Source organism: Fictibacillus sp. FJAT-27399, assembly GCF_001510655.1.
Lineage (GTDB): Bacteria > Bacillota > Bacilli > Bacillales > Fictibacillaceae > Fictibacillus_C > Fictibacillus_C marinisediminis.
The window spans coordinates 1,594,423-1,797,267 of sequence record NZ_LMVC01000002.1 but is presented as its reverse complement, the minus strand read 5'-3'; the positions used below and the strand labels follow the sequence as shown (position 1 = coordinate 1,797,267).

Annotated in this window: 217 protein-coding genes, 16 tRNA genes, 1 rRNA gene, 2 pseudogenes, 2 riboswitches and 1 other annotated feature (2 of these 239 cut by a window edge); of the genes and pseudogenes, 179 read left to right on the top strand and 57 right to left on the bottom strand. The window is 43.3% G+C overall.

Annotation, left to right across the window (positions count from 1 at the left end; all coding sequences use genetic code 11):
- Positions 1–1,694, top strand: a sequence feature (mutual gap in cmsearch alignment for this rRNA model is longer than 100) (it extends 1,343 nt beyond the left edge of the window).
- A gap of 158 nt (positions 1,695–1,852) precedes the next feature.
- From rrf to AR335_RS14110, 18 genes are all read left to right on the top strand, one after another.
- A 5S ribosomal RNA gene (rrf, locus tag AR335_RS14195) occupies positions 1,853–1,968 on the top strand.
- Between the two features lie 9 nt (positions 1,969–1,977).
- Positions 1,978–2,052 (top strand) — tRNA-Asn (locus AR335_RS14190).
- 6 nt (positions 2,053–2,058) lie between these two features.
- A tRNA-Ser gene (locus AR335_RS14185) sits at positions 2,059–2,150 on the top strand.
- A gap of 16 nt (positions 2,151–2,166) precedes the next feature.
- Positions 2,167–2,241 (top strand) — tRNA-Glu (locus tag AR335_RS14180).
- Between the two features lie 51 nt (positions 2,242–2,292).
- Positions 2,293–2,368 (top strand) — tRNA-Val (locus AR335_RS14175).
- Positions 2,369–2,460: 92 nt separating this feature from the next.
- Positions 2,461–2,537, top strand: a tRNA-Met gene (locus tag AR335_RS14170).
- A gap of 4 nt (positions 2,538–2,541) precedes the next feature.
- Positions 2,542–2,617, top strand: a tRNA-Asp gene (locus tag AR335_RS14165).
- Positions 2,618–2,621: 4 nt separating this feature from the next.
- A tRNA-Phe gene (locus AR335_RS14160) sits at positions 2,622–2,697 on the top strand.
- An 8-nt stretch (positions 2,698–2,705) separates the two neighbouring features.
- Positions 2,706–2,781: transfer RNA gene (locus AR335_RS14155), tRNA-Thr, on the top strand.
- Positions 2,782–2,859: 78 nt separating this feature from the next.
- Positions 2,860–2,943, top strand: a tRNA-Tyr gene (locus AR335_RS14150).
- 29 nt (positions 2,944–2,972) lie between these two features.
- Positions 2,973–3,046 (top strand) — tRNA-Trp (locus AR335_RS14145).
- A gap of 4 nt (positions 3,047–3,050) precedes the next feature.
- Positions 3,051–3,126, top strand: a tRNA-His gene (locus tag AR335_RS14140).
- A 5-nt stretch (positions 3,127–3,131) separates the two neighbouring features.
- A tRNA-Gln gene (locus AR335_RS14135) sits at positions 3,132–3,206 on the top strand.
- 5 nt (positions 3,207–3,211) lie between these two features.
- Positions 3,212–3,286, top strand: a tRNA-Gly gene (locus AR335_RS14130).
- 19 nt (positions 3,287–3,305) lie between these two features.
- Positions 3,306–3,380: transfer RNA gene (locus AR335_RS14125), tRNA-Cys, on the top strand.
- A gap of 17 nt (positions 3,381–3,397) precedes the next feature.
- Positions 3,398–3,486, top strand: a tRNA-Leu gene (locus tag AR335_RS14120).
- Between the two features lie 39 nt (positions 3,487–3,525).
- Positions 3,526–3,610: transfer RNA gene (locus AR335_RS14115), tRNA-Leu, on the top strand.
- 215 nt (positions 3,611–3,825) lie between these two features.
- Positions 3,826–6,621 carry a YhgE/Pip domain-containing protein gene (locus tag AR335_RS14110; protein ID WP_062236850.1) on the top strand — a complete coding sequence of 932 codons (2,796 nt, stop codon included), beginning with the start codon at positions 3,826–3,828 and terminating at the stop codon, positions 6,619–6,621.
- Positions 6,622–6,732: 111 nt separating this feature from the next.
- On the opposite strand, the gene AR335_RS14105 is transcribed toward AR335_RS14110, so the two are convergent.
- Entirely contained in the window at positions 6,733–7,395 is a 663-nt protein-coding gene (locus AR335_RS14105) for a B3/B4 domain-containing protein (protein WP_369795822.1), read from the bottom strand.
- 84 nt (positions 7,396–7,479) lie between these two features.
- Between AR335_RS14105 and queG the strand changes: the two genes are divergently transcribed.
- From queG to AR335_RS14010, 20 genes and pseudogenes are all read left to right on the top strand, one after another.
- Positions 7,480–8,625, top strand: a complete 1,146-nt coding sequence (gene queG, locus AR335_RS14100) for a tRNA epoxyqueuosine(34) reductase QueG (protein ID WP_062236846.1) — start codon at positions 7,480–7,482, stop codon at positions 8,623–8,625.
- Between the two features lie 63 nt (positions 8,626–8,688).
- Positions 8,689–9,228, top strand: a complete 540-nt coding sequence (locus AR335_RS14095; protein ID WP_062236843.1) for a methylated-DNA--[protein]-cysteine S-methyltransferase — start codon at positions 8,689–8,691, stop codon at positions 9,226–9,228.
- Positions 9,229–9,308: 80 nt separating this feature from the next.
- Positions 9,309–10,196, top strand: a complete 888-nt coding sequence (locus AR335_RS14090) for an amidase domain-containing protein (RefSeq protein ID WP_062236840.1) — start codon at positions 9,309–9,311, stop codon at positions 10,194–10,196.
- 74 nt (positions 10,197–10,270) lie between these two features.
- Complete coding sequence (trmL, locus tag AR335_RS14085) at positions 10,271–10,744, top strand: tRNA (uridine(34)/cytosine(34)/5-carboxymethylaminomethyluridine(34)-2'-O)-methyltransferase TrmL (protein WP_053355634.1); 474 nt, start codon at positions 10,271–10,273, stop codon at positions 10,742–10,744.
- A 425-nt stretch (positions 10,745–11,169) separates the two neighbouring features.
- A complete protein-coding gene (locus tag AR335_RS14080; RefSeq protein WP_062236837.1) occupies positions 11,170–13,065 on the top strand; it encodes a PrkA family serine protein kinase in 1,896 nt (631 codons plus the stop codon).
- Between the two features lie 193 nt (positions 13,066–13,258).
- Entirely contained in the window at positions 13,259–13,816 is a 558-nt protein-coding gene (gene lepB, locus AR335_RS14075) for a signal peptidase I (protein WP_053355632.1), read from the top strand.
- A 50-nt stretch (positions 13,817–13,866) separates the two neighbouring features.
- On the top strand, positions 13,867–14,052 hold the full coding sequence (locus AR335_RS14070) for a hypothetical protein (RefSeq protein WP_053355631.1): 186 nt from the start codon (positions 13,867–13,869) through the stop codon (positions 14,050–14,052).
- Between the two features lie 131 nt (positions 14,053–14,183).
- Positions 14,184–14,411, top strand: coding sequence for a FeoA family protein (locus tag AR335_RS14065; RefSeq protein WP_053355630.1), 228 nt, complete (start codon positions 14,184–14,186; stop codon positions 14,409–14,411).
- A complete protein-coding gene (gene feoB / locus AR335_RS14060) occupies positions 14,408–16,414 on the top strand; it encodes a ferrous iron transport protein B (protein ID WP_062236834.1) in 2,007 nt (668 codons plus the stop codon). Before AR335_RS14065 ends, feoB begins: the two co-directional genes overlap by 4 nt.
- 26 nt (positions 16,415–16,440) lie before the next feature.
- The gene (locus AR335_RS14055; RefSeq protein WP_053355628.1) at positions 16,441–16,620 is read left to right on the top strand and encodes a FeoB-associated Cys-rich membrane protein; all 180 of its coding nucleotides are present in this window, start codon (positions 16,441–16,443) and stop codon (positions 16,618–16,620) included.
- Between the two features lie 412 nt (positions 16,621–17,032).
- The gene (gene yhbH / locus AR335_RS14050) at positions 17,033–18,199 is read left to right on the top strand and encodes a sporulation protein YhbH (RefSeq protein ID WP_053355627.1); all 1,167 of its coding nucleotides are present in this window, start codon (positions 17,033–17,035) and stop codon (positions 18,197–18,199) included.
- A gap of 102 nt (positions 18,200–18,301) precedes the next feature.
- The gene (locus AR335_RS14045; protein ID WP_062236831.1) at positions 18,302–19,168 is read left to right on the top strand and encodes a ComEC/Rec2 family competence protein; all 867 of its coding nucleotides are present in this window, start codon (positions 18,302–18,304) and stop codon (positions 19,166–19,168) included.
- 205 nt (positions 19,169–19,373) lie between these two features.
- Complete coding sequence (locus tag AR335_RS14040) at positions 19,374–20,024, top strand: HAD family hydrolase (protein ID WP_053355625.1); 651 nt, start codon at positions 19,374–19,376, stop codon at positions 20,022–20,024.
- 2 nt (positions 20,025–20,026) lie between these two features.
- A complete protein-coding gene (locus AR335_RS14035; protein WP_062237120.1) occupies positions 20,027–20,419 on the top strand; it encodes a VOC family protein in 393 nt (130 codons plus the stop codon).
- Between the two features lie 28 nt (positions 20,420–20,447).
- Positions 20,448–22,001, top strand: coding sequence for a bifunctional GNAT family N-acetyltransferase/carbon-nitrogen hydrolase family protein (locus AR335_RS14030; RefSeq protein ID WP_062236828.1), 1,554 nt, complete (start codon positions 20,448–20,450; stop codon positions 21,999–22,001).
- Positions 22,002–22,244: 243 nt separating this feature from the next.
- Entirely contained in the window at positions 22,245–23,990 is a 1,746-nt protein-coding gene (locus AR335_RS14025; protein ID WP_062236825.1) for a phospho-sugar mutase, read from the top strand.
- A 72-nt stretch (positions 23,991–24,062) separates the two neighbouring features.
- Positions 24,063–24,446, top strand: coding sequence for a YidH family protein (locus AR335_RS14020; RefSeq protein ID WP_062236822.1), 384 nt, complete (start codon positions 24,063–24,065; stop codon positions 24,444–24,446).
- An 87-nt stretch (positions 24,447–24,533) separates the two neighbouring features.
- A pseudogene (locus AR335_RS25225) lies at positions 24,534–24,716 on the top strand (MerR family transcriptional regulator); the annotation flags it as partial.
- A gap of 6 nt (positions 24,717–24,722) precedes the next feature.
- Positions 24,723–24,941 (top strand): hypothetical protein, encoded by a 219-nt coding sequence (locus AR335_RS24975; protein WP_053355621.1) that lies wholly within the window; start codon positions 24,723–24,725, stop codon positions 24,939–24,941.
- A gap of 83 nt (positions 24,942–25,024) precedes the next feature.
- Positions 25,025–26,368, top strand: coding sequence for a hemolysin family protein (locus AR335_RS14010; RefSeq protein WP_062236820.1), 1,344 nt, complete (start codon positions 25,025–25,027; stop codon positions 26,366–26,368).
- 49 nt (positions 26,369–26,417) lie between these two features.
- Here AR335_RS14010 and AR335_RS14005 read toward each other — a convergent pair whose 3' ends face one another.
- Both AR335_RS14005 and AR335_RS14000 read right to left on the bottom strand, forming a co-directional pair.
- Positions 26,418–27,011, bottom strand: a complete 594-nt coding sequence (locus AR335_RS14005; protein WP_062236817.1) for a YitT family protein — start codon at positions 27,009–27,011, stop codon at positions 26,418–26,420.
- Positions 27,012–27,089: 78 nt separating this feature from the next.
- Entirely contained in the window at positions 27,090–27,413 is a 324-nt protein-coding gene (locus tag AR335_RS14000; protein ID WP_062236814.1) for a hypothetical protein, read from the bottom strand.
- 186 nt (positions 27,414–27,599) lie between these two features.
- On the opposite strand from AR335_RS14000, the gene AR335_RS13995 reads away from it, so the two are divergent.
- The 4 genes from AR335_RS13995 to AR335_RS13980 all read left to right on the top strand — a co-directional run bounded on the left by AR335_RS13995 (position 27,600) and on the right by AR335_RS13980 (position 31,754).
- A complete protein-coding gene (locus AR335_RS13995; RefSeq protein ID WP_062236811.1) occupies positions 27,600–27,836 on the top strand; it encodes a DUF2642 domain-containing protein in 237 nt (78 codons plus the stop codon).
- Between the two features lie 199 nt (positions 27,837–28,035).
- Positions 28,036–29,301, top strand: coding sequence for a cation:dicarboxylate symporter family transporter (locus AR335_RS13990; protein ID WP_062236801.1), 1,266 nt, complete (start codon positions 28,036–28,038; stop codon positions 29,299–29,301).
- A 129-nt stretch (positions 29,302–29,430) separates the two neighbouring features.
- Positions 29,431–30,315 (top strand): YitT family protein, encoded by an 885-nt coding sequence (locus AR335_RS13985; protein ID WP_305585545.1) that lies wholly within the window; start codon positions 29,431–29,433, stop codon positions 30,313–30,315.
- A gap of 71 nt (positions 30,316–30,386) precedes the next feature.
- Positions 30,387–31,754: a TrkH family potassium uptake protein gene (locus tag AR335_RS13980; RefSeq protein ID WP_369795821.1), complete on the top strand. Its 1,368-nt coding sequence runs from the start codon at positions 30,387–30,389 to the stop codon at positions 31,752–31,754.
- A gap of 57 nt (positions 31,755–31,811) precedes the next feature.
- Here AR335_RS13980 and AR335_RS13975 read toward each other — a convergent pair whose 3' ends face one another.
- The gene (locus AR335_RS13975; RefSeq protein ID WP_234293300.1) at positions 31,812–32,204 is read right to left on the bottom strand and encodes a YkvA family protein; all 393 of its coding nucleotides are present in this window, start codon (positions 32,202–32,204) and stop codon (positions 31,812–31,814) included.
- 130 nt (positions 32,205–32,334) lie between these two features.
- Here AR335_RS13975 and AR335_RS13970 point away from each other — a divergent pair, with 130 nt between their 5' ends.
- From AR335_RS13970 to AR335_RS13945, 6 genes are read left to right on the top strand one after another with little or no spacing between them, the layout of a single operon-like run.
- On the top strand, positions 32,335–32,886 hold the full coding sequence (locus AR335_RS13970) for a Chromate resistance protein ChrB (protein ID WP_062236798.1): 552 nt from the start codon (positions 32,335–32,337) through the stop codon (positions 32,884–32,886).
- A 2-nt stretch (positions 32,887–32,888) separates the two neighbouring features.
- Complete coding sequence (locus tag AR335_RS13965; protein WP_062237114.1) at positions 32,889–33,602, top strand: polysaccharide deacetylase family protein; 714 nt, start codon at positions 32,889–32,891, stop codon at positions 33,600–33,602.
- A gap of 1 nt (position 33,603) precedes the next feature.
- A complete protein-coding gene (locus tag AR335_RS13960; RefSeq protein WP_053355612.1) occupies positions 33,604–34,182 on the top strand; it encodes a DedA family protein in 579 nt (192 codons plus the stop codon).
- Between the two features lie 24 nt (positions 34,183–34,206).
- Positions 34,207–35,334 (top strand): MGDG synthase family glycosyltransferase, encoded by a 1,128-nt coding sequence (locus tag AR335_RS13955; RefSeq protein ID WP_062236796.1) that lies wholly within the window; start codon positions 34,207–34,209, stop codon positions 35,332–35,334.
- A gap of 30 nt (positions 35,335–35,364) precedes the next feature.
- Positions 35,365–36,321, top strand: coding sequence for a magnesium/cobalt transporter CorA (gene corA, locus AR335_RS13950; protein WP_053355610.1), 957 nt, complete (start codon positions 35,365–35,367; stop codon positions 36,319–36,321).
- 10 nt (positions 36,322–36,331) lie between these two features.
- Positions 36,332–36,763: a hypothetical protein gene (locus AR335_RS13945; protein ID WP_156418977.1), complete on the top strand. Its 432-nt coding sequence runs from the start codon at positions 36,332–36,334 to the stop codon at positions 36,761–36,763.
- 39 nt (positions 36,764–36,802) lie between these two features.
- On the opposite strand, the gene AR335_RS25220 is transcribed toward AR335_RS13945, so the two are convergent.
- Positions 36,803–36,934 carry a hypothetical protein gene (locus tag AR335_RS25220; RefSeq protein ID WP_255357579.1) on the bottom strand — a complete coding sequence of 44 codons (132 nt, stop codon included), beginning with the start codon at positions 36,932–36,934 and terminating at the stop codon, positions 36,803–36,805.
- A 176-nt stretch (positions 36,935–37,110) separates the two neighbouring features.
- Here AR335_RS25220 and AR335_RS13940 point away from each other — a divergent pair, with 176 nt between their 5' ends.
- Positions 37,111–37,434 (top strand): YnfA family protein, encoded by a 324-nt coding sequence (locus AR335_RS13940; RefSeq protein ID WP_053355607.1) that lies wholly within the window; start codon positions 37,111–37,113, stop codon positions 37,432–37,434.
- On the opposite strand, the gene AR335_RS24130 is transcribed toward AR335_RS13940, so the two are convergent.
- The gene (locus AR335_RS24130; RefSeq protein ID WP_156418976.1) at positions 37,409–37,669 is read right to left on the bottom strand and encodes a hypothetical protein; all 261 of its coding nucleotides are present in this window, start codon (positions 37,667–37,669) and stop codon (positions 37,409–37,411) included. The genes AR335_RS13940 and AR335_RS24130 overlap by 26 nt on opposite strands.
- A 31-nt stretch (positions 37,670–37,700) precedes the next feature.
- Positions 37,701–38,408, bottom strand: a complete 708-nt coding sequence (locus tag AR335_RS13935; protein WP_053355606.1) for a DUF421 domain-containing protein — start codon at positions 38,406–38,408, stop codon at positions 37,701–37,703.
- A 145-nt stretch (positions 38,409–38,553) separates the two neighbouring features.
- Here AR335_RS13935 and AR335_RS13930 point away from each other — a divergent pair, with 145 nt between their 5' ends.
- The 5 genes and pseudogenes from AR335_RS13930 (at position 38,554) to AR335_RS13915 (ending at position 42,909) form a co-directional block, all read left to right on the top strand.
- Positions 38,554–39,972: a SpoVR family protein gene (locus tag AR335_RS13930; RefSeq protein WP_082683504.1), complete on the top strand. Its 1,419-nt coding sequence runs from the start codon at positions 38,554–38,556 to the stop codon at positions 39,970–39,972.
- 103 nt (positions 39,973–40,075) lie between these two features.
- Positions 40,076–40,234: pseudogene (locus AR335_RS24125) on the top strand (sulfite exporter TauE/SafE family protein); the annotation flags it as partial.
- Between the two features lie 237 nt (positions 40,235–40,471).
- The gene (locus AR335_RS13925) at positions 40,472–41,230 is read left to right on the top strand and encodes a GTP cyclohydrolase II (RefSeq protein ID WP_062236789.1); all 759 of its coding nucleotides are present in this window, start codon (positions 40,472–40,474) and stop codon (positions 41,228–41,230) included.
- Positions 41,223–42,323, top strand: coding sequence for a bifunctional diaminohydroxyphosphoribosylaminopyrimidine deaminase/5-amino-6-(5-phosphoribosylamino)uracil reductase RibD (gene ribD / locus AR335_RS13920; protein ID WP_062236786.1), 1,101 nt, complete (start codon positions 41,223–41,225; stop codon positions 42,321–42,323). Before AR335_RS13925 ends, ribD begins: the two co-directional genes overlap by 8 nt.
- 10 nt (positions 42,324–42,333) lie before the next feature.
- Entirely contained in the window at positions 42,334–42,909 is a 576-nt protein-coding gene (locus AR335_RS13915; RefSeq protein WP_062236784.1) for a 5' nucleotidase, NT5C type, read from the top strand.
- 421 nt (positions 42,910–43,330) lie between these two features.
- Here AR335_RS13915 and AR335_RS24120 read toward each other — a convergent pair whose 3' ends face one another.
- Positions 43,331–43,489, bottom strand: coding sequence for a hypothetical protein (locus AR335_RS24120; protein ID WP_156418975.1), 159 nt, complete (start codon positions 43,487–43,489; stop codon positions 43,331–43,333).
- A gap of 92 nt (positions 43,490–43,581) precedes the next feature.
- Here AR335_RS24120 and AR335_RS13910 point away from each other — a divergent pair, with 92 nt between their 5' ends.
- The 10 genes from AR335_RS13910 (at position 43,582) to AR335_RS13865 (ending at position 51,887) form a co-directional block, all read left to right on the top strand.
- The gene (locus tag AR335_RS13910) at positions 43,582–43,887 is read left to right on the top strand and encodes a transposase (protein WP_062236781.1); all 306 of its coding nucleotides are present in this window, start codon (positions 43,582–43,584) and stop codon (positions 43,885–43,887) included.
- Positions 43,884–44,795 carry an IS3 family transposase gene (locus tag AR335_RS13905; RefSeq protein ID WP_062236778.1) on the top strand — a complete coding sequence of 304 codons (912 nt, stop codon included), beginning with the start codon at positions 43,884–43,886 and terminating at the stop codon, positions 44,793–44,795. The genes AR335_RS13910 and AR335_RS13905 overlap by 4 nt, the downstream gene beginning before the upstream one ends.
- A 395-nt stretch (positions 44,796–45,190) precedes the next feature.
- Positions 45,191–45,442: a FeoA family protein gene (locus AR335_RS13900; protein WP_062236774.1), complete on the top strand. Its 252-nt coding sequence runs from the start codon at positions 45,191–45,193 to the stop codon at positions 45,440–45,442.
- Positions 45,435–46,142, top strand: a complete 708-nt coding sequence (locus tag AR335_RS13895; protein WP_062236771.1) for a FeoB small GTPase domain-containing protein — start codon at positions 45,435–45,437, stop codon at positions 46,140–46,142. The genes AR335_RS13900 and AR335_RS13895 overlap by 8 nt, the downstream gene beginning before the upstream one ends.
- Positions 46,127–47,521, top strand: coding sequence for a nucleoside recognition domain-containing protein (locus AR335_RS13890; RefSeq protein ID WP_062236769.1), 1,395 nt, complete (start codon positions 46,127–46,129; stop codon positions 47,519–47,521). Before AR335_RS13895 ends, AR335_RS13890 begins: the two co-directional genes overlap by 16 nt.
- Before the next feature lie 172 nt (positions 47,522–47,693).
- Positions 47,694–48,500 (top strand): DUF2971 domain-containing protein, encoded by an 807-nt coding sequence (locus tag AR335_RS13885; RefSeq protein ID WP_062236766.1) that lies wholly within the window; start codon positions 47,694–47,696, stop codon positions 48,498–48,500.
- Between the two features lie 124 nt (positions 48,501–48,624).
- Positions 48,625–49,536 carry a cation diffusion facilitator family transporter gene (locus AR335_RS13880; protein WP_062236763.1) on the top strand — a complete coding sequence of 304 codons (912 nt, stop codon included), beginning with the start codon at positions 48,625–48,627 and terminating at the stop codon, positions 49,534–49,536.
- 149 nt (positions 49,537–49,685) lie between these two features.
- Positions 49,686–50,342: a molybdate ABC transporter permease subunit gene (gene modB / locus AR335_RS13875; RefSeq protein WP_062236760.1), complete on the top strand. Its 657-nt coding sequence runs from the start codon at positions 49,686–49,688 to the stop codon at positions 50,340–50,342.
- 109 nt (positions 50,343–50,451) lie between these two features.
- Positions 50,452–51,165 carry a sporulation protein gene (locus tag AR335_RS13870; RefSeq protein WP_062236757.1) on the top strand — a complete coding sequence of 238 codons (714 nt, stop codon included), beginning with the start codon at positions 50,452–50,454 and terminating at the stop codon, positions 51,163–51,165.
- Between the two features lie 35 nt (positions 51,166–51,200).
- On the top strand, positions 51,201–51,887 hold the full coding sequence (locus AR335_RS13865; RefSeq protein WP_062236754.1) for a zinc metallopeptidase: 687 nt from the start codon (positions 51,201–51,203) through the stop codon (positions 51,885–51,887).
- Between the two features lie 81 nt (positions 51,888–51,968).
- Here AR335_RS13865 and AR335_RS23225 read toward each other — a convergent pair whose 3' ends face one another.
- On the bottom strand, positions 51,969–52,142 hold the full coding sequence (locus AR335_RS23225) for a YjcZ family sporulation protein (RefSeq protein WP_082683501.1): 174 nt from the start codon (positions 52,140–52,142) through the stop codon (positions 51,969–51,971).
- 176 nt (positions 52,143–52,318) lie between these two features.
- Between AR335_RS23225 and AR335_RS13860 the strand changes: the two genes are divergently transcribed.
- Positions 52,319–52,687: a hypothetical protein gene (locus AR335_RS13860; protein ID WP_062236751.1), complete on the top strand. Its 369-nt coding sequence runs from the start codon at positions 52,319–52,321 to the stop codon at positions 52,685–52,687.
- A gap of 68 nt (positions 52,688–52,755) precedes the next feature.
- Here AR335_RS13860 and AR335_RS13855 read toward each other — a convergent pair whose 3' ends face one another.
- On the bottom strand, positions 52,756–54,006 hold the full coding sequence (locus AR335_RS13855) for an aminopeptidase P family protein (RefSeq protein ID WP_062236748.1): 1,251 nt from the start codon (positions 54,004–54,006) through the stop codon (positions 52,756–52,758).
- A 193-nt stretch (positions 54,007–54,199) separates the two neighbouring features.
- Here AR335_RS13855 and AR335_RS13850 point away from each other — a divergent pair, with 193 nt between their 5' ends.
- Together AR335_RS13850 and AR335_RS24115 are read left to right on the top strand one after the other, a co-directional pair.
- Positions 54,200–54,544: a DUF4383 domain-containing protein gene (locus AR335_RS13850; RefSeq protein WP_082683500.1), complete on the top strand. Its 345-nt coding sequence runs from the start codon at positions 54,200–54,202 to the stop codon at positions 54,542–54,544.
- Positions 54,545–54,697: 153 nt separating this feature from the next.
- On the top strand, positions 54,698–55,003 hold the full coding sequence (locus tag AR335_RS24115) for a class I SAM-dependent methyltransferase (RefSeq protein ID WP_156418974.1): 306 nt from the start codon (positions 54,698–54,700) through the stop codon (positions 55,001–55,003).
- 354 nt (positions 55,004–55,357) lie between these two features.
- Here AR335_RS24115 and dapF read toward each other — a convergent pair whose 3' ends face one another.
- Complete coding sequence (gene dapF, locus AR335_RS13840; protein ID WP_062237110.1) at positions 55,358–56,329, bottom strand: diaminopimelate epimerase; 972 nt, start codon at positions 56,327–56,329, stop codon at positions 55,358–55,360.
- Positions 56,330–56,492: 163 nt separating this feature from the next.
- Here dapF and AR335_RS13835 point away from each other — a divergent pair, with 163 nt between their 5' ends.
- The 8 genes from AR335_RS13835 to AR335_RS13800 all read left to right on the top strand — a co-directional run bounded on the left by AR335_RS13835 (position 56,493) and on the right by AR335_RS13800 (position 65,870).
- Complete coding sequence (locus AR335_RS13835) at positions 56,493–56,813, top strand: thioredoxin family protein (protein WP_062236743.1); 321 nt, start codon at positions 56,493–56,495, stop codon at positions 56,811–56,813.
- 197 nt (positions 56,814–57,010) lie between these two features.
- Positions 57,011–57,889, top strand: a complete 879-nt coding sequence (locus AR335_RS13830) for a LysR family transcriptional regulator (RefSeq protein ID WP_062236741.1) — start codon at positions 57,011–57,013, stop codon at positions 57,887–57,889.
- Between the two features lie 120 nt (positions 57,890–58,009).
- Positions 58,010–58,756, top strand: a complete 747-nt coding sequence (gene nfsA, locus AR335_RS13825; protein ID WP_053355586.1) for an oxygen-insensitive NADPH nitroreductase — start codon at positions 58,010–58,012, stop codon at positions 58,754–58,756.
- Positions 58,757–58,835: 79 nt separating this feature from the next.
- Positions 58,836–58,983, top strand: a riboswitch (FMN riboswitch).
- 215 nt (positions 58,984–59,198) lie between these two features.
- Positions 59,199–59,849, top strand: a complete 651-nt coding sequence (gene ribE / locus AR335_RS13820; protein ID WP_053355585.1) for a riboflavin synthase — start codon at positions 59,199–59,201, stop codon at positions 59,847–59,849.
- A 20-nt stretch (positions 59,850–59,869) separates the two neighbouring features.
- The gene (locus tag AR335_RS13815) at positions 59,870–61,063 is read left to right on the top strand and encodes a bifunctional 3,4-dihydroxy-2-butanone-4-phosphate synthase/GTP cyclohydrolase II (RefSeq protein WP_062236738.1); all 1,194 of its coding nucleotides are present in this window, start codon (positions 59,870–59,872) and stop codon (positions 61,061–61,063) included.
- A gap of 20 nt (positions 61,064–61,083) precedes the next feature.
- Positions 61,084–61,554: a 6,7-dimethyl-8-ribityllumazine synthase gene (ribH, locus tag AR335_RS13810; RefSeq protein ID WP_053355583.1), complete on the top strand. Its 471-nt coding sequence runs from the start codon at positions 61,084–61,086 to the stop codon at positions 61,552–61,554.
- Between the two features lie 536 nt (positions 61,555–62,090).
- Entirely contained in the window at positions 62,091–63,845 is a 1,755-nt protein-coding gene (locus tag AR335_RS13805; RefSeq protein WP_062236735.1) for an ABC transporter ATP-binding protein, read from the top strand.
- Positions 63,846–63,848: 3 nt separating this feature from the next.
- Complete coding sequence (locus AR335_RS13800) at positions 63,849–65,870, top strand: ABC transporter ATP-binding protein (RefSeq protein WP_062236732.1); 2,022 nt, start codon at positions 63,849–63,851, stop codon at positions 65,868–65,870.
- 44 nt (positions 65,871–65,914) lie between these two features.
- Here the strand turns inward: AR335_RS13800 and AR335_RS24110 are convergent, their stop codons facing one another.
- Positions 65,915–66,085, bottom strand: coding sequence for a hypothetical protein (locus AR335_RS24110; protein WP_156418973.1), 171 nt, complete (start codon positions 66,083–66,085; stop codon positions 65,915–65,917).
- Positions 66,086–66,256: 171 nt separating this feature from the next.
- On the opposite strand from AR335_RS24110, the gene AR335_RS24105 reads away from it, so the two are divergent.
- A complete protein-coding gene (locus tag AR335_RS24105) occupies positions 66,257–67,573 on the top strand; it encodes a globin-coupled sensor protein (RefSeq protein WP_062236729.1) in 1,317 nt (438 codons plus the stop codon).
- Between the two features lie 27 nt (positions 67,574–67,600).
- Here AR335_RS24105 and AR335_RS13790 read toward each other — a convergent pair whose 3' ends face one another.
- The 3 genes from AR335_RS13790 to AR335_RS13780 all read right to left on the bottom strand — a co-directional run bounded on the left by AR335_RS13790 (position 67,601) and on the right by AR335_RS13780 (position 69,758).
- A complete protein-coding gene (locus AR335_RS13790; protein WP_053355579.1) occupies positions 67,601–67,936 on the bottom strand; it encodes a hypothetical protein in 336 nt (111 codons plus the stop codon).
- 90 nt (positions 67,937–68,026) lie between these two features.
- Entirely contained in the window at positions 68,027–68,533 is a 507-nt protein-coding gene (locus tag AR335_RS13785) for a GDYXXLXY domain-containing protein (RefSeq protein WP_199805084.1), read from the bottom strand.
- On the bottom strand, positions 68,520–69,758 hold the full coding sequence (locus AR335_RS13780) for a DUF2157 domain-containing protein (protein ID WP_062236723.1): 1,239 nt from the start codon (positions 69,756–69,758) through the stop codon (positions 68,520–68,522). The genes AR335_RS13785 and AR335_RS13780 overlap by 14 nt, the downstream gene beginning before the upstream one ends.
- Before the next feature lie 238 nt (positions 69,759–69,996).
- Here AR335_RS13780 and AR335_RS13775 point away from each other — a divergent pair, with 238 nt between their 5' ends.
- Together AR335_RS13775 and AR335_RS13770 are read left to right on the top strand one after the other, a co-directional pair.
- Positions 69,997–70,200 carry an alpha/beta-type small acid-soluble spore protein gene (locus AR335_RS13775; protein WP_053355577.1) on the top strand — a complete coding sequence of 68 codons (204 nt, stop codon included), beginning with the start codon at positions 69,997–69,999 and terminating at the stop codon, positions 70,198–70,200.
- Between the two features lie 68 nt (positions 70,201–70,268).
- Positions 70,269–70,532, top strand: a complete 264-nt coding sequence (locus AR335_RS13770; protein ID WP_053355576.1) for a hypothetical protein — start codon at positions 70,269–70,271, stop codon at positions 70,530–70,532.
- A gap of 41 nt (positions 70,533–70,573) precedes the next feature.
- Here AR335_RS13770 and AR335_RS13765 read toward each other — a convergent pair whose 3' ends face one another.
- The 5 genes from AR335_RS13765 to AR335_RS13745 all read right to left on the bottom strand — a co-directional run bounded on the left by AR335_RS13765 (position 70,574) and on the right by AR335_RS13745 (position 75,800).
- Positions 70,574–71,227, bottom strand: coding sequence for an amino acid ABC transporter permease (locus tag AR335_RS13765; protein ID WP_082316029.1), 654 nt, complete (start codon positions 71,225–71,227; stop codon positions 70,574–70,576).
- Positions 71,220–71,975, bottom strand: a complete 756-nt coding sequence (locus tag AR335_RS13760) for a transporter substrate-binding domain-containing protein (RefSeq protein ID WP_062236720.1) — start codon at positions 71,973–71,975, stop codon at positions 71,220–71,222. The genes AR335_RS13765 and AR335_RS13760 overlap by 8 nt, the downstream gene beginning before the upstream one ends.
- A 210-nt stretch (positions 71,976–72,185) precedes the next feature.
- Positions 72,186–73,283 carry an ABC transporter ATP-binding protein gene (locus AR335_RS13755; protein ID WP_062236718.1) on the bottom strand — a complete coding sequence of 366 codons (1,098 nt, stop codon included), beginning with the start codon at positions 73,281–73,283 and terminating at the stop codon, positions 72,186–72,188.
- 197 nt (positions 73,284–73,480) lie between these two features.
- Positions 73,481–74,365: a PucR family transcriptional regulator gene (locus tag AR335_RS13750; RefSeq protein WP_062236714.1), complete on the bottom strand. Its 885-nt coding sequence runs from the start codon at positions 74,363–74,365 to the stop codon at positions 73,481–73,483.
- 79 nt (positions 74,366–74,444) lie between these two features.
- A complete protein-coding gene (locus AR335_RS13745; protein ID WP_062236709.1) occupies positions 74,445–75,800 on the bottom strand; it encodes a YheC/YheD family protein in 1,356 nt (451 codons plus the stop codon).
- Between the two features lie 257 nt (positions 75,801–76,057).
- Here AR335_RS13745 and AR335_RS13740 point away from each other — a divergent pair, with 257 nt between their 5' ends.
- The 3 genes from AR335_RS13740 (at position 76,058) to AR335_RS13730 (ending at position 79,287) form a co-directional block, all read left to right on the top strand.
- Positions 76,058–76,420, top strand: a complete 363-nt coding sequence (locus AR335_RS13740) for a YlbF family regulator (RefSeq protein WP_156316400.1) — start codon at positions 76,058–76,060, stop codon at positions 76,418–76,420.
- A 335-nt stretch (positions 76,421–76,755) separates the two neighbouring features.
- Positions 76,756–77,643, top strand: coding sequence for a Cof-type HAD-IIB family hydrolase (locus AR335_RS13735; RefSeq protein ID WP_231689156.1), 888 nt, complete (start codon positions 76,756–76,758; stop codon positions 77,641–77,643).
- A 159-nt stretch (positions 77,644–77,802) separates the two neighbouring features.
- Positions 77,803–79,287, top strand: coding sequence for an aldehyde dehydrogenase family protein (locus tag AR335_RS13730; protein ID WP_053355567.1), 1,485 nt, complete (start codon positions 77,803–77,805; stop codon positions 79,285–79,287).
- 140 nt (positions 79,288–79,427) lie between these two features.
- Here AR335_RS13730 and AR335_RS13725 read toward each other — a convergent pair whose 3' ends face one another.
- Complete coding sequence (locus tag AR335_RS13725) at positions 79,428–79,862, bottom strand: GNAT family N-acetyltransferase (protein ID WP_062236706.1); 435 nt, start codon at positions 79,860–79,862, stop codon at positions 79,428–79,430.
- Between the two features lie 96 nt (positions 79,863–79,958).
- Positions 79,959–80,144, bottom strand: a complete 186-nt coding sequence (locus tag AR335_RS23220) for a YhzD family protein (RefSeq protein ID WP_082683496.1) — start codon at positions 80,142–80,144, stop codon at positions 79,959–79,961.
- Positions 80,145–80,338: 194 nt separating this feature from the next.
- Here AR335_RS23220 and AR335_RS13715 point away from each other — a divergent pair, with 194 nt between their 5' ends.
- The 7 genes from AR335_RS13715 to AR335_RS13685 all read left to right on the top strand — a co-directional run bounded on the left by AR335_RS13715 (position 80,339) and on the right by AR335_RS13685 (position 89,720).
- A complete protein-coding gene (locus tag AR335_RS13715; protein ID WP_062236700.1) occupies positions 80,339–81,550 on the top strand; it encodes a metallophosphoesterase family protein in 1,212 nt (403 codons plus the stop codon).
- Positions 81,551–81,563: 13 nt separating this feature from the next.
- Positions 81,564–84,593: an AAA family ATPase gene (locus AR335_RS13710; RefSeq protein WP_062236697.1), complete on the top strand. Its 3,030-nt coding sequence runs from the start codon at positions 81,564–81,566 to the stop codon at positions 84,591–84,593.
- Between the two features lie 77 nt (positions 84,594–84,670).
- Positions 84,671–85,342 carry a response regulator transcription factor gene (locus AR335_RS13705; protein ID WP_053355562.1) on the top strand — a complete coding sequence of 224 codons (672 nt, stop codon included), beginning with the start codon at positions 84,671–84,673 and terminating at the stop codon, positions 85,340–85,342.
- Positions 85,339–86,691, top strand: coding sequence for a sensor histidine kinase (locus tag AR335_RS13700; protein WP_062236694.1), 1,353 nt, complete (start codon positions 85,339–85,341; stop codon positions 86,689–86,691). The genes AR335_RS13705 and AR335_RS13700 overlap by 4 nt, the downstream gene beginning before the upstream one ends.
- 36 nt (positions 86,692–86,727) lie before the next feature.
- Entirely contained in the window at positions 86,728–87,687 is a 960-nt protein-coding gene (gene yhaM, locus AR335_RS13695) for a 3'-5' exoribonuclease YhaM (RefSeq protein WP_062236691.1), read from the top strand.
- Positions 87,688–88,067: 380 nt separating this feature from the next.
- On the top strand, positions 88,068–89,378 hold the full coding sequence (locus tag AR335_RS13690; RefSeq protein ID WP_062236688.1) for an MDR family MFS transporter: 1,311 nt from the start codon (positions 88,068–88,070) through the stop codon (positions 89,376–89,378).
- Positions 89,379–89,459: 81 nt separating this feature from the next.
- Complete coding sequence (locus AR335_RS13685; protein WP_082316026.1) at positions 89,460–89,720, top strand: sporulation YhaL family protein; 261 nt, start codon at positions 89,460–89,462, stop codon at positions 89,718–89,720.
- A 415-nt stretch (positions 89,721–90,135) separates the two neighbouring features.
- On the opposite strand, the gene AR335_RS13680 is transcribed toward AR335_RS13685, so the two are convergent.
- Entirely contained in the window at positions 90,136–90,381 is a 246-nt protein-coding gene (locus AR335_RS13680; protein WP_062236670.1) for a hypothetical protein, read from the bottom strand.
- A gap of 211 nt (positions 90,382–90,592) precedes the next feature.
- Positions 90,593–91,474: a peptidylprolyl isomerase gene (locus AR335_RS13675; protein WP_062236667.1), complete on the bottom strand. Its 882-nt coding sequence runs from the start codon at positions 91,472–91,474 to the stop codon at positions 90,593–90,595.
- A gap of 211 nt (positions 91,475–91,685) precedes the next feature.
- On the opposite strand from AR335_RS13675, the gene AR335_RS23215 reads away from it, so the two are divergent.
- The 3 genes from AR335_RS23215 to AR335_RS23205 all read left to right on the top strand — a co-directional run bounded on the left by AR335_RS23215 (position 91,686) and on the right by AR335_RS23205 (position 92,129).
- Positions 91,686–91,784 (top strand): YjcZ family sporulation protein, encoded by a 99-nt coding sequence (locus AR335_RS23215; RefSeq protein WP_082316025.1) that lies wholly within the window; start codon positions 91,686–91,688, stop codon positions 91,782–91,784.
- Positions 91,785–91,895: 111 nt separating this feature from the next.
- Positions 91,896–91,991 (top strand): YjcZ family sporulation protein, encoded by a 96-nt coding sequence (locus tag AR335_RS23210; protein ID WP_082316024.1) that lies wholly within the window; start codon positions 91,896–91,898, stop codon positions 91,989–91,991.
- 54 nt (positions 91,992–92,045) lie between these two features.
- On the top strand, positions 92,046–92,129 hold the full coding sequence (locus tag AR335_RS23205; RefSeq protein ID WP_082316023.1) for a YjcZ family sporulation protein: 84 nt from the start codon (positions 92,046–92,048) through the stop codon (positions 92,127–92,129).
- Between the two features lie 65 nt (positions 92,130–92,194).
- On the opposite strand, the gene AR335_RS13665 is transcribed toward AR335_RS23205, so the two are convergent.
- Entirely contained in the window at positions 92,195–92,380 is a 186-nt protein-coding gene (locus tag AR335_RS13665) for a hypothetical protein (RefSeq protein ID WP_053355556.1), read from the bottom strand.
- Positions 92,381–92,469: 89 nt separating this feature from the next.
- On the opposite strand from AR335_RS13665, the gene AR335_RS13660 reads away from it, so the two are divergent.
- Together AR335_RS13660 and AR335_RS13655 are read left to right on the top strand one after the other, a co-directional pair.
- Positions 92,470–93,039 carry a YpmS family protein gene (locus AR335_RS13660; RefSeq protein WP_062236664.1) on the top strand — a complete coding sequence of 190 codons (570 nt, stop codon included), beginning with the start codon at positions 92,470–92,472 and terminating at the stop codon, positions 93,037–93,039.
- 104 nt (positions 93,040–93,143) lie between these two features.
- A complete protein-coding gene (locus tag AR335_RS13655; RefSeq protein ID WP_062236662.1) occupies positions 93,144–93,485 on the top strand; it encodes a DUF1878 family protein in 342 nt (113 codons plus the stop codon).
- On the opposite strand, the gene AR335_RS13650 is transcribed toward AR335_RS13655, so the two are convergent.
- Together AR335_RS13650 and AR335_RS13645 are read right to left on the bottom strand one after the other, a co-directional pair.
- Positions 93,476–94,060 carry an HTH-type transcriptional regulator Hpr gene (locus AR335_RS13650; RefSeq protein WP_053355553.1) on the bottom strand — a complete coding sequence of 195 codons (585 nt, stop codon included), beginning with the start codon at positions 94,058–94,060 and terminating at the stop codon, positions 93,476–93,478. The genes AR335_RS13655 and AR335_RS13650 overlap by 10 nt on opposite strands.
- 212 nt (positions 94,061–94,272) lie before the next feature.
- On the bottom strand, positions 94,273–94,629 hold the full coding sequence (locus AR335_RS13645) for a YtxH domain-containing protein (protein ID WP_053355552.1): 357 nt from the start codon (positions 94,627–94,629) through the stop codon (positions 94,273–94,275).
- 153 nt (positions 94,630–94,782) lie between these two features.
- Between AR335_RS13645 and AR335_RS13640 the strand changes: the two genes are divergently transcribed.
- Positions 94,783–94,977, top strand: coding sequence for a hypothetical protein (locus AR335_RS13640; protein WP_053355551.1), 195 nt, complete (start codon positions 94,783–94,785; stop codon positions 94,975–94,977).
- Positions 94,978–95,075: 98 nt separating this feature from the next.
- Positions 95,076–95,492 carry a YkvA family protein gene (locus AR335_RS13635; protein ID WP_062236658.1) on the top strand — a complete coding sequence of 139 codons (417 nt, stop codon included), beginning with the start codon at positions 95,076–95,078 and terminating at the stop codon, positions 95,490–95,492.
- 38 nt (positions 95,493–95,530) lie between these two features.
- Here AR335_RS13635 and AR335_RS13630 read toward each other — a convergent pair whose 3' ends face one another.
- The 3 genes from AR335_RS13630 to AR335_RS13620 all read right to left on the bottom strand — a co-directional run bounded on the left by AR335_RS13630 (position 95,531) and on the right by AR335_RS13620 (position 97,929).
- Complete coding sequence (locus AR335_RS13630; RefSeq protein ID WP_053355549.1) at positions 95,531–96,061, bottom strand: tryptophan transporter; 531 nt, start codon at positions 96,059–96,061, stop codon at positions 95,531–95,533.
- A 117-nt stretch (positions 96,062–96,178) separates the two neighbouring features.
- Positions 96,179–97,264, bottom strand: coding sequence for a 3-phosphoserine/phosphohydroxythreonine transaminase (gene serC, locus AR335_RS13625; RefSeq protein WP_062236654.1), 1,086 nt, complete (start codon positions 97,262–97,264; stop codon positions 96,179–96,181).
- 236 nt (positions 97,265–97,500) lie between these two features.
- Positions 97,501–97,929, bottom strand: a complete 429-nt coding sequence (locus AR335_RS13620; RefSeq protein WP_062236651.1) for an HIT family protein — start codon at positions 97,927–97,929, stop codon at positions 97,501–97,503.
- Positions 97,930–98,479: 550 nt separating this feature from the next.
- Between AR335_RS13620 and AR335_RS13615 the strand changes: the two genes are divergently transcribed.
- From AR335_RS13615 to AR335_RS13605, 3 genes are read left to right on the top strand one after another with little or no spacing between them, the layout of a single operon-like run.
- Positions 98,480–99,223, top strand: a complete 744-nt coding sequence (locus AR335_RS13615) for an ABC transporter ATP-binding protein (protein ID WP_062236648.1) — start codon at positions 98,480–98,482, stop codon at positions 99,221–99,223.
- Entirely contained in the window at positions 99,220–100,437 is a 1,218-nt protein-coding gene (locus AR335_RS13610; protein ID WP_062236645.1) for an ABC transporter permease, read from the top strand. The genes AR335_RS13615 and AR335_RS13610 overlap by 4 nt, the downstream gene beginning before the upstream one ends.
- 46 nt (positions 100,438–100,483) lie before the next feature.
- Positions 100,484–101,245 (top strand): EcsC family protein, encoded by a 762-nt coding sequence (locus tag AR335_RS13605; protein WP_062236643.1) that lies wholly within the window; start codon positions 100,484–100,486, stop codon positions 101,243–101,245.
- 59 nt (positions 101,246–101,304) lie between these two features.
- Here the strand turns inward: AR335_RS13605 and AR335_RS13600 are convergent, their stop codons facing one another.
- On the bottom strand, positions 101,305–101,736 hold the full coding sequence (locus AR335_RS13600; protein ID WP_053355543.1) for a ferritin-like domain-containing protein: 432 nt from the start codon (positions 101,734–101,736) through the stop codon (positions 101,305–101,307).
- Between the two features lie 147 nt (positions 101,737–101,883).
- Between AR335_RS13600 and AR335_RS13595 the strand changes: the two genes are divergently transcribed.
- The 3 genes from AR335_RS13595 (at position 101,884) to AR335_RS13585 (ending at position 103,529) form a co-directional block, all read left to right on the top strand.
- Entirely contained in the window at positions 101,884–102,408 is a 525-nt protein-coding gene (locus AR335_RS13595) for a type 1 glutamine amidotransferase domain-containing protein (RefSeq protein WP_062236640.1), read from the top strand.
- A gap of 14 nt (positions 102,409–102,422) precedes the next feature.
- Positions 102,423–102,761 (top strand): DUF3243 domain-containing protein, encoded by a 339-nt coding sequence (locus AR335_RS13590; RefSeq protein WP_062236637.1) that lies wholly within the window; start codon positions 102,423–102,425, stop codon positions 102,759–102,761.
- Positions 102,762–102,845: 84 nt separating this feature from the next.
- A complete protein-coding gene (locus AR335_RS13585) occupies positions 102,846–103,529 on the top strand; it encodes a phosphatase PAP2 family protein (protein WP_062236635.1) in 684 nt (227 codons plus the stop codon).
- 3 nt (positions 103,530–103,532) lie between these two features.
- Here AR335_RS13585 and AR335_RS13580 read toward each other — a convergent pair whose 3' ends face one another.
- A complete protein-coding gene (locus AR335_RS13580) occupies positions 103,533–104,423 on the bottom strand; it encodes a diacylglycerol/lipid kinase family protein (RefSeq protein WP_062236632.1) in 891 nt (296 codons plus the stop codon).
- Positions 104,424–104,573: 150 nt separating this feature from the next.
- Positions 104,574–105,074 (bottom strand): antibiotic biosynthesis monooxygenase family protein, encoded by a 501-nt coding sequence (locus AR335_RS13575; protein WP_062236629.1) that lies wholly within the window; start codon positions 105,072–105,074, stop codon positions 104,574–104,576.
- Positions 105,075–105,332: 258 nt separating this feature from the next.
- Between AR335_RS13575 and AR335_RS13570 the strand changes: the two genes are divergently transcribed.
- Entirely contained in the window at positions 105,333–107,453 is a 2,121-nt protein-coding gene (locus AR335_RS13570; RefSeq protein WP_062237108.1) for a transglycosylase domain-containing protein, read from the top strand.
- Here the strand turns inward: AR335_RS13570 and AR335_RS24100 are convergent.
- Positions 107,446–107,751, bottom strand: a complete 306-nt coding sequence (locus AR335_RS24100; protein WP_156418971.1) for a hypothetical protein — start codon at positions 107,749–107,751, stop codon at positions 107,446–107,448. The two genes, AR335_RS13570 and AR335_RS24100, sit on opposite strands and share 8 nt — an antisense overlap.
- Before the next feature lie 176 nt (positions 107,752–107,927).
- Between AR335_RS24100 and hemE the strand changes: the two genes are divergently transcribed.
- From hemE to AR335_RS13540, 6 genes are all read left to right on the top strand, one after another.
- On the top strand, positions 107,928–108,962 hold the full coding sequence (gene hemE, locus AR335_RS13565; RefSeq protein WP_062237106.1) for a uroporphyrinogen decarboxylase: 1,035 nt from the start codon (positions 107,928–107,930) through the stop codon (positions 108,960–108,962).
- 5 nt (positions 108,963–108,967) lie between these two features.
- Positions 108,968–109,909: a ferrochelatase gene (hemH, locus tag AR335_RS13560; protein ID WP_062236626.1), complete on the top strand. Its 942-nt coding sequence runs from the start codon at positions 108,968–108,970 to the stop codon at positions 109,907–109,909.
- Between the two features lie 5 nt (positions 109,910–109,914).
- Positions 109,915–111,333, top strand: coding sequence for a protoporphyrinogen oxidase (hemY, locus tag AR335_RS13555; RefSeq protein WP_062236624.1), 1,419 nt, complete (start codon positions 109,915–109,917; stop codon positions 111,331–111,333).
- Between the two features lie 99 nt (positions 111,334–111,432).
- The gene (locus AR335_RS13550; protein ID WP_062236622.1) at positions 111,433–112,686 is read left to right on the top strand and encodes an ATP-binding protein; all 1,254 of its coding nucleotides are present in this window, start codon (positions 111,433–111,435) and stop codon (positions 112,684–112,686) included.
- An 83-nt stretch (positions 112,687–112,769) separates the two neighbouring features.
- A complete protein-coding gene (locus AR335_RS13545) occupies positions 112,770–113,339 on the top strand; it encodes a TetR/AcrR family transcriptional regulator (RefSeq protein WP_062236620.1) in 570 nt (189 codons plus the stop codon).
- 165 nt (positions 113,340–113,504) lie between these two features.
- On the top strand, positions 113,505–115,898 hold the full coding sequence (locus AR335_RS13540; RefSeq protein ID WP_062236618.1) for a YhgE/Pip domain-containing protein: 2,394 nt from the start codon (positions 113,505–113,507) through the stop codon (positions 115,896–115,898).
- A 104-nt stretch (positions 115,899–116,002) separates the two neighbouring features.
- On the opposite strand, the gene AR335_RS25215 is transcribed toward AR335_RS13540, so the two are convergent.
- Positions 116,003–116,131, bottom strand: a complete 129-nt coding sequence (locus AR335_RS25215) for a hypothetical protein (protein ID WP_255357578.1) — start codon at positions 116,129–116,131, stop codon at positions 116,003–116,005.
- 209 nt (positions 116,132–116,340) lie between these two features.
- Between AR335_RS25215 and AR335_RS13535 the strand changes: the two genes are divergently transcribed.
- Both AR335_RS13535 and AR335_RS13530 read left to right on the top strand, forming a co-directional pair.
- On the top strand, positions 116,341–117,492 hold the full coding sequence (locus tag AR335_RS13535) for an ABC transporter ATP-binding protein (RefSeq protein ID WP_062236615.1): 1,152 nt from the start codon (positions 116,341–116,343) through the stop codon (positions 117,490–117,492).
- Entirely contained in the window at positions 117,482–119,038 is a 1,557-nt protein-coding gene (locus AR335_RS13530) for a glycine betaine ABC transporter substrate-binding protein (RefSeq protein ID WP_062236613.1), read from the top strand. Before AR335_RS13535 ends, AR335_RS13530 begins: the two co-directional genes overlap by 11 nt.
- 46 nt (positions 119,039–119,084) lie before the next feature.
- Here AR335_RS13530 and AR335_RS13525 read toward each other — a convergent pair whose 3' ends face one another.
- Entirely contained in the window at positions 119,085–119,807 is a 723-nt protein-coding gene (locus AR335_RS13525; RefSeq protein ID WP_062236609.1) for an amino acid ABC transporter ATP-binding protein, read from the bottom strand.
- A 234-nt stretch (positions 119,808–120,041) separates the two neighbouring features.
- Here AR335_RS13525 and AR335_RS13520 point away from each other — a divergent pair, with 234 nt between their 5' ends.
- The 18 genes from AR335_RS13520 (at position 120,042) to paaX (ending at position 137,214) form a co-directional block, all read left to right on the top strand.
- Positions 120,042–121,028 carry a LacI family DNA-binding transcriptional regulator gene (locus AR335_RS13520; protein ID WP_062236606.1) on the top strand — a complete coding sequence of 329 codons (987 nt, stop codon included), beginning with the start codon at positions 120,042–120,044 and terminating at the stop codon, positions 121,026–121,028.
- Between the two features lie 53 nt (positions 121,029–121,081).
- Positions 121,082–122,380, top strand: coding sequence for an ABC transporter substrate-binding protein (locus AR335_RS13515; RefSeq protein ID WP_053355527.1), 1,299 nt, complete (start codon positions 121,082–121,084; stop codon positions 122,378–122,380).
- Between the two features lie 144 nt (positions 122,381–122,524).
- Complete coding sequence (locus AR335_RS13510; protein WP_369795820.1) at positions 122,525–123,862, top strand: carbohydrate ABC transporter permease; 1,338 nt, start codon at positions 122,525–122,527, stop codon at positions 123,860–123,862.
- 30 nt (positions 123,863–123,892) lie between these two features.
- The gene (locus AR335_RS13505) at positions 123,893–124,720 is read left to right on the top strand and encodes a carbohydrate ABC transporter permease (protein WP_062236603.1); all 828 of its coding nucleotides are present in this window, start codon (positions 123,893–123,895) and stop codon (positions 124,718–124,720) included.
- Between the two features lie 118 nt (positions 124,721–124,838).
- Positions 124,839–125,573: an MBL fold metallo-hydrolase gene (locus AR335_RS13500; RefSeq protein ID WP_062236601.1), complete on the top strand. Its 735-nt coding sequence runs from the start codon at positions 124,839–124,841 to the stop codon at positions 125,571–125,573.
- A gap of 117 nt (positions 125,574–125,690) precedes the next feature.
- Positions 125,691–126,680, top strand: a complete 990-nt coding sequence (locus AR335_RS13495; protein WP_062236598.1) for a lipoate--protein ligase — start codon at positions 125,691–125,693, stop codon at positions 126,678–126,680.
- A 274-nt stretch (positions 126,681–126,954) separates the two neighbouring features.
- Positions 126,955–128,280, top strand: coding sequence for a phenylacetate--CoA ligase family protein (locus AR335_RS13490; protein WP_234293299.1), 1,326 nt, complete (start codon positions 126,955–126,957; stop codon positions 128,278–128,280).
- A gap of 129 nt (positions 128,281–128,409) precedes the next feature.
- Complete coding sequence (gene paaA, locus AR335_RS13485; RefSeq protein WP_062237104.1) at positions 128,410–129,318, top strand: 1,2-phenylacetyl-CoA epoxidase subunit PaaA; 909 nt, start codon at positions 128,410–128,412, stop codon at positions 129,316–129,318.
- Between the two features lie 23 nt (positions 129,319–129,341).
- On the top strand, positions 129,342–129,689 hold the full coding sequence (gene paaB, locus AR335_RS13480) for a 1,2-phenylacetyl-CoA epoxidase subunit PaaB (protein ID WP_062236593.1): 348 nt from the start codon (positions 129,342–129,344) through the stop codon (positions 129,687–129,689).
- Complete coding sequence (gene paaC, locus AR335_RS13475) at positions 129,686–130,492, top strand: 1,2-phenylacetyl-CoA epoxidase subunit PaaC (protein WP_062236590.1); 807 nt, start codon at positions 129,686–129,688, stop codon at positions 130,490–130,492. Before paaB ends, paaC begins: the two co-directional genes overlap by 4 nt.
- A 30-nt stretch (positions 130,493–130,522) precedes the next feature.
- Entirely contained in the window at positions 130,523–131,023 is a 501-nt protein-coding gene (paaD, locus tag AR335_RS13470) for a 1,2-phenylacetyl-CoA epoxidase subunit PaaD (RefSeq protein WP_062236586.1), read from the top strand.
- Positions 131,024–131,364: 341 nt separating this feature from the next.
- On the top strand, positions 131,365–131,670 hold the full coding sequence (locus AR335_RS13465) for an EthD family reductase (RefSeq protein WP_062236583.1): 306 nt from the start codon (positions 131,365–131,367) through the stop codon (positions 131,668–131,670).
- A complete protein-coding gene (locus tag AR335_RS13460) occupies positions 131,663–132,439 on the top strand; it encodes an enoyl-CoA hydratase/isomerase family protein (protein WP_062236581.1) in 777 nt (258 codons plus the stop codon). The genes AR335_RS13465 and AR335_RS13460 overlap by 8 nt, the downstream gene beginning before the upstream one ends.
- 12 nt (positions 132,440–132,451) lie before the next feature.
- Positions 132,452–133,222 (top strand): enoyl-CoA hydratase-related protein, encoded by a 771-nt coding sequence (locus tag AR335_RS13455; protein WP_062236579.1) that lies wholly within the window; start codon positions 132,452–132,454, stop codon positions 133,220–133,222.
- A 153-nt stretch (positions 133,223–133,375) separates the two neighbouring features.
- A complete protein-coding gene (locus tag AR335_RS13450) occupies positions 133,376–134,245 on the top strand; it encodes a 3-hydroxyacyl-CoA dehydrogenase (protein WP_062236578.1) in 870 nt (289 codons plus the stop codon).
- Entirely contained in the window at positions 134,242–135,447 is a 1,206-nt protein-coding gene (locus AR335_RS13445) for a thiolase family protein (protein ID WP_062236576.1), read from the top strand. The genes AR335_RS13450 and AR335_RS13445 overlap by 4 nt, the downstream gene beginning before the upstream one ends.
- A gap of 12 nt (positions 135,448–135,459) precedes the next feature.
- Positions 135,460–136,239, top strand: a complete 780-nt coding sequence (locus AR335_RS13440; RefSeq protein ID WP_062236573.1) for an enoyl-CoA hydratase-related protein — start codon at positions 135,460–135,462, stop codon at positions 136,237–136,239.
- Positions 136,240–136,326: 87 nt separating this feature from the next.
- A complete protein-coding gene (gene paaX, locus AR335_RS13435) occupies positions 136,327–137,214 on the top strand; it encodes a phenylacetic acid degradation operon negative regulatory protein PaaX (RefSeq protein ID WP_062236571.1) in 888 nt (295 codons plus the stop codon).
- A 54-nt stretch (positions 137,215–137,268) separates the two neighbouring features.
- Here the strand turns inward: paaX and AR335_RS13430 are convergent, their stop codons facing one another.
- Complete coding sequence (locus AR335_RS13430; protein WP_062236568.1) at positions 137,269–137,781, bottom strand: gamma carbonic anhydrase family protein; 513 nt, start codon at positions 137,779–137,781, stop codon at positions 137,269–137,271.
- Between the two features lie 72 nt (positions 137,782–137,853).
- Between AR335_RS13430 and AR335_RS13425 the strand changes: the two genes are divergently transcribed.
- The 10 genes from AR335_RS13425 to lpdA all read left to right on the top strand — a co-directional run bounded on the left by AR335_RS13425 (position 137,854) and on the right by lpdA (position 148,622).
- A complete protein-coding gene (locus tag AR335_RS13425) occupies positions 137,854–138,831 on the top strand; it encodes an NAD(P)H-dependent flavin oxidoreductase (RefSeq protein ID WP_062236565.1) in 978 nt (325 codons plus the stop codon).
- Between the two features lie 129 nt (positions 138,832–138,960).
- Positions 138,961–139,950, top strand: coding sequence for an ABC transporter substrate-binding protein (locus AR335_RS13420; RefSeq protein WP_053355510.1), 990 nt, complete (start codon positions 138,961–138,963; stop codon positions 139,948–139,950).
- Positions 139,951–140,075: 125 nt separating this feature from the next.
- Positions 140,076–141,095 (top strand): ABC transporter permease, encoded by a 1,020-nt coding sequence (locus AR335_RS13415; protein WP_062236562.1) that lies wholly within the window; start codon positions 140,076–140,078, stop codon positions 141,093–141,095.
- The gene (locus AR335_RS13410) at positions 141,070–141,864 is read left to right on the top strand and encodes an ABC transporter ATP-binding protein (RefSeq protein WP_062237102.1); all 795 of its coding nucleotides are present in this window, start codon (positions 141,070–141,072) and stop codon (positions 141,862–141,864) included. Before AR335_RS13415 ends, AR335_RS13410 begins: the two co-directional genes overlap by 26 nt.
- Positions 141,865–142,267: 403 nt before the next feature.
- A complete protein-coding gene (locus AR335_RS13405) occupies positions 142,268–142,663 on the top strand; it encodes a thioesterase family protein (RefSeq protein WP_062236559.1) in 396 nt (131 codons plus the stop codon).
- Between the two features lie 68 nt (positions 142,664–142,731).
- Positions 142,732–143,832 (top strand): Leu/Phe/Val dehydrogenase, encoded by a 1,101-nt coding sequence (locus tag AR335_RS13400; RefSeq protein WP_062236555.1) that lies wholly within the window; start codon positions 142,732–142,734, stop codon positions 143,830–143,832.
- Positions 143,833–143,865: 33 nt separating this feature from the next.
- Positions 143,866–144,927: a pyruvate dehydrogenase (acetyl-transferring) E1 component subunit alpha gene (gene pdhA, locus AR335_RS13395; protein ID WP_062236552.1), complete on the top strand. Its 1,062-nt coding sequence runs from the start codon at positions 143,866–143,868 to the stop codon at positions 144,925–144,927.
- A 1-nt stretch (position 144,928) separates the two neighbouring features.
- Positions 144,929–145,927: an alpha-ketoacid dehydrogenase subunit beta gene (locus tag AR335_RS13390; protein ID WP_053355503.1), complete on the top strand. Its 999-nt coding sequence runs from the start codon at positions 144,929–144,931 to the stop codon at positions 145,925–145,927.
- Between the two features lie 12 nt (positions 145,928–145,939).
- Positions 145,940–147,187: a dihydrolipoamide acetyltransferase family protein gene (locus tag AR335_RS13385; RefSeq protein ID WP_062236549.1), complete on the top strand. Its 1,248-nt coding sequence runs from the start codon at positions 145,940–145,942 to the stop codon at positions 147,185–147,187.
- Position 147,188: 1 nt separating this feature from the next.
- Positions 147,189–148,622, top strand: coding sequence for a dihydrolipoyl dehydrogenase (gene lpdA, locus AR335_RS13380; protein WP_062236546.1), 1,434 nt, complete (start codon positions 147,189–147,191; stop codon positions 148,620–148,622).
- A gap of 43 nt (positions 148,623–148,665) precedes the next feature.
- Here lpdA and AR335_RS13375 read toward each other — a convergent pair whose 3' ends face one another.
- Positions 148,666–149,214, bottom strand: coding sequence for a helix-turn-helix domain-containing protein (locus AR335_RS13375; RefSeq protein WP_062236542.1), 549 nt, complete (start codon positions 149,212–149,214; stop codon positions 148,666–148,668).
- 100 nt (positions 149,215–149,314) lie between these two features.
- On the opposite strand from AR335_RS13375, the gene AR335_RS13370 reads away from it, so the two are divergent.
- The 5 genes from AR335_RS13370 to AR335_RS13355 all read left to right on the top strand — a co-directional run bounded on the left by AR335_RS13370 (position 149,315) and on the right by AR335_RS13355 (position 152,920).
- The gene (locus tag AR335_RS13370) at positions 149,315–150,037 is read left to right on the top strand and encodes an AzlC family ABC transporter permease (RefSeq protein ID WP_062236538.1); all 723 of its coding nucleotides are present in this window, start codon (positions 149,315–149,317) and stop codon (positions 150,035–150,037) included.
- A complete protein-coding gene (locus AR335_RS13365; protein WP_062236535.1) occupies positions 150,027–150,338 on the top strand; it encodes an AzlD domain-containing protein in 312 nt (103 codons plus the stop codon). The genes AR335_RS13370 and AR335_RS13365 overlap by 11 nt, the downstream gene beginning before the upstream one ends.
- Positions 150,339–150,521: 183 nt before the next feature.
- The gene (locus tag AR335_RS24095; protein ID WP_156418968.1) at positions 150,522–150,776 is read left to right on the top strand and encodes a hypothetical protein; all 255 of its coding nucleotides are present in this window, start codon (positions 150,522–150,524) and stop codon (positions 150,774–150,776) included.
- A gap of 206 nt (positions 150,777–150,982) precedes the next feature.
- Positions 150,983–151,858 carry a Cof-type HAD-IIB family hydrolase gene (locus AR335_RS13360; protein ID WP_062236532.1) on the top strand — a complete coding sequence of 292 codons (876 nt, stop codon included), beginning with the start codon at positions 150,983–150,985 and terminating at the stop codon, positions 151,856–151,858.
- A 180-nt stretch (positions 151,859–152,038) separates the two neighbouring features.
- Positions 152,039–152,920, top strand: coding sequence for a glycerophosphodiester phosphodiesterase (locus AR335_RS13355; RefSeq protein WP_199805095.1), 882 nt, complete (start codon positions 152,039–152,041; stop codon positions 152,918–152,920).
- A gap of 12 nt (positions 152,921–152,932) precedes the next feature.
- Here the strand turns inward: AR335_RS13355 and AR335_RS13350 are convergent, their stop codons facing one another.
- A complete protein-coding gene (locus AR335_RS13350; RefSeq protein WP_062236525.1) occupies positions 152,933–153,610 on the bottom strand; it encodes a YetF domain-containing protein in 678 nt (225 codons plus the stop codon).
- 339 nt (positions 153,611–153,949) lie between these two features.
- Between AR335_RS13350 and AR335_RS13345 the strand changes: the two genes are divergently transcribed.
- The 3 genes from AR335_RS13345 to AR335_RS24090 all read left to right on the top strand — a co-directional run bounded on the left by AR335_RS13345 (position 153,950) and on the right by AR335_RS24090 (position 156,630).
- Positions 153,950–154,777, top strand: coding sequence for an HAD family hydrolase (locus tag AR335_RS13345; protein WP_062236522.1), 828 nt, complete (start codon positions 153,950–153,952; stop codon positions 154,775–154,777).
- An 87-nt stretch (positions 154,778–154,864) separates the two neighbouring features.
- Positions 154,865–156,160 carry a M48 family metallopeptidase gene (locus AR335_RS13340; protein ID WP_234293270.1) on the top strand — a complete coding sequence of 432 codons (1,296 nt, stop codon included), beginning with the start codon at positions 154,865–154,867 and terminating at the stop codon, positions 156,158–156,160.
- Between the two features lie 200 nt (positions 156,161–156,360).
- On the top strand, positions 156,361–156,630 hold the full coding sequence (locus tag AR335_RS24090; RefSeq protein ID WP_156418967.1) for a hypothetical protein: 270 nt from the start codon (positions 156,361–156,363) through the stop codon (positions 156,628–156,630).
- Positions 156,631–156,689: 59 nt separating this feature from the next.
- Here the strand turns inward: AR335_RS24090 and motB are convergent, their stop codons facing one another.
- Positions 156,690–157,466, bottom strand: coding sequence for a flagellar motor protein MotB (gene motB / locus AR335_RS13335; protein WP_053355493.1), 777 nt, complete (start codon positions 157,464–157,466; stop codon positions 156,690–156,692).
- Entirely contained in the window at positions 157,459–158,244 is a 786-nt protein-coding gene (gene motA, locus AR335_RS13330) for a flagellar motor stator protein MotA (RefSeq protein WP_062236518.1), read from the bottom strand. The genes motB and motA overlap by 8 nt, the downstream gene beginning before the upstream one ends.
- Before the next feature lie 242 nt (positions 158,245–158,486).
- On the opposite strand from motA, the gene AR335_RS24085 reads away from it, so the two are divergent.
- The 4 genes from AR335_RS24085 to AR335_RS13315 all read left to right on the top strand — a co-directional run bounded on the left by AR335_RS24085 (position 158,487) and on the right by AR335_RS13315 (position 161,179).
- A complete protein-coding gene (locus AR335_RS24085; protein WP_156418966.1) occupies positions 158,487–158,627 on the top strand; it encodes a hypothetical protein in 141 nt (46 codons plus the stop codon).
- Positions 158,561–158,926 (top strand): sigma-70 family RNA polymerase sigma factor, encoded by a 366-nt coding sequence (locus AR335_RS25540; RefSeq protein ID WP_082683536.1) that lies wholly within the window; start codon positions 158,561–158,563, stop codon positions 158,924–158,926. Before AR335_RS24085 ends, AR335_RS25540 begins: the two co-directional genes overlap by 67 nt.
- A 55-nt stretch (positions 158,927–158,981) precedes the next feature.
- Positions 158,982–159,554, top strand: a complete 573-nt coding sequence (locus AR335_RS13320; protein ID WP_062236512.1) for a TlpA disulfide reductase family protein — start codon at positions 158,982–158,984, stop codon at positions 159,552–159,554.
- A gap of 188 nt (positions 159,555–159,742) precedes the next feature.
- Positions 159,743–161,179 carry an ATP-binding protein gene (locus AR335_RS13315; RefSeq protein ID WP_062236510.1) on the top strand — a complete coding sequence of 479 codons (1,437 nt, stop codon included), beginning with the start codon at positions 159,743–159,745 and terminating at the stop codon, positions 161,177–161,179.
- Between the two features lie 91 nt (positions 161,180–161,270).
- Here AR335_RS13315 and AR335_RS13310 read toward each other — a convergent pair whose 3' ends face one another.
- Both AR335_RS13310 and AR335_RS13305 read right to left on the bottom strand, forming a co-directional pair.
- Positions 161,271–161,954, bottom strand: coding sequence for a CAP domain-containing protein (locus AR335_RS13310; protein WP_062236506.1), 684 nt, complete (start codon positions 161,952–161,954; stop codon positions 161,271–161,273).
- Between the two features lie 56 nt (positions 161,955–162,010).
- The gene (locus tag AR335_RS13305; protein ID WP_156418965.1) at positions 162,011–162,586 is read right to left on the bottom strand and encodes a histidine phosphatase family protein; all 576 of its coding nucleotides are present in this window, start codon (positions 162,584–162,586) and stop codon (positions 162,011–162,013) included.
- 262 nt (positions 162,587–162,848) lie between these two features.
- On the opposite strand from AR335_RS13305, the gene AR335_RS13300 reads away from it, so the two are divergent.
- Positions 162,849–163,481: a hypothetical protein gene (locus tag AR335_RS13300; protein ID WP_062236503.1), complete on the top strand. Its 633-nt coding sequence runs from the start codon at positions 162,849–162,851 to the stop codon at positions 163,479–163,481.
- 212 nt (positions 163,482–163,693) lie between these two features.
- Here the strand turns inward: AR335_RS13300 and AR335_RS13295 are convergent, their stop codons facing one another.
- The 3 genes from AR335_RS13295 to AR335_RS13285 are packed head-to-tail and all read right to left on the bottom strand — an operon-like array spanning position 163,694 to position 166,550.
- Entirely contained in the window at positions 163,694–164,692 is a 999-nt protein-coding gene (locus AR335_RS13295; protein ID WP_062236500.1) for an NAD-dependent epimerase/dehydratase family protein, read from the bottom strand.
- 12 nt (positions 164,693–164,704) lie between these two features.
- Positions 164,705–165,952 carry an MFS transporter gene (locus AR335_RS13290; RefSeq protein ID WP_062236496.1) on the bottom strand — a complete coding sequence of 416 codons (1,248 nt, stop codon included), beginning with the start codon at positions 165,950–165,952 and terminating at the stop codon, positions 164,705–164,707.
- 13 nt (positions 165,953–165,965) lie between these two features.
- Positions 165,966–166,550, bottom strand: coding sequence for an ArsR/SmtB family transcription factor (locus AR335_RS13285; RefSeq protein WP_062236494.1), 585 nt, complete (start codon positions 166,548–166,550; stop codon positions 165,966–165,968).
- Positions 166,551–166,742: 192 nt separating this feature from the next.
- Between AR335_RS13285 and AR335_RS13280 the strand changes: the two genes are divergently transcribed.
- The 5 genes from AR335_RS13280 to AR335_RS13260 all read left to right on the top strand — a co-directional run bounded on the left by AR335_RS13280 (position 166,743) and on the right by AR335_RS13260 (position 170,917).
- The gene (locus AR335_RS13280; RefSeq protein ID WP_062236491.1) at positions 166,743–167,198 is read left to right on the top strand and encodes a MarR family winged helix-turn-helix transcriptional regulator; all 456 of its coding nucleotides are present in this window, start codon (positions 166,743–166,745) and stop codon (positions 167,196–167,198) included.
- A gap of 135 nt (positions 167,199–167,333) precedes the next feature.
- Positions 167,334–167,516, top strand: a complete 183-nt coding sequence (locus AR335_RS13275; protein WP_062236488.1) for a hypothetical protein — start codon at positions 167,334–167,336, stop codon at positions 167,514–167,516.
- Between the two features lie 87 nt (positions 167,517–167,603).
- On the top strand, positions 167,604–169,106 hold the full coding sequence (cls, locus tag AR335_RS13270; RefSeq protein ID WP_062236485.1) for a cardiolipin synthase: 1,503 nt from the start codon (positions 167,604–167,606) through the stop codon (positions 169,104–169,106).
- A 69-nt stretch (positions 169,107–169,175) separates the two neighbouring features.
- Positions 169,176–169,958, top strand: coding sequence for an undecaprenyl-diphosphate phosphatase (locus AR335_RS13265; protein ID WP_062236481.1), 783 nt, complete (start codon positions 169,176–169,178; stop codon positions 169,956–169,958).
- Positions 169,959–170,034: 76 nt separating this feature from the next.
- A riboswitch (cyclic di-AMP (ydaO/yuaA leader) is annotated at positions 170,035–170,171 on the top strand.
- 89 nt (positions 170,172–170,260) lie between these two features.
- On the top strand, positions 170,261–170,917 hold the full coding sequence (locus AR335_RS13260) for a potassium channel family protein (protein ID WP_062236478.1): 657 nt from the start codon (positions 170,261–170,263) through the stop codon (positions 170,915–170,917).
- A gap of 162 nt (positions 170,918–171,079) precedes the next feature.
- On the opposite strand, the gene AR335_RS13255 is transcribed toward AR335_RS13260, so the two are convergent.
- Both AR335_RS13255 and AR335_RS13250 read right to left on the bottom strand, forming a co-directional pair.
- Complete coding sequence (locus AR335_RS13255; RefSeq protein ID WP_062236476.1) at positions 171,080–172,459, bottom strand: amino acid permease; 1,380 nt, start codon at positions 172,457–172,459, stop codon at positions 171,080–171,082.
- 145 nt (positions 172,460–172,604) lie between these two features.
- A complete protein-coding gene (locus AR335_RS13250; RefSeq protein ID WP_053355476.1) occupies positions 172,605–173,066 on the bottom strand; it encodes a hypothetical protein in 462 nt (153 codons plus the stop codon).
- A 194-nt stretch (positions 173,067–173,260) separates the two neighbouring features.
- Here AR335_RS13250 and hutP point away from each other — a divergent pair, with 194 nt between their 5' ends.
- The 5 genes from hutP (at position 173,261) to hutG (ending at position 179,246) form a co-directional block, all read left to right on the top strand.
- A complete protein-coding gene (gene hutP / locus AR335_RS13245) occupies positions 173,261–173,695 on the top strand; it encodes a hut operon transcriptional regulator HutP (RefSeq protein ID WP_062236472.1) in 435 nt (144 codons plus the stop codon).
- 128 nt (positions 173,696–173,823) lie between these two features.
- Positions 173,824–175,356 carry a histidine ammonia-lyase gene (hutH, locus tag AR335_RS13240; protein ID WP_062236471.1) on the top strand — a complete coding sequence of 511 codons (1,533 nt, stop codon included), beginning with the start codon at positions 173,824–173,826 and terminating at the stop codon, positions 175,354–175,356.
- A 15-nt stretch (positions 175,357–175,371) separates the two neighbouring features.
- Entirely contained in the window at positions 175,372–177,033 is a 1,662-nt protein-coding gene (hutU, locus tag AR335_RS13235; RefSeq protein WP_062236469.1) for a urocanate hydratase, read from the top strand.
- A gap of 10 nt (positions 177,034–177,043) precedes the next feature.
- A complete protein-coding gene (gene hutI, locus AR335_RS13230; RefSeq protein WP_062236467.1) occupies positions 177,044–178,300 on the top strand; it encodes an imidazolonepropionase in 1,257 nt (418 codons plus the stop codon).
- Positions 178,293–179,246, top strand: coding sequence for a formimidoylglutamase (hutG, locus tag AR335_RS13225; protein ID WP_062236458.1), 954 nt, complete (start codon positions 178,293–178,295; stop codon positions 179,244–179,246). Before hutI ends, hutG begins: the two co-directional genes overlap by 8 nt.
- A gap of 44 nt (positions 179,247–179,290) precedes the next feature.
- Here the strand turns inward: hutG and AR335_RS13220 are convergent, their stop codons facing one another.
- The 3 genes from AR335_RS13220 to AR335_RS13210 all read right to left on the bottom strand — a co-directional run bounded on the left by AR335_RS13220 (position 179,291) and on the right by AR335_RS13210 (position 182,440).
- Entirely contained in the window at positions 179,291–180,307 is a 1,017-nt protein-coding gene (locus AR335_RS13220; protein ID WP_053355470.1) for an acyltransferase family protein, read from the bottom strand.
- A 177-nt stretch (positions 180,308–180,484) separates the two neighbouring features.
- Positions 180,485–181,516, bottom strand: coding sequence for a sporulation integral membrane protein YtvI (gene ytvI / locus AR335_RS13215; protein ID WP_053355469.1), 1,032 nt, complete (start codon positions 181,514–181,516; stop codon positions 180,485–180,487).
- A 102-nt stretch (positions 181,517–181,618) separates the two neighbouring features.
- Positions 181,619–182,440 (bottom strand): YihY/virulence factor BrkB family protein, encoded by an 822-nt coding sequence (locus AR335_RS13210; protein ID WP_175501891.1) that lies wholly within the window; start codon positions 182,438–182,440, stop codon positions 181,619–181,621.
- A 240-nt stretch (positions 182,441–182,680) separates the two neighbouring features.
- On the opposite strand from AR335_RS13210, the gene AR335_RS13205 reads away from it, so the two are divergent.
- On the top strand, positions 182,681–183,370 hold the full coding sequence (locus AR335_RS13205; protein ID WP_062236451.1) for a TerC family protein: 690 nt from the start codon (positions 182,681–182,683) through the stop codon (positions 183,368–183,370).
- Positions 183,371–183,444: 74 nt separating this feature from the next.
- Here the strand turns inward: AR335_RS13205 and AR335_RS13200 are convergent, their stop codons facing one another.
- The 3 genes from AR335_RS13200 to AR335_RS13190 are packed head-to-tail and all read right to left on the bottom strand — an operon-like array spanning position 183,445 to position 186,141.
- A complete protein-coding gene (locus AR335_RS13200) occupies positions 183,445–184,425 on the bottom strand; it encodes an ABC transporter permease (protein ID WP_062236449.1) in 981 nt (326 codons plus the stop codon).
- Entirely contained in the window at positions 184,418–185,329 is a 912-nt protein-coding gene (locus tag AR335_RS13195) for an ABC transporter ATP-binding protein (protein ID WP_062236445.1), read from the bottom strand. The genes AR335_RS13200 and AR335_RS13195 overlap by 8 nt, the downstream gene beginning before the upstream one ends.
- Positions 185,326–186,141, bottom strand: a complete 816-nt coding sequence (locus tag AR335_RS13190) for an SGNH/GDSL hydrolase family protein (protein ID WP_053355464.1) — start codon at positions 186,139–186,141, stop codon at positions 185,326–185,328. The genes AR335_RS13195 and AR335_RS13190 overlap by 4 nt, the downstream gene beginning before the upstream one ends.
- Before the next feature lie 208 nt (positions 186,142–186,349).
- Here AR335_RS13190 and AR335_RS13185 point away from each other — a divergent pair, with 208 nt between their 5' ends.
- The 3 genes from AR335_RS13185 (at position 186,350) to AR335_RS13175 (ending at position 188,860) form a co-directional block, all read left to right on the top strand.
- Complete coding sequence (locus tag AR335_RS13185; protein WP_062236442.1) at positions 186,350–186,724, top strand: hypothetical protein; 375 nt, start codon at positions 186,350–186,352, stop codon at positions 186,722–186,724.
- A gap of 56 nt (positions 186,725–186,780) precedes the next feature.
- Complete coding sequence (locus tag AR335_RS13180) at positions 186,781–187,107, top strand: ArsR/SmtB family transcription factor (protein WP_053355461.1); 327 nt, start codon at positions 186,781–186,783, stop codon at positions 187,105–187,107.
- Positions 187,108–187,912: 805 nt separating this feature from the next.
- Positions 187,913–188,860, top strand: a complete 948-nt coding sequence (locus AR335_RS13175; RefSeq protein WP_082683489.1) for a formate/nitrite transporter family protein — start codon at positions 187,913–187,915, stop codon at positions 188,858–188,860.
- Here the strand turns inward: AR335_RS13175 and AR335_RS13170 are convergent.
- Positions 188,854–189,309: a hypothetical protein gene (locus AR335_RS13170; RefSeq protein ID WP_062236439.1), complete on the bottom strand. Its 456-nt coding sequence runs from the start codon at positions 189,307–189,309 to the stop codon at positions 188,854–188,856. The two genes, AR335_RS13175 and AR335_RS13170, sit on opposite strands and share 7 nt — an antisense overlap.
- Before the next feature lie 133 nt (positions 189,310–189,442).
- Here AR335_RS13170 and AR335_RS13165 point away from each other — a divergent pair, with 133 nt between their 5' ends.
- Entirely contained in the window at positions 189,443–189,949 is a 507-nt protein-coding gene (locus AR335_RS13165; protein WP_082683488.1) for a TraR/DksA C4-type zinc finger protein, read from the top strand.
- Between the two features lie 20 nt (positions 189,950–189,969).
- On the opposite strand, the gene AR335_RS13160 is transcribed toward AR335_RS13165, so the two are convergent.
- Positions 189,970–190,632, bottom strand: coding sequence for a phosphatase PAP2 family protein (locus AR335_RS13160; protein ID WP_062236436.1), 663 nt, complete (start codon positions 190,630–190,632; stop codon positions 189,970–189,972).
- Between the two features lie 537 nt (positions 190,633–191,169).
- On the opposite strand from AR335_RS13160, the gene AR335_RS13155 reads away from it, so the two are divergent.
- The 13 genes from AR335_RS13155 (at position 191,170) to AR335_RS24965 (ending at position 201,637) form a co-directional block, all read left to right on the top strand.
- The gene (locus AR335_RS13155) at positions 191,170–191,835 is read left to right on the top strand and encodes a C40 family peptidase (RefSeq protein ID WP_062236432.1); all 666 of its coding nucleotides are present in this window, start codon (positions 191,170–191,172) and stop codon (positions 191,833–191,835) included.
- A gap of 163 nt (positions 191,836–191,998) precedes the next feature.
- Positions 191,999–192,220 carry a hypothetical protein gene (locus tag AR335_RS13150; RefSeq protein WP_062236429.1) on the top strand — a complete coding sequence of 74 codons (222 nt, stop codon included), beginning with the start codon at positions 191,999–192,001 and terminating at the stop codon, positions 192,218–192,220.
- Between the two features lie 201 nt (positions 192,221–192,421).
- On the top strand, positions 192,422–192,631 hold the full coding sequence (locus AR335_RS13145) for a hypothetical protein (protein ID WP_231689154.1): 210 nt from the start codon (positions 192,422–192,424) through the stop codon (positions 192,629–192,631).
- 218 nt (positions 192,632–192,849) lie between these two features.
- A complete protein-coding gene (locus AR335_RS13140; protein WP_062236426.1) occupies positions 192,850–195,108 on the top strand; it encodes a glycoside hydrolase family 2 protein in 2,259 nt (752 codons plus the stop codon).
- Between the two features lie 18 nt (positions 195,109–195,126).
- Positions 195,127–196,410, top strand: coding sequence for an ABC transporter substrate-binding protein (locus tag AR335_RS13135; protein WP_062236423.1), 1,284 nt, complete (start codon positions 195,127–195,129; stop codon positions 196,408–196,410).
- 63 nt (positions 196,411–196,473) lie between these two features.
- A complete protein-coding gene (locus tag AR335_RS13130; protein ID WP_082683487.1) occupies positions 196,474–197,406 on the top strand; it encodes a carbohydrate ABC transporter permease in 933 nt (310 codons plus the stop codon).
- 10 nt (positions 197,407–197,416) lie between these two features.
- A complete protein-coding gene (locus tag AR335_RS13125) occupies positions 197,417–198,253 on the top strand; it encodes a carbohydrate ABC transporter permease (protein WP_062236422.1) in 837 nt (278 codons plus the stop codon).
- Positions 198,254–198,480: 227 nt separating this feature from the next.
- Positions 198,481–199,035, top strand: a complete 555-nt coding sequence (locus tag AR335_RS13120; protein ID WP_197275474.1) for a DJ-1/PfpI family protein — start codon at positions 198,481–198,483, stop codon at positions 199,033–199,035.
- A 53-nt stretch (positions 199,036–199,088) separates the two neighbouring features.
- On the top strand, positions 199,089–199,256 hold the full coding sequence (gene ytzI / locus AR335_RS13115; protein WP_062236421.1) for a YtzI protein: 168 nt from the start codon (positions 199,089–199,091) through the stop codon (positions 199,254–199,256).
- A gap of 153 nt (positions 199,257–199,409) precedes the next feature.
- Positions 199,410–200,330 (top strand): DNA-3-methyladenine glycosylase family protein, encoded by a 921-nt coding sequence (locus AR335_RS13110; RefSeq protein ID WP_062236409.1) that lies wholly within the window; start codon positions 199,410–199,412, stop codon positions 200,328–200,330.
- A gap of 30 nt (positions 200,331–200,360) precedes the next feature.
- Positions 200,361–200,777, top strand: coding sequence for a CBS domain-containing protein (locus tag AR335_RS13105; protein WP_053355450.1), 417 nt, complete (start codon positions 200,361–200,363; stop codon positions 200,775–200,777).
- Between the two features lie 5 nt (positions 200,778–200,782).
- The gene (locus AR335_RS13100; protein ID WP_062236406.1) at positions 200,783–201,346 is read left to right on the top strand and encodes a GNAT family N-acetyltransferase; all 564 of its coding nucleotides are present in this window, start codon (positions 200,783–200,785) and stop codon (positions 201,344–201,346) included.
- A gap of 18 nt (positions 201,347–201,364) precedes the next feature.
- Positions 201,365–201,637, top strand: coding sequence for a hypothetical protein (locus AR335_RS24965; protein WP_062236404.1), 273 nt, complete (start codon positions 201,365–201,367; stop codon positions 201,635–201,637).
- A gap of 266 nt (positions 201,638–201,903) precedes the next feature.
- On the opposite strand, the gene AR335_RS13090 is transcribed toward AR335_RS24965, so the two are convergent.
- On the bottom strand, positions 201,904–202,845 hold the 3' portion of the coding sequence (locus tag AR335_RS13090) for a DUF4129 domain-containing protein (protein WP_062236401.1). Its footprint extends 249 nt past the window's final position; only the last 942 of its 1,191 coding nucleotides appear in the window; its start codon lies beyond the right edge, outside the window; its stop codon occupies positions 201,904–201,906.

Here is a 202,845-nt window from a genome sequence, read left to right as displayed (position 1 = left end):
AGTGTGCGGTGAAGTCAGACCGGAAGGACTGGTGGAGCGCTTTGAAGTGAGAATGCCGGTATGAGTAGCGAAAGACAAGTGAGAATCTTGTCCATCGAAAGCCTAAGGTTTCCTGAGGAAGGCTCGTCCGCTCAGGGTTAGTCGGGACCTAAGCCGAGGCCGAAAGGCGTAGGCGATGGCCAACAGGTTGAAATTCCTGTACCACCTCCTTTCCGTTTGAACGACGGGGGGACGCAGGAAGGTAGGGAGAGCGCGCGATTGGAAATGCGCGTCTAAGCAGTTAGGCTGATTGTGAGGCAAATCCCGCAATCGTGAAGGCTGAGCTGTGACGGCGAGGGAAATTACAGTACCGAAGTCCCTGATCCTACACTGCCAAGAAAAGCCTCTAGTGAGGAAAGAGGTGCCCGTACCGCAAACCGACACAGGTAGGCGAGGAGAGAATCCTAAGATGATCGGGAGAACTCTCGTTAAGGAACTCGGCAAAATGACCCCGTAACTTCGGGAGAAGGGGTGCTCTGATAGGGTTAACGCCCGAGAGAGCCGCAGTGAATAGATCCAAGCGACTGTTTAGCAAAAACACAGGTCTCTGCGAAGCCGCAAGGCGAAGTATAGGGGCTGACACCTGCCCGGTGCTGGAAGGTTAAGAGGAGGGGTTATCCCTTACGGGAGAAGCTCTGAATTGAAGCCCCAGTAAACGGCGGCCGTAACTATAACGGTCCTAAGGTAGCGAAATTCCTTGTCGGGTAAGTTCCGACCCGCACGAAAGGTGTAACGACTTGGATACTGTCTCAACGAGAGACCCGGTGAAATTATAGTACCTGTGAAGATGCAGGTTACCCGCGACAGGACGGAAAGACCCCATGGAGCTTTACTGCAGCTTGATATTGGATTTTGGTACAGTTTGTACAGGATAGGTAGGAGCCTGGGAAGTCGGAGCGCCAGCTTCGATGGAGGCGTCGGTGGGATACTACCCTGACTGTATTGAAATTCTAACCTGGAACCGTGATCCGGTTCGGAGACAGTGTCAGGTGGGCAGTTTGACTGGGGCGGTCGCCTCCTAAATTGTAACGGAGGCGCCCAAAGGTTCCCTCAGAATGGTTGGAAATCATTCGCAGAGTGTAAAGGCACAAGGGAGCTTGACTGCGAGACCTACAAGTCGAGCAGGGACGAAAGTCGGGCTTAGTGATCCGGTGGTTCCGCATGGAAGGGCCATCGCTCAACGGATAAAAGCTACCCTGGGGATAACAGGCTTATCTCCCCCAAGAGTCCACATCGACGGGGAGGTTTGGCACCTCGATGTCGGCTCATCGCATCCTGGGGCTGAAGTAGGTCCCAAGGGTTGGGCTGTTCGCCCATTAAAGCGGTACGCGAGCTGGGTTCAGAACGTCGTGAGACAGTTCGGTCCCTATCCGTCGCGGGCGCAGGAAATTTGAGAGGAGCTGTCCTTAGTACGAGAGGACCGGGATGGACACACCGCTGGTGTACCAGTTGTTCCGCCAGGGGCATAGCTGGGTAGCTACGTGTGGACGGGATAAGTGCTGAAAGCATCTAAGCATGAAGCCCCCCTCAAGATGAGATTTCCCATCACGTCAAGTGAGTAAGACCCCTTAGAGATGATGAGGTTGATAGGTCTGGTGTGGAAGCGTGGTGACACGTGGAGCTGACAGATACTAATCGGTCGAGGGCTTATCCTTATTAACAAAAGCGGTATGAACCGTTTATATCCGACAAGCGTTGGAGATCCTGACGAGAACACGTTTTTGGTGTTCGTAGGAGGGATTGAAACGACCGCATCAGTGAAAGTTTGGATGAAGAAGTTATCTAGTTTTGAGGGAATATACCTCAAAATATGTCTGGTGGCGATAGCGAAGAGGTCACACCCGTTCCCATACCGAACACGGAAGTTAAGCTCTTCAGCGCCGATGGTAGTTGGGGGCTTCCCCCTGTAAGAGTAGGACGTTGCCAGGCTTATATTATTCCACAGTAGCTCAGTGGTAGAGCTATCGGCTGTTAACCGATCGGTCGTAGGTTCGAGTCCTACCTGTGGAGCCATATTTTGGAGAGCTGTCCGAGTGGCCGAAGGAGCACGATTGGAAATCGTGTATACGGTTACCGCCGTATCAAGGGTTCAAATCCCTTGCTCTCCGCCATAACTTTTCAACGTATGGCCCGTTGGTCAAGCGGTTAAGACACCGCCCTTTCACGGCGGTAACACGGGTTCGAATCCCGTACGGGTCACCAATTTTTTTCGTAATAACGAAAAAAACCATTTTTTATACATATAACTTATTCGGAGGATTAGCTCAGCTGGGAGAGCACCTGCCTTACAAGCAGGGGGTCGGCGGTTCGAACCCGTCATCCTCCACCATTAATACTTAACTTTTTCTACATTCAAGAATTTGCTTGTAGAGGAAGAGGCAGTCATTAACTCGGACATATCGTCCGTAAGCTTAATATTATCGCGGGGTGGAGCAGTCTGGTAGCTCGTTGGGCTCATAACCCAAAGGTCGCAGGTTCAAATCCTGTCCCCGCAACCAAAATGGACTCGTGGTGTAGTGGTTAACATGCCTGCCTGTCACGCAGGAGATCGCCGGTTCGACCCCGGTCGGGTCCGCCATTTTGGCTCGATAGCTCAGTCGGTAGAGCAGAGGACTGAAAATCCTCGTGTCGGCGGTTCGATTCCGTCTCGAGCCACCATTTTTTTTGCCGGTTTAGCTCAATTGGTAGAGCAACTGACTTGTAATCAGTAGGTTGGGGGTTCAAGTCCTCTAGCCGGCACCACTTTTCTTTTCAAGAACTGTAAGAAATTTCTTCTTGAAGAATAGATGAATTTGTATTAAAATAGGATTTGTCTCTCATGGAGGGGTAGCGAAGTGGCTAAACGCGGCGGACTGTAAATCCGCTCCTTTGGGTTCGGCGGTTCGAATCCGTCCCCCTCCACCATCTAAATTTTAGTTGCACATTAACAATTTAGGGGCATAGTTTAAAGGTAGAACGAAGGTCTCCAAAACCTTTGGTGTGGGTTCAATTCCTACTGCCCCTGCCATGTGGCGATTGTGGCGAAGTGGTTAACGCACCGGATTGTGATTCCGGCATTCGTGGGTTCAATTCCCATCAGTCGCCCCATATGATGGGCTATAGCCAAGTGGTAAGGCAACGGACTTTGACTCCGTCACTCGTAGGTTCGAATCCTGCTAGCCCAGCCATCAATGCGGAAGTAGTTCAGTGGTAGAATACAACCTTGCCAAGGTTGGGGTCGCGGGTTCGAATCCCGTCTTCCGCTCCATATTATCTTGTTTGTTTCTGGCGGCATAGCCAAGTGGTAAGGCCAGGGTCTGCAAAACCCTTATCCACCGGTTCGAATCCGGTTGCCGCCTCCACTACATAATTCCCCTGCGCCGGGGTGGTGGAATTGGCAGACACACAGGACTTAAAATCCTGCGGTAGGTGACTATCGTGCCGGTTCGAGTCCGGCCCTCGGCACCATAATATTTTATAACTTAACTGCCTAATGATTAATTGCATGCCGGTGTGGCGGAATTGGCAGACGCGCACGACTCAAAATCGTGTTCCCTTGGGAGTGTCGGTTCGACCCCGACCACCGGTACCATACATAATGAATATTCCCTTTGTCTAAAGGGCTGCTAAGAGATCTGAATTAACTTCAGATCTCTTTTTTTGTTCATAAAAAATATTTTTAATTTTCAGACATAAAAAGAAAGGATTTTTTTGTCATTTATTAGAATAATTAGTGTTAATATAGGTGATTGGTCATAAGCCCTTCGCCTGTATTTTATTTTAATCTTAAGCATGGGGGAATAGCGGATGAAGGTCTTTAGTTTGTTCAAGGCGGAGATGGCTGGCTTGGCAGCGAAAAAAGGGCTGCTGATTTCAGTCATTATCACCTTGCTCGTACCTGTTGTGTACGGCGGGATACTCTTGTCTCCTAGGTGGGGGCCATATGACAACCTGTCAAACCTGCCGGTAGCGGTCGTTAACAACGATCAGGGAGCTGATACAGATGGTGATGCGATTAATGCAGGAAAGGATTTAGTCGCTGATCTGGAAAAAGGAAAAGACCTCGGCTGGAAATTTGTTGATTCCGATGAGGCGAAAAGCGGGTTGAAGAGTTTGAAGTATTACATGGTCATTGAAATCCCCAAAGATTTCTCTAAGAAGGTAACGACCGTTCTCTCAACCGATCCTCAAAAACCGGAATTGAAGTATGTGCAGAATGAAGGTTTAAACTTTATGGCTGCACAGGTTACAAAGAGCGCGACAGCACAGATCCGGGAAAAGCTGGCAGACCGGATTACGGAGAAATACGTGAACAATATGTTTGTCAGCCTGAAAGATGTGTCTGACGGGTTTCAAACGGCTGCAGACGGTTCTTCAAAGCTAAATGGAGGCACATCTGATTTACAGAAAGGAACCGGCACACTTTTGGAATCGCTTACAAATAAATCAGGCGATATATCCAGACTTGCTGCAGGGGCGAAAGAACTTGAAAAAGGAACAGGGCAGATGTTTCAATCCCTGTCTGGAAAGCAGAATGATATTACCAAATTAGCCAATGGCTCGGCGCAGGTCAACAATGGCCTTGGACAAATGCTTCAATCCTTGACAGGCAAGCAGGGTGATATTAAAAAGCTAGCGGACGGAACGAGTGATTTGGAAAAAGGCACAGGACAAATGCTCCAGTCATTGACTGCTAAGCAGGGAGATATCAAACGTCTTGCTGACGGCTCACAGACTCTTAAAAATGGAACAGATGAACTTTTAACTTCATTAAAAGGCGGCTCAAAAAACATAGCTGCTTTAGCGGCAGGATCACAAGCTGCGAATGAGGGGACAGGATTGCTGCTAGACAATCTCAAGGAAAAACAGCAAGGTGTTGCGGATTTGGCAGCTGGTGCAGATTTGCTAAATCAAAAGATACCTGACCTTAAAAAAGGAACATCTGACCTGTTAAAAGGTTTAGAACAGACACAAGGTGCTCTTAAAGAAAAGGTATTGCCTATAAGTCAGCAGGTCGCAGCTGGCATTGGTGATGTTACCGCTCAATCACAAGCATTAGGAGGGGGCTTGCAGCAATTATCCTCTGATCTACAGGCATTTTTAAAAGAACACCCTGAATTGCAAAATGATCCTAAATTGCAAAAAATCGTAGGAACAGGTAAAGCTTTATCTGATGCCGCCAATAAGCCGGAAAATAAGATAAAGTTAGAAAAACTACAACAGGGTGCAAATGGCATTGCTGCAACACTAACTGAACATGATGTACCAAGTAATTTATCAGTTGCAGATGGGATAAAGCAACTGGTTCAAGGCCAAAGAACTATTGATAATGGTGTAGGACTGCTCAACGAGAAGGTGCCAGCATTAAAAAATGGAACTCAGCAAATTAAAGATGGCTGGAATACCATGGTAACTAAAGTCGGTGACCTTCATGCAGGCACGTCACAGATTGCAGCCGGCAACGCAACCGTCAATAAGGGCTGGGGGACGATGACGGATGGTGTTACGAAGCTTGATGCAGGCGCAGGCCAAATATCAGACGGAAATGCTTCAGTGAATAAAGGATGGAAGGACCTAAAAGGTGCCACAACCCAAATCCATGATGGACAAGTCCAGGTGAGAGATGGGAATGCCGATGTCAATAAAGGATGGCATAAGCTGACTGACGGTACAAGTAAACTATATGCCGGGTCTGGACAGGTCAGCGATGGAAACGCAGACGTTGATAAAGGGTGGAAAGACCTCACATCAGGTGCAAATAAAATCCATTCAGGAACGATGCAGGTTAGTGATGGAAATGCAACAGTGGAAAAAGGATGGGGAGATTTAACTTCAGGTGTCACCCGGTTAAATGATGGTGCCCAAAAACTGAATGATGGTTCAGCTGAACTGGCTTCGGGATTGAAAGATGGAGCAGCTAAAACAAGCAGCCTGAAAACCCCTGAACAGAAGAATTTCAACATGTTTGCTTCACCAGTGAAATTAAAGAGCGATAAGGTGTTCAAATATCCGCATTATCGTGATTCAACAGCTCCTTATGTATTAACACTTGCATTGTTTGCCGGAATTTTGATCATGTCCCTGTTCATGAATTTCAAAAGACCGGAAGACGTATCAGCAGCTGCCTGGTTCGGTGCAAAGTTTATGAATTTATCCGTTCTGGCTATTGCTCAAGCTTTGCTGCTTTCCATTGTTGTTATGGTCTTGGCAGTAAACGTTGAGAACCCGGCAGGATTTGTTCTATTCGCTATTTTTGTTAGTATCGTATTTTCTGCAATTGTCAGCTTCTTTGCTGCACTAGGAGTGATTGGACGGTTTCTTGGACTGGCATTTGTTGTGCTCCAGCTTTCCATTACAGGAGCGAATCTTCCAATTGACATGCTCCCTGCCAATATGCGGACTTTAAGTGAGTTCCTGCCGTTTAGGTACAGCATTGCAGGATTTAAGTCTGTTCTATCTCTGGATGCTCCAGGAACCGCCTTATTTAATGCAAGTGTCCTGTTTATCTATCTTGCAGTATTTGCTCTTCTGGCGTTTGCAGTCATGCTTATAAGCAGCGGAAGTTATAAGTCACAAGATGACACAGCAGGACTGAGAGCATAAAAAAATAATATAACAGGTTGTCATATTATTTGAAGTTTGGGACTATATTGAATCAAGGCAGTTGTAGGTTTTAGCGCAGTACTTCGTTTTAAATGAAGTACTGCGCTTTTTTTATTGAACGATAAAAGATTCTGCAGAACCGCCATGAATCTGGATAAACATTTTTTCAATCGCAGCCAGTAGCTTGGCTGCTTCTTCTGTTGACATGGAAGGGCGCAAGTAAACGATCTGGAGCGCACTTGTCACATCAGGGGAAGTCATTGTGCGCTTGGAGTCAACGATTGGACTGCCAAACGGGCCGTTGGCATCAGAGGATAGCAGTTTGCCCTCCATGTTCATTAAACGGCCGTTTAATCCCTCGTATTGATCCTCTGGATTCCCCATCCTTACTTCAATATCTCCGGCCAGCACACCTGCATTATAAATGCCTATAGGTACACCATATTGAAGAGAAAAGAAATTATTAACGTCTACCGCTGAATTGACCAAACCTATGTCCTTCCCACCGTATACTCTGCGAAGCAGGGCTTCTGCTGAAGGCCTGTATCTTGAGGGATCCATGGAAAGCGCCTTGAAGGTTGTTCTCCATTCCTGAATGCCGGTATGGTCAGCGATGGTGAGCTGCTCAGCATCCATTTTCAGCGATTCAAGAAATAATTGGAATCTGCCCTTTAGCATTTGCGGTGATTCTCCAATCACGATATCATGATATAGTATTGTTCCCAGTTTAAAGGAAGGGACAAGCTTTTTAATATCCTCTGCTAGTTTTATCATCAGATCACCTTGGCTTATCAATGTATTTTATAGATAGTTTACCATAGATGAAGAAATCCTTTTATGAAGAAAGGAGGTACAGTTATGACAGGCGCCCAGTTTAAAGAAGAACTTATTGCATATAGTAAATCAATTGGTATCGACAAAATTGGATTTGCTTCTTCAGATGTTTTTACTGAATTGAAGGAAAGGCTTATCCAGCAGCAGGAGCTCGGTTATCAATCAGGGTTTGAAGAAGAAGACATTGAAAAGAGAACGAACCCTCAGCTTTTGATGGAAGGTGCACATACCATTATATCCATCGCTCTAGCTTATCCCTCAAAAATGAAAGATGCTCCCCGCAGTGTAAAAGGTGCACGCAGAGGGATTTTCTGCAGGGCATCTTGGGGAGTGGATTATCACCACATCTTGCGTGAGAAGCTCCGGCTGTTAGAGGCCTTTATTACAGAAAAGGTTCCGGAAGCAGAGGTGATGTCAATGGTCGATACCGGGGAATTGTCCGATCGTGCTGTTGCAGAGCGTGCGGGGATTGGATGGAGCGCAAAGAATTGTGCCACCATCACACCGGAGTTCGGTTCTTATGTGTATCTGGGCGAATTGCTGACTACCGTATACCTGCCTCCCGATACACCGATTACCGATCAATGCGGAGATTGCACGATTTGTATCGATGCATGCCCAACTGGAGCTCTTGTACAGGGAGGACAGCTGGACTCCAATAAATGTATTGCTTTCTTAACACAAACCAAGGATTTTCTTCCTGACCAATACCGTGAAAAAATAGGAAACCGTTTATATGGCTGTGATACCTGCCAGACGGTATGCCCGAAAAATAAGAGGAAGGATTTCCATCTTCATCAGGAGATGGAACCGGATCCTGAGATAGCGAAGCCTTTATTAAAGCCGATCCTTCATATGAGCAACCGGGAGTTCAAGGAAAATTTCGACCATGTCTCCGGCTCATGGAGAGGGAAGAAACCGATCCAGCGAAATGCTATTCTTGCCCTTGCTCATTTTAAAGATGAATCGGCTGCAGATGAACTCGTCCAGCTGATGAATGAAGACCCTAGACCAGTAATTAGGGGAACAGCGGCCTGGGCTCTAGGGAAAATAGGGGCAGTGAACGCAAGAAATCATCTTAATGCGGCAAAAGAACGAGAAAAAGACGGAAATGTGGCTGCAGAAATCGATAAAGGGCTGAATTTACTTGAAAATCACGGAATTTACTAATCGCATCACAGGAACATGTCCGTTAGTATAGAAATCATTAAGAAAATAAAAGAAGGGATTTTTATGTGTAATATAAAAACATTATTCTCATATGAGGAAATGAAAAGCCCGATTGGCCTCCTGACTATTATTGCAACCGAAAATGGTGTTTGCCGGATTGACTTTGGGAGCCTTGAAGAAAATTTACCATCCCTTCAATCCTGGATGTCGAAGAACTACCTTAAGGGGGAACTGATTCATTCACCAGGACAGCTGCAGAAGATTGTTGGGCAGCTTGAGAGCTACTTCAGCGGTACACTGCAGGAGTTTTCTATTCCATTAGACCTGTATGGCACTCCTTTTCAAATTAAAGTTTGGGAGCAACTGAAGGGAATTCCTTATGGCGCTACATGCTCCTATAAGGATATCGCACAGGGAATAGGCGCCCCGAAAGCAGTGAGAGCTGTAGGCAGCGCAAACAATAAAAACCCAGTCCCCATCGTTATTCCATGCCACCGGGTAGTTGGAAGCAATGGTGCGCTTGTAGGCTATGGCGGCGGATTGGATAAAAAAGAACTTCTTTTAAACATTGAACTTCAAAACATTATACCAAAGACCTCATGAACCGTTTTTAAACGGTTCTTTTTTTTTGGCTCTGTTTCATATGCTGATAGTACGTTAATTTTGCAACACGGGGGTGGCCTATGTACTGGCTTGAGCATCTGAAGTTCTATATTCAGCGGCTGACCGATTGGATGGTCAACGAAAAGTGGACTGATAGTGTTTATTTGCCATTGGAAGAAAGGGAGAGTTTTGCCCGTAAAAAACAGGCATTGCATGAGAGAAATGCCGTCCTTGTTAACAATAATGTAGAAGCACAGGTTCTTAGGCATTCCAGCTTTGATGATCTTCGTCAGGTGGATTACATTCTTCACTTCAGTAACCTGATCAGGCATGGTTATGATTTTTATGTAGAAGAATGGACCCAGGAGAGGAGAGCGGTCTTTAAAGAAGATCAGCTGATCAGTGATAAAGTGTTAAATCCTGAAGGGCAGCATAAAGAAAAAGTAAAGATCGAAAGAGAGACTGAGTCTCCCGTCCTTCGAAAGCAGCCGTATGACCGGCTGGCGGCAGTAAGGTACGCGGAAAGATGGTGGAATACGTATAACCCTTCCTTCAAATCCTTTGATGTCGATTGTACAAACTATATCTCACAGTGTCTTCATGCTGGCGGGGGCATTCCTATGGTCCATCATGGCACCCGTTCAAAGGGATGGTGGTTTAAACATCATGACTGGAGCTACAGCTGGACGGTAGCTAACGCCATGAGATGGTATTTGAGCGGCTCCAAATCACAGCTGCAGGCGAGGGAGGTGTCTTCAGCGAGCCAGCTTATGCCAGGTGACGTCATCTGCTATGATTTTGATGGTGACGGGCATTGGCAGCATACAACGATTGTGGTAGCCAAGGATTCTTCTGGAGAGCCGCTGGTCAATGCACATTCAACAGACAGCCGGATGAGGTTTTGGAAGTACGAGGATTCCACCGCCTATACCCCGCAAATCAAATATAAGTTTTTTCATATTGTGTAAAAACGTGTGCCTCAAGGCTATATTCCGATAAAAGTGCTATAATAATGGAGGAATAAGCATTCGAGGTGAGAGTTTTGGGTTTACATGTCGTTCTTTATCAGCCCCTGATCCCGGCCAATACCGGAAATATTGCCCGTACATGTGCGGGAACAGGAACATCTCTGCATCTGATCCGTCCGCTTGGATTTTCAACGGATGATAAACAGTTGAAGAGGGCAGGACTGGATTACTGGGAACACGTTGATGTTCATTATTATGATTCTCTGGAGGAACTGTTCGAGTGTTTTCCAGAAGGATTGTATTACTATATTACCAAATTCGGAAAACAGCGCTACTGCGATATGAATTACAGCGAGTCATCACGCGATCACTTTTTTGTGTTCGGCCGTGAGACGACCGGATTGCCGCAAGAGCTGCTTAAGGCAAATGAGGAACGCTGTTTCAGACTGCCGATGAACGAGAACATTCGCTCACTGAACCTGTCCAATACCGCAGCGATTTTAATTTATGAAGCATTGAGACAGCAGGAGTTTCCAACATTGGATTAGCGCAAAAAAAATAAAAAAACGTCCCATATTGGGGCGTTTTTTTATATGTACAGCTTATTTTGCTCCGGGATTGTCATTGTATCCCGCAGTGAAAATGGCGGTTAAGAACGCGAGCATAACTCCTAGTATAAGGATGAAACTCATGCGATCTCCTCCTTTGGGTGCAATTTTCCATATCCTTTCTTTATTATATCGAAACCACTGTATCCGCACAACGTAAAACTGGTGTAAAAAACAAGCTTGAAAATATCAAGACTAATCCATCGTCATGACACATAACAATACTAAAACCACTATCATTTTTGGTACTGCTACATCAAAGTTTTTCTATCGGAAAAACAAAAAACAACTTGAATGATTGGGGACATCCTCGCATAAAGTAGATTAACAAACGAAGGATGCAAACACTACGCAAGGGGGTACACATGGATATTTTAAGTAAAATCCAATTGCACCGTGAAGAGGAGAGGCGTCTTGCCTGGGAAGGTACCTTCGGAGAATACCTTGAGATTTTAAAGGAACGCCCTTATGTCGCTCAGTCCGCTCATTCCCGAGTCTATAATATGATTAAAGATGCAGGAATAGAGGAAGTGAATGGAGCCAAAAGGTATAACTTTTTCACCAACCAGATTTTTGGGCTAGAGGATTCAATCGAAAGGCTGGTAGAGGAGTATTTCCATCCTGCAGCTAAACGGTTGGATGTTCGAAAAAGGATACTTTTACTGATGGGGCCTGTTTCCGGAGGGAAATCCACGATTGTTACCATGCTGAAACGAGGTCTGGAGAAATATTCGAAAACAGATGGAGGAGCGGTATTTGCCATCAAAGGCTGCCCGATGCATGAGGATCCATTGCATTTGATTCCTCATCATCTGCGTGGGGATTTTTTTGAAGATTATGGCATCAGGATCGAAGGCAGCCTGTCCCCTTTAAACACGATGAGGCTTGAAAAAGAGTATGATAATTGCATTGAAGATGTGATGGTTGAACGAATCTTTTTTTCCGAAGATAAAAGGACAGGGATTGGAACATTCAGTCCATCCGATCCGAAATCACAGGATATTGCTGATTTAACAGGAAGTATTGATTTTTCAACGATCGCAGAGTTCGGATCAGAATCAGATCCCCGTGCGTACCGCTTTGATGGAGAGCTGAATAAGGCGAACCGGGGGATGATGGAGTTTCAGGAAATGCTGAAGTGTGATGAAAAGTTCCTCTGGCATTTATTATCTCTTACTCAGGAAGGCAACTTTAAAGCGGGACGATTTGCGCTGATCTCTGCGGATGAATTGATTGTCGCTCATACGAATGAATCGGAATACCGGTCATTTATCGCCAATAAGAAAAATGAAGCTTTACACTCCAGGATTATCGTTATGGGAGTTCCGTACAACCTAAGGGTTTCTGAAGAAGAACGCATCTATGGAAAGATGATCAAAGACAGTGATATGTCCCATGTCCACATTGCTCCTCATGCCTTGAGAGTTGCAGCGATTTTCTCAATACTAACCCGTTTGAAGGACTCAAAGAAGCAGGGTATGGACCTGATCAAGAAAATGAGGCTGTATGACGGTGAGATCGTGGAAGGCTACAACCATATCGATCTGGAAGAGCTGCAGAAGGAGTTTTCGGATGAGGGAATGAGCGGAATCGATCCTCGTTACGTCATTAACAGGATCTCTTCTGCCATCATCCGCAAAGACATTCCATCGATCAACGCACTCGATGTTCTCCGCTCTATGAAGGATGGACTGGACCACCATGCTTCGATTACGAAAGAGGATAAAGAGCGCTTTATTAATTTTATCTCCCTGGCACGAAAGGAATATGATGAGATTGCGAAGAAAGAAGTTCAGAAAGCCTTTGTTTATTCTTATGAAGAATCTGCAAAAACACTGATGGATAATTACCTCGACAATGTGGAAGCTTATTGCAATAAAAATAAACTGAGAGACCCGCTGACTGGGGAAGAGATGAGCCCGGACGAAAAGCTGATGCGGTCTATTGAAGAACAGATTGGAATCTCTGAAAATGCGAAGAAAGCATTCCGGGAAGAAATTTTAATCCGAATTTCCGCTTATGCGAGAAAAGGAAAGAAATTTGATTATAATTCCCACGAACGCTTAAGAGAAGCAATCCAGAAGAAGCTGTTTGCAGATTTGAAAGATGTTGTTAAAATTACGACTTCTTCAAAGACACCTGATGAAACACAGCTCAAAAAGGTAAATGAAGTCATAGCCCGCCTCGTCGAAGACCATGGGTACAATACGACATCAGCGAACGAACTCCTAAGGTATGTAGGAAGCCTTTTAAACCGCTAGTTATTAAAAACGCATCCCTATGATTTCATAGGATGCGTTTTTTTTTATAAAGTCTTGCCCAGAAGTATGGCCCAAGGCAAAAGAATATGTGGATTATAAAAGAATAAAGGGGACTTAGAAAGAGAATACCTTGTATTATGATAAACTATAGTGGTAAATTGATACTAAACGCTAACAAAAAGGAAGTGAAAGGATGAGTTCCAGGGAGGATAGCAGCCAATTATGGGATTGGATCAAAGCCATTGGAATAGCACTTATACTAGCGTTGCTGATAAAGAAATTTTTATTTGAACAGTACGTAGTTTATGGAGAATCCATGATGCCGACCATTCAAAATGGAAACAGGCTGATTGTAAATAAATTAGGCTACAATCTTGGTGAGCCTAAACGGTTTGATTTGATTGTGTTTCATGCGAATGCGAAAGAGGACTATATTAAACGGGTGATTGGCATGCCGGGTGAGCGGATTGCCTATCAAAATGATCACCTTTATATCAATGGCAAACAAATTGATGAGCCCTATTTAGATGATTACAAGAAGCATATTACAAGCGGGAATCTGACAGGTGATTTTACATTGGAAGAAGTAACCGGCCAAAAGGTCATTCCAAAAGGAAAAGTCTTTGTTATGGGAGATAATCGGCTGCACAGCATTGACAGCCGCCATATCGGGCTGATCGATATGAAAAAAATAGTGGGTGAAGTAAACCTGCGCTATTGGCCTGTAAAAGAGCTTGAAGTTATCAAGTAAGTTTATTGAGATTAGAATAAGGGAATAGTGCACGTAAGAGGTGATGGTATATGTCCAGAGAACAGGATTATACAGAAAAACCAAAAAACAGCTCCATGACTCCAAACTTTAAAGAAATGAAGGAACATGGAAAGGTAATGGAGAAAATGTCCACGAATGAGGATGTAGAGAAACGCGGAAAAACGCCTGACCCTGCGCAGTATGAACATAACAATAAAAAGAAGAATAACCAGTAAAAACCTGTTTCGGGTAACCGAAGCAGGTTTTTTGATTAGAATGAAAATTGCCTGTTTACTATTGAGAATGAATCTCATATAATGAGAATATACATTGATAATAATTATCATTCTCTCAGGGGTGCTAAAATATGGTTTTAACGGATATTAGAGCTGGCGGAAAAGCAAAAATCATAAATACAGAGCTTGTGAATACATTGGTACGCAGAAGACTGCTTGATTTGGGAATCATGGAAGGAACGGAAATCATCATCAAAAGAATTCTTCCGTTTGGAGGGCCTTTTGCTGTTGAAGCAGGCGGACAATGGGTTGGGATCCGCAGAAGTGAAGCAAAAATGATACAGGTCTGCCATTCATGATTGAAATCGCACTAGCCGGTAACCCGAATACCGGAAAGACATCTTTGTTTAACATCCTAACGAATTCTTACGAATATGTAGGAAACTGGTCAGGTGTAACCGTAGAAAAGAAAGTCGGAATGCTGAACAATAAAAAAGGGCACTTGATTGATCTGCCCGGAATCTATTCACTTAACCCGCTTTCAAAAGATGAAGGGGTTGCAACCCGTTTCCTGATTGAAGAACAATTTTCCATGGTTTTAAATATCGTTGATGCTTCACAGCTTGAACGTAACTTATACTTAACGATTCAGCTTCTCGAATATGGCAAGCCCGTAGTCATTGGCCTTAACATGGTGGACGTTGCTAAAGGCCGCGGGATCTCAATTGATGAAAAAAAGCTGTCTGAAAAGCTGAATAGCCCTGTTCTTCCAATCGTCGCCAGAACAGGTTCTGGCTGCAAAGAGCTGGCGGGGCTGTTGACCAACGAGCAGCAAGTGAATCAGCCTTTATATATTTCCTATGGCAGTATACTTGAAAAAGCAATGGATCAATTAGCGGCTAAAATTCCTGACATTGACGGCTTGCCGCCTAAGCGATGGCTTGCTCTTCAGTTCTTTGAAGGAAATGATGTCGTGCGCACATTGCTTCAATCGTATATTGCAGAGGAAGAGCTCCAGACGCTGCTCGCAGTGACAGAACAACGTATTCAAAGCGAAGAAAAGGCTAAATCATTGCCGTATTTTATACGAGCTGTCCGAGCCGCCTACATCCAGGATATTGTGGACGTCTCCTTAATAAAAGGGAAAGACGTAAAATATACATTATCCGATCGCATTGATAACATCGTAACGAACAAATTTTTAGGTATTCCTATTTTTATTTTTTTCATGTACTTCATTTTCAAACTCACATTTGATTGGCTTGGGAGTCCAATTTCTGATATGCTCGATGGATTCCTGACGGGTCCTTTAACAGATACATTGAAATCCATCCTGCAAGCAGCCGGTGCTTCTTCATTTATCCAGGCAGTGATTCTGGATGGCATCGTGGCTGGAGTGGGAGGAGTTCTTGTATTTGTACCCCAGATCATGATCCTTTTCTTCCTGATCTCTTTCATTGAAGATTCAGGATACATGGCGAGGATTGCCATGGTTATGGATAAGACGTTAGAGAGCATCGGTTTGAATGGGAAAGCGTTTATCCCCATGATTATCGGTTTTGGATGCAACGTTCCTGGAATTATGGCAGCGAGAACGATTGAGCAGCCAAAGGAACGCCTCTTAACCATTATATTAACGCCGTTGATGTCCTGTTCCGCACGGCTGTCTGTTTACAGCCTGTTTGTGGGAGCGTTCTTTACACAAAATCAGGCGCTTATAGTGCTCTCTCTTTACCTATTGGGAATTCTGATTGCACTGACTCTGGCCAAGCTTTTCTCTTCAACCATACTTAAGGAAGAGAGTTCGATGTTCGTGATCGAGCTTCCTCCTTACCGCATTCCACAATGGCGTACGCTCATGAGGAATACATGGGAAAAAGGGAAGGGGTTTGTTAGGAAAGCCGGAACCTTTATCTTTGGAGGATCGGTCGTGATCTGGTTCCTGAGTTATGCAGGTCCGTCCGGTTTTGACGTTGAAATGAATAAGAGCTTCCTGGCCATGATCGGCGGAGTGCTCGCTCCATTGTTTGAACCGATTGGATTTGGCAGCTGGCAGGCGGGAGCTGCTTTACTGACAGGATTCCTCGCCAAAGAAGTTGTCGTATCCACGATGAATATTATTTATGTGGCACCTGATCTTCACACACTGCAGGGCGTGATGGCGCACCACTTCACTCCATTAGCGGCTTATAGCTTCATGGCATTTTTACTGCTGTACGTCCCTTGTCTTGCAACGGTTGCCGTAATCAAAAAGGAAACCGGATCAACTAAATGGACATGGTTTTCGATTATCTACGCCCTTATCATCGCTTACCTGGTTTCATTGGTGATCTACCAGGGCGGAAAGCTGCTCGGTTTTTAAGTTTTAACGGAAAGTAGGGATAATGAATGCTGCTTAATATTTTGCTCGGCTTACTTATTTTTGGATATGCAGGCTTCACCATTTTCCGATTTGTAAAAAAGAGCAAACAAGGAAAATGCGCAACCTGTGCATTGAAGAAAGGCTGCCAGTCCGCATGCAGTGATATGATGGATGATAAAGTTGCCTTTTCAAACTACAATAAATAACTTTCAAAGCATTCCATGTTCTTCATGGGGTGCTTTTTTTGTGCCGTTTGACGATGGAATTGAGCGAAAATCTAAATTGAGCCAATCGGATGATTAATTGATTCTAATTCGAAATAATTGAGCCAAACTAGCGTTTAATTGTAACTAACTGGAAATTCAGACTTTTTCACTTGCGATACAGCCCCCCGTACCCAAAGAAAAAGACTTAAGGGTCCTGCTTCTTGTTGAGCAAACCTACGCTTATCTCAATAGATTGAAAAATGTGTCAATTACTTAGCAATTCTCATCTTGTACTGCATAGGATAAAGTAACCAACCCTTTTTCAATTCAAAAGCGGGTGGTTCTTTTATCAATTGACCCGATTTCATTCAAATAAAATAATGAGCCAATTAAAAAAGAAGGAGGGGAAATAATGAGCGAGGAAGCTAAAAACAATTTTGCCGTTTCTCAAGAGAACTGGTCCCTCCACCGCAAAGGCTATCAGGATCATCAGAGACACATGGAAAAGGTCCAGGAGGCCATTAAAAACAACCTGCCAGATCTAATCAGTGAAGAAAACATTATTCTATCCAATGGGCGTGATGTTATTAAAATACCAATCCGTTCCCTGGATGAATACAAAATCCGATACAATTATGAGAAGAATAAGCATGTAGGGCAGGGGGACGGTGACAGCCAGGTAGGAGACGTGGTGGCGAGAGATGGGAACGGAAACCAGGCTGGAGCTGGAAAGGGCAAAGGCCAGGCAGGCGACAAGCCGGGAGCCGATTATTCGGAAGCGGAAGTATCACTTGCAGAGCTTCAGGAATTTTTGTTTAAAGAGCTGGAATTGCCGGATTTAAAACAAAAAGAACAGGACAATATCGTTCTGGAAAAGGTTGAGTTCAACGATATTCGCAAGACTGGATTAATGGGGAACGTAGATAAGAAACGCACCATTCTAACTGCTTTTAAGCGCAATGCCTTAAAAGGAAAACCGGCAATAGCACCCATTTATAACGACGACCTGCGTTTTAAAACCTGGAATGAAGTCGTAAAACCGGAATCAAAAGCTGTCGTCCTTGCTATGATGGATACATCAGGATCAATGGGGATTTGGGAAAAATACATGGCAAGAAGTTTTTTCTTTTGGATGACCCGTTTTTTGCGTTCCAAATACGAAACAGTGGAAATTGAATTTATTGCTCATCATACAGAAGCGAAAGTTGTAACAGAAGAAGATTTCTTTTCAAAAGGGGAGAGCGGAGGAACGATTTGTTCGTCAGCTTATCGTAAAGCCCTGGAATTAATTGAAACAAAGTATTCACCATCACGGTTTAATATTTATCCTTTTCATTTTTCAGACGGTGATAATCTGACAAGCGACAATGCTCGTTGCGTTAAGCTTGTGCAGGAAATTATGGAGCACAGTAATATGTTTGGATATGGCGAGGTCAATGCCTATAACCGCCATTCCACTTTGATGAGTGTGTATAAAAACATCACAGATCCTAAATTCAATTATTATATTCTTAAAGAAAAAGCAGATGTATATCATTCCATGAAAAGCTTTTTCAGAAAAAGAGAAGCAGCAAAATAAGCTGCTAACCCATTATCCATGTATTGGATAATGGGTTTTCTTTTATTATGCAGGAAAGTTACATATAACTAATTCATAACCAAATGGGAGGGGACGGAGTCGTTGAATGTTATTCGAATCATGAAGCAGATAGTGTTAGCGGTTATTCTATCTGCTGCTGTGTTGTGCATCTCCCCTAAGATCGCAAGTGCTGCGTGGTTTGAACCGCTTAAGGTGCATTTCTTAGATGTCGGTCAGGCGGATTGCATCCTGATTCAGATGCCGAATGGGAGAAATATGCTTGTTGATGCCGGCGATGAAAATGATGGACCTGAGATCATCCGGTACTTGCAAAGCCAGGGAGTTGTAGACATAGACGTTTTGGTGGCCACGCATCCTCACCATGACCATATCGGATCGATGGACGATGTGATCCGCAATTTTAATGTGAAAAAGATTTATATGCCCAATCTTCCGTATGATACCGCTTATTATCACGATCTTTTCAAAATTATTAACGAAAAGAACATCCCGGTAGAACGTGCCAAGGCAGGAACCAAATTCCGTTTTGGTTTTTCGGTGAAGGTTGATATGCTTGCACCTGGTTCTGCTTATTATAAATACATTAATGATTACTCTGCGGTCTTAAGAATTACACACGGGAAAAACCGCTTTTTGCTGATGGCTGACGCTGGAATGGAATCGGAAAAGGAACTGCTGTCATCCAAAAAGGATTTAAAAGCAAATGTCATTAAAATAGGTCATCATGGAGCAAATACGGGAACAACGATGGCGTTTTTAAAAGCAGTCCATGCGAAGACAGCTATGATCTCGGTAGGAAACAATAATCCCTATCATTATCCATCAAAAGAAGTGCTGTTCCGTCTGGAAAGACTGAATATGACCATCTACAGAACCGATCAGCTCGGAGTCATAACGGCTATCAGCAACGGAAATAAAATTACGTTTCGAACGAACGGATTTAAATAAGGCAGCCTGCTTTGGGCTGTCTTGTTTTTTTGTGATTTTGTAGGTTAAGGTAGGATAAAATATAGTTTGCATAGGAGTAATGTCTAGCTCCAGTGCTTGTCGGATTTTAGCTGGGCACTTGCGTTTTTCTAAAAAAGGCTTCTCCCTTGCACTTTTGGGGCAGGGATAAGAAAATAAAGATATGAAAAGGGAGGATGGGAAGCAAATGATAAAAGCTGTAGTCTTTGACTTTGATGGGCTTATCTTAGATTCGGAGACGAGTGTATATAATGCCATTCAAGAAATTTTTACTGAGCATTCTTGCAATATGCCCTTAGAGTTATGGCAGCAATGCATCGGAACAAAAGATTTTCTGGATCCCTTTGAATACCTTGAAGAACAAATCAACAAGAAGGTCGATAGAAAGGGCTTGCGTGCCAAGCATCATGAGCGGGTACTATCCATGCTCGAGGGTGAAAAACCCTTGCCGGGAGTGGAAGACTATCTTGAAGCTGCTAAAGAACTCGGTCTGAAAATAGCATTGGCAACCAGTTCCTCACGTCAGTGGGTAACGGGGCACCTGGAAAAATTAAATTTGCTTTCCTATTTTGACTGCCTTAAAACAGCGGATGATGTGGAACATGTAAAACCAGATCCGGCACTGTATTTGGAAGCCGTAAAATGCCTTGGGGTTAAACCCAATGAAGCGATCGCGTTTGAGGATTCGGCAAATGGAGCGAGAGCAGCAAAGGCAGCAGGGCTTTATTGCGTGGTCATTCCAAATGAAGTAACAAAGGGACTTGCATTTGGAGATGTAGATCACCAGATGGAATCATTGGCAGAAGTACAGTTGAAGGAACTGATGAACAGATTCTGATGATCAAAATCCAGGGGGTCAATCACCTAACTTTTGCTGTTGGAAATTTAAGCCGATCGCTGATTTTTTATCAAAATATATTAAAAGCTGAGCTTGTTCACAGAGGGCGGACTGACGCATATCTCGAGTGGGGGCCAGTGTGGATTTGTTTAATGGAACGGGGAGAAGCTAAGAAAGCGGATAGGGTATCAGCAGGTATAGACCATGCGGCTTTCACTGTACTTGAAGCAGATTTTGATCAAGCAGTTGAAATCCTTATAGCTAACGAAGTAAAAATTATCAGAGGCCCTTTAGAACGAGGCGGAGGACGCTGCGTTAATTTTTTGGATCCTGATGGCATACAGCTGGAGCTTAACACAGGCTCTTTGGCTGAGAGAATGAGCAATTGGATCTGATGCATGAAAAAGGATAGGAGTGAATCCATTGAGCGAAGTTGATGTTTCCAAATTTGAAAAGAAGATTGAGCTTAGGAATATACAATACAATGATATAGATGAAATACTTGAATTGCAGAAAACCTGTTTCCCAGATCACATGGAGCCGTGGAAGCGCGAGCAGCTTGAAAGCCATCTGGACATTTTTCCTGAAGGTCAGTTTGTAGTTACATACGAGGGAAAAATCATTGGCAGCTGTTCAAGTCTGATCGTTAACTTTGATGAATATGATGACCAGCATACTTGGGACGAGATCACTGATGAGGGGTACATTACCAACCATAACCCCAATGGCTATAACCTATACGGCATAGAAGTTATGGTTCATCCGGAATACCGAAGGATGAAGATCGGAAAGCGTCTTTATGAAGCGAGAAAAGAACTGGCTGAAGAGTGGAACCTGAAAAGTATTATCCTTGGTGGACGCATTCCTAACTATTACAAACATTCGAGTGAAATGACGCCGAGAGATTATGTAAAAGAAGTGATTCACCACAATATCTACGATCCGGTACTGACGTTCCAGCTGATGAATGGTTTTACTGTCATGAGGATCAACCGCCATTATCTTCCGGATGATAAACAGTCTAAAGAGTATGCGACTTTAATGGAATGGAATAACGTTGATTACCATCCGCATAATACGAGAAGGCATTTTAAAACGAGTGAACCGATCCGTATCACGGCTATTCAATACATGATGAAAACCATCGGATCGTTTGAAGACTTTGCTACACAAGTAGAATATTATACAGATGTTGCAGCCGATCAGGGCTCTGACTTTGCGGTCTTTCCTGAACTCCTGACAACTCAGCTTTTATCATTTTGTGAAGAAAAAAGCCCTAGCCAAGCCATCAGGCGTTTAACAGAGTTTACAGAGGATTACATTGAGCTCTTTACTAATCTCGCTGTCCGTTATAACGTTAATATTATCGGCGGCTCCCACTTCGTTGAAGAGGATGGAAACATCTATAATGTGGCGTACTTATTCCGCAGAGACGGGACAATCGAGAAGCAGTATAAGATCCACATTACGCCGAATGAAAGAAAATGGTGGGGGATTACACCTGGGGACAAGGTACAAGTATTTGATACAGATTGCGGTAAGATCTCCATTCTGATCTGTTATGATATCGAGTTCCCTGAATTGTCCCGAATTGTTACAGACATGGGAGCTAACATTATCTTCACGCCGTTCTGTACAGAAGACAGACAGGGGTATGTCCGGGTAAGATACTGCTCACAGGCAAGAGCAGTCGAAAATGAGATCTACACTGTCATAGCAGGAACGGTCGGCAACCTTTCCCAAGTTGAGAATATGGATATCCAGTATGCGCAGTCTGGAATCTTTACGCCTTCTGATTTTGCTTTCCCTCGGGACGGAATTGTTGGTGAGTGCCATCCGAACATCGAAACAGTGGTGGTCGGGGACGTTGACCTTGAGATCTTGCGCAGACAGCGCAAGACAGGAAACGTCACTCAGCTTCGTAACCGCAGACTGGATCTTTATGAAGTGGTTCAAAAGAGTAAAAGTAAAGGTTGAAAATAAAGCGGCAGGAAATTTCCTGTCGTTTTTGCTTATAAATTTTTATTTACCGGGAAATATTGTCGCAGGACATCAGATCATAAGGCAAAAGATAACGGCGTGTCGAAAACAGTTTTCGTGGCTCTAGCACTGCGTTATAATAAAAATGCTATTGAGAATTTCCCGAATGAGAAGGGAAAACATGCTCGGTAAAGAATTATAGAGGGAGTAGACCCGCACCTAAAAGGAGGAGATTCCGTAATGAACTGGAAGACTGCATATGAAAAATGGCTGAATGAACCGAATCTTGACGAAGAGCTTCAGCTTCAGCTCGAGAAATTAAAAGAAACGGAAACCGGCCTTGAGGATTCCTTTTATAAGAACCTCGAATTTGGCACCGGAGGTATGAGAGGCGAAATCGGCCCTGGTACGAACCGTATGAATACATATACAATCCGCAAGGCGTCAGCAGGCCTTGCAAGTTTTATTGAATCACAAGGGGAGAAAGCAAAGGCGAGGGGTGTGGTCATCGCCTATGACTCAAGGCATAAATCACCTGAATTTGCGATGGAGGCTGCAAGTACATTAGCATCAAAAGGAATTCTAACCTATGTATTTGAAAGCTTGAGACCAACACCTGTGCTTTCTTTTGCGGTCCGCTATTTAAAGGCGTTCAGCGGAATCGTCATTACAGCCAGCCACAATCCTCCTGAGTATAACGGATACAAAGTATATGGAGCAGATGGAGGGCAGCTTCCACCGAATGAAGCGGATCTCTTAACAGAAAAAGTTGAAGAAATCGAAAATGAACTGGCTATCTCTGTTGTGCCTGAAGAGCAGTTAAAAGCGGAAGGGCTCATCCAAATGGTCGGAGAAGAAATTGATGAGGCTTATCTTGAGCAATTAAAAAGAATTACCGTAAATCCGGATCTCGTCCATGAGATGCAGGATTTGAGCATTGTATTTACACCTCTTCATGGGACTGCCAATCACCCCGTAAGGAACGGACTTGATGCCATCGGCTTTAAAAATGTTACTGTTGTAAAAGAGCAGGAACAGCCAGATCCGGATTTTTCTACTGTAAAATCACCTAACCCTGAGGAGCATGCAGCATTTGAACTTGCTATTGAATATGGAATAGAAAAAGATGCAGACATCCTGCTTGCTACCGACCCTGACGCAGATCGTGTTGGTGTAGCGGTGAAAAACCTGGAAGGTGAGTATGTTGTTCTTACAGGCAATCAGACAGGTGCACTCATGCTTCATTACCTTCTTTCACAAAAACAGGCTCAAGGCTCGCTCTGCCCTAAAGGGGTTGTGCTTAAAACCATCGTAACGTCAGAGCTGGGAAGAGAAATCACGAGCTCGTTTGGCCTGAAAACCATCGATACACTCACCGGATTTAAATTCATCGGTGAGAAGATTAAGGAATATGAGAAGACAGGAGAGCATACTTTTCTGTTTGGATATGAAGAAAGCTACGGATATTTAATAGGGGATTTTGTGCGCGACAAGGACGCCGTACAGGCCTGCCTCCTTGCTGCTGAAGTTGCAGCTTTCTATAAGAAACAAGGGAAAACCATGTATGAGGGCCTCTTGGATGTATTTGATACTTATGGATATCACTTAGAAGGACTTGAATCATTAACGCTAAAAGGCAAAGCAGGAGCCGAACAGATCCACCATATATTAGACTCGTTCAGAGCCAGTCCCCCAGTGGAAATGGCGGGTAAAGAGATATTGTTTGTTGAGGATTACAGCACAGGGACGAGAACCAAGCTGGCATCTAAAGAGGAAAGCAGCATTCACCTGCCAGCATCCAACGTCTTAAAATATGTATTGCGTGACGGTTCATGGTTCTGTTTGCGGCCTTCAGGGACAGAACCGAAGATCAAGTTTTACTTTGCCGTCAAATCAGACTCCTTCAGCAGCAGTGAAACCTTGCTGCGTGAGCTGAAGACTGACGTTATGAATCACGTCCATCAGCTTATTGCAGCAGCCCAATAAAAATAGTAAAAAGCAGTCCCGGGATCCGGAACTGCTTTTTTCAGATCAGGAACAATAACAGGGAGATTTTATATGGATAAACAAGACAGGAAAGCAACGATTGATTCTAGGTACATCCAGCAGCATCTGGCCAATGAGCGGACATATCTCGCTTGGATTCGGACGGCCATTGCTATGGCTGGCATAGGGTTTGTATTCTTAAATCTTCACTTTACAATGCAGATCAAAGTTTTTCGGATTGAGGATCAGGTGGTGGCAGCTGTTGGGTTTATCGCTTTTTTGCTAGGAATGGCTACCATTATCTTTGCGACTGTCGATTATTTCAATAAACGAAAACGAATCAATGATCAAACGTTCCAGTCACCGATTCGAATGGTTTTTGTGGTTTCAATTTCCCTCGTTATTGTCATGAGTATTCTGATGGTAAGTTATTTTCTCATGCGGAATATTCTATAAGTAACTGAAACGTTTGACTGTATGGTTCTAATTCTGTAAAATTACTTATTATCTATGCATTGGGGTGATTGATTTGGGAAGTTTCGTATCAGCGAACTAGCAGAATTAGCAGGCGTTTCAAAAAGAACCATTGATTATTATACAAAACTAGGCCTGTTAAAGGCTGAACGTTCCCAATCCAATTATCGGTTTTACAGTGAAGAAGCCCTACAGCAGCTTACGTGGATCAATTATTATAAGAAACAGCACCTGCCTTTAGAGAAGATTAAAGAAAAAATGGCATCATTCAATGAAAATGCGGGACAGTATGCAGAAACGATGCAAAAAGTCGATATGCAGCTCAACACACTTGAAAAAGATGTTCAGGATTTAAAGCCCCTTCTTCAACAGCTAAACAAGGAGCAATTAAAACTTGCTGTTAAACATATGCCTGCCGAACGTGCAACTTTACTTCACAGCCTTTTATTGATTATTGGAGAAACGCCGCTTATTTAAGGGAACGCCGAAAGTATCCAGTAAAATAAATCAGGAGGTGACATCTTTATCTCTCCAATTATACGAGAGAATAAAGAGTCTATTTGGACATATTTAAGTTATTCGTAGTAGCATTACTGATTGTACTAACCGCTTTTTTTGTGGCCGCTGAATTTGCGATCGTAAAGATCCGCCGCACAAGAATCGACCAGCTTGTAGAAGAGGGGAACAAAAAAGCCATTGCAGTGCGTAAAGTGCTGTTAAACCTGGACGGTTATCTATCAGCCTGCCAACTGGGAATTACAATCACCGCTTTAGGGCTTGGTTGGCTTGGGGAGGGTACTCTCCATCACTTGCTTCAGCCGGTTTTTGAACAGCTGAGCTTGAGTCCTGCGCTTACTAAAACGGTCACTTTGATTCTTGCTTTTGCCATTATTACTTTTCTCCATGTTGTACTTGGTGAGCTTGCACCTAAAACCTTTGCCATTCAAAAAGCAGAGGAGATCAGCCTGATGCTGTCAGGGCCGCTGATCTTGTTCTACAGAGTCCTGTATCCAGTCATCTGGGTGCTAAACGGAAGTGCGCGGCTTTTAACAAAAATGTTTGGGCTGTCTGCCGTTTCGGAGCATGAAATGGCCCACTCTGAAGAAGAGCTTCGGCTGATTCTTTCAGAGAGTTACAAGAGCGGAGAAATTAATCAGTCAGAGTATAGCTATGTGAATAAAGTCTTTGAATTTGATGACCGTATCGCTAAAGAGATTATGGTACCGCGTACGGAAATCGTTTGTTTATCTATTAATAAGTCAATTGAAGAAAATCTTTCCATCATTACGAGTGAAAAATATACACGTTATCCAGTCGTTGATGAGGATAAAGACCATGTGGTTGGCATGGTAAACGTAAAAGAAATATTCTATGACCTGATGTCGGGTGTGGAAAAATCATTGGAGAGCTACTTGCGTCCTATTTTAACCGTGATTGAAACCATACCTATTCAGGAAACCTTAGTGAAGCTTCAGAAACAGCAGGTCCACATGGCCGTCCTCATGGATGAATATGGGGGAACTGCCGGTCTGCTTACAGTTGAAGATATACTTGAAGAGATCGTCGGGGAAATCAGGGACGAATTCGATACAGATGAAACCCCGATGATTTTAAAAGTGACCCCTAGAGTTACCGTGCTTGATGGGAAAGTTCTGATTTCTGAAGTGAATGATCTGTATGGCCTTGATATTGATGATTCCGATCTCGATACGATCGGAGGCTGGATGCTTTCTCAAAACTCCGATATAGTTGAAGGGGATGAGATTGAGTATGAAGGCTTGATCTTTAAAGTAGTGGAAATTGACGGCCACCAGATCAAACGCATTGAGGTTAGTAAAATAGAAATCTCGAAGGATATAGAGGGATCAGTAAAAGCCCCTGAATTAGTTACCGATTTAGAGTAACTAATTCATATGAAGTGCCCGCTGTCTAAATAAGATGGCGGGCACTTTTTTATGGTTTAGGATTTAAAAATATGGAAATGGAATGGATAAGTGTAAGTGTACTTGTAGCAAATGCCACAGATAAGATGGTGATGAGAGAGTAGAAAAACATGCCCTTGCCCATAAAATACAACCCTGACAAAATAACGGCTGCATCAATAATGAAGATGATGACTCCTACGTTGAGAGAAGAACGTTTAGAAATAAAAAGTGCGAGAAGATCCGTCCCGCCTGTACTTGTTTCGTATCTGAGCATAATGCCGATACCCGTGCCAATCAGTAAGCCGCCGGTGATGGCGCTTTCCATAACTGGAAGATGTATAAATCCCTTGAGAGGCAGGAGCAAATCAATAACAAAAGAAGAAATGAGCATTCCGTGAATACTGTTGATGAAAGAGCTGCGGTCAAATTTCCAGACCAGAAAATAAATCGGTATGCTCAGAAGAATAATGGTCATTCCTACCTTAAACCCCCACACATACTTCAACAGCAGGCCGATACCAATCATGCCGCCATCTAATAAATGAAAGGGCAGGATAAACACATTAATACCGATTCCCATTAAAAAACTGCCGATGAAAACGGCTGTCATCTTTGCAAGCATCATTTGCCTCCTGTCCCTCTTTTTACTACTTTATGAAGCGGGACAGGGATCAATTACTGCACAAAAACTGCCTAAGTATTATTTTTTGGATAAAATGGAATCAAACTCACTGGAGTTTACCATATTTATACTAAATTGATTTTTTAGTTCTTCCAATTGATTCATCGTTTGTTCAAATTCCTCTTCTTCTTCTTCCATATATCGTTTAAAAAAATAAATGGAGTCATCTTTCGTAATTAAAAGAAGTTTGATCTCAAGTTCCAATGGCTGTTTCCCTGAATCTTCATCACTGAACAAAATTCCTCCTGGTGATGTTTCCTTTTGGCTGAGATACATTGTACCTTGTGACGTATGCGTTTTGGAGAATTCAAGTATGTCATCGAATGACTCAGCTTGTCTCATTGAACTCATCCCTTCTACAGGTTTATCTATTCATTTTTCCCGCAGAAAGAAAAATTTAAACAACTGTTTAATCGATAAATATCAGCGGTTGCCCGTGATGTTTGTCCACACCAAAGTACCTTCTCCTGCATCTACTATTAGTACCATCGGTTGGTAATAAAATCGGTGATGAAAGGAGAGTAAGTCATGGGTTTTGGTTTTGATGGCGGAGACGGCTTTGGCCGCCGCCGGGGAGATACGTTTAGAAGAGAAGCAATTGCGCTAATTAACGAACGTGTACAAGTAGATACCGTAAACCAGACATTCCGCGGAAGATTGGTTGCAGTTGGCCGGGATGTCATCGTACTGCGTGTAAGAAGAAACAATTGTACATTCCGCGTTGTTATCCGTATATGCGAGATTGTAGCGATTTTCCCGATCTAACTGGGTTTCGACAGTTAAAAAACATCCCTTTTTCAGGGATGTTTTTTAATTTTTTCTGACGTTTAAAACCGCGTTGTTGCTTAGTTTATCAAAGAAATATATCTAGTTAGCAATTATTAACTTTGACAAACATTTTATAAAGAATATACAATTAGATTATTGTGTTAACGATTACAAACAACAAGAGGTGATATACATTATGAAAAGAATTGGACTAGCATGGCAGATTCTTATCGGTTTGATTCTGGGTATCGCGGTCGGAGCTATTTTTTACGGCAATCCTGGAATTGAAAAGTATTTGCAGCCAATTGGAGATATCTTCATCAGGCTCATTAAGATGATTGTCATTCCGATTGTAGTTTCCAGCCTAATTGTCGGAGTTGCCGGTGTAGGTGATATGAAAAAGCTGGGTAAACTCGGCGGGAAAACTATTCTTTATTTTGAGATCATTACAACGATTGCCATCGCTGTTGGGTTGTTGGTAGCAAATATCTTTAAGCCTGGTGCAGGCGTAGATATGAAACATTTGAGCAAAACAGATATCGGGAGTTATGTAGAAACAGCTAAAACCGCTGGTGAACATGGATTTGCGGAGACATTCGTTAATATCGTTCCTCAAAACTTGTTTGAATCTCTCGTGCACGGTGATATGCTTGCTATTATTTTCTTCTCGGTAATGTTCGGACTTGGTGTGGCAGCAATTGGTGAAAAAGGTGAGCCGGTTCTGAGGTTTTTCCAAGGTACAGCAGAAGCGATGTTTTACGTGACCAACCAGATCATGAAGTTTGCTCCATTCGGGGTTTTTGCACTGATTGGTGTTACGGTATCCAAGTTTGGTGTTACATCCTTGATCCCATTAAGCAAGCTTGTTATTCTTGTGTACTTGACTATGGCGTTCTTTGTTATAGTGGTACTCGGGCTCGTTGCAAAAATTGCGGGTGTTAATATATTTAATATTTTCAGAATATTAAAAGATGAACTGATCCTTGCGTATTCAACATCCAGCTCAGAAACGGTTCTTCCGAAATTAATGGAGAAGATGGAGAAGATGGGCTGCCCGAAAGCCATCGCGAGCTTTGTTATCCCAACAGGGTATTCCTTTAACTTAGATGGTTCAACTCTTTATCAGGCTATCGCGGCATTGTTTATCGCTCAAATGTACGGGATTGACATGCCGATCTCCTCTCAGATCACACTGCTTCTCGTGCTGATGGTAACATCTAAAGGAATCGCAGGTGTTCCTGGAGTATCGTTCGTCGTCCTCCTTGCTACATTGGGAACAGTTGGCATCCCGGTAGAAGGTTTAGCGTTTATTGCTGGTATCGACCGTATCCTTGATATGGCAAGAACCGCTGTTAACGTAGTTGGTAACTCTCTCGCTGCGATCATCATGTCCAAGTGGGAAGGCCAATTTGATAATCAAAAAGCTGAAGCGTATATCAATGAAGTTAAACAAGCATCATAAAAAGAAGCTCCTGCAAAAGCAGGAGCTTCTTTTTTCATTTAATAAGGCTTATTGCTTAAAGTATCAATAAAAAACTGCTATAATTAAAAAATACCATAAGAGAAACTTATTACTAGAGGGGGAGTGCTGTTGGAATCACTACAACAACAACAAACGGCTCATAAGAAAATTACAAAGACCAATCTTTTTAAAAGGGTAATTTTTATAGCCCTGGGGGCATTGCTCGTAGCTACAGGCCTTGAAATTTTCCTCGTTCCCAATCAGATCATTGATGGGGGAATCGTCGGTATCTCCATTATTTTGTCTCATTTAACAAAGCTGAATCTTGGCTTGTTTCTTGTCGTGTTAAACATTCCATTCTTTTTCCTCGGTTACAAGCAAATCGGAAAAACCTTCGCCATTTCTACATTATTCGGTGTCATTATCATGTCTATTGGAACATCCTTTCTTCATCCTGTACCCGTTTTAACCGATGATCCTTTATTGGCCGCAGTATTCGGAGGTGTTATTTTAGGGGTGGGCGTCGGTATGGTCATCCGTTATGGAGGATCTCTTGATGGAACAGAAATTTTAGCCATTTTATTCAATACTAAAACACCTTTTTCTGTTGGTGAAGTGGTGATGTTCTTTAACATCTTCATTCTTGCAAGCGCAGGGTTTGTATTTGGATGGGACCGCGCTATGTATTCCTTGATCGCCTACTATATCGCTTTTAAGGTCATAGATGTTACCATTGATGGATTTGATCAGTCTAAATCTGTATGGATCATCAGTGATGAACATATGAGGATAGGCGAAGCCCTTCTTGCCAGACTTGGCCGTGGTGTAACTTATCTGAATGGGGAAGGTGCATACTCCAGAGACGATAAAAAAGTTATTTTTACCGTAATCACCAGGCTGGAAGAAGCGAAACTGAAAAATATCGTCAATGATATTGATCCGACGGCCTTCTTAGCGGTGGGAAATATTCATGATGTAAAGGGCGGCAGATTTAAAAAGAAAAATATTCACTGATACTGTTGTCCAAGGTTTGGAATAGGGTATCATTTAAACAAGATATATGATTAGACAGGGTTGTGAAAATTGTGCTTGGAGTAAAACAGGATAAAACCAAAAGAGGATTCTTTTTAACCTCAGTTCAGATCATCGTTCTTTTTTATCTTATTTCTGTCATCATTGCGACAGGTGTATTAAGTTTGCCGGCATTTCACAATCCTGGCGTCTCGGTGACGTTTGTTGATGCTCTGTTTACGGCAGTTAGTGCGGTGAGTGTCACCGGCCTTTCGGTTGTAACCATACATGAGACCTTCAACTCTGGCGGTGTCATTGCCTTGGCGATGATCGTCCAAATCGGCGGTGTCGGTGTGATGACGATGGGAACAGCGGTGTGGATATTGCTTGGAAAGAAAATCGGGATGAGAGAGCGGCAATTAATCATGACCGATCAAAACCAGTCCACACTGTCCGGACTTGTAAACCTCATGAGACAAATCCTTGGCTTAATTATGATTATTGAGTTCATTGGTATGGTTCTTTTTACTTTTCTGTTTTTAAAGTACTACCCGTCCTGGAAAGAAGCGTTATACCATGGTTTCTTTTCATCAGTAACTGCAACGACCAATGCGGGCTTTGATCTTACGGGCCAGTCCTTAATTCCATTTAAGGATGATTATTTCATTCAGCTGTTGACCATGATTTTAATTACAGCTGGCGCTATAGGCTTTCCAGTGCTGATCGAAGTAAAGAATTTTATAGCCGAAAGGAAATACAAGGAACGATATAACTTTACGCTGTTTACTAAAATTACGACGGTCACTTTTTTTATCCTTGTCGTAATGGGAACGGTGGGAATCTATGTGTTTGAAGCAGGACATTTTCTTGCCGATAAGACATGGCATGAAACGTTATTCTATTCTCTGTTCCAGTCGGTGACAACGAGGAGCGGCGGGCTCTCGACAATGGATATGAATCATTTTTCAACACCCACGAATCTATTTCTGAGCGCAATGATGTTTATCGGCGCTTCGCCAAGCAGTGTAGGGGGCGGGGTCAGGACAACTACCGTTGCCGTAGCTTTTCTTGCTATATGGTTCTATGCAAAAGGCCGGAATTCAATAAAAGTTTTTGGCCGAGAAGTGATGACTGAAGACGTTCAGAAGTCTTTTATCGTTTTGATTGTGGCATTTCTGATTTGCAGTGCGGCCTCACTGTTTTTGGCAGTAACCGACCCGCTGCCTATCGAAAAAATTGTGTTTGAAGTATGTTCGGCATTTGGGACGACAGGTCTAAGTTTAGGAATTACACCTGACTTGAGTACGGGAGGAAAGATAATCCTTATGGTGCTCATGTTTATCGGAAGGATCGGCGTTCTTTCCTTCCTATTCATTATCCGCGGAAAGACGGTTGTGGAGCATTTTCATTACCCAAAAGAAAAAATAATCATCGGTCAGTAAAAATCATATTGAAAAGAGGAAGACTAATAATAGTTCTCCTCTTTTTATTTTTTTTAGTTAATGAATAACTTTGTAGAAGAGCCAACATGCCAGAGCAATCCAAATTATGATGACTAACACTCCGGAAATCCAATAGGAAGGTTTGCCGGTATTATTATGGTTGGCTGCTTTTTCTCGGCTATCCTTAAGGACCTCAGCTGGAAGCAGCCGGATTGCAAACCATATTCCAATTGGAAGAAGAATTAAATCATCCAGGTAACCGACTACAGGAATAAAGTCAGGGATTAGATCTATGGGACTGAAAGCATAGGCAATGACAATAAGCAGCACTATGCGTGCCGGCAAAGGAGTCTTTGGATTCCGATAGGCAAAATACAATACAGCGATATTCTGTTTGAATGATTTGGCTATTTGTTTCCATTTAATAATGAATGATTTCAATTCTTTCACCTTCTTTTTGAAAGATGGGAATATCAAAAGCTCTCCATAAATGAAACAACTGTTGCGATTTTTGTTGCAACAATTGTTATTTATGTTATTATGGCAACATGATATCTAAATAATATAAGGTGTGAACCCTATGGAAGAAAACAGGACATGGTATTTGTTTTCATATAAAGTTCCTGCAGAGCCTTCTACTCTGAGAGTAAGGATCTGGAGGAATTTAAAAGCACTTGGTGTGCTGTATATCCAGCAATCAGTATGTCTGGTGCCCAAAACACCCGATATTGAAAATAAGCTGGCTAAATTAAGAACGTTGATTGGTGAGCACCGCGGAGAGTCTTTTATGGTTGAGATCGTAAAGTTCTCTCATTACTCACAGCAAGAACTCATACAATTGTTTAATGCGCAGAGAGCTATGGAGTATGAGGAACTGCTTGAAAGCTGCAGCCGCTTCTTGCAAAGTATCAAAGACGAAATCAAAACAGGCCAGGATCAATTTGGCGACATCGAAGAAAATGAAATGGAACTCATGCGCTTGAAAAGGTGGCACAGAAAGATCATGAAGAGAGATTATTTCAAACATGAGCTTTCCTTCCATTCTAAAGAATGCCTGAAGAGATGTGAAGAAAAGCTGTATTCTTTTTCAGAAGCAGTCTATGAGCTTGAGGGAGCTTATCACGGGGAATGATGATGATCGTATTAATTGTTTCTCTCTTTTTGCTGCTTTTCCTGTGTTATGGCATTTTGCCAACTGTTTTGATCAGGACGTTCTCGTTACGTATTATGAAGTCCGGAGATAAGGATTTCAGGATTGCACTGACTTTTGATGATGGCCCGCACCCCGTCTACACTGAGAAGCTGCTTGATCTTCTGCGGTCATACCATGCATCAGCTGCTTTTTTTGTCGTAGGAGAACGGGCACAAAGGTATCCTCATCTGGTAGAGCGGATGAGTAAAGAAGGACATGCTGTTGGAATTCACCACCAGACTCATTCAAACAGCTGGTTTTTACTTCCGCATCGCCTGCGTGAAGAAATATCAGGCTGTGCTCAATCGATAAAAAAAATTACAGGGAATGCCCCGATGTATTATCGCCCGCCCTGGGGCCGTTTTAATCTTTTTTCACTCTCTGCTTCAAGGGCGTACAAGACCATTATGTGGTCATCGATTAATGAAGACTGGAAGGCATCACTGGGAAAAGAAAAATTGGCAGAACGGCTGAAAAAAGATCTTGGTGGGGGAAGGATCTATCTGCTTCATGATAGCGGAGACAATCCGGGAGCGGATGATGAGGCACCGGCGGTTATGCTTGAAGCTCTGCGTGAATTTCTAGAGTTTGCGCAGCAAAAGGGGTACAGGTTTGTGTCACTTGAAGAACTTAAGAAAAACAATGAACGAGGTTAATATGAGTCTAGACAGCGTCATATCTTATTTGCAAAGTTATGGGCATTGGATTATTCTTATCGTTTTGTTTTGTGGAATCGTAGGTATTCCTGCCCCTGAAGAATCGTTTATGTTTCTGATTGGAGTGCTCGTCGCAAAAGGCCATTTTGCATTTGGGACCAGTCTTCTTTATGCTTTTTTCGGTACGTTTGCAGGGATGCTCGTTTCCTACTGGATCGGCAGAAAGCTCGGTCTGCCTTTTATTGAACGATACGGAAAATATATAAAAATAACACCGGATCGATGGAAAGTGGTCGAGGGACGGTTTCATCGGCATGCGCAGACGACTGTTTTATTTGGTTTCTATCTGCCTGGACTACGCCAGCTTGCTCCTTATATTGCGGGAATCAGCCGATACTCCTTTTATCGTTACGTCCTGCTTTCGCTCATTGGGAGTGCATTATGGACAACTACCTTTGTCAGCATTGGCTATTTTTTTGGTGATCAGATTAAATTGAAGTACCTGCCATGGATTGCTGCAGCGGCTTTGCTCTTATTTTTGATAACAGTATTTAGAAAGAAATTTGCAAACAGGATTTAGAAGGTTTGTAGGGGAGGGTTTTTTATGAAAAAAATATTATTTTTGCCTTTGTTCCAAATGCCTTCTGGTCACCATCAAGTTGCTGATGCTTTAATGTCATCGATACAGCAGAGCAGCGATGAGCATATTATCTGCAAGAAAATTGACTTTTTGAGCTACTGGAATAAACCGCTAGAGAAAGTGATTTCAACGACCTATTTAAAATGGATTCATACCATGCCTAAAACGTATGATTGGATCTATCATCACGTGATGTACACTCCGGCTAAGAAAAGGGGTGCTTTGCCCCATCAATTGCTCCTTTTTGAACACAAGATGCTGCGCATGCTTCGGGAAGAGAAACCGAACGTGATCGTATGCACACACTGTTTCCCTTCAGCAATTATTAACCGCCTGAAGAAAAGGGGACTGATCCAGGTTCCGGTCGTTAACGTGTATACTGATTTCTTTATTAATGACATCTGGGGAAAAAAAGGGATCGATTATCATTTGGTCAGCGATTCTTCAATGAAAAAAGAACTTGTCGCCAGACACCAGATTGAAAGGGATCAGATCATTATTACAGGAATACCTGTTAATGAAGATATTAGAGCTTATTTCTCTTGGCGTCCGGTACTGAAGAAGCACATCCTGATTTCAGGCGGTAGCATCGGGCTTGGCAAGATCAAAGGATTTCTTAAACAGATCAAGGAGGACTCCAATTACCGGTATACGGTTCTCTGCGGAAAAAATCAGAGACTATATAAAGAACTGTCTTCGTGGAATCATCCTAACATCAGGCCGAAGGGGTATATTTCCACCCGTACAGAGATGAACCATCTGTACGAACAGGTTGATGCCATTGTGACAAAGCCGGGCGGTATTACCATCAGTGAGGCTTTGAAGAAACGACTGCCTATTTTTGTTCATTCCGCATTGCCGGGCCAGGAACAGATCAACCTGAAAAAGCTGATCAGTGAAAACTTAATCATTCAGCTCAACGAGGAAAAACCATTCGAAGAACAGATCGCTTCTGTATTAGAAAATGAGCCTGAAGTAAAGGGCATCCTGCGCAAAATGAGCTATTTTGAGAACCATAAAGAAAAAAGCGCATATGAAGTGGTTTTAAATTTGCTTAATGAGAACACGATGCTGCAGATGCAGCCCGTTTAATAGACTGAAGTAACCGGGGGAAAAACCGAAATGCTTAGAATAATGGCTGTCACAAAAGATCACGAAGTTTTGCTGCAACCATCCATTGAATCATTATCAGACGATCAAATCGCATGGTACTGGGTAGATTTCACTCATCCTGGTGAAGAGGAAATCAAGCTTCTCAGTACTCTTTTTCACTTCCATCCCCTGGCGATCGAGGACTGTCTCCAGTTCCTTCAGCGCCCTAAACTGGAGTATTATCAAGGCTATAGTTTTTTTGTTATGCATGCTTTGGATTCCCATTCTCTTTCAGCAAAAGAAGTGGACCTTTTTATTGGAGAAAATTTTATCGTTTCTTTTCATTTCGATGAATTGAAAGAGCTGGATTCCACCTGGAACTATTTTCAGTCGGTTCGTGATTATTCTGCCATCGGCCCGATTGAAGTTGGGCATAAAATTATGGATAAGATCGTTGATACGTACTTTCCAATCGTTCAAAATATCGAGGATCATCTGCTTGATATTGAGAACAACTATGAGAGAGGGAACAAACACTCTTTAATCCAGCAGACATTTGATGTACGAGGTGATTTGCTGAAAGTGCGGAGATCTATTTTTCCTATGCGCGATCTCATGTACCGCATCTTGGAATCTAAACGGTTTATGATCTCTGAGCATAAAAAGGCCTACTTTCATGATATTTATGACCACCTCATAAAATTAAGCGAGATGATTGATTCCAATCGGGAAATGACCTCGGATATCCGTGATAATTATATATCACTTAATTCCTATAAAATGAATAACATTATGAAAACACTGACAGTCATCACAACCATTTTCATGCCGTTGACGTTTATTGCAGGAATTTACGGCATGAACTTTCGGTATATGCCCGAGCTTAACTGGCATAATGGGTACTTTATCATCCTTGGATGCATGACTGCTTTAGGCTTAAGCATGTATTTTTGGTTTAGAAAAAAGGGATGGTTTGATCAAGAATAGATAAATCGATTTGCTTATGCAATGGAGTGGACTGGCAGCCTGGGCCTTTTTGCTTCTCAATGTGTATACGATCCTGCTTTTTCTTGGAGATATCCAGGCGATCAGGTCCTGTCCTTTTGTTCTTAACGAAAAGGAATTGGTCTTACAGCCTGGCCTTGCAAAATCATTAACAATAGCTGTTTCTAACATTCGAAGTATAGAGCGGTACACTGGACCTGAACCATTAACCAAAGTTGAGGATAAGCGGACATTTGATGCTGTATTACAGGAGTTCTCCAAGGAAAAGCCGGCTTTTGAGATTAAGCTGATCAAGCCTGAGACCGTTAGAATGGTATTCGGGTTCACAAAACAAGTGGATACTGTCCATCTGAGTGTGGATGACGGCCAGATTTTCTTTGAAGTCCTGAGAGGACTAGTAGAGAATCAACATGAAAGTAGATAGGTGAAAGCCCACCCTGAATGACAGGGTGGGCTGCTTGTTTTATACGATTGATTTTTTTGTCTGAAGCCGGCGTTTTGCCGGTTTCGCTTTTGCTTTTTTTATATAGGAATGCTTAATCTCATTGCATAAGGCGATTCCCAAAACTCCAAGTACACTGCATAAAAAGGACATTTGAGTGAAACCTCCTTTAGTCATAATGTAATATCCCACGCTAATTTGCTTTTTAAACATTCATTCTATTAAAATCCATTACTATATTCGAAATGAGGGCAGACTTTATGTCATGCTGGTGCTGAACGGTTGATTCATGGATAATTGAGAAACGAGTGATATGGAAGGAGACAAGCATGAAGGCTGCAATTTTGTTTATACTCGCGGGACTGGCTGAAATCGGAGGCGGATACCTGGTCTGGCTTACAATCAAAGAGAACAGGCCGATTGGATATGCGATTGCCGGGAGTCTAATTCTTGTACTATATGGCATTATTCCTACGCTTCAGAATTTCCCGAGTTTTGGAAGAGTGTATGCTGCCTATGGCGGTGTGTTTATCGTTTTATCTGTTCTCTGGGGATGGCTTGTGGATAGGAAAGTGCCAGACATCTACGATTGGATCGGAGCACTGGTTTGCATCGCTGGAGTCTCGATTATTCTTTGGGCACCAAGAAGTTAATTTCGTTTACATAAAAAAGGGGCTGTCCTGAAAGTCGAAAATTGACCTTCAGCAGCTCCTTTTTGGCTTGAAAATCTTCAATGAAAAGTTGATTGAAGTGGAAGGTGCGAGACTCCTGCGGGACTAGCGTGACAGGTGAGACTCCCGCAGGCGCTAGCGCCAAAAAGTAGGCGTTCACGCCGGTAAGGCTCACCGCACGCCCCGCGGAAAGCGAGCAGCCTGGAACGGAAATCAACAGCTTACAGACTTCTTGGACAGCCCCTTTTTTAATTATCCTCTCCGGGTTTGTAGGAATAGGGACCTTTATCCTCGTTGTGCGGATTGTTTGTATCGATATGAAGCGTTCCTGAATCTGTAATGGTCGCTAAAATAATATCTTGTATTTCCGCTCCTTTTTGCTTTACTCTCTTTAACAGCCAGTCTCTCTCCAGTTTAAGGTATTTTAGATTATGGTCGATGATCTGGCCATCCATGATGACAGGAATAGGGATAAATTCCTTTTTCACTTTTACTTTTAAATCCCCGGGCTGTACAGGCCTGTAATTGGCTTTTGGGATGACGCTGATCTGGCCGTTGTCTTCCATCGCGGCCAGTGCAATATTCCGGGTATCCGTGTAGCCCAGTACTCTTAATTGTGCAAGAAGTTCATCAACCGGGAGACGTACTTTTCTCAGGCCTTTCCGGTCAATATCCCCGTTGCGGATTAGGACAGTCGGGCTCTCATAAAGAATCCACCGTAATTTATTATTCATAGAAATCCACATGAAAATTTTATAAAACACCACAATCATAAACGTATACAAAAGAGCTTTCCAAACACTGTCCTTTTGAAGCGGCTGACTGATCACATTGCCAATAATCAAGATAAAAAGCATGTCAAAACTGTGCATTTGAGATACAGCCTTTTTTCCCGTAAATCTTAAAAACAAATAGCCAAACAGAAATATCATGAATGCTCGATAAAAAAATTCCATAAGTGTCTCCTCTTTTAAGCGTACAAATATTATGGACAGAAAAGACAAATATTCATACTTGGCCACATAAGTTTTTGTCCTTTCCTCATGAAATCAATTTTTCCATCATAAATTGAAGAAAGAGATAATAGAGGAGGGAACAATCTTGACCTGGGATCAGCAAAATAAAGAACTTGGAATGGCAATTTCGGAAATTACTGAAATTGCTTCTGGTTTTGGCCTTGATTTCTATCCAATGCGCTATGAAATCTGCCCTGCGGATATTATTTATACATTCGGCGCGTATGGTATGCCGACAAGGTTCTCTCATTGGAGTTTCGGGAAACAATTCCACAAAATGAAGCTGCAATATGATTTGGGATTAAGCAAAATCTATGAGCTAGTGATCAACTCTGACCCATGCTATGCGTTCTTACTGGATACGAACTCTTTGATCCAGAACAAGCTGATTATCGCCCATGTTCTTGCTCATTGTGATTTCTTTAAAAACAATGTCCGCTTCTCCAACACGAGAAGGGATATGGTAGAAAGCATGACGGCCACAGCAGAAAGAGTCTCTCACTATGAAATGGTTCATGGAAAACGGGAGGTCGAGGAATTCCTGGATGCTGTACTCGCCATACAAGAACACATTGATCCGTCCATTATGCGAAATCGGCTGAATTATAACCTTGAAGATGTAGAAGAAGAGGAAATTGTAAAAAGAGAAACGCCTTACGATGATCTCTGGAACATTGATAAACCGAAAAGCAGTCATGAAAAGACATCCAATGTAAAAAAGAAGCTTTTTCCTCCTCAGCCAGAAAAAGATATCCTGCTGTTTATTGAAGAATACAGCAGAGAGCTTGAAGACTGGCAGCGCGATATTCTCTCCATGATGAGAGAAGAAATGCTCTACTTCTGGCCGCAGCTCGAAACGAAAATCATGAACGAAGGCTGGGCCAGCTACTGGCACGCTAAAATTCTCCAGGAGATGGATCTGACCACTCATGAGACCATTGAGTTTGCCAAATTGAACGCGGGGGTTGTTCAGCCGTCAAGAACCTCCATCAACCCATACTATATGGGGCTGCAGATTTTTAAGGACATCGAAGAACGGTATAATGATCCGGATGAAGAATTGCTCAAGCAGGGAGTAAAACCAGGATCAGGCCGTGAGAAGATGTTTGAAGTCCGTGAACTGGAATCAGATATGTCCTTCATCCGCAACTACTTGACGAAGGATCTTTGTCAGCGTGAAGACATGTACCTTTTCCAAAAGCAGGGGAGGGACTACAAGGTCGTGGATAAAGATTGGGAAGGCGTGCGCGACCAGCTAGTCGGCATGCGCGTCAACGGCGGCTTTCCTTATATTACGGTAAACGATGGGGATTACCTGAAAAATGGCGAGCTGTACTTGAAGCACTGGTTCGAAGGAATCGAGCTGGATGTGAAATATTTGGAGAAAGTACTGCCTTATGTGAACCAGCTGTGGGGCAGACCCGTGCATATCGAGACGAAAATTGAAGAGAAGCCTGTTTTGTTTACTTATGACGGGAAGAGTGTGCATCGGAAATATCTATAAAAAAATGGGCTGCCAGGGAGATGGCAGTCCATTTTTGGATGGTATAAGTTTTTTAAGTTATGTAATTAAAAAATAGAGATTCATCGGCTCTTTTATTTCAGGTATGCTGGGCATAGGCGGAGCGATTATAAATTATCCCATCCTATTGTACATTCCTTCCTTGTTGGGATTTGCCGGATTTACGGCACATCATGTTTCAGGCATTGTCGCTGTACAAGTGTTTCCTGCAGTATATCCTTGCAGTGCTGATCATCGCAACAGCATTAAAAATATGGATTGATATTTTAATGACATGATAGAAAACCGTCTTTTATTAAAAGGGCGGTTTTTTTGTTCAATACTTTTTAATACCTACTTACTTTTTATTTGTTGGTAGTATATAATACATAAGAACATTCCTTTAATTGGGATAGTCAGTCAGTCAGCTTTGCAAAATAAGAAAACAGAATGATAAAATTTAAAGCAAACATCTGTTTCATATAAAAGGGGATTAAACATAATGGAACAATCTAAACTTGAATCTAAAGTTCTTTCCATACTTGAAGATAAAATTCAGCTGATCAAAACACCTGAAGGGGGCGGCATCTATTTGGTCGGACCGATTCGACTGCCTGTGAACCTCTACGGGGAAACAGTTGTCTTTCAATGGTATTGCTGGCTTCAAAGAGATGAAATTACGGATGATTACGAAAAAATTATTGAAAAATTGTCTTCTGACAACCTGGCCGAATACCAGCAGTCAAGCGTATTGGTGTACGGAGACTTTGAATACAATGAAGATGCCTTAATTCGCATGCATTCCATCTGCCATACAGGAGATATTTTCGGAAGCAAACGCTGCGACTGCGGATTTCAATTAAAGCAATCCATGCAGATGATTAAGGAACATGGAACTGGCGCACTCTTTTACCTTGCCAATCACGAAGGAAGGGGCATCGGTTTATTCTCAAAAGCGATGGCTTACGTTCTTCAGGAAAACGGGTACGATACAGTAGAAGCCAACCTGAACTTAGGATTCGTCGATGATTCAAGGAACTATGAGGACGCTATAGATGTATTAAAAGCGCTGCGTAAAAAACCCGTCACGTTAATTACAAATAACCCTAAAAAGCTGGAGGCCTTAAAAAACTCAGGCATGCATCTGTCAGGTCGGACACCATTATGGGGAGATGTTTCAGAGTTTAATGAGACTTACCTGAATACAAAGATAGCCCGCTCCGGACACTTAAAAGAGGAAGAAGGCTGCCCAAATGGCTAATCATGAATTTTATATGAGACTGGCACTTGATAACGCACGAGCGATGAAGGGCCAAACGGATCCCAATCCCATGGTCGGAGCGGTCATCGTTAATGATAACCGAATCGTTGGAATTGGGTCACACTTAAAGCCGGGTGAACCACACGCTGAAATTCATGCGATCCGTATGGCGGGTGAGAGGACAATAGGAGGAACGATTTATGTTACCCTTGAACCTTGCTCTCATCACGGAAGGACAGGGCCATGTGCCAAAGCCATTGTGAAAGCCGGTCTTAAAACGGTAGTGATCGCAAGTCTCGACCCCAATCCGCTCGTTTCAGGCAGAGGCGTCGCCATTTTAAAAGAAGCGGGTATAGAGGTCATAACTGGTGTTCTTGAGCGTGAATCGCAAACCATGAATGAAGTATTCAACAAATTTATCGTCCAGAAGAGGCCGTTCGTAACGACTAAATCAGCGGTTACACTTGATGGCAAAATATCTACCTACACTTCAGACAGCAAGTGGATTACGTCGGAAGAAGCACGGACAGACGTTCATCACATCCGTAACGAAAACATGGCCATTCTTGTCGGTGTCAATACGGTGATCAAGGATGATCCTGAGTTATCAACAAGGATTCCAAACGGCCGCAATCCGATCAGGGTAATCCTTGATTCAACGTTAAGAATCCCGCTTGAATCAAAGGTTGTTCAGGACGGCAAAGCAGAATCGTGGATCTTTACGACCGAGCGCGCCAGTGCAGAGAAAAGAAAAGAGCTTGAAAATGCTGGGGTCTCTGTTTTTGTAACAAAAAGCCCCGGCGATCAGGTGAACCCTGTAGAAGTCGTTGACCTGCTCGGAGAAAAGCTCGTTTCATCACTTATGATCGAAGGGGGAGGAGCCGTTATCGCGTCTTTCCTTCAACATCAGCTCGTTGATAAAATGGTGGTTTATATGGCACCCAAACTGGTGGGCGGAAGCCTTGCGCCTACTTTTCTTGAAGGAACGGGCATCGAAAAGATGAGTGATGCGGTTGAACTGCAGGATTTGAGCGTCGAAAAAACAGGCAAAGATTTTAAATTCACCGGTTACCCGTTGTATCAGGGGAAGTAAGGAGAGTCACATGAAATTCGGTTTTGATATAGATGATACATTGATTAATTTAAGAGGCTACGCGTTTTCCATTTACAATAAGAAATTAAATCAAAAGATTGCACTGGATGTTTTTGAGGAATTGAAAACGGTGGAGATTCATCATCCGTTCGGCCTCAGTGATCAGGAGGGCAAAGAGATGTGGAACAGGTCGCTCGAAGAAATATATTTTACATCCTGTCCTCCATATCCAAAGGCAGTAGAAACGCTGCAGGAGCTTCATCAGCAGGGCCATGAAATCTATTACATTACTGCCCGTCCCGGAGAACATGCCGAGCGTACAATGGAATGGATGATTCAGCAAGGCTTTCCAGTAGAGGAAGAAAAGTTTTTCTGCGGGATGAAGGACCATGAAAAGGTAAAAATCATCGAAGAGTTAGGTTTGGATTATTATTTCGATGATAAACCAAGAGTCCTGGAGACACTGTCCAGCGATACACTGAAGATCTTTGTGAAGGACCAGTCGTATAACAGGCATTACAAAGCCGAACGCGTCACAGACTGGGGAGAATTGAAAGAGATTCTAATGGAGAAGAACAGCAGATAAATCTGCTGTTCTTTTTTGATTTAAGGGCATGTTGCAGGGTGGCTAGTTTACCGTAATCAAGCATTGGCTAGTAAAAGTTGAGTTTTGGACAGTATTTTTAGAGTTTGGCCAGTAAATCAGTAAGTTCGGCCAGTAAATTCCATGTTCTGGCCAGGAACGGGATTGAAGGAGAGTTTGATATGCAGTGTAGCCCGCAAAGCCAGGGTGGAAACAACAGATTCAGCTTTATAAGAAGCAGAGAAAAGGGAGGGGCTGTCCAGAAAGTCGAAAATTGACCTTCAGGCAGCCCCTTTTTGGCTTGAAAAATCTTCAATGAAAAGTTAATTGAAGTGGAAGATGCGAGACTCCTGCGGGACTGGCGTGACAGGTGAGACTCCCGCCGGTGCTTGCACCAAAAAGTAGGCGTTCACGCCGGTAAGGCTCACCGCACGCCCGCGGAAAGCGAGCAGCCTGGAACGGAAATCAACAGCTTACAGACTTCTTGGACAGCCCCTTTATTTTTGGGAGTCGATAGATCATATTTGATCATGTATGAGAGGGTAAAAATGGATGCCGCCCGATTATTCTGTTCAGGCGCCAAATTATTCCCTCAAGTAAAGTTAGTATAAAAAGTGGACACGGACATTGGCGTATGTTTTAATCGTGATCAACCAGTAAAAGGACGTGTTTTACTTGAGGAAATATGGTAAGTATTCAGCGGAGTTTAAAGAGTTTGTGACCAAACAGATTGTACTTGATGGACATAAAATGACGGATGTCTGCCAAAGGTTAGATATCCCTTATGATACCCTCCAAAAGTGGGTCTCCGCGTATCGGAAGAAACAAAAAGAAGCGGAAAAGTCTGCCCGAAGCCAACTGCTTACGGCTACAGAATATAAGGAAATGTATGAGGCTGAAAGAAAGAATCATCTTGAATTACAGGAAGAGGTAGAGATCTTAAAAAAGGCCATGCACATCTTCACGCAGGAAAAGAAATGAAGTTTGAATTTATTCATTCTCATCGCAGTGAACACACCATAGTGTTGATGTGTAGAATCCTTGGTGTGTCTTCTTCTGGATACTATCTATACGTTAATCGTTTAAGGCGCGAGGAAACGGAGCGAGAACTGTGGAAAAAGAAAGTGGATGAACGAATCCGCTTTCATTTTCATGATAACTTAAGTGCGTACGGCAGCCCTCGAATCCACCTTAAGTTAATGGAGGCGGATCAGATAAATGTTTCTTCCAAAACGGTGGCTAACCGCATGAGAGCCTTAAATTTATACGCAACTTCTCCGAAGAAGTTTATCGCGACAACGGATTCCAATCACTCTAAGCGCACATATAGAAACCATCTCAACAGAAAGTTTAATCCAGAGGCACCCAACAAAGTATGGGTAACGGATATTACGTACTTACGGACCCTGGAGGGTCCCCTGTACTTTAACCCCATTCTGGACTTGTTTGGTCGGAAAATCATAAGCTTCGCCCTTGACGATCACATGGAGCACACTTTGCCCCTAAAGGCATTAAGAGAAGCAATAAGGATACGCAAACCAGATAAAGGTTGGATCCATCACTCGGACAGAGGCTCTCAATACTGTTCTGAAAACTATATTAAAGAGCTAAAGGAGTCCAAAGCGAAAATCAGTATGAGCAAAAAGGCCACCCCTTATGACAATGCTTGTGCTGAATCCTTCTTCCCATCCATGAAAAAAGAATACCTCCACAAATTTGTTTTTACAACGAAGGCGGAGGCCATCGCAGCTGTGAAGGTATACGTAGAATTTTACAATGATAAACGAATGCACTCCTCTCTTGGATACGCCATTCCAAATGAGTATGAACTGGCGTATAAAGAGGCGCAAAATCAAGACGCCAAAAACAGACGCTCAAAGTCTGCATAGAAGATACCCCTTAAATCTTGTAATCCCTATGAGTACAGCCAGAAACGAGGAGTAAGGGAAATCAAAAAGGAGGAAATAATACGCCGAAAATAGGCGAGTTAATGTCTATTTTATTGACAGAAGTCCACCAGGCGCCCAATTGCCCTATAAACTCCAACCAAACACACTCCGAAGCGCATTAAACTCCCTGGAACCCACACATTCAGGCCCAAAAAGGAAAAAGAATAACTTATTTGCGAATTTTTACTTGGCTGTCCTAAAAAAGTCGTCGTTTTATACGTCTTTTGGACACCCTTTTTTTATTTTTTTTAGAAACATTGACAAAGACAGTGTATATACATATGATATAAGCAAATGTTGCGCTAGGGAAACAAATAAGAGTGGAGGAAAAATAAATGGATGGGACTAAATATGGAAACTTGTTTGATGGCAAAAAAGGCGACTTCATTCGAATCACCTCCATGGAGATCGAAGGTGTGATGAGAAGAAGGCTGCTGGATCTTGGTTTTGTGCCGGGTGCTGTTGTGGAGGTTATAAGAAAAAGCCCCCTGGGAGATCCCATTGCTTTTCGGGTGAGCCAGACGACGATTGCTTTAAGGAAAGAAGAGAGCACAAGAATACAGGGGGAGCTGATACAGCATGACTGATACATTTCGTGTAGCCTTAGCCGGCAATCCAAACACTGGTAAAAGCACCTTATTTAACGCTTTAACAGGACTTAAGCAGCATACCGGCAATTGGGCAGGCAAGACGGTTTCGCTTGCTGAAGGTACCTTCAGGCATAAAGATAAGCAGTACAGGTTTATCGATCTGCCGGGCACTTATTCCATTTTTTCAAATTCAGCTGATGAAGAAGTGGCCAGAAATTATATCATTTTTGAAAAACCTCACATTACACTTGTTGTCGTTGATGCTACTTCTCTTGAACGGAACCTGAACCTCGCTCTTCAAATCCTGGAGATGACAAAGAATGTGGTCATCTGCATTAATCTGATTGATGAGGCAGATAAGAGAGGCATCACGATCAATGAACGTTTAATGGCGAGGCGCCTCGGGGTTCCTGTTATTAAACTATCCGCAAGAAACAGGGCTGGATTTCCTTTATTGCTTGATACGATTGATCGGATTGTATCCGGAAAGATCACGTGTGAACCTGCACAAGTCAAATATGATGGTGAAATTGAAGCCGGGATTGCTTCTTTGGAGCCTTTCGTAAAAGAAGTTGTGGATGACCGTATTTCATCCCGATGGGTAGCATTGCGTTTGCTGGACGGAGATGAATCCCTGCTGAACGAGCTGAATGAAAGATTAAAAGCGAAGGAGGAAACAGTATGCAATCAGAGCTAGCTGGCCATTCAGGTGATTTAAACCAGTTGTACCAAAGAGCAAAAGAGATGTCGTCACCTAACCTTCGCGACAAGATCGTACAAAATCTGTATCAGGAGAGCAAGCAGTTATGTGAAGATAGTGTTTCTTATGGAAAGACAAAACGTGATAAGCATACGGAGAAGCTTGATGCTATCTTCACGTCACCGATCTGGGGTTTTCCCATCATGATCGTTATGCTGGGTATCGTGTTCTATCTGACGATTGCCGGAGCCAATATTCCATCTGAGATGATTGCCAGTTTTTTTGGATGGCTGGAGAATTACATCACCTCACTTTTTCAGTTAATGAATGCTCCAGACTGGCTGCACGGACTGCTGGTTTTAGGACTGTACCGGGGAACGACCTGGGTGATCAGCGTGATGCTTCCTCCGATGGCGATCTTCTTCCCGACGTTTGCACTCTTGGAGAACTACGGATATCTCCCAAGAGTAGCGTTTAACATGGACCGAGTATTTAAAAAAGTCGGGGCGCACGGAAAGCAGTCCTTAACGATGGCGATGGGATTCGGCTGTAATGCGGCCGCCATGCTGTCTTCAAGGATTATCGAGTCGCCAAGAGAGCGGATGCTCGCGATCTTAACCAACAACTTTGTTCCGTGTAATGGAAGATGGGGAACGCTGATTGTCCTGGCCTCGCTGTTTATGGCGGCCGGCTATACAGGCGGCGCAAAGTCGCTTGTGACGACAGCGGTCATTGTTGGAATCGTTCTTTTTGGAATTCTAGTGACCTTTCTGGTTTCCTGGGTTCTTTCCAAAACCGCTCTAAAAGGGGTTCCAACTCACTATACATTGGAGCTTCCGCCTTACCGTAGGCCTAAGTTCTGGGAAACAGTGATCCGTTCTTCACTTCAGCGCTCTTTATCCGTATTGATGAGAGCGGTGAAAGTGGCGGCACCGGCTGGAATTTTGACGTGGGTCCTGGCCAACGTGAATGCAGGGGATCAGAGTATTTTAATGCATGTTGTCAATTTTTTAGATCCGTTCGGGCAAATGCTCGGACTTGATGGCTACATCCTAATGGCGTTTCTTGTAGGGCTACCTGCAAATGAGATTGTCTTGCCGATTTTGATTATGGGCTATCTCTCTACAGGAGCCATGACAGAAGTTGATAATCTCGGTGATTTAAAACAGATTTTTGTTAGCCATGGGTGGACGTGGCTGACAGCGTTGAATATGATGCTGTTTTCCCTGCTTCATTTCCCGTGCGGTACGACACTGGTTAACATTTATAAAGAAACAAAGAGTGCCAAATGGACCTTCCTGTCATTTATTATTCCTACAGCTATCGCTATTCTCGTTACGTTTGCAATTGCTCAAACGGCTAGATGGATAGGATAGCAATAGAGGTCTTTGAACCCCTCATAAAAGGCTAAAGACAGGCATAAGTATAAACCATGAAAAGCTTCTGTATAATCAGAAGCTTTTTTCTATATAGCGTGATTGGATGATATGGAAAACGGTGAATTAAAATATAAACGATGAACAGGGATATCGTAGAAAGGATTGTTTTATGAGTGAATACTGGGCTGAGAAGGCATTGGTCAAATTCGAATCTCAGTTTGATCAAAACAACACATACAACATAAAAAACAACAGACGGCTATCAGAAAAATCAAAGGTATGGAAGTATATGGACTTTGCTAAGTTTGTCAGTATGCTATATCAAAAATCCTTGTTCTTTCCAAAACCTTCGCTGTTCGTGGATAATCATGAAGGCAGTTATTCGGCGCTGGATGTTAATAATATTTTGAATGATCCTCTATCTTATTTGACCATACCTGTGGATGAAAGACTATCGAAAGAAGAGAAGCGAAGACAGCTTCACGAATACATCAAGCAGATGCATGATTATGTCGGAGTGAACTGCTGGCACTTGAACGAAGAGGAATCTGCGGCCATGTGGAATCTGTACTTGAAGTCCGATGAAGGCATCGCCATCTGCTCTACTGTGGAGAAATTATACAGCAGCATATCGGATAAGAGGTTTCATACGTATATCGGACAGGTTCAGTACATTAACTTTAATTCTGAAATGGCGAGCCTGAATCCCTATGAAACACTCTTTTACAAACGCCGTTCCTTCAGTCACGAGAACGAGATCCGACTGCTCGCATTTGATAATCCGAATAACCGCATTTTTGACCATAAAGACGGGGCATATGTACAGAGTAATTTGAACACATTAATTGATGAAGTGTATGTATCGCCAACAAGCCCTGAATGGCTGAGGGAGGTGGTACAGTCCGTTCTGGAAAAATACAGGCTTCCGTTTAAACCTGTGATTAAATCGTCGTTATATGAAGGACCATTTTATTGAAATTTCAGCAGCAGCCGTTTAAGGCTGCTTTTTCTATATCCATCCTAAAAAGGTTGCACATAACAGGATGCATTGCCATAATATATATATGAGCATATATTCATATATGAAAGGAATTATTGCTATGGGACATTCTCATGATCACCAGCACCACCATCATCACGGCAGCGGAAATAAGGATGCATTAAAGTGGGCTTTCATTATCATTACTCTGTTTATGGTGGTTGAAGTCATCGGTGGAATAATGACCAACAGCCTGGCGCTGTTATCAGATGCAGGGCATATGCTGAGCGATTCAGCGGCACTTGGATTAAGTTTTTTAGCCATGACGTATGGTAAGAGGGCCTCTTCTCATTCTAAAACATTTGGTTACAAACGTTTTGAGATTTTAGCAGCTTTTATTAATGGAATTGCTCTGATTGCGATTGCTATCTATATCTTTTGGGAAGCGTATCATCGTATTTTACAGCCTGTCAGTATTGTCAGCTCTGGCATGCTGATTGTGTCAGTAATCGGTTTTATTGTGAATATCATAGCTGCATTTATTCTGATGAGAGGCGATAAAGACGAAAACATAAATGTAAGAAGTGCTTTTCTGCATGTGCTTGGAGATTTGCTTGGATCTGTAGGTGCGATTATCGCAGCCCTCCTTATTATGTTCTTCGGTTGGGGATGGGCGGATCCGGCAGCAAGTGTTATAGTAGCTGTCCTTGTATTGATAAGTGGCTGGCGGGTAACGAAAGAATCCATCCACATCTTAATGGAAGGGACTCCAGCCAACATCAATATAGATAAGGTTAAACAAACACTATTATCCATTCAGGAAGTAAAAGAGGTGAATGATCTGCATGTCTGGTCAATCACTTCAGATTTTCCGGCCTTCAGCTGCCACCTGGTTACGGATACCGGGATTGATCAACAAGCGTTGTTAATACAAGCAAACAGCCTGCTGCATGATGAATACCATATTGAACACACGACGATACAGATTGATGCAGGCGGCCATCCTTGTAAAAAGGGGGATCACTGTAACTAATCCGAAAGAGCTGAGCTCAGTTAACCTCATGGTTGTGAGCTCGGCTTTTTTAGAGATGCGGCAAGTTTTTGTAAAATCACTTCCTCATTCGCTATAATAAATATCGACGTATCATGTTACATACAAAATTTTCATCCTGAGGAGGAACTATGTTAGCAGATATTTGGCCGCCGATCTCTTTGTCCATCAGTATTGCGGCAACAGCCTGGCTCATCGTGATAATCATCGGGGTTATACTGGGTAAGACTATGGCAGGCAGGCGTTTTAAAGGAAAGTTGATCATTGAAACGATGCTGATGCTGCCGCTCGTACTTCCTCCAACGGTTATTGGATTTTTACTTATTGTTGTGTTTGGGAAGAGGAGTCCGGCCGGACAGCTGATCGAAGCGGTGTTTCATCAGCCGATCATTTTTACATGGTGGGCGGCTGTTCTTGCTTCAAGTGTGGTGGCTTTTCCTCTTATGTATCAATCGGCAAAAACAGGTTTTGAAGGTGTCAATCATGAGATCGAGGATGCAGCCAGGGTAGATGGAGGCGGGAGATGGAAGGTTTTTCTTCTTATTTCTGTTCCTCTCTCAATGACATCCATTATTTCTGGAGCGATCTTAAGCTTTGCAAGGGCGCTTGGCGAGTTCGGAGCAACTTTAATGTTTGCTGGAAATATCCCGGGTAAGACTCAAACGATTCCGACCGCTATCTATCTTGCCATTGATTCAGGGAACATGAGGGAGGCTTGGCTTCTCGTCCTCGCAAGCATCAGTATTTCTTTTGTAATGCTGACAGCAGCCTATCGGATAAAACGTTAAGCAGCAGGTAATGGCCCAGCCGTTGCCTGCTTTTTTGTGCAAAAATGAAACCTTAGAGAGTATTGTCCGTATATAACGGTAAACACTCATTTCAACAGGAAGGTTGATTGTGATTAAATCGATTTTTTCAAAGATTGGTAAAGGCGGGGCCGCTGTGGATCTGCAGCTTACAGGCTCAACTTATGTGCTTGGATGGACATTAGAAGGCCAGATTGTGGTAAGGGGAGGAGGAGTTCCTCAGATGATCCACTCGCTGTCAGTGAATCTGCTCGTTGAGTATGAAATAAAGGGCCTCCCCTCTACCAAAGTGATGGGCTCTGTTTCGGCAGCTGAACAGTTTGTCATTGATGCAGATGAAGTTATTACTCTTCCATTTATTTACCCATTGCCAGAAGATTTGCCGATCTCTTGCCAGTCTGTTTCTTATTCACTCTGTACGCGTCTCGAGTTGGAGGATGGGACGGATGTATGGGATACGGAAACTGTTACGCTTAAGGGCACGGATGCTTTCCTGCAGATTTTCTATGGACTTGGCGCTCTCGGATTCCGTGAAAGCGCAGAATCGGGAGAGTTCAACGGGTCACTTCAGACGTTTGTTTTTTTCCCTGCTGTACTGATGAAAGAGGAAATAAAAGAAGTGCATATCCAGGCGGGGAGTGAAAATAGCGGAATCCGAATTTTACTGGAAACCTATTGCCGTGAAGGCGTGATAAATAGGAAAGAACACTTTTTTTCGAATGAAAAACTAAGAAACCGACAAGACGTTGAAGACGAGCTTAAAGCTAAACTGGCTTATATGGCTAAGGCTCGAAACATCTCTTAATATACGGAGCACAAAAAAGGAGGATTTATAAAGATATGTTTTTTCACCCGATGGATTTTTTGATCATCATTGCATTTGCTGTCTCGTTGTGGGCGCAGTTTAAAGTTAAAGGGAATTTTAAGAAATGGTCACAAGTAGAGGCTCATTCCGGGAAAACTGGGGCTAAAATCGCAAGGTCGATCCTGGATGACAACGGGTTGCACAATATCCCGGTTGAACCGGTCCGCGGGACGCTAACCGACCATTATGACCCTGTTTCGAAAGTGGTGCGCCTCTCAGAACCGGTATATTACGGGGATTCCATCGCATCTGTTTCTGTTGCTGCCCATGAAGTCGGCCACGCCGTTCAGCATAAGCAATCCTATGGTGCATTAGCGCTGCGTCATCGTATGTTTCCATTAGTGAACCTGACCTCGGGAGTGGCGCCCTTTTTATTGCTTGGAGGATTTCTGCTTAACCAGTTCTCATTAATCGGTATCGGAATTGTGCTTTTCTCATTCGCTGTCTTCTTTCAGCTCGTTACGCTTCCCGTGGAGTTTAATGCCAGCTCACGGGCAAAACGTTATCTTGTGACTGAAGGATTTATCCGCAATGAGGAAGAGCGGGGAGTGAACAAGGTACTGAACGCTGCGGCTCTTACGTATGTGGCCGCTGCATTGATCTCTCTCCTGGAACTTTTGAAATTCATCATCATTTTTTTCCAAGGTGAACGGGAGGAATAACATCAATATTGTAAAAAAGATGTTTCTCTTGATGAGAAACATCTTCTTTGATTTCTACTATACTTAACGGTAAAACATGAATTAATAGACTCCGCCGTAGCCAATTCCTCCTGCACCAAAACCGCCTCCGCCAAATCCGCCTCCGAAGCCCCCAAAGCCTCCGAAGCCGATACACGCGCATCCAACGATAATCAAAAGAATGAACAATACGACAATTAAAGCAAAAGTAGCTCCGCCGCCGCCAAAAAAACTCATAGTTTACACCTCCTCAACTTAGAATATGATGGCTTGACTTAATTGGTTTAGGCAAGCTGTGAAATGTGCCGGTGTCTTTGGAATGATAGTTAACGTATAGGTGAAACAACCATTTTGGTAACCAACCTTGTCTCAGAGAATAAACTGGCTATATACCACACAAGGAGGATCTATACTTGTACGAACACATGAGTAATATTAAGCCAGGCTATCACATGCCGAAAGACAATAAAGCGTACCAGGTAAGCCCAAGCCACAAAGAGCACTGGATGCATCTCTGCAAGCAGTATGCAGGAGCCAACTGTGAGATTGAGATGGCAGACGGTAAGATTTATCATGGAAAGATTCATAGCCATGATAATGACAACATTTATCTCATCATGCCTATGCAGCACAGAGACGAAGCATCTGAACGCTTCTTCCCTGGTTTTGGTTTCGGAGGTTTTGGTTTCAACCCGTTTTTCGTAGGACCTTTTTTCCCGGGCTTCGGTTTGTTCGGTTTTCCTTTCTTCGGTTTCAGGGGTTTTAGACGTTTCTGGTGGTAATTAAAGTGTCAGTTTGTTCGTAAGTATAAAAAAGAACCACAGACAGCATGTCTGTGGTTCTTTTTTTGTTATTTATTTTCAGACATGAACGCTTCAATGTCTTCTACTGTACGAATAATGTCCTTTGAAAGATTCTCATATCCGTCTTCGGTTACGAGAATGTCGTCCTCAATCCGGATGCCGATTCTTTCATCTTCAATATACAAACCAGGTTCAATCGTAAGGACCATTCCTGGCTCAAGAACACGGTCTTTGTATGAACCGACATCATGAGTGTCGAGTCCGAGGAAATGGCTGACGCCGTGGTAATAATAATTAGACAGCTCGGCTTTTTCTTTAAATAAGCCGATTCTTATGCATTCTTCTGCGAGAACGGCCTTCGTGTGTTCATTTAATTCTGCGAACTTTAGGCCTGGTTTAATAAGGGCTGTTGTTTCTTTCAATGCTTTAAGAACAATGTTATAGATTTCCTTCTGACGGGAAGTGAATTTTCCATCAACAGGGAACGTAAAGCTGATATCAGCATTGTAATAGTCTTTTTGAGCACCAAGATCCAGTAATATGAGATCACCATCATTGATCTTAGAATCATTGTCTTCATAATGCAGAACAGTAGCGTTTTTTCCGCTTGCCAAGATGGTATGGAAGGCAAAATCCTTAACGCCTGATGATTTGAGGATAAAGTCAAAGTGCGCTTCGAGCTGGTTTTCCATCATACCGGCTTTTGCATGTTTTAGTATGTTATAGATGCCTTCTTTCGTAATGTTGATAGCTTCCTTAATCTTTTGAACTTCCTCTTCGGTTTTGAACACTCTTAATTCTGTAATGAGAGGATACGCATTTTGAATCGCAAGATGAGGATAATGCTCCTGTAAATGCTTTGCGAAGGAGAAAGCCTTGGTTTGTGCTTCAGACCATTCTCTGCGCTCCAAATCTAAGTATACATTCTTTACGGATTCTGCAAAAAATGTTCTTGCCATGAACGTTTCAAAGCTTTCCAGATATGAAATGCTTTTTATCCCGGAAAGATTCTGAGCTTCTTCTTTTGTCAGTGACGCGCCAATCCATTTTTCCATCACAGGATCTGCTTTCTCGATGAAAAGCGTCTCTTCCACGGAAGTCTCCGTCTTTTTCATAACGAGGATGATGTTTTGACGGGTAATCCCCGTTAAATAATAAAAATTGCGGTTCGGAGTAAAGGGATATCGTTCATCGGCAGATTTATAAGGGGCCTGGCCGGCAAAAAGAATAGCTGTTGATTCAGCAGGGAGCTGATCTGTTAGTTTTTTTCTGTTTTCAATAAAAAATGATGCTTCCATGGGACCCTCCTCAGTAGTTTTAAAATCAAACTGACTATGTGGTTTATTTTCATTGTATTTTTAATGGAATTTTTCGTCAATCAAATACGAGTGTAAATTTTAACTATTTAGTGATCCAAATCAAGAACGGAAACGTTAGCTAGATGAAAACAAAGTATTTAGGATGAAAGGATGAAAACGAAGGCACGAATATTTGTTAACTTTGGGTATTATTTTTATCGTAATAGGAATTGTTGGTTTCATTATACCGATGGAGGGACTCTATCATCTGACGCCGGTCCACCATATTGTTCATTTAGCTTCAGGAATTGTGGCGATCATTATGAGCGGTACAGAAGCGAAGGCGAAATTGTATGCGAAAGTGTTCGGATTTGTGTATCTGCTTGTTGCAATCTTAGGTTTATTCACACATGAATTTGCGGGAATCCATTTTCTTGCGGCAGACAACGTGCTGCATTTCATCATTGCTTTTGTCTCAATCTTTACGGGATTCGCATCCCCGGCATCGAAATCAGCAAACAAGACAGTTTCAAACTAAGGCTCATGGAAAAAAGGTATGTCAGCTGACATATCCTTTTTTTCACGAGGAAAAAGGGAGCGGCGTGCCGAAATGAATAGGGAGGCAAAGGGGAAGTCGGCCGGCTGATAAAGAAAGAAAAGTGACCGTAAAGAGTACATAAGGAGTATAGAGATGAATACAGGACTAAAACAGCAATTACGAGAATCCTATGATAAAGAATCGATGAGCGGAAACGGACAGGAGACGCAAACATGGAAGGTTGAAGAGAGACAAATATTTGCTGACCTGCTCTTGCGTGATAACAAAAAAAGCCTTTTGGACCTTGGTGCCGGGCCGGGGCGTGACAGTCTATTTTTTCATCAAGAAGGATTGTCCACCCTGTCTCTTGATTTATCACCTGAGATGGTTGGATTATGCCGGGAAAAAGGACTGGCTGCAGAAGTAATGAGTTTTGACAGTTTAGTATTTGCAGATTAGTCGTTTGATGCTGCATGGGCATTGAATTCTCTTTTGCACGTACCAAAAAGCGAGATTATAAATGTACTCGAAGGAATAAAGCGAGTGTTAAGGGCAGGCGGACTCTTCTTTATGGGAGTGTATGGCGGCGTTGATTCTGAAGGGGTATGGGAAGGCGATTCCTATGATCCGAAGCGATTTTTTCCTTCTTTACGGATGAAGACATTCAAGAGACGGTGTCTTCTGTTTTTCACATTGAAAGGTTCCATGTGGTTCCCCCTGATGTGATTGGCGGTTCTTTTAGCTTTCAGTCATTGATTTTACGAAAATAAATAAACAAAAGACAGCGGCCATCTACGGCCACTGTCTTTTGTTTTATACGGCGCTTTTAGCATACGTTTCAAGCTTGCGATAGCTTGCTTCTTCTTGTGTAAATTCTTCTTCTTGTTCAAAGACAAATTCTTCTGGAGAGTTGAAGTCAAATTCAACCGTTCCAGAAAAGACATAGGTTGCGTTTCCTTTAAGCAGTACAGAATAGCCGCTGCTTTCTTTCAGTTCATTCACTTTGCAGCGCACCATACCGCCGTTGTTTAACACTGTAATATCTTTTTCGGGATGATTGATGCCTAGCCGGCACGTAATCAGGCTTGCTGCGGACATCGCTGTTCCGCATGAGTTAGTGATTCCCACACCGCGTTCATACGTTTGGACAAAGATTTTTGAATCACCCAAATCTTTGACGAAACTGACATTCACGCCCTTGGGAAACACACTTTTTAATTTATTCGCTTTTTTCCCGATCTCAGCCACTTGATCTTGATCAATATCATCGACAAGTGTAATGATATGCGGATTCGGCATACTTATTGCAGTGAAGGCTATTTCTGGAGATAATTCAGGAATCACCGTATTTTCAAGTGTTTCTTGGTCATGGATTAAGGGCAAGGTGTGAACATCAAACGAGACAGGTCCGATCAGAACTTCAAAGGTTTGAATATCGCCGTAAATATTTTCAGTTCTTTGTACATCGAGGTTTGCTTTTAGCGTTTCGACGATGGCATGATCTCTTCCTAATAACTCAGTAATGTATCTTCCTGCACAGCGGAGCCCGTTGCCGCACATTTCCGGCTCGGTGCCATCTGAATTGAAAATCCGGTATTTAGCATCCGCTTTCTCGCTTTTTTGGATAAACAAAATGCCGTCCGCCCCAATAGAGCCTTTGCGGTCACAGAGGACCTTCGTCAAAACGGTACGCTTTTCATCATCGAGTCCGTAATCATTGCTGTATTCATCAATTAAAATAAAGTCATTGCAGGAGCCATGTGTTTTTAAAACGTCAATTTTCAATGGTCTTCGTCCTTTCGTTCCGCCGAATTTCTTATTTGTATCATAACAAGAAACATAAAAAAATGTTAACATCAAATAATAGAAATTACAGAGCATTAAGCTTCATGATCAAGATTAGGCGTGGTATATATAATAGTGTAAGCTAAATAAGGGAGGGAATAAAATGAAAGAGATTCAAACTTTAGAAGAATTTAATGAAGTCATTTCAGCGGATAAAGAAACCATTATGATTTTTACAGCGGGCTGGTGTCCGGACTGCCGCAGACTGGAAGTATTCATTGGAGATATTATCGAAGAACACAACGACAAAGCCTGGTATGAGATCGACCGGGATAAGTTTCCGGAACTTGCTGAAAAGTACGAAGTCATGGGAATCCCAAGCTTGCTTTTGTTTAAAAATGGAGAGAAACTCGCCCATCTTCACAGTGCTAATGCAAAAACACCAGAAAACGTTCGTGCTTATCTGGAGAGCCTTCCAGTATAAAGGAATAATAAAAGCCGCCTCATAAATTGTGAGGCGGCTTTTCTCTGTACATCCATGACATCACATTGCATACCAATTACATCAAAAAGCGTCCTGTTGTTTTTTTGATATAGCTATATTTTACACCTGTATGTATCATGGGTAAAACGAATGTTAATAATATAATTTATAACTTTTAGTTATGAGAGGATGCGATTATGGATTTAAGGCAATTAAAATATTTTGCAGAAGTCGGAAAACAGAGAAGCTTTACGAAAGCAGCAAACACCTTGTTCCTTTCACAGCCGAGCTTAAGCAAGATGGTCAAATCTCTGGAAGAAGAGCTTGAAGTTCAGCTCATTGACCGATCGGGAAGGAATATTGAGCTAACGGATGCGGGACATGCGGTTTACAGCCATGCGCAAGAGATCCTCCATTCTATGGAAGATCTATCTTCCTCTTTATATGATGTGATGCATTTGAAGAAAGGATCCGTATCGATCGGTCTGCCCCCGGTTATTGGAATATTGTATTTTCCAAAGATCATTGGTGATTTTCAAAAATCTTATCCTGAAATTGCCATCAAGCTGGTGGAGTACGGTGCGAAAAAAATGGAGGATGAAGTGCTTCATGGCAATCTTGAACTCGGGATATCGGTGCTGCCTGTAGATGACGAGCTGTTTGATGTGGTTCCATTCATGAAAGACGTAATGACGCTGATCGTCAGCAGCCAGCATCCGCTTGCCGAAAAGGAACAGGTGGAGCTGAAAGAATTAAGCAATGAGGATTTTATCTTTTTCACAGAAGAATTTGCGTTGTATGATTACATGCTTGCAAAATGCCGCCAGGCCGGTTTTGAACCGCAGATTGCTTATAAAAGTTCACAGTGGGATTTTATCACAGGTCTTGTAGGAGAGAACCTTGGCGTTTCTTTTCTACCGCAGTCCATCTATGAGAAAGTAAATGATCAAAAAGTGAAAAAGGTGGAGATCAAAGGCAATGAAATCCCATGGCACTTGGGGATTGTGATGAAAAAACATAAATATAAGACCTTTGCCATCAAAGAATTTATAAGACATCTTTTACGGTACCATTAATATTACGAATAGGCATGAGAGGATGAAACACGCCTAAGCCGCCAGGCTTCCTGTCATGATTAATCTTGTGATAGATTAGGAAACATAACTAAGTACTTTAACACGAAGGGATTGTGGAGAATGAACGAAACGATAAAAAATATTCTTTCTCACCGGTCGATCCGCCGGTTTAAAGATGAACCGATTCCGCAAGAAACCATTGAAACGCTTGTCCAATGTGCTCAGTCTGCTTCCACTTCCAGCTATCAGCAAGTATATTCCATCATAGGAGTGGAGGAGCAGAGTTTAAAGGATAAGCTTGCTGAATTGGCAGGCAATCAAAGCTATGTGGCCCAGAATGGCTACTTCTTCGTCTTTTGCCTTGATTATCACCGCCATAAGCTTATGGCTGAAATGACAGGCGGAAATGTTGATGCGACCGTACAATCCAAGGAAGGATTCATGGTAGGGATGATCGATGTTGCTCTTGCTTCACAGAACCTTGCTATGGCTGCAGAATCGCTCGGCTTAGGCATCGTCTATATCGGGGGTATTAGAAACAATCTTCCGGAAGTCTCCGAGCTGCTTCGCTGCCCTGACCATGTAGTGCCGCTGTTCGGCATGGCTGTCGGCTTTCCTGATGCCTCTCCTGGTCTAAAACCGCGCTTGCCTCAAGAAGCCGTCTTCCATAAAAATCAGTACAAGGATGATGAAAAAGCGCTGCCGGTCTTAAAGGAATTCGAGATGAAAACGGCAGAGTACTATAAAGAGCGCACAGGCGGAGCCCGGGATGAAGGGTGGGCCACTCAAATGGCGAGAGTAATGGCGCAGCCAAAGCGGACCTATATGAAAGAATTTATTGAGTCGAAAGGGCTTGATAAACAATAGCAAGAAAAAGTTCTGAGATATGATGTTTGAAATGAAAATAAAACAACGTTATACTTGAATCATGCTTTACAATTAAATATGTTTCCTTCGGGGTCGGGTGAAATTCCCAACCGGCGGTGATGAGGATTTGTCCTCTTAGTCCGTGACCCGGCTGTGCAGTGTGCATAGACGGTGGATCTGGTGAAACTCCAGAGCCGACAGTATAGTCTGGATGGGAGAAGGAATGAAGAACGCTTATTTGGCATTGTTTAAAAATACAATCCTTGAAAGCTTATTTCGTCATAACTGTTTATTGATGCTACGAGTTTTTTCAGAACAATAAATAGGAACCCCTGGGAGAATTGTGTCTTCCGGGGGTTTTTTGTTTCTGATGCTTAATCATCAAGTTCAGCCCATTCCTTAAATTAAGATATTTCAATTATAAACGACAGGGGGTGAATGAATGTTTACAGGAATCATAGAAGAATTAGGAACCATTGAAGGTATAAAAAAAGGCAATGAAACAATTGTACTCACCATTTCAGCTGCAAAAGTTCTCGTTGATGTACAGCTCGGGGACAGCATTTCTGTAAACGGAGTTTGTCTCACGGTCACAACCTTTTCTGAAAAAAGCTTCACTGTTGATGTGATGCCGGAAACGTACAGAAGTACAGGGCTAAAAGGATTGTCATTCCATTCCAAAGTCAACTTGGAGCGGGCCATGGCGTCCGGCGGAAGGTTTGGAGGACACTTTGTCAGCGGACATATCGACGGAACGGGAGAGATTGTCCAGAAGCGGCCAGAAAAAAATGCCATCTATTATGACATTAAAGTACCGCAGCACCTTGCGAAATACCTTTTGCTGAAAGGTTCAGTTGCTGTAGATGGAACGAGCCTGACGATCTTTGGACTGACAGATGATACGTTTACGATCTCCTTGATCCCCCATACGGTCTCACATACTGTACTGGGTGCAAAAGCAAAGGGAGATTCGGTAAACATCGAGTGCGACATGCTTGGAAAATATGTTGAAAAATTTATGTCCGGTAAGACTCAGCCGGAGAACAAGAAAACAGCCATCACGATGGACTATTTAACGGAGCACGGATTCTAGAGGCAAAGGAGGGTTTTTACATGTTTCACAGTATAGAAGAGGCCGTACAGGATTTAGTTATGGGAAAACCAGTAATTGTGGTAGATGATGAGGATAGAGAGAATGAAGGTGACTTTGTTGCCATTGCAGAAAAAGTCACACCCGAAACCGTAAACTTTATGGCCAAGCATGGAAGAGGGCTGATCTGTGCGCCTATCGATGAGCAGCTTGCTGCTAAGCTTGAGCTCTCTCCAATGGTCAGTCATAGCACAGACCCTCATGGAACAGCCTTTACGATCAGTATTGATCATAAAAGTACCACAACCGGCATTTCTGCACTTGAGCGGGCAGTTACCATTCAAAAGATGGTGGAGGAAGAGTCGAAGGGAGCTGATTTTAAACGCCCGGGACATATCTTTCCCCTAATCGCAAAAAAAGGCGGCGTCCTTCAGCGTGCGGGCCATACGGAAGCTGCTGTAGACCTGGCGATTCTGGCTGGTTGCAAACCGGCGGGGATGATCTGCGAGATCATGAATGAGGATGGAAGCATGGCAAGGGTGCCTGAACTGCAGGAAATCGCCCGAGAACATGACTTGAAGTTCATCACCATCAAGGATTTAATCCATTATAGAAACCAGAAGGAAAAGCTGGTGGCTAAAGAAGTTGAGATTAAGCTTCCGACGGAATACGGAGAGTTTACGGCAATCGCTTTTACCAACCTAATCGATGATAAAGAACATGTGGCCCTCGTTAAGGGTACCATTGACCCAGATCAGCCAGTGCTTGTGAGGGTTCACTCGGAATGTTTAACAGGGGATGTATTTGGTTCCCGCCGCTGTGACTGCGGACCTCAGCTTCACGCAGCGCTCCGCCAGATCCAGGAAGCTGATTCTGGTGTGCTTTTGTACATGAGGCAGGAGGGCAGAGGGATTGGACTTCTTAATAAAATGAAGGCCTACAAGCTCCAGGAAGAGGGCTACGATACGGTAGAAGCCAATGAAAAGCTTGGATTCGCACCAGATCTCAGAAATTATGGTATCGGAGCACAAATCTTGAAAGAGCTCGGTATAAAGAAGATGCGCCTGCTGACGAATAATCCGCGAAAGATTACAGGATTAAAAGGCTATGATCTTGAAGTGGTGGAGCGCATAGCGATTCAAACGCCGTCAAATAAGGATAACGAAAAATATTTAAAAACAAAACAAACAAAACTAGGGCACTTGCTGCAGTTTTAATCAGAGGAGGAATTCTAATAATGGCAACGATTTATGAAGGGAATTTAGTTGGATCAGGATTAAAGGTTGGAATTGTAGTAGGTCGGTTTAATGAATTTATTACTGGAAAACTGTTAAGCGGGGCGCAGGATGCTTTAAAACGCCACGGTGTAGAAGAAGAGAACGTCGACATCGCATGGGTGCCTGGAGCTTTTGAAATTCCATTGATCGCCAAGAAAATGGCAGACGCGGGCAAATATGATGCCGTTATCACCCTTGGAACAGTCATCCGTGGCTCTACACCTCATTTTGACTATGTCTGCAATGAAGCGGCAAAAGGCGTTTCCGCTGCTTCTCTTCAGTCTGGTGTACCTGTCATTTTTGGTGTCCTCACAACAGATTCCATTGAGCAGGCGATAGAGCGTGCTGGTACAAAAGCCGGAAACAAAGGATGGGAAGCAGCTGCTGCAGCCATCGAAATGGCTAATTTGAACCGACAATTTAATTTTTAATGATTAACCAGAAAAAAATCCGCACACCGCGGATTTTTTTCTTTTTTTGGAAGATGGGAGTAAAGAAAATACAGTGTTTTTCATATTGACATTATAGTTAGAATAGTGTTAATATTAGCGAAGTCGAAAACAATACCAAATTTTTGAAGGGATGGTTGGTCATGAAAAAGTCAGTGAAAATCAATGATGTTCGTCATATCGTTGTTTCTCAATTTCATAGTGCGGCCGGCCACCCAGAGATGAAAGAACACTAGTCATTCTTTTTCGTTTATTCACAGGCACCGGTCACATTTTCCTTTGTGAGGTGTCTTTTGTTTTTCTAAGCATATCGCCACAGGGGCGGTATGCTTTTTTCTTTTGTCTAGCTCCAGCATCCAGGGCGCTTGCGCTTTTCAAGTTGGTTTCACAAATTTTTTCACATAAAGGAGCAATGCACTATGTATGTATTTTCTATGGTCAGGTTGAATTCTGAAGCCCATCTCGAATCGGGGTAGCACGTTTGTTTGCAGGAACATGAAGGGGAAAGGGGAGAATTTATGTTTTCGGTACTGAGCAAATTAGGCTGGTTTTTTAAACAGCATTGGAAACGATATACGATTGCTGTTCTGTTATTAATTGTTGTCGGCATCTTGGAAGTCATTCCGCCGAAGATCGTCGGCAATGCGATTGATGCGATCAATCTCGGCAAGCTGACAAAAGAGTCGCTTGTACAAACGATCTTATTTTATTTAGGTTTGTTAACAGTAACCTATATTTTAACGTATTTCATGATGTATCAGTTGTTTGGAGGGGCGTTTGTTGTTGAGCGGATTCTTCGTTCGAAATTCATGCGACACCTGTTGAAAATGACACCGGCATTTTACGAAAAGAACCGGACAGGAGATTTGATGGCAAGAGCTACCAATGACTTGAAGGCGATCTCCGTTACTGCCGGTTTCGGGATATTAACACTTGTTGATTCCAGTGTATTTATGCTGGTTATCCTTTTTACGATGGGGATTTTCATCAGCTGGAATTTGACGCTGGCTGCTGTATTGCCGCTTCCTTTAATGGCCATTGCCATGAACAGGTATGGAAAGAAAGTTCATGAGCGGTTCATGAAAGCACAGGATGCCTTCGGGGACATGAATGACCAGGTGCTTGAAAGCATTTCAGGAGTAAGGGTTATTCGCGCCTACGTGAAAGAGCGGGAAGACATCGAGCGGTTCAATGACCTTACCGACGATGTGTACGGTAAAAATATCGCCGTTGCTAAAATCGATGCGCTGTTTGAACCGACTATTAAAGTACTCGTCGGCATCAGCTACTTGATCGGTCTTGGGTACGGGGCGTATCTGGTGTTTCATAACAGTATCACATTAGGGCAGTTGGTTTCTTTTAACGTTTACCTTGGTATGCTCATTTGGCCCATGTTCGCTGTTGGAGAATTGATCAACATCATGCAGCGGGGAAATGCTTCACTTGACAGGGTGAACGAGACTCTCGCTTATGAACCGGACGTTAAAAATGAAGATGACCTCATCCCTCTCAAAGAACCTGGAGAGATTGCATTTCATGATGTGACCTTCCGCTATCCTTCTTCTGAGGTAGATAATCTTGTGTCCGTGAATGCAGGGGTGAAAAAAGGACAGACGCTTGGGATTGTAGGCCGCACAGGAAGCGGAAAAACGACGTTCCTGAAACAGCTGCTCAGAGAGTATCCTTTAGGTGAAGGAGAAATCCAAATTTCCGGCATTGATCTTCATCAGTTGGCCATTGAAGATATCCAGGGATGGATCGGCTATGTACCTCAGGATGCCACTCTATTTTCTAAAACAATAAGAGAGAACATCTTATTTGGCAAAAGCAGCGGAACAGAAGAAGAGCTTCAGCACGTCCTTCGGATGGCCTCCTTTGACCGTGACGTGAAATATTTGCCGGAAGGGTTGAATACGCTTGTCGGAGAAAAAGGAGTAGCGTTATCGGGCGGACAGAAACAGCGTGTTTCTATCGCCAGGGCGTTATTTATTGATCCGGAAATCCTCATGCTTGATGATGCGCTATCGGCTGTTGATGCTAAGACGGAAGCAGCAATCATCGCAAACATCAGAAAAGAACGGGCAGGAAAGACCACTTTTATTACGACCCACAGGTTATCAGCAGTAGAACATGCTGATTGGATCATCGTAATGGATGAAGGAAGGATTATCGAAGAAGGTACACACGCACAGCTCATCTCCTCCGGAGGCTGGTATGGTGAGCAGTACGAACGGCAAAAAGTCGAAGAAACCTTCGATGAAAAGGCGGTGTAAGATTTGAACGTAGGGAAGAGATTATTTCGTTACGCACTGATTTATAAAAAAAGTTTTATTATAGGTCTGCTATTGCTGGCTTTAGCCGTATCAGCAGAGTTAACCGGTCCGTTCATCGCCAAGCGCATGATTGATGTTCACATTCTAGGCATTGAAAAGCCTTGGTTTGAAACGACTGCTCAAGATAAAGACACGGTTTCTTATAAGGGGAGCCGATATCAGCGCGAAGATCGTTTTCAGTCCGGTGAACCAAAAGGAAAACAGGCCAGGATTACACAGATTGGGAGAAAGTATTACTTCATTAATCAGCCCGCAAAATTAGAAGGGGAAAAGAGTTACAAAAACAAGGAAATCATGGTCACTTCTAAAGGTGTAACCACTAAATATCCGGCAGTACAGCTGAAGAACAGTGAGCTTTTTAAATTTTATAAGCCCGAGATCAGAGGGCTGTTTAAGCTGACGGGCATTTATTTTGTTCTTTTGTTGTTTGCTGGATTGTTTCAGTACGGACAGAGGTATATGCTGCAGAGCTCCTCCAATCTGGTCATCAAGAAGCTGCGGCAGGATGTATTTTCACAGATCCAGAGAGTGCCGATTACGTATTTTGATAATCAGCCGGCAGGAAAAATAGTATCACGGGTGACGAATGATACAGAAGCAATTAAAGAGCTGTACGTTAATGTACTTTCTAATTTCTTCACAGGCATTATTTATATGGCGGGAATCTTCACAGCGCTGTTCATTCTGGATATGCGTCTCGCATTGATCACGATGATTCTCGTGCCAATTCTGGTTGTTTGGATTAAACTCTATCGAAAACTGGCTTCTAAGTATAACCATATTATCCGTTCAACACTGAGCGACATCAATGGAATGGTCAACGAATCCATCCAAGGCATGCCAATTATACGGGCGTTTAAACGGCAGAAGGAAACGACAGAAGAGTTTGAAGAGATGAATGAGAAATATTTTTCTTTTCAAAATAGGTTATTGAGTTTAAATGGCCTTACTTCTCACAACCTTGTGAGTGTACTTAGGAATTTAGCGTTTGTTGCCTTGATCTGGTACTTCGGAGGGGCCTCACTTAAGACGGACACCCTGATTTCCGTTGGGGTCCTCTATGCTTTTGTTGATTACTTGAACCGGCTGTTCCAGCCCATCACCGGGATGGTTAACCAGCTCGCCCAGCTTGAGCAGGCGCTCGTATCAGCAGAGCGTGTATTTGTCCTGCTGGATGAACCGGGTATGGATGTGAAGGTACAGGAAGTTGAGCGTTATAAAGGAAATGTAACATTCAATGGAGTTACATTTGCTTATAAAGAAGGTGAGAATGTCTTGAATGATATTACCTTTGAAGCAAGGCAGGGCGAAACGGTAGCTCTTGTCGGCCATACGGGGTCAGGAAAAAGCTCTATTATGAACCTTCTTTTCCGGTTTTATGATATTAAGCAGGGGAGAATCCTTATTGATGGCAAGGATATTATGAAAATGCCAAAGCAGGTGCTCAGGGAGCATATGGGGATTGTTCTGCAGGATCCATTTCTATTTACGGGAACCATCGCTTCGAACATCAGCCTGGATGACCCCTCGATTTCAAGAGAGATGGTAGAAAAGGCCATTAATGATGTAGGAGCGATGCCGTTTGTACAAAACCTTCCAAAAGGATTGGATGAACCCGTCATCGAAAAAGGAAGCACTCTTTCTTCCGGTCAAAGGCAGCTTCTTTCTTTTGCAAGAGCCCTGGCGTTCAATCCAGCAATCTTAATTTTGGATGAGGCAACGGCTAGTATCGATACTGAAACAGAGGCCATCATTCAAGAGGCGCTTGATGTGCTGAAGAGGGGACGAACGACCTTTATCATTGCCCACAGGCTGTCCACCATTAAAAATGCGGACCAGATTCTTGTCCTGGATCGCGGGAGAATTGTTGAAAAGGGCGATCATACTTCATTGATGGAAGCCCGAGGCCGCTATTTTCAAATGTATCAAATTCAACAAGGACAGAAAGAGAGTAAAGCAGTATAACATTAAAAAGGGAGCCAGCCGGCTCCCTTTTTTATTTGGAAAATCTATTGAACTTCCTCTTGTTCCCTTTCAGCACAGTCGGTATCGAGCTTTCCGTCTGTACAATTTTCATGGCCAGAGCCATCGCTTCCCTCAGATGCGGCAGCGGTCCCTGTTACATTTAATATAGCAGCCATTCCTGTAATAACGATTTTCTTTTTCCAATCAGGATGCATGAATACCCTCCTACTTAATGTTAAGAAAATCCAGTTTGTGGATAATTACCCTTATTAAAACATATTAAACCCTATCCATAACTAACCGATAATAACTAGGTAGATAAATGTAATTCAATGTATGTAAAAACGGGATAATGTATACCCAAAATGCAGATTGGGAGAAGACAAATGAAAACTAAAATGATTCGGTATTTTAAAAAGGAAGAAATGAAATCGAGCCTTCAGGAACAAGTGCTGCATGAATTGAACCATGTTGTGATGGAACGAAGCCCTGGATCCAGTCTGGAAAAGCAGTTAGCCATGATTTCAATGACCCCGGAAGATCTGGCGGTTCTCCGAGCACTACAGCCTTTTGTTTCCCAGCATATTGATCAAGTTGTCACTGGGTTCTACAACACAATTGCCCACGTACCTCAGCTTTCTGAGATTATAGAGAAAAACAGTTCTATTGAACGGCTGAGACTGACACTTGAGCGCCATATTCGTGAAATGTTTAACGGTGAGATTAACCATGCCTTTATTGAACAAAGGAAAATGATCGCGCACATTCATTTTAAAATTGGATTACAGCCGAAATGGTATATTTCCGCTTTTCAGGATCTTCAGTTATCTCTTTTATCCATCATGGACGAACATCTGGAGGGGAAAGAGGATTTTTATCTTGCGGCTACAGCCATTACCAAAATGCTGAACCTTGAACAACAGCTGGTTCTTGAGGCGTTTTCTCTTGAAGAAGAGAAAACCAGGATGAAAATTGAGGAGCAGAAAGCATTGGTAAAACAAACGGTCAACTCTTCTTCTGACGAGCTGGCTGCCATTGCCCAGGAGGCGAGTGCAGCGATCGAACAGCTTGCCGCACAATCTGGAGATGTTGTAGAACATGCACAGAGCAGTGTAGAGTATGCCTCTCTCGTATCTGAAAAATCAAAAGAAGGCAAAGAAAAGATCGAGCTGCACTTATCATCGGTACAGCAGATCAAGCAGAAAATGAATCAAATATCAAAAGAGATTCTTTTATTAAAAGAAGACTCTGGCCATATTATTGAAATTGTTGATCTCGTGAAAGGAATCGCCGAACAGACCAATTTACTTGCCCTGAATGCAGCCATTGAAGCAGCAAGAGCAGGGGAAATGGGTAAAGGTTTTGCTGTAGTAGCGGGAGAAGTCAGAAAACTGGCAGAGCAAACCAAAGATTCAGTAGGAGGAGTCGCTGAATATATCTCCAACACGAATGGGCGGATGGATTTAATTACGGCTTCTTCGGCACAAATCAATAGCTGGATCAATGAGAATACAGCTGAAGTTGAGGAAATGAACGATTTTTTCAATGAAATTCTCACAAACATGGAAGAAAGCAGAAAACAGAGCAACAGCGTTGGAGGAAAAATACTGGATATAGCAAAAATTATTAAAGAGATGGAACATGCCATTGCCCAAATTGCTCAATCTGCAGAAAGCCTTTCAGACAGTACGTATCATCTATAAAAAAAGAGCCCCTTATTGGGCTCTTTTTTATGATTTTATGATGGCATATTGCCCTCTGTTTGTTATAAATGAAATGATGCTGCCATCAATATTGATTCCGTTAATTCCATCAAGGGGAACTTCATATAAAACAGATGGAAGTTCAGTCGACTCTCCATCTTCCGTACTGTAAGCTCTACCGTGCAGGAACATGACATTATCGGATAGATAGTCATCAATGGAATCCCGCTGTTCAAAAGTCGCCTCTTCCAGCTGAATGTTGATCTGATCCAAATCTCCATTTTCTTCTTTTCGGATGGAAATCTGATGTCCAGCCCAGTTATTTATATGGTCTTTTACGTCGATAATTTTTAATTCGCTCATTATGCTCACCTCTTTAACAATGTACCCTGAAACCACCAGAATAAACCCTGTTACCAGGAGAGTACACGTTATAAATCGTATGTGAGAGGGTTAATTTGAAGGCTGAACCCTTTGAATGACGCCTTTTCCCCAAGATGCGACCTTAACGGTTACTTTATATTCACGCTGAGGCCTTTCAAGCTGTTTTCCGGTGTTATCTTTTACATAATAACGTTCAAGCCCATATTCAAGGTGCAGGAATCCTTCCATAGAAGGTGTGGCTTTTCCTTTTAAATATACTTGCTGCCCCTTAACATCAGGACGATCACCAGCTACCTTGGTTACCCTATATGAGCCGTCGTTATCCGGAGACAGAACAGCATAAACAGGGGTTGGATCCACGATGGATTTACCATTCCAAAGTGAGGAAGAGACTTCGTTGATCTCATAGTTCAGCGTTACGTAATCTCCGTAGAAAACATCGGAAGGATCAACAGGATTTGTTTTTAAAACAATTTCCTTGCCATAGTAATCTGCTGCATAATAACTGGCTGCAATTCCCAAAAGGACAAGTACTTGAAGAACGATCAGCCCTATCCACCATTTATTTTTTTTCATGAGAATCACCGCCTTCCTCCAAAACATCCTTTTTCTTTTTCTGCAAAAAGAAATAAAGAGCAAACAGGAGAATTCCGCCAATCAGGAAGAAGAGAGATTTTGGCATAAATGACCACGCCAGATTGATGTATGCGATGAACGTTACAATCAAGAACAGGATAATTCCCCAATTGATCTGGGACCGTTCTTCTTTCTGATATCCTTCCGTCAAAAGAAGTCCGGAGAATAGGAATGCCGTGATCAAATAAATGATGCCTGTTGTGAATTCCCCAATGAGGAATGTGGAATAAAACCAGGGGAAAAATAATAATCCTGTCTTCAAAAATGAGGGGAAAGTGCCTTTTTTCATTTTTACGGATACAACTGCAGCAAACAACAGAACATATATGATGCCAAACCATGACGGATCAGGATAATCCAACGAACTGGCAGTATTGGTTAAGAAGAAATAAAGCAGCAAACTGGTGATAAAGGCAGCACCCGTTGTAAAAAAACGCAACGGTGAAGCGAGATTTTGGTTCAATCCTTCAGCTGCGGCATATAAGCCGATCAAGATTACAATCAGCCAAAGCCAGTTATCCTCAAGTGTTAAGGCATAAAGGACAAGGTGCAAAACTAGACCAGCAGAAAAAAACCAAGTAAGCAGCTTGTCTTTTGAAGCGGAAACGAACCAGCCTAGACCAATCGCGAACAAAATAAGTATCACATAGCTGTAGTTGGAGAATTCGGATAATGCATAAAGCTGGCCTCCGGTCAGGATCGCGAAGGAAATAAAGAACAAAAGCTTCCCGCGAAATAAATAAAGATAAAGCAAAGCTGGAACGGACCAAATGATAAAAGAGCGTGCATCATAGGATACGAAATGAAACGTTTGGCCAAGCAGGATAAGTCCAGCTCCAAAAGCCGAGATTCCGAGGGCTATAAAAGCTCTTCCCAGAACAGGATTTCCTTTTTTTAGCCGAACATGGCCAGCTGTGTAGAACACACTGAGAACAGCAATCAGAAGCACCAGACGGAAGAGAGGTGATATTCCATCCCAGTTGGAAGCGATGAAGGATAAAATCCCAAGGCCGATGAGAATGCTTGCAAAGACGGGAATGAGTCCGATTCCTTGCTTTGAATGCCCGTCTGGATATTTTGAAAGAATCTGTTTGTATTGTTCTTCCGTAATAATTCCATCCTGTACCCACGTCTTCCCTTCTTTAATTAACCACTTGTCACTCAATGTTCCACCCCGATTCTTTAAATTTGTAAAAATGCAGCTCGAATAAAACGTTGTATTTCTTCACCCCCACTTTAACAGAGCGCGTTAAAATATTCACCCTCAACCCAAAGATATGTCACACGTGGAAAGAGGATGCTGTATTTTCAGCGTTTGGGGCCATTCCACATAAATTGGAAAAAAACAGGCGCATAACCTTTTTTAATTGATGCACAATATGTTTCAAGAGGAGGTGATATCAATGGCAAACAACAATAGCTCAAACCAATTAGCAGTACCTGGTGCTCAACAAGCTCTTGATCAAATGAAGTACGAAATCGCTTCTGAGTTTGGTGTTCAATTAGGAGCTGACACAACTGCTCGTGCTAACGGATCTGTAGGTGGAGAAATCACGAAACGTCTTGTAGCAATGGCTCAACAACAAATCAGCGGATCAGCTCGATAACTCTATAATCATGGCTGTAAAAGGGTGGAGCAATCCGCCCTTTTTGATAAGGAAAAGAGGAAGGCAAAATGAGTATGTGCCCGGTTTGCAATCAATTACATAATGTTGCCTTCCGCTGTCCGGAATGCGGTAATTTGAGTGAAGATCAAGGGAAGCTGAGCGATTACTTTGATGATTACAGCCCTTATGTGGATTCCGATGGATTAAAGCTTGAAAATGGTTATCCGGCTGATTTTAAAGAAGGACAGTGCCCGCATATGTATTATTGCCGGATCTGCCGGAATGAAATAATTATGTTCATTTCTGAATGGAACTCAGAGGAACTGAAATAGGCAAAAAAAATCACCGTTCTCTTTAAAAAGAGCGGTGATTTTTATTTTACCAGGCGCAATCGCCGTTCCAGGCGTTCGCGGCCCCATTCAAGCAGGGTGGATATACCCCAATAGATAAGTGCGGCTTCCAAGAGTACCGGCAGGACGATGAGACTTGATGCACTGCGCTGGTCTGCAATGGAAGTAAGTTCTGGAACGGTAATCACCGAAGCCAGAGAAGAGGATTTAGCAACATCGATCAATGAATTCCAGATCGATGGGATAGCAATCCGCCAAGCTTGCGGAAAAATTACTTCCCTGAACGTTTGGAAGTAGTTCATGCCGAGGGAATAAGCGGCTTCCCATTGTCCGTTTGGAATGGATTGAATGGCTCCGCGGTATGATTCTGCAATATAAGCGCTGAAATGCAGGATCAATCCTACGAGAGCTGCTTGCCATCCTTCAGGGGTAATCGCAAATGTAAAACCATTATATAAGATCAATAATTGAATAAGGAGCGGTGTTCCTCGAAAAAAAGAGATATAAATCTTTGCAAAACGGACAAGCACACTGTTGCTCGACATCCGGCAAAGTGCAATGATCAGGCCGAAAATCAGCGAGCCAATTATGGAACCAAGGCTGAGGATAACGGTGATTTTGGCTCCCTCCAGTAAAAACGGGAGGGAGTCCACCATGTATTGGAGAGAACTACTCACTTACATCTGCTCCAAAGTATTTTTTGGAAAGCTTGGAAAGAGTGCCGTCCTTCTTCATGTCAGCGAGTGCTTTATCCACTTTTTTTGCTAAATCTTTATCATTTTTCTTAAAAGCAAATGCCATTTTATTTTCTGAGAAAGGCTCTCCAACCGGTTTCACATTGTATTTTGTATTTTTAAGCTCGGTTAAAATAAAGAGCTCATCATTTAAGGCAGCATCCACACGGTTAACATCTAGATCAGTCAGTACTTGAGCAATGCCTTTGTAATATTTTACTTTTGCTCCCGCTTTTTCAGCTTCAGCTGCATAGTTGCTTCCTTGTGTGGTTCCTACCACTTTTCCTTTAAGGTCTTTAATGCTTTTAATGTCTTTGTTGTTTTTATTAACAATTACTTTACCGCCAGACACGGTGTAAGGACTGGAGAAAGCAAATTGTTTTTTGCGTTCCGGAGTAATCGTTACCTGATTCGCTACCATGTCAAATCGCTTTCCTAGTGAACTAAACATGTTCTTCCATTCGGTTGGTACAACTTTTGGCTTCATATCAAGGCGTTTTGCCACTTCTTTTGCAACTTCAACATCATAGCCAGTGACTTCATTCGTCTTTTTGTCACGATAAGAGAATGGAGGATATGTAGCTTCCGTTCCGATCGTCAATTCTTCTTTCTTTTCCCCATTGTTGCCGCAAGCGGTTAACACACCCGCAAGCATGACAGAAACCATGAGTAATGTCCACAGCTTTTTCATGTAAAAACCTCCGTTATAAATCCGAATTTGGATTATTTTTTTAGTTTAAACCGATAAAACACATCAGAATTCTTTAGTCATTTTAATCAGTAAACTAAGATGTTGTCAATGATTAAACATTATTCCCTATTTCAGAACGATTTTCACATGAAATGAAGAAAAAATAAAAAAAACCCCTTTCTAAGGAAGAAAGAGGTTTTGAACTTGAAATTATCTAATGCGCTCTTCAGTGTCGTTATCGAAGAAATGCACTTTGTTCATGTCAAAGGCAAGATGAATGTTTTGCCCGTTCTGAACATCTGTACGGGAATCAACACGCGCGATGAAATCTTGGCCAGCGATTGTAGAGTATAGGAAAGTTTCGGCTCCCATCAGCTCTGCTACATCAATGCGGGCAGTTATCTTTGTATTTGTAGAAGACTCAAGGAACACAGGCTCATCATGGATGTCTTCTGGACGAATTCCGAGGGTTACTTCTTTATTAAGGTAACCGTTGTCCTTCAGCGTTTTCATTTTGCCTCCAGGAATGGCAACACGGATATCGTTGATGACGAAGAATCCGTCCTCTACTTTTCCTTGGAGGAAGTTCATCGCCGGGCTTCCGATAAATCCGCCGACAAACACATTTTCAGGATTATCGTATACTTCTTTCGGTGATCCTACTTGCTGGATGTGTCCGTCTTTCATAACAACGATTCGAGTTGCCATCGTCATCGCTTCTGTCTGGTCATGCGTTACATAGATCGTCGTTGTTTGAAGACGTTGATGCAGCTTGGAAATTTCAGCACGCATCTGAACACGCAATTTTGCATCAAGGTTGGATAACGGCTCATCCATCAAGAATACTTGAGCATCACGAACGATGGCACGTCCGAGCGCAACCCTCTGGCGCTGACCGCCTGAAAGAGCTTTCGGTTTACGCTCAAGGTATTGTTCAAGTCCAAGGATGCGCGCAGCATCTTTTACACGGCGATCGATTTCTTCTTTGCTGAATTTGCGAAGCTTCAGCCCGAATGCCATATTGTCATATACGTTCATGTGCGGATAAAGGGCATAGTTCTGGAAAACCATGGCGATATCACGGTCTTTAGGAGCGACATCGTTTACAACACGGTCGCCGATCACAAGATCTCCTTCAGAAATATCTTCAAGTCCTGCAATCATACGAAGAGTAGTGGACTTACCACAGCCGGACGGCCCAACGAATACAATAAATTCTTTATCTTTAATATCAAGGTTAAAGTCATGTACTGCAGTGACTTTATTGTCATAGCGTTTCACAATATTTTGAAGTTTAATTTCTGCCATTGTTACTGCCTCCTTAAGTTCGCAAAAGAAAAGCATTTGCTGGTTGCCTTCATTGTATCGAATGTAAGGGCTTTCGTATATTGGAGGCTTGTCCGAAATGAAAGCGCTATTTTTGTGCATAGTGCACAAAGGGTTTTTTATGCAAAGCATAAAAAACAACCTTAAATATGTAAAGCCTAAAAAACCACCTTAAAACTTTACCTGTTTGCACGTTCACGGCTGATTAACGCATGATACACTGCAACGGCTGGTTTGAATTGTTTAACGTCAATTCCAGTTCTCTCGATAAATTTATCAACCCGGTACTGAAGGCTGTTTCGGTGGATGTAAAGTTTCTTTGCCGCCATCGACAGGTTCATGTTGCATTCAAGGAACACTTTGATGCTTTGGATGAGGTCTCTGTCGTCAAATAGCTCATCAGGGATCAGTTGGGAAATATAGTGATGGGCAGGCTTGTCCATCTGGGTGAGCAGCAGATAAGGGACAAGGTCTTCACGGCTGTACACCTCTTGTGGTGGAAGAAACGGCCGCACTGAAGAGAACAGTTCCCTTTCCAGTTTGAATTGTTCAGCTGCAGGTTCATAATCCTGAAGCCACATCCCGAGGAACAAGTCCAGATCGGTGTAAAAATCACCCGTCAGGACAGATTTTACCTGATCGTAGGGCAATTCTTTCGCTTCATCTGTTTTCGGTTCGATCAGAACGCCATAATGAGCGTTTATAAACAAAACGGTTACTTCAGAAGGGAAAATACCAGATACGGCTTCCATAAATGCTTCTGCTTCCTGATCGGAAAGGGGGCTTTTTAAAAAGAAATGAATGAACCTGAAGCTGGTACCGGCCTCTTTTTCGGATGGATTTCCTTCGAGCACGTTCTTCCAAAAGATTTGCTGCTGAGAGAGAGGTACTTCAGCTTCTTGTGAGAACAGCGAGTTTAATAAGCACAGTTCATCTGAGGTAACCGCTGATTTGGCAATCCCGAATCTTTTTCCCTCTTGATCTGCAAACCAATAATAGTGTTCCGGGCGGCTGGAAGATATAGTGAAATGGTCTCCATAATAATCTTTAAGTTTGGATAGCATGCCGAAAACCCCTTTGTTTAATCTACTGTTAGTATACCAGTGCAGATCAGGATGTAACAAAAAAAGAGGGGACCTGCACTTAGGTTACGTTCAGCCCTTTGGAAACAAAGGCTTGTTTGGCGAGATGAACAGCATATTGCAAAGGAAGCATTCTCGTCGAGTAATCTTCTGATCTAAAGGAAGAATGGGAGAAAATCCCTCTTCCTGGACGGGAATTGGCTTCAATCAGCCACACCTTTCCGTGCCGGTCCAAGCCAAGATCAAATCCAATTTCTCCGATTAGGCCTGATATGTTCTCATCAATTTTATGGCTGAGCTGTAACGCGGCTTTTGTAAGTTTCAAAGCTGATTTTGAAGGCAGGCCGGCATGCTGGATTACCTCTTCGGCCCGCTTTACTTCACCTCCGTAAGCCAGATGTGTGGTATGGGCCTGTGTACCGGCAATCTTTGAGGCCATCGCACTGGACACCCACTTTCCGTCCCGGTTTTTATTCGTATGCACTCTAAAGTCAACCGGCCGCTGTTTCCAAGTGATCAAGTCTATCCCTTGCTGTACTAGCGTATCTTGAAGCCGGCCATAGAGTTTGCGTGTTTTCAGAAGAGAGATCAAACTTTGGAAATGCTCGATTTTAGGATGGTGATCTTCAAGGAATCTGCAGCTGTAACCTCCAGCCGGCTCTTTGTGCACGGAAAGAATTCCTCGGCCATGGCTGCCCCCGATCGGCTTGAAGAAAACAGCAGAATACGTGTTTAACATATTTTCAATTAGCTGAACTCCTGGATTGATCACCGTATAGGGCAGGTAGTCCCTCATCTCCTTATCTTTTTGCAGAAACTGAAAAATCTCCCATTTGCTGAAAAAAGAAGGGTTAAAGAATGGAATCTCCCATTCAAGGTCAAGCAGATGAACAGCTTTCTGATATTTCAAGCCGCTTTCTGTTCGCCGATTGGGAATCTGGTTGTAGATGATGGAGGGAAGGGGAACGAGGTGCTGTGACCATCCTTTCTCCGAGTAAAAGAATCCCTGAATCATCCGATTTTTCTGCTGTATTTGCTCAGGACCAAATACAAAATAATAAGCCCCGACTTGTCGGTCTGCAGAGAGAAGCTTACTGAAAAAAGAAGATCTCTCTCCTACCGGACGGGAAGGAAAAAGGCCCACCCCTGATGTAAAAATACCCACAAGCGGCCCGATCATGATGCGTGAATCTTCAATATGTACGTGGATTTTTGCCTCAAAAGGTATGGACAGCAAATCCCAAAGGGACTTCGATAATTGAATTTCCCTTTGGGCATGAGGAACAGCTTCGCATAAAACGGTTCTTGAACCAAAGGACAAGGATACGCGGTGCCTGCCGTGTTGTAAGAGATATTCCGGCACATAGACTCTGCTTCCATCATCCTTGCCTTTGCAGATTGGAAGTACATGCTGCATTTCTTTCCCCCCCACGAGAAGTGCACTTTGCGATGGCATTCTCGATTGATTAGGCTTATGCCGATATCGTATACTATGAAAGCAGTAAGAAAATCGTGTTTAACAATTAGGAGACAAATGCGAGAAAAGAACAAAAAATGATTACCTGGCTTGGCGTATTGCTGGGAGGAGCCATCGGGTTCGTCCAGGCTTTAATTGTGATGTTCTTGCAAGGTCTGTTATAGTGGTAGAGATTCAGAGATTTGAGGAGGAATACAATCATGTCCAATATTTATGACTTGGCATACAGCCTTGAAAAAGCTTTGCGCGACAGCGAGGATTTCCAAACATTAAAACAATGCTATGCAGAAGTTAATGCCGATGCAGAAGCACAAAAAATGTTTGAAGAATTCCGCAACCTGCAAATGGGCCTTCAGCAAAAACAAATGACCGGCGAACAAGTAACACAAGAGGAAGTGGAAAAAGCTCAAGCCATGTTCCAAGCCGTTCAGCAAAATGAAATCATCAGCAAACTCATGGCAACTGAACAGCGCATGAGCCTAACCATTTCTGATCTCAATAAAATAATCACTAAGCCGCTCGAAGAGATCTACGGACCAATGGTAGATAACGAACAGTAAATATATCATGTAAAAAGCCGTCCCCGGTGTGCATTTTGTGCAGGGAGACGGCTTTTTTGTTGCACGGGGGGCGGATTGAGCCAAACCATTGCATAATTGCGTCTAATTCAGATTAATTACGCCGAACTCAAAATAATTGAGCGAAAATGAAGTACAATTGATCTTTTTAGAAAATTCGGATAACTTCTTCGGTGCATTCTCATAAAACGTTTTTTTGGGCGTCCCCGTTACAGGTTCTTCAGCATTTTCGATGGGCATAAGTGCAACATCAGCCTGCACAATACGGAAGCTGGTTTTCTTTATCTGTTCTACCTTCTTCGATAGGGGAATACATTTTGACAGAGAGAGTCTTTATTCGATACAGAGGGGGGATTGCCATGGTATACCGGATGCTGATTCTTGACATCGATGGGACCCTGTTGAGAAGCAATTTTCGTATGGATAAGGAAACGAGGGAAGCGATAGATTATGTGAAGAAGAAGGGTGTTTATATCACACTGGCCTCAGGGAGGAATTTTCCATCTACAAAAAAGATCGCTAAGGCATTGAAACTTGATGGTTATTTAATCAGCCAAAACGGCGGGTTTATCGCTTCTAGTGTGGATGAACCGTTTTTTGAATCACATATTTCAAAAGAAGACACGTATCGGATCGTCAATATTTTAGAGAATTACAATTGCCATATCCGGCTCGTGCATGAACGTTTCTCAGTCGGAAACCAGGTTCAGCAGAAAAACCAGCTCGTTGCGAAGGTAACATTGGGTGCGGGGGATCCGCTTTTCTATCCGGTAACGTTTCAGGAGAGCCTGAGCAGTAATGTACTGGAAAAAGATATTACCCCGTCTAAGATTGATGTTCAGTTCTTTGAGGAAAGAGAACGGCGGTCAGCGGAACAGCATTTGAGGACGCATTTTGCCAATTTTGAGTATACCTCCTCGACGAAGTGCAATTTCGAAATTACTTCCCCCAATGTCACGAAAGCCAATGCACTAAGACTGCTCGGCTTGAAGCTTGATGTGACCCCTGAGGAGATGGTGGCTGTCGGTGATTCTCATAATGACAGGGAAATGATTGAGATGGCGGGGCTTGGAGTGGCCATGGGCAATGCTCCTGAAGATGTGAAACAGGCTGCTAATTGGATCACCAGGACGAACGATCAGCTCGGAGTGCCATATATGATAAAAGAAGTTTTCCGAAAGCAGCTGAGAGTGGGACTATATTAACGAAAAAGCTCCGAAACGGGGCTTTTTTTCTTTGGGTTTAAATGTAAAATATATTTCATTTTTATTACAGATTGAAAAAACGACAAATTTTGAAAGGGTTTTCATAAAGTGCTGTCGAATCATTTTGATGTAAGGAACAAGTATATGAGGAGGATTGTAATGGAAAAAACAGTTAACCTGAATTTGAAGCCAAAGGTGGCAGAATTTCTAAACGGCACGAAGAAACTTTTTATCAATGGTGAATGGGTAACATCTAAATCAGGAAAAACGTTTGAAACACTTAATCCTTCAACAGGAGAGGTTTTGGCGCTTGTTGCAGAAGGTGGAAAAGAAGATATCGATCTTGCGGTTGATGCGGCGCGAAAAGCTTTTGATTCTGGATATTGGACTAAAATGAGCGCAGCGAAGCGCAGTTATTTAATCTATAAGCTTGCAGACTTGATGGAACAGAACAAAGAAGAGCTTGCACAGCTTGATACGCTGGATAACGGGAAACCGATCCGCGAAACGATGAATGCAGATGTTCCCCTAGCAATTGAGCATTTCCGCTACTATGCTGGCTGGGCAACTAAAATCGTCGGACAAACCATCCCGGTTGCAGGGAGTTTCTTTAACTATACCCGCCACGAGCCGGTTGGGGTTGTAGGACAAATCATCCCTTGGAACTTCCCGCTCTTAATGGCTGCATGGAAGCTTGGTGCAGCACTTGCAACAGGCTGTACAGTTGTGCTGAAGCCAGCTGAGCAAACTCCGCTGTCTGCTCTTTATCTTGCACAGCTTGCTCAAGAAGCAGGATTCCCAGAGGGTGTTCTGAATGTAGTAACAGGTGCGGGTGAAACAGGAGCAGCTCTTGTTGATCATCCGGAAGTGAACAAAATCGCCTTTACCGGATCAACTGAAGTCGGTAAGATGATCATGAGAAATGCAGCAGATTCACTAAAACGTGTAACGCTTGAGCTTGGCGGTAAATCACCGAATATCATTCTTCCGGATGCAGACATGACACGTGCTATTCCTGGTGCATTGGGCGGAATCATGTTCAACCAAGGACAAGTTTGCTGTGCAGGTTCCCGTTTGTTCATTCAAAAGAAAGCTTTTGACAATGTAATGGCGGACATGGTTTCCCATGCGAAGAACATTAAGCAGGGTCCTGGCCTTGATCCCGACACTACGATGGGGCCGCTTGTATCAGAAGAGCAGCATAACCGTGTCATGAGCTACATTGAAAAAGGGAAAGATGAAGGAGCCGAACTGTTAACGGGAGGAACGAGGCCGTTTGAGCAAGGTTACTTTGTAGAGCCTACTATTTTTGCGGATGTAGACGATAAGATGACGATCGCTAAAGAAGAGATCTTCGGACCGGTTGTAGCGGCGATGCCGTTTGAAGACCTGGACGAAGTTATCGAGCGTGCGAACCGTTCTGAGTATGGTCTTGCTGCAGGATTGTGGACTGAAAACTTAAAAACGGCTCACTATGTATCCAATAATTTAAAAGCCGGTACAGTCTGGATTAACTGCTACAATGCGTTTGATGCAGCTTCTCCATTCGGCGGATACAAGCAATCCGGAATGGGCCGTGAGATGGGCTCTTATGCGCTAAATAACTACACAGAAGTAAAAAGTGTGTGGGTTAACCTAAAATAAAAAGACAAGCAAAAGCATGTGTGATCCAGGGAAGCGACTCGGCATAGGCAAATAGATATACATGATTAAGGGGTCAATAACTGAACGGTAACGAAAAGCCCGGCTGCTAGATCCAGCAGCCGGGCTTTTTTATGTTGTTTTTAAATCATAACTTTTATAAAGCGAAGTCCGGTATCGTCATAGTCAAGGTTACGGTAGAATTCATGGGTATCTGTACGGTGTTTTCCGCTGTGGAGAACGATGGATGTGCACCCTTGTTCCTCTGCCCACTCTTCCGCATGGCGCACTAACGATTTGCCGAATCCATTTCCTTGATACTCCTCACAGACCACGAGGGCAATAATCCTCAAATATGTCCCATTCTTCTCGAAATAATAGCCCTTAACGAGACCGATCATTCCAATGACAAGATCATTATAGCAAGCGACAAAGCAGATGTAGGAAGGATCCTGAAGAATATACGTTAATCGGTCTCTCATTTCTTCTTCGGTGGTAGGATAGCCGAGATCGCCCATTAAATAAGAGAGAGACAGGCTATCCTCAATCGTCCCCCTCCGAATGAAAATTTCACTCATCTTCGCACCTCTTTTTAGTAAGATAAGAAAATTAGGAAATGAACATACAGAGATGTCTGGCTTATATGCAGCCAGATCGGCCTGCGGAAACTATGATCAGCGATGAAAGAGAAGCAGGGCACCAGCTGGAGAAGTGAGGCGATGAGTGCGCTCGCTGTACTCTTTCTCCTTCAATCGCTCTTCTCCAAGTGTTTTGGCTTGCTGGTCGTCTTGGGCCTGAATGGTTTCGTCGAGCAGTTTTTCGCCGCTCTTATCGTATACGGTAAGAAAATACTTATTCATGGTGTGAAAACTCCCTTCAAGATTCTTAAATTATATTTCTTGTTTTTCGCCAAATTCCCTGCTTTTTTTTATGTTTTCCTTCACTTTTCAAAACAGCTGCCACAATTATGGGTATTTTCCCAAATACGAGAACGTGCTTTCGTATATATGGTAAAATAAAGGTTAGAATGTGTAAGAAAAAGGAGAGATGGGTGTTGAAGTTTTTGCATTGTGCTGACCTTCATCTGGACAGCCCTTTCAAAGGATTGAAATATTTGCCCAAACCTATTTTTAAACGGATACAAAACAGCACCTTCCGATCCTTTACTGCAACAGTAAACCTTGCAATAAAGGAGAAGGTGGACTTTGTTGTGATTGCAGGTGATATATATGATGGGGATTCCAGAAGTTTACGAGCGCAGACTTATTTTCGGAAAGAGCTTGAGAGACTGGAAAAACACGATATTTACACCTTTATGGTTCATGGAAATCATGATCATCTTGAAGGTTCATGGATAGATATTGAATGGCCGATGACTGTTCATATTTTTCAGGGAGGGCTTCCAAGCTCGGTGCCCTTTTATAAAAACGGAAAGCTGGCAGCCATGCTGCATGGATTCAGTTATGAGAAACGGTCTGTAGCCGAGAACCGTGTGCCTCATTTTCCGGAGAAAAAGGATGAAGCTTATCATATCGGTATTCTGCACGGAAACGCAGATGGACAAAGCGAACATGAATCCTATGCGCCGTTTAAAGTGACGGAGCTTTTAGTGAAGGGATATGACTATTGGGCTCTCGGGCATATTCATAAGAAAATGGAGCTTTGCCAGGATCCTTCTGTTATCTATCCTGGAAACATTCAAGGCAGAAATCAAAAGGAAACGGGTGAGAAAGGCTGTTATATCGTCGACACTAATAACGGACTACGGGACTTCCACGCAATGGCAGACATCCTATGGAAGGAAGAATTCATTGATCTTACGGGATGTTCGGCCATGTCGGAAGTGATTGAAACGTGTATCGAAGTGAAAGAGAATGCCAGAACAGAAGGAAAGGGTATACTTCTTAAACTGATTTTAGAGGGCGATTCTTCTTTATTTCATGAGCTGAGTGATGAACTGTTCCTGGATGACTTAATGGAGACCCTTCAGGACGGTGAAGAGGAGAACTCATCTTTTGTTTACCCGTTCGCTGTTGTAAATAGTTTAAGAAGAAGCTGGAATCGTGATCAGCTATTGAACGATGGAGGGTTCGTCGGAGCCCTTTTGCACAACAGCAGTGAATACGAAGAGATGCTGAAAACCACGAGAGAGCTGTTTTTGCACAAAAGAGCCAGACGATATTTAAAGCCTCTTGAATCAGAAGAGGAAGAAGAAATCATCAAGGAGGCAGAAACATTTCTATTACGGTTTTTGCTGAAAGAATAGGAGGTATGAAGCTATGTGGATTAAACAACTGCACATCTATCATTTTGGCAAGTTTCAAAACCTCAAAATAAAGGATTTGTCCAAGGGAGCGGGCTTTATTTCTGGAGAAAATGAAGCGGGTAAATCTACCTTGATGAGTTTTATTAAATGTATGCTTTTTGGTTTTCCTTCTAAGCTTACCAGCGAAAGAAGGTATGAGCCAAAAGATGGGAACCGGATGGGCGGATCTCTTACATTAATGACAGAATCACACGGAGAACTGGCCATTGAGCGCGTAGCAGGAAAAGCGGCAGGTGATGTTACAGTCTATTTGGAGAATGGTGAACAGGCCGGTGAAGATTTTCTGCAAAGCTTGCTGAAAGGGCTGGACCGTTCGCTTTTTCAAGGAATCTATTGTTTTGACATCGATGGACTCCAGGAAATCGAAAAGATCAGCCGGGATCAGCTGGGGAGCTATCTGCTCGGCGCGGGTATGACAGGCAGTAAGGAGCTGCAGGAGCTTGAAGCCCTGCTGGAAAAAAAGCAGGCGGCGCTTTTTAAACCTGGCGGCAGGAAGCCGGTGATCAACGAAATGCTTCAGGAGCTCCACAGGGCAGAAGAAGAGCTGCTGAAGTGGAAAAGGAAAAACGAAGAATTTCAGCCCGCCGCTTTGGAATTAAAAGAAGTGAAGGACTCTATACAAAGATCGGAGAAAGAAAAGGCTCATCATCAGGAACAATGGTATCAGGCTCAAAAGTGGAAATCGGTGCTTCCGCCTCTGCAGAAGTGGAAAGAAAATAAACTGGCGCTCGATCAGCTGCAAGAGGGTGAGTTTCCTGAAAATGGACTGCAGCGGCTGGAGTATTTGCAGGAAAAGCTGTTTGATCTTGAAGGAGACTTGGCAGTTTGCAAGAATAAGAACGATGAAGTTGAAAAGCAGCTTGCAATTCTGGCTATCGATGAACAAGTACTGAAAGAAGGGGCGCGTATTGAAGCCGTTGGACAGAAAATCCATTATCTTGAGAGTCTCTTGAACGACAAAGCTGGCTTGCTCCAAAAGGCTGAATTGCTAAGCAAAGAAATTCATCGTCTTATTCATGAAACAGGCTATGAAGGAGAAGACAATAACCTTTTTGAATTGAACAATGGAATTGCAGCAAAAAACGGCCTTGTTCTCATGACAAAAAACCATGAATTGCTGCAGCAGAAGAAAGAATGGATGGAACAGGAGCTGACAGCCTCCCGCAGCCGTCTTGAATCAGCAGAGGAGCGGCTGAAGCTTGCAAAAGGAAAGCTGCTCCATGAAGCGGATTTTCAGAAACTGAAGGAACATGCTGATCAGGATAGAACCTATCGAAGGCTCATGCTCGAAAAAGAACAGCTTCAGATGCAGATCAAAAATGCAGAGGGGAATAGTTCGTCACGCTCAGTTCCCCGGAAAAAGAACTGGATTCCGGCAGGAGCCTTATTTGTTTTTATTGCCGTCATTATCATCTATCTTGTTAGTAAAGGCGAAATGGCTGGAGCTTTGCTTTCAGCTTTGGCGCTGGGTGCCAGTTTCCTGTATTGGATGAAAAGCAGAACGAAAGAAAGAGGCAGCCATACGGGGAAGGAAAATCTTCAGGCTCTCTTGGTGCAGCTGCAAAAGCTTGAAGAACAGCTTGCAGGCATTTCAAATTTTGAAGAGCTTGACCGTCTACAGCAGCAATGGATCGAGGAGCAAGCGCAGCGCAATGAGTACAATAGGCTTCAGGAAGAAACAAAGCGGCTGGAACAGTCCTACCAGCAAACCGCAGCCGGCTATGACAAGCTGGAGCTGGAGGAGTTTGACAACGAGGCCAGCATCCAGGAGTGGAGCAGGGAAAATGGATTTAATGGACCCTGGCAGCACCTGCTTCTGCCTGGCTATTTTGAAAAGATTGAAAGACTGAAGGAACTATTGATCGAAAAATATCAATTGGAAGAAAGGCTTTCGCAGCTTCAAGTTAATATTTCCGTTATTTTAGAAGATGTGAACCAGCTTTCAAAACAGCTCGGCCTTTCAGAGCATGCCTCTTATCATGAGAGAATAATGCAAGCGCGTATGCTGCTTCAGCAGGAAAAGGAAAAGCAGCGGAAGCTTGAATTGCTTCAGGAAGCAAAACGGGCAGCTGTTGAGAATGAACAGGAATTACTGACGAAGCGTTTAAGTTACACAGCAGAAAGAACCCGGCTCTTTCAACAAGCCGGTGCTGATAACGAAGAGAGTTACAGAAAAAAGGGAGAAGCGGCAGATTCAAGGAAAAAGATACAGGAGCAACTGTCACAGGCTTCGCTGCAGCTTTATGCTTTTGGATACAGCGATGAAGAAATTTTCAATCTTTCGGACAGGCTGCTGGACAAATCTTTTAATCTGGAAAAGGAGATTGCTGCGGCAGAAGCCTATCTTAAAGAAAGTGAGCAGGAGTTAGAAAGCTTCAAGGGCAAAAGTGCTGAACTGTCCCTTCGCCTGCAGCAGCTGCAGGAAGAGGGCAGCTACTCGGAATGCCTGCAGCGATATGAAACGTTAAAGGATATTCTGCAGGATCAAGCAAGAAAGTGGGCCGTTTACAGGACTGCTGCGGATCTGCTGAAACGAACGAAAGAACGGTTTCATGCGGAGCGGCTGCCTGCCATTATAAAAAAGGCAGGAGTATATTTCTCCCGCATCACCGCTGGAAAATACGTGGATTTATTCCTGGCAGGGGAAAAGGAAAGTTTAATCATTGAGCGGAATGACGGTGTCCGTTTCAATCCCGTGGAGTTAAGCCGCGGGACAGCCGAACAGCTATACTTATGTGTGCGGCTTTCACTAGCTTCTTTATACCAGAGAGAAGGAATGCCTCTGATTTTGGATGATGTGACCGTTAATTTTGATCCTGTCCGTACAAAACAGACCTTGGACCTGCTCATGGAGATCGGTGAAAAGCATCAGATCATCTTCTTTACGTGCCATGAAACGCTATTCAGTGACAGGCCTTCCGTACCGGTCATCCATTTAAAGGAACCGCAGCCTGTCAGACCGGGCGACGGTGCGTTTTTATAAATTGACGTGTTTATGATATAAAAAGAGTAGCAGAAGTGCTTTCAGAGCTGAACCTGCACACAGGAGGGGAACGACCAATGAGTGACTATAATGTTTACCTGGTGGAAGATGAAGAGAATCTTTCACAGGTTTTAAAAGCGTATATGGAACAGGAAGGCTGGAACGTGACCGTTTTTGACAATGGCGAAGAGGCCGCGAAAAACGTAGAAGATACCCCTCATCTTTGGATATTAGACATTATGCTGCCTGGAATTGACGGATATGAAGTATTACGAAAGATTAAACAGCATTCCGATACTCCGGTTATTTTTATTTCAGCCAGGGATCAGGACCTCGACCGGATCGTCGGTCTGGAATTAGGCAGTGATGATTATCTTGCAAAGCCATTTATGCCAAGGGAGCTTGTCATACGTGCTAAAAAACTTCTGATTCGGGTATATGAAAGCGGAGCAATGGTTCCTAAAAAAATAGAAATCACGGGGTATATCATTGATCCGGTCGCGAGAAAGATTACCTTTGACGAGGAACTGATCAATCTGACATCAAAAGAAATGGACGTTTTGCTGTATTTGATTGAAAATCTTGGTACCTCAAAAGCCAGGGAAGAGATCCTAGCTCACGTGTGGGGCTCTGATTACTTCGGATCTGAACGTGCGGTTGATGATGTCATCCGGCGGGTAAGAAAGAAGATGCCGCGCTTAAATCTTGAAACGGTCTATGGTAACGGGTATAGGATCGTTACCTCATGATCCGTTTAAACCTGACACAGAGAATCTGGATATCGTTCGCCCTTTTAATTCTTCTCATAGGGCTTATTCTTGCTATTATCTTTCCGCTATCTATTAAAAAAACGATGACAGATGAAACCTATAAGATTATCAAAATCGAACAGGATAAACTTATGGATCAGGATAAAGAGATTCCTCAGCCTGATACATCGATTGATTTTATTGAGCGCAGAAAATTAGGCCGTTCTGTCGGACATGTGATCATTAAAAATGATTATCTTGGCACAAAAGGAGACTATATTCCCGATCGCGTATTGGCTGAAATGGGTTCACATGCCTATAAGCAGAAGTCTGACCAGCAGAAGTATGAACTGACGTATGGCGATGCCACGCTGTTTTACATCGTTAAAAGACTGGAAACTGATTCACATGGCAACTTTTATTTAATTTCCTATATGTGGGATACGTACCGTGACCAGATGGTGGACCGGCTATGGACACGGCTTCTCTGGATCTTATTCTTCACAGGGATGATTGCCGTTATCCCGGCCCTTTGGATGGCCCGCTATCTTCGCGCTCCATTGACGATATTGGGCAGACGGTTTGAACAGATCGCCAAGCGAAACTGGAAAGAGCCCTTCATCTGGCATGAAGACGATGAATTCCAGAAGCTTTCGCAGCAGTTTGAATCCATGCGCCAGAATCTGATCCGATACGATACTGCTCAAAAGACGTTTATCCAGCATGCTTCACATGAACTGAAAACACCGGTCATGACCATTAAGAGTTATGCCCAGTCGGTCAAGGACGGCATCATGCCGAAAAATAACATTGAAGATATGATGGATGTAATCTTAAGTGAAGCCGACCGGATGGAAAACAGGGTAAAAAACATGCTGTATTATACAAAGCTTGATACACTGAAACAACAGACCCTTCAGTGGGAAATGATCTATTTTGGAGTCCTTGCGGAAGAAATTATCAGCCGTTTCCGTTTTCAGCGGGATGATATTGAGCTTTCCATCATTGGTGATGAAGTTTTATTCTGGGGTGACCGTGAGCAGATCACAATCGTTTTTGAGAACTTTATCCAAAATGCGATGAGGTATGCACGATCCGAGATCATATTATCGGCAAAAGAAGAAGGAAACAACATCACCCTTGGCGTATGGAATGATGGAGAGCAGCTTTCAGACCGGGACCGTGAAAATCTTTTCCTGCCTTTCCGTAAAGGCAATAAAGGGCAGTTCGGTCTTGGATTAGCGATCGTGAATCGAATTGCCGAGCTGCATGGCGGAATACCCAAAGTGACCAATATTGAAGATGGTATTCTATTCGAAGTCATTCTTCCAAAGGACAGGCAGACATAAGTTTAAACAATATAAAATAAAATATGAGGTGGCATAATGAAAAAAGGTCTTGCTCAATATAAAGTGGGAGAAGTGGTAGACTCCTATTTAATGATAAAATCATCCACAAAATCTACAGCAAGCAACGGTAAACCCTTTTTAAACCTAATCCTGCAGGACCAGACAGGAGATATCGATGCAAAACTATGGGACTGCTCCCCGGAGGACGAACAGCAATATGTTCCACAGGCTTTGATCAAAGTTACCGGTGATATGAGCAACTACAGAGGAAAGATGCAGCTCAAGCTCAAACATATCCGTCCGGCATCTGAGATTGACGGCGTGAAGATTAGTGATTTTGTAGAAACAGCACCGCTTACACAAGATGTGATGATGGAGAAAATCACACAGTACATTTTTGAGATGCAAAATCCTAACATCCAGAGAATTACAAGGAACCTTTTAAAGAAATATCAGGATGATTTCCTAAAGTTCCCTGCAGCCGTGAAAAATCACCATGAATTCGTTTCTGGTCTTGCCTACCATGTCGTGTCCATGCTTGATCTGGCCAGGGGAATATCAACCCTGTATCCTTCGCTTAATACTGATCTGCTTTATTCCGGCATCATCCTTCATGACCTGGGCAAGGTGATTGAACTGTCCGGTCCTGTGGCTGCCAACTATACGCTGGAAGGAAAGCTCCTCGGCCACATTTCCATTATGGTGAATGAGATCGGGATTATCGCAAAAGAACTGGAAATTGAAGGAGAGGAAGTAACGGTCCTTCAGCATCTCGTGTTAAGCCATCATAGCAAACCAGAATGGGGAAGCCCGAAAGCACCGATGATCCGTGAAGCGGAGATCCTTCATATGATTGATAATTTCGATGCGAAAATCAACATGATGGACAGAGCGCTGGTCAAGGTGGAACCAGGGGAATTCACGGAAAAAATCTTCCCTCTGGAAAACCGCAGCCTCTACAAACCGCTTTTTGAAAAAGAATTAGCAAAAAAGTAATTGTCGTAACAATTTGAATATGGTAAATTTAGAGAGAGAGATAAATGAGATGGAGGCAATGACAAATGAAACCCATTGTTCAAGAAAAGGTGTCTGCTAAATAACTAACTAAATCAAATGTTGTACCGGACGGCTGAAGGAGCTCTGTTTCCTTACGTTATAGCGTACAAGTGTGATTTATTTAGTTATGACCTTTTCTCTTGAGCGATGGACCCATTTGTCATGCTATAGCCTTCAGCACGTAATAGAAGCCTATAGTTGACGTGGAATGCGCAGCTATAGGCTTTTTTATGCCCAATTTCAGCACTTTCCAATAATAAGCGCTCAAGAGATCGGTTGATTGTTATTTGATTGAAACATATGAAAAGAGAGTGATAGGGATGAAGTGGAAAGATTGGGACAGAAATATTAAAGTTCGGCTTTTGGGAGAGTTTGTAATTAATCTGCTGTTTTGGATGTTTTTCCCGTATATGGCGATTTATTTTTCCGATGAACTTGGAAAAGAACAAGCCGGTATGCTGCTGGTCGCTTCCCAGTTGGTGGGAGTCGTAACCAACCTGGTCGGCGGTTATTGTGCCGATACATTCGGAAGAAAGAAAATGATGGTGGTTGCCGGTGCAGGGCAGGCAGTTTCCTTTGCTCTGTTCGCACTGGCCAATTCTCCTTGGCTGAATTCGCCTGTGCTGACTTTTTTGGCGTTTACGGCATTAGGTTTGTTCGGATCTTTGTATTGGCCGGCAAGCCATGCAATGATCGCGGATGTAGTGCCTGAGAAGAACCGCAGTGAAGTGTTTGCTGTCTTTTATACGAGCATTAACATTTCAGTTGTGTTCGGACCGGCATTGGGAAGCATCTTCTTTTTCGACTACCGGTTTGAATTGCTGCTGGCCTGTACGATTGTTGGCATTATCCTGACTTTTGTCCTGCAGAGGTTTATCAGGGAAACCGTGCCGGAGAAGAAGCCGATTGTTGAAGACAAGAACGGCGAGCCGAAAAAATGGTCCGAGGTCGTCTGGAATCAGTTGAGAGATTACCGGGTAATTGCAAAAGATAAACTTTTCCTATTGTTTATTCTGGCAGGTGTGCTCGTCGCACAGACCTTTATGCAGCTTGATTTATTGATTGCGGTGTATACGACAGAAAAGGTTCCTGTACAGACGCTGCTTCATCTCGGTGACTGGTCACTATCGCTTTCAGGTGAAAAAGCGTTCGGTTACATCGTATCAACAAATGGTTTATTGGTCGCGCTGTTTACCGTTTTTATGTCAAAGTGGATGAACAAATACAAAGAAGGAAACATCTTTGTCATTTCCTCTCTTTTATATGGAGTAGGTATGCTGCTTTACGGCAACACGACAGTCATCTGGTTCCTTTTCCTGGCTATTACCGTCTTTACAGCTGCTGAGCTGATGGTCGTCGGCATTCAGGAGAGCTTTATCTCCAAGTTGGCTCCGGAACATATGCGCGGACAATATTTTGCCGCAGCAGGACTGCGTTTCTCCATCGGGCGAAGCTTAGCACCGTTAGCAATTCCGCTTACCATGTGGATTGGTTTTCAATGGACGTTCTTTATGCTGTTCGTTCTAACCGTAATCAGTGCAGGCTTATATCACGTGATGTTCCGTCTGCATGATAGAAAAATGGCAGGGACAGAAAAACAAAAGTCAGTTGCTCCCAACGCGGCAGGTTAAAAAAACAATAATCAAATGACATATCTTTTTTCCATGCTTCATAAGATGGGAATACGAAGCTTGTCTTTAGGAGGAATAGGAATGAAAGGATATGTAGCCCTGGGACTTGGAGTCTTACTCATTGTTGCTTTTGTTTTAAAAGAATTTGTTGCTCCTCTTCAATATTTCTTTGATTTAACGCCATTTTGGGTATACTTTGTGGTCGCAGGCATCATCTTCAGCGGATACCGGAGCTACAATTTAGGTTCTGAACAAAAGCTTCTCGACCTGAAGGTGATTGAACAAGAAGGGGAAGTATTCATGAAACGAATCGCTGAAGAACGTGAACGCAGAAGTAAATAGGGTAAATGTTTAACAAGCCGGCCGGCAAGGTACTGTGTATGAAACCTTGTTGGGCGGTTTTTTGTTTTTGCGGGCGGGAAAGGTTGGTAAACAGTAGTGGAGATGTGGAAAAGCACTTAACCAGGCTGAAAAACGAGTAAATCGGTGTAAAAAGCGTTAAAAATCTGCCAGTTCTATGTATTTTTTCTCTTTTTAGTTGAAATATAGCTGGTCAGAGCAGACATTTAGAGATTATTCAACTTGGAAATTATGATTTATCATTTATTTAGGAGTGCTAAAAGAATATATTATCGATATTAGAAGTTTATTATCGAAACGGGTAATTTTATTATCGAAAAAACTGTTTTATAATCGAAACACTCTATTTTATTATCGAACCGTTTATATTAACGCAATTCGATAAATTTCGACCCATTCATTTATTCCAAACCATATAAAAAAAGAGGGGCTGTCCTGAAAGTCGAAAATTGACCTTCAGCAGCTCCTTTTCGGCTTGAAAATCTTCAATGAAAAGTTGATTGAAGTGGAAGGTGCGAGACTCCTGCGGGACTAGCGTGACAGGTGAGACTCCCGCAGGCGCTAGCGCCAAAAAGTAGGCGTTCACGCCGGTAAGGCTCACCGCACGCCCCGCGGAAAGCGAGCACCCTGGAACGGAAATCAACAGCTTACAGACTTCTTGGACAGCCCCTTTTTGTTGCTGTGTAAAAGTTCCACCGTCTATCGGCTTTGAACGGGTCCTTCAGCTTTTCATCGATCCAACTTCAACGCTTAGAGCCCCGCCAACTTCACTCCCTCAACCCAACACAAAAAACGTGTTGAATTTCAGGAGCTCCAGTTCAACGGGGCTCTGAGCAAAGCGATTCAGCCATTCATTATTGCTGTGGCTGTGCTGGCATTTGAGTGTCTTGTTTTTTAAGTGCGTCTTTTAGGTCTTTATCTTTGATCTTGATGTCAGCTTTTTTCTGAAGCTTAGTGATGACTTGGTCTGTTGGTTTTGCTTTTTGCTGTTTCAGTTCTTCGCTGATTTGTTTCTTCTTGTCTTCAAACTTGTTGGTTTTCTTGTCTACGACTTTAATGATGTGGTAGCCGAATTGAGATTTTACAGGGTCGCTGACTTGTCCAGGTTTAAGCTTGAATGCCACTTTATCAAATTCAGGAACCATTTGGCCTTTACCGAAGTAGCCGAGGTCTCCGCCTTTTGATTTAGAACCAGGATCTTTGGAATACTTTTCAGCAAGTTTGGCAAAGTCTTCACCTTTATCAAGTTTCGCTTTTACTTCTTTTGCTGTTTTAGCATCATCCACCAGGATGTGGCTTGCTTTTACTTCTTCTTTATATTTTTCGTTAAATACTTTTTTCATTTCAGCATCGGTAACTTTAATACCATCAGTTGCTGCCTTTTTATTTAGAAGCTGTGTCTTAACGAGTTTTCGTAAATCTTTTTCGTTTTTAATGCCGTTCTGTTGAAGGGCTTGCTTGAACTGGTCTTCACTGCCAAGCTGTTTTTTGATTTTAGCGATCTCGTTGTCAATCTCTTTATCGGTAACCTTGTACTCTTTTTCGAGAAGTTTATTATCTACCATTTGCTTAAGAACTTGATCTCCGTACTGTGCCTTAAGCTCATTGTAGAATTCATCCTTGGTGATGTCTCCAGCTTTGGATTCAACAACCTTCTCTGATCCTGCACCGGAGTTGCACGCTGACAGCGACAACACTCCCGCAGCAAGTCCAAGGGATAATAACCATTTTTTCATCTGACACACTCCCACTGTTCGAGTAATATTTTCACAGTATCTACTATAGCATAAACATTGGATAAAATCCTATTCATACTCGGAATTATGAGAAAAATTACACAAATTTACTGTTTCATTGAGCAAGGAAATTTTTATAAACCGGGACATTCGTCTAATCAAACCAAGACATATCACTATATGATGTGGAGAAGAAAAAAGGAGGAGATTGATGATGGGATGCGGTGCTGGTTTCGGACATAGCTTTTTAATTCTGATCATTCTTTTCATTTTATTAATAATAATTGGCTGTACTTGCTTCACGTGGTAAGGACAAGGACGTAGGCAAAAGTTTAAAATTTATTTCGATTTACAGGCATTCGCCTATGCGAGCAATAGGTGGGCTGCATAGGATAGCGTAAGAAATAAAGGAGGTGGCATCATGGGTTCTACACATGGAAGAGGCTTTGCGTTAATCGTTGTGTTGTTTATTCTGTTGATCATCGTCGGATGTGTATGTTGGGGAGGATGGTGTTAATCACTCCTCATAATCGGTAGTAAACCGGCTTTTTCTGCCGGAGGAGGTATTTCAATGAACGGTTTTTCTGGCGGCTTTGAGCTGATTGTTGTATTGATAATCCTACTCATTATTATCGGATGCATTTGTTTCTGTTGACGAAAACTAGAGAGGGGTGGCATCTGCCATCCCTTTTGTTTTCGTAGAAGCATAGGGATGCCTCATTAGTATGTAAAGATGTTTTCTACATAAGCACTGATTAAAAGAATGGTAATCAGAACATTTATGGTACGGAACACATTGGGCTGTGTTTCAGCAGGAATGGATTTACGTGAACAGAGTTCATTGGTGAGGGTATTAAAAACAAATAAAAAAACAGGGGCAAGAATTACAAATATCACATCTGGCATGGTACAATACCTCCATAAAAAGCTACCATTCTTACTTTAACAAAAGTTGGGGAATAAGAATAGAAAAATGCAACTATTGGAGGACGAAAATGAAAAACAAATGGAAATGGAGCTTCTTTGCTCTGGCTGCCGTTATCGTCATCGTTATCATTGTCATTGCTTCGTTGATTTTTTCAGGAGGAGAAAAGGACTTTGATAAAGCTGAACAAACCGGTGGATCACTGGCGGGGAAGAAACTATTCACTATACATACGGGGAAAGAACAGGCTGCGTTTCTAATGAACAAACAAATTGAGGAACAAAAAAACCTGGACCTAAAGGTAAAGCTTACGAATCAGATGAAACTGTTCGGGCGGATAGACGTTTTTGGAAGAGAAGTAGTATACCAGATGTCGATGGCGCCAGAAGTTCTTCCAAATGGAGATCTGGCTCTGCATGAAAAAAATGTACAGGTCGGACGTTTGAATCTGCCGGGCGAGCAGGTGCTTAATCTTGTTTCAAACAGTGTAGACCTCCCCAAATGGGTGAAGGTTTACCCGCAGGAAGAAATGATTCACGTGCAGCTGACCAAGATGAACATAAAGAAGCACATTAAGGTAAAGGCCAAAGAGGTCGATCTGCCGCATAATAATATTTCGATAGACGTGTTTGGAAAATAAACAGATGGAGAATTTTAGAAGATAAGAAGAAAGCCGCCTTACAAAAAAGGCGGCTTTACTATACAATAGAAACTAAAGATCGACTATAAGAAAGCAGGATGAAGATGGAAACGATTGAAGAACGTGTTGAACGGCTGGAATATTATAACCGGCTTACTGTACAATCGATTAATTTAAGGACATATCCCTTCTATACGCTGGTGATGGAAAACCACCTGAGCGAAGACGAGGTGGGAGATGTCCTTTCATTGTGCGATGAACTCCAAAGACGTTTTGAGGTCCAGACGGAGAGTGGTTATGTGCAATACCTTCCTCTTCTTCTCCATTTTGCAGGAATGCTGAATCCAAAGCTGAAGCCAAGAGAAACCGTTCAAGCTCTTCGTACCCAAGGCGTCTATCCTGAACTTATGGATAAACTGTATGATTTGGCACGGCGTTACGAGTGAATGCCTGCCAGCTCAGGAGTCATTGGTATGACATTGCTTGGGGGCTTTTCCTCCAAGCTTTCTTCAACTTTCAACTCAAGTTTGTTAAAGATCGTCATGAAGTCCTCACCGTAGAGGTTTCGGATCATGCACATGATCTCAGGGAAGTCAGGGAACTTTCCGAAGAGTTCCTTGATCGGTAAAGCGGATGAAAAGACACCGAAGCTTGACGGATCATAGGTTTCCATTGTTTTTAGGAGAAGCTCTTCACCCTTATCCGTCAATTGAATGTATGTATTGCGCTTGTCATTTTCTTTTTTGGAAAATGAAAGGTAGCCTTGTTCCTCCAGCTTTTTCGAAAAGTTAAAAGCAGTCGACACATGCATGACTCCGAATTTTGCAATATCGGAAATGCTGGCTCCTTCCAATTGATGTGCAATCCATAAAATGTGATGTTCGTTGATGTTTAATCCGTAATCCTTAATCCAATTCTGCCAGTCTTTTTCCACACTCTTCCATAATGCTTTGCTGATCTGCGCGAATTTATGACTGAAAATCATCGCTTCCTTTACACTGTACAAATTGTCCTTTTCCATACTAAATGCCCTCCATTACTACATATAAGAACATCAATCTACCCCCCATTATGCCAGTATTTTCTATAATAAGAAAGTAAAATTTTTCAAAACTAAAAGAAAAATTGGTAATAAAGGCATGAAACTTAAGCATGATAAGATATGGAAGATCATAATAGTTAAATAATAAAAGAAATCTCCCAGTTCAAGGGAGATCCCCAATTGTACAGTGATTATTTAGCCAGGGTAGCTTTGCTTTCCTCAAGCGTGTCCTGGATCTCTTTTACGTTCTCCTGGATACTTTCCATGTTGGGCTGAACATCTTCCTTCCAATGATCAATATCCTTCTTTAAGTCAGCAGAAGCCTGTTTGAACGCGTCCTTTCCTTCTTTGGAAACAAACATAATTTTTTCTTTAAGAGTAATACTCTCACGTTTCATTTGGGAGACAGAGTTCTTTAACTTATTCGCACTGTCTTTAATGTCCTGTCTGACATCCTTGCCTGACTTAGGCGCAGACAGCAGGGTAGTTGCACCTGTAACGATTGTTCCGATGGCGAAGCCGTAAAGTAAAGATTTTGCTTTAGACATAAATAATTCCTCCTCTTTTATAGTTAGTATTACATTCTTGGTGGATCAGAAGAATTCCTATTGAGAAATTTCACGAAAACATAAATATTTAACGATGATTTTCGGCATGATTGGACAGGCACCTGCATATTTATAAAATGGGGGGGATGGACAATGAATTGGAAAACTATAATATTGCTGATTGCAGGACTGCTTTTAATTATGCGCATGATGTACTCCTTAAACACTACCCGCCAGTATTCCTTTCGTAACACTTCCATCAAAAAAAAGAGAAAAACAGCTGTCGTTTTCGGCTTGATCGGGATTACGGGGCTAGTTGTCTGTTTGCTCACTTTTGTCACAAAATAACGAAAAATAGGGAAAGCTGATTCTTTTTGAATCTGCTTTTTTATGTTAGAAATATAATAGATAAAGGTATAATAACAACAAGTCAGGAGGAGGGTATTATGGAGCGTCACACCATCGGTAATTATTTTAACAGAATGAAAAGCAAGGCCTCTGTTATTCTGGATGATGATCATCAAACAGGTGAACTGATCACCAATGCCGAGAAAAAAACAGAATCTGCACAAAACAACAGCAGCTTGCGGGAACTGACTTCTCAGGTGAAAGCGTTAATCAGGCTGGTGAAGCATTATCGCGATGGCTCATACCGGCATGTATCAAAAAAATCGATGATGCTTATTGTTGCGGCCCTGCTTTATTTTGTCAGTCCAATCGATGCTGTTCCAGACTTTTTGGTAGGCATTGGCCTATTGGATGATGCTGCTGTTTTGGCTTTTTTATATAAAACGATTAAAAAAGAAATCGATCATTACATGGAATGGGAAGAAGAAGAGCAAACCATAAAGCCGGCACCTTAAATCAGGTACCGGCTTTTTTTATGGCTTATTAAAATGAATTATACTTGTGCCTCTTTCGATTGCGGAGGCATTGAACGCTTTCTGATGCTGTGTGCTACCGGATACAAGACGAACATGACGACACAGTTTACGGCAGCTGTCGGCAATACGACCGCCAGGAAGATGGACAAAAACGTCCCAGGCAGGCCGGCAACGAGAAGAGCTGTACCGAGGAAAATCGATCCGCTCACAATCGTTCCAGCGAAAGTTAATATCGCAGCTGTTAATGCATTTAGTTTAAAGCGCGAAACGAGTAGGAATAGTCCTAAAAAAACGAGTGCGGTTATTGGTTTATCGACCAGGTTGGCGATCTGCCCGCCCGGGAAAGTTGTTGTTATGGCTGTAATGACTCCTGTTGCCAGCGCAGCTACAATGACGTTAGAAAGCGACGGGAACATGATAATCGTTAGAAAAAGCATAGTAAGCATCATATCAGGCCTCATGCCTAAAAAGAATGGCGGCATAATAGCATGAAGAACATACCCCAATGCTAATAAAACACCTGTTAGTGCTAATGATTTAGTTTTCATTACTCATCTCTCCTCAACTCAACTCTTAATTCATCTTTCATAGGTGCACTTTTGCCCTATGCAAAGAAGTTATCACTATAATAACAAATCTGGAGCTTTTTGAACAGTAATTAAAGACTATTTATCATGTTTTTTCTGGAAATTTTCCATGAAATTCCTAAGTGCCTGACAGGCCTCAAGAGGAACTGCATTATAGGCTGATGCTCTGCATCCGCCGATGGACCTGTGGCCGGCCAGCCCGTAAAATCCTTGTTTATTTGCTTCTTTTAAAAACTGCTTCGTCAAATCTTCATTTTGTAAGGTGAACGTAATATTCATCAATGAACGGCTGTCCTCGGCAGCATGTCCTGAATAAAAGCCGCTGCTTTGATCAATGGCTTCATAGATGAGCTGCGCTTTTTCCTGGTTTCTTTTTTCGAGTTCCCCCAGACCGCCCAGATTTTTCGCCCATTCAAGAACGAGTTTCAAGAGATAGATGGAAAAGGTAGGCGGGGTGTTATAGAGCGAACGGTTTTTAATGTGTGTCTCATACGAAAGAATGGCCGGAAGCCCTTCATTTGCCAGTTCGGCTGCATCTTTTCGAAAAATTACAACCGTCACACCGGCAGGGCCCAGGTTTTTTTGAGCTCCTGCATAAATAAGGCCGAACTTATCTACGGGAATCCTTCTGCTTAAAATATCACTGGACATATCAGCGATCAAAAAAGGGTGGTCAATACCGTCGAATGAAGCCCATTGTGTACCATAGATGGTATTGTTGGATGTTATATGAACATACGAATATTCTTCAGGAGAAAAAGAAGGAAGATCAGGAATAGAGGCGTAGTTGGAAGCTTTTCCTGATACGATCTCTTTTACATCTCCAAATTTACTGGCCTCTTTTAACGCTTTTTCAGACCAGGAACCGGTTAAGATATAGCCGGACTGTTCGTCGGGCTTCATAAAATTCATGGGTATCATCGCAAATTGCAGGCTCGCACCGCCCTGCAAGAATAGAACTTCATACTGATCGGGTATAGAAAGCAGTTCTTTTAAAAGTTTTTTTGCTTCTTCATGAACTTCCTCATAGTGTTTTCCGCGATGGCTGTGTTCCATAATGCTGATCCCCGTGTCCTGGAAATCCAAAAATTCTTCTTTTGCTTTTTCCAATACCTGCCGGGGTAAAGCTGCAGGTCCTGCGTTAAAATTATATACCTGTTTCATGAATACAATTCCTCCCCTTATTTAGTGGTTTCAATGCTTTGTTAAAGCAGATTGTTGATTTCAATCATATTGGAAATCGCATACTGATACTTAAAAAAGGCCCTCAAGTCTTTTTCTCCAATAAGAAGGGGTGATAGCTGGCGGTTCAATCACACCCCACCAAAAATCAACAACATGGACTAACAGAGCTTATAAAACAAAAAACTGCCTTGATTCAGGCAGCAGATATACAAATGTTATGAAGAAAGATGGGAAGCAATCGAGCTGGAAATCTCACTGAACTCTTCCTGTGAGTAATCATGGGTTTCCCACACCGCTCCAAAGCCATCTCCTTTGCCATAGCGGGGAATGATATGTACATGGTAATGAAAAACGGATTGTCCTGCAGGTTCTCCGTTATTATTCAGTACATTAAGACCGATGGGATCAAATGACTCTTTAATCGCTTCGGCAACGGCCGGAACAGCTGCGAACAGTTTTCCTGCTGCTTCAGCAGGCAGGGCATAAATATCTTTGTAATGTTCCTTTGGGATTACGAGGGTATGCCCTTTTGTGACTTGGCTGATATCGAGAAAGGCCAGAACGTTTTCGTCTTCATATACTTTATAGGCTGGTATTTCGCCCTTCACGATTTTACAAAAAATACAATGCTCGTCATGGTTCATTTCATCACCTCTGAAAATGTTTTTTCTCATTTTAGCATAAGTGCGGACAATATGTTATTGGAACATTTAAAAATTTAAACAAAGAAAGAGGACCCTACGTTTGTAGAGCCCTCTTCCTTATAGAGGTTAGAGAAGAAAGGAGAACCTGGAAACATACATTTCGATTTTTTTGCGAACACCTCATTCTGTTGGATTAAAAGCTTAGGTAAGCAATAATCTTTCCAAGAGAATCATCTCCCTGAATTTGGTTGTTCAAATCGTTATATAGCACCTAAAATCTCCCTCGAAGAAGGGGGGATGCCTTCTTCAAATATAGGTTTGCCAAGAATCAAGAAGTTTATCCATAAAAAATGCAGCCGTTGGAAAACAAAAAAGAAACATAGTATGATGAAGATGAAATAAAGGCGGAATTGATAACAAATTAGAGGTGTCGCAGCTGTTCCTGAAAGGAAGGACAGCTTTTTTAAAACGTGGTTCGCGGTGCGGTTTTTCATATAAAATGGACAATCTCGGTAAAATAGAGGAGAAGCTGGGAAAGAAGGGGTCGAACATGAAAAAAATTCTTGAAGTCAACGGATTAACAGGAGGCTATTCACCTGACAGGCCTGTGCTGCATGATGTTTCCTTTAATGTGCATGCCAATGAAATCGTAGGGCTGATCGGTTTGAACGGAGCGGGTAAAAGTACGACCATCAAGCATGTTTTAGGTCTTATGGAGCCGAATAAAGGTACTTCCAGAATTAATGGGAAGACCTTTCAGGAGGAACCGGAGGAATATCGCGGACAGTTATCATACATACCAGAGACACCTATCCTGTACGAAGAGCTTACTCTTTGGGAACACCTCGAGATGACTGCCATGGCTTATGGCCTGGAGGAGCAGACGTTTTTAACAAGAGTAAGGCCCCTGCTTACGGAATTTAACATGGAAAATAAAATCAAATGGTTTCCTGGACATTTTTCAAAAGGTATGCGGCAGAAAGTCATGATCTTGTGCGCTTTCCTGGTAGAGCCTGAACTCTACATCGTTGACGAACCATTCGTCGGACTGGACCCGCTCGGCATTCATTCATTTCTGGAACTGATGGAAAGGTTTAAAAATAACGGAGCAGGCATCCTGATGTCAACACATATCCTGGCAACGGCGGAACGGTACTGCGATCGTTTCATCATCCTGCATGAAGGCAAGATCGCTTTGGAAGGGACGTTAGCGGAATTGAAAAATCAGGTCGGAAATCCTCAGGCTACGCTCGATGAGATCTATATTTATACCAGCAGAGGAAACAGGCCATGATGGATTTCACAAAGATATGGGAGAGCAGGAAGGACCAGTATTTTACAATAGCGCTCCGCTACTTCAGATTGATTGGAAACAGCGGGTTCATGCTCTCGCTTTACATTTTGTTTGTGATGGGAAGCTTCTATTATGCCAGGATCCTTAAAAAGCTGCCTGAAAACTTTCCAGCGTCCTGGCTGCTTGTAGCGGTGTTTGCCTATTTGCTGACAAAAAGCCCAGTACGGACGTTTTTGAAAAAAGGCGACCTCGTGTTTCTCCTGCCTGTCGAATCGAGAATGAAAGAATATTTCAGGAATTCCTTGCGCTATACGATCATCATTCAATGCTTCGTGATCGTCGTTGTGTTTCTCGCATTCGGGCCGCTGTTTTCAAAGTTCATTTCCGGAAGGCCGTTTGAGATGTTGCTGACCTTAATTCTGTTGCTGTCAGCAAAAATATGGAACGTCAAAACCTCATGGGAAGAACAGCGGCTGCCCTTTGACCGCAGCAGGAGGAACTATATGGCCATCCGTTTGGCTGTTAATGCAGTGTTCCTGTATCTTCTTTTTCAGAAGGCTTATGTGTTTATCATCGCTATTCTTGCCATTATGTACGTTTTATCAAATTTTGTGTTTGGTTACATCAAGAAAGTGCACGGCTACAAGTGGGAGCATTTGCTTGAAGTGGAAAATGGCATGATGATGAAGCTTTATCGGATTGCCAACTTGTTCACAGACGTCCCTCAGCTGTCTCAAAAAGTAAAGCCGAGAAAGTGGCTGTCACTGCTTTCCAAAGTGGCCTATAAACAGAGACATACGTTTGACGGTTTATACCGCAAGACGTTTTTTCGATCCAATGATTATTATGGAATCTACATTAGACTGATCATCATCGGCGTTCTTTTCCTTTTCTGGATCCCCTCCGGGTGGTGGCATCCTTTACTCGTCTTGTTATTTATGCATGCAACAGGCGTACAATTGCTGCCGCTTTACGGTCACCACAGGGGAAACGTATGGTTTGAGCTGTATCCTGTCAAACACCAATGGCGTTTTCAGGCCTTTCAAAAATGGCTTCGTATCCTTTTATCCATCCAGGCCGTCCTTTATATTGCCTTTCTGCTTCTGACGGGAGGGACTTGGATGATTGGAGCTGTATCAGGAGTGGCTGCAGTTATCTTTGTTTGGCTGTTTACCGCTTACTATACTAAAAAACAGCTTTTGCGAGTAATGTAGTAGTAATACAACCAAGCAAGGCTGGGAAGGATTGAGGGGAAGCTGAATGGGAAAGTATGAAACACAAATTCTGGCTGAACTGAACAGATGGGAAAAAGAGATCAACAAAAATCCCTCTCTCTGGGACCGATCTGCTAAAAAACTGCAAACCCGCATAAATGAACTTCTGCCCGAAAAGGTTCATCAGGTGATCACGAAAAGCATCAAAAGCATGGTGCACGGCACACTGATTGGTTCAGAATATACCTCGAAAAAGCAGCCGCTTGCTCCTCTTGCCCTCAGGGAAAGTGATCAAGCGGCAGATTCGTTAATCACCGCTTACCGCCGGACAGCTGCAGTTGAGGGGGCGGGGACAGGGGCAGGGGGATTTTTGCTGGGCCTTGCGGATTTTCCAATCTTATTAGGAATTAAAATGAAATTTCTGTTCGATGTGGCTGGAGTCTACGGATACAATGTAAAAGATTATCGTGAACGCCTGTATATTTTGTATATCTTTCAGCTTTCTTACTCAAGCCCGTTTAAGAGAAAAGAACTCTTGGAGAAAATCATGAACTGGGAACTGACCATTGCAGATTTTCCGTCTGAGCAGCAATATTTGCAGAATATTGATTGGCAATCTTTGCAGCAGGATTACAGAGATCATATCGATCTAGTAAAAATGCTGCAGATGATCCCCGGTTTTGGAGCAGTAGTGGGTGCTTATGCGAACTATCGCTTTTTGGATGAACTTGGAAAAACAGCGAAGAATTGTTTCCGGCTGAGGACAATCAATCAATTAAAGGAAAAAGGCTGGCTGAAAGAGACATAAATAAAGCTGCCCCCGGATAAACCAATTGGTTTATCCGGGGGCAGCTTTATTGTTTTATTTTAGAATCGGTTGTCTTTTAAGAGACGATCCATTTCTTCTTTATGTTTGGTTTCATCAGCAATCATGTCTTCGAGCTGGACAACCAGTTCCGTCAGTTTCAGTTGAGCTGCCTGCTCTTTGCGTTCTTCGTATCGGCGAATGGTGTCAATTTCTGCATTTCTTGCTTCTTCAAGCATTTGGCGTACATCTGTTACCTGTTTGACTTCTTTTGGAGTTGTTGTAGGTATTCCTCCGAGTGTGCTGATCTTTTCTGCAAGGTAAAGGGCATGGCCTTGTTCATCGCCAATTTCTGACTCAAAGAATGGCTTTAGCACTTGGCGAAAGATTCCTGAAACCGTTGCTGCGTTGTGATTGTACATAATGATCGCTGAATATTCGTTGGCTAGATCCTCGTTTAGTCCATCTATTAGTGCTTGTAAATCTTTTTCCATCTTTACATTACCTCCCAAAATTCATTCTGTGTTATTCTTCCCCGTTTGCATAATGGATAAACTATGGAAAAAAGGGTTTACTTCAGTTGGCAAAAGGAAATGTTAAGAGGTGTAGACAGATAGAAATGTAAAGGAGCGTGGATTTCAGTGGCTAAAATTGCAACTGTACTTACCAATTTATTTGAAGATGTTGAATATACAGACCCAGCGAAAGCTTATAAAGAAGCGGGTCACGAGGTAGTAGTGATCAGCTCGGAAAAAGGAAAACAGCTGGAAGGAAAGCAGAAAGAAGCAACTGTTACTGCTGACGCAGGCATTGGCGATGTCAGCCCTTCTGATTTTGATGCTCTTTTCATCCCCGGCGGCTTCTCGCCTGATCAACTTAGGGATGATGAACGGTTTGTGAGGTTCGCAAAAGATTTTGCTGATAACGGAAAACCAATCTTTGCGATCTGCCACGGCCCTCAGCTGTTAATTACAGCAGAAGTATTAAAGGGCAGAAAAGTAACAGGCTATAACTCCATTAAAGTGGATTTGAAAAATGCGGGAGCTAATTTTGTCGATGAAGAAGTGGCAGTTTGCGGAGGCAACCTTGTGACCAGCCGACAGCCTGATGACATCCCGGCATTCAACAAGAAGTCCCTTTCCATTCTTTCAAAATTAAATCAATAAAGGAGAAGAAAGCTATGGGCAATGAAGAAAAGCATATCCTGCACAAAGACGATACAGTGAACATCAACAAAGTAGATGATACTGTTGGACGCATCAGTGATGAACGCAAAGATGAAATTTTACGGAACTTTTCTGAATTTAAATCGTATCTTCATACAAGGGTGGCGCTTGGTGAGAAACTTGGATTAAATGAAGAAACACTTGCTAAAGCTGCACAAAAAGTTGCAGATCATCTGGCTGAGACCGAAGAGCCGCGCAATGCTGAAGAAAACCTTCTGAAAGAGCTTTGGAAGGCAGGCGACGAAAATCAAAGGCATCAATTGGCGCATATGCTTGTAAAACTTGTACAATAGGACGCAGAAAAAGCTGCTTTGATTGCTCTCAGCAGCTTTTTCTTATTGCCAGATGTTATGACTGATGAAGCAAGAGGTGTTAAAATGCTGAAAAAATGGATGAAAAAAATATCCTTCCCTATCGTCCCGGCTGTTCTGCTTGTGATTGGATTTTTGCTGGCGGCGGCTGCTATTTTTATTTTTGCTTCCCTCTCTGAGGAAATTGTTGAAAAGGAACCTTTTGAATTTGATCCGGTAATTATTGATGCCGTACGTTCTTATTCCTCACCGGGGCTGGATCGTGTGATGTTATTTTTCACAGAAATAGGGTCCAAACTGGCTCTTGGCATTCTGCTTGCTGTGGGTATGCTGTGGCTGTGGTTCAAACGGCAGAACCTATGGGGGATGGTATTCTTCCTGCTGGCTGTTGGCGGGGGAGGCTTATTGAACTTGCTGCTCAAAAATGCTTTTCAAAGAAAAAGGCCCAATGCAGATCCTTTGGTAGAAGCACTCGGCTTCAGTTTTCCAAGCGGGCATGCAATGGGCAGTATGGTGTATTACGGATTCCTGGGATATTTGGTTGTAAGGAGCAAGAGAAAGCCCTTAAGAAAAACAGGGTGGACCTTATTATTTGCGGTCGCCATAATTGGAATCGGCATCAGCCGCATTTATCTCGGTGTTCATTATCCCTCTGATATTATTGCCGGTTACTCTGCAGGATTGGTATGGCTTCTCTTATGCATAGCAGCCCTGGAGGCTGTTTATTTTTATAAACAGCCAAGGAGATGATACTCAGACTGGAAAATTGCCGACGATGACTGACAAATACTTTTCCAGGTTAACCAGTTCAGCGGGTGTATGGACATTTCGTTCACCATCACAGTCGATCAGTTGATCAGGCGCTGTATTCACCATAAGGCGGCTGGTTTTATAGTATTTGATATCGTCATTGGCGGGATTCTGGTTCAGCATTTTGGATTGAATCGTATCCCAGATTAAACGCAGAGATGGTTCTTTTACGATAAGAATATCGAATTTTCCGTCCTGTATATCGGTATCTGGGAAAAAGGCTTTGATGCCTCCAGTAAAAGGGCCATTTCCAACGATAAGCATGGCGGCTTCCCCTTGATACGTAAAGTCGGGGCTCTTGATATCAAGTTGAAACGGTTCATAATTTTTTAATGTTTGTGCGGCTGAAAGGTAGTAGGAGAGCCGTCCGAATTTATCTTTGATCTGGCTGTCTATATTGGTAGACACTTGTGTAATGAGACCGATTCCCCAAAAGTTAAGAAAATAGTGAGCATTGCAGTGTCCAACGTCCAGCTGCTCGACCTTATGCTCCAAGATCTGCTCAACAGCTTTGAAGGGATTCTGATTCATGCCGATCGCCCTTGAGAAGTCGTTGCATGTACCTCCGGGAAGTATAGCAAACAAAGGCCTTTTTTCCAGAGGGCAAAGCGCGTTTACGAGCTCGTGAATGGTACCGTCTCCTCCCGCTCCAATCACGAGATCGACTTCACCTGCAATCTTCGTCAGATAGTTTCCTCCATCTCCAACATCCTGCGTTTGATGGACGATGACTTCGCTGTATTTTTCTTCTAGTTTTTGTACGACTTCATTTATGTTTTCAACAAGTTGCTTATTTCCGGCATTCGGATTTACGATAATGGCGGCTTTATTCATATCCGCGCCTCCCCATTCTTGTTACTAGAAATTCGAAATGACTTTTTTGTTTATAATACGATTGCCATTGTATATTTCAGTCAGGAAAAAGCCTGCAGAGCAGCAATTCTGCCCGCGGGCTTTTCGGGACGCCAATGTTTAAAAGCAGTTTTACGATTTTGAAACGACATCATATTCTTTTACAAAAGAGGGACCGGAAAATAGAGTCTGGGGCAGTCCTGAGCCGGTGCCTCTGTTCTTGTGGGCTTCGGCATAGGCATTCGACTGCTGCCAGTTCGTAAAATCTCCTTGTGATTTCCAAAGGGTCATCACAATATAAGGGTCGTTTTCTTCTGGTCGCAGTACCCTGATGGCAGCAAAGCCCGATTCCTGTTCAACAAGACCTGCGCGCTGCTTAAAACGTTCTTCAAAGAGCGATTTTCCTTCTTCAGTTACTTGTATGTGGTTTAAGACAGCGAAAGAGCCTTCCTTCAATTGGCCTCTTGCATTTAAAATCTCATAGCCATGGCCCTCTTGGAAGGGATTTTCTCCTTCAAGCTCTGCGATCAGTGCCGCATCGCCGCTGCTTTCCAGCAGAATGGAGTGATCAGAAGAGGCTTCTGGAAGATTTTCTAAATAGTGCTGGGTTCCATACGTGATATATAGCTTCATATAATCCGCTCCTTGTTTTTTATGTTTGAAATGCAGTCATCTTTAATTCATGATTTACCCGCGGAAAGCAAATAATAAACGAAAGCAAAAACGAACAGCAGGCAGCGTAAGCAATTTTTACTAGGGTCTGCAATTAAAAAGACTTTATCCTTGTTTTAGCGGATTCTGTAATAATATAGTAAAATAAGCAATCAGGTATGGGCACGTTGATAGGGAAACTTTGTATTGAAAAGAGGTACAGACGTGTTTAAAAACGGAATGCTTGGCATCGGTTTATTAATAGGAATATTGATAGCAGGTTTCATGGGCTATTTATTCATACTTATGGCTGGCGACTATGTCGTCGATGAGAAAGATCTTGTAATGAGCTCTGCCTCTAAACTTGTTGATATGAAGGGCAGCACAATCACCCGGATTTATTCTGAAAATCGGGAGCTGGTTTCAGCTGATGAAATCCCAGATGAAGTGAAGGATGCTTTTGTTGCGGTTGAGGATACAAGATTTTATGAGCATCACGGGCTGGATTTTCGCTCGATCGCCCGTGCAGTTTACCGTGATATCGCGGCAGGCCATAAAGTTGAGGGAGGCAGCACGATCACTCAGCAGCTTGCTAAGAACGTTTTTTTATCACATGAGAAGTCATTGCTCCGAAAAACGAAGGAAGCAGTAATCGCTATCAATCTTGAAAGAAAATACAGCAAGGACAAGATTTTGGAGATGTATTTAAATCAGATTTATTTTGGGCATGGCGCATACGGGATCCAGGCAGCGTCCAAATTTTATTTTAATAAAGATGTCAGCGATCTGACGGTTGAAGAAGGGGCCATGCTTGCCGGAATGCCCAAAGCCCCAAGCTATTACTCTCCGATCGAACATAAAGAAGCGAGTAAAAAAAGAAGAGACCTCGTATTGGACCTGATGGCAAAGCATCATTTTATTTCAGCCGAACAAGCGGTAAGGGCGAAAGGGAAGACAATTGCTCTTAATATCCACAAGGAAGAGCGGAATCCAGCACTTACTACTTACATTGATATGGTGCTCCATGAGGCTAAACAGAAATATCACCTTTCCAGGGAAGAAATGAGAAAAGGCGGCTACAAAGTTGTCGTGCCGCTGAAAGAAAGTACACAAGAGGCGATGTACCAGACCTTTTTAAAGCCGGATTATTTTGTAGGAACAGGGAAAGAGCGTCCTGAAGGAGCCATGGTGCTCATGGATGCTGATACAGGCGGAATTATTGCTGCGCAGGGAGGAAGAGGCTATCTCACGGAGGGGCTGAACCGGGTATATGTTAACCGGCAGCCGGGTTCATCCTTTAAACCGCTTGCAGTTTATGCGCCTGCATTGGAGTCAAAGGCCTATAAACCATATTCGATGTTAAAAGATGAACAGCTCAGCTACAACGGCTATGAACCGAAAAATTACGATGGACGATACAGGGGAAGGGTGTCCATGGCAGAAGCGATCCGAGATTCCATCAACGCTCCTGCTGTTTGGCTGCTCAACGAATTGGGAGTCGATCAATCAAAAGCAGCGTTGAGCAGTCTGGGGATGGATATTCCAGATAAAAGTCTCGGCATTGCACTCGGAGGTCTGGATCATGGTGTAACCCCTTATCAGATGATGGCAGCCTACCGTTCATTTGCACGTGAAGGGAAAACTGTCAAACCGTACGTCATCGCCAAAATTTATGACCGAAACGGCGAACTGGTAGGAAAGGCAAGCCACAAGGAAAAGAAAGTATTTAAAAAACAAACCGCATGGTACATGACCCGTATGCTTCAGCAAGTAGTGGAAAAAGGTACGGGGAGATACGGCACGGTTAATACAGAGCTGGCGGGCAAAACCGGTACAACAAACTATGAAGGTGTGCCGCATGCCAACAAAGATGCATGGTTTGTAGGATATACCCCGAAAGTAGTAGGAGCAGCATGGATTGGATACGATAAAACGACGAATGAAAGCTATCTCAACACGTCCAGCGAAAAAGCAACAAGGCTCTTTAAAGATGTCATCAATCAGATGCCCTCACAGCGGGGCCTGACCTTTAAAAAGCCTAAAGGGGTAAAAGAGCTGGAGCCTCCGGTCGATCTCGTTAAGATCAAGGACCTGAAGGCTGATTTCGCATTGGGATCCTTCGGTGTTCCGGGAATAAAACTGACATGGACTCCATCGGCTGATAAACGATTGCAGTATAAAATCTACTCAGTCAAAGAAGGAAAGGCAACACATATTGATACCGTAACGGGCAAAGGAAGCTACAACGTATCCGCCAAATATTTGTTCAGCATGCCAAAGTTTTATGTCGTCCCGCTAAATCCGCAGACCGATCAGGAAGGCGAACCGTCCAACACCGTCTCCATGGAGTGGTTCAGATGATATCTTCGAAGTAAACAAGGTGCCAGGCACTCGCAATTGGAGTAAACAAGGTGCCAGGCACTTCACTTCGAAGTTTATGTTTAAAAAGGTAGTGCCAGGCACCCGCATCGGAGCAGTGCCAGGCACCAATCGACGAAGCTTTTGCAAGCACCCGCATCGGAGCAGTGCCAGACACTAATCGACGAAGCTTTTGCAAGCACCAGCTTCGAAGCGGTGTCTGGCACCGCCATTTTGGTGCCTGGCACCTTGTTTGCCTCCGGTGCTGTGATGTTTGTCGGTGGCTGATTGTCAAATTCATGACATTTAAAACCGGAAGCTATACATTTATTGTGAATTCTTTTACAATGTTTAATGGATATGGAGCGAACGGGTTTCTAAACGTTAAATTACAGGAATTCATAGTAGGTCGGGACACAAAGTATAGGAAGAAACGTGGATCGGGCTTTTGCTTCAAAGCAGAAAGGTGTGTTGATTTTGACAGTTAACGATGAGTTTTTAAAAGCCTGCCGAAAAGAGAAAAACAGTTTTGTACCGGTTTGGTATATGCGCCAAGCAGGGCGTTCACAGCCGGAGTATCGAAAACTGAAAGAGAAATATTCGCTTTTTGACATTACTCACCGCCCCGAGCTTTGTGCTCAGGTCACGAAGCTTCCTGTCGACCAGCATGGTGTAGATGCAGCGATCCTTTATAAGGATATTATGTCGCCGGTTCCCGCTTTGGGCATCAACGTTGAGATCAAAGCTGGTGTTGGGCCTGTTATTGACCGTCCTTTACGCACAATGGAAGATGTAGAAAAACTTGGAGCTATCCAGCCGGAGAAGGATGTACCTTATGTGCTCGACACAATAAAACTCCTTCGCCAGCAGCTAGAAGTGCCGCTGATTACATTTGCAGGTGCGCCGTTCACGATAGCAAGCTATATGATCGAAGGCGGGCCATCCAGGGATTATCACCTTACAAAAGCACTGATGTATTCTGATTCTGAAGCATGGTTCCTGCTTATGGACAAGCTTGGAGATATGACGATTGCTTATGCAAAAGCACAAATCGCTGCAGGCGCTCAGGCGTTCCAGATATTTGATTCCTGGGTCGGTGCGCTGAACGCAGAAGATTTTAGAACATATATCAAACCAGTAATGAACCGCATCTTTACAGCGCTTCGCAGTGAAGGGGTCCCCCTCATCCTCTATGGTACTGGAGCCCGGCACCTTCTTCACGAGTGGAACGACCTGCCGATCGATGTTATCGGACTTGACTGGAGAACCTCTCCAAGAGAAGCCAGACAGATGGGGATTACTAAAGCATTGCAAGGTAATTTGGACCCATCCATCTTACTGGCCCCATGGAAGGTCATTGAGGAAAAAGCGAAGCAGATCCTTGACGAAGGAATGGAAGAACCAGGTTTCATTTTTAACGTTGGAAAAGGGATATTCCCACAGGTGCAAGTGGAAACCCTGCAGCGTTTAACCGCGTTTATTCATGACTATTCTTCTAACAGACTGGGGTGACGATGATGGAAAAACGAAAAGTAGGATTGCTTGTCATGGCTTACGGAACTCCAAGAAGCCTTGAAGAAGTTGAGCCATATTATACACATATCAGACGCGGAAAAAAGCCTTCAGAAGAGCAGCTTCAAGATTTAACACGCCGTTATGAAATGATCGGGGGGATCTCTCCTCTCGCTAAAATAACGGAAGAACAGGCACAAAGGCTTGAAGAAATGATGAACAGCCGTTATGAAGATCTTGAGTTTAAGAGTTATTTAGGTTTAAAACACATAGATCCATTTATTGAAGATGCCGTAAAACAAATGAAGGAAGATGGAATAAATGAGGCAGTCTCACTAGTCCTTGCTCCGCATTACTCTACGTTCAGTGTGAAATCATACAACGGAAGGGCAGCTGAGGAAGCGGGAAATCTAGGAGGCATAAACATCACCTCTATTGATCAATGGTATGATAACCCTAAGTTTATAGATTACTGGGTGAAGGAAATCAACAAGATTATGGATCAGATTCCATCTGGCGAGAAAGAAAAAACAGTTGTTATTTTCTCCGCACACAGCCTTCCGGAACGGATTTTGCAGATGGGAGACCCTTATCCGGATCAGCTCAAGGAAACAGCTGATCTCATTGCCTCCAAGGCTGGCATCTCTCATTATACGATCGGCTGGCAAAGCGCAGGAAATACGCCAGAACCATGGATTGGTCCTGATGTACAGGATTTAACAAGAGATCTGTATAAAGAGCACGGGTATATTTCCTATGTTTATTGTCCGGTAGGCTTTGTTGCCGATCATTTGGAAGTTCTGTTCGATAACGACTATGAATGCAAAGTAGTGACAGAAGAGCTTGGCGTAAACTATTATCGTCCGGCCATGCCGAATGCAAAGGATGAATTCATCGATTCACTTGCTGATGTCGTTTCAGAAGCCTTAACTCAAAAAGGAAAGTGATAATCATGCCAGAGCGGAAGCATGTAGTAATTATCGGCGGCGGTATAACAGGATTGACCGCCGCTTTTTACTTGCAGAAGGAAGCGAAAGAAAGAAATCTCCCCATTACTTACACGCTGATTGAAGCGTCTGACCGGCTCGGTGGAAAAATTAAAACCATTCATCGCGATGGTTTTGTCATTGAACGTGGTCCGGATTCTTATTTAGGACGCAAGCAAAGCCTGACGAAACTAATTGAACATGCCGGACTTGAAGAAAAACTGGTTTCCAATGAAACAGGTCAGGCCTATGTAATGTCAGGCGGCAAATTGCACCCTATCCCTGAAGGAGCCGTAATGGGTGTCCCAACAAAAGTGGGGCCGTTCATCAAGACCAAGTTATTTTCCAAAGCCGGCAAAGCAAGGGCTGCAATGGATCTTGTGCTTCCACGCCGTGAAGGAGCGGATCAGGATATTTCTGTCGGCCATTTTTTCCGGAGAAGGCTTGGAGACCAGGTTGTTGAAAACTTGATCGAGCCCTTGCTGTCTGGAATTTACGCAGGAGACATCGACCGGCTGAGCCTGCAGTCGACATTTCCTCAGTTTCAGGATGTGGAAAGAAAGTCCAGAAGCCTTATACTCGGTATGAAACAGAATATACCAAAGGCTTCTGAAAGACCGGGAACTTATGGCAAAAAGAAGAAAGGCCAGTTCTTGACCCTTTCTTCCGGTTTGGAATCTCTTTTAGAAAGACTCGAGGAGCTTCTTGAGCCGGAGAGTATCTGGAAAAACAAAAAGGTTTCAGGCATCGATCGTGAAGAAACAGGACGATACCGGATTGAATTGGAAGATGGAACGAATACGCATGGTGATTCTGTGATTCTGGCTTCTCCTTATTCAGTAGCCAAGCAGCTGCTGCCAGAACAAATCAGGGTCGATGAGTTCCATTCCACACCATCAACATCAGTTGCAACCATAGCGATGGCTTTTCCGGCTTCAGCTCTGAAAAATGATATTAACGGTACAGGTTTCGTTATTTCGCGGAAGGAACCAACAACCATCACCGCGTGTACGTGGACACACCGAAAATGGCCGCATACAACGCCGGAAGGGAAAGTTCTGCTCCGCTGTTACGTGGGCAGGGCGAATAACCAGGAAATTGTTTTTGAGTCTGACGAAGCTATTCTGAAAGCCGTCCTGAATGATCTGGATAAAATCATGGACATTACCTCTGAACCTGATTTTTATTATGTTTCACGCTGGATTCAGTCCATGCCTCAATATGAGGTTAACCACAAACAATTGTGGCAAAAACTACAGGACAATCTTTCAGCACATTATCCGGGTGTATATGCTGCAGGTGCCTCCTATGAAGGTGTAGGGCTTCCCGATTGTGTAGCTTCAGCTGAAAAGGCGGTTACCCATATTATCAAAACCTTGCGATAGGCCACATCGGACCTATCGCGCTTTTTTGTGCTCAAAACATATGAAAGGGATAAATTTGATATACTTGGTTTGCAGGGATTTACTGAAGGGACTTATGTGATGAAATACTTTTTACAGCCGCTGTTTGTGAATATAGCTGTTATCTTTTCTTTAACCTATATCGCCAATACGATTGTACCTTTTCTTATTGAGCGGAAGCTGGCGCTAAAGGCCAAAATGCTTTATGGGGGGATTGCCGGCATCTGTGCTTTGCTTTGTATGGCCTATCCTATTGAAACGCTGAAGGACTCCTTTTTTGACCTTAGAAACGTTCCGATTGTTGTTGCGACTCTCTACGGCGGATTGCTGCCAGGTGCGATATGCACGATCATTGTTTCTATAGCGAGGCTTATCATCGGGGGCCATTTTGCTTTCCTTGGCGTTGTGCTTGCCTTAGTGGCGTTTGTCATTGCAGGGGCATACAAAGGTTTTTTTACTGAGGAAATGAAAAAATGGAGAGCTGGAATAGTTATTGCGGCCGTTTACACGATCATCTATATGATGATTATTCATAGTGAGATGGATTTTCTTCCAAGAGACTTTTATTGGGTTTATTTCATTTGCTTTAATGTGTCTTTCTTTACTTCTATCATCCTTATTGAAAGATTGACGTTCATTAATATGAGGCTTGAAGAAACCGCCTATCTCGATAAACTCTCTGTGGTAGGGCAGATGGCAGCAGCGATCGCTCATGAGGTCAGGAACCCGCTGACTACTGTCCGGGGTCTCATTCAATTTTTGGCAAAGGATACGGAAGATAAAAAGCTGGAAGAGCTTGCTCCTTTAATATTGGATGAATTAGACCGAACCAATAAAATCATTACTGATTACTTAACTTTGGTCAAACCCGGAAAGCCAGATCTAAAGGTCCTTCAACTGGATAAATTGATCCAGGATACGCTCTCACTGATAAGGCCTTACGGATTTCTTCATAATACAGTCATTGCGTACGAGCTAACTGGAGAGAATGATGAAATCGTTGCTGATGAGCATCATGTGAAACAATGTCTGATCAATATTATTAAAAATGCCATTGAGTCAACGGATGGAAAAGAAGGGCTGATTACAGTTTATAAACATTCTTTCTCCAAAGACTCCATTACACTGGCGATTGAAGATAATGGAAAAGGCATGTCTGAAGAAGAACTTCAGCAGATCGGGCTTCCTTTTTATACAACAAAGACTAAGGGCACAGGTTTGGGCACAATGATTATTAGCCGGCTCATCCGTAGTATTGGAGGGAGCGTGCGGTATGAAAGTACACCGGAGGAAGGGACGAAGGTTTTATTGACCTTGCCTGTTAAATCTTCCTAATGATACTTGTGTGATCCGCAATAACGTGGTAAAGTTTGAAATTGACCAGATGGGAAAAATGGTCAGTGAAAGGGAATGAGCCCATGATTGATCGAAAACAAAATATTATTGAAGCTGCAGCAAAGTCTTTTTCGCTGTTTGGATATAAAGCCACCACTATGGATCAGGTAGCTAAAATTGCTAATGTCGGTAAAGGGACAATTTATACTTTTTTTGATAATAAAGAAGAACTGTTCAGGGAAATTGTAACCGATCTTGTAAGGCAGATACGGCATGTCGCAGCAGATGCGATAAAGGAAGACCGAGCATTTCATGAAAATCTTCATTCCGCATTATATGGTGTCCTGGATTTCCGCAAGTCCCATCAGCTTGCAATCAAGATTGCACAGGAAGGAAGAGAACTGAATACTCCTGCCGTAAAAGAGGCAAGCGTCATGCTTGAGACGGCTGTAATCACTTTTATTAAACAAGAGCTTCAGAAAGCCATTGAAAAAGGAGAAATTAGGAAGTGCAACACAGAGATTACTTCTTTTGTGATGCTGAAAATGTACGTTTCGCTCGTATTTGATTGGGAGCAGGAACATGAGCCTCTCAGCAAGGAAGAGATTGCGGACATTATTGAAAATATTTTAATGACGGGACTTAAAAGGTAACAGTTGCAAACCTGTTATATTCGTGGTATTTTTGTGAATGACCAAATTTTAATTTTAGTCATTTTAAGTGATCTTTATTGCAAGATCTCTCTTTTTTTGAAATAAAATGACCGATTGACCAAAATAGTCATATTGTATGAAATGATAGAAATGGGTGAAATTAGCATGATAAGAAAACAATTTCAGGCCGTTCTCCGCAATCCGAAATTACTGATTCCGGTTGCAGCCATTTTGTTTATTCCCATCTTGTACAGTGGAATTTACTTGTGGGCTTTCTGGGATCCATATTCGCATACGGATAAGCTGCCGGTCGCTGTAGTAAACGAGGATAAGGGAGCTAAGCTGGATGGTGAAAAGCTTCAAATCGGTGATGATTTAGTAAAAGATCTGAAGGATAACTCAGACTTCAAGTGGGAATTTGTCAGTTCGGATAAAGCTGAAAAGGGCTTAAAGGATAATCAGTATTATGCGGTCATTGAGGTTCCGGGAAACTTCTCAGAAAAAGCTAAAACAGCGATGGATCCTCATCCTGATAAACTTCAGTTAAATTATAAAACAAATTCTGGCTATAACTATCTTGCCTCCCAAATCGGGAAAAAAGGTGTAGAACAGCTTGAAAACAAGCTCTCTAATGAAATTTCCAAAAAGTATACCGGAATCATTTTTGATAAAATTGGCGAAATGGGCGATGGTTTCAAGAAAGCATCAGATGGTGCGGGAAAACTAGCAGATGGTTCTTCAAAAGCTTCTGGCGGCTCACACGATCTTGTTAAAGGCACTGAAGCCTTTTCAAACAAGACAGAAGACCTTCACAATGGATTGGGCCAGCTGGCGGGAGGATCGTCACAGCTTTCTGAGGGCTTGAAACAATCCGAAGACGGAGCTGGAAAGCTGTACTCAGGCATGAAAGAGAAATCCCCTGAGATCGACCAGCTCAATAACGGCGCAAGCAGCCTTGAAAAGGGCCTGAACAGCCTCTCCGGGGGACTGGATCAGCTTGACCAAAAAGGAAATCAGATTACGTCTGGACAGGAACAGCTGGCCAAAGGCGCCGATGACTTGAAGACGGGAGCAGCGGCTGCTTATGAAGGCTCAGGTGTACTCGATGATAAAGGGAAAGATTTAGAGGATGGCGCCCGCAGCATTAAGGACGGAGCGGCAAAGTTATCCTCCGGGATGACAACGTTAAAAGACGGTGCTGACAAAACAGCAGCAGGAGCAAAAACCGTGAACAAGGGCCTTGCTTCTTTAAAAGAGGATATGGCGAAAAATCCCGATATGCCAAAGGCTGAAATATTGGCCCGGGTCGCAGCTCTTGAAGCTGGAAGCAAGCAAGTCAGCGAAGGTACTCAAAAAGTAGCCGAGGGGGCAGCGCCTTTAAAAGCTGGTGCCGATCAACTTTCTGCTGGAGCTAACAAGTTATCAGCTGGCCAGGCACTGTTTCAAAAAGGTGCAGAAGCCCTTCATGCCGGCCAGGAGAAACTGGTAGACGGCACGGCTCAGCTGGCTTCTGGACAGCAGAAATTGCTTGAAGGAACAAAAACGTTTATGTCCAAAATCGGAGAAGCAAAAGGTGGTGCCGATCAATTAGCCGATGGCTCCGCTAAATTGTCTGCAGGAACAGCAGGGTTGTCCCAAGGCTGGTCAGGTCTTGTCGATAACGTCGGCAAACTCAGCCAAGGCCAGTCTAAACTGGCAAAAGGAAGCATTGATCTTACGAATGGCCTGCAGAGTGCAAAAGACGGTTCAGGGAAGCTGAGCGATGGAGCACGCCAGCTGAATGATGGGGCTGGTAAACTGGCTTCCGGTGTCGATTCTATTAAATCCGGCAATGAAAAACTGGCTGGAGAATTGAACAAAGCGGCAGAAAAGGCTCACAAAGCGAAAGCTACGGATGATGAAGTCAAAATGATTTCCAATCCGGTAAAAACCTTGAACGCCAGCACCGTAAAAGATATGACCTATGGAACCGGGCTTGCTCCATACTTCTTGTCCCTGGGACTGTTTGTAGGTGCCCTCATGCTGACCATTGTGTTCCCGCTCGTTGAACCAGCGATGAAACCCAAAAATGCATTCAGCTGGTTCTTCAGCAAATATGCTTTTATGGCAGTGACAGGCATTGTTCAAGCTCTAATCGCGGATCTGATCTTGCTGCAAGGTCTTGATCTCGAAGTACAGAGCACAGGCAGATTTGTTTTGTTCAGTATCATCATCAGCTTAACGTTCATGGCCATTATTCAGTTCCTTGTTACAACCATGGGTAACCCTGGACGATTTATCGTTATCCTGATGCTGATCTTCCAATTAACATCAAGCGGAGGAACATTCCCGACAGAAATGATTCCTTCCTCACTTCAGACGGTTCACTTTTTTATGCCGATGTCCTATTCTATCGCCGGGCTGCGTGCTGTCATAACGACGGGGGATTACAGTCTTATGTGGCAGAATGCGATCATACTCGGGTACTTTATGGTTCCAATTCTGGCAGCTTCCCTTCTCTTCTTCAGAATCAAAATGAAGAAGTTCAGAAACGAAGAACCTGCTGCGAACACTATCTAATAATATGGCAGTCCTATCTATTAATGAGGGGACTGCTTTTTTGCTATGGCTCTTTTCTAAAAGATTGTTGCTTTGGGGGCATTTAAGTATAGAAACTTCATTGATCAGTTGATTGGAGTGCAAGGTGCGAGACTCCTGCGGGAGTAGCGGGACAGGTGAGACCCGCAGACGCCTGCGCCGAGGAGGCTCACCGCACGCCCCGCGGAAAGCGAGCAGCCTGAAACGGAAATCAACCACTCCCAAGAGCAGTAAAGGTTACGAAAACAGCCTTTTCTTTAAAACGTTGTTTAGCTCCAGCACTTGCCGGTCCTTAACAGACTACTAGAGTTTTTCTTAAATTTGCTTGCTAAATTGGTTTCTTGCTTGATCAAATAGGGAAACATAGGAATGATGATAAAAATATGCCGTGACAGAAAAGGAAAGAGAAAGTAGGAGATAGACCTTGATCACATTTAAAAACGTGGCAAAGAAGTACCCTGATGGCTTTGAAGCCCTTAAAAACATTGATTTTCATATTAAGAAAGGAGAATTGATTGCATTAATCGGGCCGAGCGGCTGCGGAAAGACGACAACAATGAAGATGATTAACCGCCTGATTGAACCGACAGGAGGAACCATTCTAATTGACGGTGAAGATATTTCTGAAAAAGATCCAGTTAAGCTTCGCCGAAATATAGGATACGTGATTCAGCAGATCGGCTTATTGCCCCATATGACAATCGGTGAAAACATCTCCCTCGTACCAAGGCTGAAAGGCTGGAAGAAAGACAAGTATGATCATAAAATTGATGAATTGCTGAACTTGGTCGGACTTGACCCAGAAACGTTCAAAGACAGATACCCTTCCGAGCTAAGCGGCGGACAGCAGCAGAGAATAGGCGTCATCCGGGCTCTTGCCGCAGAACCACCTGTTATTTTAATGGATGAACCGTTCAGTGCGCTGGATCCGATCAGCAGGGAGCAGCTTCAGGACGAACTGATCAAGCTTCAGGATACTATCCAGAAAACGATTGTATTTGTAACCCATGACATGGATGAAGCGTTAAAAATAGCTGATCGTATCGCCATTATGCGCGAGGGCAGAATTGTCCAGTTTGATACCCCGGAAAGAATCCTGCGTCATCCAGCCGATGATTTTGTCAAAGGCTTTATTGGTGAACAAAGGCTTGAAGACTTAAGCAACGATAAGCCGGCAGCAGCTGATCTCATGATTGATAAAGTTGTGACTGCGAGGGCTTCAAGAGGACTGGCGGAAGCTTTGAAGATGATGAAACGCTATAAAGTAGACAGCTTAATGGTGACCAATCCGGAAGACCAGCTTCTTGGGATTGCAACTATTGGTGCGGTGGAACGGTTTTATAACGAGGAAGACAAAACGATTGGTGATATTATGGACAAGGACTTTCATGCCGTAGAGCTGGAGTCACCCTATACGGATGTCGCTGAGGTGTTTGCCAAGAAAAGGGCTTCATTTATTCCGGTCTTGAACAATGGAAAATTGGCAGGCTTGATTACTCAATCCACGATGATGCGTGGCCTTGCAGGAATGAAGACCTCCGCAAGACAGGAAGGAGGGTCTTTAGATGAACAATAAAAACTTTTTCTCAACACTTGTGGATACGTTTAAAACGAGGTGGCCGGACATTCTGGAAGGGCTGCAGCAGCATTTATTTCTTTCTCTTGTGTCGATCCTTATCGCAGCTGCGATTGCCATACCACTAGGCATTTATATTTCAAGAAGAGCTAGAATTGCGGAGCCTGTAATCGGTGTAACAGCTATCTTTCAGACGATTCCAAGCTTAGCATTATTCGGATTTTTGCTTCCGCTCTTTGGCATCGGAAGCACAACTGCCATTATTGCATTGACTGTGTATGCACTGCTTCCCATTTTAAGAAATACATATACTGGCATTACAGGAGTGGATCAGTCTGCGGTTGAAGCGGGCCGGGGAATGGGGATGACGAAGAATCAAATTTTAAGAATGATCGAACTCCCGCTTGCCCTTCCTATTATTATGGCAGGCTTGCGCACCGCCACAGTGTTAACGATCGGGGTAGCCACATTGGCGGCCTTTATTGGTGCTGGCGGACTCGGTGACCTGATCTACAGGGGGCTTTCAACAACCAGGAATGAGCTCGTGCTTGCTGGTGCTATACCAGCTGCTCTGCTCGCGCTTGTTATCGATTATATTCTGAAGCGGATTGAAATCGCGTCTAATCCGGTCGGCAAAAGGAAGTTTTCGTGGAAGAAGGCGTCTATTATTCTCATACCCGTCGCTGCGCTGCTTCTGTTTTTCGCCATAAGGAGCGGTACATCAGACGATACGATTAAGATTTCAGGGAAGAAATGGACAGAGCAGTATATCCTTCCTTATGTTATCGCGGAATATGTAGAAGCAAAAACAGACTATAAAGTAGACGTAGGAGAAGGGCTCGGAGAAACCCCGATATTGACCCAGGCCATCAAAAAGGGTGATATCGACATGTACGTAGAGTATACAGGGACTGGACTGCTTACCATCCTTAAGGAAAAGTATTCTCCCAATCTTACTCCCGATCAAATCTATGACCGTGTGAAAGAAGGATACAAAAAGAAATATAAACTGGACTGGCTTGAGCCCCTTGGTTTTCAGAATACGTATGCTCTTGCTCTACAGCCTCAAAAGTATAAAGAACTTGGAGTGAAAACAACCTCTGAGCTTGCAGGCAAATCATCACAAGTCACGTTCGGCGCTCCAACCGAATTTTATGAACGTGAGGATGGCTATCCCGGTTTCCAAAAGGTGTATAACTTTAACTTTAAAGATAAAAAAAGCCTTGATCCCAATTTGATGTATGGAGCGGTAAAGGCTGGAAAAGTAGATACCATAGCTGCCTTTACAACTGATGGAAGGATTGCGCGCTATAATCTCAAGCTGTTAAAAGATGATAAGAAATTCTTCCCGCCTTATTATGCGGCACCGGTTGTCAGACAAGAAACACTTAAAAAATTTCCGAAGCTGAAGGATACTGTTAATCAGCTGGCAGGAAAAATAAGTGAAAAGGATATGGCAGAAATGAACGCGAAAGTGGACATCGATAAGGAAGAACCAGGGGATGTGGCAAGGGATTTCCTTAAGAAAAAAGGGTTAGTTAAATAAACATCCAATAAAAAAAGCCTGGCGAAGCCAGGCTTTTTTTATTGGACTATAGAACCTTGCTTAAAAAGGATTTTGTCCTCTCATGCTGCGGGTTTCCGAATATTTCAGACGGAATGTTCTCTTCAACGATATAGCCGCCATCCATGAAGATGACACGGTCACCGACCTCACGGGCAAAGCCCATTTCGTGGGTAACAACGACCATCGTCATTCCTTCCTTCGCAAGCTGTTTCATCACTTCGAGCACTTCACCAACCATTTCGGGATCCAGTGCTGAAGTGGGTTCGTCAAAGAGCATGATCTTAGGATCCATAGCCAGTGCGCGGGCGATGGCTACACGCTGTTTTTGTCCTCCGGATAACTGTCCCGGGTAACTGTCTGCTTTGTCATTCAAGCCAACTTTGGATAGAAGAGCGAGAGCTTTTTCTTTAGCTTTCGCTGGTTCCATTCCCCGTACTTTTATAGGCCCAAGCGTCACGTTTTCCAGAACGGATTTATGTGGAAAGAGGTTGAACTGCTGAAACACCATACCAACATCCTGGCGTACAAGGTTAATGTTTACCTTCGGATCAACAAGATTATAGCCATTCACCACTACTTCTCCGCCAGTGATATCCTCTAGCTTATTTAAACAGCGGAGAAACGTGCTTTTCCCTGAACCGGACGGACCGATCACGCAGACTACTTCCTGTTCCTTGATTTCAGAGTTTATATCTTTTAACACTTCTAAATCCCCAAAGGATTTTTTTAAGTTTCGTACTTTGATCATTGAGAGTTCGTTCCCCCTTTTTTTATATCCTATTAGATCTCTTTATCGTTTTCCTGATGTTAACTAGATTATACCTTCTGAAAGGGGAGAATGCGATGAATAAAACTTTTAATGTAAACTATTATAAAAATTTTTAGAAAACTTATTGACCTTCTAGGAAGTTTCACCTATACTCAATTTATGAAAACGATTTCATGATTTCGATTTCATAGTGAGAAATGAAGGAGAAACGCAATGGCGACTATTCAAGATGTAGCAAAGCTGGCCGGATTATCGAGAACAACAGTCTCCAGAGTAATCAATCAGCATCCATATGTTACGGATGAAAAGAAAAGACTCGTTATGAATGCGATGGAAGAGTTAAATTATGTACCTAATTCTTCTGCACGCCGGCTAAGAAAGCAGCAGACTGAAACCATTGCCGTTTATGTCCCAAGGATCACAAATCCCTTCTTCAGCCAAATGGTTGAGGTCATGGGAAACTATGCGTCCGATAAAGGATACCAGCTTATTCTCTGCCAGACGAGCTACAGCCGCAATCAGGAGATCAATTATCTTGAATTGCTGAAAACGAAGCAAGTAGACGGGTTGATCCTCACGTCCATCGAGAATGAATGGAGTGACATTGAACCGTATATGAACTTTGGGCCGATCATGCTATGCAATGAATACAATGATGAAGCTATTGTACCAACCGTTTATTTAAATCAAGTTGAAGGCGGTTACATAGGGACGCGGCATCTCATCGAGCAGGGCCATACGAAAATTGGATATTGCTCGGGGGACAACACCGCATCGCGCGTAGCTTCTGACCGGTACAAAGGCTATAAGAAAGCATTGGCTGAGGCAGGGCTTCCTCTCAACGATGAGTGGTTCCTGACAAGTGCATACAGCATAGAGGATGGAAAGCGAATTTTTCAAACCATCGCAAGCATGCAGAACCCTCCTACGGCAGTGTTTACCGGCAGTGATGAAGTAGCAGCAGGAATCTGGAAGGAAGCGGTCAATCATCAATGGCGAGTACCGGATGATTTAGCGATCATAGGTTTCGATGACCAGCCAATTGCAGATTTGATCGGTTTGACGACGATCGAGCAGCCGATAGAGGAAATTGCAAAGCGGGCAATGGAACAAATGATTCAAACGATAGAAAAGAAACTGCCAAGCAAGAAAAAGGAAATACAGCTTGATTTTAAACTGGTTAAACGGCGGTCTACCTGATTCCATTAATGGAATCAGCAGTCCGCGTACTATATTAAAGGGGGATAACCTTGATGAACATCAAAAAGATCTCAAAGGTCATTACAACATCGCTCGCTCTTTCACTCGTTTTGTCCGCGTGCAGTGACAACAAAGCGAGCACAGACGAAAAGTCAAAGGATTCTGGAAGCAAAGGGAAAAAGGTCGAGTTGATTTATGCCCGCGGTAAAGATGACACACATGCTACGCAAAAGATGGTAGCAGCGTTCGAGAAGAAGTACCCGAACATCGATGTTAAATTTCGTGAGATGCCTGCTGACACAGGAAAGCAGCATAACGCTTACGTAACAGCGTTCAACGCCAAATCTGATGAGATCGATGTCTTTGATATGGATGTTGTGTGGCCGGCAGAGTTTGCGCAGGCTGGCTACGTTATGCCGCTTGACCGTTTCATTCAAAAAGACGGTGTAAAGCTGGATGAGTATAACGAAGGTGCATTAAGCGCTTCTAAATTTAAAGGAAAACAATGGGCTCTTCCTAAGTTCATTGATGCCGGTATGCTTTTCTACCGTACAGACCTTGTAAAATCACCGCCGAAGACGTGGGATGATCTTTTGAAGCAGGCAAAAGCAGATAAAGGAAAAGGCGGCACGAAGTTCGGATACTTGATGCAGGCAAAGCAATATGAAGGACTTGTATGTAACGCGGTTGAATTTATCGCTTCTTACGGCGGAGAGATCATCAATGACAAAGGAGAAGTTGTCGTAGATTCTCCACAAGCTGTAAAAGGGATCAAAAAACTTGTAGAAGTTGCTACTTCTGATGTTGTACCTAAAAACGTAACGACATTCGCAGAGCCTGAGTCCCATACAGCGTTCATTAACGGACAATCTGCGTTCATCCGCAACTGGCCGTATCAATATGCTCTTGCTAATGATAAGTCACAATCTAAAATTGTAGGCAAAATTGGCGTAGCACCGCTTCCTGCTGGTGACAAAGGACCTGCTGCTGCACTTGGCGGATGGCAAGCGGGTATCAACAAGAATACTGATGTACCGAAAGAAGCTTGGTTATTCCTTAAATTTATGGCGGGTGAAGAAGGACAGAAGCTTGATGCGATCAATGGCGGACATGCTCCAACGCTCAACAAATTGTTCGACGATCCAGATGTTCAAAAAGCAAATCCTTACTTTAAAGAAGAAGGATTCGTAAACGCTCTTAAATCAGCGGTTTCCCGTCCGGTAGCACCGAACTACACTGAGATCTCAGATATCATCCAAATCCAGATTTCCAAAGCGATCGCTAAAGAAATCACACCGGAACAAGCAGCGAAAAACATGCAAAAAGAAATCTCTGCAAAGCTTGAAAAGTAATAGACTCGACAAGTAAATGCATAAGCCTTCATGTATATGGAGGCTTATGCAAAATTATTAGTGGTATCGATTCCAGAATGAAATGGATGGACTGTTGCTTCGCCAGTCCATCGATGGCATTCGTTATGTAAGGAGTGGACAAACGTGGAAGTAAAGCTAAATCCAGAGAAACAGCCAAAGCAGGTAAAGCCTTCTTCAGGAAAAAAACGAAAAGCGTCTGAAAGCAGATTGGGCTATACGCTTGTTGCCCCATCTTTGATTTTAATTCTTCTTATCGCAGTATGGCCCGTACTTCAATCGTTTTATTACAGCCTGTTTGACCTCAGGTTAAATAACCCGACAAAATCCGAAGTAAACTTGAGTTACCATATTGACCTTGAAAAGTATTTAAACAGTTACCCTTTTCTGATCAGTACACTCGAAGACGAGGCAGGGAAAGCAGAGGGGTCAACGGCTGATACGCTAAATGGATTGATTAAAGAGCTAAAAGATGTTGATACAGGCATACAAAGTGATGCTGCCGTTAAGAAAAAATATGAGCAAGTCGATGACAAGCTGACGAACATGGAGCCGGTAAGTGAGGATCTAAGCTCGGTAAAGGTTGATAAAGCTGATGCTATGAAGCTCGATAAGACGCTTCATAAAGTTTCCACACAAGTAAAGGACCTTAAGGGGCTTAAGAATGAAGACGATGCTCTCGGATTGTCTTCTTCCCTGAACGAAGCGGTAATCAAGCCTAACTTTATCGGATTTGACCATTACAAGAGCAATCTGACGGATAAGCGGATGTGGATGGCGATTTGGAATACAAGCGCGTTTACCATCATTTCCGTTTTTATAGAACTGGTACTTGGACTTGCGATTGCTGTATTGATCAATAAAGCTTTCTTTGGAAGAGGTCTGGTCAGGGCGACGATCCTCATTCCATGGGCAATTCCAACCGCCGTTTCTGCGAAAATGTGGCAGTTCTTATATGATGGCCAGAATGGGATTGTCGCTAAGATTTTTGAAAAAATCGGACTCGTTGATAATGCGACGGATCTCCTGACAAGCAATATCGGAGCCATGTTCTCTATTATTTTTACGGATGTCTGGAAAACGACTCCATATATGGCGTTATTGCTCTTAGCCGGCCTGCAGACAATCTCATCTTCACTCTACGAGGCCGCGTCCATTGATGGAGCGACCAAATGGAAGCAGTTCACGACCATTACACTGCCTTTGTTGAAATCCAGTATTCTGGTAGCCCTGCTGTTCAGAACACTCGATGCTTTCCGGGTATTTGACCTTGTTTATGTACTGACAGGCGGAGGTCCTGCCAACTCAACGGAAACGATATCGATCCTGGCGTACAAAAGAATGTTCGAACAGACCAATTTCGGGGACGGTTCAGCACTGTCGGTTATCGTCTTTGTCTGTGTTGCCGTCATTTCCATGATTTTCATCAAGTTTCTTGGCCGTGAGCTGTTAAACGACAAGTAGGGCAGTTACTGTAAAAAGGAGTGAGAATTCGTGAATAAAAAAGCAGGACCGCTGTTTTATATCTTTCTTGCAATCTTTGTGTTTTTCGTCATGTTCCCGTTCTTATGGATGCTGTTAAGCTCGATTAAGCCAGTTTCAGAGCTGTTTGGGGATAAGGCGTTCCATCCGTTTACAGACCATCCTACTTTTAAAAACTATGTGTCTGTATTCACTAACTATCCGTTTCTTAAATACTTATGGAACAGCTTCGTTGTTTCGGGTGTTACGACGGTGTATACAGTTTTAATCGCATCATTCACAGCTTACGCGATCGCGAGGCTGCAATTTAAAGGGAAGACAGTCATTTTGGGGCTGGTGCTCTCGGTATCCATGTTCCCGCAGATCGCTACCATTTCACCGATATACATTCTGTTGAAGAATATTGGATTGACCAACAGCTACTTAGGTTTGATCATTCCCTATACAACGGTTACGCTTCCGCTGTCGATCTGGATTCTGGTTACCTTCTTCCGCAAGATCCCGTTTGATCTGGAGGAAGCAGCAAAGATGGATGGAGCAACCTTGATGCAGACGTACTGGAAAGTTATACTGCCGCTGGCTGTACCGGGAATCTTTACAACAGCCATTCTCGTATTTATCGCAGCGTGGAATGAATTCCTGTTCGCCTTAACCATCAATACCGATGATAAATTAAAAACAGTTCCAGTCGGGATTGCAATGTTTGAAGGGCAGTTCACCGTACCTTGGGGCGACATAACAGCAGCAACGGTTATTGTTACTGTTCCGCTCGTTATCATGGTTCTGTTGTTCCAGCGCAGAATTGTTTCCGGCCTTACATCCGGAGCCGTAAAAGAATAGAAGGCTTTCCTTTCCTTTCGTTTAGGTGCCAGGCACCCGCCTTTGACAGATGTCAAAAGGCGGTGCCTGGCACCTTTTAAGGTTATACTAGGAGTAAAATCATAAGGAAGTGAATGAAGTGAAGTTAACAGTAATTGGTTATTGGGGCGGCTATCCGGGAAAAGGAGAAGCTACTTCGGGTTATCTTCTGCAGCATGAGGGATTTAATCTGCTGATTGACTGCGGGAGCGGTGTTTTGTCCAGCCTGCAGAACTATATAGGGGTTGAGGAAATGAATGCTGTGATCCTGTCGCACTATCATCATGACCATGTGGCAGATATTGGCGTCCTTCAGTATGGACGGCTCGTTCAATCCTTTTTGCAGAAAGGTATTCCAACACTGCCGGTTTATGGCCACACAAAAGATCAAAAGGGTTTCCAGAGCTTAACGTACCGTTCAGCTACTGCGGGTAAAGCCTACTTCCCGGAACAGCTGCTCCAGATTGGTCCGTTTCACATCTCCTTTATGGAGACAAAGCATCCGGCACCATGCTATGCGATGAGAATTACAGATGGAAGCAAAACCTTCGTATATACAGCAGATTCTGCTTACCTCTCTGACTTTGTTCCCTTTAGTAAAGGTGCAGATCTGCTTATTTCAGAATGCAATTTCTACAGTGATCAAGATGGAAGCGGCCCTGGACATATGAACTCTCATGATGCTGCAAACATTGCAGCCAAAGCGGATATTCCTCATCTGCTTCTCACGCATCTGCCGCATTTCGGTGACCATAACCAGCTAATCGAACAGGCGTCAGAAAGGTTTAGCGGCAAAGTGGAAACTGCATCTGCCGGGTGGACGTGGGAAGGATAAAATACAACCATAAATTGTTAGGGAATGAGAAGTCTGACAGCTTGCTATTCTTCTAAAAGAGTTGTATAACGAAAAAGGAGAAATTATTTCTAACGGAGCAGTGAAGGAGAATAAGCTATGCTGTTTATTGATAACCGTAATATTACGGATCCCAGAGTAAACCTTGCCATCGAGGAATACGCTTTAAAAAACCTGGATATTAACGAAACGTATCTTTTATTTTATATTAATGAACCTTCTATCATTATCGGGAAGAATCAGAATACGGTAGAGGAGATCAATGCCGATTATGTTCGGGAGCACGGCATCCATGTCGTCCGCCGACTATCTGGCGGGGGAGCGGTCTACCATGATACCGGCAACCTGAACTTCAGCTTTATTACGAAAGATGACGGCAATTCTTTTCATGATTTTAAAAAGTTTACCGATCCTGTCGTCAAGGCACTGAATAAACTAGGTCTCAATGCGGAGCTTAGCGGAAGAAATGATATTCTCGTTGACGGGAAGAAAATTTCAGGAAACGCTATGTTTACCACCCGAGGCAGAATGTTTAGCCACGGTACACTTATGTTTGATTCCGAAATTGAAAATGTTGTCTCTGCTCTTAATGTAAAATTAGATAAGATTCAATCGAAAGGCATCAAGTCGATACGCAGCCGGGTTACGAATATTAAAGAGCATATGAATGAAGAAATGACGATGGAAGAATTCAAGCAGATTCTACTTTCGTATTTGTTCGAAGAATTTGAGGAAATCCCGCGCTATGAACTTACCGTGAAAGATTGGGAACAAATTAATAAGTTATCAGAAGAAAGATACCGCAATTGGGATTGGAACTATGGCAACTCTCCAAAATCCAACGTGGAACTTTCCAACCGTTTTGCTGGCGGTTCAGTAGATGTGAAACTTCAAATCGAGAAAGGCATCATGCGTGAATGTAAAATTTACGGTGATTTCTTTGGAGTAGGCGATGTACGTGACATCGAAGAGCGGCTGATCGGCACCCGCTATGACAGAAGAGATATTGAAAAGGCGCTTGAAGATGCAGACATGGGCCATTATTTTGGAAATGTAACGAGAGAAGAATTTTTGGACCTGCTCTATTAATTAAAAAGCTCTGTAAGACTAAATGATGGAGCGTTTCATTTGTTCCACGAATCACTATATATACAATCTGCTTTAATAAAATCAAATAATAAAGACAGCTATGGCATGGGGCCACAGCTGTCTTTTTTGTTCATCTTCCATTTGACAGAATAGTCGTAAAACGATAAGCTTTAGAAAATAGTATTACATATATAATTAAAACGAAAATAAAACGTCATACGTAATAACTGAAAATGAAAGGGCTTACTAACTAAAGAAGAGGTGAATGCAGTTGATCTTTGATCGGGAAATGGAATGCATGGAACGAGGGGAAAAGCAGGAACTTCAGTTATCAAGACTTAAGGAAACAGCTGGGAAGGTATTTGAGAGTGTGCCTTTTTACCGAAAAGCATTTGTGGAAAAAGGGATAGCGCCTGAGGATATTCATACGCTGGAAGATATAAAAAAATTGCCATTCACCGTAAAAAAGGATCTTAGGGATCATTACCCCTTTGGCCTTTTTGCCGTGGATACAAAAGAGCTGACACGCGTTCATGCTTCTTCGGGTACGAGCGGGAAGCCTACCGTCGTTGGATATACGGCAAAAGATATTGAAAACTGGAGCGAAATGGTGGCACGGTGTATCGCGATCGGCGGAGGTGAGTCTGGAAAATTCCTTCATAATGCATACGGTTACGGCCTCTTTACAGGAGGACTTGGCCTTCATTTTGGTTCAGAACGCCTGGGGATGGTGACTGTACCGGTTTCTGGAGGCAACACGGAACGCCAAATCCTGCTCATTGAAGACTTTAAGCCAGAGGTGATCTGCGGAACTCCATCCTATATCCTGACTATTGCAGAAAAGATGGAGAAAATGGGCAAGGATCCTCGCGCTACTTCCTTAAAATACGGCATATTTGGTGCAGAGCCTTGGTCAGAAGAGATGAGGACTGCTCTAGAAGAAAAGCTGAATATTAAAGCGATGGACATCTATGGACTCAGTGAAGTGATGGGGCCAGGTGTAGCCATGGAGTGCCATGAAGCACAGGACGGACTTCACATCATGGATGACCACTTTTTTGTTGAAGTGATCGACCCTGACACACTTGAACCAGTTCCAGAGGGAGAAACGGGCGAGCTTGTGTTTACTAGTTTAACGAAAGAAGCCTTCCCTGTCATAAGGTACCGCACAGGTGATATCGCTTCGCTTTGTACGGGAAAATGCGTCTGTGGACGCACTTCCGTCAGGATGTCACGTGTTAAAGGCCGGATTGATGATATGCTCATTATCCGCGGTGTCAACGTTTTTCCATCCGAAATTGAGAACTGTCTTCTGAAAGCAGAGGATCTTGTTCCTCATTATCAGCTCCACGTTCATGCAGACGGTTTTAAAGAGAATGTTCAGCTTCACGTAGAGATTACAGAAGCTTGTTTCACACGCATGGAACAAAACCTTGACCATGTGGATTTGGAATTGCTCAAAGACCGAATCAAGCATGCGGTTAAAAGCAGCTGTCTTGTAAATCTGGATATCCATCTGCTTCCTCCGGGCTCCATTCCAAGGTCTGAAGGGAAGGCAGTTCGGGTGGTCAGACATAAAACCGCTCAATTAGGTGTATAGTTGGTTGTTATTTATATGACGATATTTTATAATAACGGTAAATAAACGTAATATAATTAGGAGGGGCTTATTGTGCAGGCAGGTCTCAGCTTTGAACAGTTAACAAACGATGAAAAGCACCAGCATTTTATGGATCGAATCAACCTCGGTGAAAAGATAGAAGCCGATGATTGGATGCCGGATGATTATAGAACAAATCTCATACGTCTCATTTCTATGCATGGCATTTCGGAAATTATGGGAGCGCTTCCAGAAAAGGAGTGGGTACCAAAAGCACCATCCCTTCACCGTAAATTAGCGATTATGGCGAAAGTGCAGGATGAAATGGGGCACGGCCAGCTCTTATTGCGTGTTGCGGAGGATCTCATGGCTCCTCTCGGGAAAACAAGGGAAGACATCATGCAGGATCTGTTCTCCGGCCGTCTGAAATTTCACAACGTCTTTCATATGGAGGCACCGACTTGGGGGGATGCCGGAATGATCGCCTGGCTAGTGGACGGAGCAGCCATCATCTCGCAGAGCATGATGCTCGATTCATCATACGGGCCATACGCAAGAGCGTTAAAGCGTATTTGCGCAGAAGAAGTCTTCCATGCTCAGCATGGCGAGAGCATTATTTTAGCCCTTGCTGAAGGTACGCCTGAACAGCGAGCATTGCTGCAGGATTCCCTTAACCGCTGGTGGACGTCACTGATCATGTTCTTTGGTCCGAAGTCAGCAAAAGAAACGGGCAATTCGAACGCCGATAAGAACATCATGTATAAAATCCGGACGAAAACGAATGAAGATCTTCGCCAGGAGTTCTTCACCAAATATATTCCGCGCGTCTGGGCGCTCGGCCTTACCATTCCAGATGAAACGATCCACTTTGATGAAGAGACACAGATGTGGGTGTATCAGGATGTCGACTGGAATGAATTTAAACAGATTGTTTCAGGAAATGGGCCGCGTTCACAGGAACGATTGGATTTGAGAAGAAGTTCATATGACAACAACAGCTGGGTTCGGGAGGCACTTGCCGCCCAAAAGGCGATCTAAAAGCGGAGGAGAGTGGATAACGAATGAGCGAACAAGGAAACCAATTTTATAACGTGTATGAAGTGTTCAGCAAGAAGACAGATAAAGCTCCTTTTCAGCATCAGTTCAGCCTGCTTGCGCCGAACGCAGATATGGCTCTTGTCATGGCAAAGGAAAATTTCTTCCGCAGAGAGACAGTGGCTGACATTTGGGTCGTCAAACGGGAGAACATCCGCGGCTTAACACAGAGTGAAAGAGTAATGCTGAAAAGACTGGATAAAGACTATAGAGAAACTAAAGGATATGGTTACCTGAAGAAAAAATGGCGTGACTACAATCAGGAACAGTTTACAGAACAGCACATCATGGGCGGAAGGGAAGAGAGCCGATGACCGGAGAAACATTAAACCAACAAGAAAAAAAAGCGCTCAAGGAATTGATCTATCAGCTGGCAGATGATGACTTTATCCTGGCTTACAGAGGATCGGAATGGCTTGGACTCGCCCCCCATATCGAAGAAGACGTTGCGTTTTCTTCCATCAATCAGGACATGATGGGGCATGCTTCAATGTACTACCACCTTTTGGAGGACCTTGGTGAAGGAGAAGCGGACCGCATTGCGCATCTCAGAAAACCCGAAGAGTTCCGCAATGCCATCCTGCTTGAAAGGGTGAACGGAAGCGGGACCTATCTTGATAAACCGGACTATGACTGGGCATTTGCCGTCGTAAGAAACTATTTTTATGCGGTCCACAAACACATCCGTCTGGAATCGCTGAGAATGTCTTCCTACGAACCGCTGGCCAATGCAGCGAAGAAAATCATGACAGAGCAGTATTACCATTTGATGCACTGGGATATTTGGTTCAAGCAGCTTGTAATGAGCACAGAAGATGCGAAGCAACGCATGCTGTCAGCAGTGGATAGAGTATGGAGAGATTTTGGCGGAGTACTTACGCTGGGACCATTTTATGGAGAGATCGTAAAAGCTGGATTAATAGAAGATGAACCGCTTTTGAAGAAACGCTGGCTTAACAGGATTGAGAAAGTATTCTCGGAAACCGGTATAACAGTACCAGGAGAGCCGCTGATTGAAAGCGGTAACGGCCGGAAAGGCGAGCATACGCCTGATCTTGCTGAAGCCCTTTCCACTCTTTCAGAAGTGTTTGCCACTAACCCGGCTTCCGGCTGGTAACAAAACGCAGGACCGGAAAGGAGAGACAGCATGGTTATACAATCTATGAATCTCAAAGAAAAAGTAATCTCAGCCCTCAAAGATGTAAAAGACCCGGAGATTGCTTCTGTAAGCATACTGGACCTGGGAATGATTGAAGACGTTGAGGAAAGAGAAGGCTCTGTACTCATCAAAGCGCTGCCTACGTTCGTTGGCTGTCCGGCCCTTCATATCATTGAAAGAGATATTAAACAGGCTGCCCGTGCTGTAGAAGGTGTGAAGGAAGTTCATGTGGAGTTTGTCTACACGCCGGCTTGGACAACAGACCGGATTACTGAAGGAGGCAAAGAGAGATTAAAAGAGTTTGGGATTGCGCCTCCACCGGCAAATCATGTGATGGGGGAACCGTGGAGCATCGATTGTCCGTATTGCGGCTCCTCATATGTAACCATGGAGAATATCTTCGGCCCGACCGCTTGCCGCAGCATCCTATATTGCAAGTCTTGTAAAAACCCTTTTGAAGCGATGAAGCCTGTAGCGGATATGAACTGAAAAAGAAGGCTCTTTTCAAAAAATTGTTGCTTATGAGTGTAAAGAGCTTCATTGACAAGTTGATTGGAGTGCATGGTGCGAGACTCCGGCGGGATGAAGCGTGACAGGTGAGACCAAGGAGGCGCTTGCGCCACGGGGCTCACCGCACGCCCCGCGAAAGTAGGCGTTTACGCCGGTTAAAGCGGGCAGCCTGAAACGGAGATCAACCGCCTTCCAAGAGCACCAAAGGTTACGAAAACAGCCAAAAAGAAAAAGGGGAACAGCTAGTTTTATAGAAATGGTTTAATGCTGTCTCATAATGAAAGAATCATAAAAAATATAGTCGAGAGGAAGATACACAAATGGTGAAATTGATCGCACTTTATAAAACTCCGGAGAATAAAGAAGGCTTTGATGACCATTATTTCGGTACACATACAGAAGTAACGAAAAAGATTCCAGGGCTTCGCAAAATGGAAGTAACAAAGATTGTAGGCTCCCCAATGGGAGAAAGCAAATACTACTTGCTCTGTGAAATGTATTATGACGATCATGAATCATTAAAAGCAGGGATGAAATCAGCTGAAGGAAAAGCTTCGGGCAAAGACTTGATGTCTTTTGCCGGAGACCTCGTTACATTGATGATCGGTGAGGAAGTGAATGAGTAATTTCACAACGATAACGTCAAAAGTAGAAGAGGGTATTGCACTGATTGAGCTTAACCGCCCCAAAGTGCTTAACGCCATCAACCGAAGCATGGTGTCAGAGCTTTTGTCTGCTTTTGAGCAATATGACCGTAATGACCAAGTGAAAGCGATCGTTCTAACCGGAAACGACCGGGCATTTGCGGCCGGAGCCGATATCGATGAAATGATGAATGACGATGCCATTACGCTTGAACTGCTTAACCAGTTCAAGGATTGGGACCAGCTGCACACCATCAAGAAGCCGATTATCGGAGCGGTAAGCGGATTTTGTTTCGGCGGCGGGTTTGAGCTTGCGCTGTGCTGTGACATCCTTTTTGCTTCTGAAAAAGCACAGTTCGGTTTTCCGGAAATCAAGCTTGGCGTGATGCCTGGTGCAGGAGGAACAGTCAAGCTGACCAAGCTCATGGGGCAGAAAAAAGCACTGGAATGGCTGTGGCTCGGTGAACCGATGACTGCGAAGGAGGCTCATCAGCACGGGGTGATCAACAGGGTAGTAGCTCCTGAACTCGTGTTAGAAGAAGCAATGAAATTTGCACGTACCATCGCCTCCAAAGCACCGCTCTCCTTACGGTTGATTAAAGAGACGGTCTATAAAGCGGTCGATGACTCTGTTCTCGACGGCATGCAGTTTGAAAGAAAAAATTTCTATCTGCTGTTTTCTTCTGAAGACCAGAAGGAAGGCATGAAAGCTTTTGCTGAAAAACGGCGGGCTAATTTCAAGGGGAAATAAGGAGGAGCGCTGATGTTTGAAACGATCATGTACGAAACAAGAGCCGGAGTAGCCTGGATTACACTGAACAGGCCCGGCAAGCTCAACGCGTTCACGAGTGTGATGCATAAAGAGATGCTTTCTGCGTTAAAAACGGCCGGCAAAGATGAAGAAGTCCGTGCCATCGTTATCACTGGCGCAGGGCGTGCGTTCTGCTCCGGCCAGGATCTCGGCGGAAGCGACAATCCTGACTACGGAGAGGTTCTCCGCCAAGGTTATAATCCAATGGTCCAGGCGCTTGTTTCCATTGAGAAGCCGGTCATCGCTGCTGTAAACGGAGTGGCAGCCGGCGCCGGAATGAGTCTGGCACTTGCCTGTGACTTCAGGGTGGCTTCTGAAAAAGCGAGCTTTATCGAAGCGTTCATCCATGTAGGGCTTGTGCCCGATTCAGGCAATCTGTACTTCCTTCCGAGGCTTGTCGGACATGCGAAAGCCATGGAACTTGCTGTTTTAGGCGAGAAAATTTCTGCTGAACAGGCAAAAGAGTCGGGTCTTGTCACAAAGGTTGTATCCGATGAAGTTTTTGTTCAGGAAGTGGAGACATTTGCGGTGAGATTGGCGAATATGCCGACGAAAGCAATCGGTCTGATCAAACGATACATGAATAAAAGCTGGGAGAGCGATTTAAACGAAGTGCTGGAATATGAGGCACTTGCACAGAAAACAGCGGGCAGCACCCAGGACCATAAAGAAGGGGTTACCGCATTTATGGAAAAACGCAAGCCCGTGTTTACAGGGAAATAGATTGTATGCTGGAATGTGGCTGGTTCTAACCAGATTCCATTCCTTCAGGAAGACAATCATTCGAGGATCTATATATAGCTGAAAAATAAAAAAAGCGGGCTGCAGCAGGGCTCGCTTTTGCAACATTCAAGGAATGTGGAGGAGATACCATTGATGCAATCCATCGTTGTTGTCGGATCAGGAGTAATGGGCAGAGGAATTGCCTACAGTGCAGCAGTAGGGGGCTTCCATGTGCAGCTGGTTGATGTTCAGGAGGAAGCGCTAAAAAACGCGGAACGTGAAATAGAAGCCATTTTTTCAAAAGGTGTTGCCAGAGGAAAGCTGGGTGCAGAAGAAGCTGAAACGGCGAAAAATCGGCTTTCTTACTCCACCCATCTTTCGGAAGCGGCAAGCCAGGCTGACTTGGTCATTGAAGCAGTTCCGGAAAATCTTGAGATTAAAAAGGCTGTATTCACAGAGCTGGACAAAGCAGCACCAGATCACTGCTTTTTAGCTACAAATACATCGACTATGAGCCCGACTGAAATCGGTTCATTTACGCAGCGTCCTGAAAAGGTAGTCGCTATGCACTTTTTCAACCCGGTCCACAAGATGCCGCTTGTTGAGATTGTAAGGGGGCATGAAACGAGCGATGAAACAGCAGCGGCGGTAAAAGAAGCAGCAGAGCGGATGGGAAAAGAAACTGTCATTGTTAACGAGTTTCCTGGCTTTGTAACGAGCCGGATTTCGGCGATGGTCGGAAACGAAGCGTTCTTTATGCTTCAGGAAGGTGTAGGTACTCCGGAAGAAATCGATAAAGCGATCAAGCTTGGTTTAAACTATCCGATGGGGCCGTTTGAACTTGGCGATCTTGTCGGTCTGGATACACGGCTTAACAACTTAAACTATCTTCATCAGACCCTCGGTGAAAAATACCGTCCATGTCCGCTTCTTGTTAAATATGTGAAAGCGGGAAGACTTGGCCGCAAGACCGGACGCGGCGTCTATGATTATATGATCGAGAAGGGCGGCGTAACCAAATGAGAGAAGCCGTTATTGTCGATGCAGTGAGGACGCCCATCGGCCGCTACAAAGGCGGGTTGAAAAACGTCCGGCCGGATGACCTTGCAAGTATTGCCATTAAGGCGTTACTGGAGAGAAATCCGAATGTACCAGCTGCAGAGGTTGAAGAAGTTATTCTTGGAAACGCAAATGGTGCAGGAGAGGATAACCGGAACGTAGCCCGCATGGCGGCGTTACTGGCAGGCCTTCCTGTCGAGGTTGGCGGTACGACGATCAATCGATTGTGCGGTTCCGGACTTGATGCCGTCATCTATGGAGCAAGGGCCATCATGGCGAATGAGGGAGATATCTTCATTGTCGGCGGGACGGAAAGTATGACAAGAGCACCTTTCGTAATGGCGAAGCCGGATGCGGAATTTCCGCGCGGCGACATGAAGATGTTTGACACAACAATCGGCTGGCGGTTCATCAACCCGCTCTTTAATGAAAAGTATGGAACGGACTCCATGCCGCAGACGGCTGAAAATGTGGCGCAGCGCTGTGGAATTTCCCGTGAGGCGCAGGACAGCTTTGCGGCAGAGAGCCAGCACAGGGCCCAGAAAGCGATAGAAGCAGGGCGGTTTAACGAAGAAATCATTCCTGTAGTTTTAAAGGATAGAAAAGGCAATGAAACCATTTTTGATAAGGATGAGCATCCTAGACCAGGTACTACAGCTGAAAAATTGTCAGGGCTCAAACCTTTGTTTGCCGGCGGCACGATCACTGCAGGAAATGCATCCGGAGTGAATGACGGTGCAGCTGTGCTGTTGATGATGAGCGCTGAAAAAGCAAAGGAATTGGGCGTGAAACCTCTGGCGCGCTATAAGGCTTCTGCTGTTTCCGGTCTGGAGCCTTCAGTTATGGGGCTGGGGCCGATTGAAGCGAGCAGAAAAGCGGTGCAGCGGGCGGGCATCACGCTGGAGGAGCTTGGTCTGATCGAACTGAATGAAGCATTTGCCTCCCAATCTCTGGAGTGCATAAAACAGCTGGAGCTTGATCAGCAAAAGGTAAATGTAAACGGCGGCGCGATTGCTTTTGGACATCCGCTTGGAGCGAGCGGTGCAAGAATCCTTACGACGCTAATTCATGAGATGAAGAAACGAAACGTAAAGCATGGGCTGGCAACGATGTGCATCGGAGTGGGCCAGGGCATCGCTGCCGTCGTTGAAAATATAGAGGAGTAAGGGGAGAATGAAATGCCAGAAGCTATTCTTTATGAAGTAAAAGACCATATCGCTTATGTTACGTTAAACCGTCCTGAAGTGCTGAACTGCTTTAACTATCGAACACTTCAGCGGCTCGGTGAGGTTGTTGATGAGATCCATCATAATCAAAATGTCCGTGTTGTTATTTTTACAGGGGCAGGAGAGAAAGCCTTCAGCGCAGGAGCGGACCTCAAAGAGCGGCGCACCCTCTCAGAGGCCGATGTTAAACGCAACGTACGAAAAATCCGTGATGTATTTTCTGCGGTTGAGGCGCTTCCGCAGCCTACAATCGCCGCGATTAACGGCCATGCGTTCGGTGGCGGGTTTGAACTGGCGCTTGCATGCGACATTAGAGTTTCCGTTGATTCAGCTTCCATGGGTCTGACTGAGCTTAGCTGGGCGATTATTCCGGGTGCAGGTGGAACACAGCGGCTTCCGCGATTAATTGGGCAGGCTAAAGCGATGGAGCTTATTCTGACAGCCAAGAAAATGAAGGCTGATGAAGCCTGGCAATACGGCATTCTGAATAAAGCGGTGACGAGAGAAGAACTGTTGCCGGCATGTGTAGAATATGCTGCCGCCATCCTGAAGAACGGACCGATCGCTGTGCAGCAGGCAAAGTACTCCATCAAGCACGGTATGGAAACCGACCTGCAGACAGGGCTTGCGATCGAGGCCAAAGCATATGAAGTGACCATTCCTACAAAAGACAGAGTGGAGGCGCTTGATGCCTTCAGTGAAAAAAGACCTCCTGTTTTTAAAGGGGAGTAGATTTTACCTGGATAGCTTGTTCTGCTCTATGTGTTTTGGTAGGATAAGAGTCATCTAAATTGACAGTAAAGCAAATGAGGGACAGTCATGCAAAACAGTTTAAACACGCGTTCAATGATTTTTACGCTGTATGGAGATTACATACGCCACTATGGCAATGAAATATGGATTGGAAGCCTGATCCGCCTTCTTGAGGAGTTCGGCCATAACGAACAGGCGGTAAGGGCAGCCATCTCCCGTATGAACAAACAGGGCTGGATCGTTTCGCGCAAGCAGGGGAACAAGAGCTATTATTACTTAACCCCGCGCGGAGCAAGACGGATGGATGAAGCTGCAAAACGGATTTTTAAGCTGCAGCCCGAAAAATGGGACGGTACTTGGTACATGTTTACGTATACCATTCCCGAAGAAAAAAGAAGCATCAGGGACGAGTTAAGAAAAGAATTGGTATGGAGCGGATTCGGTCTTTTGGCCAACAGCTTCTGGATTTCTCCCAACAACCAGAAAGAACAGATCAAGCAGATGATGGAGAAATATGAGATCCAGGATTTTGTCCACTTTTTCACGGCAACTTATGAAGGACCTCATGAGAACGCACAGCTCGTGAATGAGTGCTGGGACTTGGCGGATACTAACCGGAAATATGATGAGTTTATCAAGACGTACTCCCAAAAGTATGTGATTGATAAGAATAAGATTGAAAAGGGGGAGATGACAGATGGCGAGTGCTTTGTAGAACGAACAAAGCTCGTCCATGAATACCGCAAGTTCCTGTTTGTTGATCCCGGGCTTCCTCAAGAACTTCTTCCATCCGACTGGCTCGGAGATTATGCAGCCTCCTTATTTGGAGATTATTACAGAACACTCGCGGGTCCTTCCAGCCGCTTTTTCGAGGAGATCTATCAAGAAGGAAACGAACTGAAAAGAGACAAATCTTACAACGCGCTGAACCACCCGCTCATCCAGGAACTGTAGATTTGTAAACAAAAAGCACTTTCATCCTGAGCGGGAAAGTGCTTTTTATTTCCATTATTTTAGCTCCTGCTTAAACTGCTGCCCTTTTTGCTGATACGTTTCAATGGTTATTCGGATAATCTCCAGGTCTTTGTCATTCAACTCCCGAATGACTTGGCCGGGAGAACCCATGACCATGGTACGGGGCGGAATCTTTTTTCCGGGAGGGATAAGGGTGTTTGCTCCGATAAAGGCTTGTTCACCAATCTCGGCACCGTCGAGGATTGTCGCACCCATTCCGATCAGTGCACCCTTTCTGACCGTGCAGCCATGAAGGATAACATTATGCCCGATCGACACTTCATCCTCAAGAAAGAGGGGATACTGCTCGTATAGATGCAGTGTGCAGTTATCCTGGACATTGCAGCGATCTCCAATGGTGATCGGCCCTTCATCCCCGCGAAGGACACTGTTAAACCAGATACTGGATTCTTTGCCGATTTTGACATCGCCAATGATATGTACGCCTGGTGCAATAAAAGCGCTTTCATCAATCTGCGGCTCTTTTCCGTTAAATGTGTAATTCATAGAATAGATCCTCCCTGTTGTTTTGACTGTGATTATAAAAAGTATAACAGATTCATAGGAAGGAGTAAGAAAATGAACACTGTATGCAAGATTTTAGGCATCCAATATCCCATTATTCAAGGAGGAATGGGGAATGTCAGCAACGCACAGCTGACAGCGGCTATCTCAAACGCAGGTGCCCTGGGGACAATTGGAGTAGGGACGGTGCTCCCTGATGAAGTAGAAGGTATGATCGTGGAGGCAGCTTCGAAAACATCGAAGCCGTTCGCTGTCAATGTTCCGCTCACTGTGGCATCCAACGTAAAAGAAATCTTTCAGCTGATCATCAAGCACCATGTACCCGTTGTTTCTTTATCAGCTGGAAATCCCGCCCCCTACATTCGCAAGCTGCAGGAACACGGCATTAAAGTCATTTGCGTGGCCGCTTCTGTTTATCATGCGAAAAAGGCAGAAGACGCCGGAGCAGACCTCATTGTCGCAGAAGGATATGAGGCAGCTGGTTTGAATTCTCCTTTTGAAACAACAACGATGACGCTCATTCCGCAGGTAGCCGATGTGATCAAGATTCCGCTGATCGCAGCTGGCGGCATCGGGGATGGACGAGGTGTAGCGGCCGCCATGATGCTCGGGGCAGAGGGTGTGCAGCTCGGTACGAGATTCATAGCAGTTAAAGAAGCTCCGTTCCACCTGCGCTATAAAGAAGCGCTCATTCAGGCAGATGACCGGGATACAGTTGTTGTCGGCCGTTCTGTCGGAAGAATCCGCAGAGTGATGAAAGCTCCTTATGCCGAGAGACTGCTATCGAAGGAATCAGAAGGCATTACGCTCGAAGAATTTAATGCACTGACGACGGAAGACCAGCACATTGCAGGCGCAATAAAGGGTGACTTCGAGCAAGGATTCATCAACAGCGGGCAGATTGCAGGATTGATTAAAGACATGCCTTCAGCAAGCGAGCTGATACAGAAAATGATGAAAGATGCCGGACTGGCCATCAGCCGCAAGAGCAGCGAGCTTTCTAGCTGGCAAAAACAAGGAACAGACCTTTAAAAGGAAAAGAATTTATAATATAATTAATTTTGTAAATAGTTCGAAAAATTTACTAGAGGCATGACCGTTCAACCAGTGCCGCAACGAGATAGGGAGATGTCTGCTTTAGTAAAAAGGGGGAAAAAGAGAATGAAGAAGTGGAAAGGTTTACTCGGTGTTTCACTGGCTGGTATGGTGCTGCTGGCAGGCTGCGGAACATCGAAAGAAACGAACAGTGAGGAAAAAGGCGGCAAGGAAATCAAGATTGGTGTCACTCAGATTGTAGAGCACCCGTCGCTTGATGCGGCCTATAAGGGCTTTAAAAAAGCTATTTCTGCCAGCGGACTGAAAAATGTAAAGTATGATGTCCAGCTAGCGCAAGGAGATCCAAACAATTCTCAGACGATTGCCAAGAATCTTGTGGGTGAAAAAGTAGATCTCATTTTTGCCAACTCCACACCGAGTGCCCAGCATGCTCTTAACGCTACAAAAGACATTCCAATCGTATTTACTTCAGTAACGGATCCAGTCGGAGCCAAGCTCGTACAAAGCTTTGAAAAACCTGGAGACAACATTACTGGAACGACGGATACTCATCCTGATGCTATCCCAAAAACGATAGAGTTTATTGACAAACAGACCGATGCAAAAACAGTGGGCTTGATTTACAACAAAGGAGAACAGAACTCTGTTGCCCAGGTAGACCTTGTGAAAAAAGCGCTTGAGAAATCTAATCTGAAACCAGTGGAAGTCAGTGTCTCAACCTCTGCGGATGTGAAGCAGGCTGCAGAATCACTCGTTGGACGTGCGGATGTTTTTTATATCGTTACCGACAATACAGTAGTATCTGCCCTCGAATCCGTTATCAGTGTGGCTGAAGACAAAGATATACCGATGTTTGCAGGTGAGCTTGATTCTGTAAAACGCGGAGCCTTCGCCGCATACGGATTCGATTATTATGACATCGGCTATGAAGCAGGGCAGATGGCAGCGGACATTTTGAAAGGGAAAAAGAAGCCTAGCGAAATTAAGGTGCAATACCCTCAAAAGCTGAAACTCGTCATCAATAAGAAAGCTGCAAAAGCCATGAACATCAAACTGAAAACTGAATGGGACTCAATGGCTGAATATACAAAGTAAGTCTCCCGTGTTGGGTTTGACACATCGCTTTTGGTCAAATCCAGCACGTTTTTTTCGATGGCAAAGGGAAAGAGCAAACCGTATGCAGTTTATAAAGACAAACGCTTTTTAGGGGAGGAATACAGATGTTTGCACTCTTTAGCGCTTTGGAATCAGGTGTGATCTATGCCATTATGGCACTCGGTGTATACCTTTCGTTCCGTATCCTGGACTTTCCAGACTTAACGGTAGACGGAAGTTTTGTAACAGGTGCAGCGATATCTGCCAGTTTAATAGTCCACGGACAGAATCCTTTTATTGCCACGATGGCAGGAATACTCGCTGGATTTATCGCAGGCTGTATAACAGGAATCTTACATACCAAAGGAAAAATTAATCCGCTCTTATCCGGAATTCTCATGATGATCGCCCTCTACTCCATCAACCTCCGGATTATGGATCAGCGTTCAAATGTACCGCTTCTGGGAGAAGATACAGCATTTACTTTAATCACTTCCTTTTGGCAGAAACTTGGGCTCGACAGCATGTTCAATAAGCTGTTCACAGCTATTGGACTGGGAGATAGTCTTCCAAAAACCTGGGGCATCTTTTTTGTCATGGCGATCGTGACGATTCTTATCAAATTTGCAGCTGATTGGTTCCTGAAAACGGAGATTGGGTTGGCACTCCGGGCGACTGGAGACAATAAGCGGATGATCCGAAGTTTTTCGGCAAACACGGATGGCTTAACTGTTCTTGGGCTGGGGTTATCAAACGCTCTTGTCGCTTTTGCTGGTGCACTCATCGCCCAATATGGAGGTTTTGCTGACGTCGGGATGGGGATTGGCATGATTATTATCGGACTCGCTTCTGTCATTATTGGTGAAGCTTTGTTCGGAACAAAGTCCATTGCCCGTGCAACGCTTGCGGTTGTTTTAGGGGCCGTTGTTTATCGCATCATCATTGCCTTTGCCCTGCAGATTGAATTTTTTGAAACGGGTGATTTGAAATTGATTACAGCGCTGATCGTTGTCTGCTCTCTTGTCCTTCCTAAACTGCTGGAAGCGAGAAAGGAACAGGCGAGGAAAACGAGGAGAAAGCAGCTGAACCATCAGACTATGGACAGAAAGGGTGAAGAAATTGCTGCATCTAAATTCAGTTCATAAAATCTTTAACGAAGACACACCCGATGAAAAAATCGGACTGTCAAACATCAACCTGCAACTGGAACCTGGAGATTTTGTTACAGTTATCGGGAGCAACGGAGCGGGAAAATCAACCTTAATGAATGTTATTTCAGGTGTACTGTTTCCCGATGCAGGCCTGGTTATGATTAAAGGGAAAAACATTCTTTCTTTGCCTGAACATAAACGTTCCAAGTTTATTGGAAGGGTTTTTCAAGACCCGATGGCGGGAACGGCTCCGACGATGACGATTGAGGAAAATCTGGCGATAGCTTACGCGCGCAATAAGAGAAGATCTCTTAAACGGGGGATTACGAGAAAATCCAGGGAATTCTTTCAGGAAGCAATAGAGTCTCTTCATTTGGGCCTGGAAAACCGTTTTACGGCTAAAGTCGGCCTGCTATCCGGAGGTGAACGCCAGGCGCTGTCCCTGCTTATGGCAACTTTTACAGAGCCCGATATCCTGCTTTTGGACGAGCATACAGCAGCACTTGATCCTTCCCGTGCGGCGCTCATTACGGAGCTAACGAAGGAGATTGTGGCCGCACACGGGCTTACTACCTTAATGGTCACTCATAACATGCAGCAGGCGATCGACCTCGGCAACCGGCTGATTATGATGGATAAAGGGCAGATCATCCTGGATGTCGATGAAGTCAGCAAAAAGTCTCTAACCGTAGAAAGTCTTCTCAATGAGTTTCAGCGCATAAGAGGAGAAAAGATGGCGAGCGACAGGGCTCTTCTTTCATAAATCACGAGGCAAAGCTAAAGCTGTGTTCCGGCAGGAACACAGCTTTTTATACATTTTGAGGGCGTTTGTTGGAGGGGCTTTTGAGCCAGGAGCGAATTCCGTTTTGTTTTCGAACACAATCTCCTGATCCTCCAGCCCGAATGGCTGGCATAAAAGACACTTTTCCATATTTTCACTCCTTCTGGTTTTTATTTTTTCATAGTCTTGCTATATTGTATAGATTTGAAATCTTCAGGCTATTCATTGACTGACTATTCAACAAAATGATATCATTACGTTAAGAAAACGTTATATAATTATCGTGTTTAAACGAATGAATAAATGAGGGCATGGACCATTAGCTGGAATATGCCCTCATTGTCTGCGGTCTAACGAATGGATGTATCTATTAAGAGGTGATGTCATGAAACCAGGAATGAAAATCGGTGATACAGCAACCATTACAGCTGTAGTGACACCAGATATGTTTGCGCAATTCGAAGGAAAACTCGTTCATCCTGCTTATTCCACCGTATCCATGGTCTATCATATGGAGTGGGCGGCGAGGCAGATTATTCTGCCTTACCTTGAAGAAGATGAGGAAGGAATCGGTGGAGGAATCAAAGCTTCCCATCTAGCGCCTACACCTGAAGGAATGAAGCTTGAAATAAAAGCAACCCTTACAGAACTAAAAGGAAGGGCTGTGATATGCAAAGTTGAAGTAAGAAATGAAAAAGCAACAGTAGGAGAGGGAGAGGTCACACAATACATTCTTCCAAAAGAAAAAATCTCTCAGAAACTGCATGAAATGACAAACTAAATGCCATAAAATGAAAGCGCTTACTTTAAAGCGCCAAAGAGATAAAGGATCACCAAGGGGGAGTAAGCATGTTTGAAAAGATATCGCAGCATGAACAGGTTGTATTCTGCAACGATCCGGCCACCGGCTTAAAAGCCATTATTGCTATACATAACACCACGCTTGGGCCGGCACTTGGCGGCTGCAGAATGCGCCCGTATAAATCAACGGATGAAGCACTTGAGGATGTACTTCGGCTGTCAAGAGGGATGACGTACAAGTGTGCTGGAGCAGACGTGGATTTTGGGGGAGGAAAGTCGGTGATCATTGGCGATCCGACAACAGATAGATCTCCGGCATTATTCCGTGCTTTCGGCCAATTCGTAGATTCTCTTAACGGCCGCTTTTATACAGGCACAGATATGGGGACGACACCGGATGACTTCGTGCATGCCCTGAAAGAAACGTCCTGTATTGTAGGTGTGCCGGATGAATATGGAGGAAGCGGGGATTCGTCCGTACCTACTGCACAGGGTGTCATATACGGGCTTCGAGCAACCATCCAGGCGCTGTATGGCTCAGAAGATCTTTCCGGTATGTCCTACAGCGTACAGGGGCTTGGAAAAGTTGGCTATAAGGTAGCGGAGCAGCTTGTCGCTGCCGGTGCCCATGTGTACGTCACCGATATTAACCAGCAGGCGCTAAAGAGTATCGTGGACCGGGCGGAGCTTCTTCCGGGAACGGTTGAAGTTGTTGAAGGGGATGAAATTTACGGAGTGAACGCTGATATATTTGTTCCTTGTGCACTTGGAGGCATTGTCAATGACGAAACCATCGACAGGCTCAAGGTCAAAGCGGTTGTCGGAAGTGCAAACAACCAGCTGCTTGAAGACAAACACGGAATCTATCTTCAGCAGAAAGGAATCCTTTACGGACCAGACTATATCGTGAACGCCGGAGGGTTAATCCAGGTCGCTGATGAGCTGTACGGGCCGAATAAGGGCCGTGTGCTGAACCAGACAAGAGCCATCTATGATTCTCTTCTGGCAATCTATAAACAGAGCAAGGAACAGAATCTATCTACCATGGAGGCAGCCAACCGCTTCTGTGAGGACAGGATTGAACACCGAAAACAGCGAAACAGTTTCTTTTCCCATGATAAAAGACCGAAATGGAATGTGCGGCATTAAAACGGAATCTATCAAATTAAAGGGGGAGTTAGTGTGGAAAGTCAATTTCCGAGGAAGCAGATTTTAAACGAAGAGGGAATGCTGGTGGATGATTCATATAAAAGCAGGCTGACGGTAGAACTCGTGAAAAATCTCTATACAAAAATGCTGAGAGCCCGTCTCTTTGACCGCAAAGGAGTAAATCTTCAGCGGCAGGGCCGTATCGGAACGTACGTGCCGTTTGAAGGCCAGGAAGCGGCGCAGATCGGCAGTGCCATGGCGATGGGAGAGGGAGACTGGATGTTCCCTACCTACCGCGACCATGGGGCGACGTTAACCTTCGGACACTCCGTAAAGAATGTGCTTCTCTATTGGAAAGGCCGCCAGGAAGGCTGTATTCCCCCCGCTGGAAAGAACATTTTTCCGCCTGCCGTTCCGATTGCTTCTCAGCTTCTTCATGCAACCGGGACAGCATGGGCTGAAAAAATGAAAGGAACAGACCGTGCCTCCATCGTTTACTTTGGAGATGGAGCGACCTCAGAGGGTGATTTTCATGAAGGGCTCAACTTTGCGAGCGTGTTTAACATTCCGGTTGTCTTTTTCAACCAGAACAACGGTTTTGCCATCTCTGTTCCAATTGAAAAGCAAATGAAGGCAAAGACCATCGCACAAAAAGCACTCGGCTATGATATTGAAGGAATAAGGCTGGATGGCAATGATGCATTTTCCGTTTACTTCCATACGAAAGCGGCCATTGATAAGGCACGGGCTGGAGGCGGCCCTACTTTAATTGAGGCCGTTACCTGGAGATATGGTGCTCATACGACAGCAGACGACCCGTCCAAATACAGAGACCAAAACGAGAGTACGATTCGGCGTGAAACGACTGATCCTCTTATCCGGCTGGAAAAGTATATGAAGATGGAGAACATCTGGGACGGCCAATGGGCTTCAGATCTTGAAAAAGAAATAACAGCGGAGATTGAAGCAGCCGTTAAAGAAATGGAAAATGAAAAACCGCCGCACGTCAATGACATGTTTGATCATGTTTTTGCAGAAAATCCATGGCCGATCAACGACCAAAAAGAAGCGTATGCGCTTATGAGGGGGGAGTAAGATGACAACTGCAGCAGTTGAAACGAAAAAGCTGACACTTGTTCAGGCAGTAACGGACGGGCTTAGAACGATGATGAGGGAAAGCGAAGAAGTCATCGTTTTAGGTGAAGACGTCGGGCGCAACGGAGGAGTTTTCCGGGCGACTGACGGATTGATGGATGAGTTTGGCGAAAAGCGTATCATTGACACTCCGCTGGCTGAGTCAGGGATTATCGGTACATCCATCGGGCTTGCGATGAACGGCTTTCGCCCTGTAGCAGAAATGCAATTCCTTGGCTTTATTTATCCAGCATTTAACCAGATCATGACTCATGCTTCAAGGATAAGAGCAAGAACACTAGGTGCTTTCACGGTCCCTATGGTTATCCGTGCTCCGTTCGGTGCAGGTGTGCGCGCTCCTGAAATCCATTCTGATTCGGTGGAAGCTCTGTTCACTCACATGCCGGGAATCAAAGTGGTTGTTCCGTCGAATGCGTATGATGCCAAAGGGCTGCTCATCGCGAGCATAGAGGATCCGGATCCAGTGCTTTTCCTTGAGCCGATGAGATGCTACAGAAGCTCAAAGATGGATGTTCCAGAAGGAAAGTACACCGTAGAAATCGGTAAAGGAAGTGTTCTGAAAGAAGGAGAACACGTAACGGTACTGACTTATGGGGCGATGGTCGATACAGCATTAAAAGCAGCAGAAGAAGCAGAAAAACAAGGGGTAAGTACAGAAGTTATTGATCTGCGTACACTGTATCCGCTTGATAAAGACCTGATCGCCCAAAGTGTCCAAAAGACAGGCAGAGTAGTCATCGTACACGAGGCACCATCTACAGGAGGCCTTGGAGATACCCTTGTTTCTTTAATCAACGATACTTCATTCCTTTATATGAAGGCGCCGGTAGAGCGGGTTACCGGGTTTGATACGCCAGTACCGATGTTTGCCCTGGAGGACCATTATCTTCCGGACACGGCAAGAGTAACATCAGCAATTCATAAAGTGATTAACTTTTAGGAGGCTGTAAAAATGGTTGAAGTAAAGTTGCATGACATAGGCGAAGGGATGCATGAAGGAGAGATCATTCATTTCTTTGTAAAACCTGGAGATACGGTTTCCATTGACCAGCCTCTTGTTGAAGTTCAAACCGATAAAGTGACCGCAGAACTGCCGTCACCGATCGCCGGCAAGGTTACTGACATTCTTGTGAAGGAAGGAGAGACGGTCACTGTAGGAACGGTTCTTCTTACTCTGCAAGGAGAGGGTTCTGGCCAAGAGTCTATAACGGAGATTGACTCTCCACAGGTGGTGCAGGAACCGACGGCACAAGCACCTGAAAGAGAAGCTTCCATCGCGATGCTGACTAAGCGGGTTATGGCTGCACCTTACACCCGTAAAATAGCGAGAGAGCACGGCGTTGATATCGAACAGGTGACAGGCACCGGACCGGCAGGAAGAATTACAGAAGAGGATGTATTGTCGTTTGCAAAAGGAAGTACAGAACCGAAAACATTCGAAATTCCTGCAGCCGCCGAACCTGCCGTAAAGCTGGAAATCGAAAATCCCCCAGCAGAAGCAGAGGAAATCCCATTCAGAGGCCGCCGCAAGCAAATCGCGAAAAAGATGACTCAATCGCTGTTCACCATTCCACATGTTACTCATTTTGAGGAAGTGGATATGACGAATTTGCTTGAATTAAAGAAACAGATGAAAGAGCTGGATCCTAACAACAAGGGATTCAACGTTTCTGTAGCAGCGTTTTTTGTAAAAGCCATTCAGCTCGCACTGCGGAATTTCCCGATCTTCAACAGCAAACTGGATGAAGAAAAAGAAGTCATCAGACTTGAGAAGCAAGTGAATATCGGTATCGCCACAGATGCTGAAGATGGTCTGATTGTGCCGGTGATCAAGAATGTAGAACGCAGAACCATTAAAGATATTAATTCCGATATGAAAGAAAAAATTATGAAGGCAAAAGAAGGCAGGCTCACAAGAGATGAACTGACTGGCGGGACCTTCACGATCTCAAATGTCGGGCCCTTGGGCAGCATGGGTGCGACCCCGATTATAAACCATCCCGAAGTTGCTTTAATGGCTTTCCATAAAACGAAGAAGATGCCTGTTATCATCAACGACGAGATTCAGATCAGATCCATGATGAACCTTTCGATGTCGTTTGACCACCGAATCGCTGATGGGGCAACGGCAGTTCAATTTACAAACCGTTTTAAAGAACTGATTGAAAATCCTTCCGTCATGGTATTGGAGCTGATATAAAATGGTCGTAGGAGAATTTACACAAAAGCGGCAGCTGATCATAGCCGGTGGAGGGCCAGGAGGCTATAATGCAGCCATCCGTGCGGCACAGCTCGGCATGGAAGTGACCATCATAGAAAAAGAAAAGCTGGGCGGGGTCTGCCTGAATACGGGATGCATTCCATCCAAGACACTGACGCATGCGGCGGCAGCATTCGCGTCATTGTCTCATTTGAACGAAATGGGCATCCAAACAGGAGAAGCTGGATTTGAACTGCAGACATTTAAAGCGTATCAGCAAAAAACAGTATCAGCTCTGCAAAAAGGGGTAGAGGCTCTTTGCAAAGCAAATAAAATCGAAGTCATCACCGGTACAGCTACATTAATGTCTGGGAACCGGATCGGTGTAGATTCCGGCCATCATTATGAAATGTATGAGTATGAAAAAGCGATTATTGCCGTGGGAGCATCGCCTGTATTACCTCACGGAATCGTGCCGGTGGAAGGAAGGATTTTCAGTGCCGATGAGCTGCCTCGCCTTCAGGAGCTGCCAGAACATCTTGTGATCAGCGGATCGGATTACATCGCGCTTGAAACGGCAATGGCTTATCGAAACCTGGGCTCGGAAGTTTCCATCATTTGTGAGGACGATACATTTGGACTGGATGAATCCATCTCTAAAGAACTTCATCGGGTATTAAAAAAGTCCAAGATTAAGCTTTTCAAAAACAGCACACTGCTCGAAGCCTATTCATCAGAAACCAATGTCGCTATTACCATTCAAAGCGATCAGGAGAAAATCACTCTGGATGCCAGCCACCTGATGGTTTCAGGTGAATCCAGGCCAAACACGAAGGATCTGGGATTGGAGTTCTTAAACATCAGCACCGATAAGCAAGGATTTATCATGGTCAATGAATTCGGTGAAACAAATGTTGATGGAATTTATGCTGCAGGAGACTGTACAATCGGCAGGAGGCTTGCCAGCAAGGCGATCAAGCAAGGAAAAGTGGCGGCTGAGCATATCAGCGGCATGAACTCATCCTTTAACTTGGCACTGGTACCGCTTGTCATTCAAACTGTTCCTCCAATCGCATCAGTAGGATTGACAGAAGGAGAGGCGAGGCAGCAAGGCTATGAGGTGAAGACCGGTCAGTTTGCCATGGGGGGCAACGGGTTTGCCAGTATTGCCGGACAGAAGGATGGTCTCACAAAAATGGTCATTGATGAGAAGACAGATCTTCTTCTCGGTGTTCACATGATGGGTGCCGGTGCAGCGGAATTAATTCAGGCAGGTACAACTGCCCTTGAAATGGTAGCCAGGGATGAAGACCTTGCCTATCCGGTTTATGCGCATCCATCGCTAAGTGAAGCATGGCTTGAAGCGGTTGAGCACGCAGCCGGAAAAGCGATTCATATCCCGCCTGCCAGGAAAAAGGCAACCTCACGATCGTAATACAAACAGAAAACAACCTTCCATCGTTTTGGAAGGTTGTTTTCTATGGATAATAAATCATCATTGTTATTCTTACAGGATCATTCTCCTGATTTTCATATATATGAACATAGTCTGCAGCAAAACGAATATTTTCACCTGCTGACAAATTAAAATAGTTTTGATGGACAGTTAATGAGAGGCAGCCTTTTTCCACAAGAATGTATTCTTCTACACCATCCCCATGGGGCTCAGACGTATAATGGCATCCTGGAAGAAGTTCGACAGAATAGATTTCAAAGGATTTTCCAGGCTCTATAGGAAATAGCGGTCTTACAAGGAATGTCCCATCTCTGTCTGCTATCGGTTCAACATCCGCAGTGTTTACTTTTTTGATAGCGGGCTGATCCTCCTCCAAAAAGGAGCTGAATGAAACACCTAACCCATTTGCGATTTTCCACAGTGTACTGACGGTGGGATTGGATTCTCCCCGTTCAATCTGGCTGAGCATGGGTTTAGAAACTCCAGTTGCATTTGCCGTTTTTTCAAGGCTCCAGTTCCGCTGCCCTCTTATCGCTTTTAACCTTCTGCCTATGACTTCATTCAAATTCATAAAAAGAAATTCTCCTTGTTGTTTCGTTTTATATAACATACAATATGTATAATATAACATACTATCTGAAAATGAAGCTAATAAAGGAGTGTTCTACATCATGCTGCCATTTCCTTCTGCAGAAAAGGAAAGTCACCCATTCTCTACAGGTATTCAGGCGGGGCTATCAATTGCTATTGGTTATTTGCCGATTGCTTTTACATATGGATTGCTGGCGAAATCAAGCGGGCTATCATTGGTTGAAACGGTTGGAATGAGTGTCATCGTTTTTGCAGGTGCTTCACAGTACATTGCTCTTTCGATGATTGGAGCAGGTACGGGTGCTTTTGAAATCATCATAACCGCGTTTATTATGAATATCCGCCACTTATTGATGAGTGCTTCATTAAACGAAAGAATGAAAGATGACGCTAAGTGGGTTAAAGCTTTTTACGGATTTCTGATTACGGACGAGACGTTCTCAGTAGCAGCCACACGAACAGAAAAGAAGCTGACATCAGCTTTTATGCTCGGTTTAGGTTTAATTGCGTATGGCAGCTGGGTGGTTAATTCAGGGATCGGCTATTTGATTGGTGCTGGACTCCCTGAAACGATCCAAAACGGTATGGCAGTTGCTCTTTACGCGATGTTCATCGGGCTCTTGATTCCTTCTGCGAAAAAATCACGAAAAGTCATCGCATTGGCAGGTACAGCTGCACTTCTTAACTCGCTCTTTTCTCTTTATGAACCGTTGGCAGGAGGCTGGGGAATCATTTTATCAACTCTTATTTCTTCGGTAGGTATTGAATTTTTTGTTAAGGAGGAGAAGGTTCATGGAAAATAATCTGCTTTGGATGATTGCTGGCATGGGAGTTGTGACTTATCTTCCGCGTGTCCTGCCACTTGTACTCATCAATACGAACCGAATTCCTCCCAGACTGCAGCGGATTTTGAGCAATGTTCCTTTTGCCATTCTCGGAGCATTGATTTTCCCCGGGATCCTGCATATAAACGGGGATAGTATGTGGTTTGGATTATTGGGGGCATGTGTGGCGGGCTTGACCGCGTATCTGAACTTGAACATAATTTTAGTGGTTTTAAGCTCTGTTGCGGCTTTAAGCCTCTGCTCCTTTTTTATGGGATGACAAAAGTTACCACGAATATTTAGGTCCGTTTTGTTTCTTTTGAACTACATGGATGTTAGGATAGGCATCCATTAGACAGTTGGCGAATGGTATGGGTTTACATCTTATTCGATTTGCTGCAATTGGATGTTTTCTACAACCGTATTATCACTTATTCTTTTTCAATGGCTGTTTTCGTAACCTTTGTTGCCCTTGGGAGTGGTTGATTTCCGTTTCAGGCTGCTCCCTTTCCGCGGGGCGTGCGCTGAACCCCTCGGCCGCAAGTGCCTGCGGGTTTCACCTGTCACGCTCGTCCCGCAGGACAAGGAAGGCTTCGGCAGCGTTATATCGCACGAAGAAAATGTGAAATTCATTTTCGAGGAGTCTCGCACCTTCCACTCCAATCAACTTGTCAATGAAGCTCTTTACAAAAATGTTCCCAAAGCAACAATCTTTTAGAAATGAGCCTTTTCAATCTGTAGAAGTCCTTCATGCTTTCATCGATGTGTTTACAGGTTTTTTTCATAATGATTAAAGGGTAAAGAGCTATTGTGCTCTTTTTTTTATTACAGTAAATGCGCTTGCGTTCTTATTAATAATTAAGGTAATGTATTGAAAAAAAGGGGTACACTGAAAAAAGGAAAGAAGAGATAAAGGATGATAAGATGAAACTGATAGCAATAGATATGGACGGAACACTTGTAAGCAAACAATTGAAAGTGACGAAAGCGAATAAAGAAGCTATTGAGAAAGCCAGGGAAAAAGGCCATATGGTTGTGATTGCTACGGGACGTTCCTTTGATGAAGCGAGATATACACTCAGTGAAGCAGAATTGTATCTTCCGTTGATTTGTGTGAACGGCGCTGAGATTCGCTCGGATAAATGGGACAAGGTTACGAGCATTCCTATCCCGTCAAAACAATACTTTGACATTGAAAAAGCGCTTCGTTCCAATGACATCTATTATGAAGTGTATACGAGTGAGGGCACCTATACAGATAACCGTGAAAAAGCGTTTAAAGTCATGAAAGACATCGTTCTGACTTCAAACCCTGAAGCCACAGAAGACGATGTCCATAAAGCGGCATTAAGGCGGTTTAAATTGGGTACAGTTAAATATATTAGCGATTATGACAAGCTGATGGAAAAAGAAGGTCTCGAAGTATACAAAATTTTGGCCTTCTCCAGTGAGCAGGAAAAAATCGCAAACTCTGTAGACAGGCTGAGCAAGATTGATCATCTGGCCGTCAGTTCATCCGCAAATAATAACCTTGAGATTACAAATGCGGATGCTCAAAAAGGAGTTGCCCTTGAGAAGTTTGCCAAACTGCACAACATAAGCCTGAACGATACGATGGCGATCGGGGATAACTATAACGATGTCTCCATGCTTGAAAAGGCAGGCATCAGTGTTGCCATGGGGAATGCTTACGATGAAATCAAACAGATTGCAAAACATGTGACCAAAACGAATGATGAGAGCGGAGTCGCCTATGCGATCGAAAATTATTTGGAAGAACGGAAGACGAGCCTTGCTTAACAGGCTTGTCTTTTTTTGTTGAGAAATATTTTCCGCGGATCATTTTAAAGTTTACAATATTTATACTTTCTAAATATTCGTTTACCTCTTATTTACACCTGCTTTATTACCGCTTAATACTCCCTTGGTACGCTTGGTCTGTTCGATAACGCGGAAGGGGAGAGTAAGTTGAACCAAAAAATGACTTCTTTACTAAGTGCGGCCGTTCTTGGAGCCAGCCTGTTTTCAGGACATAATGCGGATGCTGAATCTGTTCAAAAACACCATGACGTTCTTGACGTCGCACATCGAGGTGCATCTGGCTATGCTCCGGAACATACGCTGGCTTCCTATCATATGGGTGACAAGATGCATGGAGACTATATTGAGATTGACTTGCAGATGACGAAAGACGGCAAGCTGATCGCTATGCATGATGAAACCGTCAATCGTACAACAAACGGAACGGGAGAAGTGAAAGATTTCACTTTAAATCAAATCAAACAGCTTGATGCCGGTTCTTGGTTTAATGAAAAATATCCGCAATATGCGAAGCCGATGTACAAAGGGTTGAAAGTGCCTACACTTGAAGAGATTTTCAAGACATTTGGCAAAAACAAAAATTACTACATAGAAACAAAATCACCAGATGTGTATCCAGGTATGGAGGAGAAGCTCATCAGCCTTGTGAATAAATATCACATCAATAAAGACACGCTGCTCGTTCAATCGTTCAGCAAAGACAGCCTGCTGAAAGTGCACAAGCTTGACCCATCTTTAAAATTAATTCAGCTTCTTGAATATAAGAAGCATGCAGTTTTAACTGACCAGGATCTTAATTCCTATAAGCAATATGCAACTGGAATCGGTCCAAACAAAGATTACCTGGATAAAGCTTATGTACAAAAAGCGGTAAACGGCGGATTGGAAATTCATCCTTACACCGTGAATGAAACAGCAGATATGCAACGATTGATCGATTGGGGAGTAACAGGGATGTTCACGAACTTCCCGGATAAGCTTCATCAAGTGATTGAGAAAAATAAACAGGAGCAAAATCATCGCCCTGTAAACGCAGAATGATGAGAAAGCCGCTCAGATGATGAGCGGCTTTTCGTTATTTTTTTGAGCAACGTAAAGGGTACCATCTTCCTGCAGCTGTGCAAAAAAAACAGATTTACAGGAAGAGATTCCAGCATTTTGCAGTTTCTTCTGGATCCATTCCTCAGTAAGTCCATATTCCCGCAAGTTTCCTTGCATCACAGTTCCGTCAACAATCAGTTCGGAAGGGAGGAAATGGGAGGGAGCAGCATCAGGCGTTTTCTTCTTTTTTATACTAAGCTGTCCGTTAGGCTCAAAGATAGCATAATCTACTTCTGTTATAGAGAAGATTTCCTGGTTTCTCAGCAGCATGCACAAATCATCCAGACCGAGATTGAGCTTATCCAGCGCCTGCTGCATTATCATTCCTTTTTTTATAACAATGCAAGGCTCACCCTCCAGAGCCAATTTGGACTTGGGTGACCGTTTAACAAGAAATTCGATAGCCAGGAGAGCAAAACTCCAAATCAAAACCGCGACTAAGCCATTGGAAATAGGAACGTCTCTATAGTGAATAATCATTTCTCCGACGATGTTGCCAAAGGCTATACTCGTCGCATAATTAAAGTAGGTTAGCTCTCCTAACTGTTTCTTTCCAAATACTTTTGTAAAGATCAATAGAAAGATCAAACCAAGTAATGTCCTGACTACTGTTTCTGTGATACCGTTCATCCGCTCACCTCTTTGCTATTCCCATTTTTACCGAAAAGAAAGAAGAGCAAACAAAAAAGATGGCTTTAAAGGCCATCTTTTTTTGATTAGCATCCCCATGTCATTTTTTGCATAAGAAGATGGCACAGAATAAGCTGTTTCAACCTTTGACTTAGGATTTCCACCTTGTGTTCTTCTGCTTTTGGCATGAAATTGATGGCAAGAATGGATGAAAGCTCTCTGACCGAGGGAAGTATATCACCTGGATATAAAAATGGAAAAAAAAGTTAACCTGAATACTCAGCCTGTTTTACTTCCGAAAATAATGAGCATACAATAAAGAGGAGAGGAGTTGTGTATATGCGTGAAATGATAGAAAAAAGCAAGCTTTTAATCTTTGATTTAGATGGCACCCTTTATGAGGACACTGATCATTTTGACTATTATTGCCGTCTACTTCAGCAGCGGGCGGATATATCGATACAAGGAGAGTTTTATAACTCTTATGAAGAGATGAAACAGGGGAAACATCCTGTTGCCATCGGAAAAGTATATGACTTGAAAGAAAATGCGTCGCTCACTGTCGATCCCCTGACTTTGCAGGTAACGGCTGCACATCTTTGGGACGGTACTCAAATGAATGAAGAAACCATGAAGAGGGAGTACTCTGGAGAACTTACATATGATTTTGAACGCTTTATCGCTATTGGGGATGGCTGGTGGCTGCCCTATGTTACCGCCATGCATTACGGTCTGAGCCAGCAGGATACATGGGATTGCTACAACGCGACAAAGGTGTATATGGTCAGTGATGAGTTTTCACTCACAAAAACGCCATTATTGAAGGAAAGCCTTGAGAAACTGAAGAAGAAAAAACACCTTGTTCTGATGACAAACAGTGATAAAGAAGATGTGCTGCGTCTGCTCCTTGAACTGGAGCTGCAGGATGTGTTTGATGAGATCTTTCCTTCCTCACAGAAGCCTGTAAAGACCAAAGAGATTCTGATGGCCATTACGTCCAAATATAAGGTGAAGCCGGATGAAGCGGTTTCCATCGGAGATAATTTTATCAACGAAATCGCACCGGCCCTGCTGATGGGGCTAAATGCCGTGTACATACAGCCGAATGGCTACGATCTCCAGCATGACAATCTTTATATTGTTCCTACTTTGGGACAGGCTTTTTAAAAGATGTGAAAGCTTTTGCTCTTTTTTGTTCTAATTTGGACAAAGTTACCTAAACTAGGAATAGGATGTCCGTAAGGGGGAGAGCGTGTGAAAAAAGCAATTCTGGTCGCTATTGGCTTTATTTTGTATGGAGCCGCCATGTGGTATTACTTAATGCATGGTGCTCAGGCCGATCTGCCGGTACAATTCCGGGGTTCTGCTGCTGATCCTACCATGTTTATGAATGATAGGCAGCTTAAGCTGAGCTATGATTTCTCAAGGATAAAGGATTGGATCTACTTTTTGTCTGTTCCGCTGGAATGGCTGATCTATCTGCTCGTTTTAGGGTTTGGAATATCAAAAAAAATGAGGAGTACTGTCAAGCAAGTGACCCGTTTTTCAATCATCCATACAGCTCTTTATGTCCTTTTGCTGTCCTTTGTGAGCTGGATTTTGACCTTTCCGCTTCGATACTACAGCTATACGATCTCAAGGGATTATCATATCTCCGTTCAGCCGTTCAAGGGATGGATGAAAGACAGTTTGATCGACTTTTGGGTAGGATGGATATTTACGGTATTAACTGTACTCGTCATCTACTTTTTTATCCGTAAAAGTAAGAAGAAGTGGTGGCTGTACGCGTGGCTGATCTCCATTCCGTTCACCATCTTTATGTATTTCATCCAGCCCGTTGTGATTGATCCGCTCTATAATAAATTTTATCCTTTAAAGGACCAGGTGCTGAAGGAGAAAATATTAACGCTGGCCGAACGGGCAGATATACCGGCTTCCAACGTATATGAAGTGAACATGTCGGAAAAAACCAATTCCCTCAATGCTTATGTAAATGGCATAGGGTCCAACCTGCGAATTGTATTATGGGATACGACGCTCGATAAACTGAACGATAAACAGGTTTTGTTTGTCATGGCCCACGAGATGGGGCATTATGTGATGAAACATCTGTATCAGAATCTCATAGGTGCGATCATCCTGTCGTTCTTCGGCCTCTTCCTGGGAAGCAGAATTTATTCCTGGGCGATCTCAAAGTGGGGCAAACGGTGGGGTATCAAAGGAGTGAGTGATATCGCTGGCTTGCCGGTGCTTCTCCTGATATTCAGTCTATTGTCGTTTGTTGCTGGTCCTGTTGAAAATACGTTTTCCCGTAAAGCGGAGAAGGATGCAGACCGCTATGCCATTGAGATGACCAAAAATCCCGACTCAGCAGTTGGAGCTTTCCAGCAGCTGACGATCTCAGGGCTCAGCGAAGTGAATCCGCCAAAGCTCGTGAAGTTCTTTTTGTATGGCCACCCCACTATGCTCGAAAGGATTACCTTCCTCGATTCCTTTAAACAAAAATACGAACCAAAGGAACTGGAGAAAGCAAAAAAGCAACAGCGATGATAAAAGAAAAAGGTTGTTTTCGTAACCTTTGTTGCTCTTAGGAGTGGTTGATTTCCGTTTCAGGAGGCTCGCTTTTACCGGCGTAAACGCCTACTTTCGCAGGGCGTGCACTGAACCTTACCGGCGCCAGCTCCTACTTTCTCGGTGCAAGCACCTGCGTAGTCTCACCTGTCACGCTTCCCCCGCAGGAGTCTCGCCTCTTGCACTCCAATCAACTTATCAATGAAGATTTTTTACAAAAATTTTCCCAATTCCAAAATCTTTTAGAAAACAGCCAAAAAAAAAAGGGGTGTCCAAGAAGTCTGGTTGCTGTTGATCTCCGCTCCAGGCTGCTCGCTTTCCGCGGGGCGTGCGGTGAGCCTTACCGGCGTGAACGCCTACTTTTTGGCGCAAGCGCCTGCGGGAGTCTCACCTGTCACGCTAGTCCCGCAGGAGTCTCGCACCTTGCACTCCAATCAACTTTTCATTGAAGATTTTTCACGTCAAAGGAGCTGCCTGAAGGTCAATTTTCGACTTTCAGGACAGCCCCTTATTTTGCGTTTTCAAGACTATAGTTTGGCAGGACGAGTACTTCAACACGCCTGTTTTTTGCTTTGCCTTGTGCGGTTTTGTTGCTGGCTCTCGGCCGGTATTCCCCATAGCCGCTGGCGCTTAGTGTTTGTGGTGATAGATGCGGGTTCTTCATCATGATTTGCATGAAGTTAATGGCTCGCATAGCACTTAATTCCCAGTTTGACTTGTACTTAGCCGTTTCAATCGGAACATTATCCGTATGCCCGGCAATAATAATATTTCGGGGAGGATTGGTGACGAGTAATTTAGACAGATCCTTTCCTATACTGACCGATTCTGTCTTGACGGTTGCACTTCCTGAATCAAAGAGCGCATTATCCAAAATGGTAATCAATAGGCCATTCTCTGTCAGTTTCGTCTGCAGGCTTTTCGATAGATGTTTGTCTTTTATAAAACTGTCTATTTTTTTCTGGACCTTATGAAGGGATTCTAGCTCTTCTTTGGCCTTCTCCATCCGTTCCTTTTCCTGAATCGATAATTGTACGATCTTTTCTTTTTTAGGAAGCGGCGTTGATTCGGTTGATGAGATGGGTGCCTGTTCTTCCATTACGCCGGTTCCGCCGGAGAATTGACTGCGGAACGTGCTGGCCATCTGTTTGAACTTGGATGCATCCACTTCACTCATTGCAAAAAGAACGATAAATAGCGCCAGGAGAAGAGTCAGCATGTCGGAATAAGGAATGAGCCATGATTCATCTACATGATCTTCATGTTTTTTCTTTTTTCTAGCCAATGCTGACACCCTCTTTTAGGCTTTCCCGTTCGCTTGCCGGGATGTAGGTTAATAATTTTTCTTCCAATATTTTTGGAGAGGTTCCATCCTGGATGGATAAAAGCCCTTCAATCATAATCTCTTTTAGCATGACTTCATTCTGTGATTTTCGTTTTAATTTATTGGCAAAGGGGTGCCATAGGACATACCCAGTAAATATTCCAAAGAGCGTTGCGATAAAAGCAGCAGAAATGGCATGTCCGAGGGCCTCAATATCATCCATGTGTCCGAGGGCTGCAACAAGACCGACAACTGCTCCAAGTACTCCGAGCGTCGGCGCATAGGTGCCTGCCTGTGAGAAGATGCCCGCATTGCTGAGATGGCGTTCTTCCATCGTTTCCAAATCTTTTATTAGTACATCCTTGATAAATTCGGGGGACTGGCCGTCGACAATCATTTTGATCCCTTGTTTTAAAAATGGATCATCAATTTCTTCAGATTTCGGTTCGAGTGCAAGCAAGCCTTCCTTTCGGGCGATAGTTGCCCATTCAATGAAAATTGCAATCAGTTCTCCCATGCTTACCATCTTCTGATCGGTAAACAATATCTTAAAAAGCTTTGGAAGTTTTTTTACTTCGTTTAAAGGAAAGGCAATCATGATGGCAGCAGCTGTTCCTGCAAAGATAATCAGCAGTGCTGCGGGATTGAAGAGCGAAGAGATAGCAACTCCTTTTAAAACCATACCTACACCAATAGCAACAAATCCAATGATTAAGCCAATCACCGATGTTTTATCCATATTATATTCATCCTCGCTTTTTGCTGAATTTAAAGATAGATCTCCTGTTCCGGCTACACTTATATATCGGTGTTTCTCCATGTATTTTTATAGAAACTTCGTCGTGGCAGATGCAGAATTCCAGAATTCAGGTCATCCAAAACACTAATTCAAACGTTATCTTAATAACTCTGTTTATTACGGTAGGACAAAGCAGACATCTATAGGTATAATGACAGTAAAACGATTCAAAGGAGACAGGTATGTCAAAGCTTACGGATTTTGAACTTTATCTTAAAGTTCAAAACGGGGATAAATCAGCGCTTGAGCAGAAGTTATTGGACTTTGGAGAAAAAAAGGAGTTTATTCGGAAGAGAAAGAAAAGTTTTCATCATGGCTGTTAACGATCACGAGAAATACATGTTTAGACTTTATCCGCAAGATGAAGGGAAATGAGGTTGAACTTGAGGACCGTGATTCATTGATAAAAGATGAAATGTCTATTGAGGATCAGATTACATGGAAAGAAGAGAGGCAAAAATTGAAGTCAGCGATGAAGCATCTTGCTGAAGATCAGCGAAAAGTTGGGGCTGTCGTCTTTAAAGTGGATTATCCAGGCAGCCACAAGTGGGATGCCGTTGCCGTTTCTCATGAACCTACAGCAAAAAGCACACAGCCTAAAGGCTATTGTCCTTCTTTCTAAGCTGTAATATGCAGGTGAAGAAACCCAATAAGAAAAACATAAAGAGGCAGGTTCTATGAAAATAAAACCATTCATTATTGTTCTCATCCTCGTTGGTTTAATCGGGCTTGCCCTTTGGACATCAAAGCAGGAAGCACAACCTAAGGACCGGAATGCATCGAGGGGTACATTCAGCGCGGTGGAGGAGAATGGACGTACAGGCTTAAAACCAGGCAATAAAGTGCCGGATTTTACGATAATGGCACTGAACGGAGAAAAGGTTTCCATTAAAGATTACCGTGGTAAAAAGGTCATTCTGAATTTCTGGGCAACCTGGTGCCCTCCTTGCCGAAAAGAAATGCCCGATATGCAGAAAGTCTTCAACCAATATGAAGAAAAGAAGCTGGAAATCCTGGCAGTAAATTTAAGATATACAGAGAAAAGCACGGATTCGGTTTCAGAATTTGTAAAGGAACGAAAAGCAGCGTTTCCGATTTTGTTAGATACGGATGGAACGGTCAGTAAGAAGTTTCAGGCGGTATCTCTTCCGACGAGTTATTTGATTGACTCCAAGGGGATAATCCAAAAAAAAATAATTGGACCTCTTTCTCAAAATCTTATGATTGATTTTGCAGAAAAGGCAAAATAAGAAAATCCCTCCTTGCTCATTTGAGCAAGGAGGGATTTTCTATCCTTCATAGGATATTATTACTAGTAATTCCTAAAGAAAAATTAGGCACTTTGCATAATAGGGATTTCTTACCTTTTACCGAATTATATCAAAGGGGATCGATAGCGTACAAAAATCCAACTATGGAGAAAAGGGGTATACACACCATGGTTGAACAATTTTTAGTGAAAATGATGAATATGCAGAGGCGTATAGAACAACCTCAAAAGGAGGACGGACAGATTCATACATTGGAACTCAGTCCGGTTCAATTTTTCAAGCTGAAAAGAAAAGCTGCCGGAAACTATGTTGTCACGCACTCTGAGGGGAAGTTTGCCCAAGAAATTGCAATTCGTGGAGCTGATGCAGAACGCCCTTTGAGTGATCTGATACCTCTTAAAACCATTCAGCACTGGGAAATTTACTTTGAAAAAGCCTTCAGCGGCCATGCCTGCTTTTTTGAAACGCACTATGCGGACCGTTCTTATCATACGGTTCTTTCACCTGTGTTTCATAATGGACAGGTATCAGAAGTTGTTGGTACTTCAACGGATTGTACACGCGATACAAAATCACGAGAAGAATTAATACTCTATACGCACAAATACAAAGAAATATTTAATAATACACTCAATCCTATTCTTTTGCTGAATAACAGCAGAGTCATTCTCGAAGCTAATCCAGCCGCGCGCAAGGTGCTGGGAATCTCACGCGGGGATTTAAACCAAAACAGGCTGGATGCCTTCATCTGTGAGGAAGATGAAGGAGAATTATCTCTTAATTGGGATCTGTTCATGCTCGATCCGAGCCTCAAATGGGAGTTTAAATCAGGATTTGCAGACGAACAAAGGCTGATTGAATTTACAGGAAAGAAAGACATACTGCCGGGCATCCACCTGTGTATCCTGGAAGATGTGACTGAACGAAGGCAGACAGAAGCCCGCCTTCTAAAAGCGGAGACCTTGAATGTCGTCGGTGAGATGGCTGCTGGAGTCGCCCATGAAATCCGTAATCCTCTCACCAGCCTTAAAGGGTTTATCCAGCTGCTTAAAAATGAAAGCCAAGCACATGATGCTTATTATTCCATTATTTTAAACGAAGTTGACCGGATTGAGTATATTATCAAAGAGTTTCTGCTGCTTGCCAAGACCGACCGCCAGCATATTGAAAAAAGCAGTCTCGTGCTCACACTAAAAGAAACAGTCTCCCTGCTTCAGACACAGGCGATCCTAAAAAACATTGAACTGGAAATGGAGATTGGCGAAGGTATTCCTGATATTGATTGTGATCCTTTTCAGATTAAACAGGTTTTTATTAATTTAATAAAAAATGGGATTGAAGCGACGGCTGAAGGTGGAACCATTACCATTAAAGCTTTCCGCAGAGGAAAAGATTATGTTCATTTCTGCTTTACGGATAATGGAACGGGAATGCCAAACCAAGTATTGGACAGAATTGGAAAACCATTCTATACAACAAAAGAAGAGGGAACAGGTTTAGGGCTCATGGTCAGCTATAAGATTATTGAAAATCATAAAGGCCGGGTAAGGGTTTCAAGTGAAGTAGGAAAAGGGACAACATTTGAAGTGGTTTTGCCGATTTAAATTGAGAGTAAATGCGGGCTTTTGGGATTGAGGAGGAATGAATGTCCATACAAAAAAGAGGCGCCCGCAGGAACGCCTCTTTTTTGTATGATCATCCAGTGAATTCTTGGACAAACATTTTACCGTATTTTCCGCCGTCAACAATCCCGATACCAACTTTTGTGTAGTCAGATTTAAGGATGTTTTCACGGTGTCCTTGAGAGTTCATAAGAGATGTGTGAGCTCCATCAACTGAAGAGTTTCCGGCAATGTTTTCACCAGCTGTTTGGTATTGGATGCCAAACTTATTCATCATGTCGAATGGAGAACCGTATTTTGGTGAATTGTGATCGAAGTAGTTATTGTCGATCATGTCTTGTGCTTTTACTCGAGCCATTTTAGTTAGTTCCATATCTACTTGAAGCGGTTTAACCCCTGCTTTTTCACGCTCTTGGTTTACTTTGTCAACCATTTGCTTTTCGTCAGCAGTTAATTGGCCAGCAGCAGCGTCAGACTTTGGTGCTTCACTCGCTTTTTGTTGTTGTGGAGCTGCTTGAGTTTGAGTTTTTTCTTGAGCTGGAGCTTGTTGTTGCTTTTGCTCAGCGTTTTGAGTTTGTACATCGAATCCTTGTTTTTTAAGAGATTCGATTAATTTATTTATATCAGCGTTCGATTGTCCTTGTTGTGGTTGTACTTGTACATTTCCACCTTGAGGGCAATCTTGCGCATGAGAAATTCCTGCGTTAGCACCGAATAATGATGCACCTAGAATTGAAGCTACTACTACTTTTTTCATGGATGTATTCCTCCCGTTTTTGTATAGTGATGTTAGCTACAACACAGGTTTCGCCCTTAGGTGTCCGCGGGTGGGGGTGTGGAAACAACTACCAGTTTATTTCCAGATTCTTTGGATACTGCTTCTTCCTGTACGGTCACTTCATATACATCTGGGGTCGATAGAGCCTTCCATTCAGAAAAACCCATGCGATCATCAAAGAGTTTTAATAACAGAGTCATTAAATTTCCATGTGTGACAAGAACGATACACTGATACGGCGAAGCGATGATTTCTTTCAGAAGCGGCTGAACCCTTTCAGTTGCCTTCTGATTGGATTCTCCTCCTTTAAGAACGGCTTCAAAGTCGTAAAAGGAATGCTCCAGCAGTTTCAGCCAGTCGGGACGATTCTTTGAGGATAATATCCTTTCAGCTAAGCGGTCATCTGTTTCGATGGGGAGATCCTTAAGTTTTGCCAGGGGTTCAATGGAATCAACTGCTCTGGTAAAAGGACTTGAAATAATTCTGTCAACGGGTTTGTTCATTAGAAAGTTCTTTAAATCGTGGGATTGCTGCAATCCTTCCTTTGTCAGGACAGCGTTTCTTTCCTGGCCACCAGCTTTGCAATGACGGACAACTAAAATCGATTTCATGTATGTTCCTCTTTCTGCAGAATATAGTTCTAACCCTTTAACCTTCGAGACCATTAAACAAGATTCCTTTCACGAATAGTGTAAAGAAGGAATTTTGGGCGAAGTTATGGCTCCTTGGGGCTTCAGCTTTTGATCCAGCTTCAGTGTCCAAGGATGAAAACTAAAAGCTTTTTTCGTCACTGGCCCTCGAGGACGAAAACTAGATGCATTTTTTCGTCCCAGGTAGGACACTTCAGCTTTTCTTACTAGAAAGGAGTACGGTATGTATCCTGAACTTAAGCAGTTTAATCAAATAAGCAAGGATTATGAAGAACGTATAAAAGAGGCTAATGATCGATGGAAGATCCTGCATAAGCAGAAGGAAATGGCCTCTTCAGAGTATGAGAGTCTTCTTGGACAGTATGGCAGAAGAAATTCCCGTGTCAGTATGGAAGCTCTTCATGAGAGTAAGGACGAGTATCTCCGGCTGTTAGCGAAGGAACGGGATGCCATGGAACATCTGGATGAGCTTAAAGAAACCAGACGGGACAGGATGAAGGATTTTGTGAATACCCTTCATCAGGCAAGAGACCGTGAAGTGGATGCTGCTACAAGAACGATGAAGAAAAAGATAGAGGAAATGCACCGTTTGAAGGCAGAATATTTAATGATTGTACAGCAGATTCATCAAATTCATCAGTATGTAAATGAAATTGAAGAATCTACACTAAAAGCTTTCCAAACGATGGACAGCCGCTCTCAGCAGAGAACGGATTATTCGATCTATCCAGCTTTAGCCAAGATGGAGATCAGCCACCGTGAAATTCAGCAGGTATTTACGGCTGGAAAGCTGCCGTCTGAACTGACGAAGTACACAGATCCTTATTCTTCGTTCCATTTGCCCAGAAAGAAATAATCAAAAAAAAGCCATAATCTTAGGGATTATGGCAAAAGCCGAACGCATGATGAAGAATTGGGGTGGGGAAGAGCTTTTTCTGCCGGAGAGACTTTTAAGCCGGCAGGATAGAGTGACATTCTCTACATGATTACAATATGCAGCTGTTATTGTTCAAGACTGGACAAGTGCCATGGGGAAGTCACCCAATTTTCCAATTTTTTCAGAAATGATCAAGAATGTGACACTGTTTTGGCGCGCCATTCGGATAGCAGTTCCTTCTCCCTATCCGGGGACATGCCGGCTTTATAGTCTTCTGGTTTCATATTTCTGGTCTGATCCCAGTTAAAGGTGTCCATAATGGTTTCTTGGATATTTCGGAAAGCAAGCCCGGAAGCGATCGCTTTGTCATTGTTTATATGCTGTATTCCGAGGGATTTCTTGGAGGAAATCCATAACGGAAGTTCCATCCATTCATCGACTTTCTTCTCATTTAAGAAGGATTCTTCTACCCAAATAATCTCACCTCCGGATTTGGTGACGGAGAGACAGGCTTTCAGGACTTCAGCCATCCTATAATGATCTCCTACTGCATTAAACACTCCAGCTGCTTTTTTCTCCACCATTGAAACGATCCATTCAGACAAATCCCTGACATCAATGAATTGAACTTGTCTGTCTGGTTCTGCAGGTGCTAAAATTCCCCCGCCTTTCGCTGCTCTGGCAGGCCAATACGTAAATCTGTCTGAATAATCGTGGGGTCCGACAATTAAGCCGGGACGGATGATCAGACAAGACTCACCGTAGGTCTGTTTGATTTTTTCCTCACAGGCGGCTTTTAATGGGCCATATGTCTCTCCGGTTATTTCCTCTGTGGCTGTATCCGTAAGGACACCAAGTTCACTTTCTTCTGTCTGGTTTTTTTTCTCCATGCTTTTATAGGCAGATACAGAAGAAATATACGTGTAGTGGGGAACTGAATCCCTCAGAGTTTTCGCCATTTGTTCAGTCTGCCTCGGGAAATATCCGCACGTGTCGACAACAGCGTCCCACTTCTGTCCTCGTAATGGCTTTAAATCGCTGTCTCTGTCTCCAATCAGGGTTTGGCATTCAGGAAACAGTTCTTGATTTGACCCCCGATTGAAAAGAGTAACCTGATGGCCTTTCTGTAAAAATGAAGCCGTAATATATCTTCCTACGAATCGTGTACCGCCAATGATCAGTATTCTCACTTTTATTCCTCCTCAGCTGGTTTTACGAAATACAGGCAATTTCCAAAGTACAATCAAGTTGACGAGCAGCAATGAACAGGCGCCGCAAAACATAATGGAAGTGATAGAGACGCCATTTGAAAGAAAGAAAGAGGTAACCGCATAGGAAACAGGGGTTAACCCCAAGGAAGCCATGGTTAATAATCCTGAAAGCCTTCCGAGCATCGACCGGTCCACTAATTGCTGAAAAATAGAGAGGATCGGGATATTCGTTGCTGGAAATGTCATGCCGATTAGAAATAAGACGGCCATGCACCCGGCTTGAAAGTGAGTTTGGCTGAAAAGCATGAGAGCTGCTGCCATAGAAAACAGGGCGGCCGTCGCAAACATGCCGCGGTATCTTTTTACATTGAGGAAGCCGATGACCAGAGAACTGACGACCATTCCTGCAGCCATTGATCCGTCCATATAGCTGAAATCGAGAGCAGAACCATGCAAGATGGTTTTTACAAAAATGGGCAATCCCATCATCAAAGGTCCTACTACGCTTAAATTTATGAATATGGTACTGATAAAGAGGGCGATTAGGAATGGCTGAGTCTTAACAAAGGAAAAGCCTTCTTTGATGGAGGCGAAAATACCTGGCGCGCCGCTGCTGTCAGTGGAGGCAGGCTTTAAGTTAATCAATCTGCTGAGGAAAGCCGAGCATAACAGCATGACGGCCGGTACAGAAAAGGAGAACAGATACCCTCCCCATGAGACAAGGAATCCTCCAATCATCGGCCCAATGATCATAGAGGCTTGCTGAGTCGTCTGAATGATGGAGTTTGCTCTTGTCAGCTGAGAATCCTCAACAAGCATGGGAAGAAGCGCACTGTTTGCAGGCCAGACGAAGGCATCGAGAATTCCAAAGACGAGGCCGAATACGGCAAATGAATAGACAGAAACCTCACCTGAACCGAGCAAGATCAAGAGTCCGCCGAGCAGGATGGAGCGTGTAAGGTTAGAGACCGATAAGATTTTGGTCCGGCTTACACGGTCTGCGATGACCCCTCCAACAGCCATGAACAGGAGGCGGGGAATACTTGATGCGATCATTACCATTCCGAGAGAGGCTTCCATATTAAGTGTTTTTACAATGTACCAGGATTGAGAAAACAAAAATATTGCAATACTGAAGGCTGAACAAAATGTAACTCCCCACAAGAGCATAAATTTTTTCTGGCTGAAAAAAGAAACCGGAATTGCCGGCTGTTCTCCTTTGATTATAGCTTCTTCCATGTTAACTACTCTCCTATTCGTCAGGATATTCGGGTTCACGGAACGGGAATGCCAGCAGCAGCATGTGATAGAGCTCTCCGCCCTGCTGCCGGGTTTTTTTAAAGGAATTAATTAACTCCTGCAGTTCTTTCGCTTTTTTCTCAAATTCCTGGATTTGAGCCTCATTCAAATACAATTGGTCATAGCCGAATTTAATCTGTTTCCACTCTTCGAACAAGCTGCTGTCTACCCTGCGCAAATAGCTTTTTGTTTTATCAAGGGAAATTAGAACGTTTTCCCTGAGCGTATCGGATAATTCATTTTTTACATGATCCTTGTGTTGTTTAAGAATGTTTTCAACAGAAAAATTTCTGGCGATCGGACGATAAAATTTTTGGATGATGCCGTTTTTTTCCTCAGTTTTTTCTACTGTAATCAATCCCACGCGGTCTAATTCTTTTAAATGATAATGAATTTTTGGGGCGGGGGCTTCGAGAATATCTGCAATCATTTTTCCTGTTTTGGCTTCATCAATAATTTCCCATAAGACTTTTAAGCGAAGGGGATCGCTAATGACTTTTAGCTGTTCGGCATCTTCCAAATAATAAATTTCTTGCATGTTCTCCTCCTTTTGAACGTTCAAATTATATTGAACGTTATAAATTTATATTACCTCATCCCGTAAAGTATGTCAATTTTATCCAAATAAGCCATTCGACCTAGAAATTCTAATTTTCCAAAAAATAAATTTCCAATGTTTAGATTTTTTAGTATAATGTTATTAGTTCATAAAGTTGGAGGATTCTATTAAATGAAAATAGAAGGACTAAAGGCATATGTTGAAAAGCTGGAAGTAGCTCATTATATACTGTCTAAAAGTTTGCATCCGGAAACGACAGGTGAAGGAGATCTAACCAGAACCCAATACATTTTAATGAGAATGCTATCTGTAAGAGACCGTTGGACAGTTACTGAATTGGCTGAAATGCTTGAAGTGAAGCCGAGTGCAGTAACCGTAGCGGTGGATCGCCTCTATAAAAAGAATTACGTGCAGCGTTACCGCAGTGAAGCTGACCGAAGAATTGTTTATTTGGAGCTTTCCGAAACAGGAATTGCAATCTTGCATGAAGCTGAAGAGCGGCGTCTGGTAAGTATGGAAAATTTATTGAGCAAACTCTCTCAGGAAGAGCGTGAAATGCTGATTACGATTTACGGGAAATTTGGGAAGAATACCTCACAAAGCGAAGAACTGACGTTCGCACCATAAAAAAACAACGGATCTTTTTCCGTTGTTTTTTCTTTTGCTCATTCTGATTTGCATAAAGGGCTTTGAAATGAAATATTTCATACTCCGGCTGAAGTTGAAAATACTATAGATATTCAAGATGAAGGAGGGATCTTTATGCTGAGAAGAGAAGGGTTGATTCCCACTGTATTAGGAACTGTTGTAAGCTTGGCTTCTTTTTCTTTTAGAGGTAACACACGCAAGTATTCTTCACTTTCTAACATCCTGCTTGGGTTTGGACTTGCACATATCGTACTTGGGGTCATCGATTTGTTTGAACATAATGAAGATGAATGGTAAGAGGGAGAAGCTTTCTCCTTCTTCTTAGTTTAATGGACTAATTTTACGGGAATTTTAGTTGAAAACTAATCAGTTGGAGAATGAGCCATGAAACGAATTCTTGAATTTCTATTTGTCCTTGCAATGATTGCAGCTTTGTACATCATCTTTTTTTCAAATATGGGATTGTATTGGAAGTGGGGGAGCGCCGCTGCTTATTTTGCGATCCTTTTTATTACTATTTATTCCCTTCTGCTCGAAAACCGGACAGCACAGCATACGCTGGTCTGGATCTATGCTTTAGTGTTCATTCCTCTTTTCGGTTATATTTTATACCTGTATTCCGGACAGCTTTACTTAAAGGGCCACCTTTTCAAGAGTAAACGGAAGCATGACAGAGAAGAATTGCTGCTGCTTGCCAAAAGAGAACAGAAACCGGATTGGTCTTTATTTAATGAGCATCAAGCTTGTTTTTCCAGATTTGCGCACAACGTAACGATGACCTTTCAAAACAGTGCCACCCAGACAAAAATCCTTAAGAACGGGGAAGAAACATTTCCTGAAATCAAGCGCAGGCTGCTTGAAGCCAAAAGGTACATACATATTGAATATTACATTTTCAGATCGGACCGTCTTGGGAAAGAAATTATCGATATTTTAATTCAAAAATCCGAAGAAGGGGTTGAAGTTCGCTTCTTATATGATGCGGTTGGAAGCCTCACCCTCTCATCACAAGAAGTTACCCGAATGAAAAAAGCTGGCATTAAGGTTTATTCGTTCCTGCCTATTAAATATGGATTCTTTAATCAAAAGTTTAATTTTAGAAATCACCGTAAGATTATCGTCATTGACGGAGCAGTGGGATTTGTCGGAGGCCTGAACGTAGGAATTGAATATTTGGGAGAGGACCAAAAATTCGGTTTTTGGCGTGATACCCATATGGTCATGGAGGGAGAAGCCGTTCAGACGCTTCACGCTGTGTTCTTGCTGGATTGGGATTACGTCAGTGAAGAATACCTGCTTGAGAAGGAAGAGTATATCAAGCCTGTTCCTGTTGCAGGGGATGGGGTGGTTCAAGTGGTTCCGAGCGGACCGGATACTCAGGAAGGCATCATGAGTGATTTGTATTATTCCCTTATATCCTGTGCAACAAAATCCATCTGGATCGCCACGCCTTATTTTGTTCCGAACGAAGCCATCAGAACTGCATTAAGAATTGCTTCAAGAAAAGGGGTTCAGGTAAGGCTGATGGTGCCTGAAATCAACGATGGTTTTCTGACGCAGTATGCAACAAGGTCGTATTTTCCTGAATTGCTGCGCAGCGGCATTGAAATCTATTCTTATAAGAAGGGGTTTTTACACCAGAAAGTTATCATCGTAGATGGGGACATGGCATCCATCGGTACAGCGAACATGGACATGAGAAGTTTTCATCTGAATTTTGAAGTGAATGTATTTTTAACAGGAACTTCATCGATAAAAGACCTCGCAGAACATTATGAGGAAGATATAAAATATAGTGAAAAGGTTAGGCCTGTCGGTTTTTATAAAAGAGGATTATGGGAGCGAACGAAGGAATCGATTGCTCGGCTGTTTTCCGGTATTCTGTAGTAAACCCTTGTACTAACTTTCCTTTCCGGTGAATACGTTTTATCATGATGAGTGATAAGAGGTGAACACATGGATTGGCTTGAGGCGGTCATATTAGGGATTCTTCAGGGGCTGACTGAATTTCTGCCTGTAAGTTCCACAGGGCATCTTCTTTTAGGAAGGCATTTCTTTCGACTGGATGAAGCAGGGCTGTTTCTCGACAGTATGCTTCATATTGGTACACTGATTGCAGTGGTGACAATCTATTGGAATGAGATCAAAGAACTGATTAAGAAACCCTTCAGCAGACTGTCCATGCTGCTTGTGGCAGGTACTATACCCACCGTTATTATAGGCTTGTCATTTAAGGACTATTTTGAGGAAATCTCGAAGACCGGTGTTACTGTAGGATGGGAGTTTCTTGCCACAGGGTGTGTGCTTTGGTTTGCGGATACCATGAAATCAAGAGGACATAAGAAGCTGGAAGACATTACGATCATGGATGCGGTTTTAATTGGAAGTTTTCAGGGAGCAGCAATCCTGCCTGCAGTATCCCGTTCAGGGTTAACGATTGCTGCAGCACTTTTCCGTAAGATTGACAGGGGAACAGCAGCTTACTTTTCCTTTTTGTTATCTATACCGGCTATCGCGGGAGGATGTCTGCTTCAAGTGAAAGATGTGCTGGGCGGCCAGGCGGAACAATTATCGTTCTTCTCCCTTTTCCTTGGGACAGCCATGTCAGCATTATTCGGCTACATAGCGGTTAAATGGATGATCTCTCTAGTGAAAAAAGGTTCTTTAAAGGGCTTTGCTATATATGTATGGCTCCTTGGCATTTCAATTGTTGGAATGCAGGCAGCAGGTGTTTTTTAACCTAAAATGAAGTCCTTAAGAAAGCATTGACAATTAACATTTGCAGGATTACATTATATTTATTCAAAATCGCATAGCCTTTAAATCGCTTAATTTTAAAGATCTTGTTAAGAGCGGGGGAACCACTTTTTTGGGGTGAATCTTAGAAATAAGAAGGGATACTTCCAATTCCTAATCCGGCAGCTAACCTCGTAAGCGTTATACAGGAAGAAAGGGACAGTTTGGAAAGTAGCTGACCATTTTTATAATGGTCTTTTTTTATTTGTTCTTATCTAATATTTGTTTTCTAGGGAGAGAGAGGAATGGACAAGCAGTTTGCCGTTATAGGGCTAGGCCGTTTCGGTGGAAGCATATGCAGAGAATTTGCAAAAATGGGATATGAAGTCATGGCTGTTGACCGGGATATCGAGCGGGTAAATGAATACGCCAGTATTGCTACTCAGGCTGTACAGGCAAACTCTACAGACGAGAAAGCGTTAAGCGCCCTCGGTATTCGAAATTTCAATCATGTGATCGTATCGATTGGGGAAGATATCCAATCCAGTATCTTAACTACGCTTCTTTTAAAAGAAGCAGGAGTGAACAAAGTCTGGGTTAAAGCTCAAAATGACTATCATCATAAAGTCCTTGAAAAAGTGGGTGCGGACCGAATCATACATCCTGAACGTGACATGGCCCTCAGGGTAGCCCAGCTTATTACGTCTGAGAAAATTATTGATTTTATTGAACTATCCAACGAACACAGCATCATTGAAGTAGGAGTCACTGACAAACTTGCAGGCAAAACCCTGACGGAACTTGATGTCCGTGCCAAATACGGATGTAATATTGTCGCAATAAAAAAAGACAACGATATTCTTGTTTCTCCGATTGCCAATGTGGTATTGAGGCCAGGTGATGTTCTCGTAGTGATCGGGCAAAATAAAGATTTAAACCGTTTCGAAAATGAAGGAGTGTAAATCCTCTGAAGATTCATCTGCATCATGTTCTTGGGGAAAATCGGCTGGGGCACTTCTCCCTTGAAACTGAATAAAGCAATCATTCACTATCCTGATGGCGATGTATATACAGGATAAAAAGAGGCGCGGGAAATTCTCCGCACCTCTTTTTTTTGGTTTTATTTAATTAAGTTTGCTTCTCGTGCGGGCGTAGAAAAAATAAACGATTAGGCCGATAGCAATCCAGATGACAAAAGAAATCCATGTGATCGAAGGAAGACTGATCATCAAGTAAAGACAGAATAAAACGGTTAAGATCGGCAATACAGGAACGAATGGAGCTTTGAATGCTCTTTCCAGGTTTGGATGTGTTTTCCTTAACACGATCACAGCTACGGCGATAAGAGCAAATGCTGACAATGTTCCCATGTTAACTAGGTGTGCAAGCGTTGTAAGATCGATAAAACCGGCAATTCCGGCTGCGATAAATCCCGTAAGCCAGGTATTTTTGAACGGCGTTTTAAATACCGGATGGACTTTAGAAAGTACAGGAGGCAGCAGGCCGTCGCGGCTCATCGCATAAGAAATTCGAACCTGTCCGAAAAGCATGACGAGCAGAACAGTGGTAATTCCCGTAATCGCACCGACTGATACAAGACCTGCAATGGAATCCTGGCCTACGTAGTGCAGGGCGAATGAAACAGGGTCTGCTACGTTCAATTTATTGTAGGGCACCATACCAGTTAAAATAAGGGATACTACAATATACAATGCGGTACAGATGGTAAGCGACCAGATAATTCCGAGAGGCAGATCACGCTGCGGCCGTTTGACTTCTTCGGCTGCTGTTGCTATTGCGTCGAATCCGATATAGGCAAAGAATACCGTTGCGGCACCAGCTACAATCCCTTCGAAACCAAACGGCATAAATGGTGTCCAGTTATCCGGTTTCACATAGCCGACACCGGCAACAATAAACAGAATAATAACAGCAAGCTTTATGAATACCATAATATTGTTGACACGGGCGCTCTCCCTGATTCCTCTGCTTAATAGCGTAGTAATCAGCAAAATAATGATAACCCCCGGGAGGTTAATCCATCCCCCCTTGCCGGATCCTGGAGCTGTTGCAAGCTCAACTGGAAGGTGAAGGCCGAATCCAGCGATCAATGACTGGAAATAAGCGGACCAGCCGGTTGCAACAGCAGATGTGGCGAGCAAGTACTCCAGCATCAGATCCCAGCCGATCAAAAAGGCAAAAACTTCACCTAGCGTGGCATAAGTATAGGTATAAACACTGCCGGCGATAGGAACGGTCGATGCAAACTCTGCATAGCAGAAGGCGGCGAAAGCACAAGCAAGACCAGATATGATAAAAGAAAGGATGAGAGCAGGACCAGCATGTTCAGCTGCTACAACTCCAGTCAAAACAAATATTCCGGTTCCTATAATAGCCCCGATGCCCAATAATGTTAAATCAAATGCTCCTAATGAGCGGTTCAATCCTTTATTGTTACTTTGAGCTAACATTTCTGAAATGGATTTTTTTCTGAAAATACTCATTGATGACCTCCATTTATAGATTAATCTTTATAATTTGAATATATTGAAAATTTTTATTTTCAAACTATTTGTAGTATATTGTCGAATGAAGGTCTTGTCAATGGCTAACTAATTAGATAACTTTTCCAGGATCAAGATTTTTAAGTCAATTTCTTAGAAGCTGCTCTAATAATTCACTGTATTTCTTTTTCTCATCTAATGAAGAAACAGCATCATACTTTAACAATGTCTCTTTAATTACTTCCTCTTGTTTCTTAGTGCTCCAGCTTACATAGGCCTGATAGCAGCTGCTTTCCAGGTAAATGTTCAGCATATTATGGTCAGGTCCGAAAAAGAAAGCAAGGTGGTCGATGAACATGCGGATATTATTCAAGTCTACCGGGACGATGTGTGTATCCAAATGGTATTTGTAGGGATTGTATACATCCCTTTGAAATGAAATGCCATAGCATTCATCTTCAAGGAGCAGCCCTGGTGTTGTTGGCAGCAGAAGGAAAGGAGTATCCTGTCCATCATAGCCGATGAAAAAATCATGGCTGTTCTCGTTTTTAACGGGAGGCCGTTTCATGGTGGCATGTACAATTTCTTTTTGAAGGTTTATCAACACTACCACTCTCTTTCATTGATTGATAAACACAGCATGCCCGATAGATTACTAGTTTATACATGTGACATGCTGCCCTGATAAAGTGATAAGTTGTTGAAAGGGAATTGACGAACAATTCAGAAAGGCATAAACTGAGTGTAGTGAGCAATTAGTTATTAGTGAAAGCCGCGATTTAAGCGAAAGTAGTGGATAAGATGTCTCTTGCAGAACAAAAGTTAATCGGCAAGCTTGCCATGCTTTATGTATTGGATGAATCTCACCAATTGAAGGTGACGGAACTCGGATGGCTTCACTGCACCGGTAAAGTAGGTTCCATGGAATCGAATAAAGTAGTGGCAGCAATCGAAACAGCCGCAAAAAAGAACCAGGTTATCAATGGAGGAATCTATCGTGAAACTCATGCGTTATACCATGCCATTATGGAAGCGCTTCACGGAGTTACCCGGGGGCAAGTTCAGCTTGGAACGGTTCTTCGGACGGTAGGTTTACGGTTTGCCATTGTTAGGGGACAGCCATATGAGCAGCCGGAAGAAGGAGAATGGATTGCTGTAGCTTTATACGGGACGATCGGCGCACCGGTCAAAGGTCTGGAACATGAAGCCATCGGACTCGGCATCAATCATATATAAATAAAAGCCCATAGCAAATAGTGAAACTTTAGGGGGCTGTGTTTCAAAGAACAGGTTTTTTTGCTGTTCTTTAAATGCAGCCTCTTTTTGCGTTTTTTTACATTATAAAAAAAGGAGAAGGATGACGCATGGTAGTTCTGACAGGACATACGTTGACTTTAGAAGAGGCAAAAAGCATCTTAAGTACCAATGAACGAGTGATCGCCTGTGAAGAAAGTTTAAAAAGAGTAAAAGAAAGCCGAAGAGCAGTAGAAGATATTGTTGCAAAAGGGAAAGTCATCTATGGGATCACGACAGGTTTCGGAAAGCTAAGTGATGTTTATATCGCTCCGGAGGATACTGAGAAACTGCAATTGAATTTAATAAGAAGCCATGCATGCGGAGTTGGAGAGCCTTTTCCTGAAAACGTAAGCCGCCTGATGGTCGTTTTGCGTGCCAACGCTCTATTAAAAGGATATTCGGGAGTAAGGCCGGCTGTTGTAGAAACGCTGATTAAACTTGTTAACTGCCAGATCCATCCGGTAATCCCTCAGCAAGGGTCCTTGGGAGCAAGCGGTGATCTTGCACCGCTGTCCCATCTGGCTCTTGTTTTGATCGGTGAAGGAGAAGTATGGTACCGCGGAAAGCGAATGAGTGCGATGGAAGCGCTGCTGCAGGAAGAAATCCTGCCGCTCACACTTACGGCTAAAGAAGGCCTTGCCCTCATCAATGGCACACAGGCGATGACAGCTCAGGGAGTAGCAGCCTATTTAGAAGCAGAGCAGCTTGCCAGCCAGTCAGAAGCCATAGCTGCGTTAACAATGGAAGGTTTAACAGCTATCACTGACGCTTTTGACAAAGACATTCATCTGGCGCGCGGCTATAAAGAGCAAGCAGCAGTAGCTGAACGCATCCTTTCCTACTTGGAAGGCAGCCGGCTGACGACGCGGCAAGGAGAAGTACGAGTGCAGGATGCTTATTCTATCCGCTGTATTCCTCAGGTACATGGTGCATCCTGGCAGGCACTGGGCTATGTAAAAGAGAAGCTGGAAATTGAAATTAACGCAGCAACAGACAATCCCCTTATTTTTGATGAAGGAAGAAAGGTTATTTCAGGCGGCAATTTTCATGGCCAGCCGATTGCCCTTGCCATGGATTTTCTCAGCATTGCGATGGCCGAATTCGCCAACATTTCAGAAAGGAGGATCGAACGGATGGTCAATCCTCAACTCAGTGATCTGCCGGCATTCCTCAGCGCTAATCCAGGCCTTGAATCTGGAGCGATGATTATGCAATATTGTGCGGCTTCATTGGTCTCAGAGAACAAAACGCTTGCTCATCCTGCGAGTGTGGATTCTATTCCTTCCTCGGCGAATCAGGAGGACCATGTCAGTATGGGGACCATCGGGGCACGGCATGCCTACCAGATTATCGGCAATGTAAGAAGAGTATTTGCTATTGAAATGATCTGCGCTCTTCAAGCCGTCTATTATAGAGGGATAGATCTCCTTGCACCCGCAACCCGCAATATCTATGACCAGGCTTCTGCCGTTTGTCCTCCTATTACGTCTGACAGAATTTTTGCCACGGATATCGAACGAATGAATGCTTGGCTGAAAGAAGTTCGATGGGACGGACTTCTAGAACACCCAAACGAAAATTCAAAAGAAATGCAATGCTAAGAGGAGGAAATAACCATGTCAAATACCATTCAAAAAATTTCGGCTCCGCGCGGAAACAAATTAAACACGAAAGGATGGGTTCAAGAAGCAGCGCTGAGGATGCTGATGAATAACCTTGATGCAGAAGTTGCTGAAAAACCGGAAGAGCTTGTTGTTTATGGAGGAATCGGGAAAGCGGCGAGAAACTGGGAGAGCTATGAAAAAATTGTGGAATCCCTTAAGAAACTGGAGAGCGATGAAACCCTCCTGATCCAATCCGGTAAACCTGTAGCAGTATTTAAGTCTCATCCAGACGCACCGAGAGTTTTACTTGCAAACTCAAACCTTGTACCAGCCTGGGCCAATTGGGAGACGTTCCGTGATTTAGAAAAACGGGGGCTCATGATGTACGGCCAGATGACGGCTGGAAGCTGGATTTATATCGGTACACAGGGAATTTTGCAAGGAACCTTTGAAACGTTTGCTGAAGCGGCACGCAAGCATTTTAACCAATCTCTTAAAGGAACGTTAACCGTTACGGCGGGCCTTGGAGGCATGGGAGGAGCACAGCCGCTGGCAGTTACGATGAACGGAGGGGTTGTGATCGCGATTGAGTGCGATCTTTCTCGCATCCAGCGAAGAATCGATACTAAATATTGTGACGTGCTTGCCAAGGATTTGAATGAGGCATTATCGCTGGCAAAGGAAGCCATGGCTCAAGAGAAGCCTCTGTCCATCGGCTTGCTGGGAAATGCTGCTGAGCTATTGCCTCAGTTGGCAGAAAGAAATGAAATACCGCATCTTGTTACTGACCAGACTTCCGCTCATGATCCGCTAAATGGATATCTTCCTGCTGGAATGTCGATGGAAGAAGGGGAAAAAATGCGGACGGAAAATCCAGATACGTATATCCGAAAGGCAAAGGAAAGCATGGCCGTACACGTACAGGCGATTCTTGACCTGCAGGCAAAGGGTGCGGTGGCGTTTGATTATGGCAACAACATCCGCCAGGTCGCCTTTGATGAGGGCGTAAAAGATGCATTCCAGTTCCCTGGTTTTGTTCCGGCCTTTATCCGTCCTCTATTTTGTGAAGGGAAAGGGCCTTTCAGATGGGTAGCTCTTTCGGGCGATCCTGAGGATATTTATAAAACAGACGAAGTCATTCTAAGAGAATTTGCCGATAATGAACACTTATGCAATTGGATTAAAATGGCGAGGGAAAAAGTCCAGTTCCAAGGACTTCCTTCGAGAATTTGCTGGCTCGGATATGGTGAACGGGCGAAATTCGGCCGTATCATCAATGAAATGGTCGCCAAAGGAGAACTTTCGGCTCCGATTGTGATTGGACGTGACCATTTGGACTGCGGTTCTGTAGCCTCTCCAAACAGAGAAACCGAAAGCATGCTGGACGGCAGTGACGCTGTAGCAGACTGGCCGATACTGAATGCTCTCATCAATTCCGTAAATGGGGCGAGCTGGGTATCCCTGCATCACGGCGGAGGTGTCGGAATGGGCTATTCACTCCACAGCGGTATGGTGATCGTTGCAGATGGAACAGATGATGCAGCGAGAAGACTGGAGCGGGTGCTGACTTCGGATCCTGGCATGGGTGTTGTACGCCATGCTGATGCAGGATATGACCTGGCAAAGAAAACAGCCAAGGAAAAGGGAGTTCAAATCCCGATGATGGAAGAATAGGAGGGTTAAAATGCTGGATACATTGTTGACCTCCATTGATCAGCTTCTGGCTATTCATGGATCGCATGGACCAAAACGAGGCAAGGATATGAGCACACTTCCTGTGATCAAAAACGGTGCACTCGGTATAAAGGATGGAAAGATTGCATTTATAGGCACAACAGAGGAAGCGAAGGGCTTAGAGGCCAAAGAAATCATTGATTGTAAAGGAAAAATTGTATCCCCGGGCCTTGTTGATCCACATACACATCTTGTATTTGGCGGATCACGAGAACATGAAATGACCTTGAAACAGCAGGGCGTATCTTACTTAGAGATTCTCGCACGAGGGGGCGGAATCTTATCTACCGTAAAAGCAACAAAGGATACGAGTGAGGAAGAACTCTTTCAAAAAGGATTGTTTCATCTAGATCGCAGCCTAAGTTTGGGTGTAACGACAATGGAGGCCAAAAGCGGATATGGTCTGGATCGTGAAACAGAAATAAAACAGCTGAGGGTGGCCAAACGATTGAATGAGGCTCATGATATGGACCTTGTTTCTACATTCCTCGGAGCTCATGCTGTACCAGCTGAGTATAAGGGGAAACCAGAAGGATTTTTGGAGAGCATGTTGGATGTGCTTCCTTACATTAAAGAACAGGGACTGGCTGACTTTGTGGATATCTTCTGCGAAACAGGCGTATTTACAGTTGAACAATCACGAAGGTTTCTTGAGCGAGCAAAAGACCTTGGATTTAACGTGAAAATTCATGCTGATGAAATCGATCCACTAGGCGGGACAGAGATGGCATGCGGGATCGGGGCCATTACCGCCGATCACCTCGTAGGTGTTTCAGAAGAAGGAATACGGTTGCTTGGAACTTCGGAAACCATTGCTGTTCTCCTCCCAGGCACAACGTTCTACCTTGGAAAAGACAGCTATGCACCAGCAAGAAGCATCATTGAGGCAGGCGGAGCAGTTGCATTGTCCACAGATTTCAATCCGGGAAGTTCTCCAACCGAAAATCTTCAGTTTATTATGAACCTGGCGGCATTAAGACTAAAAATGAAGCCTGAAGAAATTTGGAATGCCGTCACAGTCAATGCTGCGTATGCCATTGGCAGAGGGAGTGAAGCTGGAGCCATTGAAACGGGAAGGTGGGCCGACCTCGTTCTTTGGGATGCCCCCAATTATCACTATCTGCCTTATCATTACGGTGTGAATCACGTGAATACTGTGTGGAAAAAAGGAAAGAAGGCAGGAGAAAGGAAGCTTGCTTATGCATGACATCGAACATTTAAAGCCTTCTGGAAAACCAAAGTTCATTGACCGGGGGATTAAAAAAGCAGGAGAAATGCTCGTGGACTGGAACGGAGAGAAGGTGAGCGGCATAGGGCTAATCGGGATGCCGTTATCCAAAACCTCGATTTCCCATTCAGGAGCTTCGGCGGCACCGGAAGTGATCAGGAAAATGCTGAATTCGTTTACGACATACAGCATTGAAAAGGACATCGATCTGCAATCATCAGTCATTACCGACTTGGGTGACATCATGCCTCATGTGACAGATCTCAAGGAAACGCAATCCAGATTCGAACATGCATTGGAAGGAGTACTGAAGCACAATCCCGGTATGATTCCAGTCGTACTCGGGGGAGACCATTCAATCAGCGCCAGCAGCATCGCAGCCTTCTCCAACATTTATGGTTCGGTTGGAATTATCCAGTTTGACGCCCATCACGACCTGCGTAATCTCGAAGATGGCGGCCCTTCAAACGGGACTCCCTTTCGAAACCTGATCGAACGGAATAAGATCAAAGGAGAGCACCTTATCCAGATAGGATTGCGTGATTTTTCCAATGGAAAGACCTATAGTGACTATGCTAAAGAGAAAGGTGTCACTGTTTATCCGATGAGCGAAGTAAACAGCCGTGGTATCATTCCTATATTGGAAGAAAGCATTCAACAGCTTAAATCGTCGGTATCTGCTGTTTATGTTTCAGTAGACATGGATGTTCTTGACCAGGCTTTCGCACCAGGATGTCCTGCCATCGGCCCTGGCGGCATGCACAGTGAAGAACTCATCAGGGGCATTCAGTTCCTTTCAACCCTCCCAATCGTAAAAGGCATGGATCTAGTGGAGATTGATCCAGCTATTGATTTTAGAGACATGACCAGCCGCCTAGCTGCCTATCTTATTCTTCAGTTTTTATTATTTCAAACATCAAAATAACACGAAAACCATCTCGAAATTTAATCCGAGATGGTTTTTTAATATCACTCATCCTTTTTGAGCATACGGTTCAGCTTGGTCCAGCGCAGTTCAATGAGCGGCTGGGCGAGGGCTATGACCGGCTTGCTGGCAAGGAACATTGTAATCATAACGGCCAGAACGAGAAGCATCACATAATAGTTGTTCTTCTCTATGGAGGAGAACAAATCTGTTGTAAATAAGTATTTTAATACGAAACCATGCAGTAAATAAATATATAACGTTCTTTCGCCAAATTCCGTAAAAAAGAATCTTCGCTTTGGAATGATCGCCAAAAAACTGAATGTGGCAAGAAACATAACAGCATAGAGACCAAGCCTGATAAATCCTCCGTACCATTCGTTATGCCCGAGAATTTCCGCATAGGATGAAGAAGATAAAAGCCAGTCTTTGGCATGGTCTGGGATGAAAAAATGATAAGCCAGGAACATTAAGACCATGAATATACCGGAAGCGATCCGGATTGATGGTTTTAAAATCTGTTTGAAATCCCTTTTTGTCAAATAATGACCTAGCAGAAACACTGGAAAAAATACAAAGGTTCTCAATAAACTTAAATATGTTCCTATCTCTGTAATATAACCGACAGCAACTCCAATTCCGATCGCAAGGATTAAAGGATACTTTATTTTTACAAATACCTTTAATAGGATGTTCCAGAATACTAGGCTTAACAAAAACCACATCGTCCAATGTGGGTCGAAAAAATTAAGCTTCATTTCACTTTTATCATATAAGTCATAGTAAAAGAATGAATAGATTAATTGAAAGACAACATAGGGAACAAGAACTTTTCTGAAAATCTTGGACAAATAGCCATCCTTGAATACACCCTTTGTAAAGAAGCCGGATATAAGGATAAAGGCTGGCATATGAAACGTATATATAAAGTTATAAAGGGTATAGAGCAAGTCATTTTGGCTTTTGATGGGGGAGATGAAATGACCCAGCACCACCAATAAGATTAAAATAAATCTTGCATTATCAAAATAATAGTCGCGTTCTTTTACATCAGTTGCCATATTTCCTCCAACATCTACAAGACATGCAAACATAGTTATTCGTTGCCCGTGTCCCTTTTTCTGTATCTAGTTCTATAATTCCCATAAATGATAGGATTTCTAACCTACAAATAAAAAAAGTACAAACCAAAGTTTGTACTTTTGTCCTGAATGATAGGACCTGTTTTAAGATGAGATTTAAAAATCGATTTTAATTTTAACAAATCCAGCACTCCGTAGAGCTTCATAGATGATGACAAGTGCAGGGCCGACGATCAGACCGACGAATCCCAGGAGCTGAAAGCCGAGATAAAGGCTGATCAATGCTGCCAATGCTGAAATGCCGAGGCTTGATCCAAGGATTTTGGGTTCAATGATCCGCCGGATGACTGTCAGTACAGCAAACATAATCAATAGACCGATGGCCAGGAAATCGTTGCTGACCACAAAGTTATAGACGGCCCAAGGAACAATAAACGACCCTGTCCCTAATATAGGAAGAATATCAACCAATACGATAAACAGTGCGATAAGTACAGCATATTTCACATCCAGGATTAAAAGGCCGATCAAGGCAAGTACGTACGTGATAAAGCTAAGGATAATTTGAGCCCGGATGAAGCCTACAGTCGCTCTGGAAAGCTGTGTGAAAACGAGTTCGACCTTTTCTCTTGCAGATGTTGTAAACAGATTGAGAAAATTGGCGAAGAGCCGGGGTAAATCAAGAGAAATCAAAAACACAGCGACCAGATAAATGATGAGATAGATCAACAGCTGAGGGATGGAAGCAATAACCGCTATGATTCCATTCGTCAGCTTGGTCGCGAAACTTCCAGCAAACGTCTTAAAGCCCATCAAGGCATTCTGTATCGTTGAAATAACTTCAGGAGGAAGTGAAGCATAAAGTTTTTCTGCTTTATATAAATCTTTTTCAATAAGGCCGAACACTTTTACAGCATAAGAAGGAACAAGTGACAGGAATTCAATCGTCTGAACCACCAATGTTGTAGTCAGCCAATAGGAGAGAAGTCCAAATCCTGCTAGAAATAAAATAAACACGACTGTAACAGACAATAACCGTTTCATTTTAAAATTCTTTATGAAAAGCTTAATTGCAGGCTCCAGCACAAGAGCGGTTACAAGGGCTAATATTAAAGGAATGCTGTAAGGGATCAGAAAAATAACCACAGCCAGCACTAACCCAATAATAATTAAATTCTTTAACGACATTTCAGGCCATCATCCTCTATGTAAAGTAACTTTAATCTATATCTTAAATCATTATATGGAACGGTGAAAAAGTCAATCCTGTTCTAGCCTTTCGACAGAAAATTATATCTGTTCTGCTTTTCTCTTATGAATTGTCAGCAAGGCAGCGTTGATTTGTCCGCCAATAATCAGAATCATCGCAGAGAGATAGAACCAGATCATAAGGGTGAGCAATGCGCCAAGATTACCGTAGATCTGCCGGTAATCGAAAAGTGTTACATAATAGGAAAAGCCAATGGAGATCAGCTGCCATCCAATCGTAGAGAAGAAGGCTCCGGGCAAGACCTGTTTCAGCTTCAAGCGAATATTCGGAGCAATCAGGTACAGTGAAACAAACATCACCATCAGAATACCGAAGCTCAACGTCCAGCGGGTCGTATTCCATAGGTGGAATGCCGGATGGCCATAGCCAAGCCTGTTCGCCAGAAAAGTACCGACCGAATTGCCGAATACAGGCAATAGCAAGGTAGAGACGATGGCAAATACGAGACCTAAAGTCAATAAGATGCCAAGAAAGAGTTCCCGGATGAAAGGCCGGTTCTCGATCACGTGATACGCTTGGTTAAACACACGGATAATGGCAAGAATTCCGATGGAAGACAGCCAGATGGTGATAACAATACTGATAGAGAAAATATCGCTCCTGTTCTGATCAAGAACGGAAATCAAATTATATTCCAGCAAGTTAAAGGCCTGTACTGGAGCGAACGGGCGAATAATCTCAAGCACTGAACCGGATGAAATGGGAAGGAACCCTAAAATGGTGAAGATTAAAAATGAAAAAGGAAAGAGTGACACCAAGAAATAGTAAGCAAGCTGTGCAGAAAGATCAAACACTTTGTCTTCAAAAAAACGAAGTTTAAGTTCTTTTAAAAATACGATCATAACTAACTCCTTTTTAGCCGTTACATCCAGTATTCCCCTTGTAAAAGCAATAGAGACTGCTTTCATGATATAAATTTCAAAATGATTGAAACCTTCTTCCTTGTTATCCGTATAACTTAAGACAAAGCAATTTTTCTTGCATGCTCCAAGCTTTTTAAGAAATGATATGGGGAAGTAAAGGATCAAACGCTATCATAATGTTTCATTTTTACAGCAAGATGTTGAGGAGGAAATTAACTAATGGATTTTTTTACGGCAGAATTCTTTTCTGCTCTCTTATCCATCGTCATTATCGATCTGGTGCTAGCAGGCGACAATGCGATTGTGATAGGACTTGCAGCAAGAAACTTGAAAAAAGAGCAGCAAAAAAAGGTAATCATCTGGGGAACGGTTGGGGCGGTGATTATTCGTGCGCTGGCTACGATGGCGGTCGTCTGGCTGCTTAAAGTGCCAGGATTGCTCCTTTCAGGAGGACTAATCCTGATTTACATCGCCTATAAGCTTATGACGGAAGACAAGGATCATGATATTAAAGCTCAGGATAGCATCTGGGCGGCGATCAGAACCATCATTATCGCAGATGCAGTAATGGGTCTCGATAACGTACTTGCAGTAGCAGGAGCTGCTCATGGTGATTTCCTGCTGGTAGTCCTTGGATTACTTATTTCTGTTCCTATCGTTGTATGGGGAAGTACACTGTTCTTGAAACTCATCAACAAGTTTCCGTTTATTATTACGATCGGTGCAGGAATCCTGGCTTGGACTGCTGCTAAAATGATTGTTGGGGAACCGTTCCTCAAAGAATATTTCAGCAATCCGTTCATTAAATATGGATTTGAAATTCTTATCATTGCCGCTGTCGTTCTAATTGGATTAGCGAAAAAACGTTCTGGCGCCAACCAAAAGAATACACAAGAACGCGGAGTTTAAGTCTATAAAAAAGCTGAAGCAGATACTATCTGCTCCAGCTTTTTTTGTTATTTCTGGTGCCAGGCACCCGTATCTTAATATACATCCCTTTTCGTAAAGACAGCGAAGGCGACTATGAGGCCGCCTGCAGCCCAAGCCAATAGTACACTTAACGAAAAGCCGAGGGACATTCCTTCAATCGGAGTAGCCATGCCGCTGATATAATTAGTCAGGGCTAAATTCACCATGAATAGATATTTAGCGCTTTCCCATGAAGATACCATATTGGAAAGAATAGCACCGGCGATCAATGCCGCCAGCATGATTCCCATAACTGCAGCAGTACTCCTCAGCAGTACAGAAAGCATAAAGGTTAATGTTCCAACAACAAAGCATACATACCATACCAGACCGAATTCCATCAAAACATATTGCCATTGAGGAATGAGATGAACGTTGTTTGTCAGCAGTTCTTCACCCTTTGGACTGAATCCGGTCAAAAGAGGCATGTCCCATCCTCCATAGCCAAAGACTAAACCTGATATAGTGTAAGAAAGAAAGGCCACTGCTGTTACAATAAGCGATACTGATAATAGGAGCGCTATATATTTGCTCAGTAAAATTTTCCACCGTTTCACCGGCCGGGTGAGAAGGAGCTTGATGGTTCCCCCGCTTGCTTCAGAGGAAACAAGATCTGCTGCAGCCACCATAACAAGAAGCGGAAGAAGCAGAGTGATTGAATTTTCAACGAAAACTCTCATGAACGTTGGAGCACCTGGAGCCTGGGGATTAACATCATGATCGAGATAATATTGCTGCTGGGCCAAACGAATTTTTAAATATTTTCTCCAGTCATCCTGTAGCCGGCTTGAACTTAGACGGTTCTGTGTGTCAACAATCTCCTGCTGGAGCTTCGTACGCCAATCTGCATTCCCAAGCTTCTCCTGAGTGGTCTTTGCCTGCTGGTATTGAGCATAAGTAAAAAGGGGGACGAGGGCAGCAATAATCAGGATGATGACAAACAGCCGCTTTTTTCTGAACAGCTTCAGCAATTCATTATGAACAAGTTTAGTCAATATGCTCTCCTCCTGTAAGTTCTAAGAAAAGATCTTCAAGGGCAGGGAGTTTCGTTTTCATTTCTTTTACTTCAATCCCGGCGTTAACAAGTATCCTGTTCCAGTTTCCTATTTGATTCTCATCGTATAAGGTGATAAGCCTGCCGTCTGATTCTGTCACAGTTGTAACTTCTTCAAGCAGAAGCTTCGCTTTATCCAGCGGTACTGCACTCCATACAACCCGTTCCTGTTCAGCCAGTAATGATTCTACTGTGTCGATCCTGATGATGCTGCCTTTCGAGATTATGGCTACACGGTCACACATCAGTTGAATTTCGCTAAGCAGGTGGGAGGAAACCATCACGCATAATTTCTCCTTTTCAGCCAGGAAGCGGATGAACTCTCTCATTTCACGGATTCCAGCAGGATCAAGCCCGTTGGTCGGTTCATCAAGTATAAGCAGTTTTGGGTTGCCAAGCAGGGCTTGGGCAATTCCGAGACGCTGCCTCATACCCAAAGAATAGGTACTCACTCTATCATTTATCCTTTTGCCCATATCTACGAGTTCGACGACTTCTTGAAGCCGGCTCTCGTGGATGGAGGAATCCATACGGGCAAAATGTTCAAGATTTTCCCAGCCTGTTAAATAAGGATAAAGCTCAGGGTTTTCAACAATGCAGCCCAAGTCTTTCATCGCTTCCCCGAACTGGGTCTGAACGTTCTTTCCACCGATATAAATCGATCCTGATGTGGGCTTGATCAGCCCGACAAGCATACGGATCGTAGTTGTTTTTCCGGCCCCGTTCGGTCCAAGAAAGCCAAAGACTTCACCGGGATATAATTCAAAGGAAAGTCCTTTGATAATTTCTTTTTTGCCGATGGTTTTCCGAAGGTTGCTAACGGAAAGGGCAGGTGATTCGCTCATTTCTTTTCCTCCTCGCTGAAATGAATGAGGGAAGCAGTGCGCTCTCCGATTAATTGATAGCCTTCTTTATTCGGATGAAAATGGTCACTGAAAAGATAGTCATTCACATTAAGTTCAAAAAGATCAAAGGTGGGGACATAAATAATATTGGGATAAGCAGCCGCAGCGTTAGCGGAATCAAAGTTCCATTTCCGGACGATGCTTGACGTTTTCTTGGAGTCCTCCATATCGCTGAATGGGTTGTAGAGCCCTACATGATAGATGGTCCCAGTCTTGTTTAGCGAACGAATTTCCTTGTATAGTTCTTTCAGGTTGTTAAGGTAAGCTTCCTCTGTTTTATTGATGCTCTGTGAATTTAGCTGCTGAAGAGCTTGTCCGCCGCGGAATAAATCGTTGCCTCCAATTGTAAGCAGGATGACATCAGCGTTTTTAATCTGGCGTTTGATCTGCTGCTGGCTGATCTGGTCAAGAAGCTCTTTTGAGGTTTGCCCTTTTATAGCGGAATTGGAAAGCTCAATCTCTTTTTTTGTTTTCTTTGCTAATTCTTCTTTCAAGTAACCGATGTAGCCCTTGCCGTCAGGGTCGCCAGTGCCCCTTGTCAAGGAATCGCCTAATGCTGCAATGCGTAAGTTCCTGCCCATTCCATCCGCTGAATCGCTGGTAGTTTTACCGCTGTCTGGTTTAACGGTATCCATCCGCTGGCCGCCAGCTGAAAAAAACTGGTCCTGTATGACCCAGGCAAGTCCCGCAAGCCATAAAAAAGCTGATAAGATGGAAAGAGCTGTGATGAGAGACAGACCTTTTTTTCTCACAAGACCATCCTTTCAAATACTAATTACATAAAGCATAGCAGAGAAACAAAAAATTTCTTACTATTTTGCATATGTTTTCCTTCCTTTCTATTGTTTCCACTCCGCTGCCCTGTCTAAGCAGCTGTCATAAAAAATGTTGGTTAATGATACAGAGGGGAGAATAGAGAGAGAATAACAGCAGGCAACCTAAGCAGCCGGGTGGTGAAATATGAAAAAGAAATATCAAAACAAGCTGATTGCCATAGTAGTCATGACCATGGCAGCCATCTATTTTTTTATAAGCCTGAATCCTCCGCTTTCCGTGTTGGGTGGACATAAGAAATCAGCCAATGAAACATGGATTGAAGTAAAGAACGAAGGCTGGCTTTCATTGAAGGTAGATGCCTTGTATGTGAATAACAATGAGGTTCCTGCCGAAGCTTCTTTTCTGGCAACTGATAAATTTATACCGTTAAAAAAGCAGACAATTCATTCGGGGGAAGAAAAGTATATACGTATTTTTTACGAGGTGCCTTTAAAAAGGATTACCGTAGCCTACAGCTTCGGCGGCATTTCTTTTATACGTTCGTTTTCAATCTTTTAACCAATTCAGCTTTCATTGGGTATGATCGAATACATGAGTGTAAAGGGGGGATTTTGATGGATTCAAAACCTGACTATAATAATGAAGAATACGTTCAGTTAGATGAAGAAACGCTGTTTATTGTCTCACAGACGTTCAAAGCGCTTTCTGACCCTACCAGGATACGGATTCTGCATCTGCTTTCTCAAAAAGAATGCAGTGTGAATGAAATAACAGAGGCTTTGTCTCTTTTGCAATCTACGGTTTCCCATCAATTAAGATTTTTAAAGAACTTGCGTCTTGTAAAGTTTCGCCGTTCAGGGACCACCCTGTTTTATTCCATGGACGATGAACATGTCATTGATCTGCTTAAACAGGCCATACATCATGCGAGCCATGACTAAGCTTGTTGCTGTGGAGAAAAGAAAAGATTTTGCTTATTTTATGAAGATTTTATATTGTTTTTGTTGAATTTTGAGAAAAAAGCAGGAATTCTATAAAAAAACCTGTTCTAAAAGGCAGAAGCAAGCAAAAACGCTTAAAATCAGACAAAATAGATTATTCTGAATATTTTAATTTATCTTCACATAGAGTATTATAAACGAAACAAAAGAAGGGAGTAGATTCCAATGAAGAATGTTAGCGAAGCATGCTAAACAGGCCTATACAAATAGTTAAACTATTTAACAGGCACAGTATGCGGGTCTTCCGAATCTGCCAAGCAACATTTATCCATACATCCTTTTTAAAGGCGTGATTCCAATGAAAAAAGTTAGCGAAGCATGTCAAAATCATATCCACTAAAAAATCAGCCCGTGAAAACTGGTTTTGAGATATGTGGACATGTGGGAAACCAAAAATGGAAACATTAAAACTTCAGAGGACGTGGTTCCGATGACAAAAGTTAGCGAAGCATGCTAGGATCATGGCGCATTAGGAAATAGTCCGTGAAAACTATTTTCGCATCATGTGGCATGTGGGAAGCCAAAAAGGAGAAAATAAACTGAAAGATGCAAGTCTGCAAGTGATGCAAGGCATGTGTTCTAAGTAAAGAAAGGAAAATCAACAAGTGAATAGCAAGTATTTTAAATAAGGCGCAAGTTTATGTTAATTTACATAAACAGCGTCTTATTTTTGTATTTTAAATAAGACGCTGTTTGACGAGGAGGACTTGAAGGGAAACTAAGTTACAGGAAATGGAGGTCCCAAATGAATAATAAATCCGAACAGAAAAACGCGCATCCTAAAACTCCCCAAAAATATCCTGAGCGACAATATTATTTCCCTGCCCAAATCGTTGAAACGTTTATTAGAAAAGGAAAAGAATCCATACAAACCACTTATTTGGCACAATTAATTCTATCCAGTCTGGCAGGAGCTTTTATCGCTTTTGGAGCTCTAGGTTCAGTATTATTGACAATGGACATTGAATCGGCCGGCATTGTGAATTTAATGGCTGGTATCGGATTTATGATTGGCTACGCGATGGTCTTTTTATCAGGTTCCATATTATTTACGGAAGTAAACATACTCTTGCCCAGTTATATCATGCAGAGCAAGTTTTGGATCAGCAAAAAACTGCTGTCCTTTTGGCTTATCTGTTACACTGGAAATTTTGTGGGCGCTCTATTTGTCGGTTTTCTTTTAAACCTTTCAGGCTCGCTGCACGATGAATTCTATGATTACCTGCTCACATTCGTAGAAAAGAAAATGGAATTTACACATAGAGGAACTTGGGGCTGGTTTCAGGTTCTTTTTTCAGGTATTTTGGCAAACTGGCTAATCGGAGCAGCAGCGGTTCTTGCTACCGCCGCAAGAGATGTGGTTGGCAAGATTCTCGGTATTGCTCTGCCTGTTATCATTTTCGAAGCCGGAAACTTTCAGCACGCTGTGGCCAACATGGGCTATTTCAGTATATCCGTCATTGAAGGCTTTGATATCAGCTGGTATAAGTTTATTCTGCTTAATCTGGTTCCAGCAAGTATCGGCAATCTAATCGGCGGCGGTATACTTGTATCCCTGCTGTTGTCATATGCTTACAAAGAAGAACTAGATGAGGGGGTTCTGAAAGAGGAAGAAGAGGCAATTGAGGAAATGGAAAACAAGAAAGAAGCACCCAATGGAAAACCAGCTGGAGAACCAGCTGGTCATCAATAATAAGGATAAGGGTAATAAGGATACGGATAGTAATAAGGATATAGAGAGAGTGCAGCTATAGCGGCAAGGGGAAATATCCCTGGAAAAAACCTTCTTCCAAACCATGGCCGGCCAAAAAATACACGATTTTCTTCATTTTCCTCTCTTCCCATAGCCCCCTGCTGCCCCTGCATTCCTTGTTGCACTTGCATTCCTTGTGTTCCCTGCATGCCCTGATGGCCTTGCATTCCTTGCTGGCTCCCTTGCCCGCCCTGTTGCGGCTGCTGAATGTCCTGAGGAACCATCATATGGAGATTCTGGCCATCCACATTTGTAATGATCCCTTCCGTTTTCTTGCCATCATGCATGGTAATAATCACATGAAAATACAAGTGCTGCTTACAAAGATTGTGCATCTGTGCCCAGTTTCTTTCATCCGTCTGCTCCTGATTATTGTAATCTTCCACCATAGGCAATCAACTCCTTCCAACACTATTTTTATTTTTTAAAAAAAAGATTATGTCTGTCCAAAGAGGTTTGTGAGTGTTATTTCATTAGAAATAGGGTAAATACTAACCACAATAGTGTATGAGGAGGAACAGCATGAGCTTATCTAAACAACAAATCAACGAATTAGAACAAAATCTGCTAAAGATGAAAAAACAACTAGAAGCACAGCATGAGCTGAGGGAGAAAGATGAAAGCCTGCAAGAGTCTACCGGGGAGATCAGCTCATATGATAACCACTTTGGTGATATGGGGAGTGAGTTATATGACCGCGAAATGGCAATGGCGCTTGATGAAAATCAAGAGGAAATTCTTGAAGACATTAACGAGGCGCTCCAGCGCATTGAAGAAGGCACCTACGGAAAATGCGTGGACACGGGAGAGGAGATTCCTTACGAAAGGTTAAAAGCCCTTCCTTATGCAAAACGGACGGTCCAGGCACAAGAAAAGGCTGATGAGGACGGGAAAACAGATGATTATGAAATAGGTGAACCTTCTTTCGTCAGGAAGGGTGAAGGGAAGTATGAAGACAGCAGAATGCAATCGGTTGACGAGATAATGGAGACACACGGAAATGCTTCTAATAAAGGAGAGGACGCATAATAAAAAAGCAGCCTGCCCAACTATCGGGGTTCGGCTGCTTTTTTGTTCTTTGAATATCGTTTATTCGTGGCGTAGGACAACATAGGTTTAAAATAATAAATTGTATTAAACAGGATATTACCGAGAAGGATTCCGGCAAAAGCATCTAGAACTACGTGCTGTTTAATGAAGAGTGTGGAAAGAATAATCAAGTATCCTGCAATGTTGACAGCGAAAATTCGTACTGGTGTTTTTGTTTTGCAGTATCTTATTGCAATGACCATTAAATAACTGCTCAGGACATGAATACTTGGAAAGCAATTAAAAGGTTCATCAGCTGAGTAAATGTAACGGATAACATTTGTGAGAACACCGCTGCCCTCTATGGCAGGTCTTGGAACCGTTGTCTGAAAGAAATAGTAAATGACATAACAGATCACCATCCCGATCGTTAAGCTCAACAGCGTCTTGAAATATAAGGATCTGTCATAGATAAAAAAGTAAAACAACATGCCAAAAATGAAAAGGTACCAAAAAACATACGGAATAATAAAGGCTTCAATAAAAGGAATATGCTGGTCAAATGATGTAATAAGACTCCTTGCTCCCCGATCTCCGTTATTCAGTAATTCATAAAAATTATGCAGAAGAGGAATAGAGAGCATCAATAGCAAAGGAAGAATATGGGATTTTAATTTACTCAATAGTCACTGCCCCTTCAAATACATAACAATCATATTTAACAACTACCATATTATACCATATTGTTTGCTAGAGTTGGGATGGTTCTTGTTAATGGCTATGTAATATTTATACCAAAAAATAGTCATACACTAGCTTATCATAACGTAATGAAGGGCTAGAGGCATCCTTTTTTTAGTGACAAATTATTTAACGATTTGCCTTCTCTGCATTATACTTCCCTAAAAATTGAAGGAAAGAACATCATTCAAAGGACAAATCCGCACATAAAGGTCTTTTGACACTAGGTATTAAGTCCTGTTAACGAAGATTGGGTAGTCAGATTGTTACAATTTATTTTACTGAATTTAGCTTAATTTGACAGAAAATATGGAATTCATTAGGTTTAATGTCATAAAAAATCGGGAATTCTATTAATTTGTAATATATCTGTAATCTCCCTAAAATGTTCGTGTCATATTTTGTTGGTAGAATCTAATTAAGTTAGCAAGGAAACAAATACCAACATTGGTAATACAGATTTTAGGGGGATACATGCTTTGAAAAAATTGGTAGCGGCAGCGGCACTATTAGGAATGATGGCTTTGAACCCGATCGTAGGGAAAGCAGCGCTTGGCGATCACACTTTAAAACAAGGTATGACCAGTAAAGATGTGCAGCAATTACAAACTGTCCTTAAGAAAAAAGGATATTTCACATACAAAAAGACGACTACTTACTATGGTACATATACGAAATCAGCTGTAAAAAAGTTTCAAAAGGCAAAAAAACTTAAAGCAGATGGCGTAGCTGGAAAAAGCACGTTCAAAGCACTAGGGGTTAAAACAGCTGTTAAAAGCACTTCATACAGTTCATCAGGTTTGATCAGTACGGCAAAAAGATACATGGGTGTTCCTTACCGCTGGGGCGGAACAACACCTAAAGGGTTCGATTGCAGCGGCTATATCAACTATGTTTTTGATAAATCGGCTGGAATTGACTTGCCAAGAACAGTTTCCGGAATCTATTTAAAAGGTACATCTGTCAGTACTCCAAAAGCTGGAGATGTTGTATTTTTCCAAACGTATAAACATGGTGCTTCCCATGCTGGAATATACATCGGAGACCATAAGTTTATTCACAGTTCATCTTCAAAAGGAGTAAGCATTGCTTCAATGCAAAATCCTTACTGGGCACCGAAATTCCTTGGCGCTAAAAAGATATAAGTACGAAACAGGCAGACTCATTCTGCCTGTTTTTTTTCAGTTTGAAGGCTTTTTTTATTTTTTTTGTCATATCGTTTAACTTTTCTGAATATTATAGTATAATCTATCATATCATGAATTGGCCTTAATGCAGTTTACCTTCCTGTTGAAAGGAGTGTTAGGCATGTATTTTGGTGAAACTGTCAAAATCAACCGTTTTGACGGGGAATACTTTGAGGTGAACCACAACTGGCTGATGGATATTGTGTGGGACAAATATCACATGCCGCTGCGGGACTTTTTGGATTCTTATGATAGAAGGGACAGTGATTATATTTTGACGCTGGCCGAACAGAATACTTTACGTTACGAATTGAAAAATGATGAAAGCCGCTTAGTTTTATAAGCGGTTTTTTTGTGATGTAAAAAAGTATAATATTCAGCTTGCATAGATGTAATGTCTAGCTCCAGCGCCCAGGGCTGAAAAAATGGTTCTTGTTTTCAGCATAAGTCCTCGAGGACGCTTGCGCTTTTCTTACTTTGTCTTGTGGCATACCTCTTCACCTCTTCATATCATATGAGGAATGTTAGGCGAGGAGGATGAATTATGGCAAAAAAAAAGGCTAAAAAGATCTCTAAGTATGATCAGGCGGTCAATAAATATGCACATACTCTAAAAATGGTTACCAGTTCCACCTGCCTGTCCTGCAAAACTCAATGTGTGAGGGGATTGGCCTATATAGATAAAATGTCTAAACCGGGCGCGGTCGGGCACGGTGTCCCCTGCCATCTGACAAAAGGAAAAGGTATGAAATAAGTGATGTCTCTCTAACTTAGCACATCTTCCCTAAGGATTTAGTTTGTGTGAGGATGTGCAGCCTTTTTTTATTTTGAAGGATGTTAGCATCCATAAAAAGGTGTTTATGTTAATTCATCGCCGGGAAAAGTTCAGAATAGTGAAAACAAAAATGATGTCTCTGTCCCATAAAGGCGATAATAACTATAAACTATATAAAGCAAAGTCAGGTGATACCCATGAGCAGAGAATGCAGAGAAAAATTAAGTTTAAATGGCATATGGAAATGTGTTCCTGATGAGGATAACCGTCTGGAAGGAAATATTAGAAACAAGCCTGTATACCATTCAGAAGAACTAACTTGGGAGGATATCCATGTTCCTGCACACTGGCAGAAAGCGGGATATGAGGATTTCCAGGGAGTCATGTGGTATAAAACTGTCTTTCGTGCTCCGTCACTAAAGAAAAATAAGATGTTCTACATTTGTTTTGATGCTGTTGATTATTATTCAGAGGTTTGGCTCAACGGAGTGTATCTTGGAGCTCATGAAGGAGACTTTGATGCGTTTGAATTTAATGTCTCTGATTTTCTGGAATATTGCGGAGAGAACACGCTGGTAATCAAAGTGACTTCTGAATTGGATACAAAGCCCGAACGTAAAAAAATTGCCAAGGGAGGCCTTTACCATTGGGACTGCCTTCCAGTGAAACAAGAAGGGCTGACAGATTGTCCAGAAGTTCCTTCTTCTGTGAATGCCCATTACCCAAATCCTCTTGTCAACCCGGGTGGAATATGGAAAGGGGTTTATCTTGAAGAACGCTGCAAGGTACATATTGAGCATATTCAGGTGACTCCTTATCTAAAAGATGAGTATAAGAAAGCCACCATCTACCTTGATGTTGAAATACAGAACAATAACAGCAAGGAAGCCAAAATTGACGTGGAAGTTTCATTCTTGCCCCATAATTTCAGAGGGAAAATATACAGATGGAAGTCTCAGAGCTATTTTCAAAGACCAGGTACGAGCAGCTATTCAATGACTGACCAGCTGTCCAACCCCAAATTATGGTGGACATGGGAGCTTGGATTTCCTCACCTGTATAAAGCTGTGATTGAAGTGTGGGTAAATGGGGTATTGGTAGACAAGAAGATTCAAATATTTGGAATCCGCGAAATTAAAATGGATGAAAAATGGATCTTTTACCTCAATGGAACAAGGGTGTTTATTAAAGGAAACAACTATTTGTCCGACCAGTTCCTCTCTCTTATGACAAAGGAATCCTACCAGCTTGATGTCCAAATGATGCTGGATGCCAACATGAATACCACCAGGCTTTTTGCCCATGCCGAACAGGAAGAGTTTTATCAGCTGTGCAACGAAAAGGGTATCATGGTTTTTCAGGATTTGCCGTTTCAATGGGGCTATGAATCTACGGGTCTTTTTATAAAAAGAGCCGAGGATGTTTCACGTCGTTTCGTTAGAATGCTGTATAACCATCCTTCGATCATTTTGTGGTCCTGCCACAGCGAATCCCGCTTTCATGACTACAACAAGCTGGACAATATGCTCTTGCGTGTCGTAAAGGAACTCGATAGTCTGCGGCCCGTTATTAAAAATTCGGTGCTCGTATCCGATGAGGAACTTCCTCATTTTTTTGAGACGCTGGATGACTTTACAGACTATATCGGTACGCATTTAAGTGTGCACTGGGTCGGTTGGTATTGGGGCAAAATTGAGGATGCTGAGTTTTATAACCCGATGTTTGTAACAGAGTATGGAACCCAGTCTATTCCAAATGAAGATTCCTTGAAGAAATTTATGAACCAAGAGTCTCTCTGGCCTGTTAACTGGGAGATCTACCGTACATGGGGCTTTCAGACCAATATTTATCAGACGATGTTGGGGTCGGTCATGACTCAGTCCCTTCAAGAACTTATCGACATTACACAAGAATATCAGGTTCAGTTCTACAAGGAGCATACTGAGGCGTTAAGGCGGAAGAAATACAATCATGTAGGCGGGCTTCTTCAGTTTCACTTTGTTAATACAGGACCGTCCATCGATTGGTCCATCATCGACTATTACCGCCAGCCTAAAAAAGCTTATTTTGCCATGGCTAAAGCTTTTGAACCGCTGCATCTGTCCTTTAACGGCGAAGTTACGGATGGGGAGCTTGGAAAGACTGCTACCGTAACTCCTTGGATCGTGAACGATTACAACGTTACATTTGAAAACTGCGAAATAGCCTACAAGGTATTCCTTGAAGACGGCACCCTGGTCGATCAGCAATGTTTGCCTGTTCCAAAGGTAGAGAAAGATTCAGTCCAATCATTTGAATCTTTAACCATTCCGGTTTCATCCGGCACAACAGTTAAAGTAACAGGTCAATTGAAGGATTCGAACGGTATGACGGTCATGGAAAATGATAAAATCATCCGCTCGCTTCCGGCAGAGGATGAAGTGCAAAATCCGTTCAAATCACCAATACGATTATAAAATGAGGAGGCAAAACCGATGAAAAAGGGATTGTTGCTGCTTTTTTGTCTTGTATTGGCTTTATCCATGTCAGCCTGTTCCAATGACAACCAAGGAGCGTCAGGAACAGAGAAAAATGGAGAAGTGCAGCTGAAAATGTGGGCGCATCAGGGACAGCCGAAAGAAGTCGACTTTTATAAAAAACGTATTGAGGAATTCAATAAAGCTCATAAAGGAAAAATTCATGTTAAGCTCGATATCATTCCAAGCGGTGCAGGCCACGCCTATGAAGATAAAATCAATGCTGCTGCAACCTCGAACGGGCTGCCGGATGTTCTTGATATGGACGGGCCTTTTGTCGGGAACTATGCAGCAACAGGGATCCTGGCTCCCATTGATGATTACGTAGCGAAAAAGGACAAGCAGGATTTTGCCAAATCCATCATCCAGCAAGGTACATATGACGGCAAACTATACGCACTTGGGGCAATGGAATCATCCATTGTGGTCTTCTATAACAAAAAGTTGCTGAAAGAAGCGGGGATTAACGCTCCGGAATCATTAGACAAGGCATGGACATGGGACCAGTTCATGGACGCCTCGAAAAAACTGACTAAAAACAACGTCCGCGGGCTCACGATGCATATGGATAATGGCGTCGGGGAATGGCTCACTTACATGGGTTCCGTATTTGTGTGGTCCAACGGCGGCCTCTTGCTCAATGAAGACCGCACTAAAGCTGACGGCTATGTCAATGGCCCGAAATCGGTAGAGGCAATGAACTATGTCAAAGATCTGTTTAAGTCAAAAGTTGTGAGCGTTTCCAACGGGCCGACGGATTTTGAAGAAGGAAAGGCGGCCATGATGCTTGGAGGTGTGTGGCTGATTCCTGGCTTTGAGGAGTATAAAAATCTGGATTGGGGAATGACCTATTTCCCTTACAGCAAAAAGAAAACCTCACCTTCCGGATCTTGGGCATTTGGTGTGTCCAGCCAGTCCAAACAGCCGAAAGAAGCAGCTGAGGTTGTAAAGTGGATGAGCAATAAGGATTCTGTTGTAGAAATTTCCAAGATAACCGGAATGCCACCGGCACGCGAATCCGCGTTTAAAGAGCTGCCTGAATACGATAAACTCCCTAAAAAGATCATTAAAGACCAGGTGCTGAACACAGCAAAAGCCCGTCCGGCAACACCTGCCTATCCGGTCTTAACCGCTAAATTTGCTGAAGCTTTTCAAGCGGCTGCCTTGGGGCAGGATGTAAAAAAAGAACTTGATAAAGCAGCGAAGGATACTGACAGAGAACTGGAGCGATTCAAAAAATAAGACGGAAAAGGAGTGATGGATTCACTCCTTTTCCTGTACTTTTTTGCAGAAAGGAGAAACAGGATGGAACCCGCTACACAAAAAACAAACGTCGATCGCCCATTACCTACGGTAAGCCCGAAGCAAAGGAAAAGAAAGAATTTGTTTGCCAGCTATGGGTTCGTTGGCCCGGCGATGATTCTGCTGTTTGTCTTTCTCATACTGCCGGCCATTTTGGCACTGTACTATAGCTTTACAAACTATTATTTGCTGACCCCTGAAAAGATGAAATTTGTAGGAATGGAAAACTACAAGCGGCTGGCGGAGGACGATATCTTTTTAAAATCCTTGGGAAATACCGCTCTTTTTGTCGTAATCGTTGTCCCCGTACAAACCCTTGTCGCTTTGGCACTGGCCCTTCTAGTGAACCAAAAGGTAAGAGGCATCAAATTTTTCAGGATGGCTTTTTTTGCTCCTGTTGTCACTTCAATGGTTATCGTCTCCATCCTCTGGACATTCATATATAATCCGGACAACGGATTGGCGAATTCCATCTTAAATATCGTGGGACTCGGCCCGTTTCAGTTTCTTACAGACAAAGACCAGGCGATGTATTCCATTATTTTTATGAGTATTTGGCAGGGTGCCGGATATCAGATGATGATCTTTCTTGCAGGCCTTCAGGAAATTCCGGACCATCTCTATGAAGCAGCATCCATTGATGGGGCGAACGCTTGGCAAAAGCTCATCAACATCACCATTCCCGGCATTCGGAACATCCTGGTATTTATTGCGATTGTAACGATGATTGCTGCTACCAAACTCTTTATCCAGCCTTTTGTCATGACGCAGGGAGGCCCTTTGGATTCTACGAAAACGCTCGTTTATATGGTATATGAAACAGGCTTTAAGTTTAGGGATGTTGGCTATTCATCAGCCATCGCAATTCTTTTCTTTGTGATCGTGCTAGTCATTTCCATTCTGCAGCGAAAGTTTATTAAAGAATCTACAGAATAGGAGGAGAGTTATGAAAAAGAACCGTTTATTTAAATTAATAGGATTGTATGTCGCCCTTACTTTGCTGGCACTTCTTTTTTTATTTCCGCTCATCTGGATGATTGTCTCTTCCTTTAAATCGGAAGCGCAGATTTTCGCGGATCTGAAATCATTTAAAGCCTTTGTTCCTTATACTTTTTCATTGGACAACTATACCGGGGTCTTTGAACGGATTCCATTCATCAGATATTTGCTGACGAGCACATTGTACGTTTCGGTTATTGTTCTTCTAGGTTTGTTTGTAAACTCTCTGGCTGCTTATGCGTTTGCGAGAATGGAGTTTAAAGGAAGGGACTTTTTGTTTGCAGCCGTGGTCGCGTTAATTATAATCCCGTTTGAGAGTATCCTCCTTCCCTTGTATTTAATCATCGATGAGTTAGATTGGCTGAATACTTACCAGGCGCTGATCGTTCCCTTTATTGCAAATGCGTTTAATATTTTCATGTTTAGGCAGTTCTTTTTAAACTTGCCGAAAGAATTGGAAGAGTCTGCACGAATGGATGGTGCTTCTACGCTTCGAATCTTTTTCCAGATTGTCATTCCGCTATCAAAGCCTGTTTTTATTACAGTGGCTCTCCTTACATTTATTACACATTGGGGAGACTTCATGTGGCCGCTCATTGCGACAACTGATGAGAGTGTAAGGCCGCTTCAAGTCGGCATGCAGTTCTTTTTCCATCAGCCTCCTGTGAAGTATGGCCATGTCATGGCTGCTCTTACAATGGCGACCATTCCGCTGCTGATCATCTTCGTGTTCTTTCAAAAATACTACGTACAGGGAATTGCATCTGCCGGTATGAAAAACTAATCGTGTAACTCTGAGCGAAGCCCAATTAGGCTTTGCTTTTTTGTGATCCAATATTATTCATCGAAGGAACGAATTGGGAAAATGTATAGATAAACACTTGGATATTTTCATAGGTTAACCACTGATTTTCCCAATACACATCCTCCTTTTGTACTGATACAATTGAAAACAAACAATGTTCGACAAAGATAGGTATGCAAATAGTACCAGGAAGAATGGGTGAGGGCGTGAAAAAAAAGAGAGTACTTGTCTATCTCTATCCCCAGTTTCGAGAAGTAGAGATTATGGTGGCGCTGTCTATTGTCAGCCGCTTTTATGAAGTCTTAACCTTCTCATTGCCTCATGGGGCAGTTACAAGTGAATGCGGCCTTACGATGCAGCCGTCTATTAAACTGAAGAATATTAATCCTCTTGAATATGATTTGCTGCTGATCCCAGGAGGCACGCAAGCCGGCAGCCAATCTGATCCCCGGCTGATCAGACTGATCAAAGCCTTTGATAGAGATGGTGTACGCATAGCTGCCATAGGCACGGGTGTGCTTCTGGCTGGAAAAGCAGGAGTATTGATCAACAAAAATTTTACGGCCTCTGTTCTTGAAGAGGAGCATAGAAGAGCCAAGGACTGGCTGACAGGAAGAGCTGTCAACCGGCCGGTCGTTGAAGATAAAAATATAATAACCGCCAAAAACAATGCATATATTGATTTTGGATTGGTCATCGGTGACAGACTGGGTTGTTTTAACAGTATAGATGATTACAATCTGTATAAAGGCAGAGTGTAGCAGGTTGCTTGCCTATGTTAAAATAAGGAATAATAAATAAAGGAGCTGTACACGTGTCGACTCTTCTTATTTCAATTGTTATGTCTGTCATCATCATTTTGTTCATCCTTGTTATTTTTGTTGTTGCGATATCAAAGGGATATTCCTATAAACATACGGTGGACAGCCTGGAGGAAAATCCGCACCTGCAAGGAAAAAAGGATAAATCTCGCGATGCATAAAGCTGGCAGCCCATGCCGGCTTTTTTTATTTTTCAGGAAAGGCCCATAAATTTAGACTGGAAAGTTTGAGGATGAGAGGGGATAATAAAGATGATGAGAGCGCATACATCGTTATGTGTTTTTTTACAAACTATGAAGTAAAAAGGAGAAAATATGTTAAAAGTAATTAGGCCAGCCTCACCCTTTGATTTCTCTAAGATGCTTCGGCGGGTGAGCAGTGCAGGAAAAAATAATATCGTGCATGTGGACATGGACAATCAAACCTATAAAAGAATGATTCACCTTAGAAATAAACCGATACTTATTCAGGTAAAAGCAGCGGGCAGCATTGACAATCCGGAGCTTATGCTGGAGCACCCCGATGGACTTTCCACAAGGGAGCAGGATGAGCTGGCTGTTATGGTAAAACGCATGTTTTCCACGGAGATTGATATTAAACAATTCTATAGCCAATTTTCGGACCATAGACAGATTACGCCGCTCATCTCGGACTTTTTCGGTGTGCGTCTTGTTACCGATCCCGACCTTTTTGAATCCATGGTTAAGATTATAATTGGTCAGCAGGTGAATCTAACGTTTGCCGGTGTCTTGATCGACCGTTTGATTGTTCTTGCCGGTGAACACATTGAACATGAAGGAGAAATGTTCTCCGTTTTTCCAACTCCGGAAAAAGTGGCTTCACTGAATGTTGAACAGCTGAGGGAGCTCCAGTTCAGTCAGAGGAAAGCGGAGTATATTATAGATTTTTCAAGGTTGATCACTTCTGGAGCATTAGATACTGATTCCCTCTGGTCCATGACAGATGAAGAAGTAATGAATACGCTGCTGCCCATCAGGGGAATTGGCCGCTGGACGATTGAATGTCTCCTTATTTTTGCAATGGGGCGTACCAATGTTCTTCCGGCAGCTGATATCGGTTTAAGAAATGGTGTGCGTAAAGCATGGGATCTTGACTATCAGCCGACTGAAGAGGATGTAAGAAAGCTGGCTGAAGACTGGGCGCCATGGAACACTTACATTACGTATTATCTTTGGGAAAGCCTAGCGGTTGAACCCTTGATAAAAGAAAGATAAGAATGCGAATAGAACGAGGAGGAAGGTACTGTGAACATTGCTTTTTTTCTTTTGCCTAAAGAAGAAGTGGCTTTTTTAAAGTCTACCTCAACGATCAGGCAGGCACTTGAAAAACTGGAACATCATCGATATACGGCTGTTCCTGTGCTGGATGAAAAAGGAAGGTATTCTGAAACACTGACAGAAGGCGATTTGCTTTGGACGATTAAAAATACGCCAGGGCTGACGTTTGAAACGAGCCATCGTTTTTCCATCTCCGGCATCCAAAAAGACCGGGTCATCAAGTCCGTCTATATTAATGCTGAGATGGAAGATCTCTTGTCTTTAATTGCCACCCAAAACTTTGTTCCTGTGGTGGATGATCAGGGAGTATTTATCGGCATTGTCCGCAGGAGTGACATTATTGAATACTGCTCCAATCAGCTGTTTGCCATAAAGGGGACTTAAAAAGAATGGAAGAGATCTACTCTGAGTTTCCGCAATTAGAAACAAAGCGTTTTATTCTTCGAAACATTGAAGAAGAGGATGCAGCCGACCTGCATGAAGTATATTCTGATCCTGAGGTTGTAAAATTTTGGGGTACTGCTCCGTTTACTTCTATAGAGCAAACCAAATCCTTAATCTGTGACTTTCAAAAAGGTTATAGGGATCAGATGACGATCCGCTGGGGAATTGCGGAAAGGGAAGGAAACCGGCTGATCGGAACATGCGGATACCACAACTGGGCAAAAAAGAAGTTCAGGACAGAAATAGGATATGAAATACGAAAAAGAAAATGGCGCAAAGGTGTTATGAAAGAAGTACTCGGCTCCATACTTCCTTTCGCCTTTCAACACATGAAACTAAACCGGATTGGAGCACTTATTCATCCCGACAACCATGGCTCTGCAATACTTGTATCAAAATTTGGTTTTCACGAAGAAGGGTGCCTCAGAGACTATCAATGTGTTGATGGTGAATTTCAAGATTTAGTGATGTACAGTTTGCTCAAAAAAGACATATTAACTCAAACATAGCATGGATGGAGTTAGGCGTTGAGCCTAGCTTTTTTTTATTTAACAGAGAATACTGCCTGGCAGTGGTATAACGAAATGTATGGGGAGTTTCTCATTCAAATATTCAATGAGTGGGTGGAGCATGATGTAGGCTCGGTATATGTCATGAACTTTGAATGGGCACTGGCTTCGTGGATTGGAATCCCTTCATCCATTTGTATTTTTTCAGAAAGGTGCGGTCAGGCAGCAGCAATGGAACCACAGGTGAGTTGTTTGCCTGTGATCATTTTGTCTATCCTGAATATGGGTTAGGAAATATTAAAGAGGGCTTAGTATAAATAGATTTTGGTTTCATGAGCCAGGATTAAATTATCTATGTGCATCTTATCTCAACTATTTCAAGCACATTGATCCCTCTATGAAAAGGATGAAACAGCTGCTGCAGGATGGTATGCCTGCTTCATATATTATGATGGATCCAGGTGGCTGAACACGGCCGGCTATTCATTAGCAAAAACATCACACTCAGAACCGCTTCTGAATGTGATGTTTTTTTTATTCTATTCGAGGGGGAAACATCAAGTCCTTTCTTCTCTATTCCGGTTCTTGAACTCTCCTGTAAGGCTTCGTGTTTCTTTTTTAAAGAAATCCAGCTCGTCCGAATCAAGTGAAAGGCCTCCATACCGGACCTTATTATAAGACGTTGATACGATCTCAATCGCTGTTTTCGGCAGATCGAGACGATGCAGCCATTCAGTAACGGATTCGTCATAGGCACGGCCACCCCCTAGTTTTGTCATGCGTTTTTCAAATTGGATATAAACTTTTCTCGCCTCATCGGCCGGTGTTTTCCAAAAACGGCGCCTTTTAAGAGCAGGCTTTTCGCCGGGCATAATGGGCTGAATACTTTGTGAGGATATCGTCTGACCCAATGTTGATAGAATCCTTCTTCTGAAATAGATTAAGAGGGCGAGCAGGATGACTGCACAGATGATCCACAATATCCATTGGTTGTGAAAAGGTGATACGTGAGGCAGTCCTTTCACTTTTTTGCTTCCTTTAAATGATTCAGCAAAGGCTTCAGCTCTCCTTTTGCCGCCATCAGAAATGGGAAGAAGGCTGTAAAGAAAGAATAGAGGTTTGCTTAAAATCGTAAATACAGCATAGAGTAGTAGACCCATCAAATTTTTGAACAAGAAGGAAAAGAAAGGGAAAGCAAGGTATGCAGCAACTGCTGAAGATAGCAGAACCGATAACGATAATATTCCTTGCTTTGTGTTCTGAAAACAAGGTTTCCCATCATTCAAATTTCGATGATAGCTTTTAAGCAGGATAAGATAGGCAAGCTGTACTGTCGGAATGAGGAGCAAAGCCTCAGGAATGTTCGGAAAGAAAATATACTGAAAGAATGCCAGTACAAAAGAGACAATCCAGATCACTTCCATGTCTTGCTTAATGGGCTCAGACCAGTTAGCCCATGCTCGCCAGGCTATGATCCCTGCGAGAAGGAAAGAAAAGGC

Bases quoted from the DNA above. Each gene is read 5' to 3' on its own strand.
- AR335_RS14110 (WP_062236850.1), top strand. From the start codon at position 3,826: ATGAAGGTCTTTAGTTTGTTCAAGGCGGAGATGGCTGGCTTGGCAGCG.
- AR335_RS14105 (WP_369795822.1), bottom strand. From the start codon at position 7,395: ATGATAAAACTAGCAGAGGATATTAAAAAGCTTGTCCCTTCCTTTAAA.
- queG (WP_062236846.1), top strand. From the start codon at position 7,480: ATGACAGGCGCCCAGTTTAAAGAAGAACTTATTGCATATAGTAAATCA.
- AR335_RS14095 (WP_062236843.1), top strand. From the start codon at position 8,689: ATGTGTAATATAAAAACATTATTCTCATATGAGGAAATGAAAAGCCCG.
- AR335_RS14090 (WP_062236840.1), top strand. From the start codon at position 9,309: ATGTACTGGCTTGAGCATCTGAAGTTCTATATTCAGCGGCTGACCGAT.
- AR335_RS14080 (WP_062236837.1), top strand. From the start codon at position 11,170: ATGGATATTTTAAGTAAAATCCAATTGCACCGTGAAGAGGAGAGGCGT.
- lepB (WP_053355632.1), top strand. From the start codon at position 13,259: ATGAGTTCCAGGGAGGATAGCAGCCAATTATGGGATTGGATCAAAGCC.
- AR335_RS14070 (WP_053355631.1), top strand. From the start codon at position 13,867: ATGTCCAGAGAACAGGATTATACAGAAAAACCAAAAAACAGCTCCATG.
- AR335_RS14065 (WP_053355630.1), top strand. From the start codon at position 14,184: ATGGTTTTAACGGATATTAGAGCTGGCGGAAAAGCAAAAATCATAAAT.
- feoB (WP_062236834.1), top strand. From the start codon at position 14,408: ATGATTGAAATCGCACTAGCCGGTAACCCGAATACCGGAAAGACATCT.
- AR335_RS14055 (WP_053355628.1), top strand. From the start codon at position 16,441: ATGCTGCTTAATATTTTGCTCGGCTTACTTATTTTTGGATATGCAGGC.
- yhbH (WP_053355627.1), top strand. From the start codon at position 17,033: ATGAGCGAGGAAGCTAAAAACAATTTTGCCGTTTCTCAAGAGAACTGG.
- AR335_RS14040 (WP_053355625.1), top strand. From the start codon at position 19,374: ATGATAAAAGCTGTAGTCTTTGACTTTGATGGGCTTATCTTAGATTCG.
- AR335_RS14025 (WP_062236825.1), top strand. From the start codon at position 22,245: ATGAACTGGAAGACTGCATATGAAAAATGGCTGAATGAACCGAATCTT.
- AR335_RS14020 (WP_062236822.1), top strand. From the start codon at position 24,063: ATGGATAAACAAGACAGGAAAGCAACGATTGATTCTAGGTACATCCAG.
- AR335_RS24975 (WP_053355621.1), top strand. From the start codon at position 24,723: ATGGCATCATTCAATGAAAATGCGGGACAGTATGCAGAAACGATGCAA.
- AR335_RS14005 (WP_062236817.1), bottom strand. From the start codon at position 27,011: ATGCTTGCAAAGATGACAGCCGTTTTCATCGGCAGTTTTTTAATGGGA.
- AR335_RS14000 (WP_062236814.1), bottom strand. From the start codon at position 27,413: ATGAGACAAGCTGAGTCATTCGATGACATACTTGAATTCTCCAAAACG.
- AR335_RS13995 (WP_062236811.1), top strand. From the start codon at position 27,600: ATGGGTTTTGGTTTTGATGGCGGAGACGGCTTTGGCCGCCGCCGGGGA.
- AR335_RS13990 (WP_062236801.1), top strand. From the start codon at position 28,036: ATGAAAAGAATTGGACTAGCATGGCAGATTCTTATCGGTTTGATTCTG.
- AR335_RS13970 (WP_062236798.1), top strand. From the start codon at position 32,335: ATGGAAGAAAACAGGACATGGTATTTGTTTTCATATAAAGTTCCTGCA.
- AR335_RS13965 (WP_062237114.1), top strand. From the start codon at position 32,889: ATGATCGTATTAATTGTTTCTCTCTTTTTGCTGCTTTTCCTGTGTTAT.
- AR335_RS13960 (WP_053355612.1), top strand. From the start codon at position 33,604: ATGAGTCTAGACAGCGTCATATCTTATTTGCAAAGTTATGGGCATTGG.
- AR335_RS13955 (WP_062236796.1), top strand. From the start codon at position 34,207: ATGAAAAAAATATTATTTTTGCCTTTGTTCCAAATGCCTTCTGGTCAC.
- corA (WP_053355610.1), top strand. From the start codon at position 35,365: ATGCTTAGAATAATGGCTGTCACAAAAGATCACGAAGTTTTGCTGCAA.
- AR335_RS25220 (WP_255357579.1), bottom strand. From the start codon at position 36,934: ATGTCCTTTTTATGCAGTGTACTTGGAGTTTTGGGAATCGCCTTATGC.
- AR335_RS13940 (WP_053355607.1), top strand. From the start codon at position 37,111: ATGAAGGCTGCAATTTTGTTTATACTCGCGGGACTGGCTGAAATCGGA.
- AR335_RS13935 (WP_053355606.1), bottom strand. From the start codon at position 38,408: ATGGAATTTTTTTATCGAGCATTCATGATATTTCTGTTTGGCTATTTG.
- AR335_RS13925 (WP_062236789.1), top strand. From the start codon at position 40,472: ATGGAACAATCTAAACTTGAATCTAAAGTTCTTTCCATACTTGAAGAT.
- ribD (WP_062236786.1), top strand. From the start codon at position 41,223: ATGGCTAATCATGAATTTTATATGAGACTGGCACTTGATAACGCACGA.
- AR335_RS13915 (WP_062236784.1), top strand. From the start codon at position 42,334: ATGAAATTCGGTTTTGATATAGATGATACATTGATTAATTTAAGAGGC.
- AR335_RS13905 (WP_062236778.1), top strand. From the start codon at position 43,884: ATGAAGTTTGAATTTATTCATTCTCATCGCAGTGAACACACCATAGTG.
- AR335_RS13900 (WP_062236774.1), top strand. From the start codon at position 45,191: ATGGATGGGACTAAATATGGAAACTTGTTTGATGGCAAAAAAGGCGAC.
- AR335_RS13895 (WP_062236771.1), top strand. From the start codon at position 45,435: ATGACTGATACATTTCGTGTAGCCTTAGCCGGCAATCCAAACACTGGT.
- AR335_RS13890 (WP_062236769.1), top strand. From the start codon at position 46,127: ATGCAATCAGAGCTAGCTGGCCATTCAGGTGATTTAAACCAGTTGTAC.
- AR335_RS13885 (WP_062236766.1), top strand. From the start codon at position 47,694: ATGAGTGAATACTGGGCTGAGAAGGCATTGGTCAAATTCGAATCTCAG.
- AR335_RS13880 (WP_062236763.1), top strand. From the start codon at position 48,625: ATGGGACATTCTCATGATCACCAGCACCACCATCATCACGGCAGCGGA.
- modB (WP_062236760.1), top strand. From the start codon at position 49,686: ATGTTAGCAGATATTTGGCCGCCGATCTCTTTGTCCATCAGTATTGCG.
- AR335_RS13865 (WP_062236754.1), top strand. From the start codon at position 51,201: ATGTTTTTTCACCCGATGGATTTTTTGATCATCATTGCATTTGCTGTC.
- AR335_RS23225 (WP_082683501.1), bottom strand. From the start codon at position 52,142: ATGAGTTTTTTTGGCGGCGGCGGAGCTACTTTTGCTTTAATTGTCGTA.
- AR335_RS13855 (WP_062236748.1), bottom strand. From the start codon at position 54,006: ATGGAAGCATCATTTTTTATTGAAAACAGAAAAAAACTAACAGATCAG.
- AR335_RS24115 (WP_156418974.1), top strand. From the start codon at position 54,698: ATGAATACAGGACTAAAACAGCAATTACGAGAATCCTATGATAAAGAA.
- AR335_RS13835 (WP_062236743.1), top strand. From the start codon at position 56,493: ATGAAAGAGATTCAAACTTTAGAAGAATTTAATGAAGTCATTTCAGCG.
- AR335_RS13830 (WP_062236741.1), top strand. From the start codon at position 57,011: ATGGATTTAAGGCAATTAAAATATTTTGCAGAAGTCGGAAAACAGAGA.
- nfsA (WP_053355586.1), top strand. From the start codon at position 58,010: ATGAACGAAACGATAAAAAATATTCTTTCTCACCGGTCGATCCGCCGG.
- ribE (WP_053355585.1), top strand. From the start codon at position 59,199: ATGTTTACAGGAATCATAGAAGAATTAGGAACCATTGAAGGTATAAAA.
- AR335_RS13815 (WP_062236738.1), top strand. From the start codon at position 59,870: ATGTTTCACAGTATAGAAGAGGCCGTACAGGATTTAGTTATGGGAAAA.
- ribH (WP_053355583.1), top strand. From the start codon at position 61,084: ATGGCAACGATTTATGAAGGGAATTTAGTTGGATCAGGATTAAAGGTT.
- AR335_RS13805 (WP_062236735.1), top strand. From the start codon at position 62,091: ATGTTTTCGGTACTGAGCAAATTAGGCTGGTTTTTTAAACAGCATTGG.
- AR335_RS24110 (WP_156418973.1), bottom strand. From the start codon at position 66,085: ATGCATCCTGATTGGAAAAAGAAAATCGTTATTACAGGAATGGCTGCT.
- AR335_RS24105 (WP_062236729.1), top strand. From the start codon at position 66,257: ATGAAAACTAAAATGATTCGGTATTTTAAAAAGGAAGAAATGAAATCG.
- AR335_RS13790 (WP_053355579.1), bottom strand. From the start codon at position 67,936: ATGAGCGAATTAAAAATTATCGACGTAAAAGACCATATAAATAACTGG.
- AR335_RS13785 (WP_199805084.1), bottom strand. From the start codon at position 68,533: ATGAAAAAAAATAAATGGTGGATAGGGCTGATCGTTCTTCAAGTACTT.
- AR335_RS13775 (WP_053355577.1), top strand. From the start codon at position 69,997: ATGGCAAACAACAATAGCTCAAACCAATTAGCAGTACCTGGTGCTCAA.
- AR335_RS13770 (WP_053355576.1), top strand. From the start codon at position 70,269: ATGAGTATGTGCCCGGTTTGCAATCAATTACATAATGTTGCCTTCCGC.
- AR335_RS13760 (WP_062236720.1), bottom strand. From the start codon at position 71,975: ATGAAAAAGCTGTGGACATTACTCATGGTTTCTGTCATGCTTGCGGGT.
- AR335_RS13755 (WP_062236718.1), bottom strand. From the start codon at position 73,283: ATGGCAGAAATTAAACTTCAAAATATTGTGAAACGCTATGACAATAAA.
- AR335_RS13750 (WP_062236714.1), bottom strand. From the start codon at position 74,365: ATGCTATCCAAACTTAAAGATTATTATGGAGACCATTTCACTATATCT.
- AR335_RS13745 (WP_062236709.1), bottom strand. From the start codon at position 75,800: ATGCAGCATGTACTTCCAATCTGCAAAGGCAAGGATGATGGAAGCAGA.
- AR335_RS13730 (WP_053355567.1), top strand. From the start codon at position 77,803: ATGGAAAAAACAGTTAACCTGAATTTGAAGCCAAAGGTGGCAGAATTT.
- AR335_RS13725 (WP_062236706.1), bottom strand. From the start codon at position 79,862: ATGAGTGAAATTTTCATTCGGAGGGGGACGATTGAGGATAGCCTGTCT.
- AR335_RS23220 (WP_082683496.1), bottom strand. From the start codon at position 80,144: ATGAATAAGTATTTTCTTACCGTATACGATAAGAGCGGCGAAAAACTG.
- AR335_RS13710 (WP_062236697.1), top strand. From the start codon at position 81,564: ATGTGGATTAAACAACTGCACATCTATCATTTTGGCAAGTTTCAAAAC.
- AR335_RS13705 (WP_053355562.1), top strand. From the start codon at position 84,671: ATGAGTGACTATAATGTTTACCTGGTGGAAGATGAAGAGAATCTTTCA.
- AR335_RS13700 (WP_062236694.1), top strand. From the start codon at position 85,339: ATGATCCGTTTAAACCTGACACAGAGAATCTGGATATCGTTCGCCCTT.
- yhaM (WP_062236691.1), top strand. From the start codon at position 86,728: ATGAAAAAAGGTCTTGCTCAATATAAAGTGGGAGAAGTGGTAGACTCC.
- AR335_RS13690 (WP_062236688.1), top strand. From the start codon at position 88,068: ATGAAGTGGAAAGATTGGGACAGAAATATTAAAGTTCGGCTTTTGGGA.
- AR335_RS13685 (WP_082316026.1), top strand. From the start codon at position 89,460: ATGAAAGGATATGTAGCCCTGGGACTTGGAGTCTTACTCATTGTTGCT.
- AR335_RS13675 (WP_062236667.1), bottom strand. From the start codon at position 91,474: ATGAAAAAATGGTTATTATCCCTTGGACTTGCTGCGGGAGTGTTGTCG.
- AR335_RS23215 (WP_082316025.1), top strand. From the start codon at position 91,686: ATGATGGGATGCGGTGCTGGTTTCGGACATAGCTTTTTAATTCTGATC.
- AR335_RS23210 (WP_082316024.1), top strand. From the start codon at position 91,896: ATGGGTTCTACACATGGAAGAGGCTTTGCGTTAATCGTTGTGTTGTTT.
- AR335_RS23205 (WP_082316023.1), top strand. From the start codon at position 92,046: ATGAACGGTTTTTCTGGCGGCTTTGAGCTGATTGTTGTATTGATAATC.
- AR335_RS13665 (WP_053355556.1), bottom strand. From the start codon at position 92,380: ATGCCAGATGTGATATTTGTAATTCTTGCCCCTGTTTTTTTATTTGTT.
- AR335_RS13660 (WP_062236664.1), top strand. From the start codon at position 92,470: ATGAAAAACAAATGGAAATGGAGCTTCTTTGCTCTGGCTGCCGTTATC.
- AR335_RS13655 (WP_062236662.1), top strand. From the start codon at position 93,144: ATGGAAACGATTGAAGAACGTGTTGAACGGCTGGAATATTATAACCGG.
- AR335_RS13650 (WP_053355553.1), bottom strand. From the start codon at position 94,060: ATGGAAAAGGACAATTTGTACAGTGTAAAGGAAGCGATGATTTTCAGT.
- AR335_RS13645 (WP_053355552.1), bottom strand. From the start codon at position 94,629: ATGTCTAAAGCAAAATCTTTACTTTACGGCTTCGCCATCGGAACAATC.
- AR335_RS13640 (WP_053355551.1), top strand. From the start codon at position 94,783: ATGAATTGGAAAACTATAATATTGCTGATTGCAGGACTGCTTTTAATT.
- AR335_RS13635 (WP_062236658.1), top strand. From the start codon at position 95,076: ATGGAGCGTCACACCATCGGTAATTATTTTAACAGAATGAAAAGCAAG.
- AR335_RS13630 (WP_053355549.1), bottom strand. From the start codon at position 96,061: ATGAAAACTAAATCATTAGCACTAACAGGTGTTTTATTAGCATTGGGG.
- serC (WP_062236654.1), bottom strand. From the start codon at position 97,264: ATGAAACAGGTATATAATTTTAACGCAGGACCTGCAGCTTTACCCCGG.
- AR335_RS13620 (WP_062236651.1), bottom strand. From the start codon at position 97,929: ATGAACCATGACGAGCATTGTATTTTTTGTAAAATCGTGAAGGGCGAA.
- AR335_RS13615 (WP_062236648.1), top strand. From the start codon at position 98,480: ATGAAAAAAATTCTTGAAGTCAACGGATTAACAGGAGGCTATTCACCT.
- AR335_RS13610 (WP_062236645.1), top strand. From the start codon at position 99,220: ATGATGGATTTCACAAAGATATGGGAGAGCAGGAAGGACCAGTATTTT.
- AR335_RS13605 (WP_062236643.1), top strand. From the start codon at position 100,484: ATGGGAAAGTATGAAACACAAATTCTGGCTGAACTGAACAGATGGGAA.
- AR335_RS13600 (WP_053355543.1), bottom strand. From the start codon at position 101,736: ATGGAAAAAGATTTACAAGCACTAATAGATGGACTAAACGAGGATCTA.
- AR335_RS13590 (WP_062236637.1), top strand. From the start codon at position 102,423: ATGGGCAATGAAGAAAAGCATATCCTGCACAAAGACGATACAGTGAAC.
- AR335_RS13585 (WP_062236635.1), top strand. From the start codon at position 102,846: ATGCTGAAAAAATGGATGAAAAAAATATCCTTCCCTATCGTCCCGGCT.
- AR335_RS13580 (WP_062236632.1), bottom strand. From the start codon at position 104,423: ATGAATAAAGCCGCCATTATCGTAAATCCGAATGCCGGAAATAAGCAA.
- AR335_RS13575 (WP_062236629.1), bottom strand. From the start codon at position 105,074: ATGAAGCTATATATCACGTATGGAACCCAGCACTATTTAGAAAATCTT.
- AR335_RS13570 (WP_062237108.1), top strand. From the start codon at position 105,333: ATGCTTGGCATCGGTTTATTAATAGGAATATTGATAGCAGGTTTCATG.
- AR335_RS24100 (WP_156418971.1), bottom strand. From the start codon at position 107,751: ATGAATTTGACAATCAGCCACCGACAAACATCACAGCACCGGAGGCAA.
- hemH (WP_062236626.1), top strand. From the start codon at position 108,968: ATGGAAAAACGAAAAGTAGGATTGCTTGTCATGGCTTACGGAACTCCA.
- hemY (WP_062236624.1), top strand. From the start codon at position 109,915: ATGCCAGAGCGGAAGCATGTAGTAATTATCGGCGGCGGTATAACAGGA.
- AR335_RS13550 (WP_062236622.1), top strand. From the start codon at position 111,433: ATGAAATACTTTTTACAGCCGCTGTTTGTGAATATAGCTGTTATCTTT.
- AR335_RS13545 (WP_062236620.1), top strand. From the start codon at position 112,770: ATGATTGATCGAAAACAAAATATTATTGAAGCTGCAGCAAAGTCTTTT.
- AR335_RS13540 (WP_062236618.1), top strand. From the start codon at position 113,505: ATGATAAGAAAACAATTTCAGGCCGTTCTCCGCAATCCGAAATTACTG.
- AR335_RS13530 (WP_062236613.1), top strand. From the start codon at position 117,482: ATGAACAATAAAAACTTTTTCTCAACACTTGTGGATACGTTTAAAACG.
- AR335_RS13525 (WP_062236609.1), bottom strand. From the start codon at position 119,807: ATGATCAAAGTACGAAACTTAAAAAAATCCTTTGGGGATTTAGAAGTG.
- AR335_RS13520 (WP_062236606.1), top strand. From the start codon at position 120,042: ATGGCGACTATTCAAGATGTAGCAAAGCTGGCCGGATTATCGAGAACA.
- AR335_RS13515 (WP_053355527.1), top strand. From the start codon at position 121,082: ATGAACATCAAAAAGATCTCAAAGGTCATTACAACATCGCTCGCTCTT.
- AR335_RS13495 (WP_062236598.1), top strand. From the start codon at position 125,691: ATGCTGTTTATTGATAACCGTAATATTACGGATCCCAGAGTAAACCTT.
- paaA (WP_062237104.1), top strand. From the start codon at position 128,410: ATGGATCGAATCAACCTCGGTGAAAAGATAGAAGCCGATGATTGGATG.
- paaB (WP_062236593.1), top strand. From the start codon at position 129,342: ATGAGCGAACAAGGAAACCAATTTTATAACGTGTATGAAGTGTTCAGC.
- paaC (WP_062236590.1), top strand. From the start codon at position 129,686: ATGACCGGAGAAACATTAAACCAACAAGAAAAAAAAGCGCTCAAGGAA.
- paaD (WP_062236586.1), top strand. From the start codon at position 130,523: ATGGTTATACAATCTATGAATCTCAAAGAAAAAGTAATCTCAGCCCTC.
- AR335_RS13465 (WP_062236583.1), top strand. From the start codon at position 131,365: ATGGTGAAATTGATCGCACTTTATAAAACTCCGGAGAATAAAGAAGGC.
- AR335_RS13460 (WP_062236581.1), top strand. From the start codon at position 131,663: ATGAGTAATTTCACAACGATAACGTCAAAAGTAGAAGAGGGTATTGCA.
- AR335_RS13455 (WP_062236579.1), top strand. From the start codon at position 132,452: ATGTTTGAAACGATCATGTACGAAACAAGAGCCGGAGTAGCCTGGATT.
- AR335_RS13450 (WP_062236578.1), top strand. From the start codon at position 133,376: ATGCAATCCATCGTTGTTGTCGGATCAGGAGTAATGGGCAGAGGAATT.
- AR335_RS13445 (WP_062236576.1), top strand. From the start codon at position 134,242: ATGAGAGAAGCCGTTATTGTCGATGCAGTGAGGACGCCCATCGGCCGC.
- AR335_RS13440 (WP_062236573.1), top strand. From the start codon at position 135,460: ATGCCAGAAGCTATTCTTTATGAAGTAAAAGACCATATCGCTTATGTT.
- paaX (WP_062236571.1), top strand. From the start codon at position 136,327: ATGCAAAACAGTTTAAACACGCGTTCAATGATTTTTACGCTGTATGGA.
- AR335_RS13430 (WP_062236568.1), bottom strand. From the start codon at position 137,781: ATGAATTACACATTTAACGGAAAAGAGCCGCAGATTGATGAAAGCGCT.
- AR335_RS13425 (WP_062236565.1), top strand. From the start codon at position 137,854: ATGAACACTGTATGCAAGATTTTAGGCATCCAATATCCCATTATTCAA.
- AR335_RS13420 (WP_053355510.1), top strand. From the start codon at position 138,961: ATGAAGAAGTGGAAAGGTTTACTCGGTGTTTCACTGGCTGGTATGGTG.
- AR335_RS13415 (WP_062236562.1), top strand. From the start codon at position 140,076: ATGTTTGCACTCTTTAGCGCTTTGGAATCAGGTGTGATCTATGCCATT.
- AR335_RS13405 (WP_062236559.1), top strand. From the start codon at position 142,268: ATGAAACCAGGAATGAAAATCGGTGATACAGCAACCATTACAGCTGTA.
- AR335_RS13400 (WP_062236555.1), top strand. From the start codon at position 142,732: ATGTTTGAAAAGATATCGCAGCATGAACAGGTTGTATTCTGCAACGAT.
- AR335_RS13390 (WP_053355503.1), top strand. From the start codon at position 144,929: ATGACAACTGCAGCAGTTGAAACGAAAAAGCTGACACTTGTTCAGGCA.
- AR335_RS13385 (WP_062236549.1), top strand. From the start codon at position 145,940: ATGGTTGAAGTAAAGTTGCATGACATAGGCGAAGGGATGCATGAAGGA.
- lpdA (WP_062236546.1), top strand. From the start codon at position 147,189: ATGGTCGTAGGAGAATTTACACAAAAGCGGCAGCTGATCATAGCCGGT.
- AR335_RS13375 (WP_062236542.1), bottom strand. From the start codon at position 149,214: ATGAATTTGAATGAAGTCATAGGCAGAAGGTTAAAAGCGATAAGAGGG.
- AR335_RS13370 (WP_062236538.1), top strand. From the start codon at position 149,315: ATGCTGCCATTTCCTTCTGCAGAAAAGGAAAGTCACCCATTCTCTACA.
- AR335_RS13365 (WP_062236535.1), top strand. From the start codon at position 150,027: ATGGAAAATAATCTGCTTTGGATGATTGCTGGCATGGGAGTTGTGACT.
- AR335_RS13360 (WP_062236532.1), top strand. From the start codon at position 150,983: ATGAAACTGATAGCAATAGATATGGACGGAACACTTGTAAGCAAACAA.
- AR335_RS13355 (WP_199805095.1), top strand. From the start codon at position 152,039: ATGACTTCTTTACTAAGTGCGGCCGTTCTTGGAGCCAGCCTGTTTTCA.
- AR335_RS13350 (WP_062236525.1), bottom strand. From the start codon at position 153,610: ATGAACGGTATCACAGAAACAGTAGTCAGGACATTACTTGGTTTGATC.
- AR335_RS13345 (WP_062236522.1), top strand. From the start codon at position 153,950: ATGCGTGAAATGATAGAAAAAAGCAAGCTTTTAATCTTTGATTTAGAT.
- motA (WP_062236518.1), bottom strand. From the start codon at position 158,244: ATGGATAAAACATCGGTGATTGGCTTAATCATTGGATTTGTTGCTATT.
- AR335_RS24085 (WP_156418966.1), top strand. From the start codon at position 158,487: ATGTCAAAGCTTACGGATTTTGAACTTTATCTTAAAGTTCAAAACGGG.
- AR335_RS13320 (WP_062236512.1), top strand. From the start codon at position 158,982: ATGAAAATAAAACCATTCATTATTGTTCTCATCCTCGTTGGTTTAATC.
- AR335_RS13315 (WP_062236510.1), top strand. From the start codon at position 159,743: ATGGTTGAACAATTTTTAGTGAAAATGATGAATATGCAGAGGCGTATA.
- AR335_RS13310 (WP_062236506.1), bottom strand. From the start codon at position 161,954: ATGAAAAAAGTAGTAGTAGCTTCAATTCTAGGTGCATCATTATTCGGT.
- AR335_RS13305 (WP_156418965.1), bottom strand. From the start codon at position 162,586: ATGAAATCGATTTTAGTTGTCCGTCATTGCAAAGCTGGTGGCCAGGAA.
- AR335_RS13300 (WP_062236503.1), top strand. From the start codon at position 162,849: ATGTATCCTGAACTTAAGCAGTTTAATCAAATAAGCAAGGATTATGAA.
- AR335_RS13290 (WP_062236496.1), bottom strand. From the start codon at position 165,952: ATGGAAGAAGCTATAATCAAAGGAGAACAGCCGGCAATTCCGGTTTCT.
- AR335_RS13285 (WP_062236494.1), bottom strand. From the start codon at position 166,550: ATGCAAGAAATTTATTATTTGGAAGATGCCGAACAGCTAAAAGTCATT.
- AR335_RS13280 (WP_062236491.1), top strand. From the start codon at position 166,743: ATGAAAATAGAAGGACTAAAGGCATATGTTGAAAAGCTGGAAGTAGCT.
- AR335_RS13275 (WP_062236488.1), top strand. From the start codon at position 167,334: ATGCTGAGAAGAGAAGGGTTGATTCCCACTGTATTAGGAACTGTTGTA.
- cls (WP_062236485.1), top strand. From the start codon at position 167,604: ATGAAACGAATTCTTGAATTTCTATTTGTCCTTGCAATGATTGCAGCT.
- AR335_RS13265 (WP_062236481.1), top strand. From the start codon at position 169,176: ATGGATTGGCTTGAGGCGGTCATATTAGGGATTCTTCAGGGGCTGACT.
- AR335_RS13260 (WP_062236478.1), top strand. From the start codon at position 170,261: ATGGACAAGCAGTTTGCCGTTATAGGGCTAGGCCGTTTCGGTGGAAGC.
- AR335_RS13255 (WP_062236476.1), bottom strand. From the start codon at position 172,459: ATGAGTATTTTCAGAAAAAAATCCATTTCAGAAATGTTAGCTCAAAGT.
- hutP (WP_062236472.1), top strand. From the start codon at position 173,261: ATGTCTCTTGCAGAACAAAAGTTAATCGGCAAGCTTGCCATGCTTTAT.
- hutH (WP_062236471.1), top strand. From the start codon at position 173,824: ATGGTAGTTCTGACAGGACATACGTTGACTTTAGAAGAGGCAAAAAGC.
- hutU (WP_062236469.1), top strand. From the start codon at position 175,372: ATGTCAAATACCATTCAAAAAATTTCGGCTCCGCGCGGAAACAAATTA.
- hutI (WP_062236467.1), top strand. From the start codon at position 177,044: ATGCTGGATACATTGTTGACCTCCATTGATCAGCTTCTGGCTATTCAT.
- hutG (WP_062236458.1), top strand. From the start codon at position 178,293: ATGCATGACATCGAACATTTAAAGCCTTCTGGAAAACCAAAGTTCATT.
- AR335_RS13220 (WP_053355470.1), bottom strand. From the start codon at position 180,307: ATGGCAACTGATGTAAAAGAACGCGACTATTATTTTGATAATGCAAGA.
- ytvI (WP_053355469.1), bottom strand. From the start codon at position 181,516: ATGTCGTTAAAGAATTTAATTATTATTGGGTTAGTGCTGGCTGTGGTT.
- AR335_RS13210 (WP_175501891.1), bottom strand. From the start codon at position 182,440: ATGATCGTATTTTTAAAAGAACTTAAACTTCGTTTTTTTGAAGACAAA.
- AR335_RS13205 (WP_062236451.1), top strand. From the start codon at position 182,681: ATGGATTTTTTTACGGCAGAATTCTTTTCTGCTCTCTTATCCATCGTC.
- AR335_RS13195 (WP_062236445.1), bottom strand. From the start codon at position 185,329: ATGAGCGAATCACCTGCCCTTTCCGTTAGCAACCTTCGGAAAACCATC.
- AR335_RS13185 (WP_062236442.1), top strand. From the start codon at position 186,350: ATGAAAAAGAAATATCAAAACAAGCTGATTGCCATAGTAGTCATGACC.
- AR335_RS13180 (WP_053355461.1), top strand. From the start codon at position 186,781: ATGGATTCAAAACCTGACTATAATAATGAAGAATACGTTCAGTTAGAT.
- AR335_RS13175 (WP_082683489.1), top strand. From the start codon at position 187,913: ATGAATAATAAATCCGAACAGAAAAACGCGCATCCTAAAACTCCCCAA.
- AR335_RS13170 (WP_062236439.1), bottom strand. From the start codon at position 189,309: ATGGTGGAAGATTACAATAATCAGGAGCAGACGGATGAAAGAAACTGG.
- AR335_RS13165 (WP_082683488.1), top strand. From the start codon at position 189,443: ATGAGCTTATCTAAACAACAAATCAACGAATTAGAACAAAATCTGCTA.
- AR335_RS13150 (WP_062236429.1), top strand. From the start codon at position 191,999: ATGTATTTTGGTGAAACTGTCAAAATCAACCGTTTTGACGGGGAATAC.
- AR335_RS13145 (WP_231689154.1), top strand. From the start codon at position 192,422: ATGGCAAAAAAAAAGGCTAAAAAGATCTCTAAGTATGATCAGGCGGTC.
- AR335_RS13140 (WP_062236426.1), top strand. From the start codon at position 192,850: ATGAGCAGAGAATGCAGAGAAAAATTAAGTTTAAATGGCATATGGAAA.
- AR335_RS13135 (WP_062236423.1), top strand. From the start codon at position 195,127: ATGAAAAAGGGATTGTTGCTGCTTTTTTGTCTTGTATTGGCTTTATCC.
- AR335_RS13130 (WP_082683487.1), top strand. From the start codon at position 196,474: ATGGAACCCGCTACACAAAAAACAAACGTCGATCGCCCATTACCTACG.
- AR335_RS13125 (WP_062236422.1), top strand. From the start codon at position 197,417: ATGAAAAAGAACCGTTTATTTAAATTAATAGGATTGTATGTCGCCCTT.
- AR335_RS13110 (WP_062236409.1), top strand. From the start codon at position 199,410: ATGTTAAAAGTAATTAGGCCAGCCTCACCCTTTGATTTCTCTAAGATG.
- AR335_RS13100 (WP_062236406.1), top strand. From the start codon at position 200,783: ATGGAAGAGATCTACTCTGAGTTTCCGCAATTAGAAACAAAGCGTTTT.